Source organism: Methylobacterium sp. PvR107, assembly GCF_017833295.1.
Classification (GTDB): domain Bacteria; phylum Pseudomonadota; class Alphaproteobacteria; order Rhizobiales; family Beijerinckiaceae; genus Methylobacterium.
Genome location: NZ_JAFIBW010000001.1, coordinates 3,437,501 through 3,661,971, shown reverse-complemented (window position 1 = coordinate 3,661,971; position 224,471 = coordinate 3,437,501). Strand labels below are relative to the sequence as shown.

202 protein-coding genes, 12 pseudogenes and 1 other annotated feature (2 of these 215 running past the window's edge) are annotated in these 224,471 nt (G+C 67.8%); of the genes and pseudogenes, 96 read left to right on the top strand and 118 right to left on the bottom strand.

All coding sequences use genetic code 11. The features are described 5' to 3' along the window. Positions 1-638, bottom strand: partial view of a LysR family transcriptional regulator gene (locus JOE48_RS17285; RefSeq protein ID WP_210031653.1) — the 5' portion only. It extends 346 nt beyond the left edge of the window; 638 of the gene's 984 nt are visible here — the first part of the coding sequence; the start codon lies at positions 636-638; the stop codon falls past the left edge of the window. Between the two features lie 100 nt (positions 639-738). Between JOE48_RS17285 and JOE48_RS17280 the strand changes: the two genes are divergently transcribed. Then, positions 739-1,626 (top strand): alpha/beta fold hydrolase, encoded by an 888-nt coding sequence (locus JOE48_RS17280; RefSeq protein ID WP_210031652.1) that lies wholly within the window; start codon positions 739-741, stop codon positions 1,624-1,626. 69 nt (positions 1,627-1,695) lie between these two features. Here the strand turns inward: JOE48_RS17280 and JOE48_RS17275 are convergent, their stop codons facing one another. Then, the gene (locus JOE48_RS17275) at positions 1,696-2,985 is read right to left on the bottom strand and encodes a cystathionine gamma-synthase family protein (protein WP_210031651.1); all 1,290 of its coding nucleotides are present in this window, start codon (positions 2,983-2,985) and stop codon (positions 1,696-1,698) included. A gap of 309 nt (positions 2,986-3,294) precedes the next feature. Between JOE48_RS17275 and JOE48_RS17270 the strand changes: the two genes are divergently transcribed. Both JOE48_RS17270 and JOE48_RS17265 read left to right on the top strand, forming a co-directional pair. Then, on the top strand, positions 3,295-3,984 hold the full coding sequence (locus tag JOE48_RS17270) for a glutathione S-transferase C-terminal domain-containing protein (protein ID WP_210031650.1): 690 nt from the start codon (positions 3,295-3,297) through the stop codon (positions 3,982-3,984). Between the two features lie 256 nt (positions 3,985-4,240). Next, the gene (locus tag JOE48_RS17265; protein ID WP_210031649.1) at positions 4,241-5,620 is read left to right on the top strand and encodes a helix-turn-helix transcriptional regulator; all 1,380 of its coding nucleotides are present in this window, start codon (positions 4,241-4,243) and stop codon (positions 5,618-5,620) included. Positions 5,621-5,643: 23 nt separating this feature from the next. Here the strand turns inward: JOE48_RS17265 and JOE48_RS17260 are convergent, their stop codons facing one another. Then, the gene (locus JOE48_RS17260) at positions 5,644-6,579 is read right to left on the bottom strand and encodes a ribokinase (protein WP_210031648.1); all 936 of its coding nucleotides are present in this window, start codon (positions 6,577-6,579) and stop codon (positions 5,644-5,646) included. Between the two features lie 71 nt (positions 6,580-6,650). Here JOE48_RS17260 and JOE48_RS17255 point away from each other — a divergent pair, with 71 nt between their 5' ends. After that, positions 6,651-7,442: a GntR family transcriptional regulator gene (locus tag JOE48_RS17255; protein ID WP_210031647.1), complete on the top strand. Its 792-nt coding sequence runs from the start codon at positions 6,651-6,653 to the stop codon at positions 7,440-7,442. 296 nt (positions 7,443-7,738) lie between these two features. Here the strand turns inward: JOE48_RS17255 and JOE48_RS17250 are convergent, their stop codons facing one another. The 3 genes from JOE48_RS17250 to JOE48_RS17240 are packed head-to-tail and all read right to left on the bottom strand — an operon-like array spanning position 7,739 to position 9,743. After that, positions 7,739-8,221 carry a DoxX family protein gene (locus tag JOE48_RS17250; RefSeq protein WP_210031646.1) on the bottom strand — a complete coding sequence of 161 codons (483 nt, stop codon included), beginning with the start codon at positions 8,219-8,221 and terminating at the stop codon, positions 7,739-7,741. A gap of 59 nt (positions 8,222-8,280) precedes the next feature. Beyond that, positions 8,281-8,745: a tetratricopeptide repeat protein gene (locus JOE48_RS17245; protein ID WP_210031644.1), complete on the bottom strand. Its 465-nt coding sequence runs from the start codon at positions 8,743-8,745 to the stop codon at positions 8,281-8,283. 29 nt (positions 8,746-8,774) lie between these two features. Beyond that, positions 8,775-9,743, bottom strand: coding sequence for an MBL fold metallo-hydrolase (locus tag JOE48_RS17240; protein ID WP_210031642.1), 969 nt, complete (start codon positions 9,741-9,743; stop codon positions 8,775-8,777). Between the two features lie 579 nt (positions 9,744-10,322). Between JOE48_RS17240 and JOE48_RS17235 the strand changes: the two genes are divergently transcribed. Next, a complete protein-coding gene (locus JOE48_RS17235; RefSeq protein ID WP_210031641.1) occupies positions 10,323-10,574 on the top strand; it encodes a hypothetical protein in 252 nt (83 codons plus the stop codon). A 283-nt stretch (positions 10,575-10,857) separates the two neighbouring features. Next, positions 10,858-11,061 carry a hypothetical protein gene (locus JOE48_RS17230; RefSeq protein ID WP_210031639.1) on the top strand — a complete coding sequence of 68 codons (204 nt, stop codon included), beginning with the start codon at positions 10,858-10,860 and terminating at the stop codon, positions 11,059-11,061. Between the two features lie 241 nt (positions 11,062-11,302). Here JOE48_RS17230 and JOE48_RS17225 read toward each other — a convergent pair. After that, a protein-coding gene (locus JOE48_RS17225) for an IS3 family transposase (RefSeq protein ID WP_210031638.1) occupies positions 11,303-12,414 on the bottom strand; the annotation gives its coding sequence in 2 pieces (ribosomal slippage) (positions 11,303-12,165 and positions 12,165-12,414; 1,113 coding nt in all). Between the two features lie 369 nt (positions 12,415-12,783). On the opposite strand from JOE48_RS17225, the pseudogene JOE48_RS30390 reads away from it, so the two are divergent. After that, positions 12,784-12,993, top strand: a pseudogene (locus tag JOE48_RS30390) (IS481 family transposase); the annotation flags it as partial. A gap of 43 nt (positions 12,994-13,036) precedes the next feature. On the opposite strand, the gene JOE48_RS17220 reads toward JOE48_RS30390, so the two are convergent. Beyond that, positions 13,037-13,216 carry a DUF1127 domain-containing protein gene (locus tag JOE48_RS17220; protein ID WP_210031636.1) on the bottom strand — a complete coding sequence of 60 codons (180 nt, stop codon included), beginning with the start codon at positions 13,214-13,216 and terminating at the stop codon, positions 13,037-13,039. Positions 13,217-13,358: 142 nt separating this feature from the next. Between JOE48_RS17220 and mddA the strand changes: the two genes are divergently transcribed. After that, positions 13,359-14,093 carry a methanethiol S-methyltransferase gene (gene mddA, locus JOE48_RS17215; RefSeq protein WP_210031634.1) on the top strand — a complete coding sequence of 245 codons (735 nt, stop codon included), beginning with the start codon at positions 13,359-13,361 and terminating at the stop codon, positions 14,091-14,093. A gap of 25 nt (positions 14,094-14,118) precedes the next feature. On the opposite strand, the gene JOE48_RS17210 is transcribed toward mddA, so the two are convergent. Next, positions 14,119-15,114, bottom strand: a complete 996-nt coding sequence (locus JOE48_RS17210) for an ABC transporter substrate-binding protein (protein ID WP_210035857.1) — start codon at positions 15,112-15,114, stop codon at positions 14,119-14,121. Positions 15,115-15,124: 10 nt separating this feature from the next. Next, a complete protein-coding gene (locus tag JOE48_RS17205) occupies positions 15,125-16,909 on the bottom strand; it encodes an adenylate/guanylate cyclase domain-containing protein (protein ID WP_210031632.1) in 1,785 nt (594 codons plus the stop codon). A 488-nt stretch (positions 16,910-17,397) separates the two neighbouring features. Here JOE48_RS17205 and JOE48_RS17200 point away from each other — a divergent pair, with 488 nt between their 5' ends. From JOE48_RS17200 to JOE48_RS17160, 9 genes and pseudogenes are all read left to right on the top strand, one after another. Further along, complete coding sequence (locus tag JOE48_RS17200) at positions 17,398-18,153, top strand: SDR family oxidoreductase (protein WP_210031630.1); 756 nt, start codon at positions 17,398-17,400, stop codon at positions 18,151-18,153. Between the two features lie 32 nt (positions 18,154-18,185). Further along, positions 18,186-18,617, top strand: a complete 432-nt coding sequence (locus JOE48_RS17195; RefSeq protein WP_210031629.1) for a cupin domain-containing protein — start codon at positions 18,186-18,188, stop codon at positions 18,615-18,617. A 52-nt stretch (positions 18,618-18,669) separates the two neighbouring features. Continuing rightward, on the top strand, positions 18,670-19,134 hold the full coding sequence (locus JOE48_RS17190) for a carboxymuconolactone decarboxylase family protein (RefSeq protein ID WP_210031628.1): 465 nt from the start codon (positions 18,670-18,672) through the stop codon (positions 19,132-19,134). Then, complete coding sequence (locus tag JOE48_RS17185; RefSeq protein ID WP_210031627.1) at positions 19,124-20,038, top strand: sigma-70 family RNA polymerase sigma factor; 915 nt, start codon at positions 19,124-19,126, stop codon at positions 20,036-20,038. Before JOE48_RS17190 ends, JOE48_RS17185 begins: the two co-directional genes overlap by 11 nt. 14 nt (positions 20,039-20,052) lie before the next feature. Next, positions 20,053-20,394 (top strand): annotated as a pseudogene (locus JOE48_RS17180) (transposase); the annotation flags it as partial. Between the two features lie 290 nt (positions 20,395-20,684). Then, complete coding sequence (locus JOE48_RS17175) at positions 20,685-21,896, top strand: ABC transporter substrate-binding protein (RefSeq protein ID WP_210035855.1); 1,212 nt, start codon at positions 20,685-20,687, stop codon at positions 21,894-21,896. Positions 21,897-22,029: 133 nt separating this feature from the next. After that, positions 22,030-22,902 carry a branched-chain amino acid ABC transporter permease gene (locus JOE48_RS17170; RefSeq protein WP_210031626.1) on the top strand — a complete coding sequence of 291 codons (873 nt, stop codon included), beginning with the start codon at positions 22,030-22,032 and terminating at the stop codon, positions 22,900-22,902. Between the two features lie 38 nt (positions 22,903-22,940). Further along, complete coding sequence (locus JOE48_RS17165; protein ID WP_210031625.1) at positions 22,941-24,989, top strand: branched-chain amino acid ABC transporter ATP-binding protein/permease; 2,049 nt, start codon at positions 22,941-22,943, stop codon at positions 24,987-24,989. Beyond that, complete coding sequence (locus JOE48_RS17160; protein ID WP_210031624.1) at positions 24,982-25,704, top strand: ABC transporter ATP-binding protein; 723 nt, start codon at positions 24,982-24,984, stop codon at positions 25,702-25,704. Before JOE48_RS17165 ends, JOE48_RS17160 begins: the two co-directional genes overlap by 8 nt. A gap of 246 nt (positions 25,705-25,950) precedes the next feature. On the opposite strand, the pseudogene JOE48_RS30385 reads toward JOE48_RS17160, so the two are convergent. The 3 genes and pseudogenes from JOE48_RS30385 to JOE48_RS17145 form a co-directional block, all read right to left on the bottom strand. After that, positions 25,951-26,061: pseudogene (locus JOE48_RS30385) on the bottom strand (hypothetical protein); the annotation flags it as partial. A gap of 176 nt (positions 26,062-26,237) precedes the next feature. Continuing rightward, complete coding sequence (locus JOE48_RS17150) at positions 26,238-28,700, bottom strand: PAS domain-containing protein (protein WP_245252865.1); 2,463 nt, start codon at positions 28,698-28,700, stop codon at positions 26,238-26,240. 507 nt (positions 28,701-29,207) lie between these two features. After that, the gene (locus JOE48_RS17145) at positions 29,208-29,645 is read right to left on the bottom strand and encodes a phasin family protein (protein WP_210031622.1); all 438 of its coding nucleotides are present in this window, start codon (positions 29,643-29,645) and stop codon (positions 29,208-29,210) included. Between the two features lie 355 nt (positions 29,646-30,000). On the opposite strand from JOE48_RS17145, the gene JOE48_RS17140 reads away from it, so the two are divergent. Continuing rightward, the gene (locus tag JOE48_RS17140; RefSeq protein ID WP_210031620.1) at positions 30,001-31,320 is read left to right on the top strand and encodes a polyhydroxyalkanoate depolymerase; all 1,320 of its coding nucleotides are present in this window, start codon (positions 30,001-30,003) and stop codon (positions 31,318-31,320) included. A gap of 46 nt (positions 31,321-31,366) precedes the next feature. On the opposite strand, the gene JOE48_RS17135 is transcribed toward JOE48_RS17140, so the two are convergent. From JOE48_RS17135 to JOE48_RS17125, 3 genes are all read right to left on the bottom strand, one after another. Next, a complete protein-coding gene (locus JOE48_RS17135; protein ID WP_210031619.1) occupies positions 31,367-32,149 on the bottom strand; it encodes a PAS domain-containing protein in 783 nt (260 codons plus the stop codon). 879 nt (positions 32,150-33,028) lie between these two features. Next, positions 33,029-34,279, bottom strand: a complete 1,251-nt coding sequence (locus JOE48_RS17130; protein WP_210031618.1) for an NAD(P)/FAD-dependent oxidoreductase — start codon at positions 34,277-34,279, stop codon at positions 33,029-33,031. 471 nt (positions 34,280-34,750) lie between these two features. Beyond that, positions 34,751-36,673, bottom strand: coding sequence for a putative bifunctional diguanylate cyclase/phosphodiesterase (locus JOE48_RS17125; protein ID WP_245252864.1), 1,923 nt, complete (start codon positions 36,671-36,673; stop codon positions 34,751-34,753). 1,012 nt (positions 36,674-37,685) lie between these two features. Between JOE48_RS17125 and JOE48_RS17120 the strand changes: the two genes are divergently transcribed. The 4 genes from JOE48_RS17120 to JOE48_RS17105 all read left to right on the top strand — a co-directional run bounded on the left by JOE48_RS17120 (position 37,686) and on the right by JOE48_RS17105 (position 43,974). After that, positions 37,686-39,911: an ATP-binding protein gene (locus JOE48_RS17120; RefSeq protein WP_409518639.1), complete on the top strand. Its 2,226-nt coding sequence runs from the start codon at positions 37,686-37,688 to the stop codon at positions 39,909-39,911. Between the two features lies 1 nt (position 39,912). Then, entirely contained in the window at positions 39,913-40,374 is a 462-nt protein-coding gene (locus tag JOE48_RS17115) for a response regulator (protein ID WP_210031615.1), read from the top strand. Further along, a complete protein-coding gene (locus tag JOE48_RS17110; RefSeq protein WP_210031614.1) occupies positions 40,371-42,095 on the top strand; it encodes a response regulator in 1,725 nt (574 codons plus the stop codon). The genes JOE48_RS17115 and JOE48_RS17110 overlap by 4 nt, the downstream gene beginning before the upstream one ends. A 178-nt stretch (positions 42,096-42,273) precedes the next feature. Further along, entirely contained in the window at positions 42,274-43,974 is a 1,701-nt protein-coding gene (locus JOE48_RS17105; protein WP_210031612.1) for a PAS domain-containing methyl-accepting chemotaxis protein, read from the top strand. A 184-nt stretch (positions 43,975-44,158) separates the two neighbouring features. On the opposite strand, the gene JOE48_RS17100 is transcribed toward JOE48_RS17105, so the two are convergent. Both JOE48_RS17100 and JOE48_RS17095 read right to left on the bottom strand, forming a co-directional pair. After that, on the bottom strand, positions 44,159-46,924 hold the full coding sequence (locus JOE48_RS17100; RefSeq protein ID WP_245252863.1) for a PAS domain-containing protein: 2,766 nt from the start codon (positions 46,922-46,924) through the stop codon (positions 44,159-44,161). 43 nt (positions 46,925-46,967) lie between these two features. Further along, on the bottom strand, positions 46,968-47,159 hold the full coding sequence (locus JOE48_RS17095; RefSeq protein WP_210031610.1) for a hypothetical protein: 192 nt from the start codon (positions 47,157-47,159) through the stop codon (positions 46,968-46,970). 221 nt (positions 47,160-47,380) lie between these two features. On the opposite strand from JOE48_RS17095, the gene JOE48_RS17090 reads away from it, so the two are divergent. The 8 genes from JOE48_RS17090 to JOE48_RS17055 all read left to right on the top strand — a co-directional run bounded on the left by JOE48_RS17090 (position 47,381) and on the right by JOE48_RS17055 (position 55,312). Beyond that, positions 47,381-47,572: a hypothetical protein gene (locus tag JOE48_RS17090; RefSeq protein ID WP_210031608.1), complete on the top strand. Its 192-nt coding sequence runs from the start codon at positions 47,381-47,383 to the stop codon at positions 47,570-47,572. Positions 47,573-47,689: 117 nt separating this feature from the next. Next, entirely contained in the window at positions 47,690-47,944 is a 255-nt protein-coding gene (locus tag JOE48_RS17085; RefSeq protein WP_210031606.1) for a hypothetical protein, read from the top strand. A gap of 477 nt (positions 47,945-48,421) precedes the next feature. Next, positions 48,422-49,318, top strand: coding sequence for a LysR substrate-binding domain-containing protein (locus tag JOE48_RS17080; RefSeq protein WP_210031604.1), 897 nt, complete (start codon positions 48,422-48,424; stop codon positions 49,316-49,318). Positions 49,319-49,589: 271 nt separating this feature from the next. After that, entirely contained in the window at positions 49,590-50,339 is a 750-nt protein-coding gene (locus JOE48_RS17075; RefSeq protein WP_210031602.1) for an SDR family NAD(P)-dependent oxidoreductase, read from the top strand. Between the two features lie 17 nt (positions 50,340-50,356). Next, positions 50,357-51,217 carry a transketolase gene (locus JOE48_RS17070; RefSeq protein WP_210031600.1) on the top strand — a complete coding sequence of 287 codons (861 nt, stop codon included), beginning with the start codon at positions 50,357-50,359 and terminating at the stop codon, positions 51,215-51,217. Beyond that, complete coding sequence (locus JOE48_RS17065) at positions 51,214-52,233, top strand: transketolase family protein (protein WP_210031598.1); 1,020 nt, start codon at positions 51,214-51,216, stop codon at positions 52,231-52,233. Before JOE48_RS17070 ends, JOE48_RS17065 begins: the two co-directional genes overlap by 4 nt. 164 nt (positions 52,234-52,397) lie before the next feature. Beyond that, positions 52,398-53,414: a TRAP transporter substrate-binding protein gene (locus JOE48_RS17060; RefSeq protein WP_210031596.1), complete on the top strand. Its 1,017-nt coding sequence runs from the start codon at positions 52,398-52,400 to the stop codon at positions 53,412-53,414. An 11-nt stretch (positions 53,415-53,425) separates the two neighbouring features. Then, positions 53,426-55,312, top strand: coding sequence for a TRAP transporter large permease subunit (locus JOE48_RS17055; protein WP_210031594.1), 1,887 nt, complete (start codon positions 53,426-53,428; stop codon positions 55,310-55,312). A gap of 81 nt (positions 55,313-55,393) precedes the next feature. Here JOE48_RS17055 and JOE48_RS17050 read toward each other — a convergent pair whose 3' ends face one another. Beyond that, positions 55,394-55,570: a hypothetical protein gene (locus tag JOE48_RS17050; RefSeq protein WP_210031592.1), complete on the bottom strand. Its 177-nt coding sequence runs from the start codon at positions 55,568-55,570 to the stop codon at positions 55,394-55,396. A gap of 350 nt (positions 55,571-55,920) precedes the next feature. Next, positions 55,921-56,751 (bottom strand): annotated as a pseudogene (locus JOE48_RS17045) (alpha/beta fold hydrolase); the annotation flags it as partial. A gap of 209 nt (positions 56,752-56,960) precedes the next feature. Between JOE48_RS17045 and JOE48_RS17040 the strand changes: the two are divergent. Further along, complete coding sequence (locus tag JOE48_RS17040) at positions 56,961-57,251, top strand: hypothetical protein (protein ID WP_210031588.1); 291 nt, start codon at positions 56,961-56,963, stop codon at positions 57,249-57,251. A 70-nt stretch (positions 57,252-57,321) separates the two neighbouring features. On the opposite strand, the gene JOE48_RS17035 is transcribed toward JOE48_RS17040, so the two are convergent. The 5 genes from JOE48_RS17035 to JOE48_RS17015 form a co-directional block, all read right to left on the bottom strand. Beyond that, positions 57,322-58,260, bottom strand: a complete 939-nt coding sequence (locus tag JOE48_RS17035) for a pirin family protein (RefSeq protein WP_210031587.1) — start codon at positions 58,258-58,260, stop codon at positions 57,322-57,324. Between the two features lie 397 nt (positions 58,261-58,657). Next, positions 58,658-59,410, bottom strand: a complete 753-nt coding sequence (locus JOE48_RS17030; protein WP_210031585.1) for an ABC transporter ATP-binding protein — start codon at positions 59,408-59,410, stop codon at positions 58,658-58,660. 7 nt (positions 59,411-59,417) lie between these two features. Beyond that, positions 59,418-61,256 carry an ABC transporter permease subunit gene (locus JOE48_RS17025; RefSeq protein ID WP_210031583.1) on the bottom strand — a complete coding sequence of 613 codons (1,839 nt, stop codon included), beginning with the start codon at positions 61,254-61,256 and terminating at the stop codon, positions 59,418-59,420. Continuing rightward, positions 61,253-62,128: a branched-chain amino acid ABC transporter permease gene (locus JOE48_RS17020; protein WP_210031581.1), complete on the bottom strand. Its 876-nt coding sequence runs from the start codon at positions 62,126-62,128 to the stop codon at positions 61,253-61,255. The genes JOE48_RS17025 and JOE48_RS17020 overlap by 4 nt, the downstream gene beginning before the upstream one ends. Positions 62,129-62,223: 95 nt before the next feature. Then, on the bottom strand, positions 62,224-63,387 hold the full coding sequence (locus JOE48_RS17015; RefSeq protein WP_210031579.1) for an ABC transporter substrate-binding protein: 1,164 nt from the start codon (positions 63,385-63,387) through the stop codon (positions 62,224-62,226). A 457-nt stretch (positions 63,388-63,844) separates the two neighbouring features. On the opposite strand from JOE48_RS17015, the gene JOE48_RS17010 reads away from it, so the two are divergent. The 8 genes from JOE48_RS17010 to JOE48_RS16975 all read left to right on the top strand — a co-directional run bounded on the left by JOE48_RS17010 (position 63,845) and on the right by JOE48_RS16975 (position 72,355). Next, complete coding sequence (locus tag JOE48_RS17010) at positions 63,845-65,131, top strand: ABC transporter substrate-binding protein (RefSeq protein ID WP_210031577.1); 1,287 nt, start codon at positions 63,845-63,847, stop codon at positions 65,129-65,131. 4 nt (positions 65,132-65,135) lie between these two features. Continuing rightward, the gene (locus tag JOE48_RS17005) at positions 65,136-66,092 is read left to right on the top strand and encodes a carbohydrate ABC transporter permease (RefSeq protein WP_210031575.1); all 957 of its coding nucleotides are present in this window, start codon (positions 65,136-65,138) and stop codon (positions 66,090-66,092) included. Between the two features lies 1 nt (position 66,093). Then, on the top strand, positions 66,094-66,954 hold the full coding sequence (locus JOE48_RS17000) for a carbohydrate ABC transporter permease (RefSeq protein WP_312893259.1): 861 nt from the start codon (positions 66,094-66,096) through the stop codon (positions 66,952-66,954). 10 nt (positions 66,955-66,964) lie between these two features. Next, the gene (locus JOE48_RS16995) at positions 66,965-68,113 is read left to right on the top strand and encodes an ABC transporter ATP-binding protein (protein ID WP_210031574.1); all 1,149 of its coding nucleotides are present in this window, start codon (positions 66,965-66,967) and stop codon (positions 68,111-68,113) included. Further along, positions 68,110-69,117: a Gfo/Idh/MocA family protein gene (locus tag JOE48_RS16990; RefSeq protein WP_210031573.1), complete on the top strand. Its 1,008-nt coding sequence runs from the start codon at positions 68,110-68,112 to the stop codon at positions 69,115-69,117. Before JOE48_RS16995 ends, JOE48_RS16990 begins: the two co-directional genes overlap by 4 nt. Continuing rightward, entirely contained in the window at positions 69,114-69,863 is a 750-nt protein-coding gene (locus JOE48_RS16985; RefSeq protein ID WP_210031572.1) for a GntR family transcriptional regulator, read from the top strand. The genes JOE48_RS16990 and JOE48_RS16985 overlap by 4 nt, the downstream gene beginning before the upstream one ends. Positions 69,864-69,932: 69 nt before the next feature. Further along, the gene (locus tag JOE48_RS16980; protein WP_210031571.1) at positions 69,933-71,063 is read left to right on the top strand and encodes an epoxide hydrolase family protein; all 1,131 of its coding nucleotides are present in this window, start codon (positions 69,933-69,935) and stop codon (positions 71,061-71,063) included. A gap of 131 nt (positions 71,064-71,194) precedes the next feature. Continuing rightward, a complete protein-coding gene (locus JOE48_RS16975) occupies positions 71,195-72,355 on the top strand; it encodes an L-dopachrome tautomerase-related protein (protein ID WP_409518638.1) in 1,161 nt (386 codons plus the stop codon). Between the two features lie 55 nt (positions 72,356-72,410). Here JOE48_RS16975 and JOE48_RS16970 read toward each other — a convergent pair whose 3' ends face one another. From JOE48_RS16970 to JOE48_RS16960, 3 genes are all read right to left on the bottom strand, one after another. After that, the gene (locus JOE48_RS16970) at positions 72,411-73,709 is read right to left on the bottom strand and encodes a PHB depolymerase family esterase (protein ID WP_210031569.1); all 1,299 of its coding nucleotides are present in this window, start codon (positions 73,707-73,709) and stop codon (positions 72,411-72,413) included. An 80-nt stretch (positions 73,710-73,789) separates the two neighbouring features. Beyond that, a complete protein-coding gene (locus JOE48_RS16965; RefSeq protein WP_210031568.1) occupies positions 73,790-74,209 on the bottom strand; it encodes a CopG family transcriptional regulator in 420 nt (139 codons plus the stop codon). 170 nt (positions 74,210-74,379) lie between these two features. Beyond that, positions 74,380-75,774 (bottom strand): amidohydrolase family protein, encoded by a 1,395-nt coding sequence (locus JOE48_RS16960; RefSeq protein ID WP_210031566.1) that lies wholly within the window; start codon positions 75,772-75,774, stop codon positions 74,380-74,382. A gap of 163 nt (positions 75,775-75,937) precedes the next feature. Between JOE48_RS16960 and JOE48_RS16955 the strand changes: the two genes are divergently transcribed. From JOE48_RS16955 to JOE48_RS16945, 3 genes are all read left to right on the top strand, one after another. Next, the gene (locus JOE48_RS16955) at positions 75,938-76,912 is read left to right on the top strand and encodes a TAXI family TRAP transporter solute-binding subunit (RefSeq protein ID WP_245252861.1); all 975 of its coding nucleotides are present in this window, start codon (positions 75,938-75,940) and stop codon (positions 76,910-76,912) included. Positions 76,913-76,997: 85 nt separating this feature from the next. Next, a complete protein-coding gene (locus JOE48_RS16950) occupies positions 76,998-78,188 on the top strand; it encodes an amidohydrolase family protein (protein ID WP_280921323.1) in 1,191 nt (396 codons plus the stop codon). 271 nt (positions 78,189-78,459) lie between these two features. Continuing rightward, the gene (locus tag JOE48_RS16945) at positions 78,460-79,836 is read left to right on the top strand and encodes a cytochrome P450 (protein ID WP_210031564.1); all 1,377 of its coding nucleotides are present in this window, start codon (positions 78,460-78,462) and stop codon (positions 79,834-79,836) included. A 79-nt stretch (positions 79,837-79,915) separates the two neighbouring features. On the opposite strand, the gene JOE48_RS16940 is transcribed toward JOE48_RS16945, so the two are convergent. Continuing rightward, positions 79,916-81,325 carry an amidase gene (locus tag JOE48_RS16940; RefSeq protein WP_210031562.1) on the bottom strand — a complete coding sequence of 470 codons (1,410 nt, stop codon included), beginning with the start codon at positions 81,323-81,325 and terminating at the stop codon, positions 79,916-79,918. A 107-nt stretch (positions 81,326-81,432) separates the two neighbouring features. Between JOE48_RS16940 and JOE48_RS16935 the strand changes: the two genes are divergently transcribed. Continuing rightward, positions 81,433-81,996 (top strand): TetR/AcrR family transcriptional regulator, encoded by a 564-nt coding sequence (locus tag JOE48_RS16935; protein WP_210031559.1) that lies wholly within the window; start codon positions 81,433-81,435, stop codon positions 81,994-81,996. 66 nt (positions 81,997-82,062) lie between these two features. Here the strand turns inward: JOE48_RS16935 and JOE48_RS16930 are convergent, their stop codons facing one another. The 3 genes from JOE48_RS16930 to JOE48_RS16920 form a co-directional block, all read right to left on the bottom strand. Continuing rightward, positions 82,063-82,746: a type 1 glutamine amidotransferase domain-containing protein gene (locus JOE48_RS16930; RefSeq protein ID WP_210031557.1), complete on the bottom strand. Its 684-nt coding sequence runs from the start codon at positions 82,744-82,746 to the stop codon at positions 82,063-82,065. 52 nt (positions 82,747-82,798) lie between these two features. Then, a complete protein-coding gene (locus tag JOE48_RS16925; protein ID WP_210031555.1) occupies positions 82,799-83,047 on the bottom strand; it encodes a hypothetical protein in 249 nt (82 codons plus the stop codon). A gap of 85 nt (positions 83,048-83,132) precedes the next feature. Beyond that, positions 83,133-83,735, bottom strand: a complete 603-nt coding sequence (locus tag JOE48_RS16920) for a TetR/AcrR family transcriptional regulator (RefSeq protein WP_210031553.1) — start codon at positions 83,733-83,735, stop codon at positions 83,133-83,135. A gap of 441 nt (positions 83,736-84,176) precedes the next feature. Here JOE48_RS16920 and JOE48_RS16915 point away from each other — a divergent pair, with 441 nt between their 5' ends. Continuing rightward, positions 84,177-84,449, top strand: coding sequence for a hypothetical protein (locus JOE48_RS16915; protein WP_312893257.1), 273 nt, complete (start codon positions 84,177-84,179; stop codon positions 84,447-84,449). Positions 84,450-84,885: 436 nt separating this feature from the next. On the opposite strand, the gene JOE48_RS16910 is transcribed toward JOE48_RS16915, so the two are convergent. Continuing rightward, positions 84,886-86,505: a methyl-accepting chemotaxis protein gene (locus JOE48_RS16910; protein ID WP_210031551.1), complete on the bottom strand. Its 1,620-nt coding sequence runs from the start codon at positions 86,503-86,505 to the stop codon at positions 84,886-84,888. Between the two features lie 165 nt (positions 86,506-86,670). Here JOE48_RS16910 and JOE48_RS30380 point away from each other — a divergent pair, with 165 nt between their 5' ends. After that, on the top strand, positions 86,671-86,976 hold the full coding sequence (locus JOE48_RS30380) for a hypothetical protein (protein ID WP_245252860.1): 306 nt from the start codon (positions 86,671-86,673) through the stop codon (positions 86,974-86,976). Positions 86,977-87,027: 51 nt separating this feature from the next. Next, complete coding sequence (locus JOE48_RS16900; RefSeq protein WP_210031549.1) at positions 87,028-87,429, top strand: nuclear transport factor 2 family protein; 402 nt, start codon at positions 87,028-87,030, stop codon at positions 87,427-87,429. Between the two features lie 15 nt (positions 87,430-87,444). Here JOE48_RS16900 and JOE48_RS16895 read toward each other — a convergent pair whose 3' ends face one another. The 3 genes from JOE48_RS16895 to JOE48_RS16885 are packed head-to-tail and all read right to left on the bottom strand — an operon-like array spanning position 87,445 to position 90,075. Next, a complete protein-coding gene (locus JOE48_RS16895; protein WP_210031547.1) occupies positions 87,445-88,338 on the bottom strand; it encodes a hypothetical protein in 894 nt (297 codons plus the stop codon). A gap of 11 nt (positions 88,339-88,349) precedes the next feature. Continuing rightward, a complete protein-coding gene (locus JOE48_RS16890; protein ID WP_210031545.1) occupies positions 88,350-89,336 on the bottom strand; it encodes an SPFH domain-containing protein in 987 nt (328 codons plus the stop codon). Between the two features lie 10 nt (positions 89,337-89,346). Beyond that, the gene (locus JOE48_RS16885) at positions 89,347-90,075 is read right to left on the bottom strand and encodes an NUDIX domain-containing protein (RefSeq protein ID WP_210031543.1); all 729 of its coding nucleotides are present in this window, start codon (positions 90,073-90,075) and stop codon (positions 89,347-89,349) included. Positions 90,076-90,573: 498 nt separating this feature from the next. On the opposite strand from JOE48_RS16885, the gene JOE48_RS16880 reads away from it, so the two are divergent. The 3 genes from JOE48_RS16880 to JOE48_RS16870 are packed head-to-tail and all read left to right on the top strand — an operon-like array spanning position 90,574 to position 94,166. After that, complete coding sequence (locus tag JOE48_RS16880; protein WP_210031541.1) at positions 90,574-92,748, top strand: marine proteobacterial sortase target protein; 2,175 nt, start codon at positions 90,574-90,576, stop codon at positions 92,746-92,748. Further along, positions 92,745-93,323, top strand: coding sequence for a class GN sortase (locus JOE48_RS16875; RefSeq protein ID WP_210031540.1), 579 nt, complete (start codon positions 92,745-92,747; stop codon positions 93,321-93,323). Before JOE48_RS16880 ends, JOE48_RS16875 begins: the two co-directional genes overlap by 4 nt. A 36-nt stretch (positions 93,324-93,359) precedes the next feature. Then, a complete protein-coding gene (locus JOE48_RS16870; RefSeq protein ID WP_245252859.1) occupies positions 93,360-94,166 on the top strand; it encodes a helix-turn-helix domain-containing protein in 807 nt (268 codons plus the stop codon). 165 nt (positions 94,167-94,331) lie between these two features. Here the strand turns inward: JOE48_RS16870 and JOE48_RS16865 are convergent, their stop codons facing one another. From JOE48_RS16865 to JOE48_RS16820, 10 genes and pseudogenes are all read right to left on the bottom strand, one after another. After that, entirely contained in the window at positions 94,332-94,547 is a 216-nt protein-coding gene (locus tag JOE48_RS16865) for a hypothetical protein (RefSeq protein WP_210031538.1), read from the bottom strand. A 4-nt stretch (positions 94,548-94,551) separates the two neighbouring features. Beyond that, positions 94,552-94,953 (bottom strand): thiol-disulfide oxidoreductase DCC family protein, encoded by a 402-nt coding sequence (locus tag JOE48_RS16860; RefSeq protein ID WP_210031537.1) that lies wholly within the window; start codon positions 94,951-94,953, stop codon positions 94,552-94,554. Between the two features lie 207 nt (positions 94,954-95,160). Further along, the gene (gene msrA / locus JOE48_RS16855) at positions 95,161-95,670 is read right to left on the bottom strand and encodes a peptide-methionine (S)-S-oxide reductase MsrA (protein ID WP_210031536.1); all 510 of its coding nucleotides are present in this window, start codon (positions 95,668-95,670) and stop codon (positions 95,161-95,163) included. Then, positions 95,667-96,116: a peptide-methionine (R)-S-oxide reductase MsrB gene (msrB, locus tag JOE48_RS16850; RefSeq protein ID WP_210031534.1), complete on the bottom strand. Its 450-nt coding sequence runs from the start codon at positions 96,114-96,116 to the stop codon at positions 95,667-95,669. Before msrB ends, msrA begins: the two co-directional genes overlap by 4 nt. Positions 96,117-96,437: 321 nt before the next feature. Further along, positions 96,438-96,626: pseudogene (locus JOE48_RS31245) on the bottom strand (response regulator); the annotation flags it as partial. A 71-nt stretch (positions 96,627-96,697) separates the two neighbouring features. Next, complete coding sequence (locus JOE48_RS16840; RefSeq protein ID WP_210031531.1) at positions 96,698-100,573, bottom strand: CheR family methyltransferase; 3,876 nt, start codon at positions 100,571-100,573, stop codon at positions 96,698-96,700. Positions 100,574-100,694: 121 nt separating this feature from the next. Next, the gene (locus JOE48_RS16835; protein ID WP_210031529.1) at positions 100,695-101,717 is read right to left on the bottom strand and encodes a chemotaxis protein CheB; all 1,023 of its coding nucleotides are present in this window, start codon (positions 101,715-101,717) and stop codon (positions 100,695-100,697) included. Positions 101,718-101,762: 45 nt separating this feature from the next. Next, on the bottom strand, positions 101,763-101,990 hold the full coding sequence (locus tag JOE48_RS16830) for a hypothetical protein (protein ID WP_210031528.1): 228 nt from the start codon (positions 101,988-101,990) through the stop codon (positions 101,763-101,765). Between the two features lie 198 nt (positions 101,991-102,188). Next, entirely contained in the window at positions 102,189-103,229 is a 1,041-nt protein-coding gene (gene ruvB, locus JOE48_RS16825) for a Holliday junction branch migration DNA helicase RuvB (protein ID WP_210031526.1), read from the bottom strand. 1 nt (position 103,230) lies between these two features. Then, positions 103,231-103,476: a DUF6894 family protein gene (locus JOE48_RS16820; RefSeq protein ID WP_210031524.1), complete on the bottom strand. Its 246-nt coding sequence runs from the start codon at positions 103,474-103,476 to the stop codon at positions 103,231-103,233. 206 nt (positions 103,477-103,682) lie between these two features. On the opposite strand from JOE48_RS16820, the gene JOE48_RS16815 reads away from it, so the two are divergent. From JOE48_RS16815 to JOE48_RS16805, 3 genes are all read left to right on the top strand, one after another. Further along, the gene (locus tag JOE48_RS16815; protein ID WP_210035841.1) at positions 103,683-104,783 is read left to right on the top strand and encodes an L-dopachrome tautomerase-related protein; all 1,101 of its coding nucleotides are present in this window, start codon (positions 103,683-103,685) and stop codon (positions 104,781-104,783) included. A 103-nt stretch (positions 104,784-104,886) separates the two neighbouring features. Further along, positions 104,887-105,240: a hypothetical protein gene (locus JOE48_RS16810; RefSeq protein WP_210031522.1), complete on the top strand. Its 354-nt coding sequence runs from the start codon at positions 104,887-104,889 to the stop codon at positions 105,238-105,240. A 170-nt stretch (positions 105,241-105,410) separates the two neighbouring features. Next, positions 105,411-105,809, top strand: a complete 399-nt coding sequence (locus JOE48_RS16805; RefSeq protein WP_245252857.1) for a hypothetical protein — start codon at positions 105,411-105,413, stop codon at positions 105,807-105,809. A 93-nt stretch (positions 105,810-105,902) separates the two neighbouring features. On the opposite strand, the gene JOE48_RS16800 is transcribed toward JOE48_RS16805, so the two are convergent. Both JOE48_RS16800 and JOE48_RS16795 read right to left on the bottom strand, forming a co-directional pair. Continuing rightward, positions 105,903-106,319: a DUF1236 domain-containing protein gene (locus tag JOE48_RS16800; RefSeq protein ID WP_210031520.1), complete on the bottom strand. Its 417-nt coding sequence runs from the start codon at positions 106,317-106,319 to the stop codon at positions 105,903-105,905. A 44-nt stretch (positions 106,320-106,363) separates the two neighbouring features. Continuing rightward, positions 106,364-106,594: a hypothetical protein gene (locus JOE48_RS16795; RefSeq protein WP_210031518.1), complete on the bottom strand. Its 231-nt coding sequence runs from the start codon at positions 106,592-106,594 to the stop codon at positions 106,364-106,366. A 464-nt stretch (positions 106,595-107,058) separates the two neighbouring features. Here JOE48_RS16795 and JOE48_RS16790 point away from each other — a divergent pair, with 464 nt between their 5' ends. Continuing rightward, positions 107,059-109,239, top strand: coding sequence for an ATP-dependent RecD-like DNA helicase (locus JOE48_RS16790; RefSeq protein ID WP_409518588.1), 2,181 nt, complete (start codon positions 107,059-107,061; stop codon positions 109,237-109,239). A 73-nt stretch (positions 109,240-109,312) separates the two neighbouring features. Here JOE48_RS16790 and JOE48_RS16785 read toward each other — a convergent pair whose 3' ends face one another. Next, complete coding sequence (locus tag JOE48_RS16785; protein ID WP_210031515.1) at positions 109,313-110,212, bottom strand: SDR family oxidoreductase; 900 nt, start codon at positions 110,210-110,212, stop codon at positions 109,313-109,315. A gap of 97 nt (positions 110,213-110,309) precedes the next feature. On the opposite strand from JOE48_RS16785, the gene JOE48_RS16780 reads away from it, so the two are divergent. Next, positions 110,310-111,146, top strand: coding sequence for a helix-turn-helix transcriptional regulator (locus tag JOE48_RS16780; RefSeq protein ID WP_210031514.1), 837 nt, complete (start codon positions 110,310-110,312; stop codon positions 111,144-111,146). Here JOE48_RS16780 and JOE48_RS16775 read toward each other — a convergent pair. From JOE48_RS16775 to JOE48_RS16765, 3 genes are all read right to left on the bottom strand, one after another. Continuing rightward, on the bottom strand, positions 111,143-111,349 hold the full coding sequence (locus tag JOE48_RS16775; protein WP_245252856.1) for a hypothetical protein: 207 nt from the start codon (positions 111,347-111,349) through the stop codon (positions 111,143-111,145). The genes JOE48_RS16780 and JOE48_RS16775 overlap by 4 nt on opposite strands. Continuing rightward, a complete protein-coding gene (locus JOE48_RS30375; protein ID WP_409518637.1) occupies positions 111,349-111,549 on the bottom strand; it encodes an alcohol dehydrogenase catalytic domain-containing protein in 201 nt (66 codons plus the stop codon). The genes JOE48_RS16775 and JOE48_RS30375 overlap by 1 nt, the downstream gene beginning before the upstream one ends. Positions 111,550-111,707: 158 nt before the next feature. Then, complete coding sequence (locus JOE48_RS16765; protein ID WP_210031513.1) at positions 111,708-112,283, bottom strand: DNA-3-methyladenine glycosylase; 576 nt, start codon at positions 112,281-112,283, stop codon at positions 111,708-111,710. Between the two features lie 264 nt (positions 112,284-112,547). Here JOE48_RS16765 and JOE48_RS16760 point away from each other — a divergent pair, with 264 nt between their 5' ends. Both JOE48_RS16760 and JOE48_RS16755 read left to right on the top strand, forming a co-directional pair. Then, entirely contained in the window at positions 112,548-113,873 is a 1,326-nt protein-coding gene (locus JOE48_RS16760) for an NAD(P)/FAD-dependent oxidoreductase (RefSeq protein WP_210031512.1), read from the top strand. A gap of 82 nt (positions 113,874-113,955) precedes the next feature. Next, positions 113,956-115,683, top strand: coding sequence for an adenylate/guanylate cyclase domain-containing protein (locus JOE48_RS16755; RefSeq protein ID WP_210031511.1), 1,728 nt, complete (start codon positions 113,956-113,958; stop codon positions 115,681-115,683). A 210-nt stretch (positions 115,684-115,893) separates the two neighbouring features. Here the strand turns inward: JOE48_RS16755 and JOE48_RS16750 are convergent, their stop codons facing one another. Beyond that, positions 115,894-117,120: an MFS transporter gene (locus JOE48_RS16750; RefSeq protein ID WP_210031510.1), complete on the bottom strand. Its 1,227-nt coding sequence runs from the start codon at positions 117,118-117,120 to the stop codon at positions 115,894-115,896. Positions 117,121-117,213: 93 nt separating this feature from the next. Here JOE48_RS16750 and gcvA point away from each other — a divergent pair, with 93 nt between their 5' ends. The 4 genes and pseudogenes from gcvA to istB (JOE48_RS16730) all read left to right on the top strand — a co-directional run. After that, positions 117,214-118,101: a transcriptional regulator GcvA gene (gcvA, locus tag JOE48_RS16745; protein WP_210031508.1), complete on the top strand. Its 888-nt coding sequence runs from the start codon at positions 117,214-117,216 to the stop codon at positions 118,099-118,101. A gap of 211 nt (positions 118,102-118,312) precedes the next feature. Beyond that, on the top strand, positions 118,313-120,457 hold the full coding sequence (locus tag JOE48_RS16740; protein ID WP_210031506.1) for a helicase-related protein: 2,145 nt from the start codon (positions 118,313-118,315) through the stop codon (positions 120,455-120,457). Between the two features lie 219 nt (positions 120,458-120,676). Continuing rightward, positions 120,677-122,176, top strand: coding sequence for an IS21 family transposase (gene istA, locus JOE48_RS16735; protein WP_210025731.1), 1,500 nt, complete (start codon positions 120,677-120,679; stop codon positions 122,174-122,176). Further along, positions 122,173-122,799: pseudogene (istB, locus tag JOE48_RS16730) on the top strand (IS21-like element helper ATPase IstB); the annotation flags it as partial. The gene istA (JOE48_RS16735) and the pseudogene istB (JOE48_RS16730), both read left to right, overlap by 4 nt. A gap of 128 nt (positions 122,800-122,927) precedes the next feature. Here istB (JOE48_RS16730) and istB (JOE48_RS16725) read toward each other — a convergent pair. Continuing rightward, a complete protein-coding gene (istB, locus tag JOE48_RS16725; RefSeq protein ID WP_053611553.1) occupies positions 122,928-123,752 on the bottom strand; it encodes an IS21-like element helper ATPase IstB in 825 nt (274 codons plus the stop codon). After that, the gene (gene istA / locus JOE48_RS16720) at positions 123,749-125,233 is read right to left on the bottom strand and encodes an IS21 family transposase (RefSeq protein ID WP_409518549.1); all 1,485 of its coding nucleotides are present in this window, start codon (positions 125,231-125,233) and stop codon (positions 123,749-123,751) included. The genes istB (JOE48_RS16725) and istA (JOE48_RS16720) overlap by 4 nt, the downstream gene beginning before the upstream one ends. 221 nt (positions 125,234-125,454) lie before the next feature. Here istA (JOE48_RS16720) and JOE48_RS16715 point away from each other — a divergent pair. From JOE48_RS16715 to istB (JOE48_RS16705), 3 genes and pseudogenes are all read left to right on the top strand, one after another. Then, positions 125,455-125,679 (top strand): annotated as a pseudogene (locus JOE48_RS16715) (ATP-binding protein); the annotation flags it as partial. Positions 125,680-125,784: 105 nt separating this feature from the next. Further along, on the top strand, positions 125,785-126,393 hold the full coding sequence (locus JOE48_RS16710) for a Mu transposase domain-containing protein (protein ID WP_409518636.1): 609 nt from the start codon (positions 125,785-125,787) through the stop codon (positions 126,391-126,393). Between the two features lie 9 nt (positions 126,394-126,402). Continuing rightward, a complete protein-coding gene (gene istB / locus JOE48_RS16705) occupies positions 126,403-127,149 on the top strand; it encodes an IS21-like element helper ATPase IstB (protein ID WP_210031503.1) in 747 nt (248 codons plus the stop codon). Between the two features lie 1,633 nt (positions 127,150-128,782). On the opposite strand, the gene JOE48_RS30370 is transcribed toward istB (JOE48_RS16705), so the two are convergent. The 4 genes from JOE48_RS30370 to JOE48_RS16680 form a co-directional block, all read right to left on the bottom strand. Beyond that, the gene (locus JOE48_RS30370) at positions 128,783-129,088 is read right to left on the bottom strand and encodes a hypothetical protein (protein ID WP_245252855.1); all 306 of its coding nucleotides are present in this window, start codon (positions 129,086-129,088) and stop codon (positions 128,783-128,785) included. A gap of 532 nt (positions 129,089-129,620) precedes the next feature. Beyond that, positions 129,621-129,803: a hypothetical protein gene (locus tag JOE48_RS16690; protein ID WP_210031499.1), complete on the bottom strand. Its 183-nt coding sequence runs from the start codon at positions 129,801-129,803 to the stop codon at positions 129,621-129,623. A gap of 153 nt (positions 129,804-129,956) precedes the next feature. Further along, positions 129,957-130,169 (bottom strand): hypothetical protein, encoded by a 213-nt coding sequence (locus JOE48_RS16685; RefSeq protein ID WP_210031497.1) that lies wholly within the window; start codon positions 130,167-130,169, stop codon positions 129,957-129,959. A 425-nt stretch (positions 130,170-130,594) separates the two neighbouring features. Continuing rightward, positions 130,595-132,601, bottom strand: a complete 2,007-nt coding sequence (locus tag JOE48_RS16680; RefSeq protein WP_210031495.1) for an elongation factor G — start codon at positions 132,599-132,601, stop codon at positions 130,595-130,597. 502 nt (positions 132,602-133,103) lie between these two features. Here JOE48_RS16680 and JOE48_RS30840 point away from each other — a divergent pair. Together JOE48_RS30840 and JOE48_RS16675 are read left to right on the top strand one after the other, a co-directional pair. Continuing rightward, positions 133,104-133,229, top strand: a complete 126-nt coding sequence (locus JOE48_RS30840) for a hypothetical protein (RefSeq protein ID WP_280921322.1) — start codon at positions 133,104-133,106, stop codon at positions 133,227-133,229. Between the two features lie 169 nt (positions 133,230-133,398). Further along, a complete protein-coding gene (locus tag JOE48_RS16675; RefSeq protein WP_312893252.1) occupies positions 133,399-133,914 on the top strand; it encodes an STM3941 family protein in 516 nt (171 codons plus the stop codon). 15 nt (positions 133,915-133,929) lie between these two features. On the opposite strand, the gene JOE48_RS16670 is transcribed toward JOE48_RS16675, so the two are convergent. After that, positions 133,930-135,057, bottom strand: coding sequence for a winged helix-turn-helix domain-containing protein (locus JOE48_RS16670; RefSeq protein ID WP_245252854.1), 1,128 nt, complete (start codon positions 135,055-135,057; stop codon positions 133,930-133,932). A gap of 349 nt (positions 135,058-135,406) precedes the next feature. On the opposite strand from JOE48_RS16670, the gene JOE48_RS16665 reads away from it, so the two are divergent. Then, positions 135,407-137,554, top strand: coding sequence for a HEAT repeat domain-containing protein (locus tag JOE48_RS16665; protein WP_210031493.1), 2,148 nt, complete (start codon positions 135,407-135,409; stop codon positions 137,552-137,554). A gap of 604 nt (positions 137,555-138,158) precedes the next feature. Here the strand turns inward: JOE48_RS16665 and JOE48_RS16660 are convergent. After that, positions 138,159-138,614: a carboxymuconolactone decarboxylase family protein gene (locus JOE48_RS16660; RefSeq protein WP_210031491.1), complete on the bottom strand. Its 456-nt coding sequence runs from the start codon at positions 138,612-138,614 to the stop codon at positions 138,159-138,161. 346 nt (positions 138,615-138,960) lie between these two features. Here JOE48_RS16660 and JOE48_RS16655 point away from each other — a divergent pair, with 346 nt between their 5' ends. The 3 genes from JOE48_RS16655 to JOE48_RS16645 all read left to right on the top strand — a co-directional run bounded on the left by JOE48_RS16655 (position 138,961) and on the right by JOE48_RS16645 (position 141,444). Next, a complete protein-coding gene (locus tag JOE48_RS16655) occupies positions 138,961-139,914 on the top strand; it encodes an MBL fold metallo-hydrolase (RefSeq protein ID WP_409518635.1) in 954 nt (317 codons plus the stop codon). Positions 139,915-140,232: 318 nt separating this feature from the next. Continuing rightward, positions 140,233-140,991, top strand: coding sequence for an SDR family oxidoreductase (locus JOE48_RS16650; protein ID WP_210031490.1), 759 nt, complete (start codon positions 140,233-140,235; stop codon positions 140,989-140,991). A gap of 12 nt (positions 140,992-141,003) precedes the next feature. Further along, positions 141,004-141,444: a hypothetical protein gene (locus JOE48_RS16645; RefSeq protein ID WP_210031489.1), complete on the top strand. Its 441-nt coding sequence runs from the start codon at positions 141,004-141,006 to the stop codon at positions 141,442-141,444. Between the two features lie 3 nt (positions 141,445-141,447). On the opposite strand, the gene JOE48_RS16640 is transcribed toward JOE48_RS16645, so the two are convergent. From JOE48_RS16640 to JOE48_RS16630, 3 genes are all read right to left on the bottom strand, one after another. Next, a complete protein-coding gene (locus tag JOE48_RS16640) occupies positions 141,448-142,347 on the bottom strand; it encodes a sigma-70 family RNA polymerase sigma factor (RefSeq protein ID WP_210031488.1) in 900 nt (299 codons plus the stop codon). Further along, the gene (locus JOE48_RS16635; RefSeq protein ID WP_210031487.1) at positions 142,334-142,729 is read right to left on the bottom strand and encodes a hypothetical protein; all 396 of its coding nucleotides are present in this window, start codon (positions 142,727-142,729) and stop codon (positions 142,334-142,336) included. Before JOE48_RS16635 ends, JOE48_RS16640 begins: the two co-directional genes overlap by 14 nt. A 440-nt stretch (positions 142,730-143,169) precedes the next feature. After that, positions 143,170-143,913, bottom strand: coding sequence for an SDR family oxidoreductase (locus JOE48_RS16630; protein WP_210031486.1), 744 nt, complete (start codon positions 143,911-143,913; stop codon positions 143,170-143,172). 94 nt (positions 143,914-144,007) lie between these two features. Here JOE48_RS16630 and JOE48_RS16625 point away from each other — a divergent pair, with 94 nt between their 5' ends. Beyond that, positions 144,008-144,937 (top strand): AraC family transcriptional regulator, encoded by a 930-nt coding sequence (locus JOE48_RS16625; protein ID WP_210031485.1) that lies wholly within the window; start codon positions 144,008-144,010, stop codon positions 144,935-144,937. 114 nt (positions 144,938-145,051) lie between these two features. Here the strand turns inward: JOE48_RS16625 and JOE48_RS16620 are convergent. Next, a pseudogene (locus JOE48_RS16620) lies at positions 145,052-145,584 on the bottom strand (sugar O-acetyltransferase). A 557-nt stretch (positions 145,585-146,141) separates the two neighbouring features. Between JOE48_RS16620 and JOE48_RS16615 the strand changes: the two are divergent. Then, entirely contained in the window at positions 146,142-146,396 is a 255-nt protein-coding gene (locus tag JOE48_RS16615) for a hypothetical protein (protein ID WP_210031483.1), read from the top strand. Positions 146,397-146,443: 47 nt separating this feature from the next. On the opposite strand, the gene istB (JOE48_RS16610) is transcribed toward JOE48_RS16615, so the two are convergent. From istB (JOE48_RS16610) to JOE48_RS16590, 5 genes are all read right to left on the bottom strand, one after another. Beyond that, entirely contained in the window at positions 146,444-147,226 is a 783-nt protein-coding gene (gene istB / locus JOE48_RS16610; protein ID WP_210028606.1) for an IS21-like element helper ATPase IstB, read from the bottom strand. Beyond that, entirely contained in the window at positions 147,226-148,464 is a 1,239-nt protein-coding gene (istA, locus tag JOE48_RS16605) for an IS21 family transposase (protein WP_210035590.1), read from the bottom strand. Before istA (JOE48_RS16605) ends, istB (JOE48_RS16610) begins: the two co-directional genes overlap by 1 nt. Positions 148,465-148,654: 190 nt before the next feature. Next, positions 148,655-149,734, bottom strand: coding sequence for an IS630 family transposase (locus tag JOE48_RS16600; protein WP_210031261.1), 1,080 nt, complete (start codon positions 149,732-149,734; stop codon positions 148,655-148,657). Positions 149,735-150,238: 504 nt separating this feature from the next. After that, positions 150,239-151,228 (bottom strand): zinc-dependent alcohol dehydrogenase family protein, encoded by a 990-nt coding sequence (locus JOE48_RS16595; RefSeq protein ID WP_210031481.1) that lies wholly within the window; start codon positions 151,226-151,228, stop codon positions 150,239-150,241. A gap of 33 nt (positions 151,229-151,261) precedes the next feature. Then, positions 151,262-151,891, bottom strand: a complete 630-nt coding sequence (locus JOE48_RS16590) for an NADPH-dependent F420 reductase (protein WP_210031479.1) — start codon at positions 151,889-151,891, stop codon at positions 151,262-151,264. Positions 151,892-152,020: 129 nt separating this feature from the next. On the opposite strand from JOE48_RS16590, the gene JOE48_RS16585 reads away from it, so the two are divergent. Continuing rightward, positions 152,021-152,917: a LysR family transcriptional regulator gene (locus JOE48_RS16585; RefSeq protein ID WP_312893251.1), complete on the top strand. Its 897-nt coding sequence runs from the start codon at positions 152,021-152,023 to the stop codon at positions 152,915-152,917. Positions 152,918-153,062: 145 nt separating this feature from the next. Here the strand turns inward: JOE48_RS16585 and JOE48_RS16580 are convergent, their stop codons facing one another. The 3 genes from JOE48_RS16580 to JOE48_RS16570 form a co-directional block, all read right to left on the bottom strand. Continuing rightward, a complete protein-coding gene (locus JOE48_RS16580; protein WP_210031475.1) occupies positions 153,063-153,377 on the bottom strand; it encodes an EthD family reductase in 315 nt (104 codons plus the stop codon). 46 nt (positions 153,378-153,423) lie between these two features. Further along, positions 153,424-154,287: an NAD(P)-dependent oxidoreductase gene (locus JOE48_RS16575; protein WP_210031473.1), complete on the bottom strand. Its 864-nt coding sequence runs from the start codon at positions 154,285-154,287 to the stop codon at positions 153,424-153,426. Between the two features lie 149 nt (positions 154,288-154,436). Continuing rightward, positions 154,437-155,888 (bottom strand): amidase, encoded by a 1,452-nt coding sequence (locus tag JOE48_RS16570; protein WP_245252853.1) that lies wholly within the window; start codon positions 155,886-155,888, stop codon positions 154,437-154,439. Positions 155,889-155,972: 84 nt separating this feature from the next. Here JOE48_RS16570 and JOE48_RS16565 point away from each other — a divergent pair, with 84 nt between their 5' ends. Further along, positions 155,973-156,545, top strand: coding sequence for a TetR/AcrR family transcriptional regulator (locus tag JOE48_RS16565; RefSeq protein WP_210035836.1), 573 nt, complete (start codon positions 155,973-155,975; stop codon positions 156,543-156,545). 749 nt (positions 156,546-157,294) lie between these two features. Here the strand turns inward: JOE48_RS16565 and JOE48_RS16560 are convergent. The 4 genes from JOE48_RS16560 to JOE48_RS16545 all read right to left on the bottom strand — a co-directional run bounded on the left by JOE48_RS16560 (position 157,295) and on the right by JOE48_RS16545 (position 162,054). Then, positions 157,295-158,290 (bottom strand): ABC transporter substrate-binding protein, encoded by a 996-nt coding sequence (locus JOE48_RS16560; RefSeq protein WP_210031472.1) that lies wholly within the window; start codon positions 158,288-158,290, stop codon positions 157,295-157,297. A gap of 85 nt (positions 158,291-158,375) precedes the next feature. After that, positions 158,376-159,638, bottom strand: a complete 1,263-nt coding sequence (locus JOE48_RS16555; RefSeq protein ID WP_210031470.1) for an amidohydrolase/deacetylase family metallohydrolase — start codon at positions 159,636-159,638, stop codon at positions 158,376-158,378. 264 nt (positions 159,639-159,902) lie between these two features. After that, positions 159,903-161,390 carry a sensor histidine kinase gene (locus JOE48_RS31070; RefSeq protein ID WP_210031468.1) on the bottom strand — a complete coding sequence of 496 codons (1,488 nt, stop codon included), beginning with the start codon at positions 161,388-161,390 and terminating at the stop codon, positions 159,903-159,905. Beyond that, the gene (locus JOE48_RS16545) at positions 161,374-162,054 is read right to left on the bottom strand and encodes a response regulator transcription factor (RefSeq protein ID WP_210031466.1); all 681 of its coding nucleotides are present in this window, start codon (positions 162,052-162,054) and stop codon (positions 161,374-161,376) included. The genes JOE48_RS31070 and JOE48_RS16545 overlap by 17 nt, the downstream gene beginning before the upstream one ends. A 301-nt stretch (positions 162,055-162,355) precedes the next feature. Between JOE48_RS16545 and JOE48_RS16540 the strand changes: the two genes are divergently transcribed. The 3 genes from JOE48_RS16540 to JOE48_RS16530 all read left to right on the top strand — a co-directional run bounded on the left by JOE48_RS16540 (position 162,356) and on the right by JOE48_RS16530 (position 164,263). Further along, a complete protein-coding gene (locus tag JOE48_RS16540; RefSeq protein WP_210031464.1) occupies positions 162,356-162,703 on the top strand; it encodes a hypothetical protein in 348 nt (115 codons plus the stop codon). Between the two features lie 61 nt (positions 162,704-162,764). Further along, positions 162,765-163,541, top strand: a complete 777-nt coding sequence (locus tag JOE48_RS16535) for a hypothetical protein (RefSeq protein WP_210031462.1) — start codon at positions 162,765-162,767, stop codon at positions 163,539-163,541. 116 nt (positions 163,542-163,657) lie between these two features. Next, positions 163,658-164,263: a phosphatase PAP2 family protein gene (locus JOE48_RS16530; protein ID WP_210031460.1), complete on the top strand. Its 606-nt coding sequence runs from the start codon at positions 163,658-163,660 to the stop codon at positions 164,261-164,263. A gap of 115 nt (positions 164,264-164,378) precedes the next feature. Here the strand turns inward: JOE48_RS16530 and JOE48_RS16525 are convergent. Continuing rightward, positions 164,379-164,615, bottom strand: a pseudogene (locus tag JOE48_RS16525) (hypothetical protein); the annotation flags it as partial. A 348-nt stretch (positions 164,616-164,963) separates the two neighbouring features. On the opposite strand from JOE48_RS16525, the gene JOE48_RS16520 reads away from it, so the two are divergent. Together JOE48_RS16520 and JOE48_RS16515 are read left to right on the top strand one after the other, a co-directional pair. Beyond that, positions 164,964-165,284, top strand: a complete 321-nt coding sequence (locus JOE48_RS16520; RefSeq protein ID WP_210031458.1) for a PsiF family protein — start codon at positions 164,964-164,966, stop codon at positions 165,282-165,284. Positions 165,285-166,062: 778 nt separating this feature from the next. Continuing rightward, positions 166,063-166,584: a DUF1993 family protein gene (locus JOE48_RS16515; RefSeq protein WP_210031456.1), complete on the top strand. Its 522-nt coding sequence runs from the start codon at positions 166,063-166,065 to the stop codon at positions 166,582-166,584. A 46-nt stretch (positions 166,585-166,630) separates the two neighbouring features. Here the strand turns inward: JOE48_RS16515 and JOE48_RS16510 are convergent, their stop codons facing one another. After that, complete coding sequence (locus JOE48_RS16510) at positions 166,631-167,533, bottom strand: LysR family transcriptional regulator (protein WP_210031453.1); 903 nt, start codon at positions 167,531-167,533, stop codon at positions 166,631-166,633. Positions 167,534-167,629: 96 nt separating this feature from the next. Between JOE48_RS16510 and JOE48_RS16505 the strand changes: the two genes are divergently transcribed. Then, on the top strand, positions 167,630-168,751 hold the full coding sequence (locus JOE48_RS16505) for an aldo/keto reductase (protein ID WP_210035835.1): 1,122 nt from the start codon (positions 167,630-167,632) through the stop codon (positions 168,749-168,751). A gap of 794 nt (positions 168,752-169,545) precedes the next feature. Here the strand turns inward: JOE48_RS16505 and JOE48_RS16500 are convergent. Beyond that, positions 169,546-170,925, bottom strand: a complete 1,380-nt coding sequence (locus JOE48_RS16500; RefSeq protein WP_210031451.1) for an HD-GYP domain-containing protein — start codon at positions 170,923-170,925, stop codon at positions 169,546-169,548. Positions 170,926-171,528: 603 nt separating this feature from the next. Next, positions 171,529-171,921: a hypothetical protein gene (locus JOE48_RS16495; protein ID WP_210031449.1), complete on the bottom strand. Its 393-nt coding sequence runs from the start codon at positions 171,919-171,921 to the stop codon at positions 171,529-171,531. 84 nt (positions 171,922-172,005) lie between these two features. Here JOE48_RS16495 and JOE48_RS16490 point away from each other — a divergent pair, with 84 nt between their 5' ends. After that, positions 172,006-172,287, top strand: a complete 282-nt coding sequence (locus JOE48_RS16490; protein ID WP_210031447.1) for a hypothetical protein — start codon at positions 172,006-172,008, stop codon at positions 172,285-172,287. 1,039 nt (positions 172,288-173,326) lie between these two features. Next, positions 173,327-174,406: an IS630 family transposase gene (locus tag JOE48_RS16485; protein ID WP_107684798.1), complete on the top strand. Its 1,080-nt coding sequence runs from the start codon at positions 173,327-173,329 to the stop codon at positions 174,404-174,406. Between the two features lie 332 nt (positions 174,407-174,738). Here JOE48_RS16485 and JOE48_RS16480 read toward each other — a convergent pair whose 3' ends face one another. From JOE48_RS16480 to JOE48_RS31065, 6 genes are all read right to left on the bottom strand, one after another. Next, the gene (locus JOE48_RS16480) at positions 174,739-175,122 is read right to left on the bottom strand and encodes an ester cyclase (protein WP_210031444.1); all 384 of its coding nucleotides are present in this window, start codon (positions 175,120-175,122) and stop codon (positions 174,739-174,741) included. Positions 175,123-175,471: 349 nt separating this feature from the next. Continuing rightward, entirely contained in the window at positions 175,472-175,621 is a 150-nt protein-coding gene (locus JOE48_RS16475; protein ID WP_210031435.1) for a winged helix-turn-helix domain-containing protein, read from the bottom strand. 84 nt (positions 175,622-175,705) lie between these two features. Beyond that, positions 175,706-176,227, bottom strand: a complete 522-nt coding sequence (locus tag JOE48_RS16470) for a DoxX family protein (RefSeq protein WP_210031432.1) — start codon at positions 176,225-176,227, stop codon at positions 175,706-175,708. Between the two features lie 146 nt (positions 176,228-176,373). Continuing rightward, entirely contained in the window at positions 176,374-177,153 is a 780-nt protein-coding gene (locus tag JOE48_RS16465) for an anti-sigma factor (protein WP_210031430.1), read from the bottom strand. Then, entirely contained in the window at positions 177,150-177,674 is a 525-nt protein-coding gene (locus tag JOE48_RS16460; RefSeq protein WP_210035834.1) for an RNA polymerase sigma factor, read from the bottom strand. Before JOE48_RS16460 ends, JOE48_RS16465 begins: the two co-directional genes overlap by 4 nt. Before the next feature lie 175 nt (positions 177,675-177,849). Beyond that, the gene (locus tag JOE48_RS31065) at positions 177,850-178,002 is read right to left on the bottom strand and encodes a hypothetical protein (RefSeq protein ID WP_312893434.1); all 153 of its coding nucleotides are present in this window, start codon (positions 178,000-178,002) and stop codon (positions 177,850-177,852) included. Between JOE48_RS31065 and JOE48_RS31060 the strand changes: the two genes are divergently transcribed. Next, positions 177,955-178,098, top strand: a complete 144-nt coding sequence (locus JOE48_RS31060) for a hypothetical protein (RefSeq protein ID WP_409518634.1) — start codon at positions 177,955-177,957, stop codon at positions 178,096-178,098. The genes JOE48_RS31065 and JOE48_RS31060 overlap by 48 nt on opposite strands. 93 nt (positions 178,099-178,191) lie before the next feature. On the opposite strand, the gene JOE48_RS16450 is transcribed toward JOE48_RS31060, so the two are convergent. The 5 genes from JOE48_RS16450 to JOE48_RS16430 all read right to left on the bottom strand — a co-directional run bounded on the left by JOE48_RS16450 (position 178,192) and on the right by JOE48_RS16430 (position 182,819). Beyond that, on the bottom strand, positions 178,192-178,710 hold the full coding sequence (locus JOE48_RS16450) for a DUF417 family protein (RefSeq protein WP_210031426.1): 519 nt from the start codon (positions 178,708-178,710) through the stop codon (positions 178,192-178,194). A gap of 379 nt (positions 178,711-179,089) precedes the next feature. Then, complete coding sequence (locus JOE48_RS16445) at positions 179,090-179,398, bottom strand: hypothetical protein (RefSeq protein ID WP_245253347.1); 309 nt, start codon at positions 179,396-179,398, stop codon at positions 179,090-179,092. A 191-nt stretch (positions 179,399-179,589) separates the two neighbouring features. After that, a complete protein-coding gene (gene istB, locus JOE48_RS16440; RefSeq protein WP_210031423.1) occupies positions 179,590-180,333 on the bottom strand; it encodes an IS21-like element helper ATPase IstB in 744 nt (247 codons plus the stop codon). Positions 180,334-180,344: 11 nt separating this feature from the next. After that, complete coding sequence (gene istA, locus JOE48_RS16435; protein WP_210031421.1) at positions 180,345-181,859, bottom strand: IS21 family transposase; 1,515 nt, start codon at positions 181,857-181,859, stop codon at positions 180,345-180,347. A 138-nt stretch (positions 181,860-181,997) separates the two neighbouring features. Beyond that, positions 181,998-182,819 (bottom strand): NADH:flavin oxidoreductase, encoded by an 822-nt coding sequence (locus JOE48_RS16430; RefSeq protein ID WP_210031418.1) that lies wholly within the window; start codon positions 182,817-182,819, stop codon positions 181,998-182,000. Between the two features lie 154 nt (positions 182,820-182,973). Here JOE48_RS16430 and JOE48_RS16425 point away from each other — a divergent pair, with 154 nt between their 5' ends. From JOE48_RS16425 to istB (JOE48_RS16410), 3 genes are all read left to right on the top strand, one after another. Beyond that, complete coding sequence (locus tag JOE48_RS16425; RefSeq protein WP_245252850.1) at positions 182,974-183,702, top strand: LysR substrate-binding domain-containing protein; 729 nt, start codon at positions 182,974-182,976, stop codon at positions 183,700-183,702. A gap of 301 nt (positions 183,703-184,003) precedes the next feature. Next, complete coding sequence (gene istA, locus JOE48_RS16415) at positions 184,004-185,488, top strand: IS21 family transposase (protein WP_409518549.1); 1,485 nt, start codon at positions 184,004-184,006, stop codon at positions 185,486-185,488. Beyond that, positions 185,485-186,309, top strand: a complete 825-nt coding sequence (gene istB, locus JOE48_RS16410; RefSeq protein ID WP_053611553.1) for an IS21-like element helper ATPase IstB — start codon at positions 185,485-185,487, stop codon at positions 186,307-186,309. Before istA (JOE48_RS16415) ends, istB (JOE48_RS16410) begins: the two co-directional genes overlap by 4 nt. A gap of 85 nt (positions 186,310-186,394) precedes the next feature. Here the strand turns inward: istB (JOE48_RS16410) and istB (JOE48_RS16405) are convergent, their stop codons facing one another. The 3 genes and pseudogenes from istB (JOE48_RS16405) to JOE48_RS16395 form a co-directional block, all read right to left on the bottom strand. Next, the gene (gene istB / locus JOE48_RS16405; protein WP_210031414.1) at positions 186,395-187,174 is read right to left on the bottom strand and encodes an IS21-like element helper ATPase IstB; all 780 of its coding nucleotides are present in this window, start codon (positions 187,172-187,174) and stop codon (positions 186,395-186,397) included. Then, on the bottom strand, positions 187,171-188,670 hold the full coding sequence (gene istA, locus JOE48_RS16400; RefSeq protein WP_210025731.1) for an IS21 family transposase: 1,500 nt from the start codon (positions 188,668-188,670) through the stop codon (positions 187,171-187,173). Before istA (JOE48_RS16400) ends, istB (JOE48_RS16405) begins: the two co-directional genes overlap by 4 nt. A gap of 108 nt (positions 188,671-188,778) precedes the next feature. Further along, positions 188,779-189,305: pseudogene (locus tag JOE48_RS16395) on the bottom strand (transposase); the annotation flags it as partial. After that, positions 188,908-189,024, bottom strand: a sequence feature (AL1L pseudoknot). It overlaps the preceding pseudogene by 117 nt. Before the next feature lie 1,619 nt (positions 189,306-190,924). Between JOE48_RS16395 and JOE48_RS16390 the strand changes: the two are divergent. Both JOE48_RS16390 and JOE48_RS16385 read left to right on the top strand, forming a co-directional pair. Continuing rightward, the gene (locus JOE48_RS16390; protein ID WP_210031413.1) at positions 190,925-191,188 is read left to right on the top strand and encodes a hypothetical protein; all 264 of its coding nucleotides are present in this window, start codon (positions 190,925-190,927) and stop codon (positions 191,186-191,188) included. A 175-nt stretch (positions 191,189-191,363) separates the two neighbouring features. Next, the gene (locus JOE48_RS16385; protein WP_210031412.1) at positions 191,364-191,627 is read left to right on the top strand and encodes a hypothetical protein; all 264 of its coding nucleotides are present in this window, start codon (positions 191,364-191,366) and stop codon (positions 191,625-191,627) included. Between the two features lie 216 nt (positions 191,628-191,843). On the opposite strand, the gene JOE48_RS16380 is transcribed toward JOE48_RS16385, so the two are convergent. After that, positions 191,844-192,383 (bottom strand): hypothetical protein, encoded by a 540-nt coding sequence (locus JOE48_RS16380; protein WP_210031411.1) that lies wholly within the window; start codon positions 192,381-192,383, stop codon positions 191,844-191,846. Positions 192,384-192,493: 110 nt separating this feature from the next. On the opposite strand from JOE48_RS16380, the gene JOE48_RS16375 reads away from it, so the two are divergent. Both JOE48_RS16375 and JOE48_RS16370 read left to right on the top strand, forming a co-directional pair. After that, on the top strand, positions 192,494-192,748 hold the full coding sequence (locus JOE48_RS16375; RefSeq protein WP_210031410.1) for a hypothetical protein: 255 nt from the start codon (positions 192,494-192,496) through the stop codon (positions 192,746-192,748). A gap of 179 nt (positions 192,749-192,927) precedes the next feature. Beyond that, positions 192,928-193,311: a hypothetical protein gene (locus tag JOE48_RS16370; protein ID WP_210031409.1), complete on the top strand. Its 384-nt coding sequence runs from the start codon at positions 192,928-192,930 to the stop codon at positions 193,309-193,311. Between the two features lie 7 nt (positions 193,312-193,318). On the opposite strand, the gene JOE48_RS16365 is transcribed toward JOE48_RS16370, so the two are convergent. Next, the gene (locus JOE48_RS16365) at positions 193,319-193,477 is read right to left on the bottom strand and encodes a helix-turn-helix domain-containing protein (RefSeq protein ID WP_245252849.1); all 159 of its coding nucleotides are present in this window, start codon (positions 193,475-193,477) and stop codon (positions 193,319-193,321) included. 50 nt (positions 193,478-193,527) lie between these two features. Next, positions 193,528-193,806 (bottom strand): hypothetical protein, encoded by a 279-nt coding sequence (locus tag JOE48_RS16360; RefSeq protein WP_210031405.1) that lies wholly within the window; start codon positions 193,804-193,806, stop codon positions 193,528-193,530. A 109-nt stretch (positions 193,807-193,915) separates the two neighbouring features. Here JOE48_RS16360 and JOE48_RS16355 point away from each other — a divergent pair, with 109 nt between their 5' ends. The 4 genes from JOE48_RS16355 (at position 193,916) to JOE48_RS16340 (ending at position 198,055) form a co-directional block, all read left to right on the top strand. After that, entirely contained in the window at positions 193,916-194,176 is a 261-nt protein-coding gene (locus tag JOE48_RS16355) for a hypothetical protein (RefSeq protein ID WP_210031404.1), read from the top strand. Further along, positions 194,173-196,149, top strand: coding sequence for an adenylate/guanylate cyclase domain-containing protein (locus tag JOE48_RS16350; RefSeq protein WP_210031402.1), 1,977 nt, complete (start codon positions 194,173-194,175; stop codon positions 196,147-196,149). The genes JOE48_RS16355 and JOE48_RS16350 overlap by 4 nt, the downstream gene beginning before the upstream one ends. A 157-nt stretch (positions 196,150-196,306) precedes the next feature. After that, positions 196,307-196,816 (top strand): DUF3280 domain-containing protein, encoded by a 510-nt coding sequence (locus JOE48_RS16345; RefSeq protein ID WP_210031400.1) that lies wholly within the window; start codon positions 196,307-196,309, stop codon positions 196,814-196,816. 106 nt (positions 196,817-196,922) lie between these two features. Then, a protein-coding gene (locus JOE48_RS16340; protein ID WP_210035832.1) for an IS3 family transposase occupies positions 196,923-198,055 on the top strand; the annotation gives its coding sequence in 2 pieces (ribosomal slippage) (positions 196,923-197,178 and positions 197,178-198,055; 1,134 coding nt in all). A 468-nt stretch (positions 198,056-198,523) separates the two neighbouring features. On the opposite strand, the gene JOE48_RS16335 is transcribed toward JOE48_RS16340, so the two are convergent. The 15 genes from JOE48_RS16335 to JOE48_RS16265 all read right to left on the bottom strand — a co-directional run bounded on the left by JOE48_RS16335 (position 198,524) and on the right by JOE48_RS16265 (position 215,966). Next, positions 198,524-199,642 carry a M20/M25/M40 family metallo-hydrolase gene (locus JOE48_RS16335; RefSeq protein ID WP_210031399.1) on the bottom strand — a complete coding sequence of 373 codons (1,119 nt, stop codon included), beginning with the start codon at positions 199,640-199,642 and terminating at the stop codon, positions 198,524-198,526. A gap of 31 nt (positions 199,643-199,673) precedes the next feature. Continuing rightward, positions 199,674-200,945 carry a serine hydrolase domain-containing protein gene (locus tag JOE48_RS16330; protein WP_245252848.1) on the bottom strand — a complete coding sequence of 424 codons (1,272 nt, stop codon included), beginning with the start codon at positions 200,943-200,945 and terminating at the stop codon, positions 199,674-199,676. Positions 200,946-200,948: 3 nt separating this feature from the next. Beyond that, positions 200,949-202,448, bottom strand: a complete 1,500-nt coding sequence (locus JOE48_RS16325) for a M81 family metallopeptidase (protein ID WP_210031398.1) — start codon at positions 202,446-202,448, stop codon at positions 200,949-200,951. An 80-nt stretch (positions 202,449-202,528) separates the two neighbouring features. Then, the gene (locus tag JOE48_RS16320; RefSeq protein ID WP_210031397.1) at positions 202,529-204,100 is read right to left on the bottom strand and encodes an ABC transporter substrate-binding protein; all 1,572 of its coding nucleotides are present in this window, start codon (positions 204,098-204,100) and stop codon (positions 202,529-202,531) included. Positions 204,101-204,390: 290 nt separating this feature from the next. After that, positions 204,391-204,735 (bottom strand): Rieske (2Fe-2S) protein, encoded by a 345-nt coding sequence (locus tag JOE48_RS16315; protein WP_245252847.1) that lies wholly within the window; start codon positions 204,733-204,735, stop codon positions 204,391-204,393. Continuing rightward, complete coding sequence (locus JOE48_RS16310; protein WP_210031396.1) at positions 204,707-205,411, bottom strand: ABC transporter ATP-binding protein; 705 nt, start codon at positions 205,409-205,411, stop codon at positions 204,707-204,709. The genes JOE48_RS16315 and JOE48_RS16310 overlap by 29 nt, the downstream gene beginning before the upstream one ends. Beyond that, positions 205,404-206,219 (bottom strand): ABC transporter ATP-binding protein, encoded by an 816-nt coding sequence (locus JOE48_RS16305; RefSeq protein WP_210031395.1) that lies wholly within the window; start codon positions 206,217-206,219, stop codon positions 205,404-205,406. Before JOE48_RS16305 ends, JOE48_RS16310 begins: the two co-directional genes overlap by 8 nt. Beyond that, a complete protein-coding gene (locus JOE48_RS16300; RefSeq protein ID WP_210031393.1) occupies positions 206,216-207,250 on the bottom strand; it encodes a branched-chain amino acid ABC transporter permease in 1,035 nt (344 codons plus the stop codon). Before JOE48_RS16300 ends, JOE48_RS16305 begins: the two co-directional genes overlap by 4 nt. Further along, complete coding sequence (locus JOE48_RS16295; RefSeq protein WP_210031391.1) at positions 207,247-208,119, bottom strand: branched-chain amino acid ABC transporter permease; 873 nt, start codon at positions 208,117-208,119, stop codon at positions 207,247-207,249. The genes JOE48_RS16300 and JOE48_RS16295 overlap by 4 nt, the downstream gene beginning before the upstream one ends. 83 nt (positions 208,120-208,202) lie before the next feature. After that, positions 208,203-209,351: an ABC transporter substrate-binding protein gene (locus JOE48_RS16290; protein ID WP_210031390.1), complete on the bottom strand. Its 1,149-nt coding sequence runs from the start codon at positions 209,349-209,351 to the stop codon at positions 208,203-208,205. Positions 209,352-209,386: 35 nt separating this feature from the next. Continuing rightward, the gene (locus tag JOE48_RS16285; RefSeq protein WP_210031389.1) at positions 209,387-210,586 is read right to left on the bottom strand and encodes a 2Fe-2S iron-sulfur cluster-binding protein; all 1,200 of its coding nucleotides are present in this window, start codon (positions 210,584-210,586) and stop codon (positions 209,387-209,389) included. Beyond that, entirely contained in the window at positions 210,583-211,455 is an 873-nt protein-coding gene (locus JOE48_RS16280; RefSeq protein ID WP_210031388.1) for an FAD binding domain-containing protein, read from the bottom strand. Before JOE48_RS16280 ends, JOE48_RS16285 begins: the two co-directional genes overlap by 4 nt. Beyond that, the gene (locus JOE48_RS16275) at positions 211,452-213,806 is read right to left on the bottom strand and encodes a xanthine dehydrogenase family protein molybdopterin-binding subunit (RefSeq protein WP_210031387.1); all 2,355 of its coding nucleotides are present in this window, start codon (positions 213,804-213,806) and stop codon (positions 211,452-211,454) included. The genes JOE48_RS16280 and JOE48_RS16275 overlap by 4 nt, the downstream gene beginning before the upstream one ends. Further along, positions 213,803-214,672, bottom strand: a complete 870-nt coding sequence (locus tag JOE48_RS16270; RefSeq protein ID WP_210031386.1) for an alpha/beta hydrolase — start codon at positions 214,670-214,672, stop codon at positions 213,803-213,805. The genes JOE48_RS16275 and JOE48_RS16270 overlap by 4 nt, the downstream gene beginning before the upstream one ends. A gap of 10 nt (positions 214,673-214,682) precedes the next feature. After that, on the bottom strand, positions 214,683-215,966 hold the full coding sequence (locus tag JOE48_RS16265) for an amidohydrolase/deacetylase family metallohydrolase (protein ID WP_210031385.1): 1,284 nt from the start codon (positions 215,964-215,966) through the stop codon (positions 214,683-214,685). 123 nt (positions 215,967-216,089) lie between these two features. Between JOE48_RS16265 and JOE48_RS16260 the strand changes: the two genes are divergently transcribed. Together JOE48_RS16260 and JOE48_RS16255 are read left to right on the top strand one after the other, a co-directional pair. Continuing rightward, positions 216,090-216,608 (top strand): MarR family winged helix-turn-helix transcriptional regulator, encoded by a 519-nt coding sequence (locus JOE48_RS16260; protein WP_210031384.1) that lies wholly within the window; start codon positions 216,090-216,092, stop codon positions 216,606-216,608. A 515-nt stretch (positions 216,609-217,123) separates the two neighbouring features. Then, a pseudogene (locus JOE48_RS16255) lies at positions 217,124-218,061 on the top strand (IS3 family transposase); the annotation flags it as partial. Between the two features lie 131 nt (positions 218,062-218,192). Here the strand turns inward: JOE48_RS16255 and istB (JOE48_RS16250) are convergent. Together istB (JOE48_RS16250) and istA (JOE48_RS16245) are read right to left on the bottom strand one after the other, a co-directional pair. Further along, on the bottom strand, positions 218,193-219,017 hold the full coding sequence (gene istB, locus JOE48_RS16250) for an IS21-like element helper ATPase IstB (protein ID WP_053611553.1): 825 nt from the start codon (positions 219,015-219,017) through the stop codon (positions 218,193-218,195). Continuing rightward, positions 219,014-220,498, bottom strand: a complete 1,485-nt coding sequence (gene istA, locus JOE48_RS16245; protein ID WP_409518549.1) for an IS21 family transposase — start codon at positions 220,496-220,498, stop codon at positions 219,014-219,016. The genes istB (JOE48_RS16250) and istA (JOE48_RS16245) overlap by 4 nt, the downstream gene beginning before the upstream one ends. A gap of 224 nt (positions 220,499-220,722) precedes the next feature. On the opposite strand from istA (JOE48_RS16245), the pseudogene JOE48_RS16240 reads away from it, so the two are divergent. Next, positions 220,723-220,959, top strand: a pseudogene (locus tag JOE48_RS16240) (integrase core domain-containing protein); the annotation flags it as partial. 23 nt (positions 220,960-220,982) lie between these two features. Here the strand turns inward: JOE48_RS16240 and JOE48_RS16235 are convergent. The 3 genes from JOE48_RS16235 to JOE48_RS16225 all read right to left on the bottom strand — a co-directional run. Next, positions 220,983-223,049: a recombinase family protein gene (locus tag JOE48_RS16235; protein WP_210026075.1), complete on the bottom strand. Its 2,067-nt coding sequence runs from the start codon at positions 223,047-223,049 to the stop codon at positions 220,983-220,985. Next, entirely contained in the window at positions 223,039-223,251 is a 213-nt protein-coding gene (locus JOE48_RS16230) for a hypothetical protein (RefSeq protein ID WP_139231676.1), read from the bottom strand. The genes JOE48_RS16235 and JOE48_RS16230 overlap by 11 nt, the downstream gene beginning before the upstream one ends. An 801-nt stretch (positions 223,252-224,052) precedes the next feature. Continuing rightward, positions 224,053-224,471, bottom strand: the 3' portion of a protein-coding gene (locus tag JOE48_RS16225) for a glyoxalase superfamily protein (protein ID WP_210031382.1). The gene runs 118 nt beyond the window's last position; only the last 419 of its 537 coding nucleotides appear in the window; its start codon lies beyond the right edge, outside the window; its stop codon occupies positions 224,053-224,055.

Below are 224,471 nucleotides of genomic sequence, written 5' to 3'. Positions count from 1 at the left end.
GGGATCCTGCCGCCAGCGACGGGCGGGAAGCTCCAGATATCGTCCGGGCTCGTGGGCTCGATCCCGATGGCGTCGTGCTGCGCCAGATCGGACAGGGATGCGATGGGCGGCCGGCCGGCCAGATACTTGGGCGATGCGCACAGAACGCGGCGCACTTCGCCGATGCGTACCGCTATCAGGTTGGAATCCTGCAGCGGGGCGATCCGGAGCGCGACGTCGATGCCCTCATCGAGGAGGCTCGTCATCCGATTGAGCAGCAGGTAACGGACCTGCATCGCAGGATAGGCCTTGAGGAATTCACCCACGATCGGGCGCAGGACACGTGTCCCGAACATCACCGGGGCGGTGACGGTCAGGATGCCACGCGGCGCAGCCCGGCTCCCGGCAACGGCAAGGTCGGCATCATCCAAGTCCGCCAGCACCCTGCGGCAGACGGCGGCATATTCCTCGCCAGCCTCGGTCAATTGCAGCCGTCGTGTCGTCCGGTGCAGGAGCTGAGCTCCGACATGGCTCTCGAGAGCGGCGATGGCCCGCGTCACGGCGGCGGGTGAGCGATTGAGGCGTCGGCCAGCGGATGCGAGGCTACCCTCGTCGAGGGCGGTGACGAACACCCGCATCGCGTCGAGACGGTCGATCATTGTTCCGCCCCGCGAAATCAAGGATTCCGCAGCTTAGGCATTCTGCCGTGGTTCACAATACGCTAACTTCGATCAAACGGTTCGATATGAAGGGGGCCATGTGACTTATCCTGCCAGCATTCCGGTCACCTATTACCGCACCGCCAAAGTCGAGGACGTGAACGTCTTCTACCGAGAAGCCGGCCCGGCGGGCGCACCGGTCGTGTTGTTGTTGCACGGCTTCCCGACCTCATCGCACATGTTCCGCAATCTCATCCCTCTCCTGGCGGATCGCTATCGCGTCATCGCACCCGACTATCCAGGCTTCGGCGGCAGCGACGCGCCCGACCACCGGGAGTTCGCATACACGTTCGCGCACTACGCCGACCTCGTCGACGGACTGCTCTCCCAAATGGGCGTGGACCGTTACGCGATGTACGTGATGGATTACGGTGCTCCGGTCGGCTATCGGCTCGCCCTGAAGCATCCCGAGCGTGTCAGCGCGCTGGTCGTCCAGAACGGCAACGCCTACGAGGAGGGGCTGAAGGCGTTCTGGGATCCGATCAAGGCCTACTGGCGCGAGGATACCCCGGAGCGGCGCAATGCTCTTGCCTTCCTCGTCGCGCCGGAAACGACGAGGTTTCAGTATGTCGACGGCGTGGCCGACGTGACCCGGATCGATCCGGACAATTGGCTGCACGACCAAGTGTTGCTCGACAGGCCGGGCAACAAGGATATCCAGCTCGACCTCTTTCGCGACTACGGCACCAACGTACCGCTCTACCCGCAATTCCAGGCCTTTTTCCGCGCGCACAAGCCGCCGACGCTGATCGTCTGGGGCCGGAACGACACCATCTTTCCGGCCGAGGGCGCACACCCGTATCTGCGAGACCTACCCGATGCCGAGCTTCATCTGCTTGATACCGGACACTTCGCCCTCGAAGACAAGCTCGATGTCATGGCGCCGATGATTCAGGACTTCCTTGGCCGCAGCCTCGGCAGCCCCTGAGGTGCAGACGACCGACCTCAACCACCGGAGGCCCGTACCAATCGCGGAATGATTGGATACGGAGGCCGCTCAGCCGAGAACAGCGAGCGCTGCGAGCAGGTCGGCGACCAAGTCGTCTGGATGCTCAATTCCGATCGATACCCTGATCGTCGCGTCCGTGATGCCGAGGCGGTCGCGCACGGCCTTCGGCACACCCGAATGTGTCGTGGAGGCCGGGTGGCTGGCAAGCGATTCCGTGCCGCCCAGGCTGACGGCCAGCTTGAACAACTGAAGAGCGTTGAGGACCTGAAACGCCTCTACCTCGCCGCCGACAACGTCGAACGAGAATGTCGAGCCTGGCGCTGCGCATTGCTCGGCATAGACATGAGCCCGCTGCGATCCGGGGTCCAGATGCGCGAGATGGTGGAGGCGCGACACCTTCGGATGGGCAGCCAGCATGCGGCCCACAATCTCGCCATTGCGGTTGGCCGCACTCATCCGCAGCGACAGGGTTTCGAGCGAGCGCCCGAGCATCCAGCAGGAATGCGGATCGAGACCGGTCCCGATCGCTGAGCGCAGCTGCCGCACCGGCCTCATCCGCGCCGTTGAGCCGAGGGCGGCGCCGGCAATCAGGTCGGAATGGCCGCCGACATACTTCGTCAGCGAGTAGACCGAGATGTCGGCGCCGTGGCGCAGCGGCTGCTGGAAGACCGGACCGAGCAGGGTGTTGTCGCAGACTACGACCGGCGCATCACTGCCCTGTCGGGCGCCGATCTCGTCGGCGATTGCGCGGATCAGCTTGAGATCGACGAGGGTGTTGAGCGGGTTGGAGGGCGTCTCGACCATGATGACGCTGACCCGTCCAGCCATGGCCGCTTGGTCGGCCGCGGAGCGCACGCTCGCCGGATCCACCCCGTTGGCAAATCCGAACGGCGCGATGCCGAAGGCTGCCAGGGTCTTGGCAATCAGCGTTTCGGTGCCGCCGTAGAGCGGCTGCGAGTGCAGGATCGTGTCGCCGGGCCGTGCGAAGGCCAGGATCGTGGTCGCGATCGCCGACATGCCGGAGGAGAAGACCAGCCCGCTTTCCGCCCCCTCGAACACGGCCAGGCGGTCCTCGACGATCTCGCTGTTTGGATGATTGAAGCGCGAGTACACGAGTCCCGCCGCCTCGCCAGCCGGGGGTTCGCGCCGCCCGGAGACGTAGTCGAAGAAGGCTTTGCCGTGCTCGGCCGAGGTGAAGACGAAGGTCGATGTGAGGAAGACCGGCGGCTTCACCGCGCCTTCGGACAGGGCGGGATCGTAGCCATAGCCGAGCATGAGCGTTTCGGGATGGAGCGGGCGGTTGCCGATCACCTTCTTGTGGTAGCGGTCGTCCGACATGCTGGCCTCGCTCCGTCCCAGCCCCAGCGCAGGGCTGGGTAGACCGGTTGTGCTTCCAATCCAAACGTCCGGGCGAGGGAGCATGGCATAGCAAGGCCGGCTTCGAAATAAGGCGATGGTCTCGGAGGGCCTGAGGTACTCTGGCGGCGCACTGTCACTCCTGGCTCATGGGCGATAGACCATGGCCGCAGCCGCAACCCGGGCCGTCAGAACCAGCAGTTCCGAGGCGCCGGCGTCGCGGCGTGGCGCGCGGGCTTCTTGGCTCGGGGAGGCGTACAGCGCATCACGGCGATCGTGCAGGAGGCGGCGATGCTTACCCTATACTCCTATCCCGCGCTGTTCGGGGTGGCCGACAACAATGGTTATGGCCTGAAGGTCTTCGCGTTTTTGAAATTTGCCGGGCTGCCGTTCAGGCACACGCACATCTTGGACGCTTCGTCCGCGCCCCGTGCGCAGCTTCCCTACATCGTCGATGGCGATGACGCGGTCGGCGACAGTGACCGTATCATCGCATATCTCACGCATCGATATGACTTGATCATCGATGCCGGGCTCCAGCTCGGCGACCGGCAGATGGGCCATCTCGTCAGCCGTATGTTGGACGACCTGTACTGGGTGATGTCGTACTCGCGCTGGAAGGATGAACGCTTCTGGCCAGCGTTCAGGGACGCCTTGCGCGGCGCGCATCCCGAGCTGTCGGACGAGCAACTCCGGAAGGCACGGGAGTTCAACGCTCAGCGCTACCACTATCAAGGGATCGGCCGCTACGCGCCGGAGGAAGCCTATGCGCGCGGTACCGCGGACCTGCAGGTACTCGCAAACCTCGTCCCTGCGAGCGGCTTCCTGTTCGGATCGAAACCGTCCAGCTTCGATGCGGCCATCTACGGGTTTATCGCGAACATCTACTTCTACGACATCGAGACGCCTCTCAAGAAATGCGTGTCATCGAACGCCAACTTGATCAATCACTGCAGGGCAATTCACCGCCTGATGGGCTGAGACGAAGAGCGGGATTCCAGCTTCCGGTGACGATCCGGAGCCGCGTGACCGTTCCCGTTGCGTGACGGCGGCGGCGCTTCGACGACCGCGGTCGGGGGGCCGATATCAGTCGGATCGAAGGCGGCAGGGAGAGCCTTCGACGCGACCGTGCGACGCCGACGAATCGCGGATCGCGGATCGCGCAGGGCCGCTCAAGCGCAGGCGCGACCTGTGATTCCGCCTGAGCCGATGACCGCTTCAGGGATGCTTGCCAAGGTTGCCGAATGCCCGGGATGGACGCGAAGCGGAACCGCCGCCTCTGAGTGTTCCCTCAGCGCCCGCACACTACGCGCAGCAGGCGGTACCCAGCCCTATTCAGTTCACGCGCGGCGATTGCATCGGCAAAGGAGCCGGCCCCTCCCTCGATAGGGATGGCGCCGCCGAGCGAAACAGCTGCGCCTCGCCCGCAGACGTCAATCGAGCGATCCGCATACCCCATTTAGATGATGCTATCGTCGTTTTTGGACTGATATTGGCCCTAGCAGAAAAAGACCAGAATCAGCCACGGGGCAAGCCTGTGCACGACGTCGTTATCGCTCAGATCTACGAGGCTGCGGTTGCGCCGAAGCTCTGGCCAAACGCAATCAGAAGCTTGGGAGATTATGCCGGTTCGGACCGGGGTACGCTCGCAGTGCTCCCGCCTGTCGGAAAGGCGCGCTGGATCGCTTCGCCAGATCTCAAGTGCCGATTAAGCTCCACCATAACTTTGTCCTCTTGCGAACGGCCCGGGCGCGATGCTCAATGGCATACGCAGGCACATACGCAATTCATCCACGGCGTCGGCGCAGACTTCTTCTGCTGTGACAGCACGTTCTGCCGCGGTGACAAACCGTCTTGGCAGATCGGCACCGCCATACCCCTTCCGACCGGGGATCTCGCGATCCTGACCGCCGAGCGCCAAGCTGAAAACGGCCCGTTTGAACCCTGCAGCTTGTCCAGGCTGGATGCCTTGAGACCACATCTGGTTCGTGCTTGCCACCTCAGTGCTCAGTTTGGCTACGAGCGGGCGCGCGTCACGACAGCAGCGCTGGATCGCATTGGGCTGCCGGCCGCCGTCTTGACCGCGTCCGGACGGATACTCGCCATGAACGGTCGCTTAGAGGAACGCGACGAATCGATCATGTCGGGCCAGCATGGCGGCTTGACCATCAAGAGCCTCATCAACAGCAGGATTTTACAAGAAGCGGTCGGAAAAATCGTCGACGGACAGAGTGCCGCGCAGGCGATACCCTTACGTGATCATCACAACAAACGAACATTCATAGGACACGTATTACGCTTCGAGGATTTTTCGAATGACATCTTTGATGCTTCCGCCATCCTTCTGGTTTTAATCCAGGTCGGCGCCCCAGCTGCGCTGGACGATCGTTTGCTGAGCCTTTTATTCAATCTCACCCCAGCTGAAGCACGGCTGCTGCGGGCCCTTGCGGACGGGCGGCGCCTGCAAATTTATGCCCAAAGCACAGGCGTTAAAATCAGCACCGTCCGCAGCCAGCTCAAATCGATCTTCAGCAAAACTGGAACGAGCCGCCAGGCCGAGCTGTTGAGTTTTGTTACGTCCATGTCTGCATTCAATGGACATCCGTCGCATTGCTGATGGACGCGTTGTCTCGAGTTTTATCATAGCGCCGGAATGTTCAAGGCCATAAATTCTTCCATGGAGGCCGTATTTGGAAAGCTATCGAATGCGCCGAACCGACGGGTGGTGAGGGCTCCGCATGCCGATGCGAATCGGAGCGCTTCCGCGAGCGGTTTGGCTTTGAGCGTGCTGGTGATGAAGCCGGCTGCGAACGCGTCTCCCGCACCGACCGTATCGACTGCCAGAACCTCAAAGGCCGCTTGATAAAGGGGAGGCGCCTGTGAGCGGAAGGCGATCGCGCCGCTACGCCCCATAGTGACGACGAGCAGTTCCAAGCCATTGCTCAAGAGCCTGCCGATCGCGCGCGTCACATGCATTGGATCGGGCATCTCGGTGAAATCGCCGAAACCGAGTGCTGCAGCTTCGACCGCGTTGACGATGAGGATTGATGTGTTGGAGAGGATGGAAGAAGCGATCGGGCGAACCGGCGATGGATTTAGAATCGTTCGTATTCCGCCCGCGCGAGCAAGTGAAAACGCCGTGCCGATGGCAGCGTCAGGGGACTCGAACGTCGCGGCCACTATATCCGAACGACGCAGGCGCGGAGCAACCCTGAGGACGTCCTCGGCCGTCAGCGAAAGGTTGGCGCCGAGGCATACGGCGAGACAGTTCTCTCCTGCGGGATCGACGAAGGCGACACCTGCACCTGTCGAGCCCTCATGATGCACAAGCATTTCAGATGAGAAACCGACCTGCGCGAAGGTTGATAAGGCAACGGGTGTGAAGACATCGGCTCCGACGGCGAAGATGCCGTCCACGCCGATACCGAGCCGGCTCGCGGCGAGCGCAAGGTTGAAGCCCTTCCCGCCGGGTTCCGCTACGAACGCTGAGCCCCTGAGCGATTCACCAGGGTCTGGCAACCGTGCTACTTTGACCGAGCAGGCGACCACGAAGCTTCCAACAACGAAGACCTGCATGTCGCGCTCGGGTTCGGTTCAGCTTGGGGTACAGTACCGGAACTCGGCAAGCGGTGCGATCCGGAAAGCAGATGACATACAACGAAGCTGAGTCACGTTTCACGATCGGCGAGCGCCCCTCGGTGTTGTCACTGCTGCGGTTGCGCGATGACACCGCGATGCCGCTTTACCGGCAAATCGAGGAGCAGCTGCGTGAGTTGATCGTGTCGGGCTCGCTGCCGCCCGGCGTCATCCTGCCGGCCGAGCGTCAACTTGCCGAGAGCCTGGGTGTCAGTCGGGTCACGGTGCAACGCGCCTACGCCGAGCTTCGCGATGATGAGCTTCTCGTACCGCGAGGACGCTTGGGTTTTCTCGTTCGACGTCGACCTGAGCCTGTCCGCCCTGGGATGGACCGCCTGAAAGGGTTTACAGAGGAAATGCGCGAGCTCGGAAAAATTCCGTCGTCGCGCGTTCTAGAACGGGTGGTTACTGAAGACCGCTCGATCGCGTCAATCTTCGGCCTGCCATCGACCGCGCCGTTTCTCAGGCTTACCCGGGTGCGCTCGGGCGACGGAGTACCGATGTCGCGCGAGATCGCCTGGTATAACATCAGGGCGGTTCCAGCACTTGAAAACGGCGACCTGTCGGGTTCGGTTTATGCTTTTCTGGCCCAACATGATGGTGGCCGCCTGGTCCGCTGCGAGCAGACCGTTGAGGCGACGCTGCCGACAGCCGCGGAATGCGAGATTTTTGGTTTCGACGCTCCGCTTCCGTGCTTGCTGATCAAGCGGCACAGCTACAATCAGCACTCGACTATGATCGAATATGTTGAGGGACTGTTTCGAGGAGATGTATATCGATACAGGCTCAACCTTAGCACATAACATATATGGCTCCAGGTTGAGGCCTATGCGGAGAAGCTGAGACCCAGTTCATCAAATCCTTATAACGACTCGATCTGCGTCTAGCATTCGGCGCCGCCCCAAAATCTTTTGAAGGGGCCGGAAGCGGAACGGCAGCCTTCAGACAGGACTTTGGAAAATCGGACGTCGCTATGGCGCCCAATCGCGACCCCTTTCCGGAACGCCGCAGGACCCGGCCATGGGCCGCCTGATGAGGCGGTTGCCGCGGCCCATGCCCGAGAGTGGCAAGCGTCTCAAAGCGATCGCGCTCCGTCCTTTTACCGCGATCTCCCGTCCCCGAATTCGCGATACAGATCGCGATTCGACGCCATCTTCGCACGCGACGCTTTCCATATTCGGATAAGGCCATCGACTGAGAACCGACCGGCACCGGCTACCGACAAGCCGCACAGGCCGCCCGCGATCGCCAGATCCTTTTGGAAGTGCAGCATCTCGTTGCGCGCGGCGAAGTGCGCATGGAAAAGGACGGCGGTCGCAACACAGAAGAGGCAGAGCGACAGCGCGGCGGCTCGCGTCCGCCAGCCAGACGCGACCGCGAGCCCCGCCCCGAGCTGAAGCAGAATGGTCGCGGCGGCCAGCGGCGCCGGGACGCCGAGCTTGGCCATCGCGGCGAGGGCGCTGTCGAAGTTCGCGGCCAGCACGAAGCCCTCGTGGAGGAAGATCCAGGCGAGCAGCAGCCGGGCCAGCAGCAGCAGGCCGTCGCGCACGGGAGGCGGGACGACACGAAACGACAGGGCCATGGCGAAGTCCTCGAAGGATGCGTGCCGGGCGCGGGACCGCCATCGGTCCCGCGCCTTCGTCAGCCGCCTGCCCTCGCGGCAATCGCCTTTTCGAGGTCCACGCGTTCCTCGCAGCCGTCAGGACAGAGCTTCCCGAGTGCGGCGAGCTGGTCCTTGGCTTTGGCCATGTCGCCCATCTCGACATATAATTCGCCGAGGTACTCGCGCGCCGCCCTGTAGTCCGGCCTCAAGTCGAGGGCCTTGGTGTAGTAGGCCAGCGACGTCTTAAGGTCTCCGGTCCTGCGCAGGGTCAAGCCGAGCAGGTTGTAGATGTCCGCCTGCTGGTTGTCCTCGGCCAGATCGCGCAGCTCGGTGAGAGCGGCCTCGTAGTTCTTGGCGGCGATCTTGGCCCTCACCGAGGCGAGATCAACCGAACTGCTCGGCGCGTCGTCATCGACCGCGAAGGCGGGCAGCGAGGCAGTGAGTAGGGTCGCCGTGAAGCCGGCCGTCAGAACAACGGCGCGCAGGATGACATTCTTGGTCATGGTCTGGTCTCCTTGTTCATCGAGAGGGGTCAGACTTCAGCAGGCGTGAAAGCGTAGGCATCGCCATCCCTGACGAAGGTGCCGGAGCCCGGGAACGGGAAGTGCGAGCCGCAGATCGTGACGTTGTCGGCGATGATGCGGTCGATCAGCTTACGGCGGGTGCGGGCCGCCATCGGGCCATCCTGGTCGTAGCTGCCCTGCCAGTCGGGATGAGGCGCGAGCAGCGCCGGCACGTACATCGTGTCGGCCGAGATCATCAGCTGCTCCGTGCCGGAGGTGACCAGCAGCGCGGAGTGGCCGGGCGTGTGTCCCGGCGCGAAGACGAGCCGGATTCCGGGCGCCACCTCGGAACCGTCCTCAACCAGACGCCAGTTCCTCCAGGTCGGGAACACGTCCGCGATCCGCTTGCCCGCGACGCGCCGACCCTCCGGTAGCTTCCCAACCCGCTCCGGATCGGTCCACCACCGGAACTCCGTACTGCTGACGACGAGTTCGGCGTTCGGGAAAGTCGGCGCGTTCGTGCCCTTCTGCATCAGCCCCCAGACGTGGTCGGGGTGGAAGTGCGAGATGAGGACGGTGCCGATTTTGCTGTGGTCGATGCCCGCCGCCGCCATGTTGCCGGGCAGATGCGTGGCGTTGGCCTGCCACTGCCCGACGCCCGAGCCCGCATCGCACAGGACGTATCGATCGCCGAGCTTGATCACGAAGACGGTCAGCGGGATCGGCATGAAGTCGGTCGTCAGGCCCGCCTTCGCGAGCGCCTCCTTGGTCTGGTCGACGGTCACGTCCTTGATGAAGGCCGGATCGTGCGGCTTGCGCCAGATGCCGTCATAGACGGCCGTGACCTCGACCGAGCCGACCTTGAATCTGTGGAAGCCGACGGTCGGCTCGACCGATGCGGCACCGGCGGCGGGCATGAAGCGCAGGGGCCGGTTCAGGCCGAAGGCCACCGCCGCGCCGAAGGCCGCACAGGCAACCCGGCGAGATAAAGTCACCATGAACAACCCTCCCCTGCGGGTCGGATCTCGATGAGTGAGAGCACGCGTGCTTCGTCGGGTCTCCGATCCGAAGTGGAGACTGTCCTCCGACAGGCTGCCGGGCGCGGCAGCTCCTCACTGTTGTTGGAAACCGAAGGCGCGGGCGATTTATTCCAGACTCTTTCTTCGATCGAAGCGGGCTGCTTCACCGAATGCGGTCGTCCGGATACGGCGCGTCTCGCTTGGCTCAGGTTTCGCCCCGGCCGGCACAAGATGCCGTCAGCGCCGGGCGGCGCGCGGTGCGCGGCTGTGGCAGCGTGACCTCAGCGCTCGGCACCTCGGCGACGAGAGCCGGGAACTCGGCCAGCCTCGGGACGACCTGTTGCGGGCAAGGGGTGGACCTTGATGACGTTCCTGCGAGAGGAGCAGCAGGAGTGGACCGAACCCACACGCGCGTATCGGAGCCGCGAGCGGCCCCGCGACTGCCGAGGCGACTACGCAGAAACCCACATTGTTGCCGCACTGTTGCTGAAGCTTAACCATACGCGCCACCCTGGAGGGACGTGACGCGTGATGGAGCTGCCGCACCCAGGAGAGCCAATGCTGGTCAATCACGAGCGTCGCCTGCTTGCCAAAGCCGCTGAGTCGATCGACGGATGCGTGTCCGTCAAACGGCAGCTGGACCGAGATTGGCCGGGTGATCACAGCCGCTTGTGCGGCCTTGAGAGTCGCGGCGTTTTCGCGTGGCTCGGGGAGCAGGCAGGCCCTCATCTGGGCGGGACCTTCGCAACGTGGCGGATCACTCCCGCGGGGCTGAAGCAACTCGAAGCCCTCGAAGGCGGCGGTGCCTGATGCCCTCGATCAAGATCCGCATCTCTGATGACGGCACCTTTGCGGTCTACCGCAACGGAGATGTCGTCGCCTCCGGGCTGACTCGCGACCAAGCCGAGCGGTGCGCTACGGTACTCGGCTGGATCGTACAAGCGGCTTAGCTCTGTCGTCCTTACTGAACGTGCCAGCGGCAGAACAGGGCTTGGAAATCAGACAACGCTCCACCAATTGGAGGACGCGGTAACCAGACGGCAGGATCTAATCTTACTTCTGGCGCACCCTATGCGCCGCTTGGGAGGACGCCATGTCCGCTCTCTTGCTCCGCGCGCAGCGACGCGACCTCGTGCTGTTCGCATTCGCCGCCACCGCCATAGCTTTCGGCGCAACCGTGCTGGCGTCGCCGCCAATCAGTGAGGCCGCTGTCGCGGAGGCTGGAGCCATCCGCCCGGCTGCGAGCTGTGATTGGCTGTTGCCCGGCGACGTCAATAAATGTCTTGCTCAGAAATAAATTTCTGGTCGCGTTCGCGATTATCGAACGCACCGGTCGATAGATCTGAGCTTGTGTGATTGCTCAAATTTACGGCTCGTGGAACGTCGTATCTAGTTTGGATCAACATCAGGCGTCGCGTCTCCGGGAGGGGTCATCGGCCGCCATGCTGGCTGTGATCGTTATCTAGCGCTCCCGCGATCGATCAGCGCGCGTGGGTGCTGGCTGCCTGGTCGTGACCTTGCCCCCTGTTTGCCCCCGTTCATAACCAGAGTCCGTTCTGGTTCTGGTCCTGTTTGGACCGGGTTGCAAACGCGTTCGGGGTGAGTCCGCCGAGGCTCGTGTGAGGGCGGCAGGTGTTGTAGTCCACCCGCCACGCCTCGATGATGGTCCGAGCCGCCGACAGGCTCCGGAAGAGATGCTCGTTCAAGCACTCGTCGCGCAAGCGCCCGTTCAAGCTTTCAACGAAGCCGTTCTGCTGCGGCTTGCCGGGAGCGATGTAGTGCCACGCGACCGCACGCTCCTCCTGCCAGCGAAGAATGGCGTGCGAGGTCAGCTCGGTGCCGTTGTCCGAGACGATCATAACCGGCTTGCCCCGATCCGCGATGATCCGGTCGAGTTCGCGCGCGACCCGCTGGCCGGACAGCGACGTGTCGACCACGAGCGCCAGGCACTCCCGCGTGCAGTCGTCGACCACGACGAGGATGCGGAAGCGCCGTCCGTCGTCGAGCGTGTCGGAGACGAAGTCGAGGCTCCAGCGCTGGTTCGGCTCCTGCGGCACGGCGGCCGGTGCCCGCGTCCCTAGGGCTCGTTTGCGCCCACCCCGCCTGCGCACCGACAGCCGCTCCTCCCGGTAGAGCCGGAACAGCTTCTTGTGATTCAGCTTAAGGCCCTCCCGCCGCAGCAGGATAAGCAGGCGCCGATAGCCAAAGCGACGACGCTCGCCGGCCAGGCTGCGCAGGCGTACCCGCACGGCCGCATCATCATCACGGGTCGGGGCGTAGCGGTATGTCTTCGGCTCCAGGCCGATCAGCCCACAGGCGCGACGCTGCGAATAGCCCTTCTCCTCGATGGCCCAGCTCACGGCTGTTCTCCGTGCTCCAGGCGTTAGAAGTTTTTTCCCAGTGCCTCGCGCAGCGTGGCCACGTCGAGCATCGCCTCGGCCAGGAGCTTCTTGAGCTTGCGGTTCTCCTCATCGAGCGCCTTCAGACGCCGCGCATCCGAGACCTCCATGCCACCGTAGCGCGAACGCCATGTGTAGAACGTCGCGTCGCTGATGCCGTGGCGGCGACAGATATCGGCGACCGGCAGGCCAGCCTGCTGCTCCTTCAGGATGCCGATAATCTGCTCTTCACTGAACCGGCTCTTCTTCATCGTCCGTCTCCTGATCGACGGACCCTAGCTTCAGATCGAGGGCAATCCAGGGGGCAAGGTCAGTCGCGAAACGTCATGTGGCGGTGCCGGAAGTCCAAGGAGACGCCTCGCATTGGCCGGGGACATGGTCGCCCTTTCCAGTGCCAAAGCAGATCTCGATCGTTCAGTGCAGTCTTGCCCTCCCCCGCCAATTCGGACCGCGTGGTCTCCATGGGCGCGAGCACGATCTGGATGTTTGATCCCGCCGTGTGGTGGATCGGTTGACCATCATGCCGCGAGGGATGCGCCAGGGGCCAAATTCTCCAGGGCAAGGCCCGCACGACGGGGGCGGCCCGTCGCGCCATACAGGGACGTCAGGAGAGCACCAGAGCGGCGGCAAAGCGCTACCACCACGAGACCCGGGAACAGCTTCCACCACACTTGCAGCTGTTCGTCGACACCTACAACCATGCCCGGCGGCTGAAGACTCTGCGGGGCCTCACGCCCTTCGGGCCTATCCTTCAGATCTGGACCAAAGAGCCTGACCGATTCAGCCTCGACGCGTCACACCACATCACGGGACCATACATTTCGGCCTGACGGCTCCACGGCTCAGGCACTCGGGCCGAGGCTGGCAGCGAAGCTATCGCATGAGCCTGACAGCCTCGACTTGCATGACATCGAAGCGAACAAGGCCGATATCCGCGAGGTTGCGGTCGTTGAACAGGGCGAGCTCGTTCGTCGTGCGACGATAGTCAAGCCAGCGTCTGAAGGCTGAGAACATGGTCATCACATGATCCTCCTCGGCCGAGGAGATCGACATGCCAAGGCGGGTCCGCCCCGTCTGTGATCGCCGTCACAGACGGGGCGGGCGATCTGCCGGATAGGGGTTGTGCCGCGAGACGCCGGGCCAGGACTTAGCCTGACAGGGCGGCTGATCACGCACTTATCGACCGAGGTCCGCCATGTCCCACGCTGCCCGCATTCTGTACGCCTTCGTCTCCTACGCGATCTTCATCGTGTCCTTCCTCTACGCCATCGGCTTCCTCGGAGGCGGCCCTGTTCCGAAGACTGTCGACGACGGACCGATTGTCGAGCCATGGCTCGCCGTCATGGTGGACGTTGCCCTGCTCACCGTCTTCGCGCTTCAGCACAGCGTGATGGCCCGCCCGCGCTTCAAGGCCTGGTGGACACGCCTTATTCCGAAGCCCATCGAGCGCAGCACTTACGTCCTGCTAGCGAGCCTCGCACTGTTACTGCTGTTCTGGCAGTGGCGCCCCCTTCCGTCGATCGTATGGTCGGTCTCCGAGCCGGTTGCAGCGTCGCTGATCACGGGGCTCTACTGGATCGGCTGGCTCGTCGTCGTCGCAAGCACATTCATGATCAGCCATTTCGACCTCTTCGGCCTGAAGCAGGCCATCCAGGGTTGGCAGGCGCGCGCGCGAGGCGACGCCGCGTTCACGACCCCGTTCCTCTACAAGCACGTTCGGCATCCGATATACCTTGGCTTCGTCATCGCCTTCTGGGCGACCCCGACAATGACGGTTGGCCACCTGCTATTTGCGGCGGTGACGACGGCGTACATCCTCGTCGGTATTCAGCTGGAGGAGCGCGACCTCGTCACCGTCTTCGGCGACCGCTACATCCGCTATCGGCGCGAGGCGGGCATGCTCCTGCCGCGATTTCGCGGCGCGCGCTGATGCGACGTCCGCTCGGCTCCGCTCTCTATTCGATGACTCCGTCGGCGCTGCTCAGGATCGAGGGCGGCACCGTCATGCCGAGACGCGAGGCCGCCTTCATATTGGCGAACAGCTCCACCCTCGTCACGAGTTGCACCGGCAGGTCGCCAGGCGGCTCGCCCTTGAGCACGCGTCCGACATACACGCCGGCTTGGCGATGCGACTGCGCGAAGTCGCCACCGTAGCTCATCAGGCCGCCGGCGATGGGGAAGTCGCGGGATTGGGTGATCGCGGGCAGGCCGTAGCGGATGGCAAGCATCGCCAGATACTCGCTGCGGTAGGCAAAGAAGGGGTCGGAGGTGAAGACGAGACCTGGTATCCCCAGCCGGCGCGGCTCCGTGAACAGGGCCTCGAACACGTCCTCGCGACTAGCCTCAAGCAGGTGAAGCCGCACGCCGAGGCTGTCGGCTGCGGTGCGAAGACCGACCAGTTGCGAACCGACCGTGGGACTGGTCGGGTTGATTGCGACTGCGAGGATGTCCGCTGTCGGAAAGAGCTCCTTCATGAACTCAAGGCGCTTGTTCGAGACCTCGACGCTCAGGCTCGACACGCCCGTGAGATTGCCGCGCGGGCGCGCGAGATCGTCCACCAGGCCGAGAACGACCGGATCACCGCCCATTTCAAATACGATCGGGATTGTCTCGGTCGCCGCCCGCGCCGCGAGCACCACGGGCGCACCTCCGGGGGCGACCAGAACCGCGATCCCATGGCCGACCAGTTCCTTCGCGAGTGCGGGAAGCTGTTCGTAGCGTCCGTCCGCCCAGCGGTACGCGATGGCGACGTCTCGACCCTCGACGAGTCCGGTATCGGCCAAGCCAGTACGAAAGGCCGCGAGCCGGCTGGCGACGCGCTCCGGCGTCTCGGAGCCCAGATACCCGATCACCGGCAGTGTCCGCGGCTGCGCCGACGCCCGCTGCGCTCCGGCCATCACGCAGCCGAGCAGGGCGGCGGCGGGCCCCTTCAGGATTTCGCGTCGTCTCATCGGCCAACTCCTAGCCGAGCGTTGTGCAAGGTGCCTCGTCTGGCGCCGATCGGGCATCGGCGTCTCGTCCGATCGCTACGGCGAAGACGGCGATCGGATCGTCGAAGCCCTTCAGGTGCCGCGTCCCGAGCGACAGGAGAGGAACGCCGCTCCCGATGGCCTCGGCCGCTGTGCTGTCGACGAGGATTTGTCCATCCTGCGCTGAGGCGCACAATCGAGAGGCGAGGTTCGTCACCGTGCCGATGGCGGTGTAGTCGAGGCGACTGTCGGAGCCGATCCGACCGACCGTGGCCGGTCCCATCGCCAAGCCTATCCCGAACCCGAGCGCGTGACCGCGCGCGCGCCAGGTCGCAGCCAGGGTCTGCACCGTCGCCTGCATCTCGATCACCATGCGGGCGGCCCGCAGCGCCGGCTCCGGGCAGGCAAGGGGCGCATTGACCAGGATCATGACGCCGTCGCCGGCGAGGCTCACCAGCGTCGCGTTGTGCCGGTTCACGATGGCGCCGATGGCCGCGTGGTACTCGCCGAGAACGCCCATGATCGCTGCGGGCTCTGACCGGGCGGAGAACGGCGTGAACCCGCGGAGGTCACCGAAGACCACGACGACCTCGACGCGGTGCCCGTCGAGGACGCTGTCGTCGCCGGTCCGATCGACGAGTTCAGCGATCTGTGGAGCGAGAAAGCGCTTGAGCCGATCGATACGCTCTGAGCGCTCTTGAGAGACCGAGACCTCGCGCGCCATCTGATTGAAGCTGGCGGCGAGCCGGCCCAATTCGTCCTCCCGCGCGATCTCGATGCGGTGATCGAATCGGCCCGCGCCAATGCTCGCGGCGCCCTCCTCCAGCAGACGGATCGGCCCGGTCATGCGGTTGGCGAGCCAATAGGCAAGGGCGGCAGCGAAGCCGGTGCCGGCCAGAAGCAAGCCGAGAAGGCGCCAGAAGGCGGCGTAGATTGGCGCGAAGGCTTCGGCGACCGGCTGATGAACGATCACGCTCCAATCCGGCCCCGAGATTGATGCCATCGCGGCCACGACGGTCCGTCCCGCCAAGTCCAGGCCCGTGACCGCACCCCCACCCTGCGCGACGATAGCGGCCCGCAGCATCTGCAGGTTCTCGCCTGTCCGATCCTCGGAGCCGCGCAGAACGAGGCTGATATCGGGATGTGCGATGAGCCGGCCTGGTCCATCGAGCACGAAGGCTCGGCCAGTCTCGCCGACCCGGATCCCCGCAATGACGTCCAGGATCAGCTTCAGGTTGATCTCGGCTACCGCCACACCTGCCGCAATGCGGTTTCCTGCCAAGGCCATGGTCATGTACGGTTCGGAATTGCGGTGGAACGTGACGGGGCTGAACCATGCCCGCTTCGTCCGAGCTCCCAGGACCGGAGGGTCCGCCGACGCGTCGGCATGGCTCTCGACGCGATTGAGGCCGGTCCGCGAGACGGAGAGCCGCTCCCGCGACGCGCCGTCGATCAGCCGCAGGCTTGTCACGGCAGGGACTTGGCGCAGCAGACGCAGCCCATCGATGCGGCGGCGCTCATCAGCGGCCTCCGTCCAGGACAACTGAACCATCCATGCGAGTTGATCGCCGATCTGCTCGATGAAATGCGCGATGCGGGCGGCCGCGGTCCGGGCCTCGGCACCGAGAAGGTCATCCAGGCGCGCCCGCTGGTCGCGATACCCGAACCAGGCCTGGCTGCCGCCAGCGGCGAGCAGAGGGACAGCCACGGCCGCGAACAGGGCGAGGAAGTACTGCCGGAACAGCGAGTTCCGCAGAGGGATCGGGAAGCGGGCCATCGCCGCATCCTTTCGCGGTCCCATCGGCGCGCTCCCGGAGCGCCCGTCCGCGACTCCGTGAGATGCAGCCGAAGCGCGGGCCGAGGATTGCCCGAGTTCGCGGACGCCGCACAAGTATGTCCCGGTTGTGAGGGCCGCGCCAGCCTGCCGGACCCGTGTTCGATACAACAGCGGGGGCCGAGATCCGCGTCGAAGCAGTGTCGGATACCGGACGACCTTTGTCTTCCGTGCTCTCGTCTTCGTCGCGGCAGCGCTACCCGCAGAGCGCGCTTGCCGTCGTCGCGGGCAACGGTCCGAACGCAGCGGACCGTGGGTCTCGCCGGCCTGCGTCGCTGCGGGACGCGACATCGCCGTCTGCAACCGCCTCACGCTCACCTGCGGATTCGAAACGTCGGTGGCGATGTCACATCCGGAGATCCCGCCTCGTCATGAGCGCGAAGGCCCCGCCTCGGAGCGGTGGTCCTCCGCAGAGTGATGGGACTGAACACATGAAGATCGTGGTGATCGGGGGCAGCGGCCTGATCGGGTCGAAGCTCGTGGAGCGCCTGAAGCAAGGCGGCCGCACGGTCGTGGCTGCCTCGCCCGCGACGGGGGTGAACGCGGTCACGGGCGAAGGGCTGACAGAGGTGCTCGACGGCGCCGAGGTCGTGGTGGACGTCGCGAACTCGCCCTCGTTCGCCGACGCGGCAGTGCTGGACTTCTTCGAGCGCTCAACGCGCAACCTGCTCTCCGCCGAGGGCGAGGCGCGCGTACGGCACCACGTGGCCCTTTCGGTCGTCGGGACCGAGCGCCTTCAGGCGAGCGGGTATTTTCGCGCGAAGATGGCGCAGGAGTCGCTGGTCGCAGGCGGTCCGGTGCCGTGGACCATCGTCCGCGCCACGCAATTCTTCGAGTTCCTGGGCGGGATCGCCCACGGGGCGACGGACGGGCGGACGGTTCGCCTCACCTCCGCGCGGGTGCAGCCCATCCTGTCGGACGACGTCGCGGCGGCTCTCGCCGACGTCGCGCTCGCGCCGCCATCGCGCGGAACGGTCGAGATCGCCGGTCCCGAGGCCTTCCCGCTCGACGCCGTGGTGCGCCGCTACCTTGAGGCGGCCGGTGATGACCGTGAGGTCGTGACCGATTCCGCGTCCCCGTACTTCGGCGTCGTCTTGGAGGAGCGCTCCCTGCTGCCTGGGGACCGGGCACGGCTTGCGCCGACTCGTTTCGCAGAGTGGCTCGGCCGCGCCGTGTCCCGCCCCTGATCCGTGGAACGTGACCTTTCAAGGAGGAGACTATGATCAGGCCTACATCCGCCGTCGGCGCGCTGGCGCTTCTGCTCTCGACCGCGGCACTGGCGCACGATCCTGTCGGCAGGTCCCTGGACGGGGGCGAAGCGAGGGTCGGAATCGTCTTCGACCACGTCCTGCCGAACGTCCCCGGCAAGAGTATGAGGGCCGTGCTCGTCGAGTACGGGCCGGGCGGGTCCTCGCCCGCGCACACGCACCCGGACAGCGCCTTCATCTACGCGACGGTCCTGACGGGGGCGATCCGCAGCAAGGTGAATGACGGGCCCGAGCGGACCTACAAAGCCGGCGAGAGCTTCGCCGAGATGCCCGGGGACCGCCACGGCGTCAGCGCCAACGCGAGCGCGACGGAGTCGGCGCGCCTGCTGGCCGTCTTCGTCGTCGATACTGCCGAGACGAACCTGACGACACCGATCCGGTAAGGCGCGCCGCCATTGGCCCCGCCTCCGACCTGAAGCACGCGGAGATCCGACCATGACCCCACGAATCGAGAACCCCTACGCCCACGCGCCGGCCGCCATCAAGGCGATGATGGCGGTGGAGACCAGCATCAGATCCGGCGATCTGGAGCACGGCCTGCTCGAACTGGTGAAGCTGCGCGCGTCGCAGATCAACGGCTGCGCCTTCTGCATCGGCATGCACGCGGCGGCTGCCCGCAAGCAGGGCGAGAGCGAGATGCGCATCTACCTCCTGGACGCCTGGCGCGAGGCGCACCTCTACAGCGCCCGCGAGCGCGCGGCGCTCGCCTGGACCGAGGCGTTGACCCGGGTGTCGGAGACCGGCGCCCCCGATGCGGTGTACGCTCAGGTGAAGGAGCACTTCACGGAGGCCGAGCAGGTGCAACTCACGCTTCAGATCGGCGCCATCAACCTGTGGAACCGCCTTCAGGTCGGACTGCGCGGGCACCATGATGCGGATCCTTCGCGCGATGCCCCCTGATCCCGGCACGGACGCCTTCGAGGCGGAGCGGCCGAAGCTCCTCCGCCTCGCCTACCGGATGCTCGGCTCGGTCGCCGAGGCGGAGGACGTCGTTCAGAACGCGTGGCTGCGCTGGCGCGAAACGAGACACGATGCGGTGCGGTCACCGGGCGCGTTCCTATCCCGGACTGTCACGCGTCTGTGCCTCGACACGCTGCGCTCGGCGCGCGCGCGGCGCGAGACCTATGTCGGCCCGTGGTTGCCCGAGCCGCTGGTCGAAATGCCTGAGGAACCGTCGCTGGACAGCGACGACCTCACCCTGACCCTGATGATGGCGCTGGAACGGCTGTCCCCCTTGGAGCGCGCCGCCTTCCTCCTGCATGACGTGTTCGGTGTGCCGCTGGGCGAAGTCGCGACGACGCTGCATCGCGACGCCGCCGCGGTCCGGCAACTCGCCGTGCGGGCGCGCAGGCACGTTCAGGCCGAGAGACCGCGCTACGCCGTGGCCCGGGAGGACGGGGAGCGTCTCGTCCGGGCCTTCTTCGCCGCCTCGTGCAGCGGGGATGTCGACGGGCTGCGCGCGATGCTGGCCGAGGATGCCGTGATCCGTTCGGATGGCGGCGGCAAGGTCATCGCCTTCCTCAACCCGATCATCGGTATCGAGCGGATCCTGAGGCTGTTCGCCGGCCTCGCCCGCAAGCACGCCGCCGATCCCGCCACCTTCCTCAAGGCGCTGGTGGTCGACGGCCTTCCAGGATTTGCCAGCCTGGAGCGCGGCGGCATCCTGCAGGTGACCGCCCTCGATTGCGAGGGCGGCAGGATCGTCGGGATCTACATCACGCGCAATCCGGACAAGCTCGGCCATATCGTGCAGGCGCTCGGCCTTTCGGTTCGGACCGCATCCTCGCCTTCGGGACTGTTCTAAGGTCCGCCTTCGCTGACGATGGCATGATGGGCTACCGCGCCGGCAAGCGCGACTGCGACACCGGCGCGTTGAAGCCGCGATGCTGTCCCCCCGCCCCCGCCCGCAAGATCCCACGCTCGATCCAAAGGCGTTCGGCAGATGGCGCGCGACATCTGCGCCTCGGAGGCGGGCCGTACCTCGCGGCGGGAGCGCAAGACGGTCGCGATGCTGTTTGCCCGCCTCAAGCGGATCCTGAAGCTGGATCGGCTCCGGTTGCGGGGCCCGAACGGGGGCCAGGACGAGTTCGACCTCGCCGCGGCGGCCAGAACCTGAGGAAGCTGGCCAAGCCGATCCCGGTGCGGCAGCCAAGCCCGGCCCTTGACGGGGGGTCACAGCGCGCGGTCAATAGGCAGCGGCGCTCATCCGACGGATTGCGAAATAGCGGCCCTGCACGTTCGCGCACGGCTCTTAATCCGCGCGTTTCGCACGGCGCCAAAATTTCTGTCGCCGGTTGCCTCCTCGATTGAAAAACTTGAACAATCCGCATTGATCATCTTGGACTTATTGGGATTGCAGCTTGACGGCTCGTCCTGTTTCGAAGAGATCCTCCTCCCAGAGTGCCACGACGAAGGGCACACGGCGTAAACGCTCGTCTGGAGAGGAAATGATGGTTCTCGCAGGTCGCACGGCTGCAGCCGTGCTCTTGTTCACGCTCGCAGCGGCGCCAGTGCGCGCTGCAGACCCAATCAAGATCGGGCTGAGCGGCCCTTATACAGGGGGCTCGTCTTCGATGGGCGTCTCGATGCGTGACGGCGCCAAGCTCGCGGCCGCCGAGATCAACAAGGCCGGCGGCGTGCTCGGCCGCCCGATCCAGCTGATCGAGCGCGACGACGAGGCGAAGAACGAGGTCGGCGCGCAGGTCGCGCAGGAACTCATCAACAAGGAAAAGGTCGTCGCCTCCGTCGGCTTCATCAACACCGGCGTCGCGCTCGCGGCCCAGCGCTTCTATCAAGAGGCCGAGATACCGGTGTTCAACAACGTCGCCACCGGGACGATCATCACCAACCAATTCAAGGAGCCGGACTACGACGCGAACTACGTCTTCCGGAACTCCGCCTACGACGTGCTCCAGGCCGGCCTGATGGTCGACGAGGCGCTGGCGCAGGGTCACAAGAAGATCGCGGTCCTCGCCGACTCGACCAATTACGGCCAGCTCGGCCGCGAGGACATCGAGAAGTACCTCGCGACCAAGAACGTGAAGCCCGTCGCGGTCGAGAAGTTCAACATCAAGGACGTCGACATGACGGCCCAGCTGCTGAAGGCGCAGCAGGCCGGTGCCGAGGTGATCCTGGCCTACGGCATCGGGCCGGAGCTGGCCCAGATCGCCAACGGCATGTCCAAGCTCGGCTGGAAGGTCCCGATGATCACGAGCTGGCCGTCCTCGATGCAGAGCTTCATCGACATCGCCGGCCCGAACGGCAACGGCGTGATCATGCCCCAGACCTTCATCGAGGATCAGACCCTGCCGAAGCGCAAGGCGTTCCTCGAGAACTACTACAAGACCTACGGCGTCACGAAGATCCCGACGCCGGTCGCGGGCGCCCAGGGCTACGACTCGATCTATCTGATCGCCGCAGCGATCAAGCAGGCCGGCGGCACCGACGGCGCGAAGATCCGCACCGCGCTCGAGAACCTGAACGAGAAGGTCGAGGGCGTCGTCACCACCTACGACAAGCCCTTCAGTGCCAAGGACCACAACGCGATCTCGCGCAACATGGTCGTGTTCGGGAAGGTGCAGGACGGCAAGATCGTCTACGCCAAGGACGAGGACGCCAAGACCGCCGGCGTCGTTCGCGTCAAGGAGAAGACCTCGAACTGAGGTTCCGAGGGCCGCGTCCGCCCGGGCGCGGCCGCCCTCCCCGACCCGGTGGTGCCTCGGCCGCCGGCGCTCCGCAGAGCGGTCCCGCGGCGCCCGCCGCGCGACCGGACACCCCTCCGGTGACAGCGCTTCCATGGCCATCCTGCTCCAGCTCATCGCCTCAGGTGTCGCGGTCGGCATGATCTACGCCGCCATCGCCTTCGGCTATCAGCTCACCTTCGCGACCTCGAAGACGCTCAATTTCGGACAGGGCGAGGCGCTGGCGCTCGGGGCCCTGTTCGGCCTGACCCTGGTCCCGTTCATCGGCTACTGGCTGATGATCCCGCTGGTCCTGGTCTTCGGCTTCGCCCTCGGGGCCGTGGTCGAGCGCCTCGGGGTGCGCCCGGCCGTGAAGATCAAGTCCGAGTACGGGTGGATCATGGCGACCATCGCGCTCGGCATCATCTTCAAGAACGTCGCCGAGAACATCTGGGGCCGCGACGACCTGAAATTCCCCTCCCCCCTCCCCGAGACCGCGCTCCAGGTCGGCGGCGTGCGCATCCTGCCGATGGAATTGCTGATCGTCGCGGGCGCGCTGCTGATGATGCTCGCGGTCGAGATCTTCAATCGCAAGTCGATCTGGGGGAAGGCGGTCGTCGCCACCTCCAACGACATCGACGCCGCCGGCCTGATGGGCATCAACACCCAGAAGGTGATCACCCTCTCCTACTCGATCAGCGCCATGACGGCGGCCTTCGCGGGCGTGCTGGTGGCGCCCGTCACCCTGACCGGCGCCACGATGGGCTCCGTCCTGGCGCTGAAGGCCTTCGCGGTGGCGATCATCGGCGGCCTCGAATCCGGCCTCGGCGTCATCGTCGGCGGCCTGATCCTCGGCGTCTCGGAGACGCTGACCGGCTTCTACATCTCGACCGGCTACAAGGATGTGCCCGGCCTGATCCTGCTCCTCGTCGTCCTCTCCATCCGCCCGGTCGGCCTGTTCGGCAAGGCCGTCATCAAGAAGGTCTGACCGTGACCGCCCGCGCAACCCTCACGGCAGCCTGAGCCATGGCGCAGACCCTCGCCCCCGCCGAAGCGCCCGCCCCGGCGGCCGCCCCCAATCTGTCGCGCCACGTCGGCATCCTCGGCGCCGTGCTGCTGGTCGTCGGCCTCGCCGTCTTCCCGCACGTGGTCACGAGCTCGTACTACATCCACCTCATGGTGGTGATCGCCATCTACGCGATCCTGATCCTCGGGCTCGACATCGTCGTCGGCTATACCGGGCAGGTGAGCCTCGGCCATGCCGGCCTGTTCGGCGTCGGCGCCTACGCGGCGGCGGTGCTGTTCCTGCACTTCAAGCTGGGGATCTGGTGGGGCATCCTGGCCGGGATCGGCGTGACCTCGGCCTTCGGCGTGCTGCTGGCCGTGCCGGCCCTGCGGGTCACCGGCCCCTACCTCGCCATGGTGACGCTCGCCTTCGGCACGATCGTCCAGATCTTCATCAACGAGCTGACGCCGCTGACCAACGGCCCGCTGGGCATCACCCTGCCGCCGGCCCGGGTCCTCGACTTCTCGCTCCTCGGCCTCCAGGCCCCCTGGGGCGCGGCCGGGCGCAAGCTCGAGTTCTACTATCTCGTGTGCCTCGCGCTGCTGGCCACCATCCTGGTGGTCAACCGGGTGGTCCGCTCGCCCTACGGCCGCGCCTTCGAGGCGCTGCGCGATTCGCCGATCGCCTGCGACTGCATGGGCGTCAGCGTCTACCGCTACAAGGTCTACGCCTTCGTGATCTCGGCGGCGCTGGCCGGCCTCGCCGGCGCGCTGTTCGCGTGGTCGGAGCGCTACGTGGCGCCGAACTCCTACGGGTTCGAGCTCACCGTACTGTTCCTCCTCGCCGTCACGATGGGCGGCCGCAAGTCGCGGGCCGGCCCGATCATCGGCTCGGCGATCATCGTGATGATGCCGAACGTGCTCGCCGATATCGGGCTGGTGCGGATCATGGCGGGGATCATCGCCGGCGCGGCGCTGGTCGTCGGCGTGCTCGCCTTCCTGCGCCGCCGGGAGAACCGGTTCGCCCTGCTGGTGCCGGTCGGGCTCTGCCTCGCCTTCTTCCCGGCGACGCTCGCGCTCGAAACCGTCACCGACTTCCGGCTGACCGTGTTCGGCCTGATGATCCTGTTCGTGGTGTATTACCTGCCGGACGGGATCGTGGGCTTCCTCCGCGAGACGATCCCCGCCCTGCGCCCGGCCCACACCGCCGAGGGCAAGAATCTCCACGCCGAGGGCGCGGCACTGAGTGCTCAGAGCGGCGGCGCGGGCGCCGACCCGCTGCTCACGGTCGATCAGGCCCTGATGCAGTTCGGCGGCCTGAAGGCGCTGGCCGGCGTCGACATCACGGTGCGGCCGGGCACGATCCACGGCCTGATCGGGCCGAACGGCTCCGGCAAGAGCACGATGATGAACGTGCTCACCGGCATCTACCGCCCGACCGGCGGCAGCGTGACCCTGGCGCGCGGCCAGGGGACGAAGCGCCTCGACGGGCGCACCCCGTCGGAGATCGCCGCGGCCGGCGTCGCCCGCACCTTCCAGAACGTGCAGCTCTTCCGCGAGATGACGGCGCTGGAGAACGTGCTGGTCGGCCTGCATCACAGCTTCCGCGGCACCCTGTTCGACGCGATCCTCGGCACGCCGCGCCGGCGCCGGGAGGAGCGCGAGCAGCGCGCCCGCGCCATGGCGATCCTCGACTTCGTGGGCCTCGGCGCCCTGGCGCAGGTTGAGGCGCGCAACCTGCCCTACGGCAAGCAGCGCCTGCTGGAGATCGGACGGGCGCTGGCCCTCGATCCGGTCCTTCTCCTCCTCGACGAGCCGGCCGCGGGCCTGACCGCCCCCGACATCGCCGAGCTGACGACGATCATCCGCAAGATCCGGGACGCCGGGATCACGGTGATCCTGATCGAGCACCACATGGACGTGGTCATGGGCCTGTGCGACCGCGTCAGCGTCCTCGATTTCGGCCACAAGATCGCCGAGGGCAGCGCCCGCGAGGTCCAGGCCGATCCGAAGGTGGTCGAGGCCTATCTCGGCAGTCCCGTCGCCGACGAGGAGTTGACCCATGCTTGAGGTCACGGGTCTGTCGGCCGGTTACGGCCAGGTCGAGGTCCTGCACGGCCTCGACTTCCAGGTCCCGAAGGGTCAGGTCGTGGCGCTGATCGGCTCCAACGGGGCCGGCAAGACCACCACGATGCGCGCCCTGTCGGGCATGATCCGCCCGCGGGCCGGCTCGATCCGCCTGAACGGGCGCGAGATCGGCGGCCTCGACAGTCACGACGTCGCCCGGTCCGGCCTCGCGCACTCGCCGGAGGGCCGGCGGGTCTTCCCGACGCTCTCGGTCGAGGACAACCTGACCCTCGGCGCCTTCCCGCGACTGACCGGCTCGCGCCCGAAGGGGGACGTCGCCGCCGACCGCGAACGCGCCTTCGAGATGTTCCCGCGGCTGAAGGAGCGGCGCGCCCAGCTAGCCGGCACGCTCTCGGGCGGCGAGCAGCAGATGCTCGCCATGGGCCGGGCCCTGATGCTGCGGCCCGAGATCCTCCTGCTCGACGAGCCCTCGATGGGGCTGGCACCCAAGCTGGTGGAGGAGGTCTTCCGGATCATTCGCCTGCTCAAGGCCGAGCAGGTCACGATGCTGCTCGTCGAGCAGTTCGCCATGGCGGCGCTCGGCGTCGCCGACCACGCCTACGTGCTGGAGAACGGCCGGATCCGCTTCCAGGGCCCGGCGCAGCAGATGCGCAACGATCCCGCCGTGCGGGCGGCCTATCTCGGCGGCACGCATTAGATGTCCGGTTCCGTCCCCGCGTGAAGCGGGCCGGCGCTGAGTCGCTCCGCGGCCCGCACGGCGCTGACGGAGCCGGGCGCGCGGTAGCGGGCGAAGGTCATGCGCACGACCCCGGGCCTGCTCCGGGACACCGAGCAGGGCGCGGGCTTCGATCCGATCGGCGAGCGGCACGCCGCCGCCCATCCACAGCCCCTTGCGCTGGCCCGCGGCGATCTTGTCGCGGATGCGCGCGCCGGTGACCGCGCGCTCGGCCTGGACGAACGACAGCAGCACGTTGCGGGTGAGACGCCTCGTGCTGGTCGTGGTGTCGAACGCCTGGGTCACCGACACGAACGCCGCGGCGTGCGCGTCGAACAGCGCGACGAGCCTAGCGAAGTCGGACAGGGCGCGGGTGAGGCGGTCGACCTGTCGGCCCAGGGCGCGCCCGTGCGCAGCCGCCGGGAGATCCTTTCAACCCACGCCGATCGCCCGCCGCGGCCGATTTTATGCGCGGGTCGCGCCCTCCGGGCTCTTCAGGGCTGGACAGGCGCCCTTCATGCCGACGCACGACGTCGTCTGGCCAACGATTCCCGGAGTGCGCTCGCAACCTGTGCTGCTGAATAGGGCTTGCGCACGAGTTCGAAGTCGTGAGTGTTGTCCAGTGCCAGCACGTCACTGTAGCCGGTCGTCAGGATCACCGGCAGTTCGGGATGGCTCAACCGCAGCTGTCGGGCCAGCTCAACACCGCCCATTCCCGGCATCATCACGTCCGAGAAGACGGCATCGAACCGAGAGGGAGTCCGCCCCATCTCGGCGAGCGCCGCCTCGGCGTCGTGCGCCCATACGGTGACATGGCCAAGGTCCTCCAGAAGCTGCGTGCAGAACCGTCCGACATCGAGATTGTCCTCGACGACGAGGACGCAGAGCTTGGATGGCGCGTCCGGCGCCTCGAGGGAACCGGCGTCGGGCGTGTTCCGCGGGACGGCTGGTGGATCGGACTGGGGCAGGTAGAGCACGAAGGTCGACCCGTGCCCCACTTCGCTCGCGACCTCCACGTCGCCGCCCGACTGTTTGGCGAAGCCGATGACTTGGCTGAGCCCGAGGCCCGTGCCCTTGCCGACCGACTTCGTCGTGAAGAACGGCTCGAAGATCCTGGACAGCAGATCCGGTGCGATGCCGGCTCCGTGGTCCATCACGGACAGTGCGACGAACGGACCGGACGCGCCGGCATGCGCGCAAATGCGGGGCAGCGACCGATTGCTGTCGAGCCGCAGGGTCAGAGTGCCCTCGCCCTCCATGGCGTCCCGGGCGTTGACGGCAAGGTTGATGAGGGCGGTCTCAAACTGGCTCGCGTCGACCCGCACGTGGCAGGGCGGCGCCGGCACCTCCGTGACGATGCGGATGCGCGCGCCCGTCACGGCGTTCAACATGTCCGCCAAGTCTTGCAGACGCGCGCCGACCTCGAACACCTCGGGCTTGAGGGGTTGCCGTCGGGCGAAGGCAAGCAGCTGGCTCGTCAGCTTGGCGGCGCGATCCACCGTGTCGGAGACCGCCTCCAGGTAGCGGGTGCGCCGCTCCTCCGCGAGGTTGGGGCGGCGCAGGAACTCCACCGACGAGCGGATGATGGTCAGCATGTTGTTGAAGTCGTGCGCCACGCCGCCTGTGAGCTGCCCGATCGCCTCCAGCTTCTGGGTATGCCTCAGCGTCTCCTCGGCGCGGGCGAGCCGCTCCTGCTCGCGCAGACGCTCGGTGACGTCCTGGACGTACTGGAAGGCGCCGATCCGCACCCCCTGCGCGTCCCGCAACGTCATGAATTTCATCTCGTAATGCTGGCGTCGACGCTGCGGGTCGCCGAAGGCCTCGACGAGCGTGAACTCCTCGCCTGCTAGCGCTCTCGACCAGGTCGACCTCACCGGCACGAGCATCTCAGGCCTGTGCGACAGGAGGTCGAGCAGATTGTCGCCGATCCGCGGCCAGACGCCGTAGACGGCCTCGACCTCCTCAATCCAAGCCCGGTTAGCGGCCAAGACCCGGAACTCCGTGTCGAGGGCGCAGACAAGGGAGTCGGTCGTCTCGAACACGTCGGCCCAGAGCTTTCGCTGGACGAGCGCCTCCTCGACGCGCCGCTCCAGCGTCGCGTTCATCTCCTGCAGCCGCGCCTCGGCTAGCTTACGGTCGTGCACGTCCTCCACGACCCCGTACCAGCGCACGATGGCGCCAGCCTCGTCCCGGCGCGGGAAGGCGCGGGCGCGCATCCAGCGGAAATCCCCGGTCGCTGCGATGTGGATGCGGTAGTCTACGTCCACGGGCTCGCCCGCGGTGAGGGCGGCGGTGAACGTCGTCAGGGTCCAGGGTACGTCGTCGGGATGGAGGGCCTTGACCCAGCCGGAGCCCAGGGGCTCACCCGGGCCCTGACCTGTCAGCTCCAGCCAGCGGTTCGAGTAGGAGGTGATGTTACCGTCCGGGTCACAGGTCCAGGGCACCTGCGGGTTCAACTCGACCGTGTGCCGGAAGTGGTCCTCGCTCTCCCGCAAGGCCGCCTCGCCGAGAACCCGGTCGGTCGTCTCCGCGGTGACGCAGAACAGGCCGTTGATCGCGCCCGCATCGTCGAGGGCTGGAGAGTAGGTAAAGGACCACCAGCTCCGCTCCGGCCTTCCCGCGCGGGAGAGGTCGAGCATCACGTCGGTGAGCGTCTGGCTCTCGCCGTCCAGGGTGGCTTCCACCAGCGGCTCGATCTCGTCCCAGATGCTCGCCCAGACCTCGCGGAAGGGCCGACCCAGTGCGTCGGGCAGGCGGTAGCCGAGGATCGGCCTGTAGGCATCGTTGTAGAAGCAGAGCAGCTCCGGTCCCCAGGCGAGGAACATCGCCGTCGGGCAGGCGAGCATCTGGGCCAGCCTGACGCACAGGGACGGCGGCCAAAGTTCGGGCGGCCCGAGCGAGGTGTCCGACCAGTCGTGGGCACGGATCTCGGCGCCCATCTTGCCGCCGGCAGGCAGGAACTGGAAGGCGTCAGACAAGGTGCGCGCGGCCCGACAATCGGTTCCGAGCGGGATCGTTCGTGCCGGGCATGTCTCTTACCGAAGAAGGTGGCGCGGGGCCGCAACGGATGCCCTGGCTTTGGTCTAGTAATATCATACCGGTAGGCATCCGCAGTGAGGCAGCGTGACGTAGCCGCTGTGCCTCAGCAGGGCAGAGCGTCCAGGAACTCCAGCTCTTTGGGAGCGCGAATTCCAGTTACCGATCCGGCTGCAGCGGACGTGCGCAGGGTCGCGGCGCGCGCCATTACTCGGTCCAAGCTCCCGGAAAGTGGCCGCCTTCCGCTTCAGGGCCGGCGAAGCCTGAATCCAATCCGTCGTCCATTCTTCACGCATCGGCATCAAAGCCGAAATAGGGCCTTCCCGGTGGTCGGCATCGGATGCGCGTTGACGATGACGTTCCGCGCATACGACGCAATGAGCACGGCTCCACGAGGTCTGCTCTGAAGCTGCGTTGCCTTGGGGCAAACCTCCCAGAGAGACCGCCGGCTAGCGGCCGGCTTCGTCCGCCTTGGACATGCGCGACTGATCGGCACCGCTCTGGGCAGCCTTCGCGGCCTGTCCCGCGCCCTGCTTCATCGCACTCTCAGCGATCCCGCCAAGTTCCGCAGCCTGCGCCTGTACGGCCGCGAGTTGGCTGCGAGCGAAATCTGCCTGGAGTTGCATCGCCTCCTGAAGGCTCTTGGCCTGTGTCAGGTTCTGCGCGAAATCGAGGGTCGCCCGCACATTCTGTTCGGCAGCCTGGAAGCTGTGAGTCGCCATGTCCCGCGTGCTCGCGTCGGCCGTTTGGGCCGCGCCCTGAGTGGCCGCAACCGTTTGACGCGCGGCGCTGATGAAGCCGTCGAATGCTTGGCGGGCTTGATCGATGCCCTTCTGGGCAACCTCACGCATTGCGCCGGGTATCTCGAAATTCGGTGTGATGTTCATCGGCTTTTCCTAACATGTCCTGGCGACAGGCGCGAACGATCCAAGAGCCGCACGCCTGCTGAACATCACGTCTGAGGCTCGGTTCAACACGGGCCTCAAGGCACGATCGACCAGCTGATTTCGTGCGGGATCCGGCTCGGGAGTCGCTTTGCTCGATGTTGCCGCCATACACCAAGCTCGTTCATTCGTAGGCGCTCGGCCATATCCGCCTAGCCAAAACGGCCCTGCGTCTGGCATTTTTATGCCACAGATCGCGGCAGAATGCGCCGTTGCGGTTCAAGCAACGAAACATAATGCAAAAACGTTAGGCATCGACGAGCCTGCGTTTCGGGAGGCTGCGAAAGGATTCATCTGCGTGCTGTACCTGATGCGTGATGCCTACGACCAGATGCTCTCGCCCATGCGGATGGCGGCGGAGATGGCCCGCACCGCCTGTGAGAACCCCTTCAGCCCCCTCGCATACATGCCGAACGGCCGAGCCGTCGCGGCGTCCTGCGAGTTGTTCGAGCGAGCCACCCGCACCTACGCCAAGCCCCGCTTCAATCTCCCCGCGTCCGAACGGGTGGTGTGGGAGCGGCCGTTCTGCCGCGTAATCGCCTTCGGTGAGCCTTCCACCAAGCCAAAATTGCTGCTGGTCGCTCCGCTCTCCGGGCACTACGCGACCCTGCTCCGCGGCACGGTGGCAGCCTTCCTCGACACCCATCAGGTGTTCATAACCGACTGGGCCGACGCCAAGAAGGTGCCTCTCTCGGCGGGCCGCTTCGACCTCGACGACTACATCGATTACTGCGTCGCGATGTTCGAGTCGCTCGGACCAGACCTCCACGTGACGGCGGTATGTCAGCCTTCCGTTCCGGTTCTGGCTGCGATCGCCCGCATGGAAGCGGAGGAACACCCGCGGGTGCCTCGGTCCGCTGTACTGATCGGCGGCCCGATCGATACACGCCGCTCGCCGACCGCCGTGAACAGGCTACCGCAGGAGAAGCCGATCGGCTGGTTCAAGCAGAACTGCATCCACCCGGTGCCCTGGACTCACCAGGGCCACGGCCGTGACGTCTATCCCGGCTTCCTTCAACTGGCCGGCTTCATCAGCATGAACCTCGACCGCCATCAGACCGCGCACTGGGACATGTTCAAGCATCTCGTGCAGGGCGACGGCGACTCGGCGGCCAAACATCGTGAGTTCTACGACGAGTACCTCGCCGTGATGGACCTCACAGCAGAGTACTACCTCCAGACGGTCGAGACCGTGTTCATCGAGCATAGCCTCCCGAAAGGGCAGATGCGCCACCGCGGCAAGGCCGTGGAGCTGAGCGCGATCCGGCGCTGCGCGCTCATGGCGATCGAGGGCGAGAAGGACGACATCACCGGCATCGGCCAGACCCGCGCGGCGCTCGATCTGACGGTGAATCTCTCGGCCGAGAAGAAGGCTTACCACCTTCAGATGGGAGCCGGTCACTACGGCGTCTTCAACGGCTCCCGATTCCGCGCCGACATCGCGCCGAAGATTGTCGCGTTCATGGAAGCGCATGCGAAGCCGGCGGTGGCCGAGCCGCCGATCCGGTTGCTTCATTCCATCCCGGAGCTTGCCGAGCCTGACCTATCGATTCCGGCGGCGCTGCTCACGCACGATGCTTTTGCAGCCAGCGAGGCTGCCCTTGAGTTACACGCGTAGGCTTCGCACCCCCGTCTGACTGTACCGGACGAGACGTCAAGGACAGTCAATGGACGGTGCCGCGGCCCGACGTGACGAGGGCTGTCCGCCGCATCGGATCGGATGAGGCTCGCGCCAGCGCCTGTCTGGCGTGCTGCTGCAGGTGCTCGAGCCGCTTCCTCAGGGCGCCACGCTGCCGCTGCCGCTTCTGCTCAAGCTGGTTGATGATCCGGTGCTTCTCGTCTTCAGAACCGGACCAGCCGTCGAGGCGCTCGCAGTCGATCTGGTAGCTGAACTCGACATCCGCCAAAGCAGCCAAGGTGGCCTGGAGCAATCCCGTCAGATATTCGAGTTCGAGGCCCGCTTCCCGCATCTCCGGCATCGGCTCATCCGATTGCCCGGCCGGACGATCGATTGAGTCAGACCCGCTCAGCTTCGTGATCGCGAGAAGGACGTTGGACGCAGCGACCAGATTGCCGGACGCGTCCCGCAGCGGCGTTGGGTAGGGCATGAACGGGATGCGTGTACCGTCCGGCCGCTCCAACACGGCCTGAACGCCGCGCACGGGCCGCCCTTCTTTGATGGCGACGGCCATCGGACATTGGTCGAGCGGGAGAAGCGTTCCGTCAGGGGTGTAGATGCGCCAGCATCCGCACCAGCGCGTCCTGCCGAGTTCGGGGCGGTAGCCCCACAGGTCGGCCGCCGCATCGTTATAGTAGGTCAGCCAGCCATCCGCGTCAGTCGTGTAGACCGGCGACCGGAACTCCCGGAAAAGATCGGCGCGCGAGGGCTCGTAGTTCCAGCCCCGCTCTGGTCCGCCGAATTCGAACTCGTCGTCGTCCGGAAACATGCTGCTCTCCCTCGACAGACGGGCGAGGAAATGCCCGTCAAAGCATTCCGGTCGCCCCCCTCTGTCGCGGGTGCATGGAGCCAAGGCCGCTGACTGGCGACATCGGCTCGTCAAGGACGCAGGACGCGTCGCACTCCAGATCGTCCAGCGATATGAGATTGTGCCTCAGAGCTTCCGGGGGCGGTCGCTCCTCGACGCCATAACCGACTCGCGCCAGCCTGGGCTCTCCCGTATCGCCATGTACGGACATCGCTATCTCGCACAGACTGGGGCTCTATTCAACAGAGGTGGGGATACGCGATTGCTGGAGCGCGGTCGAATTCGCCTCTATATCGGGCTTGTGCGCAATTCAATTGCTGCCTTCTTGCGATGGAATTTTCTGTCGAGGATCCGGATTATTTTCGGATTGCGGATGAAAGCATTCGGAGAGCGCGGCGTTTCACGTGAATCGATGCGGCCGAGCGTCTTGAAACCCTCGCGCGGTCGTCGGACCGGATCCCGGGCGCGCTGCCGTGTCCTCGCCCCCGGTCGGGTCGAGCAGGTTATCCGGGGTGCGTTCACCGCCTATGAGGCGGGTCGCGCGACGCCTTGGGTGATCGTGCGGGCCATCGATCGATCGTGATGCGACGTCGAGACAGACGACGTGGGTGTCCGGGGGTGCGAAGGCCGAAGGTCAGCTTTCTGGCAGCGATCCGATGGCGCTCGGCACCGTTCCGAGACAGTCACGCGCGTCCGCGCGATGATCGAGGCTGGCCGTTCCCGGGCTTTCGGAAGCGTACCGGCAATCCGGTACCGGGTGACGCCCTCGGCATCGCCAGCCCTCCGCCAGCAGCACAGCTTCGTGGATCGGCAAGGGCAGCGGTTTCTCCGGATGGGCCGCTAGCCGTTCGTGGCGGGGCGTGCCTGGATCACAGGCGCGGCCGCCGCCAGAATTGCAGCGCCATCGCGTGAGGATGGTGGGTAGATGCGGCTGCCGTTGATCAGACGCTTGGTGGCCTTTGCCGCTGCGCCGTCGGCAACGAGGCGACCGCGATCCCAGCCCGAGGTGTAGACGGCGCCCCATCCGCCGAGATCAAGCACTGTCACGTAATCTGGTGCCGCGAACCGCAGGCAGAGATCCGGCCGCCCGGCGAGGTCGCAGACCGCGTTGAAGCCCGCGAACCGACCCATCGGGCGCGCGTGCTGGCACGACATCACCGTCTGGTGCCCGGCCTCGTCGGCCTCAGCCACCGCCACGTCGCCCGCCCCGAACACGGCCGGAACCCCGATGACACGCATCTGCGCGTCTACGGGCAACCGACCGAGGGCATCGCGCGCGACGCCGAGCTCGTCGGCGAGGGGGTTCGCCCGCATGCCCGTGGCGCAGACGACCGTCAGCGCCGGGATGTAAGTTCCGTCGCTGAGCGTCGCGCCCGCCGGGTCGATCGCGGCAACGCCGGTGCCGCCGATGCATTCCACGCCGGCCGCGGCGAGAGCCTGTCGGATGGCCGGCATTGCAGCGCCGCCCATCGCGGATCCAACCTCAGCAGAGCGGTCGACCAGCACCGTGCGAACGGGACCGGTTCCCCCGGCCTGGTCGCGGGCGGCAGCGAGGCGAGCCGGTAGCTCGCAGGCGAGTTCGAGTCCGACAAGGCCGCCACCAACCACGATGGCGGTCCAGCGTCCGGTCTGGTCCGGGCCAACCGCGTCGCGACCCAGGTCTCCAAGGTGGCTGGCGAGCCGGCGCGCGCCGCTGAGCGTGTCGACGTCGAAAGCCAAGCCGATGCCCGAAACTGGCGGGCGAGACAGGACGCTGCCGGCGGCGAGGATCAGTCTGTCGTAGTCTAGCGTGCGCGGGCTGGGTCTGCCCGGGCCTTGCACCGTGAGATGGCGCCCGCTGACATCGATCTTGGTCACGCTGCCTTCGATCCGGCCGACGTTGATGGGACCGAGCACGTCGTCCAGCGGCACGGCGACGGGTGTGAGGTCAGCCTCGTAGCACCGCACCCGAATCGCGTGGAACGGGTCTGGGGCGATGAGGGTGATGACGATCGCCTCGGTCAGCCCGAGCTCATGGCGAGCGCGCGCCGCGGCGGCTGCGCTCCAGAGGCCCGCGAAACCGCCGCCTATCACCACGACCCGTTTGATCATCGAGCGCCGCCTCTGGGTCCGGACCGGTCAGCGAGATCTTAGCGAAACCACACGGATCATCGAGAGGCCAGTTGTCAGGAGACAAGCCGCCGGGCCGGTGCCCGACTCCGAATATGCCCATGTGGCGCGAACAAAACCCGCGCCTTCGCTACGGGCGTGTCCGCTTCCGGGAGCCCGCCGGGTACGGCAAAGGGCGCCTCCGCCCGCGCAATCGACCGCTGGATCGGGCCGAGAGCCGCGGCTCCGCTTCGGAGAGGATCTGCCGGGGAAGGAACATGCGCCGTCCGAGCCACCTCGGCGGCCCGGAGGGTCGGCAGGATCGCCCGAAAGCGGCCACGCGCCACCAGCCGGGCAGGGTCAGCGCAGCGTGGTCAACAGAACTTCGCTCGGCGCCCGCGTCGGCGAGGGACAACGCCTCTTCCAAGCGCCCGGGGTCCCTGACCGGCACGCGCCGGACGTGGCCACGTTCGATCACACCCTGAGGTGATCCACCTTCGCATCGAGCCGGAGCTGCTGAAGAAGATCGACGAATGGCATCGGCTTGCCCACGAGATAGCCCTGAACGTAGCGGCAGCCGTGCCGCCGTGCCGCCTCCAACTGGTCGGCCGTCTCGATACCCTCGGCGATCCCGTCGAGACCGAGGTTCTTGCAGAGATCCAGGATCGTGGTAACCAGACTGCAGCCGAGGTCGGTGTCGATGTCGGCCATGAAGCTACGATCGATCTTGATCTTGTCCAATGGCAGACGATGGACGTAGCTCAAGCTGGAAAAGCCCGTGCCGAAATCGTCGAGGGCGACCTTGATGCCCAGGGCCCGCAATGTGGTGATGGCGTCCTTAGCCTGCTCGAAGTCGCGCATCAGCGCGGTCTCCGTAAGTTCCAGGGTTAGCCGGCGTGGGTCGAGTCCGCTCCGGCGCACCGCGGCGAGGATCGCGATCACCGTCTCCGGCGAGGCGAGATCGTGGGCGGAGAGGTTGAAGGACAGCCCGACCGCGGGCGGGAGCCGCGCGCCATCGGCGAGCGCCTTGTGCAGGAGCAGCAGCGTCACCGTGTGGATCATGCCGCAGCGCTCCGCCGCGGCGATGAAGCGATCCGGCGAGACGCGGCCGAGCGTCGGGCTGTTCCACCGCGCCAGACTCTCGACGAGCGCGACGGTGCCCGATTGGGTGTCGAGGATCGGCTGGTAGTGCATCTCCATCTCGGCGGCGAGATCGGCCGCGCGCAGAGCGGCCTCCACGGCGCGCTCGGCCCGGATCGCGTCCTCGTGCTCCTGTGAGAAGAAGGTCGTGTTGCCGCGGCGGTGCTCCTTCGCGTGGTAAAGCGCGTAATCGGCACGATCGAACAGGGAGTCGGCTGCGCGTCCGGCTCTGGGGTACTTCGCGAGGCCGCCCGAGCATCCCGTGATGACCTGTAGGTCGCCGACGCGGATCGGCTTCTGCAACGCCGCGCAGATGCCGTCGCAGAATTCGATGACCACAGCAGGCGAGCCCGGTGAGCGGATGAGCAGGCCAAACTCGTCGCCGCCCAGCCGCGTGACGATCACATCGGCGCTGGCGAAGGCCGCGAGGCGGCGCCCTGTTTCCGCCAGAACGTGGTCGCCGATGTTGTGTCCATAGGTATCGTTGATCGGCTTGAAGCGATCGAGATCGAAGATGGCCAGGGCGATGCGCGTATCAGTCCTGTCGGAAGCCTCGATCAGTTCATTGAGTTTCTGGAAGAAATAGCGTCGGTTGGGCAGGCCGGTCAGGCTATCGGTGTGGGCCAGACGCGCGTTGTCCTCCGAGAGCTGGCTCGTCTCTGCCTGCGATGCGACGAGCTGGACGAAGGCCTGGAAGTTGCTGTTGAGGACGCGGAACATGACCACGGTCACGAAGGCTGTGTTGACGGCGATCGCAAGAAAGACGTGATTGAGACTCGTGATGCAGAAGAACAGGAAGACGCTCATCACGATGCCGGTCACAAGAAAAGCGGCAACCGGCAGGTGTGTCAGGCAGAAGATGCAAGCAATCACGGTTACGGCAACGAAGATCGCCACATGGCCCTGCTCATAGGGTCCACCGTAGCCGTTCAGGATCATCGCCCAGCTCACGAAGGCGGCTGAAAAGAGGGCCGTCAACGCGGTCGTCCGACGTAGCTGACGGGCAGCCTGCTCCTCGCTGAGCTTCCCCGGGTGCATTCGCCACCACCACACCGCGCGCACGATGCAAAGTGCGACCAGGACGCCGGGCAATCCGAGCGTCAGGAAGGTGGGCGCCCATGGATAATGGGTTATCGCGAGTGCACAAGCATTGATGGAGAGCAGGCTGTAGAGGGTCGGGATCTGCTTCTGCAGCTCCACGAGCTGGCGAACGCAGGTCAGATCCTTGGTGGATCGGATCCGCGGAGCATTCAGCATCGGACGAAGGTGGCTTGGGTTGATCATAGGGGATGTATCGGTACCAGCTACACAACCCTAGCGAGAAGCCGTTAAGGGCAGCTTGCGGCCGTCGCCGCCTTGCCGCAGGGATGCGTGCAGCGAGATCCACGTGCGATACCGAACGTTCGTTCTCCTCTCCCCATTTGAACATGCGTTGCGCTGCTCGAACGGAAGTTCGTCGAAACAGGCTGCGTGGACTTTTTGAAGTACTGCCGAGTTCGGGCGATCCGCAGCAGGCGGCGCAGAGCCAAGGGTCTGCTCCCGGTGAAAGCCGCCCTGTCGGCTCACCAGCCTGCCATGGCGTGTGCTCATCTGCACCCCGAGTCCGCTTCGGAGCCGGCCGGGTCCACGAAAGTATGTTCCGCCGAATTGATCACCGGTTCGGCGCGGGAAATGGCGCCTTATCAATAAGCGAGAGCGCTTTCAGCGATTCAAGCATCGCTGAAAGCGCTCTCGCTCAACGGCCAACTTGGCGCAGAGCTGCCAGCTGGAACGGGCCGGAAGCGGAGCAGCCGCCTCGAAGACAGGTCGCCGGAGAAGCGGGCAGGCCTCTACCGACCTATGCCCTCGAGGCGGACGGGCCAACGGCTGAAGCGTACGCTCTGCCGCAAGCGGCGGCGGACCGATCGCTGCCGCCGTCATCGCCAGCGTGTTCAAGCCGTCCGTCCACGCAACCGGGCGCCTAAGCAACCAGGGTCTTGATCTCGGCCACCCAATCGCACCCGGGATCATCTCCGCCACGGCGGCGCTTCGGAAGCCGCCTCCGATGCCGATGGAACAACCTTCACCGTCCCGATGCCGATCTGAGCCGAAGTCGGCGGCGCGGCGCGCGGCTCTGGGACATCCCGTCACGGATAACCTTTCGTGACGACAACTTTGACATATGTCAGTGTCCTGACGCAGCTGGAATCACGGCCTATCGGTCCGCAACCGATCCGGCCTGGATTGGGACCCAAGCTTGAACCAGCGAGACCAGACGACTCACGGATCCATCGACCTTTCGTTGTGCGACCGCGAGCCTATCCACATCGTGGGCAGCGTGCAGCCGCACGGCTTCCTGTTCGCCCTCGACTTACCCGACCTGACCATCGTCCAGGCCAGCGCGAACGCTCCGACCACCGCGTCGGTGGGCGAGCGCCTGGAGGACGGCTTTCCCGAACTCGCCGCGACCGCCAAGCGCTACCTCGAAGGCGCCGCCGACTCGGATGGCGCCCTGTACCTGCGCACCGTGACGCTCGGCTCCGGGAGCACGCGACAGGCCTACGAGGTCGCCGCGCACCGATTGGACGACCTCCTCGTTCTGGAGATGGAGGAAGCGGAGGATGCGTCGGTCGAGGCCGGTCTCGACGCCCTGAACCCGCAGCTGCGCGCCTTCGTGCAGCGACTGCATGCGGCGGCAAGCGTCGAGGATCTTTGCCACCTGCTCGCGAAGGACGTCCGCCACATCACCGGCTTCGACCGCGCGCTGGTTTACCGCTTCGACCGGGATTGGCATGGCACGGTGCTGGCCGAGGACGGGAATGGCGTTCTGCCGTCCTACCTCGACCTGCGCTTCCCGGCCTCCGACATCCCCGCCCAGGCGCGGGAGCTCTACCGGCGCAACCGCCTGCGCATCATCCCGGACGCCGCCTACGCGCCGGTGCCGATCCGGCCCGCCACGACGCCGGCCGGCAAGCCGCTGGACCTGAGCCAATCCGTGCTGCGCTCGGTCTCACCGGTTCATGTCGAGTACATGCGCAACATGGGCACCATGGCGTCCATGTCGATCTCGATTCTCGTCGACGGCGCACTCTGGGGTCTTGTCTCCTGCCATAACCAGAATCCCAAGCGCGTGCCGCTTCAGGCTCGCAACGCCTGCGACTTCCTCACTCAGATCTTCGCTCTCCAACTCGCCGCAAAGGTGCGCGGGGAACACGCCGAGCAGCGGATCGCGCTCGGAGCCGTGCAGTCGCGCCTGCTCGGGTTCATGGCTGAGGAGGACAGCTTCGTCGACGGCCTGCTCAACCACCCCGAAGATGTCCTGGCCCTCGTCAATGCCTCGGGCGCGGCAGTGGTCACCGCCGACCGCTGCCGGCTGCTCGGCGCCACGCCCACGGAGCGCGAGGTGCGGGCCATCCACGATTGGCTGACGGCTCGGGGCGCTGGCGAGGAGGTCTTTTCAACCGAGGCGCTCGCTGAGACCTTCCCGCCATCCGCGGCTTTCGCGGATCGGGCCAGCGGGGTTCTCGCCGTCTCGGTCTCGAAACGCTTCGCCAGCCACATCATCTGGTTCCGGCCTGAGGTCGTGCGCACCGTGAAGTGGGGCGGCAACCCGGTGAAGGCGGCCCAGCCTGACCCGGAGGGCGGTCCCGATCGGCTCCACCCTCGCAAGTCCTTCGAGGTCTGGAAGGAGACGCTGAAAGGGCGCGCGCTGCCGTGGTCCGTACCCGAGATCGAGGCTGCCAAGGACCTGCGCGCGTCGGTGCTCGGCATCGTCCTGAAGCGCGCAGAGGAACTCGCGGCCATGAGCGAGGAGCTTCAGCGCTCGAACAAGGAGTTGGAGGCGTTCTCGTACTCGGTCAGCCACGACCTGCGGGCGCCGTTCCGTCACATCGTCGGCTACTCGAACCTGCTCAAGAACCGCGAGGGGGCGAACCTCTCCGAAAAGGGCCGGCACTACGTCGAGACCATCATCGAGGCTGCCCTGTCGGCCGGCACGCTCGTCGACAACCTCCTGTCGTTCTCGCAGATGGGCCGGCACGCCCTGAACAAGAACACCGGCGAGATGGGTGCCCTCGTCGAGGAAGTGCGCCGCAAGGTCGAGCGCGACGTCGCGCCGGGGCGGACCGTGCGCTGGGAGATCGGCGCCCTCGGACGCGTCTACGCCGACCCGTTCATGCTGCGGCTCGTGATCGAGAACCTGCTCTCGAACGCCCTCAAATACAGCCGCGACCGTCCCGAGGCCGTGATCGAGGTCGGCAGGCTGCCGCCCCAGGATGGCGAGGCCGTCTTCTACGTGCGCGACAACGGCGTCGGGTTCGACATGGCCTACGTCGACAAGCTGTTCGGCGTGTTCCAGCGCCTCCATCGCGTCGAGGATTTCGAGGGCACCGGCATCGGCCTCGCAAACGTCCGCCGTATCGTCGAGCGCCACGGCGGCCGCGCCTGGGCCGAGGGCACGTTGGGAAAGGGCGCCACCTTCACCTTCACCCTACCGTTGAGAGAGGAGGCGCAGTGACATGGCGGCCCTGAAGCCGATCCTCCTCGTCGAGGACAACCCGAACGACATCGAGCTGACCTTGGCCGCGCTCGAATCGAGTCAGCTCGCCAATCAGATCGTCATCTGCCGCGACGGCGCCGAGGCCCTGGACTTCATCTACCGCCGGGGACCGCACGAGAACCGGCAGCTTCAGGACCCGGCCGTTGTCCTGCTCGACCTGAAGCTGCCCAAGGTCGACGGGCTGGAGGTGTTGGAGAAGGTCAAGGGTGACCCGACCACCCGTGGCATCCCGGTCGTGATGCTGACCTCCTCCCGCGAGGAGATGGACGTCGTCCGCTCCTACAACCTCGGCGTCAACGCCTTCGTGGTGAAGCCCGTCGCCTTCGATGAATTCTTCGCCGCCATCAAGGAGATCGGGGTGTTCTGGGCGCTTCTGAACGAGCCGCCGCCGCACAGGGGAGGCTGGCCATCCAACGGGTGATCGGGCCTTCCGCCGGGCCACTGCGCATCCTGCACCTGGAGGATAGCGACCTCGACGCGGAGTTGATCGAGGCCGAGCTCGAAACCCTCGGCCATCCGTTCGCGATCGAGCGGGTCATGACCCGCGATGCCTTCGCCGCGGCCGCGATGCCGGGTCGGCACGACCTCATCCTGGCGGATTACGTCCTGCCGACTTTCGACGGCGTGAGCGCGCTCGGCATCGCCCGCGCGCAGTGCCCGGACACACCCTTCATCTTCTGCTCGGGCACGCTCGGCGAGGAGGTGGCGGTCGAGGCGCTGAAGAACGGCGCCACGGACTATGTCACCAAGCAACGCTTGGACCGGATGCCGCGAACCATCGTGCGGGCGCTGGCCGAGGCGCGCGCGAGGCACGAGAAGGCGGCGGCTCAGACGGCCCTCAACGCGCTGAACGAAACGCTGGAACTCCGCATCGAGCAGCGGACCCGCGAACTCGCCGAGGCCAACGCCGACCTGAAGCGCGAGATCGGCGAGCGTGAACGCGCCGAGGACGCCTTGCGCCTGAGCCAGCGGCTCGAGGCCGTCGGTCAATTGACAAGCGGCGTGGCGCACGACTTCAACAACCTGCTGACCGTGATCGCGGGCAACATCGAGTTCTTGGAACGTGCGGTATCCGATGACCGCTCGAAGCGCCGGCTCGCGATGATCAAGGGCGCGGCGCAGCGCGGCGCCAACCTGACCGCCCAACTGCTCGCGTTCTCGCGGCGCCAGCGCCTGGAGCCGACCCCGGTCGGCCTGAACCAGACGGTCGCGTCCATGCGCGACCTGCTCCAGAGCTCCATCGGCGGCGCGGTCCGCATCGAGACGGCGCTCCAGACCGACCTTTGGCCGGCTCTGGTCGATGCCACCCAGATCGAGCTCGTGATCCTCAACCTCGCCATCAACGCCCGGGATGCCATGGCGGTGGGCGGGACGCTGGCCATCGAGACAGCCAATGTCATGGTGACCGGTCCACAGACACGTCCCGAGCATCCGCAGCCCGGCGAATACGTGATGGTGTCCGTGAGCGATACCGGCACAGGCATGAAACCCGAGGTGCTGTCACGCGTGTTCGAGCCATTCTTCACCACCAAGGAGGTCGGCAAGGGTTCCGGTCTCGGGCTGGCGCAGGTGTTCGGCTTCGTGAAGCAGTCCGGCGGCGGCATCCGCATCGACACCGTCCTCGGCGAGGGCACCTCGATCAAGGTGTACCTGCCGCGGGTCAGGGACGATGGGGCCGTCACGCCCGTTGCGTCACCCCCGGTCGATTGCGCGATCAGCCATCCACCCGGGAGCAAGCCGGTCGTGCTGGTGGTCGACGACGATGGTGATGTCCGCGAGGTTACGACCACGCGGCTCGCCGAGGCGGGATACGTGGTTCGGGAGGCCGCCTCCGGCCTGCAGGCACTCGCCAGCCTCGACGCCGACCCCTGCGTCGACCTCGTCGTCCTCGACTTCGCCATGCCGGGCATGAACGGCGCGGAGGCCGCAATCGAGATCCACAAGCGCTGGCCGGCGACGCCGGTCCTGTTCGTCACCGGCTACGCCGACACCACGGCCCTGATGAGGGCCGGGGCCGTGGGTGCGGATGGCTTCGTCCAGAAGCCGTTCCGGGACGGCGAACTCGAACGGAAGGTCGCGGCCGCCCTCTCCGTACGGTCCTCAGCCGGCCTGCGGCTCGTGTCCGACCGGACGCGGACCTGATCGGGACGCGGCCACGGGCCGGCATGTGTCTTCGCGGCGCTGGCGACAATCCGGCGGTCAGTCGCGGGCAACGATGCTTTAGTAGGTTGCGTGCAATTCATTGGCCTGAAGGCGCGCGATACGCGCCAAGGGCGTCAGGGCGCGGCTCTCCGGCCGTCACCCTGGCTGGAGGAACGCGATGCTCTTTTTCTCCGACGGGGGAACGTCCGCCAGGCTCGACGCGCTCGACCGATCGCAAGCGGTCATCGAGTTCGCGCTCGACGGCACGATCCTGGCAGCGAACAAAAATTTCCTGAGCATCGTCGGCTATACGCAAGCCGAAATCCTGGGCCAGCATCACCGGATGTTTGTCGAGCCTTCGGAGCAGGACGGCGCGGCTTACCGCGCGTTCTGGGCGACGCTCGCGCGGGGCGAATTCAGAGCCGGCGCGTTCAAGCGCCTTGCAAAAGGCGGTCGCGAGGTCTGGCTGCAGGCGACCTACACCCCGGTGCTCGATCGCGCCGGAAGACCCAGCAAAATCATTACGTTCGCGAGCGATATCACCGAGCAGAAGCTCCGAACCCTCGATCTGCAGGGTAAGTTTGCTGCCCTCGACCGCTCGCGGGCGGTGATCGAGTTCGATCTCAACGGGATCATCCTGGCTGCCAACCAGAACTTCCTCGACACCGTTGGCTATGTGCTCGACGAGATCGTCGGCCAGCATCACAGCATGTTCGTCGATCCCGCCGAGCGGCAGAGTACCGCCTATCGTGCGTTCTGGGAGGCGCTGACACAGGGCGAGTTTCAGCGCGCGGAGTTCAAGCGCTTCGCCAAGGGCGGCCGCGAGATCTGGCTGCAGGCGATCTACAACCCGATCCTCGATGCCGCGGGTAAGCCGTTCAAGGTGGTCAAGTTCGCCAGCGACGTCACGGCCGAGAAGTTGCACATGGCCGACATCCTGGGTCAGATCGCAGCGATCAACCGTTCGCAAGGCGTGATCCACTTCGACCTCGACGGCACCGTGCTCGACGCCAACGAGAACTTTCTCGGCGCGGTGGGTTATCGGCTGAACGAAATCCAAGGCCGGCATCACCGCATGTTCGTTGAGCCGGGCTACGCCGACACGCCGGAATACGGGCAGTTCTGGGAGAGCCTGCGGGCCGGCACGTACCGTTCCGACGTGTTCAAGCGCGCGGCCAAAGGTGGCCGCGAGATTTGGCTGCAGGCAAGCTACAATCCGATCCTCGACATGAACGGCAGACCGTTCAAGATCGTGAAATACGCCACCGACATCACCGCCAAGATGGCCGCCCAGCTCAGCGCCAGTGGAGCAGCGGGGCAGACCCTGTCGAGCGTGCAGAATGCGGCAGCCGCAGCGGAGGAGCTCAGCGCCTCGCTGGGCGAGATCTCGCAGAACCTCGTGCATTCCCGCGCGGAGGTGGATGCCATCCACGAGCGCGCCCAGGCGGCCGATCAGTCAACCGTGCAGCTGAATGCGGCGACAGCCTCGATGACCGGTGTCGTTCAGCTGATCCAGGGCGTGGGCGAGCAGATCAACCTGCTGGCGCTGAACGCCACGATCGAGGCGGCGCGCGCCGGGGAAGCGGGTCGCGGATTCGCGGTGGTCGCCGGCGAGGTGAAAAGCTTGTCGACCCAGGTCACCAAGGCGACGAGCCGGATCGCCCAGGACATTCAGTCGATGCAAGGGATCGCCGGGGACGTGGTGTCCTCGCTCGGCGGGATTGCGCGCTCGATAACCTCCGTGCGCGAAGCGGTCTCGGGCGTCACGTCGGCGGTGGAGCAGCAGGCCGTGGCGACGCGCGAGATCTCGAGCAGCATGCAGGTCGCATCAGAGGGCGTATCGAAGATCGACCAGAACCTGCACGCGCTTGTCGGGTGACACGCCGTCGAAGGGCGCGCCGGCTCGGCAGAAGCCTCCGCACGACATCTCTTCCTGCATCGGGTCGCGCGGCAAGTAAGTCGCTGCCAACGTACCCATGGCGGCGGCTTTGCAGCGGGCGCGTCGCCTCGGTCCAGGCCGATCGCATGTCCGGTATGGAACCGGTGAAACGGAGGCCGGCCCGCTACCCGACAACGGGTCTGCGTCGTTGCCGCGTCGCCACCTTGCACAAGAGGCGGGAAAGCTGCTCGACCGAATAGGGCTTGTGCAGCAGTTCGAACCCACAAGCGCCGTTCTGAGATAAGACGTGGCTGTAGCCCGAGGCCAGCAGAACGGGCAGGTCGTGGTGGTCTCGCCGGATCCGGTGAGCGAGGTCGATCCCGTTCATCCCTGGCATCACGACGTCCGAGAAGACCACGTCGAAGCGGTTGGCATCCTGGGCCAACTCGGCAAGCGCCTCCTCGGCGTTGGTCGCCCACACGGTGTCGTAGCCGAGCTCCGCAAGGGTCTGGGTCGCGAAGGTCCCGACATCGATGTTGTCCTCGACGACGAGGACGCACATGCCATGCCCGTCAACGATGGGCTCGGGCTCAGCGCGCGGGATCGCGGCCTCGGCGACCACGCGCGGCAGATACAGGACGAACATCGTGCCCGCGCCGAGCGTGCTCTCGACGCAGACCTCACCTCCGGATTGCTTGGCGAAGCCGAACACCTGGCTCAGCCCGAGGCCCGTTCCCTGTCCGACGCCCTTGGTCGTGAAGAACGGCTCGAAGATGTGCTCGATCTGATTGGGGGCGATGCCGGCGCCCGTATCCTCGATGCACACCGCGACGAAGTCGCCACGGACCGCAGGGTGGGAACGGATCGGCGGTATGGTCGAGGCGGGGCGCACCGTGATGGTGAGGGTTCCCTCGCCGTCCATGGCATCCCGGGCGTTCACGGCCATGTTCACCAGCGCCGTGTCGAACTGGCTCGGGTCGGCGTTGATGAAGCAGGGCTCGTCCGGGATATCGGTGACGATCCTGATGCGCGAACCGCTCAGCGTACCGACCATGTCGCAGATGGTGGCGACGCTCCGGCCGGCGTCGAAGACCTCCGGCTTCAGGGCCTGGCGCCGTGCGAAGGCGAGCAGCTGGCCTGTCAGCTTGGCGGCGCGGTCCACCGTGTCGGAGATCGCGCCGACGTAGCGTTCGCGGCGCTCCGCCGGCAGGTTCGGCCGCTTGAGGAGGTCGGTCGACGACTTGATGACCGTCAGCAGGTTGTTGAAGTCATGGGCCACGCCGCCGGTGAGCTGACCGACGGCTTCCATCTTCTGGGCTTGCCGCAGAGCCTCCTGGGCGGAGGCGAGCTCCGCTTCCCGGGCCTTGGCGAGGGTCAGGTCCCGGCCCACGGCGATGAAGTTGGCGCCATCCGGCTCGGGCGCGACCGTCCACTCGATGGGCTTCCATCCGCCGTCGAAGGTGGCGATGCGGTTCTCGAAGCGTGCCGGTTGCCGTGTCTCACCCATCCGGGCCAGGCCGGCGAGCGTCGGCCCCATGTCGTCGGGGTGCATGAAGGTGGCGTACGGCCGTGATAGAAGCTCGGCCTCCGACCAGCCAAGGACCCGTGTCCAGGCCGGGCTGACCGCCGACATCATCCCTTCGTAGTTGGCCCGGGCCAGCATGTCCTCGGACAAGGTCCAGAGCCGATCGCGCTCGGCCGTGCGCTCGAAGACCTGCTGCTCCAGGGTCGCGTTCAGGACCTGGAGCGCCTGTTCCATGCGCTTGCGCTCGGAGATGTCCGTGAAGAGCACGGCGACCCGGCGCGAGGCCGGATCGCCGATCCGCAGGGCACGCACGTCGAACCAGCGTCCGAACACGTCGGCCCTGTCCTCGATATGCGCGGGTTCGCCCGTTAGTGCGACGCGCCCATAGGTTTCGAACCAGCGGCGTTCGAGGTCGGGCGCGAAGTCGCTGACCCAGCGGCCGACCACGTTGGCGCCGGTCTGCCGCTCGAAGGCCGGGTTGGCCTCGACGATGCGATAGTCGATGGCCCGGTCCGCATCGTCGAACCTCACCTCTATGGTGCAGAACCCGACATCGATGCTTTCGAACAGCATGCGGTAGCGGTTCTCGCTCTCGGCCAGGGCAGCCCGGGAGCGGATCTGGTCGGTGACCTCGTAGCCGCCGACGAAGATGCCGATGACGGCCCCGGCTTCGTTCCGGATCGGCTGGTAGAGGAAGTCGAGGAAGCGGTCCTGGGTCTCACCGGCAAACCGGATCGGCAGGGCCCGGGCCGCGAACGGCTCGCCGGTCGCATAGACGCGGTCGAGAAGCTCGTAGATCCCCTGATCGGCCAACTCTGGAAATACCTCCCGGACGTTCCGGCCGATGTAGTCCCGCTGGCCGGTGACCGTGACGTAGGCATCGTTGACGTACTCAAAGTTGAGGCTGGGCCCGCGCAGCACGGCGACAAAGCCAGGCATCTGCTGGAGCAGAGCGCGCTGGCGCTGGCGGTCCGACTTCGCTTTCCGCTCGGCCAGCACCTGGCGGGTGGTCTCGGTGCAGGCGCAGAACAGGCCGACGATCGCATCGTCGTCCCCGGGCACGGGCGTGTACGAGAAGGCGAAATGCGCCTCCTCAGGGTAGCCGTTGCGATGCAGGGTGAGTTCCAGGTCGTCCATGTGCACGGGGTCGCCCGCGTACACGCGATCCATCAGGGCCTCCAACGCGTCCCGCACTTCGGGCCATGTCTCGAAGAACGGGCGGCCGAGGGCTCCAGGGTGCCTTTCGCCCAGCATGGGCGCGTAGGTATCGTTGTAGATCAGGGTGCGGTCGGCTCCCCAGGCGATGAACATCGGCTGGCGTGAGCTCAGCATGACCCGTACGAGGGTCAGAAGCGCCTGGGGCCACGTCTCTGGTGGGCCGAGGGATGTCGTGGTCCAATCCTGGGCACGCATGCGCGCGCCCATGTCGCCTCCGCCGCGAAAAGCCGACGTCACAGAACTCATGGACCTAAGCCTGCCCCTTGCCATGCGGCATCCGCATCGAGACGGCGCGCCCGGGTGAAAGCTTGCCCCCATGCCGGATGCGCAGCGTGCGGATGAGTTCGGAGGTCGAGGCGTGGCCGCCCTGGGTGACCTGACCGCCGATCCAGGCCGCGCGCGTTTCGATCAGGGCGATGTGGTGGGTTTGCTTGGCTGGCATATCCGATCTCTAACCCGGCGAGCGCCCAGGGTGTTTCGTTCCAATCCGCGGGACGGTCTCGGCAGGCGGCAAGGCCTGGTCGCAGCGCAGACCGCCGCCGACGGAACCGATTGGCTGCACAAGCCCCGCCCGCCCGGCCGGTTCCAACGCGTCTGCGGGAGGCGCTGATCCGGAAGCGCCGCCGAGGGATCATTGGGCCTTATGAGATCGACCTCCGCTTCGTGCAGGGGGATCTGGTGAAGTGGGTCTCGGCGCGCGGCCAGGGCCATGACAAGGGTATCGTCGGGCGGGTCATGTTCGGCATCTTCCTCGACGTCACCGGGCGTAAGCAGGCCGAGGAGGGCCACGAGCTGCTGGCCGGCGAGATGAGCCACCGGGTCAAGAACCTCTGCTCACCATCGCCACGAGCCTGACCGCCATCTCCTCGCGCTCGACCAGCACCACGGTCGACATGGCCAACGAACTCACTCAGCGACTGAGCGCCCTGGGTCGGGCGGGCGCTGATCATCCACGAGCTCGCGACGAACGCGATGAAGTACGGCGCCCTGCCGGTCCCAACGGGCACCCTCGACGTCTCCGGCACGGATCAGGAGGAGACTCTCGTCCTGGCCTGGACCGAAAGGGGCGGTCCCGCCGTGACGCGGCCCACGGGTCCGGGCGGCTCCGGAAGCAGGCTGCTGGAGCGGGCGGTCATCCAGCAGCTGAACGGGTCCGTCACCCGCTCGTGGGACGAGGCCGGGATCGTCGTGAACCTGACGTTGAGCAAGGCGTACCTTGTGCGCTGAGGCCTTGGCCCTTGCGGCCGGCGTCCGTATCCCAGGCTTCCGGACAGGGTCCGGCCTCCTGGTGCACTGACCCACCCTGAGGATTCAGGGTGCGCATGGTGTCGGCGAGTCAGGGGGGATGGCCCGGACCGTCCGCGTGCTCAGCGAGGACGCCACCCATTCACAATCGACCGGGATCGCCGCCCCGCGCCCTCAAGCACATCCTGGGGCCCGGATCGTTCTGCTCTCGGCCGAGCGTCTGAACGTGCAGGACGGGGACCGGCGGGCCGGCATCAGTCGACCCGCAATCTGGCGATGGCAGCTCTGGCGGGCACGCGGCCGGCAACCGCATCGGGTCCGCACCTTCGAGCGCGCGCGATGCCGCCTTGCACCGCCAAGGTCCAGGATGGGGGCGGCCTCCACGGGGACCCGCCCGCTGCTGCGGTTCGGACTGTCGGCAGTTGCCAAATGGCTCATGCCTGCATCATCGTAAGGTAGATGCGCCCCCCGGTTCCGCTCTCAGCCGTCCGTACGTTCGAGGCCGCGGCACGGCGCCGTTCGTTCAAGGATGCGGCAGGTGAACTGAACCTGACGGCGAGTGCCGTCAGCCACGCGGTGCGCAAGCTGGAACAGGCGCTCGGCGTGTTGCTGTTCGAGCGCGACAGCCACGGCATCGCCCTCACTGCGGCGGGCGAGGCGCTCCTCGACCACGTCAGCCGCGCCTTCGAGGAGATGAATCGCGGCTTCGACCTCGTCGCGACGCGTGCGCCGCAATTGCTTCGCCTGCACTGCGCTCCGAGCTTCGCCGCGCAGTGGCTGACGCCGCGGCTCGCCCGGTTCATGGCGGAACATCCCGATTTCGAGGTTCGGCTCGCCGCCGGCATGGACTATGCCCGCTTCATCACGGACGAGTTCGACGCCGACATCGTGTACGGGCCACCGCGTGGCGAAGGGCTCGTCGTCATGCCCCTCGGCCAGGAGACGGTGACGCCCCTGTGCGATCCGAAGCGTGCTGCGAGCATCCGTGAGGCAGCCGATCTCCTCGGCCAACCCTTGATCCAGAGCGACAACAAGCTCGTGCGCTGGCCGATCTGGTTCGAGCGCAACAACCTGCGCGCGCCACCACCCTCAGGGCTGCGCTTCGACCGCAGCTTCCTGGCTCTGACCGCGGCCGCCGATGGCCTCGGGGTCGCGCTCGAATCGACACTCCTCGCCGAACGGGAACTTGCGAGCGGGCGCCTCGTGGCCCCCCTCGCCGCGTGCGCCACCAATGTCCGCTACAACGGGCATCACCTCGTCTTCCCGGCTGTGACGCGGCGGCGGACCCCCTTGCGGGTCTTCGCGCGCTGGCTCGCCACCGAACTCCGCGCCGAGCTGCCGCCCGGGATCGCCTGACGCCATCCGGTGCGCATCGGCGGATGAATTCAGTTCATCCGCCGCTGAAATCTACGCGTTTGCCGCTGTCAGGGTCCTGCGGCACCGTGTGGTCAACGAGATGAGAGGAAACGATCCTGAGCCAGCCCGAGATCCCGCGAGGATGACGGCTCGGTGAACGGGCATCATGCCGGGCCGATCAAGCGGCTCGAGCACATCGGTTCGATCCCCCGTCTCGGAACAAGCCGAGCTCCTGAATGGCGGCAGCCTCAGGCGCACGAGGGAGACAGCCATGCTTCTGAAGGATAAAGTCTGTGTGATCACCGGCGCGGCCTCCGCGCGCGGTATCGGTCGGGCCACCGCCCGGGTGTTCGCGGCTCAAGGAGGCCGCGTGGTCATCCTCGACCTCGATGCCGGTCAGGCCGAGACGGCAGCCCGCGAGATCGGGCCCGGGCATCTCGGCCTCGCCTGCAACGTCACCGACCGGGCCGCTTGCCAGGCCGCCGCCGACGAGGTGATCGCGCAGGCCGGCCGCATCGACGTCCTCGTCAACAATGCCGGCATTACCCAGCCTCTGAAGCTGATGGAGATCACGGCGGCCCACTATGACGCCGTCACGGACGTGAACCTGCGCGGCACCCTCTACATGAGCCAGGCGGCGATCCCGGCCATGCGGGCCCAGCGCGCTGGCTCGATCGTCTGCATGTCCTCGGTCTCGGCCCAGCGCGGCGGCGGCATCTTCGGCGGCCCGCACTACAGCGCCGCCAAGGCCGGCGTGCTCGGTCTCGCCAAGGCGATGGCACGCGAGCTCGGGGCGGACGGGATCCGGGTGAACTCGGTCACGCCTGGTCTGATCCAGACCGACATCACCGGCGGAAAGCTCACCGACGCGCTGCGCGCCGAGATCATCAAGGGCATCCCGTTGGGCCGCCTCGGGGTCGCGGACGATGTCGCCAACGCCTGCCTGTTCCTCGCCAGCGACCTGTCGGCCTACCTCACCGGGACGGTCATCGACGTCAACGGCGGCATGCTGATCCACTGAACGGAAGGACCAGACCCATGGACACCCTCCTCGACGCGCAGCCCCGCGAGCGCTCGAACGTCTCGCTCGCCGACCGCGCCTACCATATCCGACGCCACGCCCTGCTGATGGGCGAGGTCCAGGGCCAGGGCTACATCGCGCAGGCGCTCGGCATCAGCGACGTGCTGGCGGTCAGCTACTTCCACGCGATGACCTACCGTCCGGAGGATCCGGAATGGGAGGGCCGCGACCGCTTCCTGCTCTCGATCGGGCACTACGCCATCGCCCTCTACGCGGCGCTGATCGAGGCCGGCATCATCCCGGAAGACGAGCTCGGAACCTACGGATCCGACGACAGCCGCCTGCCGATGTCCGGCATGGCCGCCTACACGCCCGGCATGGAGATCACCGGCGGCTCGCTCGGCCACGGCCTCGGGATCGCGGTCGGCATGGCGCTCGGCCTCAAGCGGAAGTCCTCCAAGAGCTTCGTCTACAACCTGTTCTCCGACGGCGAGCTCGACGAGGGCTCGACCTGGGAGGCGGCGATGTCGGCGGCGAGCTTCGGCCTCGACAACCTGATCGGCCTCGTCGACGTCAACGGCATGCAGGCCGACGGGCCGTCCCGCGGCGTCCTGAACTTCGAGCCCCTGGTGCCGAAGTTCGAGGCCTTCGGCTGGTTCGTCCAGCGCGTCGACGGCAACGACATCGATGCCCTCGTGCAGGCCTTCGATGCCGCCCGCGCCCACGCCGGCCGCTGCCCGCGTCTCGTGATCTGCGACACGAAGATGGCGAAGGGCGTGCCCTTCCTCGAAGAGCGCGAGCGCAATCATTTCCTGCGGGTCGAGCCGAGCGAATGGCGTCAGGCCTTGTCGGTTCTGGACGAAGGGAGGCTCCAGTGAGACGTTCGAAATACGAGAAGCCCGCACCGCGCACGGGCGGCGGCGCCAAGACCTCGGCGATGATCGCCTCGCTGGCCGCCCCGGGCCAGCGGACCAAGCCGGCGCCCTTCGGGAACGCGCTCGTCGAACTCGCCAAGACGCGTCCCGACATCGTCGGCCTGTCGGCGGATCTGGCCAAATACACGGACCTGCACATCTTCGCGCAGGCCTACCCGGACCGGTTCTACCAGATGGGTATGGCCGAGCAGCTCCTGATGAGCGCGGCGGCCGGCCTCGCCCGCGAGGGCTACACCCCCATCGCCACCACCTACGCGGTCTTCGCGGCGCGGCGGGCCTACGACTTCATCTGCCTCGCGATCGCCGAGGAGAACCTCAACGTCAAGATCGCCTGCGCCCTGCCGGGCCTGACCACGGGCTACGGCCCGAGCCATCAGGCCACCGAGGATCTCGCGATCTTCCGCGGCATGCCGAACCTCACGATCCTCGACCCGTGCGACGCGCACGAGCTGGAGCAGGTGGTGCCCGCGATGGTCGCGCATCAGGGACCGGTGTACCTGCGGCTCCTGCGCGGCAACGTCCCCCTCGTGCTGGACGAGTACGGCTACCGGTTCGAGTGGGGCAAGGCCAAGACCATCCGCGACGGGCGCGACGTGCTGATCGTCTCGTCCGGGCTGATGACCATGCGGGCGCTGGAGGTCGCGCAGGAGCTGGAGAACGACCGGGTGGACGTGGCGGTGCTGCACGTGCCGACCATCAAGCCGCTCGACGAGGAGACCATCCTGCGCGAGGTCGGCCGCGGCGGCCGCCTCGTCGTGGTGGCCGAGAACCACTCGGTGGTCGGCGGCCTCGGCGAGGCGGTGGCAGGCCTGCTCCTGCGCACCGGCACCGTGCCCCCCGTCTACCGCCAGATCGGCCTGCCGGACGCGTTCCTCGACGCAGGCGCCCTGCCGACGCTGCACGACCGCTACGGCATCTCCACGCAGGCCATGGCCCGCAGCATCCGCGGCTGGCTCTGAGCCGGCGCTGAAGCGGGACGCGCCGGACGCCGGCACGTCCCGTCCTCCAGCCCCATGAGCGCCACGGGCGGCGCGCCACGCATCCGGCGAGACCGGGTGACGATCCTGACAGACCGCGAACGGCGGGGATCGAACGGCATGCCCGGACCACCAGGGAGTGAAACATGCCAGAGGCTTCTCTCAGCCGCCGCCACCTGATCGCGGGCGCGGCCACCCTTCCCCTGTTCGGCATCCTGACGCGGCGCGCCGAGGCGGCGGAATTCGTCTACAAGCTCGCCACCGGCCAGGACCCGACCCACCCGGTCAACCTCCGCGCGCAGCAGGCCAGCGATCGCATTCGAGATGCGACGGACGGGCGCCTCGAGATCCGGCTGTTCCCGGCCAACCAGCTCGGGGGCGACACGGATCTGCTGGCCCAGGTCCGCAGCGGCGCCGTCGAGTTCCTGAACCTCGCCTCCTCGGTTCTGGCGACCTTTCTGCCGGTCGCGACCCTGCCGAATCTCGGCTTCGTCTTCAGGGACTACCCAAGCGTCTGGGCCGCCATGGATGGGCCGCTCGGCGCCTACGTCCGCGAGCAGATCGGGCGAACCCCGGTTCTGACCGTGTCGAAGGTCTGGGACAACGGCTTCCGCCACATCACCTCCTCGACGCGCGAAATCCGCACCCCGGACGATCTGCGCGGCTTCAAGATCCGCGTGCCGCAGGCGCCGATGCAGACCTCGCTGTTAAGGGCATTGAGCGCGGGCGCCACGCCGATCAACTTCAACGAGCTCTATTCAGCGCTGCAGACCAAGGTGGTCGAGGGCCAGGAGAACCCGCTTCCGATCACCGCGACGACGCGGCTCTACGAGGTCCAGAAGAGCTGCAGCCTGACCGGGCACATCTGGGACGGCTACTGGATCCTCGGCAACAAGCGCGCCTGGCTGCGGCTGCCCGAGGATCTGCGCGCCATCGTTTCCCGCGAATTCGACCGCTCGGCCGACGAAGAGCGGACCGACATCGTGGCCCTCAACGAAAACCTGCGCACGACGCTCTCCGCCAAGGGCCTGAGCTTCATCGATCCCGACCGGGAGGCGTTCCGCGACGCATTAGGGCGGACCAGCTTCTACAGGGACTGGAAGACCAAGCTCGGCGACGAGGCCTGGGCCCAGCTCGAAAGCGTCTCCGGAAAGCTCGTGTGAGGGGGCCTGCCATGCAACTCGATGCTCAACTCGACATGACCCTCCCGTCCGCCTCCTCGGAGACGGCGGTTGGTCGATCCCGGCTCCAGGCCTTCGATCGCATCCTCGGCCGGGCGATCGAGATCCCGGCGGCGATCCTGGTCGGCCTGGAGATCGTGGTGCTGCTGGCCGGCGTCGTCAGCCGCTACGTCCTGCACCAGCCCCTGGTCTGGTCGGACGAACTCGCGGCGATCCTGTTTCTCTGGCTCGCCATGCTCGGCACGGTCATCGCCTACCGACGCGGCGAGCACATGCGCATGACCGCGTTCGTCGGCATGGCCTCACCCCCCACCCGGGCCTTCCTCGACACCCTGGCGACCGTCTCGGGCCTCGTCCTCGTCGGGCTGCTGCTCGAGCCCGCCGTCGAGTTCGCAATCGAGGAATCCTGGGTCCACACGCCGGCCCTCGATCTTGCCAACACGTGGCGCGCCACCGCGCTGCCGGTCGGGTTCGCCCTGATGCTCGTGACCGCCGTCGTGCGGCTCGTGCAGGAGAGCGACTGGCGTTTGACCGGGGCGGCACTCCTCCTCGGCGCCTGCATTGCCGCCGGGCTCGCCGTCCTGTCGCCCACGCTCATCGGGATGGGCAACCTGAACCTGCTGGTGTTCTTTCTCCTCGGCGTCGGCGCCCTCGTGTTCTCCGGCGTGCCGATCGCCTTCGCGTTCGGGCTCTCCACCTACGCCTACCTGATGACCACGACGCACGCGCCTGCGATGGTCGTCGTCGGCCGCATGGACGAGGGCATGAGCCACCTCATCCTGCTCTCGGTGCCCCTGTTCATCTTCCTGGGCCTGCTGATCGAGATGACCGGCATGGCCCGCGCCATGGTCGGCTTCCTGGCGAGCCTGCTCGGCCATGTCCGCGGCGGTCTGCACTTCGTGCTGGTCGGCGCGATGTACCTCGTCTCCGGCATCTCCGGTTCGAAGGCCGCCGACATGGCCGCGGTCGCGCCGGTGCTGTTCCCCGAGATGAAGGCGCGCGGTGCCAAGGAAGGGGACCTCGTCGCACTGCTCTCCGCGACCGGCGCCCAGACGGAGACGATCCCGCCCTCGATCGTGTTGATCACCATCGGCTCGGTCACGGGCGTGTCGATCACGGCGCTGTTCACCGGCGGCCTTCTGCCGGGCCTCGTCCTGGGCGTCACGCTGTGCGCGCTGGTCTGGTGGCGCTACCGCCACGAGGATCTGAGCCACGTGGCCCGACCGAGCCGGACGGCGATCCTGAAGGCTCTCGCCGTGGCGATACCCGCATTGGCGCTGCCCTTCGTCATCCGCGCGGCCGTGGTCGAAGGCGTGGCGACCGCGACCGAGGTCTCGACGATCGGCATCGTCTATGCCGTTCTCGCGGGGCTCCTCGTCTACCGGCAGTTCGACTGGCGTCGACTCGTCCCGATGCTGGTGACCACCGCGACGCTGTCGGGGGCGATCCTGCTGATCATCGGCGCGGCGACCGGCATGGCCTGGGCGTTGACGCAGTCGGGGTTCTCGCAGGCGCTCGCCGTGGCGATGAAGAGCCTGCCCGGCGGTCCGCTCGGCTTCCTGGCGGTCTCGGCCCTCGCGTTCATCGTGCTGGGCTCGGTGCTGGAAGGGATCCCGGCCATCGTGCTGTTCGGGCCGCTGCTCTTCCCGATCGCCCGCGCGGTGGGCGTGCACGAGGTCCATTATGCCATGGTGGTGATCCTCGCGATGGGCATCGGCCTGTTCGCACCGCCTTTCGGCGTCGGCTACTACGCGGCCTGCGCCATCAGCCGGATCCATCCAGATGTGGGGATGCGGCCGATCGTCGGCTACATCGTAGCTCTGCTCGTCGGCCTGGCCGCGATCATCCTGGTGCCCTGGTTCTCGATCGGCTTCCTCTGAGGCCGGAGGGGTGAGAGCCGGCGCATGTCGGCGATCCCAGGGGCCGCTCGGCCGAGCCCGTCGACTCCGTCCGGCAAACCGTCAGAACGCTCCGGCGCGCCCGGTGCGTTCGACCAGAGCGAGTTGCTCCGTGAAGCGCCGATCCGCTCCGCGCCGAAGCGCAGCGACAACCCGCGCCATCAGGGATGCAGGCTGCATCGGCAGGACGTTCGCAGGAGAGACGTGCGGACGCTTCACGATGCCGAGAAGGACGGCCATAACCCCTCCGCTCCGGGCCCCGACGGCCCGGTCTTGCTGCAGCGCAATATGGCGCAACGACGAAGACGCGGTGAGTGAAAAATGCCGCGAGCTGACATGCGGTAAGCTCATGCCGCGAGATGCGCGTGGCCGAGCGCACGCTCAGGAAACGATTCCCCAGTGACCCCGACCCGGCACACCGGCCCGCACCGAGTGCCAGTTCGCGGGCTGCGACAGCTTGGTTGGCGAAGGCTCGGGACAGCAACCGAAACCACGTGGCGTCCAGGCATTCCGGCCGTGGGCCGCATGGGGAAACGCCGCTCAGCGGCAGGTCCTCCACGGCAGCGCCACGCGCGCGACGACGATCCTTGTCTCACAAAGGCAAGGAGATCGGCATTGAGGATGTCTGCCTGCACGGTCAGCATGCCCTGCGGATAGCCAGGATAGGTCTTCAGCGTTCTGTCGTTCAGGAGCGTGATCGGTTTCAGCGCCGCTCCGGCGATCGGAACGAACTGATCGTCTTCACCAGGCAGCACCAGGGTCGGTACGGTGATCGCCTTGAGATCCTCGGTCTGATCGGTTTCCGAGAAGGCCTTGATCCCCTCAAGATGCGCTTTCGCGCTGCCCATCATGCCGTGCCGCCACCAGTTCTGGACCACCCCCGGAAGAACTTCGGCGCCGTCGGGGTCGAAGCCGTAGAACGGGCCGGCCGGCACGTCGAGGAAGGACTGGGCGCGGTTGGCCGCGAGCGCCGGGCGGAAGCCATCGAACACGGCGCGCGGCAGCCTCTCCGGGTTGGTATCGGTGCGGGTCATCAGAGGCGGGACCGCGCTCACCAGCACCGCCTGGGCGACACGCCCCCGAGGCTCCCCGAACCGGGCGACATAGCGCGCCGCCTCGCCGCCGCCCGTGGAATGGCCGATCTGGACCCCATTCCGCAGATCGAGATGCTCCATCACGTCAGCGGCATCGGCCGCGAAGTGATCCATGTCGTGCCCGTCCGAAACCGGGGCGGACCGGCCTTGGCCGCGGCGGTCATGTGCGACGACGCGGTAGCCGTTCTGGACGAAGAACAACATCTGTGCGTCCCAATCGTCCGACGACAGCGGCCAGCCGTGATGAAACACGATCGGCTGCGCGTCCTTCGATCCCCAGTCCCTGTAGTAGATCTCCGTTCCGTCCCGGGTCGTAACGGTGGCCATACAACGCCGGCTCATCCGGATGGCATTGGATGCGCCGAGCGTCGACCGGAATGCGGGCACTGCAGATCACTCGTGCGGGACGAAGCTTTCGTGCCATTCTTCAAGCGGCATAGGACGCCAAGAGTGTATGTCCGAAGCGCGAAGCCGCGGCTCGGCCATGCGTCGGCGCTGATGCAGAGATCGGACATTCAAAGGGCGGAGGACCTGAAATGACGCGCATCTCCTTGGCCGCTCTGCTGTTCACGGCGAGCGGTCTCGCCACCGATGCCCTGGGGCAGCAGGATGTCCCGGTGCGGCGCGATCTCAAGCGTTGGGATCAGCTCGACCAACCGCTCGGCCGCGAATATGACGGCCGGCAGGTGGATCCCAATGTGACACCGGACAACCCGGACGGCGTCGTCGGCTTCGATGGCCCCCCCTTCAATTACGGGGACCCTGGCGTGATGGGGGACGGCCCTCTGCCGCCTGGATCGCCTGCGGATGACGACGATTGGAATTAGTCCCTAGGGCCACGTTTCGACGCCGGCCGCTCCGATCGCGTTCACGCGTTCGAGTTCATCGCCAGGTCCCTCAAGGATAGCGGACCGGCGGGGGATCCTCGGGCAGCGGGATGAACTCGGCATCGTTCGGCACGGTGTCGAATCGGCCCTGGCGCCAATCCTCCTTGGCCTGCGCGATCCGCTCGGGCCGCGAGGAGACGAAATTCCACCAGAGGTGGCGTGGCCCGTCCATCGGCTCGCCTCCCAGCACCATGAACCGGGCGGCCTCCGTCGCGCGGATGCTGATGCGGTCGCCTGGCCGGAACACCAGCAGCTGGCCAGGGCCGAAGCCGTCGCCGGCGATCTCGATCGCCCCCGCGACCGTGTAGATCGCGCGCTCATCGTAGGTGGGGTCGAGCGGCAGTACGGCGCCCGCCTCCAGCGCCACGTCGGCGTAGATCATCGGGCTGGAGGCGCGCACGGGCGAGCGCGCCCCGAAGGCCTCACCGGCGATCAGCCGGACGGTCTTGCCTTCGCCGGTCAGGACCGGCAGCGCCGCGGCATCGTAATGTTCGAAGGCCGGCACCGTCTCCTCGTCCCGGGCGCTCAGCGCGACCCAGCTCTGGATGCCGAACAGCCTCGAGCCCGTCTGCCGGAGTTCCGGCGCGGTGCGCTCGGAATGGGTGATGCCGCGCCCTGCCGTCATCCAGTTCAGCTCGCCCGGCCGGATCGGCAGCTCGGTCCCGAGGCTGTCGCGGTGCATGATCTCGCCGTCGAACAGGTAGGTGACGGTGGACAATCCGATATGCGGGTGGGGCCGCACGTCCATCCCGGTCCCGAGCAGGAACTCGGATGGGCCCATCTGGTCGAAGAAGATGAACGGCCCGACCATCCGGCACTCGGTCGACGGGAGCGCGCGGCGCACCGCGAAGGAGCCGAGGTCGCGTGATCGCGGTACGATCAGGGTCTGGATCGCGTCGCAGCTGTAATGATCGCCCGGGACCGGATCATCCGCACTGTGCCAGCTCATCGCTCTTGCTCCTCGTATGGCCGGGCCCAACCGGGTGCGCCCTGACGGCGCGTCGATGGCGGCACACTGCGCCATGCCGGATCGATCGCAAATAGAAACGAACGAAACGCAACGTTTCCAAATGCGCGTTCAACGGCGAGCTCCGCGCGCCCGTTCGGCAATCGTTGGCGCGATCCTGTTCCGGATGTCCCTCAGGCGCCGAGCATCAGACCTGAACGGCTCCGTTGCACGATTGCGGATCACAGGCCGGCAGGACGCCCGATCGCGGCCCCGGATCCGGATTTCGTTCCCGTGCTGTCACGACGTCTGCTTGAGGGATGCCGCGGCGGGACGCCGAACGTCAGCTTCCAGCCCGCCGGACTGTGGGCCCGGGCGCTCGGGTGCAGCAGAACGCGCGTTACCGGGAGACCGCACTCTCGGGCTTCGTGCGACCGCCGAGATAGGCGGACCGGATCTCGTCGTTCGCCCAGAGCGCCTGCGGTTCGCCCTCCAAGACGAGACGGCCGGTCTCCAGCACGTAGCCGCGATCGGCCACCGAGAGACCCATCCGGGCGTTCTGCTCGACCAGCAGCACCGTGGTTCCGCGGCGGCGCACCTCTGCGATGATCGCGAACACCGCCTGCACGATGACCGGAGCCAGGCCGAGCGAGGGCTCGTCGAGGAGCAGGATGCGCGGCTTGGCCATCAGGCCGCGGGCGAGCGCCACCATCTGGAGCTGGCCTCCGGACAGCGTCCAGCCCAAAGCGTCGCCGAAGCGGCGGATATCGGGGAACAGGTCGAACATCGCCTCGACCTCGTCGCGCAGCGCCCGCTTGGGCAGGCCGGAGCGGTTCGAAGCGCCCAGCATGATGTTCTCGCGGACGGTCAGCCCCGGGAAGACCCGGCGACCCTCCGGCACGTGGGCGACGCCGAGCCGCACGATCGCCTCCGGCTTGAGGCCTTCGAGCGGCCGCCCCTCCAGCAGGATCGTGCCGGCGGCGGGCCGCACCAGCCCGGAGATCGCCTTGAGGGTCGTGGACTTGCCGGCGCCGTTGGAGCCCAGCAGCGTCACGACTTCGCCGGCGCCGACCGAGAAGGACAGGCCGCGCACGGCCTCGATCTCGCCGTAGCGGACGACGAGGTCGCGGATCTCGAGGAGGGGCGTCGTCATCGCGAGATCACACCGGGGCGAGGTCGGTCTTGAGGCTCGCCGCCGGGCCGGCGGCGGCGTCCTCGCCGAGATAGGCCTGGATCACCGCGGGCTCGCGCAGCACGCCCGCGGTGACGCCGTCCGCGATGCACCGACCGAAGTTCAGCACGGTGATGTGGCTGGCGACGTCGCTCACCAGGGTCATGTCGTGGTCGATGATCAGGATGGTCAGGCCCTTGGCGGCCATCCGGCGCAGGAGCACCGTCAGGGCGTTCTTCTCGCTGGAATTGAGTCCCGCGGCGGGCTCGTCGAGGAGCAGCAGCACGGGATTCCCCGCGAGCGCCCGCGCGATCTCGATCAGCCGCTGGTGGCCGTACGAGAAGCCCGAGATCGGCTCCTCCGCCCGCGCCTCCAGCCCCACGAAGGCGAGCGCCGCCCGCGCGCGGGCCTCCAGGGCCGCCCGGTCGCTTGCACCGAGCGGGTTGTTGGGCCGCTCGGCGCCGATGACGACGTTCTCCAGGGCGCTCATGGAGCGGAACAGGCGGATGTTCTGGAAGGTGCGCCCGATCCCGGCCGCCGCCCGCCGGTGCGGTGCCAGGCGCGTGACGTCCTGCCCGGCGAGCCGCACGGTGCCGCCCGTGGGGCTGTAGAGGCCCGAGAGGACGTTGAGCGTCGTGGTCTTGCCGGAGCCGTTCGGACCGATCAGCGCGTGGATGCCGCCCCGCGCCACCGTGAAGCTCACCGCATCCACGGCCTTGAGGCCGCCGAAATGCTTGGCGAGCCCCGAGACCTCCAGCATCGGCGCGGCGGACGCCGCGCCCTGGCTCAGGGTGAGCTCGGCCGCTTGCGGCGGGGCCGGACGGGCCCGGCGCAGGCGCCGGACCTGATCGCCGAGGAAGCCCCAGATCCCGTCGGGCATGAACACCACGATCAGGATCACCGCGAGCCCGTAGATGGCGAGGTAGAGCCCCGGGATCTCCTTGAGGAAGCGGAGCCATTCCGGGATCAGGATCAGCAGGGCGGTGCCGATCGCCGCACCCACCGGCGAGCCGACGCCGCCGAGCAGCGCCATCGTCAGGAACACGATCGACTCCGCGAAGGAGAACTGGTCCGGGCTGATATAGGTGAAGCTGCCGGCGAACAGGCCGCCGCCGAGCCCCGCCAGCAGCGCCCCGAGGGCGAAGGCCGCCACCTTGGTGCGGTAGATGTCGATGCCCGAGACGCCCGCCGCGAGCTCGTTGTCGCGCACCGCCCGCATGGCGCGCCCGAGCCGGGTCCGCGGCATGTGCCAGACGAGCCAGCCGACGATCGCCAGCACCAGCACGCACAGGGCGAGGTAGCTCTGCCCGTCCGCGAACAGGGCCGGGCGGCGGATGTTCGGCACGCCGTCGGGCCCGTGGGTGACCGGGATCCAGTTGGTGAGGACCAGGGTCAGGATCTGCTGGAACGAGATCGTCACCATGGCGAGGTAGTGGCCGCCGAGCCGCAGCGTGGAGGCGCCGAGCGCGGCGCCCAGCACCACGGCGAGGCCGAGGCCGATGACGAGGCAGATCCAGAAGTTGAGGCCCCCGTCGACCGTGCCGAGGCCGACCGCGTAGGCGCCGATGCCGAAGAAGCCGGCCTGGGCCAAGTTGATCTGCCCGCACAGGCCGAGCACCACGGTGAGCCCGATCACCGCGATGGCGTAGGTCGCCGCCTGCATCAGGATGTTCAGGGCGTAGCCGCTGAGCGGCGTCGTCGCGGCGAGCGCGACGAGGGCCGCGGCGAGCACCGCGTAGGCGAGGCTGCCGAGGGGCAGCCGGCGGCGCGCCGCGGGGGCGGAGGCCGTGGCCGCGGCGGCCGGGCCGGTGATCGGGGTGCCGCTCATGCCTTCTCCGCCACGCGCTCGCCGAACAGGCCCTGCGGGCGCACGACCAGGAAGACCACGAGGACCAGGAAGGCGAAGGCGTCCTTGTAGGGCACCGAGATGTAGGCCGCCCCGAAGGTCTCGATGATGCCGAGCGCCAAGCCGCCGATGATCGCCCCGGTCACGTCGCCAAAGCCGCCGATGATGGTCGCCGCGAACGCCTTCAGGGCGATCGTGGCGCCCATCTGGATCGACACGAACAGCACCGGCGCCACCAGGATTCCGGCGATGCCGCCGAGCACCGCGCTGTACACGAAGGTCAGCATGATCATGCCGGCCACCGGGATGCCCAGCAGCGCGGCCATCTCCTTGTCCTGCGAGGTCGCCTGCAGCTTCTTGCCGACCAGCGTGTGCTCGAAGAACCAGTACTGGAACGCCACCAGGGTCGCCGTCGCGCCGATGATCAGCAGGTACTGGCTGTCGAGGAAGACCGGCCCGAGCAGGAAGCCCTGGGTCTCGAACACGGGCGGCAGCACCTGCGGTTGCGGGCCGTAGAGGGCGAGCGTGGTGTTGGCCAGGAAGATCGAGGCGCCGATGGTCGAGATGATCACCGGCAGGTAGCTGCGGTGCCGCAGCGGGTAGTAGACGCCCAGGTTGAACAGGGCGCCGAGCAGGGCCATCCCGCCGAGGGTGAGCAGCAGCGACAGCCAGTACGGCCATTCGAGATCGACGGCGAAGACCACCATCAGGAAGGCCGCCACCATCGAGAACTCGCCTTGCGCGAAGTTCACCACGTTGGTGGCGCGGAAGATCAGCACGAAGCCGAGCGCCACCAGGGCGTAGACGGAGCCGATGCCGATCCCGGTGAACAGGAGTTGCAGGATCAGGTCCATGCGGTCCGCACGCGTTGCTTCCTCGGGGATGCGCCGGGGCCGCACCGATCCGGCCGGGTCGGTGCGGCCATGAGGCCTGTCTCGATCGAGGCGTCTCAGCCCTGGTAGAAGTCGATCCGCCGGTCGAAGACGATGTTGCCCTTGTCGTTGCGCACGACGTTGTAGCCGTGCAGGCCGTCGCCGTTCTTGTCGAAGTTGTAGGTGCCCTCGGCGCCCTCGTGGCCGCGCACCGCCAGCAGGGCCTCGCGGATCGCCTGCGGATCGGTCTTGCCCGCCGTGTTGATCGCCTTGGCCAGCACCGTGACCGCGTCGAAGGTCCAGGACGATTGGTTGTCGGGGGCGACCTTCATGGCGGCCCGGTAGGCCTTGCCGAAGGCGCGGGCGGCGTCGGTCGATTCCTCGGCGTAGTCGGCCACGCCGTAGGTGCCGTAGAGCGACGGCCCGGCGAGCTTCAGCGCCGTCACGTTGGTGATCGACGGCGAGCCGACCCAGGGCGCGGTGACGCCGAGCTGGCGCAATTGCCGGGCGAAGATGCCGATGTCGTTCTCGAAGGTGAAGTACGAGCCGATCACGTCAGCGCCCGACTGGCGGATCGCCAGCACGACCGGGGTGAAGTCCTGGCTCTGGTTGGTGTAACCCTGGTCGAGGGCGACCGTGGCGCCGCCCTTTCCAAGGCTCTCGGTCAGCGCCTTGGCGCCGCTCGTGCCGAAGGCGTCGGTGGAGTGGATGATCGCCCACTTCTTCTTGGCCAAGCCGTTGACGCCGTGCTCGGCGATCACCCGGGCCGAGAAGCTGTCGTTGGGCCGGAAGCGGAACAGCCAGGGGTTGCCGAGCTGCGTCAGCACCGGGTCGGTGCCGCCGAAGCAGACGGGCTTGCCGGTCTTCAGGATGTCGGGCGCCATGGCGTGGTTCTGGGTCGAGCGGATCGAGCCCAGGAAGCCGACGAGGTCGCTCTGCGAGGCGAGCTTGGAGAAGGCGAAGACCGCGCCGGGATTGGTGGTCTGGTCGTCCTCGGTAACGATCTCCAGGGGCTTGCCCAGCACACCGCCGGCCTTGTTGACGGCCTCGAGGGCAATCTTGGCCCCGGCGAGCGCGTAGCGGCCCGCATCCGCGCCCGGCCCCGTCACCGGCAGCACCATGCCGATCCGGATTGTCGACCCGGCACCCTGCGCGCAGGCCGAGCGGATCACGCCCGGCATCAGGCCGCCCGCCAGTGCGGATGCGGCACCTGTCAGGAAAACGCGACGCGTTGTCGTCATTGGCGTATCCGTCCCGCCGCCGATGCTTAAGCCCGGCGTTGGCGACAATCGGCCATACTCAGCGCGTCGCTGTCCATCCTGCTGCAGGTTCGGTGGTCCGCTTCAATGAGAAGAAGACCTGAGATCGTCACTCGCATGCGTCCGGCCGTGCGCAGACGCGAAGAGTGATCGCCGCGGAACGGAGCCTGTGCTTGCCGCTGGCCGCTCAATATCGCTCTATCACAGGTGCGACCCACACAGCCCGTCCACCGCCCCCACGATCGCCCACCGAACGGAAGGACCAAAAAAACAGCCGCCGTCGGCGCTCGAGCCTCTGCGGCCGCATCCTCGATTATCAATAAAATCCCCGATACCTGAGACAGAAGCGAGCGAACGACCCGCATCGGCCGCATATTTATTGACAATCCCGAACCAGTCGCGGACGATCTGAGCAACAAACATGTGGGAGGAAGGCGCGATGCGCAGGGCTGGCCTCGGACTGGCATTCACCTTCGGCGCGGGCCTGCTCGCGGCCGGGGCTGCCGTGGCGGCCGAGCCCGTCCAGATCACCATGTGGTCGAACTGGCCGGACGAGCCGGCCAAGAAGGACTGGGTGGCCGCACGGGTCCGGGAATTCGAAGCCACCAACAAACAATGTGCGGTCAAGCTCAGCTTCATCCCGAAGGCCGACATCTATACGCAGGCCAAATCCGCCGTGCGCACGGGTCAGGCACCGGACGTCTTCTACCTGGAGCCCGACCAACCCGAATTCCTGGCCGGCGGCTTCCTCGAACCGCTCGACGGCCATGTCGACTTGGCCAAGTTCGAGGACTGGGCCAAGCCGGCCTGGACCTACAAGGGCAAGGTCTACGGCCTGCCGGTCGAGGCCTACACGGTCGAGCTGTACTACAACAAGGATCTGGTGAAGAAGGTCGGCGTCGAGGTGCCGCCGTCCCATCAGCTGACGCAGGCCGGCTTCGCGGATCTGGTCAGGAAGGGGGCCGCGGCCGGCATCACGCCCGTGTCGCAGGGCGTCGGCGACCGGCCGTTCCCGGGCGGCCTGCTCCTGTTCGAGTCGCTCCTGCGCAAGCTGGGCGTCGAGGATTACGGAAAGCTCCTGAACGGAACGCTGTCCTTCAAGGATCCGCGCGTCCAGGAAGTCATGACGTGGTTCAAGGGGCTGGTGGATGCCGGCGCCTATCCGAAGAGCTTCGCGACGCTGAAGCTCGGCGAATCTCACTACTACTTCTACCAGAAGCCGGGCGCCCTGACCTTCCCGGATCCGAGCTGGTTCACGGGACGCGCCTTCGCCTCACCGGAGAGCGGCGGCATGCCGGCGACCTTCCCGCTCGGCATCATGCAGTTTCCCGCCATGGACGATGGCCAGTGCCCGACCTGCAAGACGCTGGCGGTGGCCGGCAGCTTCGTCATGTATGCGCGCGGGAAGAACAAAGCCTGCGCGGGTGCGCTGCTCGACTCCATGGCCACTCCCGGGAACGGCGACAAGTGGATGGAGCAGGTCTCCCTGCAGACCGGCCTGAAATCGGATCCCGCGAAGATCAATTCGAGCCACGCCGATTATTTCGCCGAGCTTAACGCCCGCAACAAGGGCGCGACCTACTTCTTCGGAACGCCGCTGCTGTATTATCGCTCCAAGTGCGCCGAGACGTATACCCAGGTCATGAACAACGCCTTCCCGGCCGGCCTGATCGGCGTCGCCGAGGCCGCCGACAAGATGGACGCGGCCTGCCGGAAGGGGAGTTGAGGCGGTGGCGGGCACGACGGCTCTCAAGACGACGGCGGCGCCCACGGAGAATGCACCGGCATCGGGTCGCGTGTCGGACCCGCGGCAGGCGACTTGGCCCGTCCTGCTCGTCTTCCTCGCCCCCGCGCTCGTGATCTATCTCGGCCTGACGGCCTATCCGGCCGTCCGGACGATCTTCGACAGCCTGTTCACGATCGAGGGGTCGGAACGCAGCTATGTCGGGCTCGCCAATTATCGCGACCTCATGGGCGACGAGACCTTCTGGATCGCGGTCCGCAACACCTTCGTGTGGGCTTTCGTGGCCCCGGTGCTGGACGTCGCGACGGGCCTGCTCCTGGCGCTCGCGCTCTATGCCGGCGTCCCGTTCGCGCGCTTCCTCCGGGTCGCGTGGTTCACGCCCGTCCTGCTCTCCTATGTCGTGGTCGCGATCCTGTGGATGTGGATCTACAACTACGATTGGGGCGTGGTGAACGAGGGCCTGCGGGCCGCCGGGCTCGACGCGCTGACCCGATCCTGGCTCGGCGACCCGAACACCGCGCTGGCGTCCCTCATCGTGACCCATGCCTGGAAATGGGCCGGGTTCAACATGGTGGTCTGCCTGGCGGCGATCCACGCGCTGCCCTCCGAGGTGCTGGAGGCGGCCGAGCTCGACAATTGCGGCTGGGGCGCGAAGCTGCGCTACGTGATCGTGCCGATGCTGCGGCCCACGCTGCTCAACCTCTACGTCCTCGCCTTCATCGGGAAGATGAAGGTCTTCGACCTCGTCTGGATCATGACCGGCGGGGGGCCTCTCTGGGCGACCGAGACGGTCTCGACCTACGTCTACAAGCGCGCCTTCAACTGGAACACCTTCGACCTCGGTTACCCGTCGGCGATCGCGACGGTCTGGTTCGGCGTGGTCTGCGCGGCGGTCATCATCCTCAACCGGGTCTTCAAGTCCCGCGATCGGCTGGAGTACTGACGTGAGCGCCGACGCGACCGTGCCCCCGGCCGCCGGGCGGGGCGGCTTCCTGGCGAGCCGGACGGCCCTCGCGGTCGCCATCATCGCCTACACAACCTACACGCTGGGGCCGTTCCTGTGGCTGGCCACCATGTCGGTGCGGACCACGGGCGAGATCTCGGCCGACCATTACGCCTGGCCCCGTCCGTTCCACTGGGAACAGTTCCGGATCGCCTGGGTGGATTCCGACTTCGCCACCTATTTCTGGAACTCCACCATCGTGGTCGTCACCGCGGTCGCGGTGGTGACGCTGGTCGGCGCCGCGGCCGCCCACGCGCTCGCCCGCTACCGGTTCCGCGGCAACCGCATCCTCTACGGTATCCTGTTCTCGTCGATCATCTTCCCGCCGCAGATCACCTTGATCTCGCTCTATCAGATCCTGGTCGATTACGGGCTCTACAACAGCCTTCTCGGTCTGACGCTCGTCTATGTCTCGCTCCAGTTGCCGCTGACCGTCTATCTGCTGGAGGGGTTCTTCGCCCGGATCCCGCAGGATCTGTTCGATGCCGCGAAGATGGACGGCTACGGCGACATCGAGATCTTCCGCCGCATCGTCCTGCCGATCGGCATGCCGGCGATCGCCACCACCCTGATCCTGAACTTCATCCAGCTCTGGAACGAGTTCCTGTTCGCGGTGGTGCTCATCACCGATCCGGACAAGCGCACCCTCCCGATCGGCATCCGGGCCTTCATGGGCGACCATTTCCAGGACATCGGCATGATCGCGGCCGGTGTCATGATCTCGGTGGTGCCCGTGATCCTCATGTACATCTTCTTCTCCGAGAAGCTGATCCGCGGCATGACCGCGGGCGCCGTCAAGTAAAGGGCCCTGGATGGCTGTCGTTCAGCTCTCGAAGATCTGTAAACGCTATGGCTCCGGCGGACCGGTCGTGGTCGACAACGTCGACGTCACGATCGGGGACGGCGAGTTCATGGTGCTGCTGGGCCCGTCCGGGTGCGGCAAGTCCACGACCCTGCGCATGATCGCCGGCCTGGAGACCATCTCGTCCGGCACGCTGTCGATCGACGGGCGGACGATGAACCACGTGCCCGCCAAGGACCGCGACATCGCGATGGTGTTCCAATCCTACGCGCTCTACCCGCACATGACCGTCGCCGAGAACCTCGCCTTCGGCCTCAAGCGTCGCCGCACGCCCTCCGCCGAGATCGAGCGGCGGGTCAGGGAGACGGCCGCGATGCTGGGCCTCGTCCCCTATCTCGACCGCAAGCCCCAGGCCCTGTCGGGCGGGCAGCGCCAGCGCGTCGCCCTCGGACGCGCCATGGTGCGCGAGCCGATGGTGTTCCTGTTCGACGAGCCGCTCTCGAATCTCGACGCGGCGCTGCGCGTCAACACCCGCAACGAGCTGATCAAGCAGCATCACCGGCTCGCATCCACGATGATCTACGTGACCCACGATCAGGTCGAGGCGATGACCATGGGGACGCGGATCTGCGTCATGAATGGCGGGCGCGTCGCCCAGGTCGGAAAACCGCTCGACGTCTACTGGAACCCGGCCGACACCTTCGTCGCCCGCTTCCTCGGTTCGCCGCCGATGAACCTGTTCACCGTGCCGCTCACCGGCGGGGACCGGGTCGGCACGGCCGCGATCGAGACCGTGCTGACGCGCTGGGCGCCGGCCGCGCTCGCCCCCCTCGCCGGTCGCGAGGTGGTGCTCGGCGTCCGGGCGGAGGATCTGCACCTGTCGGCCGAAGCGGCCGGGACCGCTGCCGCCGGCCGGATCCGGGGGCGGGTTTTCGCCGTCGAGCCGCTCGGCGCCGAGACGCTCCTCGCCGTGGAGACGGAGGGCGGAACCGAATGCACGGCGCGCCTGCCGCGCGACACGCGCGCCACCGTCGGCGCGGTCGTCGACCTGTTCTTCCGACCCGAAGCCGCCTTCATCTTCGACGCGCGGACCACGGCCGCCATCCCCGCCTCCCCTCTGCCCGGAGGCGGCCCGAGCAGGGCCGGAGCTGTCCATTGAGTGCGGTCCGGCGGATCGGCCTGATCGGGGCCGGCTGGGTCGCGCAGCATCATCTCGCGGGCTGGGCCGCCCTGAGGGGCCGCGCCGAAATCGTCGCGATCGCCGACCCGTCGGCCGAGAGCCGCGAGGCGCGGGCCCGGGCGTTCCAAGTCCCGCACACCTACGCGGACGCCCGCGCGCTGCTGGCGGCAGGCGGCCTCGACGCCGTCGACATCGCGGCGCCCCGCGCCGTCCATGCCGAGCTCGTCCACTTGGCGGCCGATCACGGGCTGCCGATCCTCTGCCAGAAGCCCCTGGCCCCGACGCTCGCGGAGGCGGAGGCGCTGGTCGCCGCGGTGGAGGGCCGGGCCCGGCTGATGGTGCACGAGAACTGGCGGTTCCGCGCCTATTACCGCGAGGCCGCGGCGTGGCTGCGGGCGGGGGTGATCGGGCGGCCCTTCGCGGCGCGGCTGGACCTCGTGACGAGCGGCACCCTGCCGGACGGCGCGGGCCGCTATCCGGCCCTGGAGCGCCAGCCGTTCATGCGCGGCGAGGCGCGGATGCTCGTCGCCGAGGTCCTGATCCATCACCTCGACACGCTGCGCATGCTGCTGGGGCCGCTGCGGGTCACCGCCTGCGCGACCAGCCGGACCTGTCCGGACCTCGCGGGAGAGGACACGGCGCTGATCCAGCTCGCCGGCCCCGGCGGGCTCGCCGTGCAGGTATTCGCGACCTTCGCGGCCCACGGAGCCCCGCCCGCGTCCCCCGACCGCCTTGAGATCCTGGGCTCCGACGGCGCGATCCGGCTCCGGGGATCCGAGCTCTCGATGGCGGGGCGGGAGACACGGCTTCGGAGCTTCGACCTCGCCGCCACCTACGCGGATTCCTACGCGGCCGCGATCGCGCATTTCATCGACCGCCTGGAGGATGGCGCGCCGTTCGAGACGTCGCCGGCCGACAATCTCGAGACGCTGCGGCTCGTGGAGGATTGCTACCGGCTTGCGGGCCGGGCGGATGCGCGGTGACCGGGGACGGCTCGGTGGATTCGGTCCTGCCCCTCCGGCGCGAGGGCATCGGTGCCATCGTGGCGCGCCTGGAGGAGGACATCATCTTCGGGCGGCTCGCGCCCGGCGCCCGCCTGACCGAGGATGCCCTGATGGCGCGCTTCGGCACCTCCCGACACTTCATCCGCCAGGCCCTTGTCGAGATGGAGCGCCGGGGCGTTGTCGGGCGGGAGCGGAACGTCGGGGCGACCGTCAGGTCCTACTCCGCCGAGGAGGTTCGGCAGATCTACGAAGTCCGCGAGATGCTGACGCGGCAGGCGATGCTGATGATCGCGCTGCCCGCCGCGCCCGAACTCATCGCCCGCCTCGAGACGCTTCAGGACGCCTACCGCGACACAGTGGAGCGGCGCGATCTGCGCGGCATCCATGAGGCGAACGACGCCTTCCACGTCGCCCTGTTCGATGCCTGCGGGAACCCGTACCTCGTGCGCACGCTCACCGACTACATGGGCCTGACGCTTCCGATACGCGCCAAGACCCTGGCGGATGCCGACGGCCTTCGGCTCTCGATCAAGCAGCATGGGATCATGATCGACCTCCTGCGCGACCGCGACCGCTGGGCGCTCGCGCAGCTCAGCGTCGATCACCTGCAGCTCAGCAAGGTCGATTATCTCGCCCGCATCGCCGCCGCCCGGGAGCCGGTCCCAGCGCTGCGCGTGCCGCCAGGGCCCGTTCCCGGCGCGACGGTCTCGGCCCGGCCGCGTTGAAGCAGATCAGCGCCGCTCCTGCCGTGAGGCGGCGCTCTCCCGAGCCGCGGACGCGAGCGGAGGTTTTCGATGCAGACATTCACCGTTGCCTGGGACGCGGCGCGGCTGGCCTGGGCCAGGGAGCGCGTGCGGGCCCACCGCATGCCGCGCCTGCCGGCTGAGGCCGGCTGGCGCTACGGCTGCGACCCGGACTTCCTCGCCGGCCTGTGCGCCTACTGGCTCGACGGCTTCGACGAGGCCAAAGCGGCGGCCGAGCTCAACCGCTTCCCCCAGATCCTGATCCGGGTCGAGGATCTCGACCTGCACGCCGTCCACGTCGTCGGCGAGGCGGAAGGCCGTCGCCCGCTGCTGCTGATCCACGGCTGGCCGGGCTCGATCTACGAGTTCTGGTCGGTGATCGAGCCCCTGGCCTTTCCCTCGCGCCATGGCGGGCGGGCGGAGGACGCCTTCGACCTCGTGATCCCGGCCCTGCCGGGCTTCGGCTTCTCGGGCAAGCCCGCAGCGCCGATCGGGCCGCGCACGACGGCGCGCCTGTTCGACCGCCTGATGCGCGAAGGGCTGGGCTATCCCCGCTACCGGGTGCAGGGCGGCGACTGGGGCGCCGGTGTCGCGGCCTGGCTCAGCCTCGACCATGCCGCGTCGCTGGAGGCGATCCATCTCAATTACCTGCTGGTGCAGCCCGATGCCGAGCCCGAGAGCGCGGCGGAGCGGGCTTGGCAGAAGGCGGCCGCGGCCAGCCAGCAGGCGCTCGGAGCCTACGCGCAGCTCCAGGGCACCAAGCCGCTCTCCCTGGGCTACGCCATGGCGGACGAGCCGGTGGCGCAGCTGGCCTGGCTGGTCGAGCGCTTCCACGACTGGGCCGACCTGCGGGAGCGGCCCTTCGCGCAAGTCTTCTCGAACGATCAGCTCCTGACCAACGCCCTGCTCTACATTCTGACCGATTCCTTCGCGACGGCGACGTGGTTCTATGCCGGCGCGCAGCAGGAGAGCGTGCGCCGGATGCCGCCGGGACGCCGCGTCACGGTGCCGACCGCCTTCGCGGCCTACCCGGATCCGCGCATGCCCGCACCACCGCGGGACTGGTTGGAGCGCGGCTACGCGGTGTCGCGCTGGCAGACGATGCCGCGCGGCGGGCACTTCGCCGCCCTGGAGGCCCCGGACCTGTTCGTCCGGGACCTCCGGGAGTGGGGTCGCGGCTGAGGGAGTCATCCCGCCGCATCCCGGACCCGGCCCTGCCCTGACGCGTTGGCCCGAACATCTGCCATCCTCGGATTGGAGTGCGCGCTATGAATCTGGCTGTTGGCGTTCGCATCGGGCTGGCCGCGTCGTTGATGTCCGGTGCCGCCGTGCTGGCGGGCCCCGTCGCGGCTCAGGAATCCGGTTCCGGGCCGGGGAAGCTCACCAAGGTGGCGGGCTTCGCGCATCAGGTCACCGGCATCACCGTCAGCCGCGACGGGCGCATGTTCGTCAACTTCCCCCGCTGGAGCGAGGACGCCCCCGTCTCGGTGGCCGAGGTGAAGGACGGCAAGCCCGTCCCGTACCCCGACGCGGACTGGAACAGCTGGCGCAACGCCAAGGCCGATGAGGTCGACCCGAAGACCCACTTCGTCTGCGTGCAGAGCGTCGTGGCCGACGGCCAGGACCGTCTCTGGGTGGTCGATGCGGCCGCGCCCGCGATGGCGCACGTGATCAAGGACGGCCCCAAGCTCGTCGGCATCGACCTGAAGACCAACCGGGTCGTGAAGACGATCCCGTTCGACACCAGCACGGTTCTGCAGGCCTCGTACATCAACGACGTGCGGATCGCGCCCGACGGCAAGACCGCCTACCTGACCGATTCCGGCGCCGAGGGGGCGCTGATCGTGGTGGATCTCGACAGCGGGTCCGCCAAGCGCGTGCTGTCCGGCCACGCCACGACCATGCCGGACAAGAGCGTGACCGTGCAGTACGACGGCCAGCCGCTGCGCCGCCCGGACGGTCGCGGCGTCGCGTTCTCGGCCGACGGCATCGCCCTGTCGCCGGACGGGAAGACGCTGTACTGGCAGGCCATCAAGGGCAAGACGCTCTACAGCCTGCCGACCGACGCGCTCACCGGCTGGGCGACCGCCTCCTTCGTGCCCGAGATGCTCAGCGACAGGACGCTGGAATCGAAGATCGTCACGGTCGGGGAGAACGGCCCCGCCGACGGTCTGCTGATCGGCCGCAAGGACGGGCGGATGTACGTGACCTCGCCGCAGGACAATGCCGTGAAGGTCCGCGACCTGACCGGCAAGGGAAGCGGCCTCACCACCCTGGTGCAGGACCCGCAATTGCGGTGGCCGGATACGTTCAGCGAGGGGCCGGACGGCACGATCTACGTGACGACGTCCCACATCCAGGACTCGGCCGATTACAAGCCCGGGGCACCGATCGGCCTTCCGACGGAACTCTGGGCGATCACGTCGGGTCGGGGCGCGGTGACGGGCGCCACAGCGCCCGGGACGCCCCGCTGAGGTTCAGCATGGTCCGTCGGCTCGCCCCGGGCCGGGGGCGCGCCGACGGCGCCGCTCACACCCGGCCCGCCGCTCCGCCGGACGGATTCGCCGCGCCGGCATGCGACAGGAAGAACCGCACCATCTCCCGACTGGCGTCCGGGCCGCGTGCATCGGTGAACGACCCGGCCGGATCGCCACCCGACCACGCGTGACCGGTCCCGTGCAGCACCCACTGCTCCAGCACGGCCCGGCCCGACGCGTCCCTGCGCACCGTGCGGGTGTAAGCCACGCCGTCCGGCGTCCGCCCGGCGTTGACTTCCTGAGCGAGGTCCGGTCCGGCCGGTCCCTGAGCGGCAACCTGATCGCCGTTGGCCACGTTCACGGTCTTGTCGCCGTCGCCATGGAACACGATCGTCGGGACGCCGTGCCGCGTCCCTCCGGACGCTCCGGCACCGCCCCCGCGCATCGCCGCGAAGGCGGAGGGCATGTCGCGGGCCGCGCCGCAAGCCAGCCCGGAATGCACGCCCACCGCCGCGAACAGGTCGGGATGCGTCGAGGCCAGGATCGCGGCCGCGGCCCCGCCTGCCGAGAGGCCGGCGGCATAGACCCGGCTCGCATCGCCCGCGAATTCCGCGATCACCTGCCGGACGATGCCGGCGATCAGCGCGGGCTCGCCACCCTCGCGCTGCTGGTCGCCCGGCTCGTACCAGTTCCAGCAGCGCTGCATGTTGGCGGAGCGCGGCTGCTCCGGGTACACGACCAGGAACGTCTGTTCCTCGGCCACATTGTTCATCCGGGTCCCGCGCGCAAAGTCGTCCGGGTTCTGGGTGCACCCGTGCAGCATCACCACGACCGGCAGCGATTGACCGTTGTGGCCGCTGGGCACGTAGACCTTGTAGGTCCGGCTGCCGGCAGCACTCGTGAAGGTGCGGGCCTCGAAGCGCGCGCCGTCCGGGAGCGGAGCGGCCGGGGTTACGGCTCCGAGACCGTCATCGAGGCCGGAGCCCAGGCCGGCCCCGACGCCGCCCTTCGCCAGCGCCGCCTTGATCGTCCGCATCACGTCCCCGGCGATGTCGCCGTGGGGCGCGAAGGCCGGCTTGTCCGGAGCACCGCCCGGCGCGGAATCCGGCGCCGTCCAGGCTTCGCCGGGACTCGCGGGCGGGCGCATGTCGATCGTCTCGCCGCCCGGCGCGCTTCGCGCCGCCGCGGCGGACGCTGCGGTTGCGGCCTTCTGGGCCTCGGTCCAGCGGGCGTAGGCTGCGGCCTGTTGCGTTTGCAACCGGGCCATCCGCTCCATCATCCGCGCCGTGCGTGCCGGGTCGAGCTTGGGCATGCCGAGCTTGGAGAAGTCCATCTTCGGAAAGGCGTTCATGGGGTCTGATCCTGGTGCGCGCGACGGACGGAGCGGGAGGCTCAGCCGCGTCCGGGAAGCATCGTGTCGGCGTTGGCGTGTCAGGTGATGCGGTCGGCCAGGGCGGCCTTGACTGCGGGGCTGGCCTGGAAGGCACCGAGCACCTCGACCGCGGCGATGGCCGCGCGTGCGAGCTCGGGGGTCACATCCGGAGCGATGCTGGCCAGCCCGAGCACCTGGATGTGGATCGGCGTCCCGGAGTCCCGGGCGGCTTCCAGCGTCTGCTTCGAGTAGTACGACAGGCCCAGCCGCAACTGCTTGCGGCTGACGGACTGCCTCACGGCCTCGCCCTGGCGTTCGATCTGGTTGCGCACGGCGGTGCGGATGAAGTCGGCCCGGTTGGCGTAGAAGCCGTCGCGGACCATCAGGTCGATATGGCCCAGATCGACGAAGCCGAGATTGACCGTCAGCTTCTCGCTGTCGGGCAGCTTCGGCCGCAGCTCACGCACGTTCTCCGCCATCGCGACCCTCCTCAGACCATCCGGTTGGATGGTCTGAAGATGGAGATCGCTTTTTTGCGCGCAAGGGGCCGGGTGGAAATCCGATCCTCAGCGCTGATCGACGGACGGGCCGACACCCTGCGGGCCGAACAGATCCTGCTCGGCCGTACGGAGATCGAGAGTGCGGCTCGCTATCTCGGTGTCGACGTCTCGGCTGCGCCGGGCGCCGTTGCGGCCCGGTCTTGCCGTTGGCCGGCGCGCCAGACCTCGACGATCCGGGCGCTGTCGGCGATGTCCTTGGACGGGTCCGCCTCGAGGATCACGAGGTCGGCGCGGCGGCCGGCTTCGAGCGTGCCGCGATCGGCCAAGCCGAGAAGGTCGGCCGCTTTCGACGTCGCGGTGGTGAGGGCCTGCATGGGCGTGAAGCCCGCCTGGACCATCAAGGCCAGCTCGCGGTGCTCGGCGACGCCCGGAACGCGCTCGGGTGCCGCGCCGCTGTCGGTACCGAAGCCGATCCGCACGCCGGCGTCGGAGAGACGCTTCAGATTGGCCAGATTGACCGTCAGCGAATCCCGCGCAGCCTGAGCCTTGGCGCTTGCGCGCGTCTCGCGCTGCCACGTCGGATCGTCGAACCGGGCCTTGAGATCGGGGGCCAGCGCCGTCCGGACGAACGGGGTCTGCGCCCAGGCCGGGGCGTCCGCATAGGCGAACGTCGCCTCGTCGAGGGCGAGTGTCGCGATGTACCACGTGTTCTGCGCCTTGAGCAGCGCGATGAGGTCGGCATCGACCGGCTTGTCGCGCACGCCGTGGGCCAGCACATCCACACCGGCCTTGGTGACGGCGCGCGCGTCCTCCAGGTCGTGGACATGCGCCGCGACCCGCAGGCCGAGCCGGTGCGCCTCGTCGATCACGGCCTCGTAGACCGCGGGCTGCATCTTCGCCGGCACGGCCCCGCCGAAATCGTCGAGCCAGAGCTTCACCATGTCGGTGCCGCGCCCCTTCATCGCCCGGACGGCCTCGCGGCCCTCTTCGGCGCTGGCGGGACGGAAGAGCTGATCCGCGCTCACGCGGATCATCGCCTGTGGCGGGCCCCCGTCCGGGACGCCGATGCCGCGGTCGACCCCGAACAGGTCGGCGCCGGGGATCCGGCCGGCATGCGCCTCGGCCCGGATCTCCGGCATGATCGCCCCGTTGAGCCCGAGCGCCATGATCGTGGTGACGCCGCGGTCGGTATAGGCCTTGAGCTGGGCGAGGATGTTCTCGCGCGTGTAGTTCCGGGCGCCGACATCGACGCCCTGGACGATGCCGACATGGGAATGGTCTGAGATCAGCCCCGGCATGATCGTGCGGCCGCGCATCTCCCGGATCTCGGCATCGGGCGGTACCGCGACCGCGGTGCGCGGTCCTGCCGCGACGATGCGGTCGCCGTCGACGATCACCACGGCATCCTCGACAGGCTCGGCCGATCGTCCGTCGATCAGCCGGATTCCCGAGAAGGCCAGCGGCTTCGCGACGGCGCTGCCGAGGCAACCGAAACCGAGACTCATGGCAGCCGCCACAACCGGCAGTAACGCGTACTGTCGCATCGCCTTGTCCTCCCGATCCAGCGCGGGGCATTGTCGGCCGCTGGGGTTGGCGTGCGGCCTTGGTTCGCGCGTCTGTCGTGCGCGTCGATCTGAGGGCCTTCCGGCGCGATTGTCGAGGTGTGCCGCACCGTTCCGGCGCTGCTGAACACCGCGGAGAGAGAATATGATGCGGCGGCGTCAACTGCTCCTGGGTTTGGCGGCCTGCGGCTCGATCGCGCCCGCACGGGCTCAGCAATGGGGTCAGCAGCCCGAGGCCGCCCTCAATCTGACCCTGGGGACCGCGACGCCGGGCGGTTCCTTTCCGGCCTTCGGCCGCGCGCTCATCGCCGCACTCCGCGACGTCGATCCCGGTGTGGTGATCGAGCCGAGGATCACCAAGGGCTCGACGGAGAACCTGACCCTGCTCAAAGCGGGGCAACTCGACCTGGCGCTGGTGCAGGGTGAGTATGCCTACGAGGCCCTGTCCGGCGAACAGGTCCGAGGTGATCGCCTGTCGGTCGTGGCCCCCATCGATGCCTCGCCCGGGCTGTTCGTGGTCCCGGCCGCCAGTCCAATTCGGGGCGTTCGGGATCTGCGTGGCCGTGCCGTGGCACTCGGGACGCGCGGCTCGGGCTTCACGATCATGGGGAGAACCGTGCTCCAAGGCTCCGGCCTCGATCCCGACCACGACATCACGCCGATCCTCCTCGACGACGCCGGCGAGGGCGCCGCACAGGTTCTCGACGGCCGCGCGGCGGCCCTGTGGGGCGCAAGCCTCGGCTGGCCGGGCTTCAGGACGCTCGCGGATGCGCCGGGGGGCGCCCGCTTCTTCGGCCCCGCCCCCGAGGCGATCCCCACCATCCTGGCCCTGCGCGCCTCGATGCGCCGTCTGACCGTCCCGCCGGCCGCCTTCCGCGGACAGGACGCGGCGATCGAGACCGTCGGGTCGTGGAGCTTCATCCTGGCGCGCCCCGGCCTCGACGGGGTCGGTGTCACCCGGCTCGTCCGCGCGATCGACCGGGGCCGGGATGCCTTGGCCCGGTCCTATCCTCAGGGCCGCGAGAGCGACCCGCGCAATCTGGTCGCGACCGTGCCGGCCGCCTGGCTTCATCCGGCGACGGCCGCATACCTGCTCGCGGTGGGCGCCGATCCGGGATGACCGCGGATCGACCGTTTCCGAACGGCACGCCAGCCCTCGGCGACACGCAGCACACGCATGACACTCAGCCGGAGGACGCCCAACGATGACCGTCAAGATCGAGCCTGCCGCAGGCGCGTCCTGCCCATGCTGCCTGCCGCGCCGCGGCTTCATGCGCGGCCTCGCCGGCTTGGGTGCCGGCTTGGGCGCTGCGGCAGCGGCTGCATCGTCGATCTCGGCCCAGGCCGAGCCCGCGCGCCACACCGGCCTCGTCATCGACTGCCACGGCCACTACACGACCGAGCCGGCCGCCATGCTGGCGTGGCGCAAGCGCCAAGTCGACGCCGTCAACGACCCTGCGCAATCGCCCTCGCCCTCCGACGTGAAGGTCAGCGATGACGAGGTGCGCGCCAGCGTGAGCGATCGACAGCTCAAGCTTCAGTCCGAGCGTGGTATCTCCCTCGCTCTGTTCTCGCCGCGCGCCGGCGGGATGGGCCACCATATCGGCAATGCCCGCACCAGCCTCGACTGGTCGATCGTCTCGAACGACATGATCCACCGCGTCGCGAGCCTGATGCCGAAAAACTTCGTGGGCGTCTGCCAGCTGCCGCAGACGCCGGGCGTCTCGCCGAGGAACTGCACGGCCGAGCTGGAGCGCTGCGTGAAGGAACTCGGCTTCGTCGGCTGCAACGTCAACCCGGACCCGTCCGGCGGCTACTGGACCGATCCGCCGCTGTCCGACCGCTTCTGGTACCCGCTCTGGGAGAAGATGGTCGAGCTCGATGTGCCGGGCATGGTCCATGTCAGCGCCTCGGCCAACCGCAACTTCCACGCGACCGGAGCGCACTACATCAACGGCGACACCAGCGCCTTCATGCAGTTCGTCACGTCAGACCTGTTCAAGGACTTCCCGACGCTGCGCCTGATCATTCCCCATGGCGGCGGCGCGGTTCCCTATCACTGGGGCCGTTACCGGGGGCTCGCCCAGGACATGAAGCGGCCTCCGCTGTCCGCGCTGATGGGCAACGTCTTCTTCGACACCTGTGTCTACCATCAGCCGGGCATCGACCTGCTGCTCAAGGTCGTGCCGTCCGACAACGTGCTGTTCGCCTCGGAGATGGTGGGTGCGGTCAACGGGATCGACCCTGAAACGGGGCACGCCTACGACGACACCAAGCGCTACGTCGAAGCCGCCGCCCTTTCGGACGCGGATCGGGCCAAGGTCTTCGCGGGCAACGCGCTCAAAGTCTATCCGCGCCTGCCGGACAAGCTTCGGGCGGCCGGCCTGGTCCACTAATAGCCGGCACGCACCCCCGACGCCGGCGCCGCCTCGCGGGTGGCCGCCGGCACGCGGCCGTCGCGGCAGTTGGCCCCGCTCAGCCTCCGGCCGAGCGGCATGGCATTGGCATCCACGCCGAGCAGGCGCTTCGAACCGAAACAGCGGCCGGCCTATAACCGCGCCTGAGAAGCCGGTACGGGCTTCGGCATGCCCGGACCACGTCGGACCCGGCCCGGCAGCGGGCGGGGGAGCGACGCACGGCCGCCGTCGCCTTCAACGAGGACACCCGATGGATTCCGTCATCACGGCGACCGACACGCCCGGGCAAGCCTCCTTCACCCCGCCCATGCCGCCGCTGGCGCCGGACCGCGTCGGCGCCCTCGGCGTCCTGGCCGGCCTGCGCCGCAACGCCTACTCCGCCTTCCCGCCCCGGTGCCGCGAGCAGGCGGTCCTCGTCCTGCCGATGCTCGGCCGCGACGTCGTCGTTGCCGCCGGCCCGCAGGCGATGCGCGACGTGCTGGCCACGCGCCCGGACCTCTACCGGCGGATCGCGGCCGGTGATCGCATCTTCGGGGCTCTCATCGGGCGCGGCGTCGCCGCCAGCGAGGGTGAGGCCTGGCGCCGGCAGCGCCGGATCCTGGCCCCGGCCTTCACGCCCCGCACCGTGACCTTGCTGGCGCCGCACATGGCGGCTTGCGCCGAGGCGGCTCTCGGCCGGCTGGAGGCGTCCCGCGGTGAACCCGTGAACCTGCTCGCGGTGATGCAGGACCTCAGCCTCGCAATCGCCTGCACGAGCATGTTCTCCCTGGAGGTCGACGCGTTCGGACCGCAGCTGCGCGCCCTGCTCCTGTCCTACGCCGACGGCGTCGGACGGCCGCGGGCGAGCGACTTCATCCTGCCGCCCCGGGTTCCGACGCTCACCACCGTCCGCCGCGCGCGCTTCCGCCGGCGCTGGCGGGCGCTCATCCGCGCGATCATCGCCCGGCGCCGGGCCGCGCATTCCCCGGAGGCGCCGCGGGACCTCTTCGACCTCCTGTCCGAGGCTTACGGGGATCGGGAGGAGGACCTCCTGGCCGACGAGGTGTCGACGATGATCTTCGCCGGGCACGAGACGACGGGCCTGACGCTGTTCTGGGCCTGCTACCTGCTGGCCAACACACCCGACTGGCGCCGCGCCGTCCGGCGGGAGGCGCGGCAGGTGGATCTGTCCCCGGGCGGGGCCGGGTCGGCCGTCGGCGCCCTGCCGCAGACGCGCGCCGTGGTGGATGAGGCGCTGCGGCTCTACCCGCCGGCCTACATGACGGCACGCCAAGCGGTGGCGAACCACGCGCTGTGCGGCGTCCCGGTCAGGCGTGGGGCCATCGTGCTGATGCCGTTCACCCTGCTGCACACCGACCCGCGCCTGTGGGCCTCGCCCGAGCGGTTCGACCCCGGGCGCTTCCTCCGACCCGAGAAGCCGGATCGCTACAGCTTCCTGCCGTTCGGCGCGGGTCCCCGCGTGTGCATCGGGGCGCAGCTGGCCACGTCGGAGGCGGTGCTGGTCCTGGCGCGGCTGCTGCGGGACAACGACCTCGTCCTGGACGATGACGGGCCGGTGCTGCCGGTCGGCTCGTTCGCCACGCGGCCGAACCGATCCCCGACCTTCCGCCTGCTTCCGGCCGCGTGACGGGTGCGGCGCACAGTGAGCGCCGCACCGCGCGGGAGGCGCGCGTCCCCGGCTCGCCCCGGAGGTTCCCGCTCGCTCGTCAGAGGCTCGGGTGCAGCCCGCGGACCGGGCTCAGGCCCTCCAACAGCGACGCGGCGTGCAGCAGGGTCGACTCCGCCTGCCAGCGTCCCACCATCTGCACGTTGATCGGCAGCCCGTCGCGGCTGGTCCCGAACCGCATCGACAGGCCCGGCAGGCCGGTCACGTTGAGGGGCACGGTCGCGCCCTGCAGGTAGGTCAGGTCGACGGTCTCGCCGTTGACGACGAGTTCCCGGATGCCGTGCCTGTGCGCCGGCACCGGCAGCACGGGGGTCAGCAGGACGTCATGGTCCCGGAAATAGCCGGCATAGCCGTCCCGGAGCCGCTCCGCGGCCTGCTCGGCCGCGACGTAATCCTCGATCGACGTGTCCGGCAGCGACAGCATCGTCCGGGCCATCGTGTAGATCTCGGAATCGGGACGGCCCGCGATCGCCTCGCGGAATGCCGGCTTCATCTCCATGACGTGGAGCTTGTTGAACACGTCGAGGGCACAGTCGCGCTCCAGCGCCGGGATGCGCACCTCCTCGACGTGGTGGCCCTCGCCCTTGAGGGCCTCGGCCGCCGCCCGCACGGTCGCGGCGACCTCGGTGTCGATGGGCCCGAAGCCCGGCCCGACCATCCAGCCGACGCGAAGCTTGCGGTCCGGCGCGGCGCCGAGGCCGGCGTCGAACGGGACGGTGCTGGTCGCGAAGGCGTCCTCGCCGTCGGGGCCGGCGAGCAGCGAGAAGGCGAGCGCGAGGTCGCGGATGCTGCGCGCCATCGGGCCGACATGCCAGAACCGGCGTGGCGCCCGCGGCCAGATGCCGGTCATCGGCACGCGCCCGTGGGTCGCCTTCAGCGAGACGATGCCGGTCTGGGCCGCCGGGCCGCGCACCGAGATGGCGAGGTCGGTCCCGAGGCCGAGCGGCGACATCCCCGCCGCGATGGCCGCCGACTCGCCGCCGCTTGAGCCCCCGGGCGTGCGCTCGAGGTTCCACGGGTTGTTCGACCGGCCGGAGAGCAGGTTGTCGCTCTCGATCCAGTAGGAGAACTCGGGAAGGTTGGTCTTGGCCAGCAGGATGCCGCCCGCCTTCTTCATCCGCGCGACGCTGGTGGCATCGGCATCCGGGACCCGGCCCCTGAAGATGGGCGAGCCGCGCTGGGTCAGCACACCGGCGGTGTCGATGGAATCCTTCACGGTGAACGGCACGCCGTGCAGAGGCCCGAGTCCCTCACCCGCAAGGACGGCGGCCTCCGCCGACGTCGCGGCCTCGAGCGCATCCTCCGCGACGGTGACGATGGCGTTGACCTTCGTGTCGACGGCCGCGATGCGGTCGAGGTGCGCTTTGACGACCTCGACGGGCGAGAGCTGCTTCGTTCGGATCAGCTCGGCCAAGCCCGTTGCGTCCGTGAAGATGATGTCCTGCGTCATGTCGGTTCCCTACCTGTCGTTAGGCAGGCATGAGCTAGGGCTGGATTTCCAGGCCGCAACCCCTAACTAACGATTGGTAGGTTTATGACGCCGAGAGTGAGGCTGCGATGAGCTCGAACGCGCGGGAGACGATCCTGGCTGCGGCCCGGAAGACCGTTCAGGCGCACGGCTACGGCGGGCTGAGCTACCGCGACCTCGCGGATGCGGTCGGCATCAAGGCCGCGAGCATCTACCACCACTTCGCCAGCAAGGCCGATCTCGGCGCCGCCGTGGCCAAGCGCTACTGGGAGGACACCGCGGCGGAGCTGGATGCGATGCTGGCCGAGACCTCGGATCCGCTCCGATGCCTGCGGCTCTACCCAGGCACCTTCCGCAGATCGCTTGAGGACGGGAACAGGCTCTGCCTGTGCAGCTTCATGTCGGCGGAATACGCCAACCTGCCGGAGATCGTGCAGGCGGAGGCGCAAGGCTTCGCCGACGTCAACATCGCCTGGCTTGGCAAGGTGCTGGTCATGGCGGGGGTCGTGGAGCCCGAGGACAGCGAGGCACGCGCCAGAGCCATCTTCGCCGCCGTGTCCGGAGCCCAGCTGTACGCGCGGAGCCGCTCGGACGTCGCGCAGTTCGACAGCTTGATCGAGAGCTACCGCGCCTCAGGCCTCCTGCCGGGGTAGATACCGAGACGCGAACGGCCGGATTGCCGAACGCGCCTCGGCTCTGTCTGCCGTCCGCGGGGGGCGTCAGGCGCGCGCGAGCAGCCTGAGAAGGCGCTCGGCCGCGGGTCCGGACGAGGCCGGGTTCTGGCCGGTGATCAGCAGGCCGTCGGCGACCACGTAGGGCTCCCAGTCGCCGGCCTTGCTGAACCGGCCGCCGTTCCGCTTGAGCTCGTCCTCGACGAGGAACGGGACGACCTGGGTGAGGCCCACGGCTTCCTCCTCGGTATTGGTAAAGCCGGTGACGTCCCTATCCTCAACCAGTGGTCTGCCGTCAGGCGCCTTGGCATGACGCAGCACGCCCGGAGCATGGCAGACGAGGGTGACGGGCTTGCCAGCCTTGAGCGTCGTCTCGATCAATCCGACGGAGGCGGGATCTTCCGCCAGGTCCCAGAGCGGGCCATGCCCGCCGGGATAGAACACCGCGTCGAAGCCCTCCGGGTTGACGCTGTCGAGCCGGACGGTGTCCGCCAGGACGGCGTTGGCTTCGCGGTCCGCCTCGAAGCGTCGGGTCAGGTCGGTCTGGAAGCCCGGCTCGTTGCTCTTGGGATCCAGCGGCGGCCGGCCGCCTTTGGGCGAGGCGAGAACCACCTCGGCGCCGGCGTCCTTGAACACGTAATACGGGGCGGCGAGCTCCTCCAGCCAGAAGCCGGTCTTCCGGCCGGTGTCGCCGAGCTGGTCGTGCGAGGTCAGCACCATGAGGATCTTCATCGTCGTTCTCCGGGGTTGATGTGAGTCTGTCGTCGGTTCGCGCACGAGCGGGTCAGTTGTGGCGGGCCGCCATCCCGTCGATGGAACGCGCGGCGGTCGCCGCGCGCGCCGGCCGGACCTCGGCTCCCCGGGTGGCCGCCTCCGCCTGACGGACCGTCTCGGGGTCGGCCATGCGGACGGCGCCGATCACCTCCAGGGTGATGCGCTCCGCGGCCGAGGCGGCGGTGCCACCGAACAAGGCAGCTCCGAGTTCGGCGAGCAGCAGATACGGCGCGATGGGATGTGCGGCTGATGGGGTCATGGTCTCTCCTTCAATGCGTATATAGTAGACTGGTCGTCTAGAAGGTCGACAGAGACGTGCCGAGTCTCGCGATCGGCTCGCCCCGTCAGGTGGATCGCGGCTCGAGGATGCGCCGCGTTGTCGTCATCGCGGCCTCGAACGGCGCGTCGGTGCGCGCGATCTTCGCCATGAGGCTGGCACCGAGCCACAGGTGGTAGAGCGTCTCGGCCGTCGCGCGCGCGTCGGCCTCGACCTCCAGCGAGCCCTCGGCAAGCCCCGCCGCGATGGCGCCCGTCACACGGTCGATGATCCCGGCCGTGCCGCTCTTGAGTGCCAGCCGCATGGGCTCGGACAGGTCCGAGACTTCCGCCGCGAGCTTCACCGCGAGGCACTTGCGCTGGTAGTCGATGCTGCCCTGCGTCGCCTGCCACTTGCGCCAGTAGTTCATCAGGCGCTCGGCATGGCTGAGGCCGGTCTCGGCGAAGGTCGCGTCGATGTCGGCGAGGTAGGCCTCGAAGTAGTCTGCCAGGAGCGCCTCGCCGAAGGCCTCCTTGGAGCCGAAGTAGTGGTAGAAGGATCCCTTGGGGACCCCGGCCGCAGCCAGGATCTCATTGAGGCCGACGCCGGAAAACCCCTTGGCACCGACGATGCGGTGGGCGGTATCGAGGATGCCGCGTCGGGTGTCGATGTTGCCGCTGACCTGTGCCATGACGCGGAGATAGGCTCGATTAGACCGGTCGTCTAGAGGCGGCGCGCGCTTTTTTCCGATCCGACGGTCCCGCATCTCCTGACGTTTCAGTCCTGGCACCAGCCTGTTGATCGAAGCGCCCGGGTGGCTGGAACGGCACTCCGCAGGCGCGTCTGGAGGCCGGCGCGCACGGCTGGCCAGGTGGGGTGGGGGTACGCGTGGCCGCATTGAGCGCGGGTTCACAGATCGTCCTGTGCTGTCGAACCCCGTTTGAACCTCCATTCAGCAAGCATTCATCCACCCGAAACCCGAACAGGCTCGAATAGGCCTCACAGAAATGTGTGCGATCTCCGAAAATCAAGAGCAAAAAATTTATAACTATTCGTTCCGAAGCCACTTAACGCCGCGTTGCGAGCGCTTACATCTCTGCCGCGGCGATGATGCCGTGGAGGGAAGACTATCATGATGAAGCGTGTCGCTATGGCCGCTCTGGCGGCGGGTGCCCTTCTGGCTGCCGGTCCGGCGGCCGAAGCGAAGGGCTGCATCAAGGGCGCCATCGTCGGCGGCATTGCCGGCCACTATGCGGGGCACGGCGTCCTCGGCGCTGTCGGAGGCTGTGCCGCCGGGCGCGCCCTGGCCAACCGCCAGGCCGAGCGCCAGCAGTCTGCTCCGTCCGTGAACACCAGCGGCGCGGTCCGCCCCGGCCAGGGCGCCGGCGGCTACGTCAGCTACTGACCATCAGGGGCCGGCGTGCCGAGCCCCTAGGTGATCCTGATCCGGCTTTGGTAACCCGCCCCCGCGAGCAGGCCTGGGAGGGCCGTCATCGAGGGAAATCACGTGCTCATGGGACGCCCGCTCCGGGTTGAACCGACGGAAGCCGCCGCGAAGGCAGGTCGCGGCGGCGGCACCATCCAGGTCGGTCGGTAGCCCCAGCGCGGGCACGGCGCCCCTGGGTTCGAGGCGTTCGGTCGCTGCCGGAGCGATGCGCTTCACGTCCCGAAGCAAGAGGTTTCACGGGGCTGCGCCAGGCCTTCAGCGGTGCGATCGACGCCGAAATGGGCTCCGGCATGAGGCTGGATACCGCGGTGCCTGCCGATCTGCATCGCCGCGAACGGCGGCGGTACGACCGAGACCGAGACAGCACACGGAACCAGGAGAGGCCGGACGGGCCTCAGTGCCGGTAGCGTTCGGCGAGGGCCATGAGCGCCTGGGCCAGCTCCGTGAGGTTGGCCGAGGCGGTCTCGACCTGCCGCGTGCCGGCCGCCGTCTGCTGGCTGGCCTGCCGGATGTTCTGGAGCGCCCCCATCACCTGCTCGATGCCGAGCTGCTGCTGGTTCGTCGACGCGATGATCTGCTGGAACACCTGCGCGCCCTCTTCGACCTTCGCGGTGATCTCCTCGATGGTCCGCTGCGTCGTGTCCGAGCGCGTCTTGCCGGCGGTCGCGCGCTTGACCGCCTCCTCGGTGAGCATCACCGACGTGTTGATGCCCCGCTGGATCTCGCCCAGGATCCCGCGGACCTGGCCGGTCGCGGCCTTCGCCTGATCGGCCAGCAGCTTCATCTCCGAGGCCACCACCGCGAAGCTGCGGCCGCTCTCGCCGGCCGCCGCCGCCTCGATCGCGGCGTTGAGCGCCAGCAGATGGGTGCGCTCGGAGATGTCGTTGACCGTCTCGATGATGTCGCCGATCGTCTGGGTCTTCTCCGACAGGCTGACGATGTTGCCGGCCACCGCCTCGGCCTGCTCGCGGATCGCGTCCATGGCCTTGGCGGTGTCCGAGACGGCGCGCAGCCCCTGCCGGGAGGTCTGGGCGGTGGCCTGGGCGGTGGCGACCACCTCGGTGGCGCGCTTGCTGATCTGCGCGCCCGAATGGGTGATCTCGTCGACCGTGGCGGCGGTCTCCTGCACGGCGGCGAATTGCTGCTCCACGGAGGCCGCCTGCTCCTGCGCCGAGGCGCGGATCTCGGCTGCGGCCGCGTTCAGGTCGGCGGTGGCGGCCCGGTTGGTGCGCGCCAGGTCCGACAGCCCCGCCACCATCGCATTCAGCGTCGCGCCGAGGCGGCCGACCTCGCCAGCCACGCCTGCCTCCAGCCGCCCTGACAGGTCGCCCTCGCCGACCTGCGCGACGAAGGCCATGACGCGCACGAGGGGACGGACGATCAGGCGGTTGATGGCGACCCAGATGCCCGCGCAGATCAGGAGCGTGAGCAAGGTCCCGCCCCACAAGGCGACGCTTTCGTCGCGCTGTGCCTGCGCGACACGTCCGACCAGCGCGGTGCGAACCGCATCCTCAAGGGTCTCGATGGCTGCGAGCTTCGCGCGCACCGTGTCGAAGAACTGCTTGCCTCTGCCGTCCGCCTCGATGCGGACCGCTTCGGCCCGGGTCGACGGGTCGGCCGCATTCCGGACGGCAGCCTCGCCGATGTCGGCCTGCCAGCTCCCCGCGGCTGCGATAGCGTCGGCCAGGAGACGCGTGCGCTCGGCATCGTTGCCGATCATGACCTTGAGCCGGCTGATGGCCTCATCGAGGGCCAGGCGTCCAGACCTGTACGGCTCCAGGCTGCCCTCTCGCCCGGTGAGCAGGTAGCCGCGCAGCCCGGTCTCCTGATTGAGCATGGCGGTCCGGAAGTTATCGAGGCCGCGGATCAGCTGGCTGGAGCGGTTTCGGGCGTCGGTTGCGTCCTGCAGCTGGTTGCCGGTGATCAGGACCGCCCCGCTGCTGAGGACCGACACCAGGGCGATGACACCGATGGCGCTGCCCAGCGTGCGGTTCAGGCCAAACGTGCTCGGCATGCTCAGATCCCTTGCTCAGTCCTGCGAACAGATACGAGCGGCCAAGCTGCCCATCACCTGCAGGAATGGCCGATACCAGCGACCGGCCACCGGAGGAACCCGCTTCCCCCTGCGCCGCGAAGGCGTTCGTGCGGCAGATGCACCCCACGGCCGTTCGCGGATCCCGTGAGGCCGGCGCGCCGCGAGCGTTTCGACCGGAAATCCAGGCTCGCGGCGACGGCGCGCCGTGACGGCCGAGCGCTCGACCGCGAAGTCCCGCAGGATCGGCACCGGCGCGCCGCGCGCGACGTCGGACGCGACCACGTAGGTCGGAGCGATGCCGATGCCTCTGCGGCCGCGCTGACCGAGAGGCTGCCGCAGCGTCGCCTGGGCACGGCCGAGGAGGCCGGCGCGGCGCTCGTCTTCCGTATGAGCCACGGCTTCATGAACGGCGAGACCCTGCACGTTGACGGCGGCGCCCGTCTCGTCTGACGAACGAGCCCGGCGGATCCGAGCGCCCGACGCCCTGATGGAGATGACCCGATGCCCGAGACCAGCGACACCGTCCGGCCGGAGGCGGAGCCGGATTACGACCGGCTGCTGCGCGCCAACCTGGAGCGCGTCTTCAACGAGCGCGACGCCGGCAAGCGGGCGGCGGCGCTGGCGGAGCTCTTCGTGGAGGAGCCGGTCATGTACGAGCCCGCCGACATCGTGCGCGGCCAGGCCGCCATCGCGGCGGTGGCCGGCAGGCTGCTGGATCAGTTCGGGCCGACATTCCGGTTCACGCCCGTCGGCCCGGCCGTCGGGCACCACGGGCTGGGTTCGCTGCAGTGGCAGGCCGGTCCGGACGGCGGACCGGTCGCGGTCACCGGAGCGGATGTGGCTGAGATCGTCGGCGGCCGGATCGCGCGCCTCTGGGTGCTGCTCAACCCGCCCGGCCCGTGACGGGACCGCGGCGGCTCAGGCGATCACGAGGTTGAGGGTCCGCGACGCGGGGGTGACCGCGACGCGCCGGCCCCAGTCGAAGGCAACGAAGTCCTGCTCGATCCCGTCCGCGAACACCACGCCGCCCTCGTTCATGCGGGACGTCACGGTGAGCGGCGCGCCGGCGAACCGGCCCGCGCGCATCGCCGTGCCGGTGGCGACGCTCGGGAACGGCTCGCGCACCCAGTAGCCGAAGGCCGCCTCCTCGATGCCCACCTCCAGGGTGAGATGCGTCGCCTCGCTGATCGACCGCGCCCACCCGGTCAGGCCGGTGCCCGACGCCACGATCAGCCCGCTCGACGACTGGTCCTCCGCCCGCGCACCGTCGTCGATCCGGTAGCGCGCGGATTGATGGCTGCGGTGTCCGACGAAGATCTCGTTCAGGGCGAGCAGCCGCGCGCCGCCGTCGAACAGGGCCTGCACCATGGTGCGCCGCTGGAGCGGCACCTTGCCGGCGGCGCTGGCGGGCAGGAGGGCGCGCAGGCTGCCCACCCGGGCCCGGGCGAGGACGCCGTCGTTGAGGTCGGGCGCCGGGTTGACGCCGACGACCGGCTGGCCGTCCAGGTACTTGGCGACGTTGGCCACGAGCCCGTCCTGCCCCACCGCCACCACGAGGTCCTCGGGGGCGAACAGGAAGCGGTCGAGATCGGGGCGCCGCACCAGCGCCTGACGCCAGTCCAGGGGTACGCTCCCCCGGGCCTCGGCCAGGACCGCGTGGAACTGCGCGTGGCGGGCCTCGACCTCGGCGATCGACTGCCCGCGGCTCTCCAGGAAGAACCGGACCTGGCCGCTCGTCGCGTGCCGGGCGAGCAGCAGCTCGTAATCGGTGTCGCGGATCACGAAGACCACGCGGGGCGTCGCGGCCGGCATGGCGCCTCTCCTCAGCGCGCCGCAGCCGGCACGGGAAGCGCGCTGCGGACCTCGCCCAGGAACGCCGCGAGCAGGTCGGGCGTGACGTTGACGTGCTCGATCGTCTCCAGCTTGCCGGCGAGTTCCCGGGCGGCCAGCCCGAGCAGCACGGCCGGCGGCATGTCCCGGTAGACCGCCGCGCGGCGCTGCTCGGCCTCGGCTCGGGCACCCTCGACCAGCCGGATCCGTTCCGCCTCCGCGGCCGCCTCCAGGCCGCGCGCCTCCGCGAGGCCGGCGGCGCGGTCGCGGGCATTCTCCGCCTCCTGGGCGATCAGGACCGTCTCGCGCCGGGCCAGCTCGGTCTTGGTCGCGAGCTCGTTCTCCGCGATGGCGCGCTCCTTCTCCACCGCCAGGGCCCGCCGGGCGAAGGTCGCCGCATCGGCCTTCTGCTGCAGGGCCTCGAAGGTCGGCGTCTGCAGGGCCCGCTCCAGCTCGCTGGTCGGCGCCAGATTGGTCAGCCGCACCGACACGGCCGCGAGGCCGATCTCGGCCAGCGCCGGGGCGGCGGCCAGAACCGCCTCGAGGGCCGCGCGCAACGGCTCCGGCCCTGCGTCGAGGAGCGCGCCGATCGGGCTTGCCCCGAGATAGTGCAGCGCCGCCTGACCGGCGATGCCGCCGAGGCGCACCTCGATCCGCTCCAGCGGCTCGCCCTGCAGGCGCCCGCTCGCGAGGTTGATCGAGAAGTCGACCCGGCTCGCCAGCAGCTCGGGATCGACCACGCGCCAGCCGATCGTGCCCTGCACCACGACGGTCTGGAAATCGCGGCTGCGACCCCGGACGAACAGGGTCATCTCGCGGTCGTCCACCGGCACCTCGCTGATGCTCGCGGTCTCCGGCCGGAACCAGAACACCAGCCCCCGCCCGCTCTGGCGGACGCGCCCGTTCTGGAAGCGGATGATGTGGCTGCTCGCCTCGCTCCGGAGCTGGGCGATCACACCGATGTTGCGGATCGTGGCCATGGGGGTCTCCTCAAGACTGACGTGACCTGTCGAAGCGGAAGAGTTCGGCCGGGCGGAACGCCGTCCCGGTCTCGCGAGCGCCGGTCGGCGCGATCCAGCCCCGGTCGCGCATGCGGCGGCGGAAGGCGGAGGTGTTGAGGGCTGCGCCGAGCACCGCCTCGTGGACGTCCTGAAGCTGCCGCAGCGTGAACTGCTCGGGCAGCAGCGCGAAGGCGACGTCCGTGTAGTCGAGCTTGCCGCGCAGCCGCTTCACGGCGAGCGCCAGGATATCGGCATGGTCGAAGGCGAGGGCGAGCGGTGCGCCCTCCTCCGACACCGCCGAGACGGAGCCGCCGGCCTCACCCGCCCAGGGCACCACGAGCGCGGCCGCCGTCAGGCCGCCGCCGGCCAGGGCCTCGGCGAAGGCCGCTGCGGGCAGAAGCGCCAGGTAGGCGACCGAGACGATGCGCATGCGCGGATCGCGATCGACGGCGCCGAACGTGTAGAGCTGCTCCAGCCGCGCCCGGGCAATCCCGGCCTTGTCGCGCAGGACGCGCTCCGCCGCGTCGTCGAGGGTCTCGGCGATCCCCACAAAGCCGCCGGGCAGCGCCCAGAGCCCGGCCTGCGGGTGTTGGGTCCGCCGCATCAGGAGCGCCGCCGGGCGGCCGTGCCGGATGCCCGTCAGCACCAGGTCCACCGCCAAGGCGGGCCGTTCGTAGGCTGCGGGATCGTAGCCGGCCAGGAACTCGGATTCGGTCATCGCGAGGCCTTTCTGCTCAACTTGAGTATAACTAAGACGCAACCTGCGCATAAGTCAAGGCGCGTCGGCGACGTCCACGGATGCGAACGCAGGTCGACGGGTTGCGACGCCGCCGAGTGCCGGTCGCCGCGCAGCACGCATGCCGTCGTTCCGGGGCGCCGCAGGGGAGCCCGGAACCCGGAACCGTCCACCGTGACAGGCCGGGCGCGCGTTTCGGATCTGGATTGCGTGCCCTGCTCCGCGGTCCCGGAATGACGGGGTTGTCCCTCCGAGCCTGAGCCAGGTCTCGTTGGCCGAAATTCGTGGCCGTGGCGTATCCGTCAGGAAGCGCCACAGGGCGCACGGGACCGCACTGTCTCCGCACCGATCCGCCGCGGCCCGTCCGGCGCGTCCGGTTCCGGCCCGGAAAAGGGCGAAGCTTCCCGTGGCGGCGCAGCGGCGGGCGCGGGAGCTTCAGCACCGAGCCGGCCCAGATCCGCCGGCGCTGGAGGTTCTCCGATGCCGTTCTCCGCTCCACGATCCGCACTCGGGCAGCCGCGCGCTGCCGCGCTGTCGCCGCTCTTCCTCGGGCTGCTGGCGCTCCTCGTCATGCTCGCATCGGCGCACGCGATGCCGGGGCCGGCACGCGGCGGCCTGATGCTGCGCGGGCCCGCCGGCACCGCGCCGGTCGAGGCCATTCAACTGGCGACCGATATCGGCGTCGACGTCAGCGGCCCGACCGCCCGCGCCACCGTCACCCAGGCCTTCCGCAACACCACGGCCGACTGGGTCGAGGGCACCTACCTGTTTCCCCTGCCGGAGGACGCGGCCGTCGACGGGATGAAGCTCGTCGTGGGCGCCCGCGTGATCGTCGCCGATATCCGCGAGCGGGCCGCGGCCAAGCGCGCCTACGAGGCCGCCAAGGCGGCTGGGCAGTCGGCGGCGCTCACCGAGCAGGAGCGGCCCAACGTCTTCACCGACACGGTCGCCAATATCGGTCCCGGCGAGACGGTTCTGGTCCAGATCACCTATCAGCAGACGGTTCCCGTCTCCGGCGGGACGCGGACGCTGCGCCTGCCCCTGGTGGTGGCGCCGCGCTACAATCCGGCGCCGTCGGCTCTGGGCACGGTCGCGCTCGACGGCGCCGCGCACGATCCCGTGCCGGACCGCGCGCGGATCAGCCCGCCCGTGCGTGACCCGGTGACGACGCCGCCGCTCAACCCGGTCGCCGTCACGGTGCGGCTCCAGGCGGGCTTCGCCATCGGCGCCGTCCACAGCGCGACCCACGCGATCCGCGTGACCGAGGCCGGCCCGGAGGCCCGCACCATCACCCTGGCCGACGGCGTGGTGCCGGCCGACCGCGACCTCGAACTGACTTGGGAGCCCGTCCCCAGCCGGATGCCGGGCCTCGGCCTGTTCCGCGAGACGGTCGCCGGCCGGACCTACCTGCTCGCCACTCTGACCCCGCCGACGGTCGAGGCCGAGTCGGCCGCCCGGCCCGCCCGCGACGTCACCTTCGTCATCGACAATTCCGGCTCGATGTCCGGCGCCTCGATGCGGCAGGCCAAGGCCGGGCTGATCGCGGGCCTCGCCCGCCTGACGCCGCGGGACCGGTTCAACGTCATCCGCTTCGACGACACCTGGGACGCACTGCATCCCGAGTCCGTCCCGGCGACCCCGGAGGCCCTGGCGGGCGCCGAGCGCTTCGTCACCGCCCTGGAGGCGCGCGGCGGCACCGAGATGCTGGCGCCCCTGAAGGCGGCCCTAGCCGATCCCCACCCGGAGGACGGGCGCGTGCGGCAGGTCGTGTTCCTCACCGACGGTGCGGTCGGCGACGAGGACCGGATCTTCGCGGCGATCCACGCCAATCTCGGGCGCTCGCGCCTGTTCATGGTCGGCATCGGCTCGGCGCCCAACGGCCACCTGATGCGCCACGCCGCCGAGATCGGCCGCGGCAGCTTCACGGAGATCCGCGACCTCGCCCAGGTCGACGCGCGCACCCGCGCCCTCTACGCCAAGCTCGAATCCCCCGCCGTGACCGACCTCACCGCGACCTTCTCGGTCCCCGGCGCCGAGGTGACGCCGGGCGCGCTTCCGGACCTCTATCGCGGCGAGCCGCTGGTCTTCGCCGCCCGGCTCCCCGAGATCGGCGGGACCGTCACCGTCTCGGGCCGTGTCGGCGGCCGGCCCTGGAGCCGCACGCTGCCCCTCGCCGGGGCGGCCCCGGGGGCCGGCATCTCGAAGGTCTGGGCGCGCTCCCGGATCGGCGAGACCGAGACGGCGCGCATCACCGGACGCCTCGGCACCGACGCGGCCGATGCCGCGATCCTCGCCCTCGCCCTGGAGCACGGGCTGACGACGCGCCTGACCAGCCTCGTGGCCGTCGACGCCACACCGCGCCGCGCCGCGGGCACGCCGCTCGTGGCCGCCGATCTGCCGCTGAACCTGCCGGCGGGCTGGGACTTCGCCAAGGTCTTCGGACCGGATCAGCCGGGCGCCGCACCGGACCCGACCCGCGGGACCGGGCCGCGCATCGTGCCGATCAACGCCGCCGGGGACGGCATCGCCCTCCCCCAGACCGGGGCCGGGATCCTGGCGCAGCTCGGCCTCGGGCTGCTCCTCGCCCTCCTGGGCGTGGTGCTGAGCGCCGGCCTGCGACGGTCCGGCGGCCGGCGGATCGGGGACGCCCGATGAGCGGCCGTCCCGGAACCGGATTGGGGAGGGCCCTTGCGGCCCTCCTCACCCTGGCGGGCCTGGGCCTCGCCGCGCAGGCCGCCTGGATCCCCGCCAAGGCCGCCCTGGCGCAGGCGCTGCTGGAACGCGCCTTCGCCCGCTCTCTGGCTGAGGGGCGCCCGATGAAGCCCTGGCCCTGGGCCGATACGGAGCCGGTCGCCCGGCTCGATCTGGCCGGCCGCAGCTTCGTGGTGCTGCGCGGCGGCAGCGGGCAGGCCCTGGCCTTCGGTCCCGGGCAGCTCGACGGCACGCCGGAGGCGGGCGGGCCCGGCACCGCGGTCTTCGCCGCGCACCGCGACACGCAGTTCGGGGTGCTGGGTGGTCTCGCGCCGGGCGACCCCGTCACAGTCACGCGCCGCGACGGCCGGGCCGTCCGTTTCCGCGTCACCGGTTCGCGGGTCGCCGCCTGGGACGCCTCGGGGCTCGACCCGCAGGCGCCCGGCCGGCATCTCGCCCTGGTCACCTGCTGGCCGCTCGCGGCTCTGCGCGCCGGACCGTTGCGGCTGATCGTCGAGGCGGAGGCGGAAACGCCCTGACTGGCCACAGGGATCGACACGGCGACGCTTGCGCAAATGTGCGGTTCCGTGCGGATCTGTGCGGATCGAGCCCCTGCGAGCCTGCCCGTGAGCGAGATCGAGCTGTCGGAGGCGCAGAGCCGCGCCATTGCCCAGACCGTGCGGGAGGCGCTGGCCCGCCGCCGCATCTCGCGGCAGACCCTGGCCGAGGAGGCCCGGATCAGCCTCTCGACCCTGGAGAAGGCGCTGGCCGGCCGCCGCCCCTTCACCCTGGCGACCACGATCCGGCTTGAGGAGGCCCTGGGCCAGTCCCTGCGCCAGGAGACGGGGCCGCCGGCACCGGAAACGGCGCGCCACGCGCCCGACGCCCTGGGATCCTACTCGCGGGAGAGCGTGGCCTGGATCGAGGGGCGCTACCTCACCCTGCGGCCCTCCTTCGGCGATGCGGGCGCGATCTTCGCCTACCGGACCGAGATCGCCTGGGATTCCGACAGCGCCCGCCTGGTGTTCCGCGAGGCCGAGCGGATCGACGCACCGTTCGCGCAATCCGGCAGCGTCGCCGTGCCGAGCCAGTCGGGCATGATCTATCTCGTGACCAACTGGCACGGGCAGCACCGGCTCGCGGTGCTGTGCCGCCCGAACATCCAGGGCGAGATGTACGGGATTCTGACGACGCTGGCCGCAGGCCGCGGCACCCAGCTCACACCGGCCTGCGCGCCGCTGGCGCTGCTGCCCGAGCCGGCGGGCGCGGAGTTCGGCTACGGGCGCATCGGGCCGGAGGCGCCGGGCCACGCCCAGTACCGGGACTACCTCCGCCGGGTTCACGAGGACGGCTACGCGACGTTCTTCCCGGGCGCGCTCTAGGATCGCGGCGGAGCCTTCTCGCCCGCACGGGCTTCGGGTGGCGCGCTTGCGGCGATCGATCTTCAGGCGGAAGTTCGACAAACGGTACGCCGGGCCGTCGTTCCGGCGTGCCGCAGACGAGCCCGGAATGACAGGGGTTCAACGGGCCTCCCCGCCGACCGGGCGCTACAGCCAGCGCTCGTCGATGTCGGTGGCGTTGCGCGCGGCCAGCGGCTGCGTGTCGTCGCCCTCGGCGAAGACCACGATGTCGTCGGGACCGACGTCGCGGGTCGCGTAGAAGTCCCAGCGGCGGTGGATCACCCGCGGACCGCCGAAGATCCGGAACGCGTTCCAGAAGCGGTCATCCCGGAAGCCGACATAGTGGACGCAGCGTGTCGTCACCGGGTCACGCCCCGGATCGCCGGGCGGCCAACCGCGCCAGCCGAGGCCGCACGGTCAGGGACAGCCGGTAGGCGGCCTCGGCGACCGGCAGCACGGGCCGGACTCCCAGCACGCGCCAATCGATCAGCCGTCCGAGCCAGCGCCAGGCCGGCAGGGTCCGCCAGAGGCACGCGAAGGCCGCGGCGCCGGAGACCAGCTGGCCATCCGCGGTGCGCACGTGGAAGCGCCGCAGGGCGGCGTCGCGCGGGAGATCCGGCCCGAGCGCCTGTGCCCCGCGGCCGACATCCACGAAGGCGAGCCGCTCCGCGCCCGCGCAACGGCGGTACTGGTCGATCTCGACCCGACAGAGCGGGCAGCCGCCGTCGTAGTAGACGCTGAGGGTCTGTCCGGGCGCGTCGTCGCTCATGGCCGGTCTCGAACTCCCTTCCCCATCTCCGGCCGGCGGCAGCCACCCCGTCATCCCGGAGCCGCGCAGCGGCGCCCGGACCCGAAGGGGGCACGCCGCAGGCGGGCCATCCAGACCCGCCGAGGCGACACGATTTGGCACCCGCGGCTCTGGGTTCCGGGCTCGCCTGCGGCACCCCGGAACGACGGGGCCGCAGCGGCGCCCGCGTCAGGCCGCGTCCGAGCGCCGCGGCAGCCGCCAGCCCGGCCGGACGAAGTGGCAGGTGTAGCCGTTCGGGATCCGCTCCAGGTAATCCTGGTGCTCGGGCTCCGCCTCCCAGAAATCGCCGGCCGGCGCGACCTCGGTCACGACCCGGCCGGGCCAGAGGCCCGATGCGTCGACATCCGCGATCGTGTCCTCGGCGACCTGCTTCTGCTCGGGCGTCACGTAGAAGATCGCGGAGCGGTAGCTCAGGCCGCGGTCGTTGCCCTGGCGGTTCGGCGTGGTCGGGTCGTGGATCTGGAAGAAGAATTCCAGCAGCTGGCGGAAGCTGATCGTCGCGGGGTCGAACGTGATCTCGATCCCCTCCGCATGCGTGCCGTGGTTGCGGTAGGTCGCGTGCGGAACGTCCCCGCCCGTGTAGCCGACCCGGGTCGAGACCACGCCCGGCAGCTTGCGGATCAGATCCTGCATGCCCCAGAAGCAGCCGCCGGCGAGAACTGCGCGTTCGATGCTCATGATACCGTCTCCACCTGAGGCAGGTAGGCGCCGTAGCCCTGCGCTTCCATGTCGTCCCGGTGCACGAAGCGGAGCGCCGCCGAGTTGATGCAGTAGCGCAGGCCGCCGCGGTCGCGCGGGCCGTCGTTGAACACGTGGCCGAGATGGCTGTCCCCGTGCGTGGACCGGACCTCGATGCGGACCATGCCGTGCGACGCGTCCCGGAGTTCGGTCACGTGCGCGGGGTCGATCGGCCGGGTGAAGCTCGGCCAACCGCAGCCGGATTCGTACTTGGCGGCGCTGGCGAACAGCGGCTCGCCGGAGACGATGTCGACGTAGATGCCCGGCTCCTTGTTGGCCAGGAGCGGGCCCGTGCCGGGCCGTTCGGTGCCGTTCTGCTGGGTGACCCGGTACTGCTCCGGCGTCAGCGCCGCGATGGCCTCGGGCGATTTGCGATAGGTTGTCATGGCGGACGTCCTTTGTTGCCGCCAAGATGGTGAGCGCGCCCGGGGTTGTCGAGCGCGCGACCGCGCCGCAGCCCGGCTCGGCCCCGAGGATGTTACCGCCTCACGGATCCCGGCGCCGCACGCTCAGGCGCGGTTCTCGGCGAGGATCGCGCTCAGGGCGCGCACCAGCTCCCGCGCCAGGAACGGCTTCTCCAGCCGTGGCCGGTCCCGGTAGATCGAGGTATCGGCCAGGCGCACGTCGCCCGTGGCGAACAGGTACGGCACCCCCAGCGCCCCCAGCCTGTCGGCGATCGGGTAGGCGTCATCGCCCGCCCCGAGGTTGACGTCGAGCACCGCCACGTCGGGGCGGCGCTCCTCGATCAGGTCCAGGGCCCTGTCCACGCTCGGCACCGGACCCAGCACCTCGGACCCGGCCGCCTGCAGCCAGCGCCTCATCTCGCTGGCGATCAGGTACTCGTCCTCGACGACCAGGACGCGGCGACCGGCGAGGGCAGCATCAGCGCGGGACATGGGCTCTCCGAGCGGGATCGATCAGGACACGCCTGGATCAACAGGGCACCGGGCCCACGGGTTCACAAAGGTCACGAGACGGGCATCTCGATCCGGCAGCGCACGCCGCCCGGCTCGAGGACGTATTCGACGTCGGCCTGCAGCGCGTAGGCGAGCGCCTCCTGGATCAGCTCCGTGCCGTAGCCGCGCCGGGGCGCCACGCCCTGGGGTACGGCGACTCCGCTCTCGATCCAGCTCAGCGCCAGCCGGCCGCGCGCCTGCGCGTCCTGCGCGACGTCCCACGTGACCGACAGGCGCCCGGAGCCGTCCTTCAGGGCCCCGTACTTCACCGCATTGGTGGTGAGTTCGTGCACGGCCAGGGCGAAGTTCTGCACCTGCCGCGCCTTGAGCCGGACCTCGGGTCCTTCGATCACGACGACGGGCGAGGCCTCGTCGGTGTAGGTGGCCAGCTCGGCCCGCACCAGGGCACCGACCGCGACGGTGTCGTGGCCGCCCTGGCTGAGCAGACCCTGCGCCCGGCTGAGGGCCTGCAGCCGCTCCTCGAACGCCTCCACCGATCCGCCCTGCCGCACCGTCCGGTCGGCGACGGCCGAGACGACACCGAGCAGGTTGCGCGCCCGGTGCTGCAGCTCGTTGACCAGAACCTCCTGCCGGGCCTGGAGCTGGCGGATGGCATCGATATCCGTCGAGGTGCCGAGCCATTCCACGGTGTGGCCCGCGGCGTCCCGCACCGGCAGTGAGCGGGTATGGTGCCAGAGCCAGGCCCCGTCGGCGGCGCGGCGCACGCGGTACTCGACATTGAGGACGCCATCGAGCCGGGCCCGGTCCCAGGCCTCCAGGGCCGCGTTGTGGTCATCCGGGTGCACGGCGTCGAGCCAGCCCATGCCGAGGCTCTCGTCCTGGCTCTGCCCGGTGAAGGCCAGCCATTGCGGGCTGCCCCAGGTCCATTGGCCATCCTCGGCCGAACGCCAGACGAGCTGCGGGATGCCTTCGATCAGCGCGCGCTGGCGGGTCTCGCTCGCGCGCAGGGCCTCGTGGGTCTCCCGCCGGTTCGTGGTATCCTGGCCGATCTTGAGGAAGCCGCGCAGGCTTCCATCCGCGTGGTGCAGGGCCCGGGTCGTGCCCTCGATGAACACGCGCGCCCCGTCCTTGCGCAGGTGCCAGCGGATGTTGGGCGCCGAGCCTTCCCGGCGCGCCGCCTCGAGCTCCTTCTCGTCGGCGTGCTGCCGACGGTCCGACGGCGTGTACAGGATGCTGCCGGGCTGCCCGATGGCCTCGTCGGCGGTCCAGCCGAACACCGCCTCCGCGCTCGGGTACCAGTCGGTGATCCGGTTCTCCGGATCGGTGGTGAAGATGGCGTGGTCCCGGGCGTTCTCGACCACGAGCCGGAAGCGCTCCTGGCTCTCGCGCAGGGCCGTCTCGGCCTGCTTGCGCGCGGTGATGTCGACGAAGGTGATCACGACGCCGGCGATGAAGTTGTCCACGCTGCGGTAGGGCAGGATCCGGACGATGTAGCGGGCTCCGGTGGCGCTCTCGATCTCCCGCTCGACCGCCGCCAGGGTCCGCAGCACCTGCCGGGCATCGGCCTGCAGTTCCTCATAGGCGAGGCGCGACTTGATGTGGCCGATCGGCCGGCCGGTATCGGTCTCGACGAGGTGAAAGATCTCGGCGACCGCCGGTGTGTAGTTCGTCACCCGCAAGTGGTTGTCGAGGAAGATCGTGGCGATCTGCGTGCTCTCGAGGAAGTTCTTCAGGTCGCTGTTGCTGCGCCCGAGTTCCTGCACCCGGAGGCTGAGTTCGCCATTGACGGTGGTCAATTCCTCGTTGAGCGACTGCAGCTCCTCCTTGGAGGTCTGCAATTCCTCGTTGGCGGATTGCAGCTCCTCGTTGAGGGACTGATATTCCTCGTTGGAGGCCTTCAGCTCCTCGCTGGTGGCCTCGGCCTCCTCGGCGGTCGCCTGGAGCCGCTCCCGTGTCTCGCGCAGCTCGGCTTCGAGCTGCTGGATGTAGGCCTGCTGGTCGGAGGAAGCGGTCGGGACGACGATCTGCCCGGGTCCCGGCGCGGCGTGCCCGTCCTTGAACAGGACGAAGTAGCTCCGCACCGGGCCGGAGGCGTGCTTGACCGGCTCGACCACGAGGTCGACGACGAGGCTGTGGCCGTTCACCCCGATGCGCCGGTCCTCGAGCTCGACGGTCTCCTCCGCCTCAGCGGCCCGCGACAGCGCCTCGCGCACGTCGAAGCGCAGGTCGGGGTGGATCAGCTGCAGGAGGTTCAGCGTCGCCGCCCCGCCGACCGGGTCGAGGTAGCGGCCCGTCCGGGCGGAGAAATGCAGGACGTTGTAGCCGTCGTCGAGGATCACGTAGGCCGGCGCGTATCGCTCCGCGAAGCGCTCGGCCCGCTGCGCCAGGGACGGCTCGATCGTGCTGGGCGCCACGCTGCGAACCGGCAGCCTCTCGGGAGGCAGCGAGGCCACCGTGAACGGGAAGTTGGGCAGCACCCGGTTGGACGCTTCCAGCCGGCGGAACACCCGGGAGCGGGGCTCGAGCGGCGCGAACAGGTTGGTGTGGCGGGAGACGTTCTCGGAATTGCCCAGGAACAGCACGCCGCTCGGCTTCAGCGCGAAGTGGAACAGCGGGATCACCTGGTTCTGCAGCTCGGCGTCGAGGTAGATCAGCAGGTTGCGGCAGGAGACGATGTCGAGGCGCGAGAACGGGGCGTCCTTGATGATGCTGTGTTGCGAGAAGATGCACATCTCGCGCAGCTCCTTGACCACGCAGTAGGTGTTGCCTTCCTTGACGAACCAGCGCGCCAGCCGCTCCGGCGACATGTCGTCCGCGATCGTGTGCGCGTAGCGGGCGGCGCGGGCCGCCGCGAGCGCCCGGCCGTCGAGATCGGTCGCGAAGATCTGCACCAGCGGCACCTCGTCGAGGGTGGCCATGTGCTCGCGCAGCAGGATTCCGAGGGAATAGGCCTCCTCGCCGGTGGAGCAGCCGATCACCCAGACGCGGATCCGGTCGTTCTGCGATTTGCCGGCGAACAGCTTCGGGACGATTTCGCGGGCGAGCAGCTCGAATTCGTTGGGATCGCGGAAGAACTGCGTGACGCCGATCAGCAGGTCGTTGAACAGCTCCTGGGCCTCGCTGGGCCGCTCGCGCAGCAGGTCGAGATAGGCGGCCGCGGAGGACATCTGAACGACCTGCATGCGCCGCTGGACCCGGCGCAGGAAGGTGCCGGGCTTGTAGCCGTGAAAATCGTGGCCGGTCCGCTTGCGCAGCACCGCCGCGATACTCCCCAGCGTGGCCGGGTTGTCGGCCGCGTCGGGGCGGGCGAATTCGGCGCCCGCCCGGATCTGCCGGATGCCGTCCTTGATCCGCTCCGCCAGCCGGTCGATCGGCAGCACCGCGTCGGCCAGGGCGGCGGGATGGTTGCTGCCCGCGAGTTCGCTGGAGCGCGATTCCTCGGTCTCCTCCGCGAGCGTCAGCCCGCCCGCCTCCTTCACGGCCTTGAAGCCGAGGGTGCCGTCCGCACCCGTGCCGGCCAGGATCGCCACGATGCTGTTGGCCTCCTCGTCGCTGGCCAGCGCCACGAGGAAGCTGTCGATGGTCCCGCGCGCGCCCGGCCTCTGCTCGGCGGGCTTGACCCGGAACCGGCCGCCCTCCAGGCTCATGATGACATCGGGATCGGGGAGGTAGGTCTTCCCCGCGACGAGCGGAGCGTCGTGCGCGACCGGGCTGGGGACGTGGCCGGCCTCGCGCAGCGCCTGCGTGAACGCCTCGGCGTCCAGCGCCTCCCGGTGCTGCAGCACGATGACGAGCGCCATATCGGGCTGCGGCGCCAGCGTGCGCAGAAGATGCAGCAGCGATTCCGGGCTCGCGGCCGAGGCACAGACCGCGACGACGGCGGGCCGCGCATCCGGGGGGGCCGCTTCGGGGGCGGACGTCACCATCGCGGCGCTGCTCCCGGACTCATGGACGCGCGCAGGGACGCGCCCCTGCGGGCAGCCGTCGCCCGCGCGGCCGGGAACCGCGGTTCCCCGCCGCCCGCCGAGATCGAAGCCGGGCCACGCATCACTCCTCCTGTGCTCCCTCATTACCCGAGGGCTCGGGCGAGGGAAGCGCCTTCAGGACGGCGTTCCGGATCGTTTCGGCATAGGCGCGATACTCGGCGGCGCGCTCCTCGTACATCTCGGCCAGCGCCCGCCGCCCGGCGCTGCGGCCGTCGGCGGCCATGCGCCGGACCAGCTCGGCCCGCTCCTCGATGATGCGCAGAGCCACCCGCAGGGCCTCGTCGACCGAGTTCTCCTGCTCCTTGGCGACGAGCTCGGCCGTATAGCCGTGGCCGACCTGGCAGCGGAAGCGCAGCGGCTTGCCGCTCGCCATGGTCGAGAGGACGCCGCCGCATTGCGGGCACGAGAGGGCCGCGGGGCTGCCCAGACGGCCGATCACGTCGCTGTCGACCCGGGAGCCGGCCGCGATGTCGACCTCGAGCCGCAGCTCCGGGGGCACCGGCCGCGGCGGGCCGGCGGGATCGCGCACGAGATCGGCGAGCACGTCGCCGATCCGGAGCGCCGAAAGGGTGAGATCGACCTCCAGGCCCGACAGCGCGCTGCGGGGCATCTCGTCGGCGATCGCGTCCGCCGGGTCCTGCACGAGCGCGAGGCCGCCGCAGCGCTTGATCGCATCCAGGCCGGCCGTCCCGTCGTTGAGGAGGCCGCTCAGGAGCACGCCGATCACCCGGGGTCCGTACGCGATGGCGGCCGAGCGGAACAGCGGGTCGATGGAGGGCCGGGCCATGTTCTCGCGGGGGCCGCGCCCGAGCCGGATCCGCCCGTCCGCCAGGATGAGGTGGTGGTCGGGGATGCCCAGGTAGATGTTGCCGGGGGTGATCGCCATGCCGTCCGCCGCCGGGTGGACCGGCAGGTGGGATGCCGCGGCCGTCACGGTCGCGAGCAGGCCGAGGCTTCGGGCGGGGATGTGGACCACGACGAACACCGCCGCCGGCAGGTCCTTCGGCAACGTGCTCAGGATCGTCTTGAGCGGGATGGTCGCTCCGGACGAGCCCCCGATGACGAGGATGTCGCGATTGCTCATGCTACGCCGCTCCTACGCCCCTGAGGAAACAACGCGGCCGGCAGCTTAGATCTCTGCTCGCTCACCGGGCCGGGTTGCGGAGCGGTGGGACGCGCCGGCGCCTGCCGGCACCCGAAGCGTCGCGGACGGCGCGTTTAGGCGGGTGGGCGCCTGGAGCAGCGGCTCGGTCTGTTCCAGCAGCGCGCGCGACTGCAGGATGGCGAGCTGCGAGGTCTCGATGAGCCAGCGGTCGTATCCGCCCGGCGCTCGGGTTCTGGACGGCAGATCAGACATGACGGCACTCCGTTCACTGCAGGCGAGAGCGCGCGTCTCTCAGCCACCAGCGCCCGGATCGACATCCGCTGATAGTGCACGCAGCATGCGCCCGGCGGCCCCGGATGTCCAATGCGGGCTCGATCCGCCCCGTGGACGCGGCACACCGGCGCGAGAGCATTGTCCGCCGAAGTGGTCACCGGTTCGGCGCAAGAGATTTTAGGCGGCTGCGGCCGCTTCGACCTTCGGCACGGCGAGGCCCATATGGCGGTAGGCGTGCCTGGTGAGGACACGCCCGCGCGGGGTGCGCTGCACGAAGCCGCGCTGGATCAGGTAGGGCTCGATGATGTCCTCGATCGCGTCGCGCGGTTCCGACAACGCCGCCCCGATCGTCTCGATGCCCACCGGCCCGCCCCCGAACGAGCGCGCGATCAGGCTCAGGTACTTGCGGTCCATCACGTCGAGACCCGCCTCGTCGACGTCGAGCAGCTTCAGCGCCCGGTCGGCGATCGCCCGCGTCACCGTCTCGGCCTCCGCCACGATGGCAAAGTCCCGCACCCGCCGCAGCAGGCGCCCCGCGATCCGCGGCGTGCCCCGCGCCCGCCGGGCGATCTCGTTGGCGCCCTCCGCCGACATGCCGAGGCCCAGCACCCGCGCGCCGCGGGCCACGATCTGCTCCAGCTCGTCGATCTCGTAGAATTCCAGCCGGATCGGGATCCCGAACCGGTCGCGCAGCGGCGTGGTCAGGAGCCCCGCGCGCGTCGTGGCGCCGACCAGCGTGAACTTGGGCAGCTCGATCTTGACCGAGCGCGCCGCCGGGCCCTCGCCGATGATCAGGTCGAGCTGGTAATCCTCCATGGCCGGGTAGAGGATCTCCCCCACCGGGTTGAGCCGGTGGATCTCGTCGATGAACAGCACGTCGCGCTCGTCGAGGTTGGTCAGCTGCGCGGCGAGATCCCCGGCCTTGGCGATCACCGGCCCGGAGGTCGAGCGGAAGTTCACACCGAGTTCGCGCGCCACGATCTGGGCCAGCGTGGTCTTGCCCAGGCCCGGCGGGCCGACGAACAGCACGTGGTCGAGGGCCTGCCCGGTCTTCTTCGCCGCCTCGATGAAGATCTGCATGTTCGCCCGCGCCGCCCGCTGGCCGATGAACTCGGACAGGCTCAGCGGACGGATCGTCTGGTCCGGCTCTCCGGCGGCCGCGGCGGCCTGCGGCGGGACCGGCGGCCCCTGCCGGAGCGGCCTGATCGGCGCGGCCATCTCAGGCCGCCACCTTGATCCGGTCCGCCGCCGACTCGAACGGCTGCACCAGGACCCGCCGGCCGGACATGTCGTGCACGCTCACCCGCCACTCGGACCAGTCGGTCCGGTTCGCCAGGGATTGCCGCACGTCGGAGGCGACCTTCCGGGCGCGATCGACCAGGCGTGTTGCGGCGCGCACCTCCGTGCCGCGCGCATCGAATACGCATTCGAGACCGTTGGTGCAGTGGAACCGGTACCGAGCCATCCCTCGCTCCTCCTCGTCCGCCCCGTGCGGCGTTCCTATTTGTTCACTATATGTTCTGAACTTCGCAGGATCCAGCCCCGGCGAAGGGTCGCAGCCCCGGCCGGGCGCGACGCCGATCCGGTGTGGCCGATCGGGGTGGCACGGAACAGGGCCCGCCCGGCCGGCTTACCGCCCAGACCGTTCCTCGCCGGCCCCGGGATCCCATGATGCGCGCCTCGCTCCTCGCCCTCCTGCTGGCCGCCGGCCTGGCGACGCCCGGCCGCGCCGCGGAGGCCCCGGCCGGGCCCGACGCGCTCAAGCCCATGATCCAGTCGGACAGCCTCGTCTTCAACGGCATCACCCGCTCCCAGGACGGCCGGCTGTTCTCGCCGTTCCAGCGCCAGAGCCAGAACGAGGGGATCGAACTCGGCGAGTGGCGGGACGGGAAAGCCGTGCCGTTCCCCGACGCGGGCTGGAACGCCTGGAAACAGGGCGACGACCCGGCCAAGGCGTTCGTGGCGGTCAACGCCATCCGGATCGGCCCGGACGGCGATCTCTGGGTGGTCGACAAGGGTGCGCCCGGCATGGGTGCGGCGCCGCTGCCGGGCGGCCCCAAGCTCGTGCAGATCGACCTCGCCCGGAACGCCGTGCGCAAGGTCTACCCGCTGCAGGCGGCCACCACCGACAAGAGCTTCATCGACGATTTCCGCTTCAACGGCCGCAGCGTCTACCTGACGGATGCCGGCCAGCCCGGGCTGATCGTGCTCGACCTCTCGACCGGCGGCCTGCGCCGGGTCCTCGACGGTCATTGGTCGACGATCGCGCAGCGCCCGCTCACCGGCCAGGGCCGGGTGCTGCGGGACGACAAGGGCAAGCTGCTGTTCATCCACGCCGACCAGCTGGAGGTCTCGCCCGACGGCAAGACCTTCTACTACCAAGCCTGCACCGGCCCGCTCTACAGCATCGAGACGCAGTATCTCGACGACGCCTCCCTGAGCGACGACGAGCGGGCCAAACACGTCAAGCTGTTCGCCGCCACGGTGGCCACGGGCGGCACCGTGATCGACGCGGCGGGCACGATCTACGCGAGCGACACCGACGGCCTGCGCATCCTCAAGATCGCTCCGGACGGAACGATGAGCACGCTGGTGCAGGACCCGCGGCTGGTCTGGGTCGACGCGCTATGGATCGACGAGGAGGGCGGCCTGTGGATCCCGGCCGCGCAGATGAACCGGACCCCGGCGATGAACGGCGGCGAGGCCTCGGCCGTGAAGTTTCCGACGACGATCTACCGGATGCAGATCGACGCCAAGCCGCTGCGCAACTGAGCGGCGGCCGGAGCAGGCCGGAGACCCGGGAGGGGCGGTCGAGCGTTGAATGCGGGACGCATCGGTGGCGCGGCCCGGCGCGCGACGGAGGATTGGACGGATCATGCAGGCCCTGAGGTTCTCCCGGCTTTGTCCCGTGCTGCTGGCTGCGGGTTTCGGCGCCGCTTCGCCGGTGCGGGCCGACGGCGCCCTCGTCGTCCAGGAGACCCGGCTTCACACACCGCCAGACTCGCACGAGCCGCAGCGCGCCCTGTTCGCGCTGCGGAACACGGGGCCCGATCCGGTGACGGAGGTGGCCGTCCAGTGCACGTTCACGGGTGCCGGCGGGGCAATCCTCGACACGCCGACGGCTGCGGTCCCGGCGATTGCCGCTGGTGCGACCGCGCAGGCCGAGACGATCTACTATGGCTGGCCCCGGGCGAGCGGCGCGGCCTGCCGGCTCGCCGCGCCGCGCTAGGGCCGCGACTTGGCGAAGCTGAAGGCCTTGACGGGCGAGGTGCGCTTTCTTTTCGCAGCCCACTCCGACGTCAGCCCCGCGCAAACGGATCGGCTGTCTGCGTACGAGACCGGACTGAGCCGGACCTCGGGCGGGCGCATCCGCTCGCCGATCCCAGCGCCGGCCAGGGCATGAGCGATCTCGCGGGCCTGATCGGCGCGACGCTCCGGCCCGACCGTGACAACGTCCCGACCGTGATCGAGGGCCCCCTTGTGGCAATCCACGGGCGGCACGTCTCGTCGCCGGCGAGGATGCTGCACGAATGGGCGACGAACGCGGTGAAATACGGGGCGCTCGGGTCCGACGCCGGGTCGCTGTCGGTGACCTGGAATCGGGACGCGGAGGCGCTGACCCTGGTCTGGCGCGAGCGTATGGCCCGCGTGGCCGAGCCGCGGCCCGGGCACGGCTTCGGCTCGCTGCTCTCGGGGATGTGCCTGTGGCAGCTCGAGGCGAATGTGGAGCGGCGCCACGGCGCGACCGAGGACCGGATCACCCTGACCGTGCCGGACGCGGCGCTCACACGGGGCTGATCGGCGCCAGGGTCTCGAACGTCGCTGTTCTGTCCTTGCGGTCAGGCCGTCCGGTGGTGGGCGGGCGCCGGAGTACCCGGCGCCCGTCGATCGTCAGTCGATGACCTCGACGATGCGGTGGGTGCGATCGACCAGGACCGGCTGGTCGTTCACGATCGTGTAGCGGTAGCCCGGACGCACCCGGTACTCGGTGGGAACGTCGTAATAGGTCACGCTGTCCTCCGGCAGAACGGTGCCGACCCGGACCGGGCCACCCCAGCTGTACGAGCGCGCACCGCGCTCGCGGACGTAGCTGCGGAAGCGCGGGCGATCGTCGACGCCCAGGATGCCGCCGACCGTGCCGGTGGCCGCGCCGACCGCACCGCCGACGATGCCGCCGACCGGGCCCGCCGCCGCCGCGCCCGCATCGGCGCCCTCGGCGGCCCCGCGCAGGGTGCCCTGCGCCTGGGCGGCCATCGGCAGGGACAAGAGGCCGGCGGTCGCCAGCGCGAGGAGGAGCCTGTCGGTCATGTGCGCGTCTCCGTGAGCGTCAGAGCGATGTCAGCCGCGGGAGTTCAGTTGCAGCCTTCCTTGTGGATGGTCTTGGAATTGCCCATGCCGTCCTCCTTGTGGACGGTCTTCGAGCCGCAATCGACGCTGCCGGTGGTGACCTCACGGCGCTCGACCGTGGTGTCGCGGTGATCGACGACGGCGGGCCCGTCGCGGCGAATAACGGTGGTCTCCTCGGCGCTCGCCGCACCGCACAGAGCCGCGAACAGGGCGCCCGAGAGAATGATGTTCCGCATAAGTTAGCCTCCAGAGTTCAATCGAAGGCAGCAACGGCAAGCGCGAAAAAGGGTTCCATACAAAACCACCTGTACAACAGTGGGCCGCCACCGTTGAAGACGCGTATTGATTGCGGGCAATCGAGTACATCCCAACCGACTGGACAGGTCAGATGTGCCGTTTGCATCGGCGCACCGAGTCGGCGCCCAGCGCTTTGGTGGTGCGGTGGCTCCCCGCCCGCGGCGTGGTTCGACGGCGCGTCGTGGGCGGGATGCCATCGGCGCAGCATGTCCCGCGTCGGTCCCGCGCGTGACGACGGGTCGCGGCGCCGTCCCCGGCCAGCCGGCCGTGGCCCCGTTGCCGCGCCTCCCGAGAGCCCCGATCTTCGACTCTCGGGTGAGAACCCCTGCTTGTGGACTCTCCGATCTGAACTCTTGGGCGCGCCCGCCTGGACGCACCCGGTCCGGGCATGAACCAGCGCGCGATGCCACAGCCTGTCGACCGCCATCAGCCCGTCGAGGCGCTGGCCGGCACGATCGAGCGCGTCACCTTCCACAGCCCGGAAACCGGCTTCTGCGTCCTCAAGGTCCAGGCGCGTGGCAAGCGCGATCTCGTGCCGGTGATCGGCCACGCGCCGGCGATCGGCGCGGGCGAGTGGATCACCGCCACCGGCATCTGGCACACGGACCGCCAGCACGGCCTGCAATTCAAGGCCGACACGCTCAAGGTGACGCCGCCCACAGGCGTCGAAGGCATCGAGAAGTATCTCGCCTCCGGCCACATGCGCGGCATCGGCCCCGCCATGGCCAAGCGCATCGTGGCGGCCTTCGGGGAAGGCACTTTCGAGATCATCGAGGCCGAGCCCGGCCGGCTCACCGAGGTCGCGGGCATCGGGCCCAAGCGCGCCGCCCGCATCGTCGCCGGCTGGGCCGAGCAGAAGGCCGTGCGCGAGATCATGCTGTTCCTGCACGCGCACGGCGTCGGGACCGCCCGGGCGGTGCGGATCTTCAAGACCTACGGCCACGCGGCCATCGCGGTCATGACCGAGGATCCCTACCGGCTGGCCAAGGACATCCGCGGCATCGGCTTCAAGACCGCCGACGCCATCGCGATGAAGCTCGGGCTGACCCGGGAGGCGCCCCAGCGCCTGCGGGCCGGGATCTCCTTCGCGCTGCAGACCGCCACCGATGCCGGCCACTGCGCCCTGCCGGTGGCGGATCTCGTCGCGCTGGCGGTCGACCTCCTCGGGGTGGAGGCGCCGCTGATCCGCACGGCGCTCCTCGCCGTGCTGGAGACCGGCGAGGTCGTCCAGGACATCATCGGCGACAAGGCCTGCATCTTCCTGGCCGGCCTGCACGCGGCCGAGCGGGCCATCGCCGAGCGGCTCCGGCGCCGGGCGGCGGGCGGCCCGCCCTGGCCGGAGATCGACCTCGCCCGGGCCCTGTCCTGGGTGGCGGAGAAGACCGGCAAGACGCTCTCGCCGTCGCAGGAGGCGGCCGTGCGGCTCGTGCTCGGCGCCAAGCTCGCGGTGGTGACCGGCGGGCCGGGGGTGGGCAAGACCTCGACGCTGGACACGATCCTGCGGGTCCTGCAGGCCAAGGGGGTCCGGGTGCTGCTCGCCGCCCCGACCGGCCGGGCGGCCAAGCGTATGAGCGAGCAGACGGGGCTGGAGGCCAAGACCCTCCACCGCCTGCTGGAGATCGACCCCAAGCACGGCGGCTTCTCGCGCAACGAGGAGAACCCCCTCCCCTGCGACCTGCTGGTGATCGACGAGACCTCGATGGTCGACGTGCCGCTGATGAACGCGCTGACCAAGGCGGTGCCGGAGCATGCGGGCCTGCTCCTCGTGGGCGACGTCGACCAGCTGCCCTCGGTCGGCCCCGGCCAGGTGCTCGCCGACGTGATCGCCTCCGGCGCGGTGCCGGTGGCGCGGCTCACCGAGGTGTTCCGGCAGGCGGCCGAGAGCCGGATCGTGGTCAACGCCCACCGGATCAACGCGGGCACGATGCCCGAGCCCGCCCCCCGCGGCGCCGAGAGCGACTTCCACTGGATCGCGATCAACGAGCCCGAGCCGGCGGTGCAGACGCTGATCGAGGTGGTGACCCGGCGGATCCCGGCCCGGTTCGGCCTCGATCCGGTCCGCGACGTCCAGGTGCTCACCCCGATGCAGCGCGGCGTGCTCGGCGCGCGCAACCTCAACCACGAACTCCAGGCGGTGCTGAACCCGAACCCGCCGGTCTCGGTGGAACGCTTCGGCTGGCGCTTCTCCCCCGGCGACCGGGTGATGGAGAGCCAGAACGACTACGACCGGGAGGTGTTCAACGGCGACCTCGGCACCGTGGCGCGGATCGATCAGGACGAAGGCGCGGTGATCGTCGATTTCGAGGGCCGTGAGGTCGTCTACCCCTACGGCGAGCTCGACACGCTGGTGCCGGCCTACGCCACCACCATCCACAAATCGCAAGGCTCGGAATATCCGGCGGTGGTGATCCCGCTGGCGATGCAGCACTGGACGATGCTGGCGCGCAACCTCCTCTACACGGGGGTGACGCGCGGCAAGCGGCTCGTGGTGCTGCTCGGGCAGCGCAAGGCCGTGGCGGTGGCGGTCCGCGGCGGCACCCAGAAGCCACGCTGGACCAAGCTGCGGGACTGGCTGAGCCGGTGAAGCCGAAGGGCGGTCAGACCCGCCACCGCCCCCCTCTCCCGCTGCGGTGGGGAGGGGGCGGAAGCGGCGGCCGCTAAACCCGCACCGTGCCGTAATCCATCCGCTCGAGATCCGCGATCAGCCCCGGCCCGGTCGGCGCCCAGCCGAGCCGGGCCTGCGTCCAGGCGCTGGAGGCCGGCATGTCGAGGCCGACGAAGGCGGCGAGCCAGCCGAAATGGCCGGCCTCCCCGGGCGGCAGGCTGACGACCGGCACGCCGAGGCCCCGCCCGATCACCGCCGCGATGGCGTGGGCCGGGACGCCCTCCTCGGCGACCGCGTGGTAGCGCGCGCCGGGCTGCGCCGCCTCCAGGGCCAGCCGGTAGAGCCGCGCCACGTCGTAGACCGGCCCCGCCGGCCAGCGGTTGGCCCCGTCCCCGATAGAGGCGGACACGCCGGTCCGGCGGGCCAGGTCGATCAGGTAGGTCACGAGCCCCTGCTTGACCGTGTCGTGGACCTGCGGGAGGCGCATCACCGAGACGTTCACCCCCGCCTCCAACAGAGCCGCCCCCGCCAGCTCGGAGGCGATGCGGGGGTTCGGATGCGCGGTGTTGAAGACGTCCTCGGTCGCCGGGACGCCCGGCGCGGGGCAGCCGATCCCGGTCCCCGAGGTGATGACCAGAGGCCGGTCAGACCCTTTCAGGGCCTCACCGAGCGCCGCGATGGCACGCCGGTCCTTCTCGCAATTGGCGACGAAGTTCGTGAAATCGTCGTGGTCGAAGGCGGCGTGGATCACGCCGTCGGCCCGGGCGGCGCCGTCACGCAGGCGGTCGAGGTCGGTGAGGTCGCCCCGGAGCGGCTCGACCCCGGCCTCGGCGAGCCTGCGGGCCCCGGCATCGGACCGGGTGAAGCCGAGGACCTGATGCCCGGCCGCCTGGAGGTCCGGGATCAGGGCCGAGCCGATGAAGCCGGTGGCGCCGGTGAGGAAGATGCGCATGGATCGCGTCCGTTGATGGGGGAGCCCCAGTGTCGGCGCGCGGTCCATCCTGTTAAAGACGTGATCGTATACGGGTATAGCGGCTAACAGGATCGCGATGCCGGCCGGTTCCGAGACGCTTCTGGGCACATACCTGCGAGACCGGCGCGCCAAGCTCGATCCGGCCGCCCTCGGCTTCGCCGGGCGGCGGCGCACGCCGGGCCTGCGTCGGGAGGAGGTCGCCCAGCGCGCGAACATCAGCGCGACCTGGTACACGTGGCTGGAGCAGGGGCGCGGCGGCGCGCCCTCGGCGGACGTGCTGAACCGCATCGCCACCGGGCTGATGCTGACCGAGCCCGAACGCGAGCACATCTTCATGCTGGCCCTCGGCCGGCCGCCGGAGGTCCGCTACAGGCCGGCCGCGGGGATCACGCCGCGGCTGCAGCGGCTGCTCGACACGCTCGAGACCAGCCCGGCGCTGGTCAAGACCGCGACCTGGGACGTCGTCGCCTGGAACCCGGCCGCCGCCGTGGTGCTGACCGACTGGGCCACCGTCCCGCCCGGTGAGCGCAACATCCTGCGCCGCATGTTCGGTGACCCGCGGGTGCGGGCGGCGCAGCACGATTGGGAAAGCGTGGCCCGGGTCGTGGTCGGCGCGTTCCGGGCGGATGCGGCCCGGGCCGGCGCCGTGTCGGAGGTCGGCGCGCTGGTGGACGAGCTCTGCCGGACCAGCCCGGACTTCGCCGCCCTGTGGCGCGAGAACGACGTCCACCCGCACGGGGACGGGGTCAAGCAGATCCGGCACCCCGTCCTGGGCTGGATCGAGCTGGAATACTCGGCCTTCGCGGTCGACGGCCGGCCCGATCTCGGCCTGATCGTCTACAGCCCGGTCGCCGAGGTCGTCCGCGACCGGATCCGCACGCTGCTGCAGGAGCGCCGGCCGGAACGGCCCTAGCGCTCGGCCCGCGCCAGACGCGTGACCAGGATCCCGAGCCCGATCGCCGCGCCGGTGAGCGCGAGCTTGGCCGCCAGTCCGGACCGGTTGTGGGCCAGCTCGGCCCGGGCGCCCATCTCGGCCGGGACGTTGGGCACGCGGCCCCGCGCGAGGTCGTCGACCACGCCCTCGACGACGTTCACCCGGTCGGCCGCCATCAGCATCAGCCAATGCGCCCACTGGGACTCGCTGTACCGGAACGCCTGCCGACCGGTCCGGCACCGAAGACCACGACCGTGAATTCGTGGCCGAACGTCATGCCGACGCGCGTATCCGGCACCATGCCATGGTACAGGTGAAGATCAGATCCGCAGATGCTGGTCCGCGTAACCCGGATGATCGCATCCTCAACATGCTCGCACACGGGAACCGGCTTGCGATCGACGGGCACGCGGTAGGGCCCGCGGCTTCGTCAGGACCAGCACGGGCCCTCCAGTGCACGAAGACAGATCTGCGGCGGTGGATACGCCGCCGGCGCTGCGGGCCGCCGGCGCGACAGCCGGAGCAGGGATCATCCTGGAGTCAGGGCGGAAGGGGCGTCCCGGATAGGGGCCGCCGTGCCGGCCGGCTGACGAACCGGGAGCCGGCGAGCAGGAAGCGCCAGGGCGTCTCCGCGCCGCGCGTGATCCCGATGCGCCGGTCGCTCACCACGTCGGCCGCCCCCATGCGGGGCTCGAAGCGGAACGGCGCCTGCCCGAGGGGCGCTCCGTCCAGCGCGCCGGTGATGCCGAGCGCCTGGGCGAGGCGACCAGGACCGGCGCAGAGCAGCCGCGGCTCCGCCGTGCCCCGGCGCGCCCGCATGGCGGCGAGCCCCTGTGTCGGCTCGATCGCCCGGATCAGCACCGCGCCGCCGGCCGCGCAGACGAGGTTCAGGCACCAGTGCATCCCGTAGGAGCGGTAGACGTAGACGTGCGCGGGCGGCCCGAACATGCTGGCGTTGCGCCGCGTCGGACCATTGAAGCTGTGCGAGGCCGGGTCGGTCCGGTCGTAGGCCTCCGTCTCGACGATCACGCCGCCGGCCTCCCCGACGAACAGCCGGGCGCCGACCAGGTCGGGCGCCACGGCGGTGGCGCTCCGGGCGAAATACGTGTCCAGCATCGGGGCTCCGGGTCGGGCTGCTCGATTCCGCAACCCACGCATCCGCCCCGTCGTTCCGGGGCCCCGCAGGCGAGCCCGGAACCAGAAATGCAAAGCGTTCAAGACCTTGGAGTGCCGACGGCTCCGGACTGCCCGCCTCCGGCTTGCCCTCCGGGTCCGGGCTCCGCTGCGCGACCCCGGAGCGACGAGGCGATGATCGAGACGGGCAGCCGCGGCTTCCCGATCGGGCAACCCACGCCGCGTCCCTCGGGTTGAATCCACCACATGGACACGATCGCGCCGGGGAGGCATCGGGACCTGAGCACTTCCGAGACGGCCGATGTCGCCATCGTGGGCGCGGGTGCCGCGGGCCTCGCCGCGGCGCGCCGGCTGGCCGAACGGCGGCCGGCATTGCGGATCCGCGTGGTCGAGGCGGCGGAGCGCCCTGGCGGGCGGGCCCACACGATCGTGCCCCCCGCGACCGGTGCCCCCCTCGACCTCGGCTGCGGCTGGCTGCACGGCGCCGAGAGCAACCCCTGGCTGCCGATCGCCGAGGCGCTCGGCCTGCAGGTCGACCGCACCCCCGCCCCCTGGGACGTGCAGCACCGCGATCTCGGCTTCCCGCCGGAGGACCAGGCGGCCTACGAGGCGGCCGCCGAGGCCTTCGCGGCGCGACAGGCGGCAGCGGCGCGGGATCCGGTTGACCGCCCCCTCGCCGACCTCCTCGAACCGGGCAATCCGTGGAACCCGCTCCTCGACGCGGTGAGCGGCTACGTGAGCGGTGCCGAACTCGCGGACCTCTCGCTCCACGATTCGGCCCGCTACCGCGTCCACGGATCGGACTGGCGGGTGGCGGAGGGCTACGGGCGCGCGGTGGCGGCGTACGGCGCCGGCCAGCCGGTGACGCTCGGCACGCCGGTGACCCGGATCGATCATGGCGGGGCCGGTCCGATCCGGCTGGAGACCCCGCGCGGCACCCTCCAGGCCCGCGCCGTCGTCGTGACGGTCTCGACCAACGTCCTGGCGGAGGGCGGACTCCGCTTCGCGCCGGCGCTGCCCGACAAGGAGGCGGCCGCGCAGGACCTGCCGCTCGGGCTCGCCAACAAGGTCTTCCTGCACCTCGCCGCGCCCGAGGCGCTGCCGGCGGACGGGCACCTGATCGGCAACCCGCGCAGCGCGCGCACCGGTGCCTATCACCTGCGCCCGTTCGGCCGGCCGGTGATCGAGGGGTATTTCGGCGGCGCCCTCGCCCGGGAGCTGGAGCGGGCCGGGGACGCAGCCGCCACCGCCTTCGCCCTCGACGAGCTGGCCGGGCTGCTGGGCGCGGCGTTCCGCCGGCGGGCGTCCGGCCTCACCGTGACGCGCTGGGGTCAGGACCCGTCGGTGCGCGGCTCCTACGCGTATGCCCGGCCCGGCGCGGCCGGCCAGCGCGCGATCCTGGCGGCGCCGGTGGAGGGCCGCCTGTTCTTCGCCGGCGAGGCGACCTCCCCCGATGCCTTCACCACCGTGCGCGGCGCCTACGAATCCGGGCTGCGGGCCGCCGACGAGGTCCTCTTGGCCTTCGCGGGCGAGCCCCCTCTCGACCCGCGAACGGGGCCCGAACAGAAATAAATCGGACGTGCCGGAAGTCTTGCTGGTACCAGGGTCGGCGAATTGCGGGCCCACGGCCGATCCGATCGGATCTCCCAGCACGATGCGCACAGCCTCGATCGCGACGCGACAGCTCACCGAGGATCCCGCGAAGGCCCGGCCGGCCACACCTGCCGCGCGATCCCGGCCGCCCCTGACCCTGCGCCGCCTGCGGCTGGCGAGCGGCCTGATCCTGTTCGGCTACGTGCTCACCCATCTGAGCAATCACGCGCTGGGCAACATCTCCCTCGACGCCATGGAGGACGGGCTCAGCCTCGCCTCGGCACTCTGGCTCAACCCGCTCGGGCTGACGCTGCTCTACGGCGCGCTGCTGGGCCACCTGCTCCTCGGACTCCAGGCGCTCTACGCCGCCCGCTTCTTCCGCTGGCGGCCCTCCGAGGCCCTGCAGCTCGTCTCCGGCCTGCTGATCCCGCCGCTGCTGATCAGCCACATCACCGGGACCCGGATCTCGTTCGTCACCGAGGGGCTCGACAAGGGCTACGCGCAGGAACTCTACGCCTTCTGGGTGGCGTCGCCGCCGCTCGGCCTGATGCAGGTCGCCGTGCTGGTCATCGCCTGGATCCACGGCTGCACGGGGCTGTATTTCTGGCTCCGGCTGAAGCCCGCCTTCGCGCGCGCGGCGCCCTGGCTGCTGGCCCTCGCGGTCCTGGTGCCGGTCCTGGCGCTGCTGGGCTTCGCGCAGGGCGGCCGGATGATCCTCGCCCTGGCGCAGGACCCGGCCTGGCGCGCGGAGGCGCTCAAGCCCGTCCATGTCGGGTTGCCCGATCAGGTGGCGCGGCTCACCGGCATCCGGGACCGGATGCTCCTGACCTACGCGGCCCTGGTCGGCGCGGTGATCGCGGCGCGGGGCGCGCGGACCTTCGCGGAGGTCAAGCGCGGGACGATCCGTCTCAGCTACCCCGACGGGCGGGTGGTCCGGGTGCCCCGCGGCACCAGCGTCCTGGAGGCAAGCCGCCGCAACCGGATTCCCCATGCCAGCGTCTGCGGCGGCCGCGGCCGGTGCTCGACCTGCCGGATCCGGGTGACCGATGGCAGCGACGGCACGCCGGCCCCGGGCCGGGCCGAGCGGGCCGTCCTGGAGCGGATCGCGGCGGGTCCCGGCGTCCGCCTCGCCTGCCAGTTCCGGCCCGAGACCGACCTGTCGGTGGTGCCGCTGCTGCCGCCGCAGCCGCGGATGCGCCAGGCGGACCTGCTCGACCGGGCGCAATCCGGCGAGGAGCGCTTCATCGTGGCGATGTTCGTCGACCTGCGCGGCTCGACCCGGCTCGCCGAGGAGCGCCTGCCCTACGACACGGTGTTCATCATCAACCGCTTCCTCAGCGCGGTCGGCGATGCGGTGCGGGAGGCCGGCGGCTCGACCAACCAGTTCCTCGGCGACGGGCTCCTGGCCCTGTTCGGCCTGGAGACCGAGCCCGAGCAGGCGGCCCGGAACGCGCTGCGGGCGATCGACGGCATCGCCGACGCCGTCGAGACCCTGAACCGGCTGCTGGCGGAGGATCTGGAGCACATCCTGCGCTACGGCGTCGGCGTCCATGCCGGCCCCGCGATCGTCGGCGAGATGGGGGATGCGACCGACGCGCGCTTCACCGCGCTCGGCGACACCGTCAACGTCGCGTCCCGGCTGCAGGGCCTCACCAAGACCCTGAGCTGCGTGGCCGTGGTGTCGGAGGCGGTCTACCGGGCAGCGCGCGTGACGCCGGAGGCGATCCGCGACATCGCGGTGGACGGCCGGTCGGAGGCCGTCCGGGTCAGCACCCTGGGCGGCCTCTGACGCCGTGCCTGGAGGGGACGCACCGTCCTTCCGGGGCGCCGCAGGCGAGCCCGGACCCGAAGGGGCACGCCGGCGGCGGGCAACCTGGAACCGCCGGCGGCGCCATGCCGGCAGCGCGCCGAGGTTCCGGATTCCGGGCCCTGCCGCGCAGTCCCGGAATGACGGGTTTGTCGGTCTGAGGCGCGGTCTGATGGATGCGGATCCCGGGCCTCAGGCCCGCTGCCGCTCCGTCCCGAGGCGCGGCGCCAGGGCCAGCATCAGCGGCACCACGGCGAGCGCCGTCCCGGCCGCCGCCACCGCCGCCCAGTGCGGGCCGGCCGCGTCGCCGAGCCTTCCGTAAAGGAGGGGCGCCGCGAGCGCGCTGCCGCCGAGCGTCCAGGTGTAGAACACCGCGAAAGCGTGCTCGACCCGGCCCCCAGGGGCCAATTCCGGCACCGTGCCGTAGAGCACCGACGAGGTGCCGTTCAGCATCACGCCGAGCAGCGGCAGCAGGATCAGCCCGGGGGCCAGCGGCAGGACGATCACCGCCAGGATCGCCAGCGCCGTCCCACTCTCGGTGAGGATCACGGTCCGGGTCACGCCGAGATGCGCCCCGAGGCGCCCGCACACGGCCTTGCCCAGCGCGCCGCCGACGAAGACCAGCGACAGGGCGAGGCCCACCGTGGTCAGCGCGGCGCCCTTCTCCTGCAGCAGGAACGGCAGGTAGAGCAGGAAGGCCGGCCGGGCGGCGTTGTCGAGCATGCCGATGGCGACGAGCAGCCGGAAGCCGGTGCGGCTGCCCGATCCGCCGGAAGCCCGGTGCGTCATCTGTTTCGCCGCCGCACGCCCGCCGCGTGACTCCGGCTCACGCGGCAGAAGCCGCCCGACCGCCAGCGCCACGACGATCCCCGCCCCGGCGATCACCCAGAGCGCGTGCCGCCAGCCCGTCAGGGTCAGCAGGAGGCCGACCACGGGCGGCACCGCCGCCTTCCCGAGATCGCCGGTGAAATTGTAGGTGCCGAGGGGCCCGCGGGCGTCGGTCCCGTAGGCCCGGGCGATCACCGCCGAGGCCAGGGGATGCTGGGTGCTGCTGCCGGCGCCGCCGAGCAGCAGGCCGATCCCGAGGCCGACGAGTCCGCCCGAGGCGCCCGCGATCGCGTAGCCCGCCGCGCTGAGCACGGTGCCGAGCACCAGCACGGTCCGGGCGCCCCATGCCTGGGCGAGGCGGCTCGCCGGCATCTGCAGCGCCGCCAGCGCCCCGTTGTAGAGCGAGCGCAGGAACGCCAGGGCGACGTAGTCGAGGCCGAACTCCGCCTGCCAGACCGGCAGCAGCACGTAGATCAGGTCGGTGTAGCCATCATGCAGGGCGTGATTCACGCCGGTGGCCACCAGGGTGCGCCGGGCGTCCGGCAGCGCGGCATGTTCGGAAGACGCAGTCAGATCGGACGCGACGGACATCCAGCCATCCTTCGTGGTTCGGTCACAGGATGGCCGCCTGGTTCGTGGCTGACAAACGACTTATGTTGACGCACGCGTGAGGAAACCTGACCCGTGCATCGCCGTCTGCCACCGCTCAACGCCGTGAAAGCCTTCGAGGCGGCCGCGCGGCACGGGAGCTTCACCCGGGCGGCCGACGAGCTGCGGGTGACCCACGGCGCGGTCAGCCGGCACGTCCAGACGCTGGAGGCCTGGCTCGGGGTGCCGCTGTTCGAGCGCCACAACCGGCGCGTGGCCCTCACCGAGGCCGGCAGCGCCTACGCCACCGAGATCGGCGCCGCCCTCGACCGCATCGCCCTGGCCACGGCCCGCCAGGCCGAGCGTGGCCGACCGCGCCTGCTGCACGTGAACGCACTCGCCACCTTCACCCTGCGCTGGCTGATCCCGCGCCTGTCCGGCTTCCAGGTGGCCAACCCGTCGATCGAGGTGCGGCTGACGACCTCGAACGTGCCCCTGGCGCAGCTCGCGGACCCGTTCGATGTCGCCATTCGCGGCGGTCCGGATCAACGCCCGGGCCATCGCGCCGAGCCGTTCCTGTCCGAGCGGCGCATCCCGGTCTGCAGCCCGGACCTGCTGCGGCGGCTGCCGCTCCAGGTGCCGGAGGATCTCCGGCAGCACACGCTGCTGCACGCGGCAACGCTGCCGCGGGTCTGGCCGGACTGGCTGCGGGCGGCGGGCGTCCCGGACCTGGCGCCGCAGGCCACGGTGACGCTGGAGCATTTCTACCTGACCCTTCAGGCCGCCCTCGACGGGCTCGGCGTCGCCATGGGGCCCGAGCGGCTGATCGCCGACGACGTGGCGGCCGGCCGCCTGACCCTGCCCTTCGCGGGCCCCGCCCTGCCGGCGCGGAGCTACTACACCTACGTCCCGGAGCCCCGGGCGGAGGATCCGGCGGTGCGGGCCTTCTGCGGCTGGCTCGCCGAGGCGGCCCGGCAACCGTGACGTCCCGTCTTCGCCAGCGCAGCGAAGCGACCCAGGGCAGCCCGACCTCGGCCGGCATGGCGCCGACGGGATGGCTTCGCTGCGCTCGCGAAGACGGCGGTGACGTGCATACGGGGATGGCGCGCCTCGTCCGCCCGGCGCATGGATCGGATCCGGAACGCCCCCGACCGCGTCCGGGTTGGCGTGAGACGCTTCTGCCGAAGGTGACCGCATGGCGCGCAAGCGTCTTCGTCCGACGATCGAGAGCCTGATCGAATCCGTCGACCGGCTCGGCCTGTCCCCCGACGCGGTCGACCTCGACCGGCTCCTCACCCATCTCGCGCTGCCCGACTACGGCGCCGAGGTGGCGGACGAGCGCGTCGCCGGCGCCTTGCGCGAGATGCAGGCGGCCCGGGTCTTCGCGGAGACCGGCATCCCGGCGATCCGGAAGGCGATCCCCGCCCTCCGGGCCGTGGTGACCAAGGACCACCGCATCACCTGGCTGATCCGGACCGAGATCCCGCTCCTCGACAACGGCCGCCTCGACCTGCGCGTCGACATGGCCCCCGAGCCGGAGGCGGCCGAGATCCTCACCCGCATGGCGGCCCGGAACGACCCGGCGCACCGCCTGGAGCCCTTACGCGAGGCGGTGGCGCGAACGGCCCTCCAGGCCACGCGCGCCCTGCACAAGCCCGTCGACCGGCTGCGGGCACAGCTCCTCGTCGACCTGCGCGAGGTTGGGGCCGATGCCGCCGCCTACATCGCCCATATGGACCGCTCGCTCCGATCCCGGGTGTTCACCTACGGCCCGAAGCTCGCCCGCGGCCTCAACGACACGCTCACCCCCGTCCGTCGGCACGCCAAGGCGGTGGCGCGCGAAGGCTCGCGCCTGCGCCGCCTGCGCGATCAGGTCGGCTTCGGTGCCTATATCGAGCGCTTCACCGCCGCCCGGCGCCTCAACCGGAAAATCCTGTTCCACATGGGGCCGACCAATTCCGGCAAGACCTACGCGGCCCTCCAGCATCTGACGGCGGCCGAGACCGGGGCCTACCTCGCGCCGCTCCGGCTCCTGGCGCTGGAGAATTACGAGACCCTGCGGGAGCGGGGCTTGCGCGCCGGCATGATCACCGGCGAGGAGGTGCTGGGCGAGGCCAACCCGACCCACACCGCCCGCACCATCGAGACCGTCGACCTGACCCGACCGATCGACGTCGCGGTGATCGACGAGATCCAGATGCTGTCGGATCCCGACCGCGGCTGGGCCTGGACCAACGCGCTGTTCGGCGTCGCCGCCAAGACCGTGATCGTCTGCGGCTCCGACGACGCCCTGTCGTATGTCCGCCGCGCCGCCGAGGCCGCCAACGAGTCCCTGGAGGTGATCCCCTTCACCCGCAAGTCGCCGCTCCTGCTCATCGAGGAGCCGGTGCCCCTGGAGAAGGTCGAGGCCGGCGACGCGGTCGTGGCCTTCTCCCGCCGGGCCGTGCACGAGAACCGCGAAATCCTCGTGGCGCGGGGCCACCGGGTCGCGACGATCTACGGCGCCCTGTCGCCGGAGGTCCGCCGCGCCGAGGCCGCGCGCTTCCGCTCCGGCGAGGCCAACGTGCTGGTGACCACCGACGCGATCGGCATGGGGCTCAATCTCGGGCCGCTCAAGCGGATCGTGTTCTCGGCGGTGCGCAAGTGGGACGGGACCGCCGAGCGGGCGCTGACCCATTCGGAGATCCGGCAGATCGCCGGCCGGGCCGGCCGCTACGGCCATCAGGATGTCGGCTACGTGGCGGCGACCGACCCGTATGCCGCCGAGCCGATCCGGACCGCTCTCTCGGGCGCCCCGACGGCGCCGGCGGCCGACACGCGCTTCTTCGTCCGCCCGGATCTCGGGGCGATCCGCTCGGTCGCCGAGGAGATGCGCACGCACAGCCTGTACGAGGTGCTGACGCACTTCGCCCGGGCGACCTTCTACGCGGGCTCGCCGTTCCAGCCCTCGGCCCTGGAGGAGGTGCTCGACGTCGCCCGGATCGTCGACCGGGCGCGGCTGCCGATCGAGGAGAAATTCGCCTTCTCGGTCTGCCCGATCGACCGGCGCGACGAGATCGCCATGGGGCTGCTGGAGCGTTGGTGCCAAGCCCGGGCCGCCGGCCTCACGGTCCCGGCGCTGCGCGGCAACCTCGCGGGCGCGCTCGACTACCAGGAGCGGACCGTGAAGCTCGCCAGCGCCTATCTCTGGCTGTCCCGGCGCTTCCCCGAGACCTTCGACGACGTGGAGGCGATCCGCCACATGCGCGGCCACGCCAACGACGCCATCGAGCAGCACCTGCGCGAGACCGCGACCCGCAAGGCGGAGCGGCGCAGCCGGCGGAGTGGCGGGGCGCGGTGAAACGCGGCATCCGGGCATGAAAAAAGCCCGCTGCGCGGTTGGCGCGGCGGGCTTTTTCAGGTGACGTTGGTTACGGGGACAGGATTTGAACCTGTGACCTTCAGGTTATGAGTGTGTAGGGCGGTGACAAAACCATCCACTGGAGCGTCGGCGTCGTGCTGATGCGGGCGGCGTAAAAGCCGGCCAGTGGAGAAGCTTCTCTTTCGAGAGGAGCTGGGGATGTTTGCCGTGGAAGTCTACGCGGCCGTTCGGCAGTTCGTGTTTATCGAGGGCAACTCTCGGCGTGAGGCGGCTCGAGTGTTCGGGCTGAGCCGAGAGACGATCGCCAAGATGTGCCGGTTCTCCCTGCCGCCGGGCTATACGCGCTCGAAGCCGGTCGAGAAGCCGAAGCTTGGGCCTCTTCTGCCGGTGATCACGGCCATCCTGGAAACGGACCGAAGCGCGCCGATCAAGCAGCGGCACACGGCCAAGCGGATCTTCGAGCGTTTACGCGACGAGCACGGCTATGCCGGCGGCTACACGGTGGTGAAGGACCACGTGCGGATCTGCCGATCGCAGGGGCGGGAGACCTTCGTGCCGCTGGCCCACCCGCCTGGCCATGCCCAGGTTGACTTCGGCGAGGCGGTGGCCACGATCGGCGGCGTGCGTCGCAAGATCCATTTCTTCTGCATGGACCTGCCGCACTCCGACGCCTGCTTCGTGAAGGCATATCCGCGGGAGACCACCGAGGCGTTCCTCGACGGGCACGTCGCCGCCTTCGCCTTCTTCACGGGCGTGCCGCTGTCGATCCTGTACGACAACACGAAGATCGCGGTCGCCAAGATCTGCGGTGACGGGCAGCGCGAGCGCACGCGCGCCTTCACCGAGTTGGTGAGCCACTACCTGTTCCGCGACCGCTTCGGCCGTCCGGGCAGGGGCAACGACAAGGGCAAAGTCGAAGGGCTGGTCAAGTTCGCCCGGTCCAACTTCATGACCCCGGCTCCGGAGGCAGCTTCGTTCGAGGCGCTGAACGCTGATCTGGAGCGACGCTGCCGAGTCCGGCAGGATGAGTGTGCCGGTCGGTCTGCCGAGCTCATCGGTACGCGGCTCGTGGCCGACCGTGCGGTCCTGCGCGCCCTGCCGGCGGTCCCGCTGGAGCCGTGCGAGAAGCGGGCTGGTCGTGTCTCCTCGACCGCGCTGGTGCGCTATCACGGCAACGACTACTCGGTGCCCACCGCCTACGGCTTCCGGGACGTGCTGGTGAAGGGCTTCGTCGACGAGGTCGTGATCCTGTGCGGCGGGATCGAGATCGCCCGGCACGAACGCAGCTACGGCACCGGCGTGTTCGTCTCCGAGCCGCTGCACTACCTCGCGCTGATCGAGACCAAGCCGAACGCCCTCGACCAAGCGGCGGCCCTCCAGGACTGGGATCTGCCCGAGGCGTTCCAGCACCTGCGCCATCTCCTGGAGGCGCGCATGGGCAACCGGGGCAAGCGCGAGTTCATCCAGGTGCTGCGCCTGATGGAGGCGATGCCCAAGGACGTGGTGGCCGCAGCCGTCGCGGAGGCGATCCGGCTCGGGGCGATCGGCTTCGATGCGGTCAAGCTGATTGCGCTGGCCCGACTCGAGCACCGACCGCCCCGGCTCGACCTGGCAGCCTATCCGCACCTGCCCAGAACCACGGTGCGGACCACCGTGGCTGCCGACTATGCCGTGCTGGTGCCGGAGGTGGCCGCATGAGCCCGGCGCGCGACGAGACCACGCCGGGCGTCCTGCTGGCTCACCACCTCAAGCAGCTCAAGCTGCCCACGGTGCTGCGCGAGTACGACAAGGTTGCCCGCGAGTGCGCTCAGAGCGGCCTGGACCACTCGCGCTACCTGTTGCGGCTGGTTGAACTGGAGCTGATCGACCGTGAGCGGCGCATGGTCGAGCGCCGCATCCGGGCGGCGCGCTTCCCGGCGGTGAAGAGCCTCGACACGTTCGACTTTGCCGCGATCCCGAGCCTGAACAAGATGCTCGTGCTGGAACTGGCCCGCTGTGGCTACATCCTCGGCCGGGAGAACGTCATCGCACTTGGCAACTCGGGCACTGGCAAGACCCACATCGCCTTGGCTCTCGGCTTGGCGGCTTGCCAGAAGGGCTTCTCGGTCACGTTCACCACCGCGGCCTCGCTGGTCAACCAACTCCTGGAGGCGCGCGACGAGCGTCGTCTGCTCCGGCTTCAGCGCGAACTAGCCGCGGTCAAGCTCCTGATCGTCGACGAACTCGGCTACGTGCCGCTGTCGTCGACGGGGGCGGAGTTGCTGTTTGAGGTCTTCTCGCAGCGCTACGAGCGTGGCTCGACCGTGGTGACCTCGAACCTGTAGCGCGGCGATCTGGATGAGATGTCAGCGACAATCAGGATGAGTGACCGGTGTCGCGGCGGGTTGATGATGAGCGGGTCGATCGACCGGCGCAAGGTGGCGTCGGGTCAGGTTCGTGTCGCGGAGCGTCACGCATCGGCAGTTTTGATTGTCGCGCGAGTTGGCGGTCGACCAGGACCGCGTTTCCGATCCAGGGCCGTGCGACGCCGGTAGCTCTCGACGTTCATCTCGAAGATGGTGGCATGGTGCACCAGCCGGTCGACGGCAGCGAGCGTCATGGCCGGATCGGGGAAGATCCGACCCCACTCGCCGAAGGGCTGGTTGGCGGTGATCATCAGGGAGCGGCGCTCGTAGCGGGCGCTGATCAGCTCGAACAGCACGCTCGTTTCGGCTTGGTCCTTGGTGACGTAGGCGAGGTCGTCGAGGATCAGCAGGTCGAAGCGGTCGAGCCGGCCGATGGCCGCCTCCAGGCCGAGGTCGCGCCGGGCGACCTGCAGCTTCTGGACGAGGTCGGTGGTGCGGGTGAACAGCACCTTGAAGCCGGCCTCGACGAGAGCGAGCCCGATCGCGGCGGCGAGATGGCTCTTCCCACCGCCAGGTGGACCGAACAGGAGCAGGTTGGCCCCCTGCGCCAGCCAAGCGTCGCCGGCGGCGACCGCCATGACCTGAGCCTTCGAGAGCATCGGCACGGCGGCGAAGTCGAAGCCATCGAGCGTCTTGCCGGGTGGCAGGCGCGCCTCGGCGAGATGACGCTCGATGCGTCGTCTGTCGCGCTCGGCCAACTCGTGCTCGGCCAGCGCCGCGAGGAAGCGGGCGGCAGGCCAGCCCTCCTTGTCGGCCTGTTCGGCAAAGCGGGGCCAGACGGTCTTGATGGTCGGCAGGCGCAGCTCACCGAGCATGATCCCGAGCCGGGCGGTGTCGACCGCGGTGGTGGTGCGGGCCAGGGCCTTCATGCCGCCCCTCCCGTCGTGACGCCGTCGAGGAGGCTCTCGTAGCTCGCCAGCGAGCCGAGGGCGACGTTGACGTGAGGGATGGTAGCCGGATCGGGTGCGAAGCGGGCACGCAGGACGGCTAGATCGGGCAGGCGCTTGGCGGCCAGTTCGACGGCCAGGCATTCGGCGAGTTCGGCCTCGCAGCCGCGGTCATGGGCCAGCGCAAGTAAATCGACGGCGATGCGGCAGGCCTGCCGTTCCGGAAGCGCGGCGCGCAGGGACTCAAAGGCGTGCCGGTAGGGTGCCCGCGGGAAGAGCCGGTCGCGGTAGACGAGGTTGAGCAGCGCCATCGGCTTGCGCCGGAGGGCGTGGATGACGTGGTGGTAGTCGACGACCTGATCGTGCCGTCCGTCCGGATGAGCCCGCCCCCGCGGCAGGGTGAAGAGGTGGGATCCGCCGACGAAGACGTCGAGGCGGTCGTCGTAGAGGCGCACGCGCAGGGTGTGGCCGATCAGGCGCGAGGGCACGGTGTAGAACACCTTGCGCAGGCGGAACCCGCCGGCCGAGGAGACGCGCACGCTGACCTGCTCGTAGTCGCACGAGCGCCGCTCGGGCAGCCGCGCCAGGACAGCCCGCTCGCTGTCGATGCGCTTAGCTTGGCGGGCGTTGCGGCGTCCGACGAGCTCGTCGACGAAGGTGCGGTAGGCGGTCAGGTCGGGGAAGTTGGTGCTGGTGCGCAGCAGGAGCGCATCGGCGAGGGCCCGCTTGAGGTGGCCGTGCGGGCCCTCCACCGAACCGTTCTCGTGGGCGAGGCCGGCGTTGTTGCGGGTGGGCGTCATGCCGTAGTGGGCGCACAGGGCCTCGTAGCGGCGGGTGAGATCCTCCTGGGCGGCCTCGTCGAGGTTGCGGAAGGCGGCCGAGAGGCTGTCGGTGCGGTGCTCGCGCGGCACGCCGCCGAGAGACCAGAGGGCATTCTGCAGCCCTTCGGCGAGCGCCACGAAGCTCTCGCCGCCGAGCACGACGTGGGCGTGCTCGAAGCCGGAGTAGGCGAGCCGGAAGTGGTAGAGCCGATGGTCGAGGCGCAGCCCAGCGATGCTGACGCCGAGATCGGCCATGTCGGTAAAGTCCGACAGTCCCATCCGCCCGGGCTCGTGGGTCTGACGAAAGATGACGTCCTGGTCGGCTCCGTGCACGGCGCGCCAAGCCCGGATACGCCGCTCCAGTGTCCGTCGGACCCCTTCACCGAGATCGGGATGACGGCGCAGGATCTCCTCGAAGACGGCCACCGGCCTCAGGCCGGGCGCGGCTTCGAGCAATGGCACGATCTCGGCCTCGAACACCTCGGCGAGGGGATCGGGCCGACGCCGTCCGCGCGGGGTCTTCTTAGCCGAGGGCAGACGCGGATCGGCGGCAATGCGATGGCCGGTGGCGGGACTGAAGGCGGCCTTGGCGGCGGCCGCAGCGACGCTGTCGCTCTGACGGAACTGCATGAAGAGCCTCATCTGGTGATCGGTCACGTGGCGGCCGGGCACGGGCAGGCTCCTCAAACTGAGGACGACCCGCAGCTGGCCCGGTGGCCGCGATCACCAGACGACGTGCCCCTGAAGGTCACGCCGACGCCGATCCGATGCCTCCGGTCGGGCTCTGCCCTCCTTGCGTCATCAGATCGGCGGTTCCTCTCATCTTGATTGACGCGCTGGTCTCATCCTGATTGCCGCGCTGCACGAACCTCCCGTTTGAGGACTGGACGTCAGTTCTGGGCTCGGAACGGCTCACGGGCGCGCTGCTCGACCGGCTGACCCACCACGTCAGCATCCTGAGCCTGAACGGCAACAGCTACCGCCTCAAAACTTCCCGCAGCCGGCGCGGCCGGGCCGAAGGGGCGGAGCAAAACCAGGCCACCGCCGATCCTCACGACCCCGAGACGGGCGAGATCCCGCCGGCCTGACCCTTACGATCGGCGACGAACGAAGAAGGGGCCCGATCGGGCCCCTTCTTCGTTCGAGCTGCACGTTGCCAGTGGCCTGATTTTGCTCCGACACGGCGGCCTGGAATTGGTCCGCCCTTTACACCGGCGCTGACGCCGCTGCCGGACGAGCCTTACGCCTATGCCGAGTGGAAGCGCTGCCGGGTCGGGCTCGACTACCATGTCGAGATCGCCCGCCACTTCTACAGCGTGCCCTTCGGCCTGCTGCGCCAGGAGGTCGAGGCCCGCATCACCACGAGCACCGTCGAGCTGTTCCATCGCGGCACGCGCGTCGCCTCGCACCTGCGCTCGACCCGTCCGCATCGGCAAACCACGCTGCCCGAGCACATGCCCAGTTCACACCGGCGCTATCGCGACTGGACGCTCGAGCGCATCGGGCGTGAGGCCGCCCGGATCGGTCCGGATGCGGCCAGTCTCATCGCGGTGATTCTGCGCACGCGGCCTCACCCGGAGCAGGGCTTCCGCTCCGCCATCGGCATCATCGGCCTGGTCAAGCGCTACGGGGCCGAGCGGGTCGATGCGGCGTGCGCGCGGGCGCTTTGCCTGAACACGCGCTCCTACACCTCGGTGGCCGCGATCCTGACGAACCGGTCCGAGGCGAAGGCTCTGCCCACCACGGACGACACCCCCGTCCTGGTCCACGCCAACATCCGCGGCCCCGACTACTACCATTGAGGAGAGACCATGCTGATCCATCCCACCGCCGAGCGCCTGCGCGGGCTCGGTCTCAGCGCCATGGCTGACGCGCTGCTGGAGTTGCAGAACAACCCGCAAGCCGCTGAGCTGCCGCATGCCGACTGGCTCGGCTTGCTCGTCGACCGGGAGGCGAGCGTGCGCGACAACCGCCGCTTGGCGCGCCGGCTGCAGGTCGCCAAGCTGCGCCAGGCCGCGGCCGTCGAGAACGTGGACTACCGCACGCCGCGCGGGCTCGACCGCTCCCTGTTCCAGGCGCTCGCGACGGGGGCATGGATCCGTGAGCATCGCCACGTCGCGATCACCGGCCCGACCGGCACGGGCAAGAGTTGGCTGGCCTGCGCGCTCGGCCACAAGGCCTGCCGCGACGGGATCTCGGTTGTCTACCGGCGCGCGCCGCGCCTGTTTGCCGACCTCGCCCAGGCGCGCGGCGAGGGCCGGCTGGCGCGGTTCATGACCCAGATCGAACGCACGCAGTTGATCATCATCGACGATTGGGGACCCGAGCCGCTCACCGCCGAGCAGAGGCGCGACCTTCTGGAGATCGTCGACGACCGCTACGATCGCGGCTCGCTGCTGATCACCAGCCAAGTTCCGATCTCAGCTTGGCACGACGTCGTGGGTGACCCCACCTTGGCCGACGCGATCTTGGACCGTGTTCTTCACACCGCCCATCGCATCGAGCTCCGGGGCGAGAGCCTGCGCAAACGCGGCGCACGGGAGACGAACGAGGCTTGAACGACCTTGACCGGCACGACTCTGCCGGCGCACACAACAACCGTCAGTGAGAGAGGCAGTCGCGTCGCCGATCGAGCCCGTCCTGGGGGCGTCCTCGGCCATCACGAACGCCGGAACCGATGATCACCATCGGCCGGAACAGCCCATCACCTTCACCGGAATACGCAGCCGAGCTCTATCGTCGGAGCCAGATGCAGAATGCAGCTGATGCGGCCGTGCTCGCGGGCGGCAACACGCTCAAGCTCTCGCCGTCGAACTCGACCGCTGTAGCAAGCATAGTCCAGCGGATCATCGGCGGGCAGGCTGTGGATCGGCGTCCAAGGCGAACCCACTCTCGCGCTACATCTAAATATTTGATGTGAAGGATATTTTTTCCGCTGAGGTGGGCACCTATTGGACGCCGATCGGCGTCCAATAGGTGCCCACTTTTGCGGACCAAAATTCAAACATCTCAGTGCTTTACCCGAGGCGGACGCGTGGGTTCGCCTTGGTCGCCGATCCACAGTCTGATGGGACGGCTGGGACACGTGGAACAGTTGGGACATCAGGGAAAGGTTGAGTGCAGCGCGTCAGTCTAACGGAGCGCGGGATCGAGACCCCACGCGGTAGCGACGCGTGGGGCACCACGCAGGTATCCCGACCGCTGGCGCGGCTGCCGACTCAGCTGAGCTCAGCTAGGGCGTACTGTATCTTTGGCTTCTGCGCCGCTGCGCGATCAGGCGGCACAGAGATTGGTTTTCACCTGCGCCGACCAGTGTACTTTGATCATGTCTATTTAATCTGTTGTATTCTTAGGCGCAGCGATCCCGGAAACAAAACAATGTTGCTCGGCAGCGTCGATCGGCCTTCATAGCCCTGATTTGATGAATTGCTACTTGTCAGTGTCGGAATATCGACTTTCCGCTCGGTATTTCTAGCCATCCGCCGTTTGATGCAGCGTTTCATCCAGATCGGAACGTCTTCCATGTTCATGGTGCGCCCTCACTACCGAAAAATTCTCAAGTCTCGACGCGGCACCGGCCGGCACTACCAGAACTTACGAGTCGCCGACGCACCCAATTAAGCCGAGCCACCGACACCGCGAAAGTCACATATGTAACAACTTGCGTCAGGCTGTCGCACTGTTGAGACCTGATGAGAACGCGGTCGGCGGCTTTAGGACAGCCCGAGCGACTGACATGGGTCGATAGGAGACTGTCCGCATTTGCAGCGGGTCTGCTACGAAGCAGACCGGCGGCTGTCAGCCAGATTCGGCCGGCCGCTTGGCGCCCATCTCGGCCATTCAGCGGCTTTGGTCGGCAACTTCGAATCGGACATCAAGACCGAAGTCGCCTTCTATAGCTTTCCTCGCACGAGCGCGGCAGGAGGCCTTGTGCCTCAAGGAAAAATGCGGGCTGCGAGCACCTGTTCTCGCCAGTAAAGTGCGCGACGCTTTGGCCGGTCAGCGTGAGCAGTCGATACAAATGCCCCGAGTGATGGCGTCTACTTGCTCTTCCTCCCGGGAGCGTCGCTCGATGCTGGTTTCGTTCGGGGTGACCACGCGCGGGTTCGGCACCGTTTGTCCTGTCGCGGCGGTATGCGGCGCCGTTACCGTCGTGGCGGGCCCACCACCTGTGCCCGTCTGATCCGCAGTTTAGGCGAGGGCGGGGAGCGAAGCCACGCTTATCAGTGCGACTATCTCGATCAGATGTAGTGTTCGCATGCGAAAGCTCACTATGCCGGCGTCATGGGGATGACGTGAATTCACTCCTGTTGTTCTGCGCCGCACGCGCCGAACCCACGTGATTACGAAGAAGACGGCGAGAGCCGCGCCGTTGACGCAGAGCCCCCAGCCGTAGCTGTTTAGCGCTTGGCCATACATGGGCTGGCCGATAGCGCCGATGCCAACGCATGCGCCGAGGAGAGCGAGGCTCACGAAGAGAAGCGCGAAAAACACCATGAGCACCTCCTCGCGTTCTAAGGCCTCGCCGAAACGACTTCGTACTCTTCGAATAACTGCGCGTTGGCCAAGCTTCAACTCAAGCTATTGCGCTGATGATAAATCATCTTCTGGCGTTGGTACATAAAAATTCAGGCTCGCGGAAATTTATTTTTACGCGCCCAGAATTGGCCAGAGCCCACTCGAAGCAACCTAAGCGCTCAACAGCATGACTGCCTAGATCTCGGCCGGTACCAAATGCTCCCTTTTATTCCGGACTTGAGCAACAATGGCGGTGCTTCCGAAGTCTGCATTTGGCTGGGTGGAGACCGCGGAAAGGCACGCGCGCCATCGGCGTAGCGCCCGAGCAATGCAATCGTCGACAGTCCAGCCACAATCAAGAACGCCAAGGTCAACACGTCTTCAACGCGCTCGGCATATTGCTCAAGCCGTTGGATCAGGATGCAGCCGGCCGTGAAAACGACTGCTAGGACGAGTGGCAAGGCTAGGTTCTCGCGCATCGGATCCTCCTATAGGCCCTTCGCATCCCTGATCAGAGATGGAACGCGCGGAGGAACTGGCTAGGCGTGTATTGGACGCCCTTTCCGTCCGCGATCAGGACATTGGCGAAGCCGGCTCGGATCAGCTCCGCGGCCTTCTCCAGCGCGCCGATCTCGGAGTCGCAGCCAATCAGAGCCGGACCCGATACGCTTAACCCTGTGACGATGAAGGTCATGCTGACCTCCGCATTGCGGCGCCCCGGGATCAGGATAGACCCGACCGCTGACGCTCACCAGTCCAGTCTCGCGCCAATTGCCAGCCCACTTGGTTCGCCTCACCCGCTAATCCTCGGCAGCCACACGCATCCCGAAGTTTGCCGGCCCACGTGCTATTCGTCACCCATCTCCTTGTGCTCAGTCACTTCGTCTTCCTCTTCGGCGTCATCGCCGAGGAGGTCGTCCAACTCTTGGATTAGGTCCGCGACCTGCTGCTCGCTCGCGCGGACGCGAAAGACTTCTCCATCTTCAGCCTCGAAGGTGAGGTGGTACTCACCTTGGATCTCGTCGGAGAGCACACGGGCTAGCTTCTTGGGCAGTCTCATTGCGCGACCCCTCCAGTAGGAAGAGAACGCGCAATCACCGTGTCTTGTGCCGGCAAGCTCGCAGCGGATGGGCTGGATGGCGCCCACGTTTCCAAATCCGCTTCTTCCGGAGCGGACTTCCGGACTGACGGGGCAGAAAGTCCGGACGGTGCACTTTGAAACGACTGCCTGAGCCGCAATAAAGGTCCGCTCCTCCGGTTTCAACGCCGAAAGCGGCCGCGCCGCAATCAGCCAGACCTAGCCACGCCGGATGGCGACTGCACGCAATGACAGCCGCTCGGCTTTGCGCCCATCTCGGCCAGTCTGCGGCATTCGGCGGCGTCTCCGAAGTCGCAACTTTGGACTGATCACGCTCAGCGTGGCCGTGATCGTGGGTGCGCCGCTCTCGTCATTATCCTAAAGGCGCGATTGGTCATCCGTCCCACTCAGGCTAGATGCAGCAGCAGCTCTGCCGGTCGGCCGGTAAGCTCCGCGCGATGATCGAAGCGAGACGTGAAGCTGCCGACGCCGCTGGTCAGAGACCGAAGCTCGACAATGAGATCCGATGTTTCGGCCTCGGGTATTAGGGCATTCAACACGTCCCAGCCGGCCCAATCAGGCCGCGCATCAAAGCCCAGGATCTGGCCCCGGCGGCCCGTGACCAAACCCGTAGCTTTGGCGGTAGCGGATGACGGCATCACAATCTCGATTGCCCATACGGGCTCGAGTAGGACGGGTTCCGCCTTCGCTAATGCGTCGTCCAGGGCCAAGCGCGTGGCAGCCTGAAAGGCGGCGTCTGACGAGTCGACCGCGTGGAAGGCGCCATCGGTCAGCGTCACCGCGAGATCCTCGACCGGGAAGCCGAGAGGTCCCCGACGCAGATAGGCGCGTGCCCCAGCCTCTACCGATGGTATAAACTTGCGCGGTACCGCGCCACCGACGACTGCGTCCTCGAACACGAAGCCCTCGCCGCTCGGCAGAGGCCGGACGGCGAGATGGACGTCCGCGAATTGTCCATGGCCGCCGGTCTGCTTCTTATGCCGCCCGTGTCCGCGGGCGGGCTTTCGAATCGTCTCGCGGTAATCCACCTTCGGCCGACCGCGCTCTACCCGCATACCGAAACGGTCGGCCAGCCGCTCTATCGCGACCCTCAGATGCATGTCGCCCTGGCCGAGGAGCTGGACCTCCTCCAGATCCGCCCGGTGCTCCACCTTCAAGCCGGGATCTTCCTCGACGAGCTTGGCGAGCGCGGAATTGAGGCGCACGTCGTCCTTCCGATCCCGCAGCTGAAGCGCGGTCGCGCAGACTTGCTTAGGAGTGGGCAGGCTATCCTGCTCCTCCAACGTCTGCGTCGAGAACCGCTGTCCGGTCGCGATACTCTCGAGCCGGGTGAAACCGCATGTCTCGCCCGCGTCGACAGAGGGGATCTTGCCGCTCTGAGGCCTGTCGGCAGCGAGGAAACCGCCGATCCGCGTCGTCGTACCCTGGCCTGCCAAAACGGCATCACCCTCCCGGAAGCTGCCACGCAACACCCGGCATACCGAGATCTTGCCGCCGAAAGCGGAATGCCGCGTTAGGATCACCTGCGCGACCGCGGGTCCGTCATCGGGCAAGCCGATGCGCGCGCGCGTGCCGTCAATGCGCGGAGCCTCGTGCCGGAGTGCCTTGAGCAACCGGAGCAGCCCGTTGCCGCGTTGTGCGGACCCGATGAGCATGGAGACCGCCTGACCGGTCCGCAACTCCCGGGCGAGGTCTGCCATGACGCGGTCGCGCGCCGGCTCGGCGTCGGTGATGAGCTGCTCCATCAAGATGTCGTCGTGATCGGCAAGGCGCTCTAGGAGCGTGAATCGGTCTTCCTTCTCCCGAGGCAGCTCTCCGTCCGGTAGATCCATCCGGGTACTCGGCGCCTGATCGCGGTAGATGAACGCGCGTTCGAGAGCGAGGTCGATGAAGCCGGCCGCTGTTCCGTCGCGCCATATAGGGATCTGCCGCAGCAGGAGCGGGATGCGAGACACGGACTGCAGTGCGGCCAGGGTCTCGCGCAGGCCTTGCGTCGCCGTGTCGATCTTGTTGACGAACAAGAGGTGCGGGACCCCGCGCTCCTCAAGCCCGTGCAGCACGACCTGCACGGCGGGGAGCCGACGTTCGTCGGGCTCGCAGACGACGACAGCCATATCGCACACGTCCAGAACAGCTTTGCCGGATTGCGCGAACTCGACCGAACCTGGGCAGTCGACGAGGGTGAAGTCGTCGCCAAGGAAGCGCAGAGCGGTCAGCGTCGGCTCGATGCTGATCGCGTAGGCACGGCCATTCGCCTCCGGCTGTACCGACCGGCTCTCGTTTGCGATGCTGGATTGGCCGGGCTCGCATCGCCGTATCAACGCATCGAGCAACAGACTTTTGCCGCTCTGCGAGGGACCGACGAGGGCGATACAGCGCGGTTGCCCGACCATTGGATGTTTCCTTCCGCAGGTTTCTGGGGGAGCCGCAATGAGCCCCGCTTCGCTCGATCGTGATCCCTGTGACCGCAGAGGAAAAGCGGGAAGTCGAGTAACGACGGCGACTGCGCATGACAATCGAACGGTGACTTCACCGACCGGCAGGCATACCCGAAACGCGGTCGACGTCGGCTCCGGCGAAGCGGTCACAGCCGCCAAGAGCGGTAGCGCCGGGGGCTACCAGCGAGGTCGCGAGGAAGCGGCGGCGTGGGGTGAGAATTGCCATCGTCAATGGGAATCCGCGCCCCTACTCAAGGCCACTTTGTGTAATTAGTCCAAGCTGCGCAGAAGGTCCGCTTCACCGCCTTGCCGGGTTGGAAGCGGACCGGCAGCTTTCGGCCAGACTACGCCACGCCGGATCGTCAGCGCGCGCAGAACCGGACGTTCGGCTTGGCGCCCAACCCGGTCATTCGGTGCACACTGCCGTGCTCTCCGAAGCGGACGCTCCGGCAGCTCCATGCGTAAGACCGAGGATCGCGCGCACCTGCTCTCGATTGTCGAGAAGATTCAGGTCAGGAATGTCGCCCCGCTGATCCGCGCTGAGGCCGTCGCGGCGAAGGCTACTTCGTCCGAGCCTGCCTGAACAAGGTAGAGAACCACCTCGAACGTGTTCGCGCCGAGGCGTTCTCGGACTGGATCATGCAGGAAGTCGCCTACCATCGGCTAAGAAATCGCCTTCGAATGGGCGATAGTCGCTCTCCCGAGGGGCAACGTGGCGCAGGTCAGCCCATCGCATTGCGGAGTTCGCCTACGTGGATGTCGTCGAGATCCATCGCTCGCCGTGGCGGGCCATCGGCCTCTTCCTGGCCTCCGTCGGCTTCACGGCCTTCGCCGGCTGGCTGATCTATGCGCACCCGACAATCGGGCGCACGGCCGTGACGCCCGGAAGCTTCGCCGAGTTCGAGGCCTATGCCGGCGTCGCGTTCTTCGGCCTCTGCACGGTGCTGATCTTCCCCAAGCTGTTCCAGTCGAAACCGGTGGTGTCCGTCGGGCCGCGTGGGATCTACGATCGCAGGCTGTCGACCGACTGGATCCCCTGGAAGACGATCCGCAGCGTGACGCCGATGCAGATCCAGCGGCAGCGCATGCTGGTGCTGGAGATCGACCCGGCGGCCGACGCGCATCTGCCCTGGACGAAGGGCGCGCGCCGCAAGGCCAAACTGAACCGGGTCTTCGGGCGGTCCGGGTACTGGATGACGGCGGCCGATCTGCGCGGCGGCTTCCCGGCATTGGCCGAGGCGGTGTCCGCGGACCGGCGTGGCGCGTAGCCTGGAGTCCGCCGGCTATTCCATCGCCGCCCGGTCGCTCTTCCGGGAACTGACCCGGCAATCACGGCTCTCCAGCCCGGCTGTCGACGAGATCACGACATCGGACAGGCCGAGCCACGAGGCCATCAACCGCAATTCCGCGAGCATCCGCTCCATCGTAGCCGCTGGCGCACCCGGCTCTCGATGCGCGCGCAGGACGATCAGCGCCCCGGCCCGTCGGTCCGCCTTCAGGTCGACCCTGGCGACGAGCGCGCCGTCCATGAGGAACGGCAGCACGTAGTAGCCATGCTCGCGCTTGTGCGCCGGCGTGTAGATCTCCAATCGATACCGGAAGCCGAAGAGCCGCTCCGTCCTCGGGCGGTGCCAGACGACCGGGTCGAACGGCGAGAGGAGCGCCGCGCCAGCATGCCGGCGTCCGGGCCGGGCATCCTTGTGCAGGTAGGCCTGCTGCTGCCAGCCGCGGACGTGCACCGGAACGAGGACGCCGGCCTCGACGAGCTGCTCGATGGGCAGGCGGGCATCGGCCGGCGAGAGGCGGTAGTAGTCGCGCAGGTCGTTCGCGGTCGCCACGCCGAGCGCCGCCGCGGACCGTGCGACGAGCTCGCGCCGGGCGTCCACCGGATCCGGGGTCGGTCGTGCGAGGGCGGCCCGGGGCAGCACCCGCTCGGGCAGGTCATAAACGCGCTCGAAGCTGCCCCGTCGATGCGTCGACGCGATCAGGCCCGCCCAGAACAGCCATTCGAGCGCGTGCTTGGCATCGCTCCAGTTCCACATGCCCTTGGACGCCTTGGGGCCCGACACATCGGACGCCGCCAGGGGGCCCCCGCTCTCGATGCGGGTGAGCAGAGCGTCGGCCTCCGCGCGCCGCTCGCCCGCGAACGGTTCGAGCCGGCTCCAGACGCAGCGGCCGCCGCGGGCGCGTTCCATGCGCCAGCGCAGCAGGGGATGCAGGTCGATGGGCAGGAGGGACGCCTCGTGGCCCCAGTACTCGAAGAAGCACTTCGACTGGGCGATCGCCAGGGTGTCGAGCGCGCCGCGATCGTACGGACCCAGGCGCGAGAACAGCGGCATGTAGTGGGCGCGGACGAGGACGTTCACGCTGTCGATCTGGAGAAGGCCCAGCCGGCCGATCTCGCGGCGCATGGCGGCGGCACCGACCGCCGGCCGGCGGCGACGCGAACCGAAGCCCTGGGCCGTGAGCGCGATACGGCGCGCCTCCAGATCGGAAAGTTCGGGGATCAGATCCAGTCTCCGGAGCGCGGGCGGAACGTGGCAGGCTTGCCTAGGGTTGCGAAGCGCGGCCGGGCGCTTGCCCCGATCGCGCGATGGTCGCCTGCTCCCAAGTGCCTCAAGGTCGATCGATGTATCTGTGCGAGGTATATAATTCCGCGACGCAGATTGCGGAGCAGTGACGGCATCGACGATGACTCGGCAGATCGCTGACAGGATAGATGTTAAGTCAGAGACGTATTTTCTATATCCGATGGTTTCCTTGCTGCCGCCCGGGCACCCGCGCTGGGATTACTGCGAATTCAGCCGGACGACCAGCACCGCGAACTACAGGGGCTATACGGCGAAGTGGGCGATCGTAGGAGAGAAGCTCTACCTCCAAGGGTTCGGCGGAGAGGCGGAAGACGGTTTTGGCCCGAGCGTCAAGAGCAAGCGGCCGAAGCGGCAGATCGGGATGCTCGACGTCCATGAGGTCGACACGCCTGTGCCAGCCTCATGGTTCTCCGGCGATCTCTACTGTCCGTCGGGCAACGCCCCAGGCACCCGATGGGATGATTTCACCCCCGAGGAATTCCTCCTGTTCAGGATCGTGCGAGGCAGGGTGGGCGCGCACCTGACGGTGCCGAACGCTGGGGAGGTCGTGGACGAGAGTTTCGATGACGCGACCGCCCTGCTGGACCGGTTCATCGACGTCGGCACCGGCCCGGAGATCGCCCCCGGACCGGTCGCAGGGCTCGCGGAAGCGTTGCACGATGCCGGAGAAACGGTCGACCATCGACGGCTCGCCGGACTGCTATGGCATGCGGGCGCGGCCGATCTGGAGGTCTTGGCAGCCGCCCTGACAGCGGTCCGGGATCCCGACGTCCTCCGGTGGGTCGGATATGCCCTGAACAGGATCGGACCCGAGGCCGCGGTCGCGATCCCCGACCTCATGCGCGTGCTGGCCACGACCGACGATGCGGAAGTCGCGAGGTCCATGGCGTACGCGCTCGCCGGCATCGGACCGGCCGCGGCAACCGTCTTCCCGTCCATGATACCGCTCGTCCTGGCGCGGTGCGGTCGGCAGGCGGATCGGCAGCTCGAACTGTTCGTCGACAATCTGGAGCCTGCGGGCACGCAAATGCTGGACGTAATGATCGCCGGCCTGATCCCGGCCCAAGGCACCGCGCTCGCCCACCACATCGCCGTCGCTCTCGGTCAGATGGGCCTTGCCGCCGTCCTGCCGCTCTACGTGGCCTTCGCGAGCGCCGCCGATGATCGGCAGAGGTCGGCGATTGCCCACGCTTTCGGCCGGATCGGTCCGGATGCCGGCCTGGCCCTGGACCTACTCCTGAACAGTCTGCGGCAGGCCGGCGACGACGAGACGCGCGCCGCCATGATGAGTGCCGCAACGCGGATCGGCTTGCGGTCCCCGGCCGACCTGCATGCCCTCAGGGCCGTCTTCCGCACCACGGGCGATGAGCGCGTTCTACGAGCCGCGACCGCCGCGGCCGCGACCCTCGGAACAGCCGCTCTGGGCTTTCTCCTTGAGGAATTCGAAGCCGGCGGTCCCGCCGTCAGGATCCCGCTCGCGAAGGTGCTCGGCGATTTCGGTACGGAGGCTGCCGCGGCCGTCGGTGCTCTCGCCCAGGCGGCGGCGGGCTCGACCGACCGCGCGCTACTCGACGCGCTCGTACAAGCCTTGGCGAAGATCGGAGCGCCTGCAGATGTGCTCTTCTCCGCAAGGATCATGGCGCTCCGGCACGCGCCGAAGGGTTCCTGGGTTGAGGATGGTCTCATCGAGATGCAGAAGGCGCTCGACGAAGGCCTGCGGCTGGCCGAACACGAGGTCCGCGAGCTCGTCGCGGCGCTCGTCAAATCATGGAACACATCGTTCAAACGCCAGATCGCCCGGATGCTGGGCTCGATCGGGAAGCCAGCGGCAGAGCCGCTTCTGAGCGCGCTGGATCAGGTTCAGCATGCGGAGACCCGAACCGTGATGTTCTATGCGCTGGGGCTGATCGGCGAACCAGCGCAGGCTGCCATAGACGACGTCGTGATCGCCTTGTCGGCGGCCGACAACGATCGTCTACGCCTGCAGCTCGTCGACGATCTCGTCCGCATGGGGCAGCCTGACGAGAGGCACATGGCCACGCTCGCAGACGTGCTCGTCCGATCGTCGTTCCGTCCGGTCTGGTGGCGCCTGGGCCTTGTTCTTGCGGGCTTCGGCGCGCCGGCGGTCGTCACACTCGTCCGGGTTCTGGATCATGCGTCGGACGATGGGCTATGCGCTGCCATGGAGAACGCGCTCCTCGAGGTCGCCGCCACGGACGCCGCTGCACGTGCCGCGCTCCTCGCAGCCGTGCGGCATGTGGCACGACCGCTGACGAAGACCGCGATCCAGGCCGCCTTGAACCAACCGACCCGGTGATGATCAGGATTGACCCGGTGCCTGAGGGACCACCGCGCGTGCATCCGGCGGGCCGAACCGCGTCCTGAGAGGGCGCCTACGACGATACCGTGGAGGGCGCGGGGTGCGTTGAGGAGGATCCATGCGCCAGGTTGCCTCGTGAAACGCATGCCAGAATACAGGACGCAACTTCCCTCACGTCGCGCGCCAAGCGAACGATCCGAACTCGCACCATTCAGGGCATTCCCACAGGTCGATCGTTGAACCGCGCAGGGGCTGCCTCCACCATCTTGCGGGCGGAAGGCCGCGGGACGTTCAGCCGACGACGCGTGAACGGTCATGACATCGCTGCTGCAGATCGCATCGACAGACACCGCTCCGATCCTGCCCGTCGACAACGCACATGTGGCCGAGTTCTCTCTGCTCGACGAAGAAGGGCTCTTCCGACGCGTGGCGGGAAGCTTCCCTTCGGCGTCCGTTTCCGGGGATGGATCGAGCCGCTCGGGACGGCCGGACCGGGTCGCGAGCAGACGGGCTGCTGAGGGTGGAACGCTTCCGGTCTGCCTGTCATTTGGGAGCCCGGAAAGCTGCGGTTGTCCCAGCAATGGCCGTGCTATGACGGGGCTCAGGCCGTTACCGCGACTGGAAGCCGGAAGGGTGCTCCGAGCCGATTGAACGCGTTCATCGCCGCAATGGTGATCGTGAGATCCACGAGATCCTTTGGCGTGAAAGCCGCGCTCGCAGCCGCATAGGCTTCGTCAGAAGCGTGCGTCTCGCTTACCCGCGTGACTTCCTCTGCCCAGGCAAGCGCGGCGCGGTATTGGTCGGAGAACAGGTGGGGCACCTCGGCCCAGACCGGGACCAGGGCGACCTTCCCAAACGGCATCGTCTTCAAGAGGTCACGGGTATGTAGGTCGATGCAATGCGCGCAGCCATTGATCTGCGACACGCGCAAGAAGACGAGGTGGATCAGTTCGTGGGATAGGTCGGTGCTCGTGGTGATGTAGTGGTGGATGCCGAAGAGCGCCCTCGCGCCCTGCGGCGCCACCTCAGTCCAGACCAGCCGTTTGTTCTGACTCATGACGGATCCCAGTGCTCGGAACGCCGGAGATCGACGTTCGAAGCTACGACGAGTTGGCCCGCAAAGATGTGACATGCCACGCCACATTCTTGCTTGACAGGCGGACACGTGGCTCGCTCACGCTCGGACGTCCGCTTCGGAGCAGTCTCTCCGAGGCATCCGCCGACCGACTTGGGTCGAAAAGAGGCCGTTTGCTCCAGGAAATCATCGAGGCGAAACGATCATCCATGGGCGATGAGTTCGACTTCTCTTCGCTCATGTCACATCCGCCGACCCCGTCTCGTCTTTGTGGATGACGCGCGTTTCGTGATCCTGACGTGCCAGGTGCGCGCGTCCCATGGAAGGGATGACGATGAATACTGTAGTACCTGCTAATTCCGGACGAACCGATCCGGGATACGCTAGCTCTTCGCTTGTGCGAGGTGAGGAGTTGGTGCCATCGCGCTACATGGTGCGGGTCGGTGAGATCGATGTGCTGGTCGTCAGCGATGGAGTGCTGCCGCTCCCGACCAAGATGTTGGGACATAACGTCGATACGGCCGAAAGGGCGGCTTGGCTCAACGAAATGTTCCTGCCGTCGGACGCGTTCGACTGGTCGCTGAACGTGGTTGTGGTCCGCAGTGGCGGCCAGACCATCCTCATCGACGCCGGCTTGGGGTTGGACCCGAACCTGAACCTGCCGCGGGCCGGACAACTGGTCAGGCGACTGGAAGCCGCTGGCATTGATCTCGCGGCTGTGACCGATGTGGTGCTCACCCACATGCACATGGACCATGTCGGCGGGCTCCTCGTCGACGGAGTGAAGGAGCGGCTGCGCTCGGATCTGCGGATCCACGTGGCGGCTGCCGAGGTCAAATTCTGGGAAGCGCCCGACTTCACGCAGGTCGACATGCCAGAGGGGTTTCCTGACGCGCTCAGAGCGGCCGCTAAGCGGTTCGCGCAGGAGTACCGCAACCAGTTGCAGCTGTTCGGCGAAGAGTACGAGGTCGCCCCGGGGGTGATGGTCCAACGCACCGGCGGCCACACTCCCGGGCACAGCGTGGTCCGCCTGTCATCCGGTGGCAATCGGCTGACATTCGCCGGCGATGCCGTGTTCACGGTCGGGTTCGAGCATCCCGACTGGCACAACGGCTTCGAACACGATCCCAAGGAGGCGGCTCGCGTTCGCGTTCGGCTTCTGCGGGAATTGGCGGCAACCGGCGAGCAATTGATCGCCACACACCTGCCGTTCCCGTCCGTCGGCCGGGTTGCGGTTGATGGCGACGCTTTTCGGTGGGTTCCCGTGTTCTGGGACTTCTGAGTGCACGGAGCCCGTGCTGGCCCGGTCGTCCGTTGAACCCGGGAGTTCGCGCACGGGTGCCTCATCGACAATCGTTCATCCTCGGGATCGGGATCGGTCCTGAGGATGCGCTTCCGTGGGCTCGTGCACAGTCCCGGCTGGTTCGAACCGGGAAGACTTTTTCCAGGCTGCCCCAGTCCCGAGCATCCCACAAGGTCAAGCCCTCGCTCGGCTCAAGTCGGGCGCATTGATCTTCCACGTCAATGTCACACTGCGAGGGGCGCTCCTCGTCATGACCGCGACCGTCCCGAAGGGACTGGAGTTGAGATGGGGCGTCATATGAAGATCGTCGTCATCGGCGGCACTGGGCTGATCGGCTCGCAGGTCGTCGCCAACCTGAGGAGCGCCGGCCACGAGGTGCTCGCGGCCTCGCCCAATACCGGGGTGAACACTGTCACCGGCGAGGGTCTCGCAGATTCGTTGAAGGGCGCCAGCGTCGTCGTCGACGTCGCCAACGCGCCCTCCTTTGCTGACGATGCCGCGATGGACTTCTTCGTCCGCGCCGGACGGAACCTCGCGGCGGCAGAGAAGGCTGCGGGCGTCACGCACCACGTGGCGCTCTCGGTGGTCGGGACTGAGCTCCTGCTCGAAAGCGGTTACTTCCGCGCGAAGCTTGCCCAAGAACAACTCATCGCGTCGGCGGGCGTGCCCTGGACGCTGGTCCGCGCCACGCAGTTCTTCGAGTTCGTCGGCACGATTGCGGCAGCGGCTATCATCGACGGCGTTGCCCGGGTGACCTCCGCCTCAATCCAGCCGATCGCATCGGCCGATGTAGCCGCTAAGGTCGCTGAGGCCGCGCTCGCACCACCTCGCAACGGCATAATCGAGATCGCCGGACCTGAGCGGCTGCCGATGGCCGAGCTGGTGAAGCGCCACTTCGACGGCATCGGCGAATCGCGCAAAGTCATCACGGACGACACCGCCCCCTATTTTGGAGTGCTCCTCGAAGATCGCTGGTTGACACCCACTGGTGACGCTTGGCTGTCAAAGCGGCGCTACAGCGACTGGCTGGCCGCGCAGCCGAAGCGCGTGGCCTGAGGTACGCTGCCGATGGATGCGGCCTACGTCTCGGCGCTTTCCGCGCTTGCGGGTTCCAGCATCGGCGCGATGGCCTCCTTCGCGACCACATGGCTGACGCAACACAGCCAGGAGCGAGCAACTCTGCTTGTGCAGGACCGCGCGCGACGGGAAGCCCTCTACGGCGAGTTCATTCGGGAGGCGTCGACCTTGTTCGGCGACGCCTTCCAGCATGACCTCAAAGATCCGGCCAAACTGGTGCACCTCTATGCCATCGTGAACAAGATCCGGCTCTTCGGCGGCCCGGAAACGCTCGAAGAGGCGGAGCGTGTCATGCAACGCATCGGCGAGACTTATTTCGCCCCGCATAAAAGTATCTCGTCCTTCGCGGACATCCACCACGCCGGCGACCTCGATCCGCTCTGTGCCTTTTCCAGGGTATGCCGCAGGGAGCTCGCAATCGCTCGCCGGTGAGACTCATTGAGGCATCTGCTCTCCAGCTGCCCCTCCGAACAGCCTTGCCATACGTTCGAGCTTGTCCGGGTTGCGTGTGAAGTAGATGCCGACGATCAGGCCGCCCTGGATATCGAGGGCCACGGTCTGGAAGGTCCCGCCCGACTCCAGGCTGAAATAGCCCGGCAGGCCATCGATCCAGAGGTCCTGCAGCTTCTGGGCATGCTGGATCCACGACTTCCGCGCAGCTCCCTCAAACATACGCATGACCTTGTCGATGCCGATGATAGGCCGCGGGAATGCGTGTACCTTCCCGCCACCATCGGAATGCACGATGACGGCTTCCGCGAGCATGCTGCGAAGCGCCGCGACGTCGCCTGTCGCCGACGCCTCGAAGAAGGCTTTAGCGATGCGTATCCCCTCCTCCCTGTCGACGGGGAAGCGCGTACGTGCCGACTGCACGTGCCTCCTCGCTCTGGCGGCGAGCTGACGGACAGCTGGCGGCTCACGCTGAAGTGTCGCCGCGATCTCCCCGAGCGGAACCGCGAAAACGTCGTGCAAGAGGAACGCAGCCCTCTCCAGAGGCGAGAGCCGCTCCAAGGCGAGCATCAGCGTGAGTGTCAGGTCATCGCCAGAAGCGTCGTCCGGCGCCATGGCGACGGGCTCGGGCAACCAAGTTCCAAAGTATGTCTCTCGCCTTGCGCGGGCGGACTTCATGACGTCTAGGCAGAGCCGCGTCACCGTGCGCGACAGGAAGGCACCGGCCGACGATACACCAGCATGATCGACGTACCGCCAGCGGAGCCAGGCGTCCTGCACGACATCCTCGGCTTCGCCGAATGAACCGAGCATGCGGTATGCGAGTCGGACGAGCCGCGTCCGCTCCTGTTCGAAGATGAGGGTCGGATCATCAATGGTCGGCATGGCGAAACGACCAAACGCTGAGGGCGACCGCAATAAGCGCAGGAAGTGTCACCGCAGGGAAGTCGCGGGGCAGCACCTCCGGCCCGCAAATGCCCACTGCAACCTCCCAGAAATGGAACAGCGCATGTCCTGAGAGCCAGATCGCACCCACGCTCCAAAGCAGGACACGCGAATTGGGCCTCGCCGCCCCGTAGAGAAATCCCGTACCGATCAGCACGAAGATCAGGCCGATATCGCGCAAGAAATGCTGATTGAATGGGCCTGTCGAGGTCACGCCTGGCACTGCGAAGTACCAAGTCTCAGGCGAGGCGAGCATGAAGATGCCGTTTCCGGTTAGTCCTACGCCGAGCAGGCCAGCCAAAACTGGAATAAATTGGCTCATCGCACTCTCCCCTCGTGATCGGTCCACGAGGGTGACGACGCACGAAGGCCGGATATGACATCGGTTGGAAAGAATCTCGAGGCTGTCGTCAAAGCCTCGGCCTTGCACAGCCCATCTCGCCGAACTCGTGTCGACTGCCGCTAACCGCTCGGACGTCCGATTTCAGTCCCACAGCGAGAAGCCGCCTCCACCCCGAGCCGAAGTTGGCGGACCGCTGACGAATGATCGCTTCGGGGAAGCGCCGACGACGGTCCGAGCGGCTGGATTGGGTCGGTAGAAGGCTGTCCGCTATTCCGGCTGTCAGCCTCCGAAGCTGCCATTCCGCTTACGGCCAGATCCGGTCCTGTCGGCGGGAACGCCTGAATGGCTGGGTTGGGTGGATTTCTGCCAGTCCGCTTCCGCTCAAACATGTAGCGGAAGCGGACGTTCGGGCATTCGTGTCAGGCCGCTGCCCAGGCGACCGCATCGGCGCCGGCCGGCAGGCGCATCGGGCATGCCGGGTCGGTCGCCGCGCGCCAGACCGCCTCGGCCACGTCCGAGGCCCGGGTCAGCTCTTCCGTCGCCTGTTGGAAGTTCGCGAACACCTTACCCGCCAGGTCTCCGTAGGCTTCGGGCACATCCATCCCCATCCGGGTGCGGGCGTTGGATCCGAACGCGGTCTCCGGCGAGCGGCCGGGAATGACGAGCCGAGCGTGCACGCCGAATGGCACGAGCTCGTGGGCGAGGGACTCGGTGAAGGCGTTCACCGCCGCCTTGCTCGCGGTATAGACCGCCAGCAGCGGCAGCGACCGCAGGGTCACGCTCGACGTCACGTTGACGATCACCCCGGCGCCCCGGTCCCGGAACTGCGGCAGCACCGCCTGGGTCATGGCGATGGTGCCGAGGGTGTTCGTCTCGAACACCTCCCGGGCGGCCCCCATCGACAGGCCCTCCAGGGCGTTCAGCAGCCCGACGCCCGCGTTGTTCACGAGGACATCGAGCGGCCCGGCCTCCGCGACCGCCCGGGCGATGCTACCGGCGTCGGTCACGTCGAGCGGCAGGACGGTGAGACGGTCGGACTCCGGGAGCAGGGCCGCATTAGGCGTGCGCATCGTGGCGACGACGCGCCAATCGCGGCTGAGGAACAGGCGTGCCGTCTCCAGGCCGAAGCCGGATGAGCAGCCGGTGATGAGGATCGTGTTCATGGGGATCTCCCGTGGGACGCACCACGGGGTGATAGGTGCGCTCCGCCGGACGTGATACCGGTACAAATCCGTTTTTCATTGGCGAGCGTCCGTAATGGTCGATCCGCTCACCCAGGTGGTCGGGCTGCTTCAGCCCAGCGCCTCGTTCTCCAAGTTGGTCCTGGCCGGCGGCGCCTGGACCGTCCGCCGGGATGATCACGGCCAGCCGTTCTACGCCGCGGTGCTGGATGGGACTTGCCGGCTCGTAATCGAGGGCGAGGCGGAGATCGTTCTCGCGGCCGGTGACTTCGTGCTGATCCCCGCCGCCAGCGCCTTCGCCGCGTCCAGCCTCGTCGCGCCGTCGGCGGGGCGGCCACCACCGCCAGTCGAGGTCGCCCCCGGTGTGTTCTGGCTCGGCCCTGCCGAGGTGCCGCCCGACCTGCGCATGCTGGTGGGGCACTGCACCTTCGCCTCCGACGATACTGAGTTGCTGCTTTCGCTCCTGCCTCGGTTCGTCCATGTGCGCGGCTCTGGGCGACTGGCGATGCTGCTCAGCCTCGTGAACGAGGAGACGCGGGCGGACAGGCCCGGCCGCGAGGTAGTCCTGGCGCGGCTTTTGGAGGTGCTCCTGATTGAGGCGCTCCGGTCCACCACGGGTCCGACGGCGCCCTCGGGTCTCCTGCGCGGGCTTGCCGACGAGCGCGTGGCCACTGCGTTGCGCCGGATGCATCAGCAACCGACCGTTCCCTGGACGGTCGCGGCCCTGGCCCGCGAGGCGGGACTGTCGCGATCGACATTCTTCGAACGGTTCCGGCGCGAGGTCGGCGTCGCGCCGATGGCGTACCTCCTGGCGTGGCGCATCGCGCTTGCGAAGGATCTGCTTGGTCGCGAGGGTGCCGGCGTGGCGGAGGTGGCCGAGCGCGTGGGCTACGGGTCTGCCAGCACCTTCAGCACCGCCTTTGCTCGTCATGTCGGCAGACCGCCAATCCACTACGCTCGCGAGCAGCGCGGCCAACGTCGCAGCCCTTCGCCTTTCAATGTCTGAGAAGGGTGGAAACCGGCTTGTCTGTTTACAAGCGAGAACTGCCTGAAGCAGACGACGTCATGCCGCCTGACGGCGGGGACACCCGTAGAACTATCCGAGGAAGTCAGTTCGACCTTAAGTCGTGCCGCGCGGCCGGGCCGGGTTTCCCACGACGGTCACTCCAGCGGGCACATCGTGGGTTACGACTGCCCCCGCACCGATGATGGCATCGTCCCCCACGGTGATCCCAGGCAGGATCAGTGCGCCACCGCCAATCCAGACGTTTGCCCCGATGGTGATTGGCCGTCCACTTTCGACCCGGCGCGACGAAGTGCAGGATCACGCGGATGGTCGGCAGTGAGAAACTGCACGCCGGGTCCAACCTGCGTCAGTGCGCCTATCGCGACGGGAGCGACATCGAGGATCACACAATTGAAGTTCAAGAACGCTCCGTCGCCGATGGAGATGTGCTGACCATAGTCGCAGTGGAAGGGCGGACGCACCACTGCGTCCTCGCCGACAGAAGCGAAGAGCTCACGCAACATCACCCGCCGCTCGGCCGGCGATGCCGCGAGGGTCGCGTTGTACCGAACCATCCACTCCCGAGCACGCTGAGCGTCCATCCTCAGTTCCGGGTCGCCCGGCCGGTAGGCTTCGCCTGCGAGCATCTTTTGCTTCTCGGTTCTCACGATCCCTAAATCTCCACGTTGGGTGCGATATAGGCCCACTCTCAGGCGTTGGTATGTACACGCCAGCATGGCCGCTTTCGCAAAGCCCTGAGAACCTTCAGCATGCCCGGCATGGGTCGCAAGCCGTAGGGCCGCATGGGGTCGCAATCAGATGGAATAGTGGGCTGGAGCAAGCAATTAGATGCTCTTCCGCGCCAACCGCCGCAGCGTTCGCTCGATCGCGTCTCGCTCGACGTGGGAGCGCTCTGAAGCCCGGTGAGACGGCAGCAGCCGCTGGACCCGATCGGCGAGAGCAGCGAGTTCCGGCGATAGGATCGCGCCGCGGTCGGTTCAACCGGCCTCGCGTGGTAGGCGGGCGCGGTACATCAGGGTCGCCCGCGCCCGCGCAGAGGCTCCAAAACAACGGGATTGGCCGGCTTGGGTCAACGGAGGGGCCGCAGCTCGTCGCCCAGCATGGTGATACCGCTGGTTACCCTCGGGCTGCTATGGCGGATCCTGTATGGAACGCAGAGTTCTGGCCGTCGCGGCAGGCTTCCATGAGCGAGCGGTATCTGTTTCGATCTGATTGGCGACCGTCGAGGCGGCGCATCCTACTGGCCGGCCTGCTCGGGCACTATGCGGCCGCCTACTGCTTCTGCGCTGCTGCGATGCTCAGTGGCTTCGTCAACGACCTCCAAACGCAAGGCATGGCAATTTTTGCGGGCACGACGTGGAGCCGGGCATTCGAAGCCTTCTGGACAACGCCGATGGTGATCGGCCTCCTCGGTGTTTCAAGCGACATCCGGAACTGACCCCTTCGCGTCATGAGGATCTGACCCCCACGCCGATTTCCCCTCGCCTAGACGGGTGTGGGTTGGGGGACCGCAGCCGCCTTTTGCAGAAGGCCGCTGCGACGCTTCTCACGAAGCCGGTAGCTGTCGCCGCGGATGGTGACGACGTGGCTGTGGTGCAGCAGCCGATCGAGGATCGCGGTAGCCACCACCGCGTCGCCGAACACGCTACCCCACTCGCCCACCGCCCGGTTCGAGGTCACCAGCATCGCGCCCCGCTCGTAGCGGCGGCTGACGAGCTGGAAGAACAGATGCGCGGCATCCGGCTCGAACGGCAGATAGCCGAGCTCGTCGATAATCAGCAGCTTCGGCTTGGCGTAGTGCGTCAGTCGCTCCTCCAACCGGCCTTCAGCATGCGCCTTGGCCAACTGCGCCACGAGCGTCGTGGCCGGGGTGAACAGCACGCCATAGCCGGCCACGATCGCCGCGCGCCCGATCGCCACCGCTAAGTGCGTCTTGCCCACACCCGGTGGGCCGAGGAGCAGCACCGCCTCGCCATTGGCGATGAAGCGGCCGGTGGCGAGTTCACGGATCTGTGCCTTGTCCAGCGAGGGCTGGGCGCCGAAGTCGAAGCCGGTCAGATCCCGCACGAAGGGGAAGCGAGCCAGACCGAAGGCCATGTCAATGCGGCGCTGGTCACGCCGAGCAATCTCGCGCTCGCAGAACAGGGTCAGCGCCTCGCGGATCGTCAGCTCGCCCCGGCCGGCCTCGTCGATCAAGCTATCGAGCTGATCGCGCATAGCCGTCAGCTTCAGGCGATCGAGCAGTATGGTGAGGTGATCTTCGCCCATCAGAAGCCTCCCCCGGCGACTGCCTCGTACTCGGCGAGCGGCCGCAACAGCGCCGGTGGCATGGCAGAAGACGGGTCGAGCCGGTGAGCCGGTCGCTCTCGGCTGCCGACAAGCCCGGCCAGATGGGCATCGTCGACGACACGGCCGTGGCGTCCCTTCAACGCGGCGTGCACGGCGACCTCCCGTCCGCCGTGGTGGACGCGCACCACCGCTCCGCTCACGGTGACGCGAACCCGCTCGCCGATCAGCCGCCAAGGCACCGAGTAAGCGTTGCCGTCGACGCTGACCGCGCAGTCTGCCCCGACCCGGCGCACGAGGTCGCGCGCGGCGGAGAATGGCGGCACGCCCGCCAGCGGCCGCAGCGCCCGGGCCTCGTCCCGGGCGAACCGCGCGTGCGGCGCCTCACCGGTCGTGCCGTGCGCGCGCCGGTCGGCCACGTCCCGTGTCCAGGCGTCGAGATGCGCCTCCAGGGCGGCAAAGCTCGCAAAGCGGCGACCGGCCACTGCGTTCTTCTTGACGTAGCCAACGCCGCGCTCGTCCTTGCCCTTCGTGCGCGCCCGGTACGGGGCGCAGGCTCGCACCCGGAAGCCCCAATGCCGGGAGAAGGCGTGCAAGCGCGGATGCAGGATGACCTCGCGGCTGACCGGGTCATGGTGCAGGACCAGGGCGCGGGCATTGTCGAGCAGCACCTCGCGCGGCACGCCGCCGAACGCCTGGAAGGCGCTCTCCAATCCGGCGAACCAGTCCTCCTGCCGCTCGTGGCCGAAGGCGCGCACGTGCAGGCGGCGCGAGTAGCCGAGCGTCGCCACGAACAGCGAAACCCGGGTCGGCACGCCGCCGATCTCGATCCGCCGCTCGCCGAAGTCGATCTGCATCTGCTCACCTGGCCGCGTCTCGAACCGCACGCTCGCCCGCGCGGCGATCACCAAGTCCCGCCGCAACGGCGCCACGGCCCGTTCCACGGTGCGCAGGCTGACGTGGATGTTCTTCTCGTTGGCGAGGTCCTGGCGCACGACGTCGGCGTTGCCCGCATGCTGCCGGAACCGTTCGGCCAACCAGTCCGTCAAGCCGTCGAGCCGCTTCGACCGTGAGGGCGTTTTAGAGGGGCGCCAATCGCCCTGACGGAGCCAGTGCTTGACCGTATTCTTCGAACAGCCGAGCTCGGTCGCGATCCGCTTGGCGCCCCAGCCCAGCGCCTTCAGCCGCACCATCGCCGACACGTCGTCCGGCGTCTTCATCTCGGTCCTCCGCGGATCGTCCGTCCGCTGAAGAGCCTGATCCTCGTTCCTGATCATCTCGACCTCCTCGCTCATCGAGGGGGTCAGGTCCTCATGGCGTCAGGGGGGCAGTTTGCCCTGTCGCCTGACAGTGCGCTGTCGACGGCTGCTATTGGTGTCCTACCAGGTGTTCTGGCGGGCCTCATCGTATCTAGTGGTGCGAGTCTAACGCTTGGTGCCCGCGTTTGGCGGCCTGGATGATGCGATCCGGGTCTGCGGTCCAGACAAAGGGCTTCGGTTCCCCATTGCTCTCGGCGATGAAGCGTTTGATGGCGGCCTGGACCTCGACCAGTGATCGGAACATGCCCCGTCGCAGCCGGCGCTTCGCGAGCTTGGCGAAGAAGCCCTCGACGGCGTTGAGCCAGGAGGCGGAGGTGGGGGTGAAATGGAAGGTCCAGCGCGGGTGTCGGTCGAGCCAGGAGCGGACCTTCGGGTGCTTGTGGACGGCGTAGTTGTCCAAGATCGCGTGGACGACCTTTCCGGCCGGGACCGCCGCCTCGACTGTGTTGAGAAAGCGGATGAACTCCTGGTGCCGGTGACGCTGCATGCAGCGGCCGATCACCTTGCCCTCCAGGACGTCCAGAGCGGCAAACAAGGTCGTCGTGCCGTGGCGCTTGTAGTCATGGGTGTGCGTCGTCGGCTGACCCGGCTTCATGGGCAGCGGGGCCTGCGTGCGAGCGAGTGCCTGGATCTGCGACTTCTCGTCGACAGAGAGCACCACGGCATGGGCCGGTGGATCGACGTAGAGCCCGACCACATCGCGCAATTTGGCGGCGAAGGCCGGGTCGGTGGAGAGCTTGAACTGCCGTACCCGGTGCGGCTGCAGGCCGTGCCCGCGCCAGATCCGCTGCACGGACGAGACGCTGACGGATGCGGCCTTGGCCATGGCAGCCGCTGTCCAATGCGTGGTCTCGCCGGGTGGCTCTCCTTGCGTCAGGGCCACCACGCGCGCTGCGACCTCCGGGCCTAGCGGTGGGATGCGCGCTGGCCGTGTCTTGTCTCGAAGGAGCCCACCAATGCCCTCCTGTGCGAAGCGCTCCTGCCAGCGCCAGACTGCGGTCTTGGACACGCCCGCCGCGCGCATGATCGCGTGAGTGCCAAGGCCATCGGCGCTCAGCAACACGATGCGGGCGCGCCAGACATGCTTCTGCGGCGTGTTGCGGTCCGCCACGAGGGCGTCGAGCTGAAGGCGATCCGAGGCAGAGAGCGTGAAGGAGATGCCGCTACGCATCCCGCCAGACTCGCAGGGCACAGCGCAAAACGAAACCCCGGACGGACTCAACCGTCAGAGTTCAACCACTAGGACCGCGCCACAGCTCCAGGTGAGCTTTATCCTCTGTTCCGCTGCGGGCGGTGTAGCCTTCGCGCTGGTCGTCTGGCTGCTCTGCATCCGACCGCGACGGCCTTATAGGTGAAACCCGCGTGCGGCCAATCACATGATGACCTTCCTGACTGCGGCGACGGTGGAAGAACGAGCTACCGACATTCGAGCGCTTTCCAAGCTATGCAAGGATCGCATTCCACACCGAGCCGGACAACTTAGACGGCCGACGAATGTCTGCTCGCGTGAAACGAGATTGGCAATCCGAGCAGCTGGCTTGGGTCGCAAGCCGAATGGCCGGTAGGGGTGGTCAGCGGAAGGGCTGCTTTCAATCAACTCGACAGCAATTGCAGACGCGCGAAACGGCCTCGCCGGAGTGAGACCGTTTCCGATGATTAGTTCAGTGTCGGCTACTCAGATCGTCACCACGATCTTCCCGACCTGCTCGTTGCTCTCCATGAAGCCGGTCGCCTCCACGATCTCATCGAGCTTGAAGGTCCGCGCGATGACGGGCTTCAGTGCGCCCGAAGCCAATCCCTCGACGATGAACGCCTTTGCCCGCTCCAGCCGCTCCGGGTCCGTGGTGACCTCGAAGAGCTGGTAGCCCCGGATGGTGAGGTTCTTCCCGAGGAGGGATAGGACCGGCACCGGCACGTCGGAAACGTCGAGGGCGCCGTACTGGAAGAAGATGCCCAGGTGCGAGAGCGCATCGAGGATCTTCGGCACCTCGGGCCCTCCGACCGGGTCGAAGGCGATGCGGGCGCCCTTGCCGTCGGTGATCCTCCTGACCTCGGCGACGAGGTCCTGCTCGGACGTGGCGATGACGTGCTGGGCCCCCGCCGCGAGAAGCGTCTCACGCTTCGAGCTACCCCGCGTGAGCGCGACGGAGACACCGCCGAGCATGTTGACGATCTGGATCGCGGCAAGCCCGACGCTCGACGAGGCCGCCCGGATCAACACCACGTCGCACTTTCGCATCTTGGCGATGTCGACCAAGGCGCCATAGGCCGTGACGAACATCATCCAGGTCGCGGCGGCGTCCTCCCAGGACAGGCTCTCCGGGTGCCTCACCACGCCGAAGGCCGGGGCGTTCACGAGCTCGCCGTGCAGGCCGTACTCGCCCAGCATGAAGCAGGGCACGACGCTGACTTTATCGCCTACCGAGAAGCCCGCGACGTCGGGACCGATCTTCTCCACGAGGCCCGCAGCCTCGTAGCCGGTGGTGGCGGGAAAGATCGGCTGAGTGACGTACTGGCCGGTGCGGAACATGACCTCGGCCCGGTTCAGCCCCATGGCCTTCACCCGGATCTGGACCTCGCCGGCCTTGGGGGCAGGCACCTCGACGTCCTCGACCTTGAGGACCTCGGGACCACCAATCTCGTGGAAGCGTACGATGCGTGACATGACAGACTCCGTGAATGAAAGGACCGGAGCGACTTAGGCCGCCTTGATCCAGGCCGGGGCGGCCGAGGTGCCCCAGCCGAGGAAGAACCCGAAGTGGATGTTGATCTCGCCGACCGGCTCCAGGTAGCGGGCGTTGCTCAGCGGGCCGGCGTCCACGGGGGTGAACCCGACGGAAGATGCCAGGGCCGAGACGGCCTCCTTGGCGGCCTCGTCGTCGGCGGCAACGAAGACCTGCACCTCCCGGCCCTCGCGTGCCTCGGCGGGGAGCAGTTGGGCGAAGATCGTGTTGAACGCCTTCACGACCCTCGCGCCCGGAACCAGCTTCTGGATCTCCTCCGCGGCGGATGTGGTGTGCCCGACTGTGAGCGCCTTGTAGTCCGGGGTGATCGGGTTCGAGATGTCGACGAGGATCTTGCCGGTGAGATCGCCGGCGCCCTTCAGGGCCTCACCGACCGAACCGTAGTTCACCGCCAGGACGACGATGTCGGCGATCTTCGTGGCAGCCTGCGTACCGCCGCCCTGGGCGCCAGGCCCGATCTCGCTGGCGAGCGCGGCGGCCTTGGCCGGGTCCCGATGACCGATGGCGACGTCGATGCCCTTGGAGGCGAGGAGCCGGGCCATGCCGCCGCCCATGTTGCCGGTGCCGATGATCGCAATGGTCATGAGCTTAACCCCCGTAATGCCGCCCGTGGGCGTTGGAAGGGTTGTGAGGCATGGTGTACGATGGATAAATCGCCATCCGACGCACACACTTGAAACAAAAGGTTTCAAATTATGGACCGGCTCGCGAGCATGGCCATCTTCGCCAAGGCCGTTGAGGCGGGGTCCTTCTCAGCCGCCGCTGACGCGCTCTCGATGTCGTCCCAGATGGTCGGCAAGCACGTGCGGACCCTGGAGGATCACCTCGGGGTCAAGCTCATCAATCGCACCACCCGCCGCCAGAGCGTCACCGAGCTGGGACGTGCCTTCCACGAGCGGGTGCGGACCATCCTGGCGGAGGTCGAGGCGGCGGAGGCCCTGGCGGCAGAGAGTCTGGCCATCCCGCGCGGGCGTATCCGGGTGAATGCCCCGGTCACGTTCGGAGCCCATGAACTGGCCCTGGTGCTTCCAGGGTATCTAGCTGCCAACCCCGGGGTCGAGGTCGAGTTGACGCTCGCGGACCGGACGGTCGACCTGATCGACGAAGGATACGATGCCGTGTTCCGCGTCGGGCCCCTCGGTGACAGCGGCCTCATCGCCCAGTCGCTGCAGCCCATGAGGATGGTCCTCTGTGCAGCCCCCGCCTACGTCGAGGCACGAGGCACGCCGGCGACGCCCGATGACCTGCGGGGGCACGAATGCCTCGGCTTCGCCTACGGTTCGACGCGGACCCAATGGTCCTTCCTCGGACCGACTGGTGCAGTCACCATTGATGTCTCCTGCCGGCACATCGTCAACAACGGCCAGGCCCTCCTGAACCTGGCCGTGGCGGGAATGGGCCTCCTGCTGCAACCGGCATCGCTGGTCCGGGACGCCCTTGCATCAGGAAGGCTCGTCCACTTGCTGCCGGACTGCGAGCCCCCGACGCATCCTATGCACATCCTCTACGCCCCGGATCGGCGCATCACCCCCAAGCTGCGTTCCTTCTTGGACTTCGTTGCCACTCGTTTCGGTGGCTCGCATCACGCAATAGAAGCCATGGCCCGTTAGACGATGAGCCGTTGCGCTTTGGGCGTCTACTTTGAAGCCAAACGTCGTTCGGCTTCTACGACAAGGTTGGGTCGGACGCAGTGGGTCGGCTTCTCACCATCGTAGCTCCGTGACACACACTTCGGTGCATAGTCGATGGTCCAGGTTATCCTGGCGCCGTCATTGGAGTGAATAGGCTGCGCATGACGACTGCCGCGTCCGTGAAGTTTTTCACGTCCGCCATCAGGCGTGCCGTCTCCGGTGCGGCCAGGGCCGCTTCGACGTCACCCGGCTCCCGGAATCGATAGACCCCGACGGAGAGCCAGCCGTCGCCCTCGCCGGCCGGATAGAACGCGTCGAGCCCTTCGAGGCCGTAGGGCCCCCAGCATTCCCTGGCCAAGGCAAGGTGCTCGGTCGCGTAGTAATCGCGGTCGAACCGCGTGGCCCGGTCACCGGCGCAGACGACGATCATCCTGGTCATTCGTGTTGTCTCCCGTCGTGGATCGGGTGCGCCCCGGTGGGCACGGCTACCGGCTCGGTCCCGTAGCCCCGCGGATGGTGAAGTCGGCCATCGCGGACCAGTCCCGCTCCCCGAACCCGGCCTCGACGGTTTCCGCCATGCGTTGATGGACTGCTCCGAGCATCGGCAGGGAATGGCCGACCTGCTCGGCCGCCTCCTTGGCAAGGCGCAAGTCCTTAAGGCCAAGCGTCGCCTTGAAGCCCGGCTCGTAGGTGCCTGCAGCGATGTTGGCCGAGTAGACTTGGTAGGAGCGGCTGCCGAACAGGGTGCCGAGGATCAGCTCGAAGAAGCGATCCCGGGCGAGCCCGTTCGCCTCGGTGATGACCACAGCCTCCGCCATGGCCTCGATGGCCATGGTGATCATCATGTTGCAGGCGATCTTGGCGGCATTGGCGGTCGGCGCCTCGGGTCCCATGTCCCAGATCCGGCCGCCGATCACGTCGAGGATCGGGCGGATCCCATCGACGGCAGCCGGAGCGCCGCCGGCAAGGACGTTGAGCTCCCCCTTGGCCGCGACGTCCGGGCGTCCCAACACCGGCGCGGACACGTAGCCGAGCCCGGCCTCGGCGTGCTCCCGCACCAACTCCTGGGCGAACGCCACGGAGATCGTCGATGATACGACGTGGACGAGGCCGGGCCTAGCCTGGCGCAGGACGCCGGGATCCAGGAGCACCGTCCGGATCGCAGCGTCGTCCGACAGCATCGTCAGCGCCGCGTCGCCATGGAACGCCTCCGAAGGCGATCCCACCATCGTAACGCCGTTGATCTTGCCCCCCGAGCGGTTCCAGACCTTCACCGTGTGACCCGCGGCCACGAGGTTCACCGCCATGGCGCGGCCCATCGCGCCAAGCCCGATCAGTCCTATGTCCATGTCCGTTCTCCCGCCAAGATTGCATCCGGCAGGCGACGGAACCAGCTTGGGGCTTGCCGTCGCCCTGATATCGAAATTGTCGACGTCACCCTGGACGCGCCCATTCCCGGGTTGCCGCGGCCTCGCACGAGCCCGGGCAGGCCATGGCTTTACGGGGATGAGCGTAAGTCCCTGACCTCGCTCACGCTCTCAAGCTGCGCCGCGAGACGCAGGATCGTGGTTTCCGCGAACCAGCGTGAGACGAGTTGCACGCCGACCGGCAGCCCTTCAGCGCTCGTGCCGAACCGTAACGTCATCGCCGGCAGCCCGGTCAAATTGAAGGGCACCGTGGCGCTTAGAATGTGCCGGGCGGGTACGGTCCTACCGCCGATGACGAGTTCGGTCTGCCCGTGCGGCGGCGCGGGGATGGGCGTCACCGGACAAAGAAGGACGTCGTAGCGATCGAAGTAGACAGCAAAGGCATCCTTCAGCCGCTCCACCGCTTGTTGCGCCTGCATGTAATCCGCCACGGCGACGTCCGACCTCGCGAGAACGGCCTCGCTGGTCCTGAACAGCGGCCCGTGCCAGTTCTCCGTGACGTTTCCGAACTCCGGTTTGACCTCGGCGGCGAACAGCACCCCCGAGAGCGCGACGCCGTCGCTCTCCTCCAGCCCCGGGATGCGCACCGGCTCGACGGCGCATCCCAAACCTTGAAAGGAGCGAGCGGCCGCTTCCACCGTGGCGGCGACCTCCGACGCGATCGGCCCGAAGCCGGGTTCCGTCATCCAGCCGATCCGAACCTGCCGCCCGGTGTCCGAGCCGATCCCCAGGTCGAGATCCCGCGGGTACACCGCGTAGCCGTCCATCCCGTCGGGGCCAGCCATGATCCCGTAGCCGAGCGCCACGTCGCGCACGCTCCGGGCCATCGGCCCGACATGCCAGAAGCGCCGAGGCACTTGCGGCCAGTGTCCGGTGACGGGGATGCGCCCGTGGGTCGGCTTGAGGGCGACGATGCCGGTGTGGGCGGAGGGCCCCCGTACCGATATCGCGACATCGCTGCCGATGCCGACGGGCGACATTCCAGCGGCGATGGCCGCCGACTCGCCCCCACTCGATCCACCTGGCGTGCGCGTGAGATCCCAGGGATTGTTGGTACGTCCGCTCAGCGGGTTATCGGTTTCGGTCCAGAAGGCGAACTCCGGCAGGTTGGTCTTCGCCAGCAGGATCGCACCCGCCTGCTTGAAGCGTGCGACGCTGGTTGCGTCCGTCGTGGGGACGCGGCCAGCGAAGACGAGCGAGCCACGCTGGGTCGGCACGTCGGCCGTGTCGAGGCAATCCTTGACGGTGAACGGGACGCCATGGAGCGGCCCGAGCTCGGCGCCGGTCATAACCGCGGCCTCCGCGTCCTTCGCCGCGTCGAGGGCTCGATCGGCGGTCAGGGTGACGATGGCGTTCAGTTTGGGGTCGACCGCCGCGATGCGATCCAAGTGCGCCTGGACGACCTGCACCGGAGAGATCTGCCGCGACCGCACTAGGGATGCCAATCCTGCCGCATCCAAGTCGGTGAGGTCATGAGCATCCATGACGACATCCTCCGCGAGTTGTCCGCCCGAGGCCCGCATCTCTATCTGCCATTTGATAGATAGAATGACGTTTCTTGGCGTACCGTCAATCCCTATCTATCTCTTGGTCAGGAAGGTTCGATGATGACGATGGATAGGCGAGAGGCGATCCTGGCGGCTGCACGCGCGACAGCCCAAGCGCATGGCTACGGTGGCCTCAATTTCCGTGACCTTGCGGCCGAGGTCGGGATCAAGAGCGCCAGCATCCACTACTACTTCCCCAGCAAGGCCGACCTCGGCGCGGCGGTCGCCAGGCGCTACTGGGAGGATTCCGAGGCACGACTTGAGCGACTCTGGGGGGAGAGTCAGGATCCGGCAGCCTGCCTGGGGCAGTATCCATCCTTGTTCCGGAAGGCGTTAGAGAACGAGAACCGGATGTGCCTCTCGGGGTTCATGGCCGCGGAGTATGACGACCTTCCGGAGCAGGTTCAGGCGGAGGTTCGCACCTTCGGAGACATTCAGGTCACTTGGCTGGCGAAGGTCTTGAGTGCAGCTGAACCCGGCGCGGATGCCGTTGCGGTCAAGCAACGGGCGCGGGCCATCTTCGCAGCCGTCGGTGGCGCCCAGGTCATCGCTCGGTCGCGTGCGGATATCGCCATGTATGACGACATCATCGCGGGCTACCGCGTCAGTGGCCTTCTCCCAAGAAACGATTAAACATTTGACTCCTGGGCCCGATTGGTTCCGACGCACCTGGGTCGGCCAAGACATATTATACTTCTCGTTCTCGACGCCGCTGGGGCTACCCTTCGAACGTCCCGCCGGCTCTCAGTCCGTCGGCGCTCGCCACTTGCCGATGTAATATAGAGATCGGCGAGGAGCAGCGTCTTACGGATTAGAAGAAGGCCGTCCGCCTCCCCGGCGAGCCTACTCCGAAGCAGCAATTTCACTTCGGCCAACTTCAGTCGTATGGATTTGGCCCTCTCGATGCCTGCGTTCGGGCATCGCCTCAAGGATCTAGAGCGACTGGCTTGGCTCGGAAGCCGCGCGTCCGCTTTTCCGGCGGATCTCCTCCGAAGCGGACCGGCGGCTTTCGGCCAGATCCTGCTGCCAGCGACGGACCCCTGAGCAACTCAGATGGGTGGTAAGCGGACCCCGGCTGTTCGCCCAGAAGCCGACGCTTCGCATCCGACCCAACCCAGCCGCTCGGACCGCCATCGGCGCATCCCTTAAGCGGCCGTTGGTAAACGGTCCGGCAACTTCAGCGCGGATGGCAAGCGGTCCATGGCACCATACGCCGGAGTGGAAATATCGGCCTCGCGCCCGTTCAAGCCAATCAAAACTAGCTTTTCAATTTTGGCGGCCAGACACGATTCGGGCAAGGAAGCCGCTGCACGGTGATATCGAAGCAGCAAATAGATTTTCAGGGACGATTGCACCCCCTGCTACGCCCAGTCCCAGATTTTCTACTCAATAACCTCGTCTGCCCTTGCAAGCAAAGTTGCGGGCACCTTGATGCCGGACGCTGTCGCTGACGCAAGATTTATCAGAAGCTTTAGGCGCAAAGGCTGGTAAAACGGGATTGATCCGACATCTTCGTCCTTCAAGACTTGAGATACCTGCTGTCCGACGTGCGCATACAGATCAACCAGATTTATATCGTGGCCAATCAGGCCTCCTTTTTCAACGTATTCACGAAATGGATAGAAGGCAATGATGCGAAATTCATTCATAAGTCTAAGTATAAAATCCATGTTGTTGAAATTTTCGACAGCGGTCGTGACCAGAGCCGTTCTCGTTTGCTGCGCTGCTGCGGTAAAAGCTGTCCTGTACTGAAGTTCACGATGTGGACTTTCCACCGGAGGTCCTACGAGCTGCAGGCCGTCCCGCTCCACTGCCGCGCGCACGCTTGCTCCGAGCGGACTCTCCCAGAGCGTGCGTGAGGTTAGCTGAAATACGCCTCGCGTGTCTGGAGCAATCTCTCGCAAATATTCAATGCGTTTTTCAAATATCTCTGGACTTGAATTGACCATGATCCCAGTGACGTTGCCTCCAGGATGTGAAAGCGATCCAGCCAATCCATACGCAACCGGATCGCTGGTCATGGCGACGATCGGAATGGTTGCAGTGCTATCTTTGAGTAGTTTTGTCATCCGGTCGGAGACAGATATGATGACATCGGGCTGCCACCCGACTGCGTCTGTCGCAGTCTTTAAATAATTCGTCGAAACACCGCCGCCGTTAAAACGTTGTACAACTAAGTTTCGACCTTCTACGAAGCCGGATTTTAAAAGTTCTTCAAAAAATGCCTTGAAGTTTGGGCTTTTTTCTTTCGTCATGAGATCGACTGAACGATCGGGATGCACAATCGCCAGCTTGTAAGACCGTGCAGGCTGGGCTCGTGCGGCATACGGCCAGGCGAGAAACGCTGCACCCGTCGCTATGAACCGGCGTCGCGTCATCCCTCCCTCCTTGCATCTGTTTGATGAGTATCGGGGTCGGGGCGACTCGCCGGGGGTCAACGTAGGGCCCTCATCGCTCCACGGATCAGCGGACCGAGAAGGGCGACTGGTAGGGGCGGCCGAACGGCACGCCGTTGTTGACCGTCTGCACCGGCGCCAGAAAGCCCTTGCCGTCGCGTCGGTTGTTGCGGGTGTCCACCATCGAGAGCGGGCGCTCGACCCACTCCATCACCGAGACATCGCCGGGCGCGCCGACTTGCAGGGTTCCGAGCTTCGGCACGCGGTCGATGATTCCGGCCGGCTTGTGGGTCGCCATCGCGATCACCTGCTCCAGGCTGAAGCCCAGCGGCAGGAACTTGCTCATCACCACCGGAAGGAAAGGCATGCCGGGGGTGTTGCCGGAGAAGACGTGCAGGTCCGACGAGATCGTGTCCGGCGGCGCGCCCTGCGCGATCGCCGCCTCGGCGACGGTGAAGTCGAACGAGCCGCCGCCATGGCCAATGTCAAACACAACGCCCCGCCGCTTGGCCTCCAGGGCGGCCGGAAGCAGCTTCCCGTCCTGAACGATGTTCGTGAACTGCCCGGCGCTGTTGGGCGCTCCCGAGTAGCAATGCGTGAGGATGTCGCCCGGCCGCAGCAGATCGAGGATCTCACTCATCAGCGCCGGCGTCTCGACGCCGCCGATATGGACCATCACTTTCGCCGGCCGCCCCGACATCTCGCAGGCCTGGATGGCCCGCTTCAGCGGTTCGGCCCTGTGCTTAAAGATGACATTCTCGGACATCCGGACCTTGGCTCCGACGGCAAAGTCCGGGTTCTCGGCGATCGCCAGAGCGCAGGCTTCCACTTGCGCGTTGTCGAGGTTGTACAGTTCGGCCACCGGGAAGGCGGACAGGCCGTTGTTGGCGATGTGGATGAAGGCGAACATTCGCGTCCGCGTCTGGGCGGCGATGTGGCGCCGGAGCGCCGCGATGTTGTTGGCTCCCGCGTCGCCCGCCGAGACGACCGTGGTCACGCCCGAAAACGGGACGGTCTCGTCCGCCGGGATGCCGATCGCCGAGCCGTAGGGATAGGTGTGGGCGTGGAGATCGACGAGCCCCGGCAGCACGAGCTTGCCGGAGGCGTCGATCGTCTGCTTGGCGCGCTCGGTGGGGATGTCCGGGTCGAGGGCGGCCACCACGCCGAAGCGGATGCCGACGTCGCGCTTGGCCCGCAGCGACTGGCTCGGGTCGATGACCTCACCACCCTTGATCACCAGGTCGAAGCGGTCGGGCACGGCGGCGGCCGGCCCCACGGCCGCCATGGCGCCGGCGAGGCCGAGCCAAGTACGACGCGACAACTCGGACATGGTCCAACCTCCCTCGGGGCGCCGCCGCGCGCCGTTGGTCGGTGCGTCGGCCTGCAGGTCCCATTGCACGGCGCGCGTTCTTTGACGGCGCCGCGTCGGAGCGTAGCTTTCTCAATGGTCAAGCTGCAAGGTTTCGGAGAAATCGTGCCTTGACGATCGCCAGAGATTATATCGATTGCCGGCGAGCCGCCCGGGCCAGCGTCGCCGCTTGCTCCCGGTCACGGTAGACGAGCCCATCTCTTAAGGCGCACATCGCGGCCCAGGTCAGCCCCCGAAACCCAAGGTATGATGCGTGACGGTAGGGTCGTGGCTCGTTCGCGACATCGATTGGTTCCGTCGCTCGAGTGGCGCGAGCTTGCGCGTCGGCGGCTCCGCGCGGGACGCAGGCGGGAGGGTAACAGTCACGCACAGGCCGGGCGTTCGATCGGAGAGCCGGACACCAGCGCCGTGAAGCTTGGCGATCGCCGCAACCAGGCTCAGCCCCAAGCCGTTTCCCGGGGTCGTGCGGCTCCGTTCCAACCGGTAGAACCGACGGAGCACCTTGTCGCGCTCATGCATCGGAATGCCCGGTCCATCATCGGCGACCTCTATGGTCGGGCGTAGCTTGGCCTCGTCTGGGCCATGGAGGCTGACCCGGATCTCGGTACCCAGGGGCGTGTGGGCGAGCGCATTCTCGATGAGATTGGCCAAGAGCTGTGCCAGCAGTTCACGATCGCCGTCGACCATCACGCCCGGTGCGATCGCGCAAGTAATGATACGGCCCCCCTCCTCGACGTCAGGCGCGTACGCCTCGCAGATCGTCGCGACGACCTCGGTCAAATCGATCAGCCGGAACGCCGCGCGCTGGCTGCCGGCCTCGATCTGAGAAATGCGCAGCAGCGCCGAGAAGGTCGCGAGCAGGCCGTCCGCCTCATCGATCGCACGCTCGACCGCGGCCGCGTAGTCTTGATCCGTCGCCGGATGGATCCGCGTGCGTTCCAGGTTCTGGCGCAGCCGCGACAGCGGCGTGCGCAGGTCGTGGGCGATGTCGTTGGAGACCTGCTGCAGGCTGTCCATCAGCTGCATGATGCGGTCGAGCATCGCGTTCAGGCTCGTCGCCAGACGATCGAACTCGTCGCCGGCTCCGGTCGGCGCGATCCGCCGCGTCAGATCGCCGGCGATGATCGCCTCGGCCGTGCGCGTCACAGCCTCGACGCGCCACAAGACACCCTTCGTCAACAGGAAGCCGGCGGCCAAGCCGAGGAGTACGGAAATGCCGAGCACGATCGCGAACGCGTTCGCAACGACGTCTTCCACGTCGTCGACGCTGCCGAGATCATCGGCGACAACGAGGGTCGTCCCGTCGGTCAGAGGTCGAAGGGTCAGCAGGAACTTATCGGATCCTGTAAGGCGGACTTCTGCCAGGGTGCCTCCTTCCGCGGGCGGAACGGAAGCCGCGGTTCGCGCGACAAGGTGCTCACCGGCAACCCGCTGACCATCCTGACCAAGGAGCGCATAGTGCAGACGGCTCGCACCGCTCACGGTCTGTGCGTCGATGAGCTTGCGAAACGCATCGCTGCCGTATTGTCGAAACTCATCGAGGAGTTCGGCCGCCTCACCCTCAACCCGCTGGCCGGCTTGGGCCTTGAGCGCGCGCGTGACCAGCGCCTCGGCGGTGAAGCCGACCGCGGCCACAGAGATCACGAAGACCACGGTATGCAGCAGCGCGAAGCGGACCCCGCTGCCGCGCAGGATGTTAAATCGACGGCGCACGAAGGCAGTATCCCGAGCCGCGCACCGTCTCGATGAGCTCGTAGTCGAAGCCTCTGTCCATCTTCGAGCGCAACCGGCTCACGTGCGTTTCAACGATGTTGGTCTTGGGGTCGAAGTGGAACTCCCAGACATTCTCCAGCAGCATGGTGCGCGTGACGACGCGGTCGGCGTTGCGCATCAGGAACTCCAGCAGCCGGAACTCGCGCGGTTGCAGCTCGATCGCGCACGCGCCGCGTCGCACCTTGCGGCCGATCAGGTCCATCTCGAGATCGCCGACGCGCAACACCGTCTCGACCTGGGCGACCGGGCGGCGGCGGCCGAGAGCGTGAACCCGCGCCAACAACTCTGCGAACGCGAACGGCTTGGTCAGATAATCGTCGCCCCCGGCCTCCAGCCCCTCGACGCGCTGTCCGACCCCCGACATCGTCGTGAGGAACAGGACCGGCGTCTGAACGCCCGCCGCCCGCAAGGTCTTCACCGCGCCGAGACCGTCCAGCCCGGGCAGCATGCGATCGACGATCATGACATCGTAGGCTTCACCGGCTGCGAGGAAGAGGCCGTCGCGCCCGTTGCTGGCCTGATCGACAGCGTGGCCGTGCTCTCGCAGACCCTGGCTGACGTAGTCGGCCGTGTCCGCGTCGTCCTCAATCAGCAAGACCTTCATCGGGCGCAGATGCCTCTTCGATCGTGCGGGCGGGGAGCGGCGGATCATAGCGGCGGCCGCGCCCCGGCGAACCATACGATCTCGTAACGTCGCCTCTTCGCGCCGGATCGCGCCGGTCAGGGTCAACCGCCGGAGCTATACCGATCTGTATAGAGCCGGCCACCGAACCGCGATGTGCGTTGGCCGAGAAGCGAGCCCGCAACCTCCAGGGTTCGGTCTCCGAGCGCCGTCCCTTGGAAAACGCCCCCGCGGCGACGGGATCGCGATGACGGATCCAGACGATGGAAGCTTCGCTCTCAACGTGGCGCTCTCCGAGGCCGCGTGTCTGCGCCTGGATCGCACGATGCGGTACCTCCGCCGGGGGCGGGTCTATGGCGGCTGCACCGCCGGGGATCTGACCGCGCTCTGGATCACAGCCATGCGCAACTGGGCGGCAAAACCCGCAGAACGCCCGCTCGCCGTCGGAGAAGCCGAGGCCGAATTCGCTCTGCGCGATCGAGAGCCGCCCTACGCGCTCGCTCGCGATGAGATCGGACGCTTGGCTGCGCAGGCAATGTCCGATGTCGCGGACATGACAGCGGCCGAGCGATGCGCAGCAGGGGAGCGGATCCTCGACCGCTACCGCGACGAGGTCGCGCGGAAGAACTGACACCGCCTTGAGGCGCTTCGCGCCCTCGAAAATACAGCCCGACAAGCCACAGGATGGAGCGATGATCGACAGCCGAGAGCGTACCTTGAGCAAGGTCCCGGAAGTCACCCTCGGCTTCTGGCTCATCAAGATCCTGGCGACCACACTCGGGGAGACGGGTGGCGACACCGTCACCATGACCCTCAACTGGGGTTATCTCGCCGGGACAGCCCTGTTCGCCCTGCTGTTGATCGGCTTGGTCATCGCTCAAATCCGGGCCAAGCGGTTCCACCCGGTCCTGTACTGGGCGACCATCGTCGCCTCGACCACCTTCGGCACGACCATGGCCGACTTTGCCGACCGCTCGCTCGGCATCGGCTACACGGGCGGCTCGACCCTGCTGCTCGCCTGCCTCGCCGCGGTGCTCGCGCTCTGGTATCGGACGGAGGGCACCGTGTCCGTGAACACGGTCTCGACTCCGCAGGTCGAGGCCTTCTACTGGGCGGCGATCACCTTCTCGCAGACGCTGGGCACCGCGCTCGGTGACTGGCTCGCCGACACCGGCGGGCTCGGCTACGAGGGCGGGGCCGTCGTCTTCGCTGCGGCGCTGGCCGTCGTCGTCCTCCTGTACTACCGGACGCAGGTCTCGCGGGTCGGCCTGTTCTGGGCGGCTTTCATCCTGACGCGGCCCCTGGGTGCCACAGTCGGCGACTTCCTCGACAAGCCGGTCAGTGATGGTGGCTTCGACCTGAGCCGGCCGCTCGCCTCCGCGGTCATGGCGGCCTTCATCGTCGCCCTGATCGTCCTTCTGCCGCAACGCGCAGGCTGTCACCCCGAGGCGGAGCCGACGCGCTCGTGATAGATCCAGGAGCCACAGACCGGTCGCCCCCGGCTGAGCGTGACGACGCGCGGCCCGAACGGCTCTGGCTGGCCGGGCTGTTCCTGAGCGCAGCCCTGCTCCTGCTGTTCGGTTGGATGGCGGAGGAGGTCTCTGAGGGCGATACGCAGTCTTTCGACCGGCAGGTCATGCTGCTCTTCCGCCACGCTGGCGACCCCGGGCAACTCTTGGGGCCGCCATGGCTGCCATCGACGCTGCGTGATCTGACGAGCCTGGGTAGCACCGTCATCCTCGGTCTCACGCTAGTGCTCGCCCTCGGCTACCTCGCCATCGCTCGAAAGCGCATGGCGATGCTGTTCGTCTTTGCATCCGTCGTGTTGGGGCAGGCTCTCGCGACCGGGTTGAAACTGCTGTTCGAGCGACAGCGGCCCGACCTGATCCCGAACGCGCCGGAGGTCTTCACGGCAAGCTTCCCGAGCGGGCACGCCATGCTGTCGGCGGTCACCTATCTGACCCTAGCCGCGCTGCTGACGCGGATCGAGACGCGACGCCTGATCCAGCACTACTTCATGGCCGCCGGGATCCTTCTGACAGTTCTGGTCGGCGTCAGCCGGGTCGCTCTCGGCGTCCACTGGCCGACAGATGTCGCGGCTGGATGGTGTGCGGGAGCCGCCTGGGCCACCGTGTGCGCAGTAGTTGCCGCCAGATTGGCCAAGTTCAAAGAGATCGAACGCCTTCCGTGAATTTGGAGGTCGCCCTAGCCGCGAGATCTCCATAGCAGGCGATGGACGGATCGTTCGACCGAAGTCTGCGACGTGCCGGAGTGACTAGGACAAGCGGAGCCGCAGTCGCCGGCCAGCCCTTGCTGAGCCGCCGCTGATTTGCCTGCACCTTCCGGCGGTAGCCGCGCACGACCTTGCGCGGCTTGCCGCCCATCGCGATCGTCATCGCAGCTTCACCGGCGGCCTTGATCTTCTCGGTCACCATCAACTGTGCTTCCTTTCGCGCCTTCGGGCCGCCGAGCATGAACATCGCCATGCGCTGACCGATGACTATCTGCACCTCGACACCGAGCATCGCCAGTTCGGTGCCCATGGTGAGCCACGACGCGGACGTCGCCTTTGATCCTCGACGTGCGCGCATGGTGCTGTCTCCGGCCCACTGGTCTGGACGGTTAACGCCCGCCAGACGATTTCCTTCCGCGTGACCATAAAAGTCAGATCGTCGCTTGGTTACAGTTGATCAGGGCTTGGCGGAGGAGGATACAGCGAATCCTTTGCATGTTCGCGCCTTGATAAGTGCGTAACAGTTTGGGGGGCTCAATGTGTGTCGGCACCGGTATGCCATCGATCATAAACAGCGAAATCGAGCGTACACGCAGCAGTGAATGGCTATCTGAGTATTCAGGGCTAAGCTAATCCCGTCTTGATGGAGATCAATGTGATGCGTGCCCTCAGTGCCCTGTTCCTCATCACGTCGCTGTGCACTCCAGCCCTCGCCCAGAGCCCAGCTCCATCAGCCGCCCAAGCTGCTCAGCGCGACCGGATGAAGACATGCAACGTCGACGCGGGCACTCAAAAGCTAGCCGGCGATGCACGCAAGTCATTCATTGCCGACTGTCTCGCCGGCAAGAACGCGTCTGCACCGGATAAGCAACTCACTACCCAGCAGGCCAAGATGAAGACATGCAACGCCGACGCCTCGGCCAAAGGCCTTAAAGGCACCGCACGCAGGAGCTTTATGAGCAACTGCCTCAAAGGCTGAAGCTTCAAGGGGAAGAATCGGATGAGCTCAATCAGAAATGAGCATCAGCACGCTGAGGAACGCGCGGCCGACAACGGCGTAGGCTTCACGTGCATGTGAGGCGACAAGCGATCACGCTCGGCTACGATCTAAGCGTCCAACTCTCCTAGGCTGGACAACCTTCAGCCCGCTCGGCAGCCCGCCGCAGCGGGCTTTCTTGTGCGAGCGAGAAGGTGGTGCATCCCGGCAGGATAGCCGCCGGGGCTTGACTGCCGAGGCCGCGGGATTGGGCTTCGGCCCTCAGTAGAGCTTTGGCTCAGCGGTCGGCCGCTCGCCTTTGCTCCGCGTCGGGTCCTGCCAATGCCGAACCGACCGGATGGCTTCACGCCGAAGTAACCGGTTCGTGAAGTTTAGGTGGCGCGGATGAGATGATGCAAGTGAGAGCGGCGGTGGTGGTGCCGTTGATCCCGGTGATGCCCGAACAGGTCGAGATGTCCGCTTACAGGGCACCATCGAAGCGACTTGAGCGGCTGCAATGGGCGCGAAGCCGAATGTCCGATTCTACGCGCGATAGCGATCCGGCAAGACGGAGGCTGGCCGAAAGCGGAATGACCGCTTCAGAGAATGCTGGCTAAGAAAGCGGACGGCCTCCTACGACCCAACCTAGCCGCCCGGACCCCTCCCGTCGCTTCTCCGAAGCGGCCGTTCGTCGGCGGTCTTGCGTCTTCGTACGACGCACCCTTTTGCGGTGTGCGCCTTCTCACCGCGTCTTTTATAGCAGGTGCCTTAGGGAGCCCAGATGAGCATCAGCATCTACGACGTCAGCGTCCCCGTCTTCGTCAGCGCGCTTCGCAACATGAGCACTTGGCTCGACAAGGCGGCATCGGAGAAGCCAGAAGCCGAGCTGCTCGTCCGGCGGCTGGCTCCCGACATGAAGCCTCTGCCTGCTCAGTATCAAATGGCATCCGACAGTGCGAAGAACGCGGTGGCACGGCTTGCCGGGATCGAAGCGCCCTCGATGCCCGACGTCGAGACGACCTTCGCCGAACTCAAGGAGCGCTGCGCCAGGACGATCGCCTTCGTTGAAGGCATCGATCCGGCGGCGTTAGTCTCAGACGCGAACCGGGAGGTGGAGCTGAAGTTCCCGAATGGCATGGGATACCGCTTCAGTGGTCAGGCCTATCTTACCAGCTTCGCGCTTCCGAACTTCTTCTTCCACGTGACAACTGCCTACGGGATCCTCCGCGGCGCTGGCGTGAGCCTCGGCAAGCCGGATTTTCTCCAGCATCTCGGGCCGCCAAACATTCACGCCGCGAAGTAGTCGCTCCGGCTCCCCGCGGTCGGAGGAGCTTTCGACCGTGTCCGACCTAAACAGGTCGTGCTTCAACCCAACGCACGGCGTCGATCAGGGCGCGGAGCGCCGGGGTAGCCTGATGGCTCGGATAGTAGAGGTGGTAACCGGGGAAGGGCGTGCACCAGTCCGCCAGAACCTGCACGAGGTGGCCCGCCTGAATGTCGGCGGCCACATCCTCCTCCAGCATGTAGCCGAGCCCGGCACCGGCCCGCACGGCCGCTGCCCCGAGGGCCGCATCATTGACGGTGAGTTGCCCGCGTGCACGCACGCGCACGTCCTGGCCGTCGCGCGCGAACTCCCACGGCAGCAATCCACCCCCGCCAACCAGCCGGTAGTTGACGCAGTTGTGCGCCTCCAGGTCGGCAGGCGTCCCGGGCCGCGGATGGCGCGCGAAGTAGGCGGGTGTGCCTACCACCACAGTGCGCAGGTCCGGTCCCAGCCGCACCGCTACCATGTCGCGCTCCACCGTCTCGCCGAAGCGGATGCCGGCATCGAAACGGGCAGTGACGATGTCGGTCAGGCGGTCGTCGATGACGACCTCGACTGAGACGGCCGGATGATCGAGGAGGAAGCGCGGCAGGGCTGGGTCGAGCACTCGGCGCGCAGCCGAGGAAAAGGTCGTCAGCCGCAGCGTACCGGACGGGGCGCCACGCCAGTCGGCGAGCGCTGCAAGCCCGTGCTCGACCTCCGCCAGCGCCGGGGCCAGCGAACGCACGAGCCGCTCGCCCGCCGGCGTTGGAGCAACGCTACGCGTGGTGCGCGCGAGCAGCCGGACCCCGAGCCGTTCCTCCAGCCCCCGCACGGCGTGGCTGAGCGCCGAGGGGGACAAGCCGAGCTCGGCCGCCGCCCGCGTGAAGCTGCGGGTGCGCGCGACCGCCGCGAAGGCCGCGAGATCATCGAGCGTGCCCCGTCGCATTCCTGAACTCCGCTCACAAGCCCTTGCCGATGTTTGGGGCTAATCACCTACGAACGGCGGCTCTATCCTGTGGGGTATCAGCAGGGATATGCAACAATGGACCTCACTCATTACCGTACGCTCGGCCGCTCCGGCCTTGCGGTCAGTCCGCTCGCGCTCGGCACCATGACCTTCGGCACCGCGCGCTGGGGGCTGGACGAGGCCGGCAGCCGCGCCGTGTTCGACGCCTACCTGGAGCGGGGCGGCAATTTCATCGACACAGCCGATGTGTACGCGGGCGGTGAGGGTGAGGCGATGCTCGGCCGCTTCATCGGCGAGCGCGGCTTGCGCGACCGGATCGTCCTCGCGACGAAATCTGGCTTTGCCACGGGCAAGGGGCCGCACGCGGGCGGCAACGGCGCCAAGCATGTTCACGCGGCGCTGGAAGGCTCGCTACGTCGACTGCAGACCGATTACGTCGATCTCTACTGGGTGCACGTTTGGGACGGGATCACGCCGGCGGAGGAGCTGCTGGAGACCATGGCCGGTCTCGTGCGCGCCGGGAAGGTGCGGTACTGGGGTCTCTCGAACACGCCCGCGTGGTACGTCGCCAAGCTCGCGACGCTAGCCGTGATGCGTGGCCTGCCGGGGCCGATCGCGTTGCAATACTTCTACGCGCTGGTGAACCGGGAGGTGGAGGACGAGCATGTCCCGCTCGCTGCCGAGTTCGGCATGGGCGTGGTGCCATGGTCGCCGCTTGCCTACGGGCTGTTGAGCGGCAAGTACGATCGCGTGACGGTTGAGGCGGCGGGTCCGCGGGCAGGTGGCCTGCCGAAGGATGCTGCTCAGTCGGGCGAGGCGCGCCCCGCCGACGACAAGCGTCTCGACGGGGCCAACCCGTTCGGAGACAGCCTGTTCACGCCGCGCAACTGGGACATCGTCGAAGGTGTGCGCCGGGTGGCGGCGGCCATCGGGCAATCGCCGGCGCGCGTCGCGCTCGCCTGGGTGGTCGGACGATCGGGCGTCGCCTCGACGCTGATGGGGGTGAGCCGGCCGGAGCAGGTGGCTGACAACATCGCCGCGCTCGATCTCATGCTTTCCCCGGAGCTTCGCGCCACCCTGGATGCGGTCAGCGCACCGGTGGAGCCGCGTCTGATCTACGGCCTGTCCCGACCGTCGTTGCGGCAGGCCGTCGTGTTCGGCGGCGCGCAGGTTCAAGCCCCAAACGAGATGCTCTGAGGAAAATCCTTCCTCGCTCACTCAGTCTGGGTGGAGCAAGTCACCGAAGGACAGTATTCCGCCTCGTGAGCTTTGGCCGCGAGGTCCGCTTTCAGCGACACGACACCGAGAGCGGACCAGCAGCTTACCACCCCGACCCGTCATTCAGAGGCGCCAACCGATACGGCTGGGATTGGCCGTAAGCGGAACGGCTGCTTCGGAGACGGTCTGCTGGAAAAGCGGACGACCTCCTATCGACCCAACCCAGCCGCCGGGAACGCCATTTGCGGTTCTCCAAAGCGGTCGTTCGTCGGCCGCCACGCGAGTTCGCCTCGGGGTGGAAAGCGTCCCCTAGCCTTTCCACTGGAAGCAGACGTTCAGTCTTTAACCTGACCACGACCTTGATGCCGATGTCGTCTGTTTCTAAAGGCTGGCGAAGGCGGCTTTCCGGAAGGCGAGTGCGATGAAAGAATTGCGCTCCTAGAAGTTGCATATCTGGTTGCATCAAATGCAATCAAAATTGCTATCAACATTTACTTTCGGACGATGCATCCTGCAATCACAGGGCGGATAAGCGATTTATCAGCCCACGCTTGCAGCGTAACCCGAGATCAGAAAGCTCAGAGCATGCTTACTCGCATCCTCAATTCGCTTTTCCTCCAGGCCGTGAGTTTGCCAGCCTCCGGTTGGGTAGTGCGTACGGTCATCGTCTCGGCGTCAAGAGAAGCATCACCTTGTGGCGACGCCGCCGACGGTGGAGCCCGCAAGATAGTCCTGATCCGGTAGTCAGAAGGTTCGCCGATAGGTGGCTCGGTTCAAGCTGCCCGAGCGAGATCGCCCTCGATCGAGGCAAGCGCTCGCTCCAGCGCCGCGAAGCAGATCGGGTCGAACGCAGTGTCGAGATCCGCGCGCATGATGCCGAGCGCCTTCTCAAGCGACATGGCCGCCCGGTAAGGCCGATCGGCTGTCAGCGCGTCGAACACGTCGGCTACCGAGACGATGCGGGTCTCGGGTGCGATCGCGTCGCCTCTTAAGCCGCGTGGGTAACCCTTGCCGTCCAGCCGTTCGTGGTGCCCGCCGCCGATGCAGGCCATCTCGTGGAACACCGCTGCGCGGGTCAGGATGGTCTCGGAAAGGGACGCGTGATTGCGCATGTCCCGCCACTCCGCGTCATCCAGTTTGCCGTTCTTGTCGAGGATCGCGTTCGAGACCCCGAGCTTGCCAACATCGTGAAGCAGCGCAGCCCGCTTCAGCCAGCGGCGGCGATCCGGCGTATAGCCAAGTTCAGCCGCAATCATGTCGGCATAGACCGCAACCCGCTCCGAATGGCCGGAAGTGAACGGGCTCTTGGCGTCGATAATCTGAGCAAAGGCACGGGCGATGTCGTCGAGGTAGTCTTCGTCAACGACGATCGGGCTGACCGGCGCCAACGCGAACACCGCCTCCTCGACCTCATCCGAGGCCAGGGTGTCCCAGAAGCCGGGTTTGGACGCGGCCGCCTCGAAGCAGGCGACCAACTGAGGATCGAACCATGTGCCCGAGCGCGCCCACACCTCGGCAATCGCGGCCGCGGGGCCGGCTGCGGTGTGGAACACGTCCACTACCTGAGCGAGCAGCGCTACCCGTGCGTAAAGTGGGATCGCTGGGCCAGCGAGGCGGTCCGGTCGACCGCCGCCGTTCCAGTGCTCGTCCAGGGCGTGGATGGCCTCGCAGACGCTCGCGGGGAAGCGAAGCTGTCGGGCGATCTGAGCACCACGCTGACAGCGGGTCTGAATCAGGTCGTCGGTAATCGCTCCGCCGTTCTGCAGGATGTTGAGCACGGCACGGAAGCGTTCGGCGAGGCCGGCCTTGAGGCCGGTATGAGAGAAGACAAAGCCGAGCACCTTCGGCAGACTGTCGCTCACCGTTTTGAAGTCACGTTTGAAGCTGAGATCGTCGGAGAGGTAGAGTTCGCAGATGCGCGCGGCATTGCTGGAGCACCCGAGGTCCTTCAGCATCACCGTGTGGTAGAGTTCCCAGAGCTGCAAGTCCGGCAGACCCATCTCCCGGCCGATGTTGAAGCCGATCCAGGTCGCTCGCACGCAATGCCCGACGGGCTGACCCTCCGTCAGGTCCAGGGCGTGGCTCAAGGCGCCGAGCACTTCCGACAGCTGGAACGTCCTGGCTTCCTCTTCGTTGCCTGACACGATCCGCATCGTTCTCGTCCAGTCTCTTGCCCTGCAGGCTTCTATAGGCGGCAAGACTGCCTGAAAAACCTGATCAAAGCGTTGCGCTGCCTCTCGCTTGCTAACCAGTCCCAAGCGGACGTTTTCCGCTTCCACAAAGGGTGGTGGGCGGCCTTTGGCCTTTCGGCCCGAAGCGGACGTTCTTCATCCGACCGACGCTGTGTCAAAACGCGAAGGCGGTCGAAGGACCTTCTCTCGAGCTCGCTGCCTGATACCAAAGGGGCACCCTACTGGCTTCAGGGCTGCCATTTGGCGGGCAGGAATGTCTCGCGCAGAGAAGATTGTTCTGCGATTCTGGAGCGCGCCTGCGTTTTTACGCAGCCTTGACCCAACCCGGTCGTTCAAACTCCCAAATCTCATTCTCCCGAGCAGACATCGAAGACGGCGCGACGCCGACGCTATGATTGCGGCTCCGTCCCCTTCCATCTGACTTCTTACGACAACCATGCCGAAGGCCCGTATCCATGGCGATTTATGAATTCAAACGGTTGATTTGGCCATGTTTGTCGCGACAATCCATAGAAATCTTCCAGCGGTAAGCTTTCTAGTTGTCCCCGTCCTATAGATCAAAAACTACCGTCCGGCCTGATACGAATACGAGGCACACGACGACGTCTCTTGTGTCGGTTCCTCCTTCCCGTCATAGACGCTCAAATCTCTGCCCGTACTACCTTGTCCAACAATAAGCAGGAATTTGACTGTCGATCGACCACACAGTGTGTTCCCCCGTAGGAGGACCGGGTCGGCAGGCTTAAGGACCTTGAACAGCTGGCCGTCGATGCCGTCGTCAGTCGCCGCCTTAATCGGGAGCGATTGCCCATTCTGGAACGTTATCTCGCTTTTTGCGAAGGTGATCTTCCCAGTAACCGACACCGCCGTTTTGCTTACCGGCTGCCAGGTCTCGGCATAGGCAGTCGTAGGGATTGCCGCAGCAAAGGAGGCGGCGGCGGCAAGGAGCAGTCGCATCGGATATCCAGTTGCTAATTTTGAACGCCGCTGGTGGAATGTAAATCGAAACCGAAGTCTTCTCGGTGATGCCGAAATCAATACATGCAGCGCTATGATTTGTCCGCCTCTCCTATCGAGGATCCTCCGATGATCGCCAAAATACCACTGGCCGCTATCATTTGTGCGGCCATGTTTTGTGGCCAGGTAGATTCGGCGTCGCAAGCTAATGTCGAGTGCTGGAAGCGCCTCAGCGACGGCGATGTTCATGCAGATACCGGAAAATTTCCAAAACTAAGCTCTGGTTTCAAGGTGTTGAGCTTCAAAGCAAACCGAAAGGATGCGGAGTGGAGCTATGGCACCTGTGTTTTGGCGCCGAGGAAGTAGCCTCTAACGGAGCTTCTACATTAAGTCTGCCGAGCTCGATCTTCTAACGTAATTCTTCTGCAGATACGAGGCGGAGTTCGTGCCAAAGTCAGGCTATTATTATCACTACGGAGCGAACTATGCGAGCCATAATTTTTGCTGTTCTGTCTATCAGCACTGTCTCCCCCGTCTCCGCCGGGTGCGGTTTATTGGCCATAGGCGTCAAAGCATCGGGGCAGGCGTCCGGAGCCGAGCCATTTACGTGCTTCAACCTATCGACGCCTGTGGGAAAAAAGGTCACTTTGATTGTCCGGTCGCCTGCCAAGGACATGGCGTTCAATATTTTCGGGGTTGTCGATAACCAAGCAAGCCACTCTTTCACAGCAACAAAGCCTAGCTACAAAGTGGACGTGTACCGAACGTTTACAGGCGGGCCAGCAAGATTTGAGTTATTATCTAGCGCGCGATAATTTACCATATATAGGTCCATTTAATCGCAATTTAGGAGCATGTAACAATGCATGTTTATAAGAGGATGGCAGCTCTATTGTTTCTGGAAGCAGTCATTTATCCAAATTGTGCGACCTTCGCTCACTCAGCTCAGCGCCCATTTGTAGGTAGATGGGCCACGAATTCAGATAAATGCAGAATCAATCAGGACATTGAAGTTTTTACAAATAATGGAAGTCCTGGATATGAAGGAAACTGCAAATTTGTTAAATTAATCCGAAGCGGAAATCGCTGGAATATAACGGAAAAATGCACTGGCGAAGGAGGTCCGTTACTGGGAAAATTAGAAATTGTTCTGAATGGTGACAAAATGCAGATGAATATAACCTCACCTTTCAGATCGAGCCTTAACTTAATTAGATGCCCGTAATTCAAACGGGAGCGAGCACGGCGGCGACGTCCGCTTCTTTGCATTGCTGCCCGATAGCGGACCGGTAGAAATCCACCCAACCTGGCCGCTGGCCTCCGCCCCAACAGCCTAGTGGTTGAGCCCTGACGGTTGAGTCCGTGTGGGGTTTCGGTTTGAGGCCCATCCTGCGAGTCTAGCGGGATGCGCAGTGGTATATCTTTCACGCTCTCAACCTCGGATCGCCTTCGGCTCGAAGCACTCGTTGCGGATCGAAACACGTCGCAGAAGCACGTCTGGCGCGCCCGCATCGCGCTGCTGAGTGCCAATGGGCTCGGGACGCACGCGATCATGCGTGAGGCAGGCGTGTCCAAGACGGTGGTCTGGCGCTGGCAGGACCGCTTCGCGCAGGAGGGCGTCGACGGGCTCCTTCGGGACAAGACGCGGCCGGCGCGCATCCCGCCGCTGGGGCCGGAGGTGGCGGCGCGCGTAGTGGCTCTGACGCAAGGAGATCCGCCCGGCGAGACCACGCATTGGACGGCCGCCGCCATGAGCAAGGCCGCGGCCATCAGCGTCTCGTCGGTGCAGCGGATCTGGCGGGGGCACGGCCTACAGCCGCATCGGGTCCGGCAGTTCAAGCTCTCCACCGACCCGGCCTTCGCCGCCAAATTGCGCGACGTCGTCGGGCTCTACGTCGATCCGCCCGCTCATGCCGTCGTCCTCTCGGTCGACGAGAAGAGCCAGATCCAGGCGCTCGCCCGCACGCAGGCCCCGTTGCCGATGAAGCCGGGCTACCCGACGACGCGCACCCACGACTACAAGCGCCACGGGACGACGACCCTGTTTGCCGCTCTGGACGTGCTGGAGGGCAAGGTGATCGGCCGCTGCATGCAGCGCCACCGGCATCAGGAGTTCATCCGCTTCCTCAACGCGGTCGAGGCGGCGGTTCCGGAGGGCAAGATCGTCCACGCGATCCTGGACAACTATGCCGTCCACAAGCACCCGAAGGTCCGTGCTTGGCTCGGCCGCCACCCGCGCTGGACCTTCCACTTCACCCCGACCTCAGCCTCGTGGCTCAATGCCGTCGAGGGCTTCTTCGCCAAGCTCGCAAAACGCCGGCTCCGACGCGGCGTGTTCGGATCGCTGATCGAGGTGCAGGCCGCCATCAAACGCTTCATCGCCGAGAGCAACGGCGACCCGAAGCCCTTCGTCTGGACCGCCGACCCAGATCGCATCATCCAGGCCGCAAAGCGCGGGCACCAAGTGTTAGACTCGCACCACTAGATGCGGACCTTCCTAGGGTCTGCTTGGGGTCGTGAGCGGTCCCTGCGGCTATGTCCGCTCCGATCTATCCGCCACCCGAAAGCGGACCGGCGGAAATCCACCCATCTGAGACGCTCACACGGGTCTAGCGCGGCGGCCGATGCTGGCCGAAAGCCGCCGGTCTGCTGCCGAGATAGGCCGCCGGAAAAGCGGACGGCCTCCTACCGACCCAACCCGGCCGCCCCAATCGCCAGCGGCACTTCTCCGAAGCGGTCGTTCGTCAGCCCTGGGAAACTGCGACTTGGGAAGGGAAACGGATCGCGGGCTTCTGCTGCGAATGAGGCATCCGAGATCTAGAACATCCCGTTCGGGTTGGCCGAAGCATCGGGCAGTATCTGAAGCACATCCCAGTGCTCGACGATCCGACCGGCATCATCAAGGCGAAAAATATCTATAGCCGCATAATCGTGGTTGCCCGGCCAGTGCTGAAGACAGTGCAGCACGACCAGATCGCCCTCGGCAATCGCCCGCTTGACCTCCACTCGCTTGCCCGGCCATTCGCGCGACATTCGCTCGAAATATTCAATAAAGCCAGCCTTGCCCGTGGCTACGTGTGGGTTGTGCTGGATGTAGGTAGCGCCGGCATAACGCTCGATAGCCTCGCGCGGACGACAATCGTTGAACATCAGTTCATAAAACGCGATCACGTTCGCTTTGTTTTGCGCAAGATCTGTCATAGCGTTTGCGTAACGATCCGTGAAAACCAAATGCCATATATGACATGGAGCACGGGGCGGGAGAGCAGGCAAGGGCTGGAGTAGGCACTCCGATCTCCCGCGACGGATCATGAGTGGCCTCCGCGTTGATGTCCGCTTCGAAGCATCCGCTGCCCAAAAGCAGGCAGGCAGAGATCCACCCATCTAAGACGTTCAGGCGGGCTTTTTGTGATGCCGGATGCTGGCCGTAAGCGGTTGGTCCGCTTGAGGATTACAGGTCCTAGAAGCGGACGTATATGGACAACCCCAAGCCGCCATTACTTGCTGCCAATCACAAGCCTGGCAAATTGGACATACATATGCTCGGAGTTCAATGCGTTGCATGAAGAATGAAGCCCACGTGGCGCACCGTGTGGATGCACGGATTCAACTTGTCTCGGTCGATCTTCTTGCGGATGTTGCCGACGTTGACGTCGATAACCCTTTGTGCGGCGCAGCAGCCATGGCGGCAATTTTCCATCACACGGACGTCATGCAGGGGACGCGAGCGAGGTTTCACCTGGCACGGCAAGCATCGTGCGGGCTCAGGTTGCCCGCCGATAGTTCAGCCTCTTATGCCCACGTGCCGGAGAGTCTGATCTGGAGGTACCGCGCCGAGACGCTTGCGCAGTAGTTCGTCGATCGAGAGCGGACCGGCCCCGGCCATCACGAGAGTGAGGAGGCACACGAGGTAGAGCAGATCTGTCTCGTACCCGGGCGGTCCAAAGGTCGCCCCGGCCGCGGTCACGGCCTGGAGCTTGATCGAACTGAAGCCGTAGGGAAGGTGCACGGTGAACGCTGCGACCAGCAGGATGATCGCCATGGGAAGGCTGGCGAGCGGCACGAGAGCGCCCATCAGGATCGCCAATCCGCCGAAGATCTCCACGAGTATGGTCAGCCATCCAAACAGGTGCGGCAGCGGTAATCCCATGGCCTCGACGATGGCGGGAAAGGCATCGAAGCCACGGGCGGCTTTCGCCAAGCCATGCGCCAGGAAGCCGTATCCAACGATCAGGCGCAGCGGGACCGGGGCCCAGCGAAGGAGGAGCGGACGGCACGCGAGTATTCTACTAAGCAGGCCTGCCATTGTGTTGATCCTCTGAGTATCGGGATGGCCGATAGGAAACGGGCGGTACATCGTGTGCGGGCGCGTGCGGACTGCGGCCCGCGCTGGTGGCGTCGGGACTGATTGCGATCTCTCTAGGAGCGTGATGTCAGGAGAGGGAGGTAGCCCTATCCGTGCGCGTCGGCAGCCTCTCGGCGCCGGATCTCCCTGACCAGCGGCTGCAGCACTTCGGGATCGGCCGCTGCGACGAGACTGTAGCCGAGCCCCTTCCGGGCCCAGGCGCACCCAGCGATGGAGCCGTAGATGTGCTCGACCATCGGCACGTCGCCGCCTTCGCCGAAGGAGCGGATCAGCATGACCACGCGCGTGCCCTGCGCGTCGTCGTACATCAGCATGCCCGCTGGCCCGTGGTCGGTGGCGACCAGACGGCCGCCGAGCAGGTGGTAGCCCGCCGCGCTGAGATCGGGCACGGCGACGGGCCGCTTCAAGCGTGCGGAAAACCAGCGCGTGATCTCGTCGCGATCGGTCGCGGCGAGCTCGATGGGCCGAGAGCGGTCTGGCGCGTAGACGACATAGTTCGTCTTCGCCTCCTGGGCGAGCACGGAGATGCCGCCCGATCCATTCGGAAGCGCCGCTCTCGCGATCCAGCCACCGAGGCCGCCGACGGTCAGGAGAAGGGCTGCGGCCAGCCCCTGCCAAGCTGATACGCGCGGCCGCCGTCGCGCCGCGACGAGGCGGGCGAGATCGAGTTGGGGCGGCACCGGCTCGGCGGCGATCGGCGCGAACGCACCGCGCAGGTCATCTCGGAGGGCCCTCAGTCGAGCCACCCGAGTTCCGGCCTGAGCGTCCTCGGCGAGATAGGCCTCAACCTCGGCACGGCTATCAGGGCCGAGCCGATCGTCAACGAAGGCCTGCAGATCGTTCTCGCTGATCAGCCGCTCGTTCATTTCAGCCTCCTCAGGACCGGGCGACGGGTAGCGGCCTCGCCGTCCATCAACTGGATCATCCGGTCTCTCGCGCGGGACAGTCGCGACATCACGGTGCCGTTCGGCACCCCGAGCACCTCCGCCGTCTCCGCGTACGAAAGGCCTTCCACGGTCACGAGGAGCAGCACGCTGCGCTGCTCCTCGGGTAGGGCGTCGAGCGCGCGCAGAAGGTCGTGTCGCTGCGGCCCGGCTTCCTGGTGGGGCGGAACTGCTAGGGAAGCCTCGTCAACATCGTCGAGCGGAAGGTGAGCACCGCCGCGTCGGTGGGACTGCCGCAAGCGGCTCATCGCCAAATTGTGCAGGATCGCGAAGAGCCAAGACCTGACGCTGCCGTCGTCCCGCCGTTGGTGCCAGCGCGCGATCACCAACTCGAGCGTGTCCTGAACGAGGTCGTCGGCGTCCGACCGATCCCGCGTAAGCGCGGCGGCGTAGCGCCGAAGCGCCGGGATCAGCGGCTCCACGAGGAGCATCATCTGCTGCACCGCATGACTCCGGCCGGTGTCGCGATCGCTCGGTGCCGACATGGCCAATCGCGCAGGTATCTCACGGGAGGTCAGACGCCGCGTCCGGGCGAATATTCCATCAGGTCTGGCATTTCGAGCCCGCAGTCCTGCCGAGGAGGCCGTCGCACACGAGGCGCTGTCCGGGATCGAACAATCACTGCCGGTACTGCGTGTCCGGCGACCGCTTCAGCCGACTGACCGCTTCGTGAATCGCTGCCCAGATGCCTTCGCCGACATCGCAGTCACCCGCGTCGAACCCATGGGCGGCTATGCCATCCATATCACGCTCACCGACGGCCATGCCCATGGGATTTTCCCCTGGACTACCGGCGCTGAGCTGCTGCCTGCCGGGCTCCTCGGCGTTCGGCTAACTGAGGGTGGCAAGGCATTGCCCCGGCAGTGATCCATGCCGATGCCGTTCGCTTCATCCGAACGACCAATGCCCCCGGACTCATTTAAGGCGGTCCAGGGGCATCGATGGTTCTGGTTCTGAAAGTCAGCGGGTGAAAGCGACACGTCCATCAATGGCGTCGCGAGCCGCGACGACGCGAGCCACATCCTGTCTAAGCAAATAGACCGAGACGACCAGCAGGACGAGATCCTTCAGGAGGAAGGCGGCATTCATCGCCATGGCGGGGAAGCCACCGGCGCCCGCATCCCAGGCATCGGGCACGAACGGAAGGATCGTCAAGGTCGAGACGAAGGCGGCCGTGGAGCCGAGGGCACCCAGCACCCCCAGCTTCTTGTTCCAGAAGCCCAGGAGCAGGAGCGTGCCAAAGGTCCATTCCGAGGCGCCCAGGAAGATGGCCGTGCCGCGAATGCCCAGAACCGGGATGGTCCAGAAGGTGAAGGGGCCGTGCGTGATCAAGGGAAGCAATCCCCGGATCTCGGCCTCGAACCATTTGTCGTATCCGAACCAAGCGAAGATGACGACCATCGCGGTCCGGAGCAGGTGGTAGTCCAGGTCGCGCCGGAGCAGGAACGAGCCGGCCAGCTTGTCGATGAGGAAGTTCATGATGCCCTCCGTAGGCGTTGGAGTTGGTGCACCCTTTCTACCTACGGCTTCCGAGACTATGAATGCTTGAATGCGGCGCAGATATGCTCTTTAATCTCAATCTGGCCTAGTCGACGGCTCTGTGGATTGGGCAAGCCGCCCGGGCTAGTGGCTCGGGGGTGAGACGGTCGCAGCAGCAGGGTCGATGGGTAGGGCCAAGCCGACGATGCCAGTCGCTTATCTCGGCCAGGGGCTTTGGACGCCCTTCGGAAGAACCAGTGCTCGATTGTATGGAAGACTTTCGATTACCCACCTGTGTGGTCGACGGGATGACGCTCAGCGGATGTTTCCACGGGCTTCACCAAACCAGCGGCATCGGAACCCTGTGCGTTGCATCAGCTCAGAGAGCCAGTTCCCGCTCCTTGATGTCGGCGATGGGCCCGAGAATGGCAGGATCGAACGGGGCCAAGTCCCGCGCCGCGCCGATGCGATTGGGCAGATCCGGGTTCGCGAGCGCAGCCTTGCCGAACGCCACGATGTCCGCCCCGGCCTCGACGACCGCCTCCGCCTTGGAGGCCTCGTGGAACCCTCCATTGGCGAGCAGCGAGAGGTTTGGGGCATAGCGGCGAGCAAGCGCCACGAGGCTATCCTGGCCGCTCTCAAAGGCAGGCTTCGACGCGTCATGCTCGGTGACGTGGATGTAGTCCAGGCCAGCATCCGCCAGCGTTCCGAAGACCGCTTCCGCGTCCTGTGCGTATTCCGACGAAGCCGGCCGGGGATTCCGATTTGAAGCCGGCCGTCATTCCGAGGCGAAGCCGGCCACCGGCCCGATCTGAAGCCGGCCAGTGACGGGGCACTCCCGCGGGTCTGGGGTGAGGATCACGAGGTCAGTCGGACAGGTCAAGCGGCGGGCTCGGCCGCCTTGCGTTTGCGCAGGCTCTCGCCGGCGAGTTCAATGCGGTGAGCGTTGTGCAGCAGCCGGTCGAGGACGGCATCGGCGAGCGTGGGGATGCCGATGATCTCGTACCAGCGATCCACCGGGACCTGGCTGGTGATCAGGGTCGAGCCGGCGTCGTAGCGGTCCTCGACCATCTCCAGAAGATCGCGCGCCTGTTCGGGCAGGAGCGGCTCGGGGCCCCAATCGTCGAGGATCAGCAGGTTCGCCTTCGCGATCTGGCGCAGCAGACGGCTGTAGCGGCCATCGCCACGCGCGAGGCTGAGCGCCGCAAACAGGCGTGGGACCCGGTAGTACAGGACCGAGAGGTCGTCCCGGCAGGCCTTGTGCCCGAGCGCGCAGGCGAGCCAGCTCTTGCCCACGCCGCAGGGGCCGGTGATCACGAGGTTGCGCCGGGTCCGGATCCAGTCGCCGGTGGCGAGCTTGAGGAACAGGGCACGGTCCAGGCCGCGATGGCTGCGGTAATCGACGTCCTCGATGCTGGCGGGATGGCGCAGCCGTGCGGCGCGGGCGCGGGCCTCGAAGCGCTTCTGCCGCCGAGCCGTGGCCTCGTGGTCAAGGAGCAATCCGAGCCACTCGGCGTGGCCGAGGGCGTGGGCCTCCGGGTTGGCGTCCAGCGCCTTGAAGCCCGAGGCCATGCCGCTCAGGCCGAGTTCGTGCAGGAGCTCGAGGGTGGGATGGGTGAGCATCGGCGTCTCCGTCAGTGAAAGTAGCGCGGGCCGCGTAGGTTGGGGTGGAGCATCACCGGGACGGCCTCGGCCGGCGCGGTCGCGCGGTTGAGACCGTTGGCCAGGATCGAGGCGATGCTCTTGTAGGTGAGCGCGCCGAGCGCCACGGCTCGGGCCGAGGCGGCCTCCGCCCGGCCGGGGTCGAGCCCCCGGTAGAGGCGCAGGATGCCCAGACAGGTACGGAAGCCCTGCTCGGGATGAGGCCGGTCGTGGAGGATGGCGATGACCAGCCCCTCCGTCTCCGGCCCGATGCCGCGCGCCCAGCGCCGGAAGCGCTCGGGGCTCCACTCGGCGTAGCGGCGATGGGCGCTGGGCATGTGGTCGGGATCGGTGCCGTGCCGCCGTCCGGTGTAGCGGCGTTCGTGGGCGGCGACGCGCTGTCCGCGATGGAACACCTCGACGGTGCGCGCCGTGAGGCGGACGTCGACCTGCTCGCGGATCAGGGCGTGGGGCACCGAGTACAGGAAGCCGCCCGCCTCGACGTGGTAGTCGAGGTTGACCCGGGCCAATCGCCACTCGGCGAAGGTGTAGTCCTGCTCCGGCAGCGGCCGCAGCGCCGCGCGCTCGATCGCCTCGAACAGGGCGCGGCGCGTGGTGCCGAGCCGGCGCATGCGGTGAGCGTTGATACGCTCCACCATCGCGGCGATGGCGGCATTGCACTCGGCCAGGGAGAAGAACGTCTGGCGCCGCAGCCGTCCCAGGATGTAGCTCTGGGCGAAGCGAACACCGGCCTCGACCTTGGCCTTGTCGCGCGGCTTGCGGGGCCGGGCCGGCAGGACGCCGACGCCGTAATGTTCGGCCATCATCCCGTAGGAGCGGTTGAGCTCGGGATCGTAGAACGACGCCTTGTGGACCCCGCTCTTGAGGTTGTCTGGCACGACGAGGCGTGGGACGCCGCCGAGGAAGCGGAACAGGCGGACATGCGCGCCGATCCAGTCGGGCAGCGTCTGCGTCCAGGTCGCCTCGGCGTAGGTCAGGCTCGACGCGCCGAGCACCGCCACGAAGATCTCGGCCTCGCGCACGATACCGGTGGCGGGATCGACGATCCCGACCTTCTTGCCGGAGTAGTCGACGAAGACCTTGTCGCCGGCGGCATGGTGCTGACGCATCACCGGGGTGAGCCGGCGCTCGAACTCCTTGTAGAGATCGCAGAACCGGGAGTAGCCGTAGCCCTCCGGATAGGCCTCCCGGTACTCCTCCCAGAGCACCGTCAGGTTGACCCCGGGCCGGCGCATCTCCCGGACCAGGCACGGCCAGTCCGGCTCGGGCAGCCGGCGCATGCCCTGCTTCACCCCGGCCCGGGCAAACAGGCGCTGCTCCAGCACCGCGTCGGTGACCTCGGGGCCGAGCGGCCAGGTCAGGCCGGCGGCGCTCGCTCGGGCGAGGTTGTCCTGCACGGTCGAGCGGGCGATGCCCAGCGTTCGCCCGATCTCTCGCGAACTCACCCCGTCGCGGGCGAGCCGCAGCATCTGCTTGATCTGTCGCATGGTCAGCTCTCTCCTGGCCGGCATCCCGCTCTCCTCGTGGTCGAGGACAGGGATGCCGCGGTTGCTGACCCGCGGGGATGATCCGTCGCCGATATCGACTACCAGGTGGCCGGCTTCATCTCGGAATGGTGGCCGACATCAAATCGGAACGCTGGCCGGCTTCGCGTCGGAATGGGTGGCCGGCTTCCGTCGGAATCCGCAGTCCTGCTCGCGACCAGCCCATTTGTGGGTGAAGTCGTTGACTTTGCCCTGTGAGATCCGGATGCCGACCGGCACGTTCCCGCCGACCTTTGCGCGCACAGCCTTGATCACCGCCACAGCGAACGCGGTGCGTGCGCGGGCGTCGCCGCCCCACCGGTCGCCTCGCCGGTTGGTGTGTTCCGTCAGGAACGGGTCGATGAGGTAGCCGTTTGCACCGTGGATCTCGATCCCGTCGAAGCCCGCGACGGCGACAGCACGCTCGGCAGAGGCGGCGAACCCGTCGACCGCCTCGGCAATCTGCCCGTCCGTCATGGCAGACGGTGCCGGGTAGGCGCCCTTGCCGTAGTAGAACTCCATCTGGCTGCCCCGGGGCTGGACGGCCGAGGGACCGATGGTGCCGTCGCGGAAGCGATTGCCTTGGCTGATCGCACCGGCGTGCATCACCTGCGCGAAGAAGCGGGCGCCGTGCCGGTGGGCAGCCTCGACGATCGGTCGCCAGGCGAGACCCTGCGCCTCGTCGGTGAGACCCGGCTGATGATGGTAGCCCTGCGCAAACGCCTGATCCGTGTAGATGCCTTCGGTGATCAGCAGACCGAAGCCGCCACGGGCGAAGCGCTCGTAGTAGCGCGCCATCCGCTCGCTCGCGGTCCCGTCCTCGTTCGCGCTGATCCGGGTCATTGGGGCGACCGCGAAGCGGTTGCGGATTGCCAGCCCGTTTATATCGGTGGTCGTGAAGAGGGTGTCGGCGCACGTGCTCATGATGACCTCGCCCTGCAATCTGACCCGCCGTTGACCGTCGATAGGCGCGGTGGATGAGACGGGTCGCGCTTCGATGAGCGCATAGCTAGCTTTGTCAATGAATGAGCAGTAGCGAGCTTAGACGAGAAGGATCTTATCGCATGGTGATATGCTGATGGACCTGTCGGACGTCGCGCTCTTCTGCTCCATCGTCTCGGCCGGAAGCCTGTCCGCCGCGGGGCGGCTGTCGGGTCATTCGCCGATGGCGGTCAGCCGCCGCCTAGTTGCCTTGGAGGCGGAGCTCGGGGTTCGCCTTCTCCATCGCACCACCCGGACCATAGCCCTCACAGCGGATGGCGAGACGTTCCTCCCGCTCGCCCAAGCCATGCTCGACGCGAAGGCCGCCGCCATGGCGGCTTTCTCGGAGCGTCACGAAGGCTTAAGCGGCGTCCTGCGCGTGACAGCGCCCAACCGGATCGGGCGTGCGCTCGTGGTGCCGCAGGCTGTACGGCTGATTGCCCAGAACCCTCTGCTCCACGTAGACCTGATGTTTAGCGACAGGGTCGTGGACATCGCGGCATCCGGCATCGACGTCGCGCTGCGGGTCGCCACACTGCAGGCATCCGAGCTGGTCGCAGTGAAGCTGGCCGACAACCCACGCATCCTCTGCGCCGCGCCGAGCTACCTCGCGAGACATGGACTCCCCGAACGGCTCGTCGACCTCGACGAGCACACCTGTCTGACTGTAAAGGGCGGACCAATTCCAGGCCGCCGTGTCGGAGCAAAATCAGGCCACTGGCAACGTGCAGCTCGAACGAAGAAGGGGCCCGATCGGGCCCCTTCTTCGTTCGTCGCCGATCGTAAGGGTCAGGCCGGCGGGATCTCGCCCGTCTCGGGGTCGTGAGGATCGGCGGTGGCCTGGTTTTGCTCCGCCCCTTCGGCCCGGCCGCGCCGGCTGCGGGAAGTTTTGAGGCGGTAGCTGTTGCAGCGCGGCAATCAGGATGAGACCAGCGCGTCAATCAAGATGAGAGGAACCGCCGATCTGATGACGCAAGGAGGGCAGAGCCCGACCGGAGGCATCGGATCGGCGTCGGCGTGACCTTCAGGGGCACGTCGTCTGGTGATCGCGGCCACCGGGCCAGCTGCGGGTCGTCCTCAGTTTGAGGAGCCTGCCCGTGCCCGGCCGCCACGTGACCGATCACCAGATGAGGCTCTTCATGCAGTTCCGTCAGAGCGACAGCGTCGCTGCGGCCGCCGCCAAGGCCGCCTTCAGTCCCGCCACCGGCCATCGCATTGCCGCCGATCCGCGTCTGCCCTCGGCTAAGAAGACCCCGCGCGGACGGCGTCGGCCCGATCCCCTCGCCGAGGTGTTCGAGGCCGAGATCGTGCCATTGCTCGAAGCCGCGCCCGGCCTGAGGCCGGTGGCCGTCTTCGAGGAGATCCTGCGCCGTCATCCCGATCTCGGTGAAGGGGTCCGACGGACACTGGAGCGGCGTATCCGGGCTTGGCGCGCCGTGCACGGAGCCGACCAGGACGTCATCTTTCGTCAGACCCACGAGCCCGGGCGGATGGGACTGTCGGACTTTACCGACATGGCCGATCTCGGCGTCAGCATCGCTGGGCTGCGCCTCGACCATCGGCTCTACCACTTCCGGCTCGCCTACTCCGGCTTCGAGCACGCCCACGTCGTGCTCGGCGGCGAGAGCTTCGTGGCGCTCGCCGAAGGGCTGCAGAATGCCCTCTGGTCTCTCGGCGGCGTGCCGCGCGAGCACCGCACCGACAGCCTCTCGGCCGCCTTCCGCAACCTCGACGAGGCCGCCCAGGAGGATCTCACCCGCCGCTACGAGGCCCTGTGCGCCCACTACGGCATGACGCCCACCCGCAACAACGCCGGCCTCGCCCACGAGAACGGTTCGGTGGAGGGCCCGCACGGCCACCTCAAGCGGGCCCTCGCCGATGCGCTCCTGCTGCGCACCAGCACCAACTTCCCCGACCTGACCGCCTACCGCACCTTCGTCGACGAGCTCGTCGGACGCCGCAACGCCCGCCAAGCTAAGCGCATCGACAGCGAGCGGGCTGTCCTGGCGCGGCTGCCCGAGCGGCGCTCGTGCGACTACGAGCAGGTCAGCGTGCGCGTCTCCTCGGCCGGCGGGTTCCGCCTGCGCAAGGTGTTCTACACCGTGCCCTCGCGCCTGATCGGCCACACCCTGCGCGTGCGCCTCTACGACGACCGCCTCGACGTCTTCGTCGGCGGATCCCACCTCTTCACCCTGCCGCGGGGGCGGGCTCATCCGGACGGACGGCACGATCAGGTCGTCGACTACCACCACGTCATCCACGCCCTCCGGCGCAAGCCGATGGCGCTGCTCAACCTCGTCTACCGCGACCGGCTCTTCCCGCGGGCACCCTACCGGCACGCCTTTGAGTCCCTGCGCGCCGCGCTTCCGGAACGGCAGGCCTGCCGCATCGCCGTCGATTTACTTGCGCTGGCCCATGACCGCGGCTGCGAGGCCGAACTCGCCGAATGCCTGGCCGTCGAACTGGCCGCCAAGCGCCTGCCCGATCTAGCCGTCCTGCGTGCCCGCTTCGCACCCGATCCGGCTACCATCCCTCACGTCAACGTCGCCCTCGGCTCGCTGGCGAGCTACGAGAGCCTCCTCGACGGCGTCACGACGGGAGGGGCGGCATGAAGGCCCTGGCCCGCACCACCACCGCGGTCGACACCGCCCGGCTCGGGATCATGCTCGGTGAGCTGCGCCTGCCGACCATCAAGACCGTCTGGCCCCGCTTTGCCGAACAGGCCGACAAGGAGGGCTGGCCTGCCGCCCGCTTCCTCGCGGCGCTGGCCGAGCACGAGTTGGCCGAGCGCGACAGACGACGCATCGAGCGTCATCTCGCCGAGGCGCGCCTGCCACCCGGCAAGACGCTCGATGGCTTCGACTTCGCCGCCGTGCCGATGCTCTCGAAGGCTCAGGTCATGGCGGTCGCCGCCGGCGACGCTTGGCTGGCGCAGGGGGCCAACCTGCTCCTGTTCGGTCCACCTGGCGGTGGGAAGAGCCATCTCGCCGCCGCGATCGGGCTCGCTCTCGTCGAGGCCGGCTTCAAGGTGCTGTTCACCCGCACCACCGACCTCGTCCAGAAGCTGCAGGTCGCCCGGCGCGACCTCGGCCTGGAGGCGGCCATCGGCCGGCTCGACCGCTTCGACCTGCTGATCCTCGACGACCTCGCCTACGTCACCAAGGACCAAGCCGAAACGAGCGTGCTGTTCGAGCTGATCAGCGCCCGCTACGAGCGCCGCTCCCTGATGATCACCGCCAACCAGCCCTTCGGCGAGTGGGGTCGGATCTTCCCCGATCCGGCCATGACGCTCGCTGCCGTCGACCGGCTGGTGCACCATGCCACCATCTTCGAGATGAACGTCGAGAGCTACCGGCGTCGCACGGCCCTGGATCGGAAACGCGGTCCTGGTCGACCGCCAACTCGCGCGACAATCAAAACTGCCGATGCGTGACGCTCCGCGACACGAACCTGACCCGACGCCACCTTGCGCCGGTCGATCGACCCGCTCATCATCAACCCGCCGCGACACCGGTCACTCATCCTGATTGTCGCTGACATCTCATCCAGATCGCCGCGCTACAGTAGCTGTTGCCGTTCAGGCTCAGGATGCTGACGTGGTGGGTCAGCCGGTCGAGCAGCGCGCCCGTGAGCCGTTCCGAGCCCAGAACTGACGTCCAGTCCTCAAACGGGAGGTTCGAGGTCACCACGGTCGAGCCACGCTCGTAGCGCTGCGAGAAGACCTCAAACAGCAACTCCGCCCCCGTCGACGACAGCGGCACGTAGCCGAGTTCGTCGACGATCAGGAGCTTGACCGCGGCTAGTTCGCGCTGAAGCCGGAGCAGACGACGCTCGTCGCGCGCCTCCAGGAGTTGGTTGACCAGCGAGGCCGCGGTGGTGAACGTGACCGAGAAGCCCTTCTGGCAAGCCGCCAAGCCGAGAGCCAAGGCGATGTGGGTCTTGCCAGTGCCCGAGTTGCCAAGTGCGATGACGTTCTCCCGGCCGAGGATGTAGCCACAGCGGGCCAGTTCCAGCACGAGCATCTTGTTCAGGCTCGGGATCGCGGCAAAGTCGAACGTGTCGAGGCTCTTCACCGCCGGGAAGCGCGCCGCCCGGATGCGGCGCTCGACCATGCGCCGCTCACGGTCGATCAGCTCCAGTTCAACCAGCCGCAACAGGTAGCGCGAGTGGTCCAGGCCGCTCTGAGCGCACTCGCGGGCAACCTTGTCGTACTCGCGCAGCACCGTGGGCAGCTTGAGCTGCTTGAGGTGGTGAGCCAGCAGGACGCCCGGCGTGGTCTCGTCGCGCGCCGGGCTCATGCGGCCACCTCCGGCACCAGCACGGCATAGTCGGCAGCCACGGTGGTCCGCACCGTGGTTCTGGGCAGGTGCGGATAGGCTGCCAGGTCGAGCCGGGGCGGTCGGTGCTCGAGTCGGGCCAGCGCAATCAGCTTGACCGCATCGAAGCCGATCGCCCCGAGCCGGATCGCCTCCGCGACGGCTGCGGCCACCACGTCCTTGGGCATCGCCTCCATCAGGCGCAGCACCTGGATGAACTCGCGCTTGCCCCGGTTGCCCATGCGCGCCTCCAGGAGATGGCGCAGGTGCTGGAACGCCTCGGGCAGATCCCAGTCCTGGAGGGCCGCCGCTTGGTCGAGGGCGTTCGGCTTGGTCTCGATCAGCGCGAGGTAGTGCAGCGGCTCGGAGACGAACACGCCGGTGCCGTAGCTGCGTTCGTGCCGGGCGATCTCGATCCCGCCGCACAGGATCACGACCTCGTCGACGAAGCCCTTCACCAGCACGTCCCGGAAGCCGTAGGCGGTGGGCACCGAGTAGTCGTTGCCGTGATAGCGCACCAGCGCGGTCGAGGAGACACGACCAGCCCGCTTCTCGCACGGCTCCAGCGGGACCGCCGGCAGGGCGCGCAGGACCGCACGGTCGGCCACGAGCCGCGTACCGATGAGCTCGGCAGACCGACCGGCACACTCATCCTGCCGGACTCGGCAGCGTCGCTCCAGATCAGCGTTCAGCGCCTCGAACGAAGCTGCCTCCGGAGCCGGGGTCATGAAGTTGGACCGGGCGAACTTGACCAGCCCTTCGACTTTGCCCTTGTCGTTGCCCCTGCCCGGACGGCCGAAGCGGTCGCGGAACAGGTAGTGGCTCACCAACTCGGTGAAGGCGCGCGTGCGCTCGCGCTGCCCGTCACCGCAGATCTTGGCGACCGCGATCTTCGTGTTGTCGTACAGGATCGACAGCGGCACGCCCGTGAAGAAGGCGAAGGCGGCGACGTGCCCGTCGAGGAACGCCTCGGTGGTCTCCCGCGGATATGCCTTCACGAAGCAGGCGTCGGAGTGCGGCAGGTCCATGCAGAAGAAATGGATCTTGCGACGCACGCCGCCGATCGTGGCCACCGCCTCGCCGAAGTCAACCTGGGCATGGCCAGGCGGGTGGGCCAGCGGCACGAAGGTCTCCCGCCCCTGCGATCGGCAGATCCGCACGTGGTCCTTCACCACCGTGTAGCCGCCGGCATAGCCGTGCTCGTCGCGTAAACGCTCGAAGATCCGCTTGGCCGTGTGCCGCTGCTTGATCGGCGCGCTTCGGTCCGTTTCCAGGATGGCCGTGATCACCGGCAGAAGAGGCCCAAGCTTCGGCTTCTCGACCGGCTTCGAGCGCGTATAGCCCGGCGGCAGGGAGAACCGGCACATCTTGGCGATCGTCTCTCGGCTCAGCCCGAACACTCGAGCCGCCTCACGCCGAGAGTTGCCCTCGATAAACACGAACTGCCGAACGGCCGCGTAGACTTCCACGGCAAACATCCCCAGCTCCTCTCGAAAGAGAAGCTTCTCCACTGGCCGGCTTTTACGCCGCCCGCATCAGCACGACGCCGACGCTCCAGTGGATGGTTTTGTCACCGCCCTACACAGGACGCCGTAGACGCCGAAGTTGGCCGCGTGCACACGCCGGATCTCGGCCACGAGCGTTGCGTCCCGCTTGGCCCGAGCCGGCAGCCTGCCGGGATCGAGCCGCCGCGCGGCATGGGCGTCGTACGTCGACGGGGCGATCGGCAGCACCCTGCAGATCGGCTCGACCCCGTAGAGCGCGCGGTGATCGTCGATGAAGGCGATCATCGCTTGAACCGGCGGTCGAGCTCCGCCTGGGCAAAATACGCCGATGCCTTCCTCAGGATCTCATTGGCCTGCCGCAGTTCGCGAACCTCCCGCTCCAGCACCTTGATCCGCTCGCGCTCAGCGCTCGTGGGGCCGGGCCGCACACCACGGTTCCGCTCGGCCTGCCGGATCCAGTTGCGCAGCGTCTCACCCGAGCAGCCGATCTTGGCGGCAATCGACTGGATCGCAGACCATTGCGAGCCGTGCTCGCTCTCGTGCTCCCGCACCAGCCGGACCGCACGCTCGCGAACCTCGCGGGAGAAGGGTGGGGTATGCTTCGTCATGGCTCCAGTCTCTCAAGAGTTGGAGCCTCCGGAAAACCCGGGGCGGTTCAGTCGCCTTCCTCGATGAGGCTGCCCGGTGGCGTCGATCCTGTATCGACGTGTCGACCAGGGCCAAGCTGCAAGCCGAGCTCTACAAGGCCGTTGAGCGGGTCGTGGATGCAATCGATGGGGTTGCCGAGGTCCTGACCGGTGACCGCCGCACGTTCTACCAGTGGGACGCGATCACGCCCGACCCTGCTGCCCGTGAAGTGACGCACGGTAGAGTGAGCCGAGGTCGCTATTTAAACCGGAGTTTACCGGCCGCCCCGGCAAACCTCCCAGAAATTCGTAAGCCTCCTGCCCCTATCATAGGGCACCAAGCCACAACCGAGAACCGTACCACTGGAGCAAGGGTTACCCACCGAACAGGAGGCTCACGCTATGCCGCAGATGTTCGACTGGATCTTCTTCGCCATCATGCTCCCGTTCCCCGCATTCCTGCTCTGGGATTTCTACCGGCACCGCGACACGTCCAAGAAGGTTCAGCAGCTCTGATCGACTGCTGCCGAGGAGCGTGCCTCGGACATCATCGCGGATGACGGGACGGAAGGCCCGCCCCAGTGTGTCGGGAGCGGGCCTGCTACCTGATCCGTCGCGCTAGCGCCCTATCTCATAGCCTGGTCTTACCGTTTGCGGTCGCCGCCATGCGATCGAATGTGTTCACTTGGCTGCATCGTTGGTTGGCTAGACCGAAACCTGGCCGCCTTGCTCCCGTCTTGGAGGCCGTAGCAGCTCTACGGGCCGAAGGAGCCACCGTTACCCCGTGCGGGGATGATTTCCAGCACTGGAAAATGGGCGACTTCATTATGACGGATGCCGATCTCATCCGATATGCCGTGAGCAGAGGAATGATCGCGGACCGTTAAACTAGCTGACAAGCTTGAATATTGAGCGCGATTGCCGGGAACTATGTTGGAATATTTATGTTGACATAGACCTAGACAAAAAGGACCGCCCACGAATGAGCGGCCCGAGCCTAGGGAGGAAACGCCCCAAGAGGGGCTGCGGTGCGGCATGCGTACCGCGCCGCACTACAACAATCGCCGGTTCGGGACTCTGTTCCCGGCTGGTGATTTTTGTATTGCTTACAGATGGAGGCCCGAATGGATAGGCATACGCGGGTGCCATCGCATCACGATCCCGATCTCGGGTTTCGCTGGGCAATCTACGCGCTACTCGCGACTGCGGTAGCGGTAAGGTTTGGACCGGCGGTCAGCTACCTGCTACCATGATCGCTATGGCGTCGATGCCGGATAGATCGCGTAGTCATTTTGCGCGAGGCGTGAGGCCATGCGATGCACGCACTTGCTTATCACGTCCGTGCACTCATTTTCTCGCCCGATGGCGCGCTGCATTTGGAGCGCCCGCCACAGACCTACACCACGTCCGCTGAAGCGCGTGTGGTTTGCAACAAGGTGCTTGCCGGGCATGGGCAAGCTCAATTGAGTCGCTCGTGCAGGTCCGCGACATCTTCGGTGGCCGAGTGGACGCTTGCGACGATCACTGCGGCTGGGCCGGAACGATCCATGTCGGCCGGGCGGCACGGTTAAGTCAACGTGGCGGAGGCGGTCAGGTCGTCCATGGCTGCCGAACCTCGAACCCTCGCCGAACTGCGCAAGGCCGGCATCATCAGCAGCCAAGAGGTCGTCGTGGCGATTGACGCCTACATGCTGAACCCGTCGGCCCGACCCTATCGCTTCGCCAGCGGACACATCCTCGATCTTGCGGCGCTTGTGAACGCGTCACCAGTCTTCGCTACGGTGGGCCGGTCTAGACCGCTTGATGCTGGGTTTCGGACGGCGCTGGCGGCTGCCATGATGGCAGCCCATCCGGTTGCGCCGTAGGCTGCCGATCCCTCAGCCTCCGTAGCACCGCCCGCACCTGCGCGGCGGACAGCTTTCATGTTATGCTTGTCTCGTGCGAGCTTTCGGACGTCTAGCATCGCGTCCCCGGCCGGTTCAAAGCCATGAACGCCCAGCTGCGATCATCCGAGACACTCCTGTCGACCGGAGTGTCAGCATGACCGAGATGCACATCACCCATTTCCACGTCCTTGAGGCGATGGCGGCCGTGGAGCGCAAGGTTGGAGACCGGCTCGGCTTCGGCCCGGCGCGTTCGCTCACGCAAGAGATGGCGGTGTACCTGGGCGCTGAGGCCGCGGTTGAGGCGTGGGCAACTGCCAAGCGCGATCAGCCCGAGCTGGAGCCTCGCAACGACCTGGAGCAGCTATGCTCCGAGTTCATCGCGCTCCACGATGCCGAGGCCGCGAGCTGGGCGCACTAGCCGCATAGGCGGTCCGGTCGTTGAAATCGCCGCGAGCTTCTCGCTTCAGCTTGAGGGCGAGAAGGATCATGGGCCGGCTCTCGAGCGAAGCGGTAAGCTGGGGCGGTACGCCTGACGACCCATGAACGCGAGCCTGTTCCTGTTTGCGACAGGCCCTTCCTGTAGGCGTTCTGACCTGCCGCCTGAGTTCCCGCAGCACCGCCCCGCAATTGGGTATCACCCCACGTTCTCAGGCGTCTCCAGCAGGCCCAGCCACGACTTCACCTTCGCAGGCAAGAGGCCGGTTCGCTTCTTTGCCGGGGTACCGGGTCCCCGCGCCGCGCCTAACCGGCTCGCCGCCTCGTCCAAGCCGAGCGGATCTGCCTGCCGCCCGATGGCGAGCGCGCCTTCGAGGACGCGTAGCCCTCCATCGAATTGGAAATCGCGTGCGAAGAATTGGCCTCGATTGATGTGGGTGTCGATGTATCGGGCCCGCTGTCGCTCGACCGCAGGCGTATCCGCACAGGCCAGCCGCGTCACAAACAGCATCAGGCGCTGCCGCTGCGTATCCGTCGCATTGTCGTTCAACTGCATGGCGAGCTGGCAGATTGGGCGCGAAAAGCAGCTCGGCATGGCGCTGACCGAGACGACGGACTGGTACGGGAATCCGCATGCCACGATTGCCGCTTCATTGATGCAGGTGCCTCCGTCTATGCCCGGGAAGGTGTGCGAACCCGCGAGAAGCTTCCAGTTCAGGATGTGATCGAAGTCGCTCATGGTGGCTAACTCCGTAGCTGCCCCCGCACGGAGCCTCCTCCCGTGCGCTCATACCGTCAACCGCGTCCGTTGTTGTGGTGCGGCCGAGCTTGCTGGCGTATCAGCGCCCCATGGCCAAGCGCATCAAGCTGCTCCCACAGGAGCGGGGTTTCGTTCTGTTCGATGTCGTCTTCGAGGATGGTAGTCGGGCCTCGAACCGGCGCGTGCCTATGGAAATCTTGGGTGGTCTCGACGGTGATCAGCCCGCCCGCGAACTCATTGAGCAGCAGGAAGCCGAGATCGCACAGAAGGCAGGTCGACCGCCACGAGCGATCCAGAGCCTGACGCGAGCTACCAAGCCGGAACCGAAACCTGCACGAGACTAGCAGACCTCTCGGCCAGCTGCCCTTCGCAGTGTCGCCCGCACCTGCGTGCCGTATGATGGCTCCGCGACCCCGAGCAGAGCGGCAATGGCTCCGTGGCGACCTAAACGACAGAAGCGCCCAAGTCCTTGCCGGCTGATCGCGAGACGGTCATTTCACGAGGGTTACCCCGGAGATCGCTCATGCCTCGCGTCTTGCTGATCGGCTACGCACCGGATGCCGTCGACTTCTCCGATCCTGGCCTGCCTCCCGGCATCGACGCTGAGAAGATCGCTGCCGGTATCGAGGTTGGCTTGCAACGGATGCGGGATCGAGGCTGGCAGGCCGATTTCTGCGCGATCCGGCCGGACGAGACGATCAAAGAGATGGTCAAACGGCAGCTGGCCTCTGCACGCTATGACTGTGTGGTGATTGGGGGCGGCGTTCGGATGAGTTCGACGCACCTCGAAGAATTCGAAGTGGTGATCAACGCTGTGGGTGAAGGCGCCCCCGGCACGCCGATCGCCTTCAACTCGCGGCCTGAAGACAGCGCCGACGCGGCAGCGCGATGGCTACTGCGCCTGTAGAGGGGCGTCAGGCCACGAGATCCGACCGCAGGATGATCGTGGCGCCGCGTAGCTTCCGCGCCGGCAGAGTGCCTTCCAAGATCAGCTCGTAGATCAGCGCCTCGCTGACCCCGATGGCAGCGGCAGCGTCGCGCGGTCGGTAAGCCAGCGGATCCGCGGGAGCCACTCGTGGAGCTTCAACTCTCGGTTCCGGGTTGCGGGCCATGCTGCGGCTCCTCAGTGAGCGGCGGCGCGGTGGGCGACCTTGGCGACCTGCCAAGCGGCTTTAAGGGCAGAGGACATCGCCTCGCGACGGGAGACGCCGCAGCGCTCCATGATGCCGGGGGCGGCGGCGCAGGCGGCGGCCAGGTTATAGCGACCGGCGGTGGCGAGGGGGCGAGTGCGAGCACCGAACTGGATGAGGGCGCGAGCGCTGAGGAGGCCGGCGGGGATCTTGGCGCGAGCGTCGCGACCGGCGCGGTCAATGGTGATCCAGGAGACGGTGCGGTAGGACATCAACTTGACTTCCATAACCATTTAATTGGTTCTAAGAGTAATCCAGTTCTGTTTGCCGTCAAGCCTAGAATGGTTATGATAGCAAAATCATTTGCTGCCGGATCAAACGATGCTCACGACAGGGAACCAACTTAAGGCTGCACGGGCTCTAGCCGGCGTAGAGCAGTTGGCGTTGGCGGAAGCGTCGAGCGTCAGCATCGGGACGATCCGCAACATGGAGGCGTGTGGAGCGGACACGCTTAAAAGCGGGCTGAAGACGATCACAGCTGTCCAGCGCGCGCTTGAAGCGGCCGGCGTCGAGTTCACCAATGGCGGCGAGCCGGGCGTGAAGCTACGTCGGAAGGATCATGCGGGCGCAGGCGGTCCATGAGCCAGTCTGGAGAGCGCCGCCTCGCCGCCATCTTGATCACCGACGTCGTCGGCTACAGCCGGATGATCTCGGCTGACGAGGATGGAACGCTGCGGCGCTTGAGGGCGCTACGCCGGGAGGTCGTTGACCCTCGTATCGCTGCTGCCCGCGGCCGGATCGTGAAATCGACGGGCGATGGCGTTCTGGTCGAGTTTTCCAGCCCCGTCCGGGCCGTGGCCTGCGCGGTGGCGATCCAGCGCGCGGCTGCGGCCTACAATGCCGGTCTGCCAGAGGGGCAGGCGATGCACATGCGCATCGGGATCAACCTCGGCGACGTGATCGCCGAGCCCGACGGCGACCTCTATGGTGACGGAGTAAACGTGGCAGCACGCCTCGAACCGCTGGCAGAGTCAGGCGGCCTGTGCATTTCGCGCTCGGTCCACGATCAGGTGCGCGACCGTCTGCCCTACCGGTTCGAGGACAAGGGTAAGCTCGAACTGAAAAACATAGCTCGGCCGGTCGGTGTGTTCGCCCTCTCGGCCGCCGCGATACAGGACCTCGCGGAGCCGGCCGCAGAGGACGAGCCCGCTACGCTGCCGCGTGGTCCCGTGGTAGCAACAGCGATACCGATTGCGCGCCAGCGCCGCCTCGCACGGGTAGCGATCCCAGCTGTCGTCGCAGCGGTGGCTCTAGCCTGGTGGTCCCTGCCGTGGTCCGTTCGAGCACCCTCGAACCAAGTATCGGGTGACGCGACGATCGCCGTACGCACCGGCCTACCGGCTAAACCAGTGCCGGGACTGTCCCTCGTGGTGCTGCCGTTCTCGAACCTGAGCAACGATCCCGAGCAGGAATTCTTCGCCGACGGCCTGACAGAAGACCTAACCACTGACCTGTCGCATCTCTCCGGCAGCTTCGTCATCGCACGCAATACCGCCTTCACCTACAAAAGCAAAACCGTCGACCTGCGCCAGCTCGGACGCGATCTCGGCGTGAGCTATGCGTTGGAGGGCAGCGTGCGCCGCGTGGGCGAGCGCATCGTGCTGAACGCGCAGCTGATCTCCACCGAGACCGGCGCACATCTGTGGGCGGATCGCTTCGAGGGCGAGCGGTCGCGCCTCGGCGAGCTGCAATTCGAGTTCTTGGCGCGGCTAGCCCGCTCACTCGACGTCCAGCTGATCCAGGCCGAGAGCTTGCGCTCACTGCGAGAGCGCCCGGACAACCCGGACGCTGCCGATCTGGCCATGCGCGGATGGGCGGCTCTCAATCGGCCGCGATCGCCGGCGAATACTGCGGAGGCCCGCGAATATTTCGAGCGGGCGTTGGCGATCGACCCGAGCGCCCCACACGCCAAGGTCGGCTTAGCCCGCGCCTTGGCCCAGCAGGTCAACACCCGGGCCAGCCCGGATATGGAAGCAGATACCCGGCGTGCCGACGAACTCGCGAGGCAGGCGCTAGCGCTCCTGTCCAGTGATGGGATGGCGCACTACACACTGGGTGAGGTTCTTCGGGCACAGAAACGCTTCGATGAGGCGCTTAACGAGAGTAAGATCGCGATAGAATACAATCCCAACCTGACAATCGCCTATGCGGTTGCTGGTCTAAACAATCTTTACGCCGGACGAGCGCTCGACCTATTTCCCTTTGTTGAGAAAGCGATCCGGCTGAGTCCCCTCGACCCGGCGATGTCTATCTGGGAGTACTGGATCGGCCACGCGCATGCGCATCTCGCGCATTGGGAGGAGAGCATCGCCTGGAACCGTCGCTCGGTGAGCCACGCTCCGTACTGGGCGGCCTACATCGATCTTGCTGCCGCCTATGCTTGGACTGACCGCATGGATGAGGCGCGCGACGCGGTAGAGAACGTTCTGAAGCTCATGCCGGGCTACACCGTGAAGAAATGGGCGAATGCCGACTGGTCACGCAATCCGACGTTCCTTGCGGAGTACCAGCGCATCGTCGACGGCCTCCGCAAGGCGGGGCTGCCCGAGGAGTAACAGTAGCTGGTCGCGAGTGTCCCGGCCTGTAGTTCATCCCGGAGAACGGCGGCGGGGCCGGGATCCGGTTTCGGCAGCGGAAGGGATAGGCACCATTTCGCGACGGATCATCCGTTCGCGCGTTCCCCGATCAACGATAGATCGTCGAGGAACGCTCATGAAGCTCTGCTCTTGCGAGACATCTGCAGTCGTCGCGATGCTGTTCGCTGCCACGGCTGCTCACGCCGAGCCGCCCAAGGCTGCTGTTTTTGATTTCCAGCTCGCCAACCTCGGAGCCCAGGGGCCAACCGACGCTGATGTGGCCCGTCTCGGCACGTTGAGCGATCTGCTGCGGGCGCAGCTTAAGGAATCGGGCCGCTACGAGATCGTCTCGACGGATCCGGTCAAAGCCGAGGTCGCCAAAGGTGCAGAACTGCGCAAATGTGGTGGCTGCGCCGACGACTTCGCCCGCAAGCTCGGGGCGGACGTGGCGATCACGGGTGAGATCCAGAAAGTCTCGAACCTGATCCTCAACATCAACGTCTACGTGAAGGACCTGAAGGCTGGTACGGCTGAGCGGGCCTACAGCGTCGACATCCGCGGCGACAACGATGCCTCCTTCGACCATGGGGTGAAGTACCTCGTAAAGAACAGCTTGCCACCGCCCGCTGCCGACGCCAGCCGTTAGCTTCATCAAGCAGACGAGACAGAGGTGGCTCGGGGAAATTGCACAGCGGGGCTGAGTGGAATTTCTGCCTGATGGCGGCCAGGATGGCTGCGGATCAGGAGCGATGATGAGCAAGCGACAACGCCGGAACCAGCTCCCAGCCTTTAAGGCGAAGGTGGCTCTGGATGCCCTGCGGGGCGAGAAGACCCTGGCCGAACTGGCCCAGCATTTCGATGTCCATCCCAACCAGATCACGGCCTGGAAGACTCAGCTTCTCGACGGGGCTGCCGGGGTGTTCGGATCCGCGCCCCGGTCGGAGGCGGCACCGGCTATCGACGTGAAGACGCTGCACGCCAAGATCGGCGAGTTGACGCTGACCAACTATTTTTTATCCGGCGCGCTCGGCAAAGCCGGTCTGCTGAGCGCAAAGCGATGATCGATGGCGGGCACGATCTGCCCATCGCCAAACAGACCAAGGCGCTCGGGATCAGCCGGGGCAGCGTCTACTACCTGCCACGTCCGGTCCCAGCCGCTGATCTCGCGGTGATGCGGCGGATGGACGAGTTGCATCTCGAACTGCCCTTCGCGGGGAGCCGGATGATGCGGGATCTCCTCAACAGAGAGGGCGTCGCGATTGGCCGCTGCCATGTCGCGACGCTGATGAAGCGCTCGCGCATCGAGTCGCTCTACCGCAAACCGAGCACCTCGAAGCCTACGCCGGGGCACAAGATCTACCCGTATCTGCTGCGGGGGCTAACGATCGACAGACCCAATCAGGTCTGGGCGATGGACATCACCTACGTTCCAATGGCGCGTGGGTTTGTCTACTTGGCGGCCGTGATCGACTGGTTCAGCCGCCCGGTCCTGTCCTGGCGGTTATCGATCACCATGGAGGCCGATTTCTGCGTGGAGGCTCTTGAGGAGGCGCTCGCCCGGCACGGTCAGCCGGAGATCTTCAACACCGACCAGGGCTCGCAGTTCACCAGCCACGCCTTCACCAGCGTGCTGCGGCAGGCGGGGATCGCCATCAGCATGGACGGCAAAGGCGCGTGGCGCGACAACGTCTTCGTCGAACGATTGTGGCGGTCAGTCAAATACGAGGAGATCTACCTGCGAGCCTACGACACCGTCAGCATGGCGCGCGCGTCGATCGGCCGGTATCTCGCCTTCTACAACGACCGCAGGCCCCATTCGAGCCTTGACCGGCGCACCCCAGACCAAGCCTACTTCGACAGGCTGCCGCATCCCGTGGCGGCCTGAACCCGGCAGGATACCCACTCATCCAAGCCCAGTTCGCTGTTCAGACAAACCGAACCACCTCTGAGAGTGGCCCTTCTGCTACCGCACAGGTCAGAGACTTCAATACGAGTTATCGCGCGCGACAGAATCTGACCGGTAGCGTCCGCTTACAGGATGCTGTCGCGGCCAGCTGAATGTCTCAATTGGGCGCAAAGCCGAACGTCGGCTTTCGGGCAGCAACATAATGACGGCTCACCACCCTGAGCCGAAGTCACCGAGTGGCCAACCGATGACCGCTTTCGGGAAGCGCCCCTAACACTCCAAGCGACCGGTTCGGGTCGATAGAAGGCCGTCCGCTTTTCCTGCTTACCTTCTCGGAAGCAGCCATTCCGCATTCGGCCAACTCCGGCCGGCGGCAGCACCTCAACGCCCCGTCATGGACGCGAGCCTAGGCCACTGGTTTCTCCAGCACGCCGCCAGATTTGACGGCTATCGGGCGGCCATTGGCAGCGCGATGGCCAATTGTTGAAAGATCGTGATCGATCGTTCAAGCTGCTTCAGGTCGATGAACTCCTCCGGCTTGTGCGCCTGCTCCATGGAGCCCGGACCGAGGATCAAGGTCGGCGCCACTGTGGCGAACTGCGAGGCATCGCTGCCGAACGCACCGACATCGGGCGACGCTGCGGTGACGGCTGCGGCCAACTGCACCATGGAATGATCAATTGCTAATTCGGGCGGTGTCCCCTCCTGACGTACGACAAGGTCCAAGCCCTCACGACGCGCGGCCGTTTCAACGCGCTCGATGACCCACATCGGATCGATCGCCTTCGAGTACCGGAACTTCATTCGGCAAGTCGCCAGCGGGGCTGTGATGTTAGTCGCTGTGCCGTGGTTGTCGACGATGATGTTGAGATCGCACCAGGGCGGCACGTAGCATTGATCTTGGAGCCCGGGATCGGCGCGCAGGGCGAGGTAGATGTCTCGCATCTCGGAAAGGAACGGGATCAGGGCGATGTTGGCATTCAGTCCATCCGCGGTCGAGGAATGGGCCTGGATGCCGCGGGCCGTTACGGTGAATTGCACGTCGGAGCGATGCCCGCGCAGGGGGCGCAGGTTTGTCGGTTCGGCGACGAGTATGCCGGCGGGTGGGTGAGTCTTGAGCATCTGACTCTCGGCGACGATGCGCCGAGCGCCGGCCTTTGTCGTCTCCTCGTCACAAGTCAGCAGCAGCATCGCGGCGCGGTCGGTGGGCAGGCTGCGGGCGGCGACGATGGCCGCGGCCATCGGCCCTTTCATGTCGCAGCTCCCCAGACCATAGAGCCGATTATCCTGGACTGCGGGTTGGAACGGATCGCGCGCCCAGCCGACCGGCGGCACCGTGTCCATGTGCGCCGAGAAGGCGAGGCAGCCGCCGGCCTCGCCGCGCAGGGCGACGAGCGCGGTTTTCTCGACGCCCTCCGGGTCGGTGAAGTCCAGCCGCTCGACCGCAAATTCCGGCAACTCGCTGACGATCAGATCGGCGAGTCCGCGATTGCTGCGGCTGCTGCGGGTGTCGAGCGCGATCAACCGCGAGGCCAAGGCGACGATTTCCGAGAGCGGGGACGACATCGTGCGATCCTGGATGGCGTGGACGCCGAGATCATAACGATGTCGCAGTCTCACCAAAAATCAGAGCTGAGACGCCGTGACGGCATCCTTCACCTCGGGCGACGTCGAGCGCGGCGTAGACCATGGCGCGGGTCAGCGTGCGGTAATGCTGGCGCTGCGTGGCCGCTGACGTTTGCATCATCAGGAGGGCGAAGAAGCCCGCCGTCGGATCGACCCAGAAGTAGGTGCCCCCGACGCCGCTCCAGAACCAGTCGCCGACGCTGCACAGAACCGGCGCCTCGCCGGCCGCGAGCCGGACCGCCACCCCCAGCCCGAAGCCGTAGCCCGGCCCTGGCGGATAGTAGGCGCCCTTCGCGATCGCCGTCCCGAGATGATCCGAGGTCATGAGCCGAACGCTCGCTGGAGCCAGGATCCGCACACCATCGAGGGCGCCGCCGGCCAGCAGCATGCGCAGGAAGCGGGTGTAATCCGCGGTGCTCGATACGAGGCCGCCATTGCCTCGCTGGCTGCGCCGGGGCTCGGTCGGATCGTGGAAGGCTGGCCGCTGCCCAGGTGCCTGGGGCAGCGGCTGGGCGACGCGTGCGGCCAGCGCCGCCGGGACCCGAAACCGGGTGTCGGCGAGGCCGAGAGGCTCGAGAAGGGTCGCGCCGAGGACGCCCTGCAGATCCGCACCGCCCGCCACCTCCAGGACGCGGCCGAGCACGTCGGTGGCGTGCGAGTAGTGCCAGACCGTTCCGGGCGCGTGCTCTAGCGGCAGGCGGGCGATCCGTGCGGCGAAGGCTTCGTTGTCGAGATCCTCCGCGAGCAGGCCATCGATCTCGTAGGCTCGCCGCGCGGGCCCGTCGCCGAGATAGCCGTAGGCAATCCCCGCAGTGTGGCGCAGGAGATCCTGAACGGTGGGTGCAGTCTGAGCGGGCGCGACGCGGCCCTCCGGATCCAGCACCCCAAGCCGTCCGAAGGCGGGGATGAAGTCCGCGACCCGCTGGTCGAGGCGCAGGGCGCCGTGCTCGGCGAGGACCATGGTGGCGACCGAGACGACGACCTTGGTCATCGAATAGATCCGCCAGAGCGCGTCTGGCTCGAGAGCGATGCCCGCAACGCTGTCCCGGAAGCCGACAGTGCGCCGCCAGATGTCGCCGCCTGTGCCCCCGACGAGGAGGTCGGCCCCCGCGATCGCACCGCTCGCGACATCGGCGACCAAGCGGTCGCCGAGGCGATCGAGGCGGGGGAGGGAGAAGACCGGCGCGTTCGGCATGGCCACAATGTAGCGCATGGCCGCCGCGGCGGCATCGCCGGGGACCATGCGCTATTCGGCGTCGAAGGCGGGAGCTCCGTACGGGTAGAAGTCGCCGGGCCGCAGATGCTGGTAGGGGAGAGCGTCGAGGTGCACCGTCCCGACGAATGGCTCCGGCGGCTCAACCAGCAGGATCGTTTTCGCGTAGCCGCTGTCGTCAAAACCCCGGCGGAAATGGACTCGGGACTTGATCGCCACTACGTCAAAATCCTCCGGCGTGAAGTCGAGGTCCCAGAGTTCCGAGGGCTCCATGATCTGGACGAGGTAGGGGCTCAGGACCAGCACGTTGCCCCGGCCGAAGGCTATGCTGAGCCAAGTGCCGGCACCCCGGCCGGTCGTGCCCGCGACGATGGCCTGCACCGTCCCGGTGACGCGGACCGGGACGCCCGCCGAAGGCTCCAACTCACCGCTCACGGGGCCGCCGACCTCCGCGTCGAACAAATCACCGGTCTTCACGCCCCCGGCCAGCAGCCGGTCCAGGAGCGTGGGCGAGGCGACCGTAGCGATCAGCGTGCGCTCCAGCCCCTGCGCCAGCACTTCGGCGAGGAGCCAGGCCGCCCGGCCCGAGCGGTCGCTGTAATCAGCAAGCACGACCGGCGCCTCGCCCGCGCGCACGGCCTCGGATGCCTTGGCGACGCCGTCTCGCATCGGGTGGATCGCGACGCTCGACACCAGGGCCGCGCGGTGCCGCCACGTCCAGGCCGCCATGTCGCGGGCGACCCGGTCGGCGAGATTGGGATCGCTGTTCGTCAGCACCTGGACCGCCATGCCGGCATCCGGCACGTCCGACCAGGGGAAGCCGAAGAACACGTTGACGAAGACGTCGGGCTCCCGCGCCTCCCACACAAGGGCGCGCTGCACGAGGTCCGACCAGGGCGAGGCGCCGGTCCACATCACCACGGTCGGGGCGAGGATTGGGATGGAGATCGTCCGGTGCGCCGGCCGGAAGCTGCCGCGGATCGTCCGCACCAACATCCGCGCCGCGCGCTGCCCCTGAAGATGCATGTCGTAGTGCGGGAAGTACTTCACCGCGAACGCCAGGTCGGCGTGGTGCAGGAACTCGGCATCCTCGTTGCCGTGCGGGTCGAAGGTCGCCGCGATGGGCACGCCCGGGCCTACGATGGCTCGCACCCGCCGCGCGATCTCGGCCTCGGGGCGCGGCACCCCGCGCACTGCCATCGCCCCGTGCAGCGCGAGATAGACCCCGTCGAACGGCGCCCCCGCCTCCAGCTCCGCCAGCATCACGCCGAGGAAGTGCTCGAACGCGTCCTGCGTCACCCAGCCGGAGCCAATGCCGGTGCGCGGCCAGAGCGGCGAGGTGAGGCCGACGAGGTCGACCCCCTCGTATTCCCGGGCGATCTGGACGAAACCGCCCATGTAGCCCTTGGGATCGGTGGCGAGCAGCGCCTCGCCGCTTGCCGGGGAGCCCGGATAGACGAAGTCGTCGCGGGTCGTGTCGTTCGGCAGGAACGTCACGGTCTCGTGGGTGAACTGGAGCACGGCGATGCGCATCGGCTTCTGTCTCTTCAGTGCGCGCGCCGCCAACGAAGGCCGGTGCGCGGCAAGCGGAAGCGGGGCATGGGCGAAGGCCGTCAGGCGGGCCGGACGTCGTAGAATTGCGGGAAGCCGGAGCGCAGGCCCGTCAGCCCGCGATAGGCGGTCGCCTCATAGTAGGCGCCGAGGGGCAGGTACGGCACGTCGATGAAGAACTGCCGCTGGATCTCGGCGCAGATCGCTTTCTGGGCGGCGGGATCGGGCGCGGCGAACCATTGCGCGCGGAGCTCCTCCAGCTGCGGGGCCCGGGGCCAACCGAACCACGCCTGATCGCCGTTGCCGCGGATACCGAGCTGGCCGGCGGGATCGAAGTTGTTGGTGCCGTTCAGGTAGGTGACGAAGGTGCTCCAGCCGCCCTTGTCGGGGGGCTGGCGACTCGCCCGGCGCTGCACCAAGGTGCCCCAGTCCATCGCGACGACGTCGACATTCAGCCCGCTCTTCTGGAACGCCTCGGCGGCAACCAGCGCCAGCGGGTGGGTGGCGGGATAGTCGGTCGGGTCGAGCATGACGACGCGCTCTCCCCGGTAGCCGGCCTCAGTGAGGGCGCGCTTTACGGCGCCGAAGTCGCGAGGGCCGACCAGCACCTCGGTGCCGTCGCGCGTCGCCATCGGCGCGTCCGGGCTGAACACGCCGACATGGTCCTTCCACAGGGCACGCTCGTCGCCCGCAACCGCGCTCATGAACTCGGTCTGATCGACGGCGCCGAGCAGCGCCCGGCGGATTGCGGGATTGTCGAAGGGCGGGTGCAGGTGGTTGAAGCGCAGGCAGCCGACGCCACCGACCGGATCGAGCACCTCCAGTCGGATCTGCGGCTTGGCTCGGAGCAGCCCCTGCAGGTCCGGCGTCGGGTTCTGCCACCAATCGACCTCGCCGGCCGCCAAGGCACTCGCAGCCGTGGAGGCGTCGGGCACGATCCGCCACTCGACCCGGTCGTAATGCGCGCGTTTCGGCCCGGCGGTGAAGCTCGCCACGCCGTCCGGGCGGGGCACGTAGCCGTCGAAGCGCTCGTAGACGGTGAGCGCCCCCGGGACCCGCTCGTCCGCCTTGAAGCGGAACGGTCCGGAGCCAACCATCTCGGTGACCTGCGTGTTGGGATCGGTCTTCGCCAGGCGCTCCGGCATGATGCAGGGCATCGAGGTGCCGGTCTTGCCGAGCGCAGCAGGCAGCAGCGGGAAGGGCCGCTTCAGGCGGAACACCACGTCACGATCGGATACGGCGGTGAGCTCGTCGGTGGCCTCCATCAGCGCTCGGGCGAAGGCGTCGCGGGCGGCGAACCGGCGGATGCTCGCCACTGCGTCGCGAGCCAGCACCGGCTCGCCATCGTGGAAGCGCAGGCCCTCGCGCAGGGCGAGCCGCCAATGGCGGCCATCCGCCTCGATCGCATGCCCTTCCACCATCTGCGGCTGGAAATCGTAGCGCGCGGTCTGGCCGTAGAGGGTGTCGAAGACGAGGTAGCCGTGGTTGCGCGTGACAGTCGCGGTCGTCCAAATCGGGTCGATGACCGCGACGTCGCTTTCCGGAATGAAGCGCAGGACCTTCGCGGGCTGCGCCACCGCGGGCCGCACGACAGAGGCGGCAGCCAGCGCGGCGAGAACCTCGCGGCGCCTCATGCGCGATTGCTCGTGCTTGGCACCATCAAGATCATGCGCCCTTCACGCTGGTGGCTTCGCAGAGTGCCCTTGGATCAGCGGCGAGGCAAGTTGGGGCGCCGGACGAAGCGGTGTCATGATTGGAGGGGCGATGGGCCTATGAACCCGTGCCCTTCACTGCCCGAGGCGTAGGCAGGCCGCTCCGCGCCGTGCGCTGCCGTCAGAAAGCCGATATTCGGCTTCGCGCCCACCTCGGCCATTCAGGTAGCTCTCGTCTTTGCCTGAAAGCGGACCCCGATGTGCTGCTTTTGTTACGTCCTGAGCCATAGCCCATCAGATGCCGACTCGATCTCGAACAGACGGAGGGCACGAAACGACCAGCCCGGTGAGACGGAGCCGTCCCGGAGATCGAAGGAGGCGAGATGCCGTGGGCAGAGCAGCCGTCCAGCGACGCATCGGCCAAGCCCCAGATCCGCCCCCTCGTGGGGGCAGGCCCGCTCGGCGGCGACGATCCGCTCGCCGTCCCGCACGAGAAGGAGGTGGTGTCCGTCCACGTTGATCGGCGCCAGGGTCCGGTCGGCGAGAAGGTCGTGCGGGCCGAGGTAAATCCGCTCCGGCCGCTCCGCCTTAGCCACCGAGATAGGCGTCCCGCACATGCGGATCCGCGATGAGGGCGCGCCCCGTCCCCTCGCGGACGGTGCGGCCGGTCTCCAGGAGGTAAGCGTAGTCGCAGAGTTCGAGGGCCGCGAAGGCGTTCTGCTCGACGAGCAGAACGGTCGTGCCCGCGTCGCGGATCGCCCCGATTACCGCGAACATCCGCTCGACGATGTTGGGGGCGAGGCCCAGGGAGGGCTCGTCGAACAGCACGAGCTTCGGCCCCCCCATCAGCGCGCGGCCGATCGCCAGCATCTGCTGCTCGCCGCCCGAGAGCGTGCCGGCCGCCTGATCGCGGCGCTCCGCGAGGCGCGGGAACTCCCCGTAGATGCGGTCCAGATCCGCCGCGACCGCCGCCCGGTCGCGGCGCAGATAGGCGCCCATGGCGAGGTTCTCGGCGACCGTCATCTGCGGGAAGACGCGCCGGCCCTCCGGGCAGTGGGCGATGCCCGCGGCCAGGATCCGGCGGGGCTCCGCGCCGGCAATGTCCCGCCCGGCGAACCGGATCGCGCCGGAGCGCGGCGATACGAGTCCGGAGATCGCCCGGAGCGTCGTGGATTTGCCGGCCCCGTTGGCGCCGACGAGGGCCACGAGTTGGCCATCACGCACGTCGATCGTGAGCCCCTTGAGTGCGGTGACCTGGCCGTAGCCGCAGACGAGGTCGCGGATCTCAAGCATGGGCCGCCTCCTGAACTGCGGCGGCGGCCTGCCGGGCGGCGCTGCCCTGGCCGAGGTAGGCCTCGATCACCGCCGGGTCGGTGCGGATCCGGTCCGGCGGCCCCTCGGCGATCAGGCGGCCGTAATTGAGGACGACGATGCGGTCGGAGACCTCCATCACCATCGGCATATCGTGCTCGACGAGGAGGATGGTGACGCCGCGCTCGCGGATCTGCCGGACCAGCCGCACGAAGACCCGCGTCTCGGAGGCATTCATCCCCGAAACCGGCTCGTCGAGGAGCAGCATGGCGGGCTCGGTGGCGAGCGCCAGGGCCACGCCGACGAGGCGCTGCTCGCCATAGGCCAGGGCGCCGGCCTTCTCATGCGCTCTGGCGGCGAGCCCGACCCAGTCGAGGAGCGCCTCGGCACGGGCCCGCAGCTGCCTCTCGCCGGCACCCGATCGGCCGAGAAGCGCATCGAGAACGGGGACGCGGCCCGACGCGGCGCCCATCTGGTGCAGGCCGATCATCACGTTGTCGAACACCGTGTCGTCCGGGAAGACGCTGGTGCGCTGGAAGGTGCGGGCGAGGCGGAGCCGCGTGATCGCGTGCGGCGGCAGGTCTCTCAGGGACGTGCCGCGGAACCGGACGTCGCCCTGGCTGGGCTTCAGGAAGCCCGTCATCACGTTGAAGGCCGTGGTCTTGCCGGCCCCGTTCGGTCCGATCAGGCTGACGATCTCGCCTGCCTGGACGTCGAAATGCAGGTCGGCGATGGCGACGAGGCCGCCGAAGCGGACCCCGACATGCTCGACGGAGAGGATCGCGCTCATCGTTGCACCGCCGGATTGACCTCGAGGACCGGGGCCGGTTGGGCCTGCCGGCGGCTGAGCAGGGCCGAGAGGCCTGGCACGATGCCCCGCGGCATCACGAACAGGATCACGATCAGCACGAGGCCGTAGACGATCCATTGGGCTTCCGGCGCCATCACCGGGCGGAGCGCCACCGGCAGCAGGCCGAAGATCAGGCCGCCGACGACCGGCCCCATCAGGGTGCCCTTGCCGCCCGCCACCACCATGATGACCATGGTGACCGTGGTGGCGAACAGGAAAACGTCGGGATCGATGATGCGCAGGTAATGGGCGTAGAGGCTGCCGGCCGCGCCCGCCATCGCGGCCGAGATCACCGCCGCGACCGTCAGCGTGCGGGTGGCGTTGATGCCGACCGACAGCGCCAGCGACTCGTTCTCCTTGAGGCCCCGCATCGCCCGGCCGAAGCGCCCGCCGACCAGACGGGCGATCACGCCGTAGCAGAGCGTGCCCACAGTCAGCACGAGGTAGTAGTTCTGGAGCTTGGTCTTCAGGGTCCACATCCCGAGGCCCGGCAGGCCGAGGGTGATGGCCGGGATGTTGGTGAGCGCCAGCGGCCCCTGCGTCAGCTCCACCCAGTTGAGGGCCACCAGCCGCACGACCTCGGCGAAGGAAATCGTCACGATGACGAAATAGGCGCCCCGCACCCGGAAGGAGAGCCGCCCGATCAGGTAGCCGCAGCCGCCCGCCGCCACCGTCGCCAGCAGGAAGCCGACGCAGGCCGGCCAGGGCTCGTGGACCGCGCGGATGCCGAATCCGAGATCCACGTCGAAGCCGAGGCTCGTCAGTGCGCTGACGTAAGCGCCGATCCCGAAGAACGCGATGTGGCCGAGGCTGAGCTGCCCGGTGAAGCCGAGGAGCAGGTTCAGGCTCATGGCGCCGATCGTCAGGATGCCTGTCACGATCAGCGCGTTGAGGAGATAGGGGTTGGCGCCGAGCCCCACGGGCAGGACCACGAGGCCGGCGAGCAGGGCGAGGGGAAAGAGCCGGTTCATCCGATGCGCTCCGCCTTCGCGAACAGACCGGTGGGCCGGTAGAGCAGCACCGCGATGATGATCAGGAACCCCATCGCGTCCCGGTATCCGGAGGAGACGTAGCCGGCGCCGAACTCCTCGGCGAGCGCCAGGATGAAGCCGCCGATCGCCGCGCCAGTGACGTTGCCGAGGCCGCCCAGGATGACGATGGCGAAGGCCTTCAGCTCGGCGAGGCCGCCCATCTGCGGGAACACCACGTAGACGGGACCGAGTAGGGCGCCGGCCGCCGCCGCCAGCGACGAGCCCAGCGCGAAGGTCGCGGTGTAGATTCGGCGGACGTCGACGCCCATCAGCGCCGCCGTGTCAGAATCCTGGAAGGCGGCGCGCATGGCAAGCCCGAGCTTGGTCCGGTTGATCAGCGCGTAGGTCAGCGCGATCAGGGTCAGCGCTGCCCCGAGCACGAAAAGCCGCAGCCAGGAGACCGAGACCGGGCCGATCTGGAGCGGCGCTTCGGGGAAGGGCGACGGGATCGCCTTGGCGACGCCGCCGAAGGTCCAGAGCGTGCCCGATTGCAGGATGATCCCGGCGCCGATCATCACCAGCATGGTGGTATCGATGTCCGAGCCCCGGAACGGGCGCAGCAGCAGCAGCTCAATCGCGGCCCCGAGCAGGAGCCCCCCGAGGATCGCCACCGGCAGCGCCAGGAAGAAGTTCAGGCCGAGGGCGGCGGCAGCCAAGTACATCACGTAGGCGCCGACCGTGTAGAGCGCGCCGTGGGTGAAGTTCACGACGTTCATGATCCCGAAGATCAGCGTCAGGCCGATCCCCAGCAGCGCGTAGGTGCCGCCGAGGATGAGCGCGTTGACGAGATGCTGGATCAGTTCGTTCACGGGCGGCCTCCGAGGATGTGCCCCGGCCCGGTGGCCGGTGGACGGACGAAGGGACTGGCGTAAGGCCGCCGGTCCGGAGGCGCTTAGAGCGTCGGCACGATCACTTTCCCGTCCTTGATCTCGATGATGTAGACGTCGGGCTTGCTCTGGCCGCTCTCCTTCCCGGCGGGGCCGGCCTTGGTGAAGCGGATCGGTCCGTTGAGCCCGACGAAGTCGACCGACCAGAAGGCCTTGGTGATCGCGGCCGGATCGGCCGAGCCCGCCTTCTCGATGGCGTGGGCGATCGCGCGGATGCCGTCGTACCCGCGGAAGCTTTCGGTGACGCCGGCGAAGTCGAAGCCGCGCTTCTTCCACGCGGCGATGAAGGCCTCGGTGGCCTTCGGGTCCGGCGTCCTGTCGGGCGACCAGGGCAGGAAGGTCGTCAGGTGCATCGTGCCGTCGGCGGCCGCACCCGCCTGGGCGATGATCTGGTCTGGGTTCTGCGAGCCGCCGGTGGTGATCACCCGCTTCTTCAGGCCCAAGGCGGCCATCTGCTTGAACAGCAGCACGAGCTGATCGACCGAACTCGTGATCATGATCGTGTCGGAGTCCGACGCCTTCAGCTTGGCGAGCTGGGCGCTCATGTCCTGCGCACCCTGATCCATGGTCTCGACGAGGCCGACCGTCACGCCCTTGTCCTTGAGCATCTTGCCGAAATCGGTCGCCGCGCCGCGGCCGAAATCGTTGTTGAGGACCAGGAAGTCGACCTTCTTCAGTCCGAGGCGTGCCACCATCGGCGCGAAGGTCTCGGCTTCGAGCGACGAGGGCGGCGAGATCCGGAACACGTAGGGGTTGCCGGAGGTCGTGATCTTGCCGGACGAGGAGGTCTCGACCAGCATCGGCGTCTCGTAATCCGCGAGCTTGGGCATGACGGCGAGCGTCAGGCTGGAGCCCCAGGCGCCCATCATCACCGGGGTCTTGTCGCTGGTGATCAGCTTCTCGGCGACCGCGGCGGCCTCGGTCGGGTTGCTCTTGTTGTCCTCGATCACGAGTTCCAGCGTCTTGCCGAGGACGCCGCCCTTGGCGTTGATCTCATCGGCGGCGATCTTGGCGCCGTTCACCACGTAGGTGCCGGACGCCGCAAACGGCCCGGTCAGAGGCTCGTTGACGCCGATGCGGATCGCGTCCGCCCGGGCGCCCGTCGCCGTCAGCGCCAGCAGGATCGCGGTCGTAAGGGTGAACCTGCCAAGCATTCGCGTGTCTCCGGTGGATTGAGGCGGGAGGGGGTTCAGGCGCGGCCGAGCCACGCTGCGAGGCGCGCGCGGGCGAGGCCCAGGAGCAGGCGGAGCGGGTTGAGGCCGGCGGGCGTCGGCGCCGCGACGCCCGAGAGCCGGGCATCGAGGTTGCGGCAGAACTCCGCCGCGATGCGGCCGGCGAGGTCGCGCACGAGGCCGGGCCGGCCGAACTGCGCGAGCGGCCCAGTCAGGGTGTAGCCGACGTCGAGCTCGACCCGGGCGGTGCCGGGCGCCGGTCCCGCGCCGACCCGGTAGCGGATCCGCCCCTCGGTGGCCGAGCGGCCGCCCGCGTCGCTGCCGGCCCCGTGGACCGAGCCGGTCCGCGCGGCCTCGTCCCGGGAGAGGCGGGCGCGGCCGCGGAACGTCGCGACGATCGGTCCGATCCGCACCTGCAGGCCGCCCTCGACCGTGTCGGAGGTGGGGCGCGCCGTCAGCACCGCGCCCGGTAGGCAGGCGGCGACCGCTTCGATATCGCCGAGAAGGCCGAACACGGCTTCCGGCGGGTGGGCGAGGTCGAGCACCTGCTTGAAGCCTTGGGCCGGCGCGAACGTGTCAGACAGGTCCGCCACCGCGGCGGGCACCGCCGGGGCGACAGCATCCGCCGGCGGGTGCAGGGGCGCGACCACCGCCGCGCCGACCCGGGCGCCGACCGGGCCGAGGGCGCGTTCCGCGCCAGTCTCGGGCAGGATGCCGCGTCCGCGCCGGTCTGCAATCACCGCCATCACGGCCCGGACGATGCCGGCATAGCCGGTGCAGCGGCAAAGATTGCCCGAGAGGCCGACCCGGATCCGCCGCTCGTCGGCCTCTGGCAGCCGCAGGACCAGATCGCGGGCGGCCACCAGCATCCCGGGCGTGCAGTAGCCGCACTGGAGCGCGTGCTCACGGTTGAAGGCGGCCCGCAGCTCACCCGCGATGGCGTCCGTATCGAGCCCCTCGATCGTGGTGACGGCGGCGCCCGCGCAGGCGCCCGCGAAGGTCAGGCAGGCGCGGGCCGGCTCGCCGTCAAGGAGTACGGTGCAGGCGCCGCAGACGCCGTGCTCACAACCGAGATGCGTACCGGTGAGGTCGAGCCCGTCGCGCAGCACGTCGCCGAGATGGCTGCGCGGCTCGGCCGCGACCCGCACGGCCCGGCCGTTCACCGTCAGCGCGAGGGTCATGCGGGACGGCCCGGGTTCGGCCAGCGCGGTGCTCATGCGGCCTCCGGAAGGGTGTTGGCTCGGGGATCGGGCGCGGCCGCTGCGGCCACCGCGCGGCCCAGGACGGTGACGTGGATGTGCCGCTCGACCGCGTCGGCCATCCCGGCCTCCCGCAGCGCCTGATCCGCGACCCGGGGGTCGAAGCGCGCGGCGAAGTCGGCGCCGATGCGGCCGCCGAAGAGCGGGCGGGCATCGGCGAGGAGCACGGGCGGCCCCTCGACCGCGCCGATCACGGCCCGGCCCCGGTCTGCGCCGGGTTCGAGGCGCACGGCCCCGATGGCGTGGGCGAACTCGCCGATCTTCGCGCAGTGCTTGACGTAGCCCCATGCCGCGCCCGCCGGCAGCGCTGGGACGCGCACGGCGACCAGGATCTCGTCTGCGCCCAGGGCGACCGAGAGGGCGCCGGTCACGAAGCGCTCCACCGGCAGGGTGCGACGCCCGGTCCGCCCCGCGATCTCCACCTCGGCGCCGAGGGCCGTCAGGGCACTCACCCAGTCGGCGGCCGGGTCGGCGTGGACGAGGCTGCCGCCGACCGTGCCGCGGTTGCGCACCGGCCGGTAAGCGATCGCGGCCGCGACCCGCCGCAGCGCGCCGCCGGTGAGGTCCGCGACGCGCCCGTCCTCAATATCGGCATGGGTCACGCAGGCCCCGAGGACGAACGTGTCGCCCTCAACCCGCGCGGTCCGGAGCTCGGGCACGCCGGTGATGTCGAGGATCAGGGCGGGCTCGACGAGGCGCAAGTTCAGCATCGGCCCGAGGGACTGGCCGCCCGCGATCAGCTTCACGCCGGCGGGGGTCTCGGCGAGGCGCGCCAGCAGGGCGGGCAGGCTGTCGGGGCGCTCCCAGGCGAAGGCGGCGGGCTTCATGCGGCCTCCCGCGCGGTCTCGGCGGGCGCGCGGGTGGCGAGCACCGCCTCCACGATCCGTCGGGGTGTGACGGGGGAATGCAGCACCTCGACGCCGAGCGGCGCAAGCGCATCGTTGATGGCGTTGGCCAAAGCCGCCGGGGGCGCGATGGCGCCGCCCTCGCCGATGCCCTTCTGGCCGAAGCGCGTGTAGGGCGAGGGCGTCTCCATGTGGTCGATGCGCGCCATCGGCACGTCGGCGGCGCCGGGCAGGAGATAGTCGGCGAAGGTCGAGGCCAGCGGCTGACCGCGACCGTCGAAGCGCATCTCCTCGAACAGGGCCGTGCCGATCCCCTGCGCAAGGCCGCCGTAGATCTGGCCGTCGACCACGAGGGGGTTCACCAGTGTGCCGCCATCCTCGACGATGACGTAGTCGAGGATCTCGACCGCCCCGAGATCGGGGTCGACCGCCACCACGGCCGCGTGCGCCGCGTACGAGAAGGTGCCGCTGTCGCGCACCGGCTTGTAGCCGGCGGTGACTTCGAGGCCGCCCGGATCGGTGTCGGGCGCGAGGTCCTGCGGGCGCCGGTACCAGGTGCGGGCGATCGCCTCGAGCGGGACGTCGCCGGAGGGACCCACGACATGGCCACCCTCGAAGCGGCAGTCCTCGGGCCGCGCTTGGAGCAGGTGGGCGCCGATCCGCACGGCCCGGGTCCGCAACTCCTCGCAGGCCGCCGCCACCGCGCCGCCCGCCATCACCATGACGCGGGAGCCCCAGGACCCAGTGGAGTAGGGGGTCATCGCGGTGTCGCCGTGGACGAGGCGGGTGCGCGCCACCGGCACGCCCAGGATCTCGTGGGCGACCTGGGCCAGCGTCGTCTCCAGGCCCTGGCCGTGGGAATGGGCGCCGATCCGCAGCTCCAGACCGCCGTCCGGGGTCAGGCGGGCGCTGGCCTGCTCGTGGCCGGGCACCATCGGAATGCCCCAGCCGGAATAGACCGAGGTGCCGTGCGCGGCTTGCTCGCAGTAGATCGAGAGGCCCAGACCGATCCGGCGCCCATCCGGCTCGCCCTGACGCTGGCGGGCGCGGATCGCCTCCACGTCGATGGCCGCCAGAGCGCGGGCGAGCGCCTCCGGGTAGTCGCCGCTGTCGAAGTGTTTCTTCGTGATGTTCTCGAACGGCATCTGGTCGGGCCGCACGAGGTTCTTCTCGCGCACCGCCTCGGGCGGAATCCCGGCCGCGCGGGCGACCGCGTCGAGCGCGAGTTCCAGGGCGAAGCAGACGCCGGTTCGGGCGACGCCGCGGTAGGGCAGGATCGGGCACTTGTTGGTCGCCACCGACCACGTGCGGCAGCGATAGGCCGGGAAATCGTAGGGCCCCGGCAGGATGCTGGCGACCTGCGCGGCCTCCAGGCAGGCGGAGAACGGGTAGGCCGAGTAGGCACCGGAATCGACGGTGGCCTCGCAGTCGATGCCGCGCAGCGTCCCGTCCCGCTCCGCGTAGGCTGTGATGCGGTAATGGTGCTCGCGGCAATTGGCGTTGGCGGTCAGGTGCTCGCGCCGGTCCTCCAGCCAGCGGACCGGATGGCCGCAGCGGAGCGCGAGCCAGGCGAGGGCCACGTCCTCGGCGAGCAGGATCGCCTTGTAGCCGAAGCCGCCGCCGACATCCGGCGAGACGATGCGGATGCGGCCCTGCTCGATCCCGAGGCATTCGGAGAGGCCGTTGCGCACGATGTGCGGCATCTGGCTCGCGGTGTGGACGACGAGCTGGTCGAGGCGATGATCGAGCTGCACCACGGTGCCGCGGCCCTCGATCGGCGCCATGCACTGGCGCCCCGTCGAGATGGTGCGGCTCACCTTGATCGGCGCGTCGAGGGCACTCTCGATGCCGACATCGACCAGCGTCTCCAGGAAGACGTTGTCGCCCCAGTGCTCGTGGACGAGGGCGGAGCCCGGCTCGCGGGCGGCCAGCATGTCGTGGATAGCGGGCAGCTCCTCGAGGTCGAGCACCACGGCGGCGGCGATGTCCTCGGCCTCGGCGCGGGTCGGCGCGACGCACATCGCCACCAGCTCGCCCACCTGCCGGACCTTGCCAGTGGCGAGCACCGGCTGTTCGGAGACCTTGAAGCCGGGCAGCCCCGAGACCGCCCGGATCGGCAGCACCCCGTCGAGGTCGGCGGCGGTGAAGACGCGGTCGCGGCAGGCCTCCGGCACGTGGATGGCGCGGATGCGGCCATGCGCCATCGGACTGCGCACGAAGGCGACGTCCTGCATCCCCGGCAGCCGGACGTCGCCGACATACTGGCCGCGCCCGCGCATCAGGCGGTCGTCCTCCTTGCGGGGCAGCGGAGCCCCGACGCCCTCGCGGCTCATCGGGCGCCTCCGAGAACATCCTGGGCGGCGCGGACCAGAAGGCCGTCGGACCGGCGGAATTCGTTGAGGATCGAGAAGTGGTCGGCGCCCGGCACCGGCAGCAGGGCGCCCGGCGCGTGGGCGGCGCTGCGCAGGGCGTGGAGATTGCGCGCGTCGTGGACGAGGGCGGGCAGCTCCCGGCTGCCGTAGGCGATCGTCATGGGCTTGGGCACGACGGGCAGGCGCAGGGGCGACAGCGTCGCGATCTCGTCCCCGCTCAGCCCGACCTTCTCGTTCAGGTAGGTCTCGCGGATCGGCGCGAGGTCGTAGACGCCGGAGATTGCCAGGACCGCGGACACGGCGGGATGCCCGAGATGGAGGGCGGCAAGCTGCGCCCCCGCGGACCAACCGGCGAGGACGACCGGGCCGCCGATCCCGCGCGACGGTCCGTGCCCGGCGAGCCAGTCGAGGGCGGCACCGATCTCGGCCGCGATGCCGGCGAGGCTCGCCTCGGGCGCCAGGTTGTAGCCCGGCATCGCCACCGACCAGCCGGCCGCGTTCAGGCCCTCCGCGAAGCAGGCGAAGTCGGCCCGGGCGTTGCGCTGCCAGTAGCCGCCGTGGATGAAGACGAGGCACGGGGCGCCCGTCTCCGCTGCCGGGTAGAGATCGAAGGCGGTGCGGTCCCCCGCGGCATACGGGATATCGAGCCCGGCCGGGTGCGCCGCGCGGTAGGCCGCGGAGGCCGCGTTGCGGGCGGCGACCTGCGCGGCGCTGTCGGGCACGCCCGCGTTGTTGTCGTAGCAGGCGCCCCGGGTCGCGAAGTTCAGGCTGTCCCAGCGGCGGCGCGGATCCGGCGGGGTCGGGTCGTCGAGGGCGAAGGCGGGCACCGGCGCCACCTCAGGCCGCGATCGCCTGGGGCAGGATCGGCGAGTCGGCCTCGAAGCGCCGGCCCGCACGCAGGCAGAAGGCCGGGCGCAGCAGGCGGTCGGCGATCACCCGCGTGTCCTCATTGTCGCGCAGCAGGAAGCGGCCGCGATCGTCGTGCAGCACCGAGACGTCGGCCGCGTAGCCGATCTTGAGGGCGCCGATCCGGTCGCCCATGCGCAGCATCTCGGCCGGATGCGACGTCACCATCGGCACCACCTCCTCCAGCGGGATGCCCAGCGCCATCATCGAGCTCATCGCCTGGGTGAGGCTGAACCGGGCCTGCCCGAGGAACGGGTGGTTCTCGTCGTCGTGGTGCTCGTCCGGAGTGCCGGCGGGCTTCTTCACCTCGGGGACCTCGGTGTTGTAGCCGTGCATGTCGGCGCCCAGCGTGTAGGGGATCACGCCCGCCGGCAGGGACGCGCGGGCCACGCGGTAGGAGAAGTGGCTGCCGTGGCCGACATCGACCTTCAGCCCGGCCTCCATGGCCCGGCGGATGATGTGGTGGACCTCGCCCTGCTCGTTGATGAAGCCGCCCGGGTGGCGGGTAAAGGGATGGGCCAGCACGTCGCCGGGCCGCAGCAGCGGGATGACCCGCTCGACGATGGTGTCGGCGTCCTCGCCGTTGGCGCCGGATTCCGGCAGGCCCCAGAGCTGGCCGAAATGCACGTAGAGCGGCAGGTCGGCGCGGCGGCTGATCTCGGCCGCCATCTCCATCACCTTGATGCCCCAGCGGGCGAAGCCTCCGATCTCGGCGTGGCCCTTGATGCCGCGCACGAGGTCGCGGTTCTCGGTGGCCGACTTCACCGTCGCGTCGATGTCGACGCCGTCCGGGCTGTAGAGGTTCGGGTAGAAATGGCCCTCCAGGCCGCCAACGAGGTAGGCCGACAGGAAGGCGAGGACCTGCGTCTCGGAGCGCTCGGCGATGAAGTGGCGAAACCCTGGAAGGGTCATGCAGGAGGGACCGCCCTGGTCCACCACCGTGGTGACGCCGGAGCGCACGCCAACCATGTCGGGGTTCAGGCCGAAGCGGCCGGTGACGTACTGGTAGACGTGGGCGTGCGTGTCGATCATGCCGGGAAGGACGAGCTTGCCGGAGACGTCGACCACCTCGGTTGCGGCCGACGGCAGGATGGTCTCCTCCACGGCCGCGATGCGCCCGTCGCGCACCGCAACGTCGCGGATGCCATCCACGCCGGAGGCGGGGCAGATCACCCGCCCGCCCCGCAGAACCAGATCGTAGCGGCGATTGTCCATCTCGACCTCGCGATTCCGACCGGCTCGCACCGGCCTCGTACTTGCCAGATGCGAAGCATGCTTCGTATTTCGGCGTCTGCATAGGGCATGCCAAGAATGATTCCGAACCACGGGGACGGGGTGATGGGTAAGGGTCTGCGAGCCGACCCGGCAGACGAGCCGACCGACGCGGAGGCGTCGGCGGGCACGCCGCACTGGCCGCTGGTCGAGCGCCCGGGCTTCCTCGCCCGCCGCATGCACCAGATCCACGTCAGCCTGTTTGCGGAGCGTTGTGCCGCTTTCAACGTCACTCCGCTGCAGTACAGCCTGCTCTCGATCCTGCGTGACCTGGAGGAAGCCGATCAGACGACGCTCGCGGCAGCGGTCGCCCTCGACCGGACGACGACGACCGGCGCCCTCAAGCGGCTTGCGGCGCGCGGCCTCGTCAGCCGCTCGACGTCACCCACGGATCGCCGCGCGCAGATCTGCCGCCTGACCGCGGAGGGCGGGGCGCTCCACAACGCGATGGAGCCGGCGGCGCGGATGGCACACGCGCTGACGGTCGAGGCGCTCACGCCGGCGGAACAGGATTACCTGACCAAGCTGCTCAGACGGGTGATTAACGGGCACGACCACCGGCGAGGACAAGCCATCATCGAGTGAGATATGACTCGCTTCAGGCGAAGTCAGGTCGGGGGCTCGTCCGCTGTTTCGGCCGATATTTTCCAAAGCGGACGAGCCGGTCTCGGCCAGCATCGGCCGCCGCGGACTGTCTGAAGCGTCTCAGATGGGCGGAGAACAGCCGGTCTGCATTGGGGTGAGACACGCGCTGAACCAGTTGCTCGTTATGGATCGGATAGGGCGAAGGCGCTCAGCCTCGAAAGTTTCGGATACGAAGTTCGACTAGATTGGGAGCAAGCCCATCCGTCGGTAGCTTTCGATCAACTCGTCGAACAATTTCACATCCGAACGGCTGCGAGCGATGATCTGTGCCCCGGCGACAGCAGCATAAATAGCGCAGGCTCTTAACTCACCCTCGGCCGGTGAGGTGAGTTTGGCAGCGACCAAATGTTCGCGTAGCCAAGCGGTGTTCACATTGGCGAACGTTTGCACCTCTGAACCGCACCCCGTTTTGACCGGACAGGCGGCATAGCTCACGAAGGCATAGGCGTTGGCCTATGGGTAAGGCTATGTCATCCGATCCGATCGCCCCGCCGGTGCACGGCGAGATCCTGACCGGCGTTCAGCGTCGACGGCGCTGGTCCACCACCGAGAAGATCCGCCTCGTCGAGGAGAGCCAGCAGCCCGGCTCGTCCGTGTCGTTCGTCGCCCGCCGCTACGGCATCTCGCCCAGCCTGCTGTTCTCGTGGAAGCGGCGCATGCTGGAGGGTGGCCATCAGGCCGTGCACGCCGACGAGGAGGTCGTCGGCACCAGCCGGGTGCGCGAGTTGGAGCGGCGCGTGCGCGACCTCGAACGCCTGCTCGGGCGCAAGACCATGGAGGTCGAGATCCTGAAGGAGGCGCTCGACCTCGCGCGCACAAAAAAACCGACCTTGCCGCTCAGCTCCTGGGGCGGTTCGACGGGCGGTTCGCGGTGAAGGCGGTCGCCGACACGCTCGGCGTGGCCCGCTCCCACCTGGCCGAGCGCCTGAGTCGACCTGCTCGGCCGCGCGGCCTCTACTACAAGCCTGAGGATGCGCAGTTGCTGCCGACCATCCGCGCGATCGTCGATGCCCGCCCGAGCTACGGCTATCGCCGCGTCACCGCACTGGTGAACCGGGCACTGCGCTCGCGCGGCGAGGCAAGCGTCAATGCCAAGCGGGTGCTGCGCATCCTGCAGGCGAACGGGCTCACCCTCGCGCCGCACACTGCCCGCCGGCCCGGCCGTACCCACGACGGTGTAGTCGTGGCGCTGCGCTCGAACGTGCGCTGGTGCTCGGACCACCTCGAACTGCGCTGCCGGGACAGTGCGGTCGTCCGCGTGCTGTTTGCCATCGATGCCTGCGACCGCGAGATCATGGCGTGGTCGGCGACCACGACGGGCGTCTCGGCCAAGATGGTCAGTGACCTGATGATCGCCTGCTGCGAGAGCCGGTTCGGCGCGACGAAGACCCCGCTGTAGCGCGGCGATCTGGATGAGATGTCAGCGACAATCAGGATGAGTGACCGGTGTCGCGGCGGGTTGATGATGAGCGGGTCGATCGACCGGCGCAAGGTGGCGTCGGGTCAGGTTCGTGTCGCGGAGCGTCACGCATCGGCAGTTTTGATTGTCGCGCGAGTTGGCGGTCGACCAGGACCGCGTTTCCGATCCAGGGCCGTGCGACGCCGGTAGCTCTCGACGTTCATCTCGAAGATGGTGGCATGGTGCACCAGCCGGTCGACGGCAGCGAGCGTCATGGCCGGATCGGGGAAGATCCGACCCCACTCGCCGAAGGGCTGGTTGGCGGTGATCATCAGGGAGCGGCGCTCGTAGCGGGCGCTGATCAGCTCGAACAGCACGCTCGTTTCGGCTTGGTCCTTGGTGACGTAGGCGAGGTCGTCGAGGATCAGCAGGTCGAAGCGGTCGAGCCGGCCGATGGCCGCCTCCAGGCCGAGGTCGCGCCGGGCGACCTGCAGCTTCTGGACGAGGTCGGTGGTGCGGGTGAACAGCACCTTGAAGCCGGCCTCGACGAGAGCGAGCCCGATCGCGGCGGCGAGATGGCTCTTCCCACCGCCAGGTGGACCGAACAGGAGCAGGTTGGCCCCCTGCGCCAGCCAAGCGTCGCCGGCGGCGACCGCCATGACCTGAGCCTTCGAGAGCATCGGCACGGCGGCGAAGTCGAAGCCATCGAGCGTCTTGCCGGGTGGCAGGCGCGCCTCGGCGAGATGACGCTCGATGCGTCGTCTGTCGCGCTCGGCCAACTCGTGCTCGGCCAGCGCCGCGAGGAAGCGGGCGGCAGGCCAGCCCTCCTTGTCGGCCTGTTCGGCAAAGCGGGGCCAGACGGTCTTGATGGTCGGCAGGCGCAGCTCACCGAGCATGATCCCGAGCCGGGCGGTGTCGACCGCGGTGGTGGTGCGGGCCAGGGCCTTCATGCCGCCCCTCCCGTCGTGACGCCGTCGAGGAGGCTCTCGTAGCTCGCCAGCGAGCCGAGGGCGACGTTGACGTGAGGGATGGTAGCCGGATCGGGTGCGAAGCGGGCACGCAGGACGGCTAGATCGGGCAGGCGCTTGGCGGCCAGTTCGACGGCCAGGCATTCGGCGAGTTCGGCCTCGCAGCCGCGGTCATGGGCCAGCGCAAGTAAATCGACGGCGATGCGGCAGGCCTGCCGTTCCGGAAGCGCGGCGCGCAGGGACTCAAAGGCGTGCCGGTAGGGTGCCCGCGGGAAGAGCCGGTCGCGGTAGACGAGGTTGAGCAGCGCCATCGGCTTGCGCCGGAGGGCGTGGATGACGTGGTGGTAGTCGACGACCTGATCGTGCCGTCCGTCCGGATGAGCCCGCCCCCGCGGCAGGGTGAAGAGGTGGGATCCGCCGACGAAGACGTCGAGGCGGTCGTCGTAGAGGCGCACGCGCAGGGTGTGGCCGATCAGGCGCGAGGGCACGGTGTAGAACACCTTGCGCAGGCGGAACCCGCCGGCCGAGGAGACGCGCACGCTGACCTGCTCGTAGTCGCACGAGCGCCGCTCGGGCAGCCGCGCCAGGACAGCCCGCTCGCTGTCGATGCGCTTAGCTTGGCGGGCGTTGCGGCGTCCGACGAGCTCGTCGACGAAGGTGCGGTAGGCGGTCAGGTCGGGGAAGTTGGTGCTGGTGCGCAGCAGGAGCGCATCGGCGAGGGCCCGCTTGAGGTGGCCGTGCGGGCCCTCCACCGAACCGTTCTCGTGGGCGAGGCCGGCGTTGTTGCGGGTGGGCGTCATGCCGTAGTGGGCGCACAGGGCCTCGTAGCGGCGGGTGAGATCCTCCTGGGCGGCCTCGTCGAGGTTGCGGAAGGCGGCCGAGAGGCTGTCGGTGCGGTGCTCGCGCGGCACGCCGCCGAGAGACCAGAGGGCATTCTGCAGCCCTTCGGCGAGCGCCACGAAGCTCTCGCCGCCGAGCACGACGTGGGCGTGCTCGAAGCCGGAGTAGGCGAGCCGGAAGTGGTAGAGCCGATGGTCGAGGCGCAGCCCAGCGATGCTGACGCCGAGATCGGCCATGTCGGTAAAGTCCGACAGTCCCATCCGCCCGGGCTCGTGGGTCTGACGAAAGATGACGTCCTGGTCGGCTCCGTGCACGGCGCGCCAAGCCCGGATACGCCGCTCCAGTGTCCGTCGGACCCCTTCACCGAGATCGGGATGACGGCGCAGGATCTCCTCGAAGACGGCCACCGGCCTCAGGCCGGGCGCGGCTTCGAGCAATGGCACGATCTCGGCCTCGAACACCTCGGCGAGGGGATCGGGCCGACGCCGTCCGCGCGGGGTCTTCTTAGCCGAGGGCAGACGCGGATCGGCGGCAATGCGATGGCCGGTGGCGGGACTGAAGGCGGCCTTGGCGGCGGCCGCAGCGACGCTGTCGCTCTGACGGAACTGCATGAAGAGCCTCATCTGGTGATCGGTCACGTGGCGGCCGGGCACGGGCAGGCTCCTCAAACTGAGGACGACCCGCAGCTGGCCCGGTGGCCGCGATCACCAGACGACGTGCCCCTGAAGGTCACGCCGACGCCGATCCGATGCCTCCGGTCGGGCTCTGCCCTCCTTGCGTCATCAGATCGGCGGTTCCTCTCATCTTGATTGACGCGCTGGTCTCATCCTGATTGCCGCGCTGCACCCCGCACCCGGTCGAGTGGCTGTCCGACAACGGCTCTGCTTACATCGCCAAGGAGACAGCGCAGACGGCCGCCGCGCTCGGCCTACGGCTGCTGTTCACCCCGGTGCGCTCGCCGCAGAGCAACGGCATCGCGGAGGCATTCGTGAAGACGCTCAAGCGCGACTACGCCCGCCTCGCCATCTTGGTCGACGCCGAGACCGTGATGCGGCTTTTGCCGGCTTGGTTCGAGGACTACAACTGCTCATCAGAACGCACATCTCGCTATGTCGTTGATGCGAAGAGGGATTGCTGTGCTGGATGCGGTACCGCGGGGTGTTTGCCGCGGTTGAGTGCCTCCTGTGCGAGGACGCGGGCAGCCGGGCCGTCGAGAGCCGCGCGGCTGAAGACCCAAGGTCCGTCCGCGAGCGGATGCGCTGCATCGATCTCGCCCCGTTCCGCGGCCAGACGAAGGGTTCGCGCGGCAACGCCGACGCGGGCGGCAGCTTGGGTCAGGTTCAGCCAAGGCTCCTCTCCCGCCGCGGCCTCGCGGAACACCGGGATGCGGTACTGCGAGCGCAATGCGGTGACGCGCTCGCGCGTGAAGCGGTTGCCGTGCCCCGTCCTCACGCCGTTGCGGTTGAGTACGCCCGCGATCACGTCGTCGCGCGCGATGAGCGCCAGTGTGCGCACCGCTTCGATCACGTCGGCGGGCGTGCTGGTGCGCTGACCGCGTCGCCGACGCGGCAGGCGATGCTCGGTGTGGGCGCCACCGGCCCAATGCAGGGTGAGCACGATCTCGGCCCGCACCTCGTCGAGGTCGGCGATCGCCTCGTGGATGAGGGTGCGCACGATCCGCTTCTTGAGCCGCGCATCCGTCGTGGGCGCTGACCAGACGCCCTGCAGGTCCGCGGCGAGCGTCTCCAACGCGATTGGAGGAAGGGCGGGTCGGGGGGCGACCGCGTCGTGCTCGGCAACGCGCGTCTCGCAGGCGCCGACCCGGGACAGAGCGCGGTTCCAGCGCGCTTCGAGTTCGCCGGTCACCAGGCGGTTCTCGGGGTCGGCGGCGTCGTACTGGCGGAACGCGCGGTCGGCCGCGTAGCGCGCCGCCTCCAGATCGCGCATCATCGCCTCACGTGCCTCGTCGCGGCGCATGCTCGCCTGCGACTCGGCTGCCCGCGTCGCCTCGATGGCGCCGGGCTGCACCACCGACAGGAGCGCCGCCTCGACGACGTCATCGACACGAAGGCCGCCGAAGGCGATGCAGTTCGGCTCGCCGTAGTCGATCCGCCCGCGGACGCAGGCGTAGCGCGGGATCTGCCCCTTGGCCCCGGTGTACTGGACGCTCAGCTTGCGTCCGCAGCGCCGGCAGCGCAGCAGACCGGAGAGCAGGGCCGAGCCGAGCTTGGGCGCACCACGGGAACTCGTCGGGACGTTCTCGCTCACCATCGCCCGGATCGCCTCCGCCCGCTCCCACGTGACGTAACCCTCATGCGCGCCGGGCTTCAACGCCAGCCACTCCGAGCGCGGCGTGCGCCGGGCCCGCGCCTTGGCGCCGGCCGCGTCGTAGCTGGCCGTGACGCGGCTGCGGCCGTAGGCGTAGGCGCCGCCATAGGCAGGATTGGCGATGAACTCGCGCAGCGTCGAGTAACGGGGGCGGCGCCAGACCACCGGGCCGGCGTTGACGCGGGTCGGCAGATCGAGCCCGTGCTCCAGGAACCAGAGCAGGGCCTGGCGCACGCTGCCCAACTCGGCCACCTTGTCGATGGCCAACCGGATCGCGGCCTGCACACGCCGATCGGGATCCATCTCGAGCCGGTCGCCGGCCTTGAGGAAGCCGACAGGTGCCGCGACCACGAGCTCGCCGCGGCGCGCCTTCTCGTAGCGCGCGGACAGCGAGCGCTGGCGCAGGAGGTCGAGCTCGTACTCGTTGAGGCTGCCCTTGAGCCCGAGGAGCAGGCGGTCGTTGCCCAGGCGCGGCGCGTAGATCGCCTCCTGGTCGACGAGCAGGGTATCGACGACGCGGCACATCTCCACGAGCTGCTGCCAGTCCCGGCTGTTGCGGGCGAAGCGGGAGACCTCGCGGGCGGCGACCGCGCCGACCTTGCCCAGGCAGACCTCGGCGACCATACGTTCGAAGCCGGCGCGCAGCGTGCCGCCGGCGGCCGAGCAGCCGAGATCCTCGTCGATGATCTCGACCTCGGCAAAGCCGAGCCCGACGAGGCGCTCGCGCATGGCGTATTGCAGGGCCTGGCTCTCGCGGTTGTGCTGGACCTGATGGGCCGAGGACTGGCGGACGTAGAGCACGGCTTTGCGGGCTCGGTGCTGCGGGCCGATCTTCTCAGCGCTCATCGGCGCCTCCGGCTCGGACGTCCTGCTGCGAGGATCTGTTGGTATGGGCGACGAGCAGGCGGGCCAGCAGGCGGGTGAGGGTCTGCTGCGTCGCCGTCGGCAGGCTGCTCCAGGCTGGCGGTGTCAGAGTCGACGGCCCTTGCGTCAGGCCGAGGTCGAGCTGCGGGTCCGACCGGCGCGGTCGGCGCGGAGGCTGTGGCATGGCAATCTCCCGAGGACTCGGGCGATGCTAGCGTTGCTCGGCGCGGGACAGGGCCTCTGCCCGCCGCGGCGAGCAGGACGCGCAAGCTCATCAGCGCGGACAAGGCCACGACCGGCTGCGCCGCCGCCCGCATTGCCCCGCACGCGACGGGATCGAGCATCCAGACCGGGATCTCCTGTAGGCGTGCGGCTGGCGCGTCCACGAGTGTGCAGCGCGCGGCCGTACCTGCTGCGCGCCCGATCACCTCGTGAAGGCGAACCGCACGCCCGGCCCATGGATGCCACCCGTAGACGACGACACCGTCGTCGCCAGCGTCGGTACTATGGGTCTTGTGCTGAGGGGTTGTACAACACCATCCACCCGCACTCCGGACTGCGCATGCTCTCGCCCCGAGAGTTCCTCAGCCGGAGCGCCTAAACCCGCCCCGCTGCCTGTCCGGTCAAACAGGGTGCACTCCAACCTCCTTCAACACGGGCTAGAGCAACTCGTCATGTTCCGTCGCCATGAAGCTGCTCAGGCACATGCGATTGTCGCGCTCCAGGGAGAGTCCGGGGCGCGACACGGTCATCTACCGGGGTGCGGCCGGGGCTCTCGCTCTCCCGTGGTATGACGGCGCGGTGATGATGCTCGTCCGAGAGCCCACGTAACGCTCGCCCGTCGCCGTGGGAGTGCCAGAAGGCGAGATGCGGGCGTCCCCTCGCTCCGCACGCGGAGCGAGGGGACGATTGACCGTCGAGCCCGGCCGTCCTCCGCGAGGGGCGTACCTCGGATCGACGACGGATCAGCGCGGCCGGGGATCGGTCATCCGTCGCGGCGCTCGCAGAACCGCAGCCTGTTCCCGAACGGGTCGGCCACCTCCAGCACGTCGCCCCAAGGAGCCTGATCAACGCCTGGCCGGGCATAGCCGTATCGCTTGGCGGTCAGTTCCCGGTGATAGGCATGGACGCCGCGCATCGGCACGAACACCGTCGAGCCGGGGCTGGCATCGCCGTGATGCTCGGACAGGTGCAGTCGCAGGCCGGCGCGGGCGACCTCCATGTAGAGGGGCTGACCCGGCTCGAAGCGGTGCTCGAACCCGGCCTCGAACCCGAGGAAGCCGCAGTAGAACTCGCGCGCCTTGGCCTCGTCGAAGATGCGCAGGATCGGGATTGCCTCCACGAAGCGGGGTCCGATCTCCGCCGGGCGGTCGAGGGCGGCGCAAGCGGTGTTCCAGTCGTCGT

Bases quoted from the DNA above. Each gene is read 5' to 3' on its own strand.
- JOE48_RS16875 (WP_210031540.1), top strand. From the start codon at position 92,745: ATGAGCGGCCGTCCCGGAACCGGATTGGGGAGGGCCCTTGCGGCCCTC.
- JOE48_RS16495 (WP_210031449.1), bottom strand. From the start codon at position 171,921: ATGCGACTGCTCCTTGCCGCCGCCGCCTCCTTTGCTGCGGCAATCCCT.
- JOE48_RS16645 (WP_210031489.1), top strand. From the start codon at position 141,004: ATGGATGCGGCCTACGTCTCGGCGCTTTCCGCGCTTGCGGGTTCCAGC.
- JOE48_RS16785 (WP_210031515.1), bottom strand. From the start codon at position 110,212: ATGCGCATCTTCCTCACCGGCGCCACCGGCTTCATCGGCTCGGCCCTG.
- JOE48_RS16575 (WP_210031473.1), bottom strand. From the start codon at position 154,287: ATGGACATAGGACTGATCGGGCTTGGCGCGATGGGCCGCGCCATGGCG.
- JOE48_RS17270 (WP_210031650.1), top strand. From the start codon at position 3,295: ATGCTTACCCTATACTCCTATCCCGCGCTGTTCGGGGTGGCCGACAAC.
- JOE48_RS16915 (WP_312893257.1), top strand. From the start codon at position 84,177: ATGATGAAGCGTGTCGCTATGGCCGCTCTGGCGGCGGGTGCCCTTCTG.
- istA (WP_210035590.1), bottom strand. From the start codon at position 148,464: ATGAAGACGCCGGACGACGTGTCGGCGATGGTGCGGCTGAAGGCGCTG.
- istA (WP_409518549.1), bottom strand. From the start codon at position 220,498: ATGAGGCTCTTCATGCAGTTCCGTCAGAGCGACAGCGTCGCTGCGGCC.
- JOE48_RS17255 (WP_210031647.1), top strand. From the start codon at position 6,651: ATGACATACAACGAAGCTGAGTCACGTTTCACGATCGGCGAGCGCCCC.
- JOE48_RS17095 (WP_210031610.1), bottom strand. From the start codon at position 47,159: ATGCCAGCCAAGCAAACCCACCACATCGCCCTGATCGAAACGCGCGCG.
- JOE48_RS17230 (WP_210031639.1), top strand. From the start codon at position 10,858: ATGTCCGCTCTCTTGCTCCGCGCGCAGCGACGCGACCTCGTGCTGTTC.
- JOE48_RS16805 (WP_245252857.1), top strand. From the start codon at position 105,411: ATGAGCGATCTCGCGGGCCTGATCGGCGCGACGCTCCGGCCCGACCGT.
- JOE48_RS17080 (WP_210031604.1), top strand. From the start codon at position 48,422: ATGCGCCCCCCGGTTCCGCTCTCAGCCGTCCGTACGTTCGAGGCCGCG.
- istB (WP_210031414.1), bottom strand. From the start codon at position 187,174: ATGAGCCCGGCGCGCGACGAGACCACGCCGGGCGTCCTGCTGGCTCAC.
- JOE48_RS16680 (WP_210031495.1), bottom strand. From the start codon at position 132,601: ATGGTCGGGCAACCGCGCTGTATCGCCCTCGTCGGTCCCTCGCAGAGC.
- JOE48_RS16995 (WP_210031574.1), top strand. From the start codon at position 66,965: ATGGCTGTCGTTCAGCTCTCGAAGATCTGTAAACGCTATGGCTCCGGC.
- JOE48_RS16640 (WP_210031488.1), bottom strand. From the start codon at position 142,347: ATGCCGACCATTGATGATCCGACCCTCATCTTCGAACAGGAGCGGACG.
- JOE48_RS16585 (WP_312893251.1), top strand. From the start codon at position 152,021: ATGGCCATCTTCGCCAAGGCCGTTGAGGCGGGGTCCTTCTCAGCCGCC.
- JOE48_RS16545 (WP_210031466.1), bottom strand. From the start codon at position 162,054: ATGAAGGTCTTGCTGATTGAGGACGACGCGGACACGGCCGACTACGTC.
- JOE48_RS16230 (WP_139231676.1), bottom strand. From the start codon at position 223,251: ATGCCACAGCCTCCGCGCCGACCGCGCCGGTCGGACCCGCAGCTCGAC.
- JOE48_RS17175 (WP_210035855.1), top strand. From the start codon at position 20,685: ATGGTTCTCGCAGGTCGCACGGCTGCAGCCGTGCTCTTGTTCACGCTC.
- JOE48_RS16900 (WP_210031549.1), top strand. From the start codon at position 87,028: ATGCCCGAGACCAGCGACACCGTCCGGCCGGAGGCGGAGCCGGATTAC.
- istB (WP_053611553.1), top strand. From the start codon at position 185,485: ATGAAGGCCCTGGCCCGCACCACCACCGCGGTCGACACCGCCCGGCTC.
- JOE48_RS31060 (WP_409518634.1), top strand. From the start codon at position 177,955: ATGGGCGGCTATGCCATCCATATCACGCTCACCGACGGCCATGCCCAT.
- JOE48_RS16935 (WP_210031559.1), top strand. From the start codon at position 81,433: ATGAGCTCGAACGCGCGGGAGACGATCCTGGCTGCGGCCCGGAAGACC.
- JOE48_RS16815 (WP_210035841.1), top strand. From the start codon at position 103,683: ATGCGCGCCTCGCTCCTCGCCCTCCTGCTGGCCGCCGGCCTGGCGACG.
- JOE48_RS16360 (WP_210031405.1), bottom strand. From the start codon at position 193,806: ATGTCCTACCGCACCGTCTCCTGGATCACCATTGACCGCGCCGGTCGC.
- JOE48_RS17170 (WP_210031626.1), top strand. From the start codon at position 22,030: ATGGCCATCCTGCTCCAGCTCATCGCCTCAGGTGTCGCGGTCGGCATG.
- JOE48_RS16430 (WP_210031418.1), bottom strand. From the start codon at position 182,819: ATGAGCACGTGCGCCGACACCCTCTTCACGACCACCGATATAAACGGG.
- JOE48_RS16530 (WP_210031460.1), top strand. From the start codon at position 163,658: ATGGCGGAGGAGGTCTCTGAGGGCGATACGCAGTCTTTCGACCGGCAG.
- JOE48_RS16260 (WP_210031384.1), top strand. From the start codon at position 216,090: ATGGGTAAGGGTCTGCGAGCCGACCCGGCAGACGAGCCGACCGACGCG.
- JOE48_RS16300 (WP_210031393.1), bottom strand. From the start codon at position 207,250: ATGAACCGGCTCTTTCCCCTCGCCCTGCTCGCCGGCCTCGTGGTCCTG.
- JOE48_RS16660 (WP_210031491.1), bottom strand. From the start codon at position 138,614: ATGAGTCAGAACAAACGGCTGGTCTGGACTGAGGTGGCGCCGCAGGGC.
- JOE48_RS16480 (WP_210031444.1), bottom strand. From the start codon at position 175,122: ATGACAGATCTTGCGCAAAACAAAGCGAACGTGATCGCGTTTTATGAA.
- istB (WP_210031503.1), top strand. From the start codon at position 126,403: ATGCTGATCCATCCCACCGCCGAGCGCCTGCGCGGGCTCGGTCTCAGC.
- JOE48_RS16505 (WP_210035835.1), top strand. From the start codon at position 167,630: ATGGACCTCACTCATTACCGTACGCTCGGCCGCTCCGGCCTTGCGGTC.
- JOE48_RS16950 (WP_280921323.1), top strand. From the start codon at position 76,998: ATGACCGTCAAGATCGAGCCTGCCGCAGGCGCGTCCTGCCCATGCTGC.
- JOE48_RS16425 (WP_245252850.1), top strand. From the start codon at position 182,974: ATGGACCTGTCGGACGTCGCGCTCTTCTGCTCCATCGTCTCGGCCGGA.
- JOE48_RS16870 (WP_245252859.1), top strand. From the start codon at position 93,360: ATGTGCGGTTCCGTGCGGATCTGTGCGGATCGAGCCCCTGCGAGCCTG.
- JOE48_RS16970 (WP_210031569.1), bottom strand. From the start codon at position 73,709: ATGAACGCCTTTCCGAAGATGGACTTCTCCAAGCTCGGCATGCCCAAG.
- JOE48_RS16765 (WP_210031513.1), bottom strand. From the start codon at position 112,283: ATGCTGGACACGTATTTCGCCCGGAGCGCCACCGCCGTGGCGCCCGAC.
- JOE48_RS16450 (WP_210031426.1), bottom strand. From the start codon at position 178,710: ATGAACTTCCTCATCGACAAGCTGGCCGGCTCGTTCCTGCTCCGGCGC.
- JOE48_RS17195 (WP_210031629.1), top strand. From the start codon at position 18,186: ATGATCAGGCCTACATCCGCCGTCGGCGCGCTGGCGCTTCTGCTCTCG.
- JOE48_RS16895 (WP_210031547.1), bottom strand. From the start codon at position 88,338: ATGCCGGCCGCGACGCCCCGCGTGGTCTTCGTGATCCGCGACACCGAT.
- mddA (WP_210031634.1), top strand. From the start codon at position 13,359: ATGTCCCACGCTGCCCGCATTCTGTACGCCTTCGTCTCCTACGCGATC.
- JOE48_RS16565 (WP_210035836.1), top strand. From the start codon at position 155,973: ATGACGATGGATAGGCGAGAGGCGATCCTGGCGGCTGCACGCGCGACA.
- JOE48_RS16635 (WP_210031487.1), bottom strand. From the start codon at position 142,729: ATGAGCCAATTTATTCCAGTTTTGGCTGGCCTGCTCGGCGTAGGACTA.
- JOE48_RS17060 (WP_210031596.1), top strand. From the start codon at position 52,398: ATGCCAGAGGCTTCTCTCAGCCGCCGCCACCTGATCGCGGGCGCGGCC.
- JOE48_RS16945 (WP_210031564.1), top strand. From the start codon at position 78,460: ATGGATTCCGTCATCACGGCGACCGACACGCCCGGGCAAGCCTCCTTC.
- JOE48_RS16975 (WP_409518638.1), top strand. From the start codon at position 71,195: ATGTCCGGTGCCGCCGTGCTGGCGGGCCCCGTCGCGGCTCAGGAATCC.
- JOE48_RS17025 (WP_210031583.1), bottom strand. From the start codon at position 61,256: ATGAGCGGCACCCCGATCACCGGCCCGGCCGCCGCGGCCACGGCCTCC.
- JOE48_RS17050 (WP_210031592.1), bottom strand. From the start codon at position 55,570: ATGGCCGTCCTTCTCGGCATCGTGAAGCGTCCGCACGTCTCTCCTGCG.
- JOE48_RS16810 (WP_210031522.1), top strand. From the start codon at position 104,887: ATGCAGGCCCTGAGGTTCTCCCGGCTTTGTCCCGTGCTGCTGGCTGCG.
- JOE48_RS16380 (WP_210031411.1), bottom strand. From the start codon at position 192,383: ATGAGCGACTTCGATCACATCCTGAACTGGAAGCTTCTCGCGGGTTCG.
- JOE48_RS17125 (WP_245252864.1), bottom strand. From the start codon at position 36,673: ATGCTGAATGCTCCGCGGATCCGATCCACCAAGGATCTGACCTGCGTT.
- JOE48_RS16600 (WP_210031261.1), bottom strand. From the start codon at position 149,734: ATGCGTAGCGGCATCTCCTTCACGCTCTCTGCCTCGGATCGCCTTCAG.
- JOE48_RS16775 (WP_245252856.1), bottom strand. From the start codon at position 111,349: ATGCTGATGGCGGCCGACCGGGTGAACGTCGTCGAGGGCGTGGTCGAC.
- JOE48_RS17115 (WP_210031615.1), top strand. From the start codon at position 39,913: ATGGCGGCCCTGAAGCCGATCCTCCTCGTCGAGGACAACCCGAACGAC.
- JOE48_RS17165 (WP_210031625.1), top strand. From the start codon at position 22,941: ATGGCGCAGACCCTCGCCCCCGCCGAAGCGCCCGCCCCGGCGGCCGCC.
- JOE48_RS17070 (WP_210031600.1), top strand. From the start codon at position 50,357: ATGGACACCCTCCTCGACGCGCAGCCCCGCGAGCGCTCGAACGTCTCG.
- JOE48_RS16520 (WP_210031458.1), top strand. From the start codon at position 164,964: ATGCGTGCCCTCAGTGCCCTGTTCCTCATCACGTCGCTGTGCACTCCA.
- JOE48_RS16385 (WP_210031412.1), top strand. From the start codon at position 191,364: ATGACCGAGATGCACATCACCCATTTCCACGTCCTTGAGGCGATGGCG.
- JOE48_RS16330 (WP_245252848.1), bottom strand. From the start codon at position 200,945: ATGGTCCCCGGCGATGCCGCCGCGGCGGCCATGCGCTACATTGTGGCC.
- JOE48_RS17185 (WP_210031627.1), top strand. From the start codon at position 19,124: ATGCCCCCTGATCCCGGCACGGACGCCTTCGAGGCGGAGCGGCCGAAG.
- JOE48_RS16910 (WP_210031551.1), bottom strand. From the start codon at position 86,505: ATGCCGAGCACGTTTGGCCTGAACCGCACGCTGGGCAGCGCCATCGGT.
- JOE48_RS16670 (WP_245252854.1), bottom strand. From the start codon at position 135,057: ATGCGCCGCGAGATCGGCCGGCTGGGCCTTCTCCAGATCGACAGCGTG.
- istA (WP_210031421.1), bottom strand. From the start codon at position 181,859: ATGCGACAGATCAAGCAGATGCTGCGGCTCGCCCGCGACGGGGTGAGT.
- JOE48_RS17035 (WP_210031587.1), bottom strand. From the start codon at position 58,260: ATGAGCTGGCACAGTGCGGATGATCCGGTCCCGGGCGATCATTACAGC.
- msrB (WP_210031534.1), bottom strand. From the start codon at position 96,116: ATGACAACCTATCGCAAATCGCCCGAGGCCATCGCGGCGCTGACGCCG.
- JOE48_RS17010 (WP_210031577.1), top strand. From the start codon at position 63,845: ATGCGCAGGGCTGGCCTCGGACTGGCATTCACCTTCGGCGCGGGCCTG.
- JOE48_RS17160 (WP_210031624.1), top strand. From the start codon at position 24,982: ATGCTTGAGGTCACGGGTCTGTCGGCCGGTTACGGCCAGGTCGAGGTC.
- JOE48_RS16285 (WP_210031389.1), bottom strand. From the start codon at position 210,586: ATGAGCACCGCGCTGGCCGAACCCGGGCCGTCCCGCATGACCCTCGCG.
- JOE48_RS16390 (WP_210031413.1), top strand. From the start codon at position 190,925: ATGGCTGCCGAACCTCGAACCCTCGCCGAACTGCGCAAGGCCGGCATC.
- JOE48_RS16595 (WP_210031481.1), bottom strand. From the start codon at position 151,228: ATGTCACGCATCGTACGCTTCCACGAGATTGGTGGTCCCGAGGTCCTC.
- JOE48_RS16750 (WP_210031510.1), bottom strand. From the start codon at position 117,120: ATGTCCGTCGCGTCCGATCTGACTGCGTCTTCCGAACATGCCGCGCTG.
- JOE48_RS16490 (WP_210031447.1), top strand. From the start codon at position 172,006: ATGCAGCGCTATGATTTGTCCGCCTCTCCTATCGAGGATCCTCCGATG.
- JOE48_RS17015 (WP_210031579.1), bottom strand. From the start codon at position 63,387: ATGACGACAACGCGTCGCGTTTTCCTGACAGGTGCCGCATCCGCACTG.
- JOE48_RS16335 (WP_210031399.1), bottom strand. From the start codon at position 199,642: ATGTCGTCCCCGCTCTCGGAAATCGTCGCCTTGGCCTCGCGGTTGATC.
- istB (WP_053611553.1), bottom strand. From the start codon at position 123,752: ATGAAGGCCCTGGCCCGCACCACCACCGCGGTCGACACCGCCCGGCTC.
- JOE48_RS16580 (WP_210031475.1), bottom strand. From the start codon at position 153,377: ATGACCAGGATGATCGTCGTCTGCGCCGGTGACCGGGCCACGCGGTTC.
- JOE48_RS16965 (WP_210031568.1), bottom strand. From the start codon at position 74,209: ATGGCGGAGAACGTGCGTGAGCTGCGGCCGAAGCTGCCCGACAGCGAG.
- JOE48_RS16510 (WP_210031453.1), bottom strand. From the start codon at position 167,533: ATGCGACGGGGCACGCTCGATGATCTCGCGGCCTTCGCGGCGGTCGCG.
- JOE48_RS16880 (WP_210031541.1), top strand. From the start codon at position 90,574: ATGCCGTTCTCCGCTCCACGATCCGCACTCGGGCAGCCGCGCGCTGCC.
- JOE48_RS17200 (WP_210031630.1), top strand. From the start codon at position 17,398: ATGAAGATCGTGGTGATCGGGGGCAGCGGCCTGATCGGGTCGAAGCTC.
- istA (WP_210025731.1), top strand. From the start codon at position 120,677: ATGTTTGCCGTGGAAGTCTACGCGGCCGTTCGGCAGTTCGTGTTTATC.
- JOE48_RS16835 (WP_210031529.1), bottom strand. From the start codon at position 101,717: ATGAGCAATCGCGACATCCTCGTCATCGGGGGCTCGTCCGGAGCGACC.
- JOE48_RS16290 (WP_210031390.1), bottom strand. From the start codon at position 209,351: ATGCTTGGCAGGTTCACCCTTACGACCGCGATCCTGCTGGCGCTGACG.
- JOE48_RS17235 (WP_210031641.1), top strand. From the start codon at position 10,323: ATGCTGGTCAATCACGAGCGTCGCCTGCTTGCCAAAGCCGCTGAGTCG.
- JOE48_RS17240 (WP_210031642.1), bottom strand. From the start codon at position 9,743: ATGGTGACTTTATCTCGCCGGGTTGCCTGTGCGGCCTTCGGCGCGGCG.
- JOE48_RS16305 (WP_210031395.1), bottom strand. From the start codon at position 206,219: ATGAGCGCGATCCTCTCCGTCGAGCATGTCGGGGTCCGCTTCGGCGGC.
- JOE48_RS16315 (WP_245252847.1), bottom strand. From the start codon at position 204,735: ATGTGCGGGACGCCTATCTCGGTGGCTAAGGCGGAGCGGCCGGAGCGG.
- istB (WP_210031423.1), bottom strand. From the start codon at position 180,333: ATGCTCACCCATCCCACCCTCGAGCTCCTGCACGAACTCGGCCTGAGC.
- JOE48_RS17055 (WP_210031594.1), top strand. From the start codon at position 53,426: ATGCAACTCGATGCTCAACTCGACATGACCCTCCCGTCCGCCTCCTCG.
- JOE48_RS16325 (WP_210031398.1), bottom strand. From the start codon at position 202,448: ATGCGCATCGCCGTGCTCCAGTTCACCCACGAGACCGTGACGTTCCTG.
- JOE48_RS16535 (WP_210031462.1), top strand. From the start codon at position 162,765: ATGATCGACAGCCGAGAGCGTACCTTGAGCAAGGTCCCGGAAGTCACC.
- JOE48_RS16470 (WP_210031432.1), bottom strand. From the start codon at position 176,227: ATGGCAGGCCTGCTTAGTAGAATACTCGCGTGCCGTCCGCTCCTCCTT.
- JOE48_RS16465 (WP_210031430.1), bottom strand. From the start codon at position 177,153: ATGAACGAGCGGCTGATCAGCGAGAACGATCTGCAGGCCTTCGTTGAC.
- JOE48_RS17260 (WP_210031648.1), bottom strand. From the start codon at position 6,579: ATGCAGGTCTTCGTTGTTGGAAGCTTCGTGGTCGCCTGCTCGGTCAAA.
- JOE48_RS31065 (WP_312893434.1), bottom strand. From the start codon at position 178,002: ATGGGCATGGCCGTCGGTGAGCGTGATATGGATGGCATAGCCGCCCAT.
- JOE48_RS16820 (WP_210031524.1), bottom strand. From the start codon at position 103,476: ATGGCTCGGTACCGGTTCCACTGCACCAACGGTCTCGAATGCGTATTC.
- JOE48_RS16280 (WP_210031388.1), bottom strand. From the start codon at position 211,455: ATGAAGCCCGCCGCCTTCGCCTGGGAGCGCCCCGACAGCCTGCCCGCC.
- JOE48_RS17135 (WP_210031619.1), bottom strand. From the start codon at position 32,149: ATGTTTCCGGACGACGACGAGTTCGAATTCGGCGGACCAGAGCGGGGC.
- JOE48_RS17190 (WP_210031628.1), top strand. From the start codon at position 18,670: ATGACCCCACGAATCGAGAACCCCTACGCCCACGCGCCGGCCGCCATC.
- JOE48_RS16795 (WP_210031518.1), bottom strand. From the start codon at position 106,594: ATGCGGAACATCATTCTCTCGGGCGCCCTGTTCGCGGCTCTGTGCGGT.
- JOE48_RS16840 (WP_210031531.1), bottom strand. From the start codon at position 100,573: ATGGTGACGTCCGCCCCCGAAGCGGCCCCCCCGGATGCGCGGCCCGCC.
- istA (WP_409518549.1), top strand. From the start codon at position 184,004: ATGAGGCTCTTCATGCAGTTCCGTCAGAGCGACAGCGTCGCTGCGGCC.
- JOE48_RS16760 (WP_210031512.1), top strand. From the start codon at position 112,548: ATGGACACGATCGCGCCGGGGAGGCATCGGGACCTGAGCACTTCCGAG.
- JOE48_RS17210 (WP_210035857.1), bottom strand. From the start codon at position 15,114: ATGAGACGACGCGAAATCCTGAAGGGGCCCGCCGCCGCCCTGCTCGGC.
- JOE48_RS16885 (WP_210031543.1), bottom strand. From the start codon at position 90,075: ATGACCGAATCCGAGTTCCTGGCCGGCTACGATCCCGCAGCCTACGAA.
- JOE48_RS17130 (WP_210031618.1), bottom strand. From the start codon at position 34,279: ATGATCAAACGGGTCGTGGTGATAGGCGGCGGTTTCGCGGGCCTCTGG.
- JOE48_RS16345 (WP_210031400.1), top strand. From the start codon at position 196,307: ATGAAGCTCTGCTCTTGCGAGACATCTGCAGTCGTCGCGATGCTGTTC.
- JOE48_RS16655 (WP_409518635.1), top strand. From the start codon at position 138,961: ATGACGATGAATACTGTAGTACCTGCTAATTCCGGACGAACCGATCCG.
- JOE48_RS16555 (WP_210031470.1), bottom strand. From the start codon at position 159,638: ATGTCCGAGTTGTCGCGTCGTACTTGGCTCGGCCTCGCCGGCGCCATG.
- JOE48_RS16500 (WP_210031451.1), bottom strand. From the start codon at position 170,925: ATGCGGATCGTGTCAGGCAACGAAGAGGAAGCCAGGACGTTCCAGCTG.
- JOE48_RS16780 (WP_210031514.1), top strand. From the start codon at position 110,310: ATGCCGGCCGGTTCCGAGACGCTTCTGGGCACATACCTGCGAGACCGG.
- JOE48_RS16475 (WP_210031435.1), bottom strand. From the start codon at position 175,621: ATGGAAAATTGCCGCCATGGCTGCTGCGCCGCACAAAGGGTTATCGAC.
- JOE48_RS17030 (WP_210031585.1), bottom strand. From the start codon at position 59,410: ATGACGACGCCCCTCCTCGAGATCCGCGACCTCGTCGTCCGCTACGGC.
- JOE48_RS16310 (WP_210031396.1), bottom strand. From the start codon at position 205,411: ATGCTTGAGATCCGCGACCTCGTCTGCGGCTACGGCCAGGTCACCGCA.
- JOE48_RS17105 (WP_210031612.1), top strand. From the start codon at position 42,274: ATGCTCTTTTTCTCCGACGGGGGAACGTCCGCCAGGCTCGACGCGCTC.
- JOE48_RS17085 (WP_210031606.1), top strand. From the start codon at position 47,690: ATGAAGTACGGCGCCCTGCCGGTCCCAACGGGCACCCTCGACGTCTCC.
- JOE48_RS16375 (WP_210031410.1), top strand. From the start codon at position 192,494: ATGGCCAAGCGCATCAAGCTGCTCCCACAGGAGCGGGGTTTCGTTCTG.
- JOE48_RS16980 (WP_210031571.1), top strand. From the start codon at position 69,933: ATGCAGACATTCACCGTTGCCTGGGACGCGGCGCGGCTGGCCTGGGCC.
- JOE48_RS16265 (WP_210031385.1), bottom strand. From the start codon at position 215,966: ATGGACAATCGCCGCTACGATCTGGTTCTGCGGGGCGGGCGGGTGATC.
- JOE48_RS30370 (WP_245252855.1), bottom strand. From the start codon at position 129,088: ATGGTGTTTTTCGCGCTTCTCTTCGTGAGCCTCGCTCTCCTCGGCGCA.
- JOE48_RS16515 (WP_210031456.1), top strand. From the start codon at position 166,063: ATGAGCATCAGCATCTACGACGTCAGCGTCCCCGTCTTCGTCAGCGCG.
- JOE48_RS16930 (WP_210031557.1), bottom strand. From the start codon at position 82,746: ATGAAGATCCTCATGGTGCTGACCTCGCACGACCAGCTCGGCGACACC.
- JOE48_RS17250 (WP_210031646.1), bottom strand. From the start codon at position 8,221: ATGGCCCTGTCGTTTCGTGTCGTCCCGCCTCCCGTGCGCGACGGCCTG.
- JOE48_RS17145 (WP_210031622.1), bottom strand. From the start codon at position 29,645: ATGAACATCACACCGAATTTCGAGATACCCGGCGCAATGCGTGAGGTT.
- JOE48_RS17205 (WP_210031632.1), bottom strand. From the start codon at position 16,909: ATGGCCCGCTTCCCGATCCCTCTGCGGAACTCGCTGTTCCGGCAGTAC.
- JOE48_RS16650 (WP_210031490.1), top strand. From the start codon at position 140,233: ATGAAGATCGTCGTCATCGGCGGCACTGGGCTGATCGGCTCGCAGGTC.
- JOE48_RS16370 (WP_210031409.1), top strand. From the start codon at position 192,928: ATGCCTCGCGTCTTGCTGATCGGCTACGCACCGGATGCCGTCGACTTC.
- ruvB (WP_210031526.1), bottom strand. From the start codon at position 103,229: ATGGCCGCGCCGATCAGGCCGCTCCGGCAGGGGCCGCCGGTCCCGCCG.
- JOE48_RS16615 (WP_210031483.1), top strand. From the start codon at position 146,142: ATGAGCGAGCGGTATCTGTTTCGATCTGATTGGCGACCGTCGAGGCGG.
- JOE48_RS17275 (WP_210031651.1), bottom strand. From the start codon at position 2,985: ATGTCGGACGACCGCTACCACAAGAAGGTGATCGGCAACCGCCCGCTC.
- istB (WP_053611553.1), bottom strand. From the start codon at position 219,017: ATGAAGGCCCTGGCCCGCACCACCACCGCGGTCGACACCGCCCGGCTC.
- JOE48_RS16235 (WP_210026075.1), bottom strand. From the start codon at position 223,049: ATGAGCGCTGAGAAGATCGGCCCGCAGCACCGAGCCCGCAAAGCCGTG.
- JOE48_RS16920 (WP_210031553.1), bottom strand. From the start codon at position 83,735: ATGGCACAGGTCAGCGGCAACATCGACACCCGACGCGGCATCCTCGAT.
- JOE48_RS16560 (WP_210031472.1), bottom strand. From the start codon at position 158,290: ATGACGCGACGCCGGTTCATAGCGACGGGTGCAGCGTTTCTCGCCTGG.
- JOE48_RS17075 (WP_210031602.1), top strand. From the start codon at position 49,590: ATGCTTCTGAAGGATAAAGTCTGTGTGATCACCGGCGCGGCCTCCGCG.
- JOE48_RS16320 (WP_210031397.1), bottom strand. From the start codon at position 204,100: ATGAGGCGCCGCGAGGTTCTCGCCGCGCTGGCTGCCGCCTCTGTCGTG.
- JOE48_RS16690 (WP_210031499.1), bottom strand. From the start codon at position 129,803: ATGACCTTCATCGTCACAGGGTTAAGCGTATCGGGTCCGGCTCTGATT.
- istB (WP_210028606.1), bottom strand. From the start codon at position 147,226: ATGGGCGAAGATCACCTCACCATACTGCTCGATCGCCTGAAGCTGACG.
- JOE48_RS17245 (WP_210031644.1), bottom strand. From the start codon at position 8,745: ATGACCAAGAATGTCATCCTGCGCGCCGTTGTTCTGACGGCCGGCTTC.
- JOE48_RS16685 (WP_210031497.1), bottom strand. From the start codon at position 130,169: ATGAGACTGCCCAAGAAGCTAGCCCGTGTGCTCTCCGACGAGATCCAA.
- JOE48_RS16630 (WP_210031486.1), bottom strand. From the start codon at position 143,913: ATGAACACGATCCTCATCACCGGCTGCTCATCCGGCTTCGGCCTGGAG.
- istA (WP_409518549.1), bottom strand. From the start codon at position 125,233: ATGAGGCTCTTCATGCAGTTCCGTCAGAGCGACAGCGTCGCTGCGGCC.
- JOE48_RS16790 (WP_409518588.1), top strand. From the start codon at position 107,059: ATGCCACAGCCTGTCGACCGCCATCAGCCCGTCGAGGCGCTGGCCGGC.
- JOE48_RS16800 (WP_210031520.1), bottom strand. From the start codon at position 106,319: ATGACCGACAGGCTCCTCCTCGCGCTGGCGACCGCCGGCCTCTTGTCC.
- JOE48_RS16925 (WP_210031555.1), bottom strand. From the start codon at position 83,047: ATGACCCCATCAGCCGCACATCCCATCGCGCCGTATCTGCTGCTCGCC.
- JOE48_RS17040 (WP_210031588.1), top strand. From the start codon at position 56,961: ATGACGCGCATCTCCTTGGCCGCTCTGCTGTTCACGGCGAGCGGTCTC.
- JOE48_RS16350 (WP_210031402.1), top strand. From the start codon at position 194,173: ATGAGCCAGTCTGGAGAGCGCCGCCTCGCCGCCATCTTGATCACCGAC.
- JOE48_RS16955 (WP_245252861.1), top strand. From the start codon at position 75,938: ATGATGCGGCGGCGTCAACTGCTCCTGGGTTTGGCGGCCTGCGGCTCG.
- JOE48_RS16890 (WP_210031545.1), bottom strand. From the start codon at position 89,336: ATGGCCACGATCCGCAACATCGGTGTGATCGCCCAGCTCCGGAGCGAG.
- JOE48_RS16755 (WP_210031511.1), top strand. From the start codon at position 113,956: ATGCGCACAGCCTCGATCGCGACGCGACAGCTCACCGAGGATCCCGCG.
- JOE48_RS16355 (WP_210031404.1), top strand. From the start codon at position 193,916: ATGCTCACGACAGGGAACCAACTTAAGGCTGCACGGGCTCTAGCCGGC.
- JOE48_RS16485 (WP_107684798.1), top strand. From the start codon at position 173,327: ATGCGCAGTGGTATATCTTTCACGCTCTCAACCTCGGATCGCCTTCGG.
- JOE48_RS30840 (WP_280921322.1), top strand. From the start codon at position 133,104: ATGCGTAAGACCGAGGATCGCGCGCACCTGCTCTCGATTGTCGAGAAG.
- JOE48_RS16830 (WP_210031528.1), bottom strand. From the start codon at position 101,990: ATGTCTGATCTGCCGTCCAGAACCCGAGCGCCGGGCGGATACGACCGC.
- JOE48_RS16960 (WP_210031566.1), bottom strand. From the start codon at position 75,774: ATGCGACAGTACGCGTTACTGCCGGTTGTGGCGGCTGCCATGAGTCTC.
- msrA (WP_210031536.1), bottom strand. From the start codon at position 95,670: ATGAGCATCGAACGCGCAGTTCTCGCCGGCGGCTGCTTCTGGGGCATG.
- JOE48_RS16740 (WP_210031506.1), top strand. From the start codon at position 118,313: ATGGCGCGCAAGCGTCTTCGTCCGACGATCGAGAGCCTGATCGAATCC.
- JOE48_RS16275 (WP_210031387.1), bottom strand. From the start codon at position 213,806: ATGAGCCGCGAGGGCGTCGGGGCTCCGCTGCCCCGCAAGGAGGACGAC.
- JOE48_RS16860 (WP_210031537.1), bottom strand. From the start codon at position 94,953: ATGAGCGACGACGCGCCCGGACAGACCCTCAGCGTCTACTACGACGGC.
- JOE48_RS16625 (WP_210031485.1), top strand. From the start codon at position 144,008: ATGGTCGATCCGCTCACCCAGGTGGTCGGGCTGCTTCAGCCCAGCGCC.
- JOE48_RS16940 (WP_210031562.1), bottom strand. From the start codon at position 81,325: ATGACGCAGGACATCATCTTCACGGACGCAACGGGCTTGGCCGAGCTG.
- JOE48_RS16590 (WP_210031479.1), bottom strand. From the start codon at position 151,891: ATGACCATTGCGATCATCGGCACCGGCAACATGGGCGGCGGCATGGCC.
- JOE48_RS17220 (WP_210031636.1), bottom strand. From the start codon at position 13,216: ATGTCGATCTCCTCGGCCGAGGAGGATCATGTGATGACCATGTTCTCA.
- istA (WP_210025731.1), bottom strand. From the start codon at position 188,670: ATGTTTGCCGTGGAAGTCTACGCGGCCGTTCGGCAGTTCGTGTTTATC.
- JOE48_RS16570 (WP_245252853.1), bottom strand. From the start codon at position 155,888: ATGCGGGCCTCGGGCGGACAACTCGCGGAGGATGTCGTCATGGATGCT.
- JOE48_RS17020 (WP_210031581.1), bottom strand. From the start codon at position 62,128: ATGGACCTGATCCTGCAACTCCTGTTCACCGGGATCGGCATCGGCTCC.
- JOE48_RS17100 (WP_245252863.1), bottom strand. From the start codon at position 46,924: ATGGGCGCGCGCATGCGTGCCCAGGATTGGACCACGACATCCCTCGGC.